Source organism: Pontixanthobacter sp. CEM42 (assembly GCF_017812015.1).
In the GTDB taxonomy this organism is placed as follows: Bacteria; Pseudomonadota; Alphaproteobacteria; order Sphingomonadales; family Sphingomonadaceae; genus Pontixanthobacter.
The window spans coordinates 165,602-396,287 of record NZ_JADQTN010000002.1 but is presented as its reverse complement, the minus strand read 5'-3'; the positions used below and the strand labels follow the sequence as shown (position 1 = coordinate 396,287).

Sequence of the window (230,686 nt, the reverse complement as noted above, 5' to 3'; positions counted from 1 at the left end):
AAGCCCGGATATTTATTATCGAATATCCGATCTACATTTCGCCTCATGTCGATCAATATACGACTTGCCTCAGGTCGCAGGAAGTCCGGATTGGCTCGGGCCGTACGTTCGAGGCCGAGTATCGCAACGCGGTGCCGCTATGCGCCAAAATCGAAAAGAAGACCAAGAAAGCAGCCTTCGACCGGCTGGCTGAAAAGCCCAAATATGCAATGTCGATGGATGAGCTCAACACGTTGTTCGACAATATCAAGACAGTCCATATTGACCGAGGCCGTGTGCTGGATGGCTATATGGACCGCGGTTTGGAAAGCGACCCCTATGCGCAGCAAGTCGGCAAAGCCGAAGAGACACAGGTTAATTTGGACAAGCCTGCGGTAGAGACCGTGACGCAATGACTGAGCGAAAGACCCTTTCTCTCGGCTCTGGTGATACGGCCAATGCGGACAAGACCGCTGGCTGGAATATTTCCGAAGCCCGCAAGGACAAGTTGCATGATCGTGCTCGCTTTAACCGGCGGCACCCGACCGAGGCGCATAAGCGGCTGTGGGGCCTGCTAAAGGATAAGGGCGTCGGGAATTTCTCATTCAACCGCGAAGTTGTGATGGGCTCTTCCGTCGTCGATTTCGCCTGCAAAACGCGCTGGCTAGTGGTCGAGATTAGCGGCGATACGGAGGCCGATGCCAAGATCGAGGAACTGTCTGATCGCAAGTTGGCAGACGTGGGCGTTCGCGTGATGCGTTTCACCAAAGAAGAAGTGATGGGGGATTTAGAACCTATTCAAGAAGCGATCCACGAAGAGTTGATGAAGCCATTCGACAAGCCCAGCCGCGCAAAGCCGGCGCGCCCTGATTACGAAGACCGCGAGTTCAATCGTCGCGGATCAATCCGATAATTTACGAGACCAACCAAGCAATGCTGAAAATCACCAATCTCCATGCCAATGTCGGCGATACACAGATCCTCAAAGGGCTCTCGCTCGAAGTGAATGCGGGCGAAATCCATGCGATCATGGGCCCCAATGGCGCGGGTAAATCGACCCTGTCATACGTGCTCGGCGGCCGTCCCGGTTATGAAGTGACCGAAGGATCGGTCGAGTTCATGGGGCAGGACCTGCTTGATCTGGAGCCACATGAGCGCGCTGCGACGGGTCTGTTTCTCGGTTTCCAATACCCGGTTGAAATTCCCGGTGTCTCGAATGTGCAATTCCTGCGCGAAGCATTGAACGCGCAGCGCGCGTCACGCGGTGAAGAAGCTTTGTCTGGCGGTGAATTTCTGAAGCTCGCGCGTGAGAAAGCCGCGCTGCTCAAGCTCGATATGGAAATGCTCAAGCGCCAAGTAAATGTCGGCTTTTCGGGCGGTGAGAAGAAGCGCTCCGAGATGGTTCAGATGGGCATTCTCGATCCGAAATTCGCTGTTCTGGATGAGACTGATAGCGGTCTGGATATCGATGCGCTGCGCGTGGTCGGTGACGGGATCAATGCAATCATGCGCGCCCCCGCTAAAGGCGTTTTGCTGATCACTCACTATCAACGCCTGCTCGACTATGTGAAGCCGGACAAGGTGCACGTTCTGGCCAAAGGTCGGATCGTCACCAGCGGCGGGCCAGAACTGGCTATGCAGCTCGAGAGCGAAGGCTATGAGGCGGTAGTAGCCTGATGGCAGAAGCTGCAACTCTTCCTACGACGCGTGACGAGGATTGGCGCTATTCCGATGGCGAGTACCTCGCTGCGTCTAATCCTGACGTGATCAATCATTGGCGTACGATTGAAGTGCCGGCTGGCGAAACCCGAAGCGAGCACTCGATGCACGGTTCAGGTGAGGCCTCTGACGGCATGGTTGACCGCTTGCGTGTTCATGTCGGTAAAGGTGGCCGGTTCGAAGCTTTTAAGACAATTGCAGCCGGACGCTATGCTCGTGTCGAGATCGAAGTAACGCTTGAAGAAGGTGCGCATTTCGAATTTGGCGGCGTAACGCTTGGCGGTGGTGACAAGGTGCAGGAATTTGTGACCTGCACGAAGCACTCGCACCCCAATGCCACATCGAACCAAGTCGTTCGCGCGGTCCAATGGGGCCAATCAACGGGCAATTTCCTTGGCCGGATCGAAGTCGCGCGCGATGCGCAAAAGACCGATGCCGCGCAGAATTTTCGCGCGATCCTGTTGGAGAAGGGCGCGACTGCCAACACCAAGCCTGAGCTGGAAATCTTCGCCGACGATGTGCTGTGTGCGCATGGTGCGGCGATTGGTCAGCTCGATGAGCAGGCCAGTTATTATATGGCGGCTCGCGGGATTCCCCCGGAGATAGCGCGCAAGCTGCTAATCCAAGCCTTTGTCGGCGATGCATTTGAAGCGATCGAAGATGAAGCAACCCGCGAACGGATGCTAGAGCGGACTTTGTCCGAGCTGGATCAGGCAACTGTATGAAAATGCTATTCGCCCTTTCCATGTTGATGATGGTGCCGGCTGGTGCGCACGCTGCCGGTCCGGTTGCCGCGCCTCAGCCTGAGGCGAAACCGCCTCAAATTCTCATTCCTGAGACCGTTTATCCTGACCCGCTATCTGCCGCTGCGGCATTCGCAGGGAACTTCCCCGAATCGCTTGAGGGCAAGCAGAAGCTGACAATAACTATCGAGAACAATCCCGATAATTCAGAACAGCTTTTGGCAACAGTAACGCAAAACAATGTGCTGGATGATTCGGTTCAGGCGCAGCAGTGGCTCATAAAGCTGGTGCCCGTCACGAATGGATGGAGCTTGGCTGGAATGACGATGCGCTCGCAATGCGCACGTGGGCCCGATGCTGGAAAGTGGAGAGTTGGCTCATGTCCTTAGACACGCAAACACAAGAGCGGTCGACCGATCGCCGGAGCGACTTTCCCGGCCTTGTAACGGCTGAGGGCAAGCCTTGGCATTATCTCGATACCGCTGCGACCGCGCAAAAGCCGCAGGCGGTGATCGATGCGATGTCTAATGCGCTCGGGCGTGATTATGCGACGGTGCACCGCGGGGTCTATTCACGCTCCGCGGAGATGACGCTTGCCTATGAGGCTGCCCGCCGCCGTACCGCAGAATTTATCGGTGCGAAAAGCGAGACTGAAATCGTGTTTGTGCGCGGCGCGACCGAGGGTATCAATCTTGTAGCGCAAAGCTGGGGTGGAATGAACCTCAAGGCTGGCGACCGGATCATGCTCAGCCAGTTAGAGCATCACTCCAACATCGTGCCTTGGCAAATGATCGCGCAGCAGACTGGCGCAGAGATTGATGTCTGCCCGCTCACCGAAGATCATTTGATCGATCTGGATGCGCTGGAACAGATGCTTACGCCCCAGCATAAAATCGTCGCACTGGCGCATGTCTCGAACGTACTAGGCTCAATCTTGGGTGTGAAGCGTGCTGCCAAGCTAGCACACAATGTCGGCGCGAAGCTGCTGCTTGATGGCTGTCAGGCAGCCCCGCGGATGCGGCTCAACATGCAGGAGCTGGATTGCGATTTCTATGTTCTCTCTGCACATAAACTCTACGGGCCGACTGGCATAGGTGTGCTGTGGGCGCGTGAGGAACTGCTGGATGCAATGCCCCCCTATCAAGGTGGCGGCGCGATGATCGACAGCGTGACGTTTGAGAAGACGACCTATGCCCCGCCGCCACAGCGGTTTGAAGCGGGTACGCCGATGATCACCGAAGCGGTCACGCTGCATGCGGCGATTGATTATGTCGATGCGCTTGATCTGGAGAGCCTGTTTGCGCACGAAAGCGGGCTGGCTGGGAAGCTCCGCAACGAGCTGCGAACAATCAATTCGATACGGTTGTTCGGCCCTGAAAAGTCGGCCGGGATTGTCTCTTTCGAGATGGAGGGGGTTCACCCGCATGATCTCGGTACCATATTGGATGAAGAGAATGTTGCGATCCGCGCCGGTCATCACTGCGCTCAGCCACTGATGACGTATCTCGGCGTTCCTGCGACAGCGCGGGCGAGCTTTGGGCTGTATAGCGATGAAAGCGATATCGACGCTCTGATGCGCGGTATTGAACGGACTAAGAGGATCTTTGGCCAATGACCGGAAACGTGAATGAAGAGCGAAAGATTGAGACTGAAGAAGTGACCGCAGTTGCGGCACCCGCTCGCGCACGTGTCGAGGATGCGGTGGAAGACAGCGCCTCTGAAACGATGGGCGAAAAGCTGGAGCGTAAGCGCGATTACCTTGAAGGCTTTCTTCAGAAAAAGCCCGAACCGGTCGCGCCGGGTGATCCGGGCGGCGAGTTACATGATGCGGTCATCGCTGCCTTGCAGGAAATCTATGACCCTGAAATCCCGGTCAATATCTACGATCTTGGCCTGATCTACGGCGTCGAAGTTGATTCCGATTCAGATGTCACCGTCAGCATGACGCTAACGACGCCAAACTGCCCGGTGGCTGAATCTATGCCGGCCGAAGTTGAGTTGCGCGCCGCATCGGTGCCGGGTGTGCGCGACGCCGAAGTGGTTCTGGTTTGGGATCCGCCATGGGATCCTGGCAAAATGAGCGATGAAGCGCGCCTAGAATTGGGAATGCTCTGATGTCTGAGACGATAACGCCTACGAAAACCCGAAAAGTGCCAGCAGCTGTGACGTTGACTCAAGGTGCAGAGGCGCGGATCGCGCATTTGATGGCGCAAGCACCTGAAGATGCGATTGGCGTAAAACTATCCACGCCGCGTCGGGGCTGCTCAGGTCTCGCATATTCGGTGGATTACGTGACCGAGGAAGTTGGTTTCGACGAGAAGATCGAAACACCTGGTGGCACATTCTATATTGACGGCGCCAGCGTGCTGTATCTGATCGGCTCAATCATGGATTGGGTCGAGGACGACTTTACCGCCGGCTTCACCTTCGAAAACCCCAATGCCAAGGGCGCCTGTGGCTGCGGCGAGTCCTTCATGGTCTAAATTGGGTTGTGGCAGGCTGCGAACGCCGCCTTGCCTCGCCTAATCTTAGTGCAGGTCGTTGGCGAGACGCTCTAGCAAGGCTTGTTCGAGCGCGTCGACATCACCGTCGGCTTCGATCATGCCATCGAGCCAGTTCTTTTCGTTTTCGGTCACGACATTGCCAGCGGCCTCACGTGCCACGAAGCCAGAGTTGGCGGGCTTCTTGCCAAACGCTTTGCCAAAGTGGTTGTGCACTTGGGGTGCTGCTTTCGCCATGCGTCCAAAGAACCGGCCAACATTGACCGAATCGTCGGCAATAAAAGCTTCCAATTCCTTCATCCGGCCATGTTCGAGCTGCGCGTTGGCGGCGGTAAAGCCTTGCAGGTAATTGGCGACCCCATCGACAAACAGCTTTGGCCATTCATCTGCACTATCATGATCAAGCGTTGCGTCTTTCAGGCGGAACAACATTTCCGCTTCAAACCGGCTAACAGCCGCAGGGCCGTAGCCGCCGCTTGAGAAGATAATCCGGCGCACCAGCTTGCACTCGGCTGAGCTAATGTGGCTGTCCGACAGTTCACCGCCGCAACGGGTGGGACCGGACCCAGTCAAAACAGCCTCTTCGATTTGCTTGAGTGTATAGTGTTTGAGCGTTTCAGGCACATTCTGCGCGCGTTCAAGTACGTCGGTGAGCAGCGCCAGTTCGGCCATGGTTTCCAGTTTGCCGTCCTGATCCAGTGCGGCGACCAGCCATGCTGCCTCGGCATCATCAACGTAGTTGCGCGGTTCGGTGCCATTGCGCACCATATCGCTGATCGCTTCGACAAAGAAATCCACCCATTCGGTGCTTGGTTCGTGAATTTGGTGATTGATCGCGAAGATCGCCTCGGCCTCTTCACGAAAGATTTTACCGTCGCCCCAGCCGAGCTGGCGCAAGCTCAGAATCTCGTCGCGCGAAACAATGCCGTCTGCCGCGACTTTCGCTGCCAAATTGCCGAATTGTACACTCATGATGGCTTCCCTTAAATATCAAGGAAACCCTTAGCCGAAGATGCTTAAATTCCTGTTAGCGCTGCCTATCGCTTCAGAGCAGCCACGCAAGATGCGCGATCGACATCGAGACCATCGCTTGAGCGCCGCGCATCAACATAAGTGGCGGTAGGAGTTGCACCGGGCGAAAGCGGATAGAGATAAATGTCGAGCACGCAGGCTTCGCCGCTAAATTGCAGTTTCTGCGCATCGCCCTCGCGCACATCAAGGCGCGCTTGGCCAAACTGTCGCTGCAAACCTGCGCTATCGGCGCCGATCACACTCTCAAGGCCAGGAATATCCATGATACGCGGCGCTTGGAAACCGGGCGTGGTCGACGGCTGGGGCGCTTGGCGCGGCGGTGTTGTAGGGCGCGGCACGCGGGTTGTCCGGCCAACTGGCGCCGTCGGGCTGGTGCCGGGCGATGGGGGCGGTACGGCTGTGGCGGCACAAGCACCTAGAAAAGGCACCATGCCAAGCAAGAGTGTCTGCAAGAGTCTACGTGACATTGATCGGTCCAAGTGTGTCGGAGGAATGTTGTTCTTCCATGCGCCCATGCACGAGATGCGCCGCGCTGGCAGCCCCAATCACCGGGGCAAGGAAATTGAGAAAGGGTATCGCCATCATCGCTGCGATGACGCCGCCAAGTGCAAACCGCTCTGGCCCGCCCAGCGGTGGCGCTTCGCCCGCTGAACGGCGATGGCGTAACCAAATCACATCCTGCAATTCTCGGCCCAGTAGCCAGCCATTAGCAGCCCAAAAAACGATTGCCGGACCAATCGCGGTGACCAGCATGGGAATGGCAATAACGAGGGCTAACAGATTGACGCCTATGGCACGTCCAATCGAACGCGCGCTGTGCCGTAGTTCTTCCCGCCATGATAGGCTGCGAGCATAACCAAGGCTCGCCGGGTAGTGCCTCGTTTCTACGGCAACGACCACTTCGTCCGCGAAAAATTGCAGAACTGCGAGCGCGACAATCCGGAATAGGAGCCATGCCCCGAGGATAGTCAAGACGATAGCGACCAACACGCCCAGTTCGGCACCGAATGCGACCTCTTGATCGGCCAAGAGGTGGCTGAGCCCGGCCCACAGACCGGCGCCGAGCAGGCCGAAAATCACCAGTGTGATCAGCACTGTCTTCACGAGAACGCGAATGATTGCCGGATCGCCTAGTTGCGCGATTGCACGGGAAATGGCGGCAGGGACGCGTGTCATACAAGGTTGCTTTGCCCATAGGCGGCACTGCACGTCAATCGCGCATTGTGCGGAAAGCCTTGGCCTGCCCTCGGCAAGCGGCTAGGCGCGCCAGCGCAACAGATAAATCCAGGAACTGATATGACTGACCCCCGCTATGATGTGATCGCAATCGGCAACGCCATCGTCGATGTGATGGCCCCTTGTGAAGATGCGCTGATCGAAGAATTGCAGCTCGCCAAAGGCGGGATGTCGCTGATCGACGCCGACGGTGCGCGCGATTTGTATTCGGCTATGGGTCCGGCGAAGGAAATTTCGGGCGGATCGGCGGCCAATACGCTGGCTGGCCTGGCAGCGCTTGGTGCGCAATGCTCCTTCATCGGGCAAGTTGCCAGCGATCAGCTGGGCGATGTGTTCAGCCATGACATTCGTGCAGCGGGTATCGATTTCGACACGCCCGCGCGCGAAGGCGAACCGCCAACCGCCCGCTGCCTTATTTTCGTAACGCCTGATGGCGAGCGGACGATGAACACCTTCCTTGGTGCAAGTCAGTTCCTGCCGCCAGCGGCATTGAGCGAAGATGCCATTCGCGACGCAGCAGTGCTCTATCTTGAAGGCTATCTTTGGGATCCTGAAGAGCCGCGCAGTGCCATGCGCCGTGCGATCGAAGTGGCCCGTGGTGCAGGGCGCAAAGTCGCTTTCACCGCTTCGGAAAGCTTCGTGATCGACCGTCATGGCGATGATTTCCGCGCCCTGATCGATGAAGGCTTGATCGACATTCTGTTCGTCAATGAGACCGAACTTGCGACGCTAACCGGTGAAGATGATTTCGAAGCAGGCCTGGCCGCAATCGCACCAAAGTTGCCCGTTATTGTCGCGACCAGAGGTGCAAATGGCGCCGTAGCAATCGCCGGAAGTGAGCGCGGTGAAGTGGCAGCAGAACCCGTCGACGCAGTAGTCGATACGACTGGCGCAGGCGATTTGTTCGCGGCTGGCTTCTTGTCAGGCCATGTGAAGGGCGAAAGCTTAGAAAACTGCCTCACTCGCGGCGCCATCTGCGCTGCGGAGATTATCTCGCATTACGGCGCGCGGCCAGAAGCCGATCTGAAAGCGCTTGTCGCAGAGCGCTTAAGCTAAGGCGCGCCTCCACTGCTGATCCTGTTCAACAAACCGCACGGGGTTCTGTCGCAATTCACCGACGGGCATACGCCGCGCGCTACCCTGTCGGACTTTATCGATGTACCGCATGTCTACCCGGCGGGCCGGCTTGATCGCGACAGCGAGGGGCTGCTGCTATTGACCGATGACGGGCGGCAGCAAGCGCGTATTTCCGATCCGAAATTCAAGACGCCGAAGACTTATCTCGCGCAGATTGAGGGTGAGCCTGATGAAGCCACCCTTGAGAAACTTAGGCGCGGGGTGCGGCTGAAGGATGGCCTGACTTTGCCTGCCGAGGTGGAGCAGATCGAAGAACCGGACCTATGGCCGCGTGACCCACCAGTGCGCTATCGCAAGAGCGTTCCTGACTGCTGGATCAAGTTGACCATTCGCGAAGGCAAGAACCGCCAAGTGCGCCGCATGACGGCGGCGGTCGGGTATCCGACATTGCGGCTGGTTCGGTGGTCGATCGGCGACTGGAGTCTGGACGGAATTCCGCCTGGTGCATGGCGCGAAGGCTAGGCCTGAATTGCCAAGCTGCCGGTGTTGAGCAGCTGCAGAACAAGCTCGGCAACTGGCTCACTTGCGACCATCTCGGGTGTTGGATCAATCGCTGAAGTGCCGCAAAGCAAGCGTGCAAACTCAGCCACTCCCCCATCGCAGAGATAGTCTTCGCCTTGCACGAAAAGCTGCACCGCGCCTGCCTCTTGCTCAATGTAGGCAAAGCGGCTCGCAGGGTTACGCAACAATGTGACACCAGCCGTGAATTCCGCCGCAAACTCTGCCGCCATCATGGGCACATCAGGCTGCCAATCCACTTCGGGATATTTGGCGGTGCTGCTATATCTTCCAAACCAGTTTGCGAATTCAGCTTTGTCGTTCAGCCGTTCGGTGACCATCGCGTGAAGCCGCTCGATTGCTTCGGGTGCGATCTCTCCGGGATTATTCTGCTCGTGCAAATCCGGATCAGAATAACGATCATCTTCGACCATTTCGCCAATCAGATCTTCCATCCATCCGCCGATCAAATCGCTACGGGACGGCGCGCGGAAGCCGATGGAATAGGTCATGCAATCCTCGCCAACGGCAATGCCATTATGCGCGATGCCAGGAGGGATGTAGAGCATATCGCCTGCCTCCAGCACCCATTCCTCGGTAGGAGTGAAGTCGGCGAGCAAACGCAAATCGCCATGCGGACTTAGCTTGGTGTTCTCATTGCACATTCCGCCAACTTGCCAGCGTCGTTTGCCAGCGCCTTGGACAAGAAAAACGTCATATTGGTCGAAATGCGCGCCGACACCGCCACCATTGGCAGCGAAGCTCACCATGACATCGTCGATCCGCCAATCGGGCACAAAACGGAATGGTTCCAGCAGCGCAGCGACTGCGGGAACATGATGGTCGACTGCTTGCACCAGCAATGTCCAATCGCGTGTTCCGAGAGTGTCATACCGTTCGGTCACTATGGGGCCGTGTTCGACGCTTGGAGCATCATCGCCACCAACAATCAGGCGCGATTCAACAGTCTCTTCGCAAGCCAGACCTGCCAGTTCCTCGGGTGTGAGCGGGTTGCGCCAGTCAGACCACGAATTGGGGATCAGCAGTGGCTTTTTCTGCCAATAGTCGCGCAGAAATGCGGCTTGGTTGAAGCCCTTCAATTCCATGAGGTAGTACGAACTAGTTTAGTCACCCTTGGCCTCGCGTTCGACCTCACGCCACCCAATATCGCGTCGGCAAAATCCGCTCGGAAAGCGTATCGCATCTACGGCCGCGTATGCTCCAGATTGCGCAGCGGTCACATTGGATCCGGAATGGGTCACGTTGAGCACGCGCCCGCCATTCGCAACTAGCTGGCCACTGTCCGATATCTTGGTCCCGGCATGAAAGACCTTCGTGTTCCCGGTTGTGGCATCACCGAGGTCTATTTCTCCACCTTTTTCCGGCGTCGAGGGATAGCCATTTGCCGCCATCACAACAGTCAGCGCTGTGGCATTGGCGAATTCGGCCGGGCTCTGTTTCTCAAGCGTTCCCATCGCGCAAGCCAGCATCATCTCACCGAGATCGCTTTGCAGACGGCTCATCAGCACCTGACATTCGGGATCACCAAACCGGCAATTATATTCGATCAGTTTGGGCCCGCCATCCGTCAGCATCAAGCCTGCGAACAGCACGCCGGAATAAGGCATGCCCTCGGAACGAAGCGTATCGACCGTCGGCCTGATAATCCGTTCCATCACCAGTGCTTCCAATTCGGCCGTTAGCACTGGTGCGGGGCTGTAAGCGCCCATCCCACCGGTATTGGGACCGGTATCACCCTCGCCGACACGCTTGTGATCCTGCGCGCTGCCGAAAGGTATGATTGTGGTGCCATCGGTTAGAGCGAAGAAGCTGGCTTCCTCCCCCTGCATGAATTCCTCAAGCACAACCTCGGCACCTGCATCGCCAAATTTGCCGCTGAACATATCGGTCAGCGCTTCGGCGGCGAGGGCGCGCGTCTCGGCGATTACCACGCCTTTGCCTGCCGCCAGTCCGTCCGCCTTGAGCACGTAGGGTGCCTCAAACTTGTCGAGTGCAGCAGTCGCATCGCCGAGCGACATGGTCCGTTCATAGCCTGCGGTGGGAATACCTGCCCGCTCGCATAGGTCCTTGGTGAACCCCTTGCTGCCCTCTAACTGCGCGGCAGCCTTGGAAGGACCGAACACCGGAATGCCCACTGCCCGCAGGCTATCGCCCAGACCATCGACGAGGGGTGCCTCGGGTCCGACCACAACGAGTCCGATATTGTGATCGGCGCAGAACGCGATGACCGCTTGGTGATCGCTGACATCCAGCGAAACGCACCGTGCATGATCGGCAATGCCGGGGTTGCCCGGCGCGGCGTAGAGAGTATCGTCCTCCCCAGAGAGAAGGCGCGACTGGGCCAGTTTCCACGCCAATGCATGTTCGCGCCCGCCAGAGCCCAACAAAAGGATATTCATGCCCGGTCCTTCATCTCAGAGTGATGCGGAAAACGGTTTGGTAGCGCGCAGCGGCGAGGGCGACAACGCTGCACCGCTGTCGATCACCGAGATATCGACGATGCTGAAGCGCACGGTCGAGGACCGGTTCGGCTTTGTCCGACTGCGTGGGGAACTGTCGGGTGTGAAGCGCGCAGCATCGGGCCATCTCTATTGCAGCCTCAAAGACGAAAAAGCAGTTATCGACGGGGTGATGTGGCGCGGCAATGCCGGGCGGTTGGGCTTCTTGCCCGAGGACGGGATTGAAGTCGTCGCGACGGGGAAGCTCACTACCTATGCTGGGCGATCAAAGTACCAGATTGTGATGGATAGCATGGAGATCGCGGGCGAGGGTGCGTTACTGGCTCTGCTCGAGAAAACTCGCTTGCGGCTTGAGAAAGAAGGGCTTTTTGCGCCCGAGCGGAAGAAGGCGCTTCCGTTCCTGCCCAAGGCAATTGCCGTTGTAACGTCGCCAACTGGAGCGGTAATTCGCGATATTCTTCACCGACTGGCCGATCGCTTTCCCAGTCAAGTGCTGGTGTGGCCTGTGCTGGTTCAGGGACAAGGCTCTGCCGATCAAGTGGCCTCTGCTATTCGCGGTTTCTCTGATCTTCCCGAAGGAGTGCCCAAGCCCGATCTGTTGATCGTGGCTCGCGGCGGCGGTTCGATTGAGGATTTATGGGGCTTCAATGAAGAAGTGGTCGTGCGCGCGATTGCCGATTGCCCGATTCCAGTGATCTCCGCCGTTGGCCACGAAACCGACACAACGTTAGCAGACTTCGCCGCTGATCAGCGCGCGCCCACGCCGACGGCTGCAGCCGAGATGGCCGTTCCTGTGCGTGCGGAGTTGGCGGCAACACTCGAAGATCTCGCCTATCGCAAGAAGCGGGCAATCGTTCGCCCTGTCACCTTAGGCCGCGAACGCCTGGATGTGCGAATCAAGCGCCTCCCTCGGCCTGAAGCGCTGCTGCAACCACAAGTGCAACGATTGGACGATTTGGCCGATCGGTTGCGACGTGGACTGAAAGATCGAACCGCCAAAGGTCGCGAAAAACTGGGCAGTCTGCGGATTTCCTCCGCAACATTGACTCGCAATTTGCGTGATGCGCAGCAGAAGCTGTCGGCGAATAGGCTGACCCCCGCGCTCGTCGAAAATCGGGCGGCGCGCGACACCGAACGCTTTGCTGCGCTGGAAAGACTGTTCCAATCCCTGAACCCTGAAGCCCCTCTTCAACGCGGGTTCGTGCTGGTGAAAGATGCGGACGGCAATCTGGTGCGGACCAAAGCGGCGGCTGAGAAACATTCGCAGCTTGGCGTAAAGTTTGCGGACGGTGTGCTGGATGTGGTCACCGGATCCGCGCCTTCAGCTCCGGCTAAGGCAAAGAAGCGCAAACCTCGCACCGATGCGGCGCAGGACCGACAAGATGATTTGTTCGGTTAGGCCGCGCTTGCTAAGGGCGATCCCATGTTGATGTCTTCAGGAAATAACGCCGCCAAACTGGCTTACGGTCCCAACGCCTTTCGGGTGATCAAATCAGGGCAATATGTTCTGTGTGCTGTCTCGGGCGAACAGATTCCGATCGACGAATTGCGTTATTGGAGCGTGGATTTGCAGGAACCTTATGCTAGCGCTGAAATCGCAACGCGGCAGATGATGGACAATTCGTGAGCGGACTATTTCGCACTATTCTTGGTATCACGCTGTTCGCTCTGGCAGGGTGCAATGGCGCGGCGATCGACAGTCCGCCGCCAGCAGAGGTTGGTCAGGCTGAAGTGGTACAGCCAATTGCTACCGAAGCCGCAAGGCCAGCACCCACCCCGACACAGGTACTCACACCACCCCCACCGCCGGAGCCAATAGGTCCGACGACGTTTCTCTATGACGGGCAACTGACTCAAGGCGGCTGGATCCGGGGCCAGGCACCCGGCGGCACAGTATCAGCGACATTGGGCGGTCAGGCGTTGGTTTTGAATGAGGAAGGCTATTTCTTCGCTGCGTTTGATCGCGACGCAGGGCCATCGGCAACCCTCGTGGCGCGCCTTCAGGATGGTCGGACAGTCGAAAGCCCGATGACCGTCAGTCCGCGCAAGTGGAACATCGAACGGATTAATCTTGCTCGGCCGCGCGGTAAAGCGAGCGAAGCTTTTATGGTACGCCGACGCCCGGAACTGGCACAGATCAATGCGGCCCGCAAAGCGGATGCGCCGAGCGAAGGCTGGCGGCAGGATTTCATCTGGCCGGTTAAAGGCCGCATTTCGGGCCGGTTCGGCAATCAACGCATCTATGCGGGCGTACCGGGCAGCTATCACTCGGGCATTGATATCGCGACCGGACGCAGCGGGACGCCCTATGTTGCACCTGCTGACGGGGTGGTGACACTGGCAACGAAGAAGCCGTTTTCGCTTGAAGGCTATTTGCTGATCATCGATCATGGAAACGGGCTCAACAGCGCGTTCCTGCACAATTCAAAGATCGTTGTCAGCGAAGGCGATATGGTGAAGCAAGGCCAATATATTGGCAATATTGGCTCGACCGGCAGCGCCACAGGGCCTCATCTGCATTGGGGTCTGAAATGGCGTAATTCGCGACTTGATCCATTGCTGTTTACCGGCCCCATGAACTGACCAATCTGATATGAAAGACAGGCGGCGAAGCACTTTGCGACTGATCGCGATTTTGCTGCTCGCCGCCTTGATTGCGCCGGGAACTTGGCTGCGTTCCCCGCCCGCCACTTCGAATGATTCGCAAAGCATGAGTGTGACACCGCTCGCGACTGAAGGATTCGATTTGGGCGAGGTGGAGCTGGTCGGCGCTTGGCATCTGGAGAGCCCTAACAGCCAGTTCGGAAGTTATTCGGCGCTGCTCGCCCTGCCGGAATGTCAGTTCTTGTCGGCTAGCGACACCGGAAGATTGCTTCGTTTCCCTGTGCCCGGCTGCGATGGTGAAATTGTGATCGAGCGATTTGCCGGGCGCACTGCACTCAAGAAGAAGCTGATCGATATCGAATCGCTTACCCGCGATCCTGGATCCGGCCGCATCTGGGTAGGATATGAAGGCACCAACACGATCGAGCGGTTGGAAAGTGATCTCACGGGCGCTGAAAGTGTTCGGCCAGACGAGCTACGCGCGTGGCCTTCCAACTCTGGGCCCGAGTCGATGGCGCGTTTGTCCGACGGACGGTTCATTGTCATTGCTGAAGGCAGCGCAGACTATTGGGATGGCGACTTTCCCGCGTTGTTGTTCAAAGGCGATCCAATCGAAAACCCGGATCCTATGGTGTTTCGATTCGCGGCGCCTGAGGGATATCGTCCGGTTGATGCGGTCGAGTTGCCCGATGGCCGTGTGTTGGTGCTGGTCCGTGATTTTGTGTTTGGTGTACTGCCGACGTTCAATGTGAAGCTGGTCGTCGCTGATCCCGCAGAGATTGAAGCAGACGGTGTGTGGCGTGGTGAGGAGATTGCCGTCATCAGCGCGCCCGAACTGGAAGACAATTACGAAGGAATCGCGATATTGCCACGCACGGATAACGGCGCCCTCGATATATGGTTGATCTCCGACGATAATGGCACATCGTTCCAGCGCACGATGCTGCTCAAATTGACGTGGGATCCGGCGTCCAGCGCGCAATAGAAAAGGCGTGCGGAAATCTCCGCACGCCTTTTCGAATCAAGTCCTGATCGACCGCCCTTGGTAGAGCGAGACGCAATCAAGCAGCTTTGTCAGCTTCCTTGGTTGCTTTCTTCAGTTCGCGCTTCACTTTCTGCGCGCTCTTGGAAAGCTTCTCGTCTTTGGTCTTCAGCAGCCAATTGTCGAGACCGCCATTATGTTCAACCGAACGCAGGCCGTGTGCAGAGACGCGGAATTTGAAACCACGGTCCAGCTTTTCGCTCAGCAGGGTGACGTGCTGCAGGTTAGGCAGGAAGACACGCTTGGTCTTGTTGTTGGCGTGGCTTACATTGTTGCCGGTCAGGCGGCCCTTGCCGGTCAGTTCGCAAATGCGCGACATGCTGTCTCTCGTTCGAATTCGGGGCCGCCAGCATATGCCGAAGGCCAGTTAAATCTGTGGGATTATCCCGGAAAGGCGCGCGGATAGCTTCCCGTTGCCGAATCGTCAAGCAAATCGTCGCCGCTGCACCTCAATATCGTGGGGGCGTGTATTGCAGGGTGCGTGCGCCTTGGCTAGCGCCTTTGGTATGACCCGCTGGCCCCTTCCCGACCCTATGCGCAAAGCGCTGGCGCTGGCGCATCAGGCGGCTGACGCGGGAGAAGTGCCGATCGGTGCCGTCATTGTCCGGAATGGCGAAGTGATTGCAACCGGCCACAACGCTCCGCGAACCGATCACGATCCAACTGCTCATGCCGAGATTAAAGCGATTCGCGGTGCTGCAAAGGCGTTGGGGCAGGAGCGACTGGAAGGGTGTGAGCTTTGGGTGACCCTGGAACCCTGCGCGATGTGTGCCGGTGCGATTGCGCATGCGCGCATCGGCAAGCTTTATTACGCCACCTCAGATCCCAAAGGCGGTGCTGTAGAGCATGGCTCCAAAGTGTTCGAGCAAGAGCAATGTTTGCACAAGCCCGAGGTTTATTCGGGAATGGGTGAGGCTGAAGCGGCCGGGATGTTGCGCGAATTCTTTCGCGCCAAGCGTTAAAGTCCGCGCCAAATCTTCATTTTAACCGAATCGCGTGGACCGAAGCGCCGCCGGTCACACGCTTTTGGCATGAAGTCCTTATCATAGCAGAGGCGCAGTTCTTCCAGCCATCCGCGCCGGTTGAGATCAATGCCGATTGCAGAGCGAGGCCAGGCTGGATTCGTTCTTACAAACGCATCGCGTAGCTTGCCGGCGGTCAATTCGTCATCGTGAGAAAGCCGGTCCATTCCCGGAAAGCTCAGCGTATTCCACAAAATCCGGGTCACGTTGAAATAGGTTTCGGGCTTTCGGGTCATGCAGCTGCCATGTTTGGCCCATTGGCTCGCGATAAGGCGTGCTGAAGGCATCATGCACATATTGCGGCGCGCTTCAGCGGGCGGGACAGTGCGCGTGGCCGAACACCATTGCGGCCACGAGCCGCGGCTTTCCGGCCACAATCCATGCGCAACAAAGCCAAACCGGCCATTGCGCCGTGAACATTGTGTGCGGTGCCGCGCCTGCATCTCACGGCCTTTGCAGAACTCGGGCGACCAACTGAGGGCAAATGTGTAGCCGCTGACCGGCAGGCGGCGCGGTTTGGATTGCGGTGCGATTTTGGGGACAGAGATCGCTGTAGGCATCCGGCACTGATAAGCTTGGGCAATAGCGGTGCCGCTAGCGCCAAGCATTCCAATCAGCGCAATAAGGCCCCCGAGAAACCTCACAAGGGAGTAAAGTCTAGCCCAATATCGGCGGCGGGTGCGCTTTGAGTCAGGCGCCCAACGGAGACATAGTCTACGCCTGTCGCGGCCTTGGCCTTAATGGTTTGTAGGTTGATCCCCCCACTGGCTTCCGTCGGCACGCGTCCGGCGACCATCGCCACCGCTTCGCGCAGCGTATCGGGTTCCATATTGTCAAGCAGCAGACGGGTCGCGCCTGCTTCCAAGGCCGGTTCGATCTGGTCCAGCCGGTCGATTTCGCAAATGATTGTTTCGACACCGGCTTCACGCGCGCGGCGGACGGCTTCACCGACATGTCCTGCGACCAACACGTGATTGTCCTTGATCATCGCGGCATCCCACAAGCCCATCCGATGATTGCTCGCGCCGCCCATGCGGACAGCGTATTTCTCCAGATGCCGCAGGCCGGGAATGGTCTTGCGCGTATCAAGCAGTGTGCAATCGGGATTATCCATAGTGTCGACATATTCGCGCACCATCGTGGCAATGCCTGATAGATGCTGGACTGTGTTCAGCGCCGAGCGCTCGGCGGTCAGCATCGCGCGCGCATTGCCGGAAAGGCGCATAAGGTCTGAGCCCGCCGGAACTCGTTGCCCTTCCTCGACCAGAATCTCGATCTCCATGTCCGGTTCGAGCGCGCGAAAGAATGCTTCCGCGATGGGAAGGCCCGCGACGGTAATTGGGTCGCGGCTGTCCATTACGCCAGCGAAGCGGGCGTTGACGGGGATTACACTCTCGGACGTCACATCATGGCCGCCACCGGACAGTCCCTCGCCAAGATCCTCGGCAAAGGTCTCGCGGATAAACTTTTCGAGGTCGAAGCCAGCCAGGCTGAAAGGCTTAGTGGACAAAGCGGGCCACCACGTCGCGATAACTGCGCGATACTTTAACTTCTGCGCCCGAATCGAGCACCAGGAAGCATTCGCCATTGGTGTGCGGCTTCACCTGCCGGACCTGATCGAGATTGACGATGGTTGACCGGTGCACGCGCTGGAACTTGCGCGGGTCGAGCCTCCGTTCCAGATCTTTCATCGTCTCACGCAGGATCAGTGAATTATCGCCCGTATAGATGCACATATAATCGCCGGCCGCTTCGATATGCTCGATCGAGCCGACTTCTACGCGGAAGATCTGACCGCGATCTTTCACGTTGATAAGCTTCTCAAACCGCTCGGTGCTTTCGCCATCTTCGTCAGCGAACTCTTCCGCAGCGTCGGGCGCTACTTCGGCGAGGACATTGAGCAGTTTCTCCGCATCCTCGGTCGATTTCTTCTCGGCCAAGCGCACGCGCACGCGCTCGATTGTGTCGGCCAGCTTGTCTTCATCGACTGGCTTCATCAGATAATTGACTGCATTTGCCTCGAAAGCGCGGATCGCATGTTCCTGATAGGCGGTAACGAACACGATTAGTGGCGGCTCGATCTCCATCACGCCTTTGACGACGCTGAAGCCATCGAAGCCTGGCATCTGAATGTCGAGAAACACCAGATCGGGCTTTTTGGTTTTGATTTTGCGGATCGCTTCGCGGCCATTCGCGCAAGTGTCGATTATTTCGACATCGTCAAAAGCTTCGAGCCGAACCTGCAGGCCTTGAATAGCGAGTTTTTCGTCATCGACGATGATTGCACGGATGGTCATGTTTGGGTTCCAATCTGGCGCTGCGTGGACGCGGACACAGCTGCGGGCGCTGCAGCAGGGGAGGGGGTTTCCTGATCGGGTGCAGCAAGTTTCGGGGGCGAATTGGAGAGAACGACAGGAGTGGGTTCCTCACCGTCCTCATCCGCTTCCTCATGTGGTAATTCAATGACAACAGTGAAACCGCCGGTAGGCGGAGTACGGATTTCAAATGCGTGTTCTTCGCCATAGGCCTGCGCCAAGCGGTCACGAATATTCGGCAATCCTACTCCGGTCGACACGGCCTGTCTGTCTCCTGTCAGGGCGTCAGGCAATCTGCGCCTGCCTTCACTGCCCTGCAAGCCCGGACCGGTATCGGAAACGGTGACGCGCAGCCGCTGTCCGACGAGCTGCGCAGCAATGCTGATTTTGGCACCCTCTTCTTGAGGGGAGACCGCATATTTGATCGCGTTCTCGACCAGCGGCTGCAGCAGCATGGCGGGCAGGCACGCTTTAGCCGCGTCAGGCTCGATCTGGAATTCAGTGCGCAGCCGCTCTTCGAATCGCATTCGCTCGATACCGAGATAGAGCTTCAACGTTTCAACTTCCTGCGCCAAGGTCACTTTGCCGCTCGCCTCAATCATCAGTGTGTGGCGGAGGAAGGAAGATAGCCGTGTCAGCATCGCATTGGCGGGTTCGGTCTGTTTGAGCAGAACCAGCGTGCTGATTGAATTGAGCGTGTTGAACAGGAAATGTGGGTTCAGTTGATAGCGCAGCATCGCGAGCTGCGCGCTGGTAGCCTGTGCTTCGAGCCGCTCAAGCTGATCCGCCTGTTGCTCGACCTGAAGGAAGAAGTTGATCGCGTAATAGAGTGCTGACCATGCGCCGAGCAGTGTCATCGGCAGGTAGAACAAGCCGATCACCAGCTGCGTGAAAGAGGTTTCGGTGCCGCCGCGGATCAATTGCAGCACCCACGCGTCGATGAAGGTATAGAGGCCAACCGACAGCATCAGCACTATGGCAGTCACGCCCCACGTCACCAGCGGCTTGCGGTTGATGAGCTCGCGGTAAATGACTGACAGTACCAATGTTACCGAAAAGCCGGTGATCGCGCTGATCAGCAGTTGCAGCAGCAAGGAGGGTGGCTGTTGATTGGCGATGGCGGCCATGGCTCTGAGCAGGAACGCGCCGCCCCAACCTGCAAGTTGCAGCACCCAGAAAGCCCGGTTCTTGTTCGCAAAGAACGGCGTTGGTTGAAAAGGCAAAACGGCCATGAGTGTTCTTTAGCCCAAAATCACGGCCAGCGTCACATATGTTTTACTCATCATGCGGCTTGCGGTATTACTGATGCGACAAGGTGCATCGGCGGTCAGGTCGATGTCGCAGGGAGATAAGGTGATGGATATCAAAACCGGTCAGATGGAAGGTGCACGCGAAAGCGCCAAATTCCACGAGATGAAAGAAGGCACTGCCGAAGACTGGGCTATTATCAGCAAACATTACATGGAGTTTGCTTCCGATCTCCCTGACCGCGTACTGACTCATCTCAAACTGCTCGAAGGCGATTTTGGCGGCTTTCCGGTCTGCCGCTTGGAACACTCATTGCAAACCGCGACTCGCGCGCATCGTGACGGGCGTGGCGAACGTTATGTAGTAATGGCTCTGCTCCACGATATTGGTGACACGCTGGGCACTTATAACCATCCTGATGTTGCCGCCGCGATTATCAAACCGTTTGTGACCGAGGAAGAGCACTGGATTTGCCAGCATCACGGCGCGTTCCAAGGCTATTATTTCTTCCATCACCTAGGCATGGATCGCAATGTCCGTGACAGTTTCCGCAACGAGCCGCATTTCGATGCGTGCGCCGAGTTTTGCGAGAAGTATGACCAAGCGGCGTTTGATCCGAATTATGATAGCGAACCGCTGGAATTCTTCGAGCCGATGGTGCGCCGCGTATTGGCAAAGCCGCTGAGCTCGATGTATGTGAATGAAGACTAGGTTTTCGGCTGGCGGACGAAGTTCTGCGACCAGTCCGCAGCGCCTTTCTCCGCAATGATTTGGCGGAGCACTGCGATTTCTGCCTCAATCAGTTCGACGCGCTCGTCCCAACCATCATGCGTGCGCCGGATCGCCAGAAAGGTGCTGTCTTCCTCTTTGCCCCAGCGCGTCATGAAGCGCATGGCCGCCTCCGGCGCATACCCGGCGTTGAAGAGCAGCCATGGCATCAGCCGGTCTGCTTCGCGCTCTGTATGGCGGACATCACGGAGCTTGCGCCCATTCTCCGCCAGCCATTGTGGATGGCTCAGCAATACATGCGCCAATTCGTGCGCTGCCGCAGCCGCCAATTCATCATCGGCATATGCCAGGCCCGCAAACTTCCCGCCGATATACACGGCCTTTGCGTCCGCAGCCGCCTTGTCATCGCTGGGGCGCACTACAAAGCTGGCCGCACAAATGGCTTCACCCGCAATCGTAACTGGCTCTGTTTCGCCGGCCAATATCACGTCGATTTTGCCGTTCGTATCGAGACCGCGCTGTACCGCAGCCTCTGCCCATTTGAGTCGCAGATATGGGGCTTTCGCGTTGCGGACCATCTTGGATAAATCACGGCCGTCGATCGCCGTGATCGGTTGATTGGGGGTTAAACCTGCACGCTGCGCCGGACTGTCTTGGGCCACGGCCTGCACCGCAAAATCGGTTTGCACTGCTAGTGCATTGCGCGCAGCGGTTGGGCGATTGTAGCCCATAATATCCTGCAGCAGCAGCCCGATTGCAGGACGTGTGGCGGAGCAATATTGGGCATTGCCTTGAGCCAGGTGCCATCCAACTGTTTGGACCCGGGCATCGAGCTGCTGAAGGCTGCGAAGCGATTCAGCATATTTTTCGTCCTGCGCCACAACAGGAACTACAGAAGTAGCGAGCCAGACTGCGGCGATAAACGGGAGCGAGCGCGCAATTCGGCGCATGCCTACGATGCTTGTGCAGCGTCGATAGCTTCTTGCAGCTTGGCCTCGCCGACCGCTCCTTCAAAAACCTGGTCGCCAATGACCCAGCTGGGAGTGCCGCCAAAGCCAAGCTTTCTGGCTAGTTCGGCATTCTTGGCAAGCTCATAATCAGCTGCGCGCGAAGCGATGAACTCCTGTGCCTTGGCGAGATCAAGGCCAGCCGCTGCGGCTGCCTTCATGATCGCATTCTCGCTGGGAGGGCCTGCGAGGAACATTTCCTCGTGAAACTGAGTGAACTTGCCCTGCTGCGCGGCAGCGAGCGCCATCTGTGCGGCTTGATCGGTACCCAAGATGGGCCATTCACGCACGACGACGCGCAAATCAGGATTCTTCGCAACCAATTCCGCCACATGCTCGGTGCTCATACGGCAATAGCCGCAGGAATAATCGGTAAACTCAACCAACGTTACGCTGCCTTCCGGATTGCCCAGCACGGCACCCGGGAACGGAGCGATGACTTCATCGGCAATATCGGCAAGGCGTTCGCGTGCTTGCTGTTTTTGGAAATTCTCCGCCATTTCGGGAAGAATGTCAGGGTTCTCGAGCAGATAACTGCGTGTCTGTGCATGGCCCAGCCCGGTCGCAGACCATAGCGCTGCTCCCCCAAACCCGAAGGCCAGGGCGATCAGAGCGGTTGTTAGCAGTGAACGAAATGAAGTGTTGTGCATCTGGTTTGCCATATTGGGGCGCTAGCGGCGGTCCTGCAGCCGTTCAAGCTCGGCGCGTGCCTGCAGCCCGATATCTTGGGCGCGGATCCAATCGGGTGACCCGACCGGCAATCCGGCCTCGGCAAATTGCGCACTGCGAATGGCCAGCCCGTATTGGCGGCTCATCACTTGCTGTTCTGCGCTGGCGAGCCGCGCGCGCGGCATATCGCCATTGGCTGCGTAGACCACGCCTAACTGATACCATGCAAACGGATTGAAGCGGTCACGCGAGACTGCTGCCCGCAGTACCTGTTCGGCTTCGGCAAAATTGTTTTCGTCTTCGGTAGCGATTAGCGCATGGCCGAACATCGAGGCGATCAGCGGCTCGTTGCGCGTCAATTGCGTTGCTTTTCGAAGCGGTTCGATAGCTTCCTCCGGTCGTCCAGATTCGAGCAGAACCTGACCTTTTAGCTCGAGAAAATAGGGATCAGCCGGGTTCACTGCGATCAGCGCATCGGCTTCGCCGAGTGCGAGATCAATCAACGCACTCTTGTGATAGGCATAGGCACGAGCATAGCGCGCGGGCACATCTTGGCGTGTTTCGGGGAACTTCCGCAATGTCCGGTTCGGGTCGGCTTGGTAGCCGTAAAGCTTGGCCTTCACCCGCTCGAAACGCGCCTGCAATTCGGGATCATCGGGACTTTCCCATGCAGGATCGGCAATATAGGTTTCGCGTAAGAGCGCGATCCGATCCCCCGATAGCGGGTGCGTGCGGCCGAAGGTGGCTTCATCAGCCTGACTGCGGCCATAGCGAAATTCGAGATTCTGCAATTTCTTGAAGAACTCGATGGAGCCGCGCCCGGAAATGCCCGCTCTGGAGAGATATTCCGCGCCAGCAGCGTCGGCGCTTGCCTCCTGCACGCGCGTGAAGGCCAGAAACTTCCCCAGTGCCGCTTGCTGGCCTGCGGCGACTATTCCGACGCCAGCTTCGCCAGCGCCGGCCAATGCTGCGGCAACGCCAATCAGCATCGACAGAATTGAAATGTTAGTGGCTGTTCCAATCCCATCGCGCATACGGTTGATATGCCCGCCGGTTATATGGCCCAATTCATGCGCGATAACGCCTTGAACTTCGTTCGCCGTGTCGGCGGCTTCGATCAGGCCCGAATGGATGTAAATTGCTTGCCCGCCCGCGACGAACGCATTGATCGACCGATCATTGATCAGCACCATATCGACATTGTTCGGCTCCAGGTCGGCCGCTTCGATCAGCGGAGCGGCCATATCATTGAGCAAAGCCTCGGTCTCTGCATCGCGAAGGATCGACTGCGCGGCTACCGGCTGCGCGGCCATCGTGATGGCTGCGACAAGCGCGAGCAAGCGGCCAAGATATTTCGAGAGCGGAGAGGGAAAGCGCATCACGCCATGCTAGCCGGTTTCGGCCTGAACAGGAACTGAAGTGTTGTCGGTGACTTCGGGCTCACTCGCCGTTTCGCGAGATTGCAGCACTTTGGCGGTGAATGCAGCGATCGTTTCGATGAACGTACGGTCTCGCCGCCAAGGACTGGCTGTCGCCAATATTGGCGCATTGTGATCCATATCGGCGAACATCACCGTTTCGGCTTTACCACCCGCTTTTTCGACGACATTTTTCAGCGACGGCGCGTGGCGGGGTGACACAACTGTGTCTTTCTCACCTTGGATTAGAAGTAAAGGTGGCGCATCTGCGCGCGCAAAATTCACCGGCTGTGTGGAGGGACCATCCTCCGCGCCGCCAAATGCCAATTTGGTCGATTCGCTATCGAATGGGTAAAAATCATATGGGCCAGAGATACCGATCACACCGGCAATATCGCTGGTGTCGAGGCCTTCGCGGCCCACCCATTGGCGGTCTAGCCCAAGCATCGCGACATTATATGCGCCTGCGGAATGGCCTGCGATAAAGATTGCATTGGGGTCACCGCCATATTGGGCGATGTTGTTTTTGGTCCAAGCAACACCTTTGGCGGTGTCTTCCAACATGCGCGGGAATGTACCATCCGGACCCAAGCGATAGCCAACCAGCACAATTACGTAGCCTTCGGGCGCTAATCCGCGCGCAAAGAAGCCGTAATCATCAATATCGCCGCTGCGCCAACCACCGCCATGGACGAATAGGAGAACTGGCTTCTGTCCGGTCGAAGCCTCACTGCCATTCTCGACGCGATAGACGGATAGCTTCTGCTTGGAATGCTCACCCAAACTCTCGGTATGCACCAGCGCAACATCGCGCGATCCACCAACCAGCCCGTCGACCGTATCGAGGACCTTGGGGCCGTTGCGCCCAATCGAATATTGCAAGGCCAGCGCAGCTGTCCCGACCACCAATACCACTATGAGCAGAGCCCATCCCATGCGCCGCAATCCTTTTCTCGCCATATTATGAAACCGCTTCCTGATCGTTCGGGTGTGCCTTGTCGATTGTTGTGACGATTTGCGTGGCTTCCTTGTCGGATGCAAGCCCTGTCGCTTTCAGGAAGGCTTCGCCCGTTTTGTAATCGCCCCCGAGCCACAGAGGGACTGCATTTGCCTCGATTACTGCCTTGGCGGCAATTTCTTCCGGAGAGAAGGCTGCTCCGACCGTTCGGATAAACACAGCTGCTATCCGGCCGGGATGATCGGCTACAATATCACCATAAGCGGTTAGATCTCCCTGACTATCGTCTCCGATTAAGGCGAAGCGCATATCAGGGTAGGTTCTTAAGATCGTATCGATCGCATCGCGCTTATGCGCACCATGGCTGCTTGAGCCGAGCGTTTCGCGGTTAAAGCCCCAATCGCGCAGCATGATCGGCCCAAGCGGTAGGTCGCGCGTCTTCTTGAACGCGACAAGATAGGAAAACAGGTTCCACGGGCTTGAGGATACATAGAAGAACGGACGCTTGCTGAGTGTCGGCACGGCTTTGCCCATCCGGTCGCTGTTTTGCAGTACGGAGCCACCACCCAGTGAGCTATAGAACGCGTCTACGCCGGGAACATTAAGGCGTTCCTCAGGCATTTCGGCGAGCACGCGCCGCCAATTACGAATGATCGCACGGAAGCTGCCGGTGATGCCAGTCTCAATAATGGTGTCGTCGATATCGGAGATGACACCGAGCTTGGCCCGCCCGCTGGGCGCCAGGACATGCCCCTCAACACATTGATCGCCCTCGCTGTTGCTCCAGCGCAAGGCGACCACGTCCCACATCGGATCATTGGGCAGGGCGGTCTCACTCAACGGCACGTCGAAATGGACGAAGCCTTCACGGTCGGTCTCTGCGGGATGATGTGTTTTCTGTCCTGCCGAGTCCTGAAACTCAAGTGTAACTGACAGTCCCTCAACTTCGCGTGATGCAAATTGGGATAGCATCGTACGCATCGCTTGCCAGCGCCCGCCACGGCTGAAATTGGCCTTACCCGAACGTAGCGCGCGTGCGGAGATGACCAGCCGTTGCTGATTGCGATATCCGAAATAGGGTTGAACGCGAACTGGCGCGTCATTGAACACTGGCATGAGGCAACGCTAGCTACCTCGACTTCCGATGCCTAGCGGCAAACGAGCATTATTTCAGCAGCTTGCGCGCGACTTTTTCGACCAGCGGGATATCTTCCGACACTTCGCCAAGTACAACGATCTCTCCCGTTGTCAGGCGACGGATCATCACCACGCCAAACTCTGCACCTTGCGGATCGAGCGTATCGAGCGGCTGGCCTTCAATCTTGCGGAGTTTCTTGGCAATCGAAGGTTTAGGAGCGTCAAGCGGAGCGACATCCTTGCCGCTTTCCTCTTTGCGAATCCGGCGCTCAGCCTGAACCACACCTTTAAGCCCGCCATCGGCCGACGTCAGAAACTCCGACAGACCGCCGCGCTCGATACCAACGCGCTGCGCGTGTGACAGTACCGATGCATATTCAGTCAGGCGAGTTTTGTCATAATCCGCGCCGAACACCAGTTTCACAATCGGTGTCATTGGGGCGCGTTCTTGAATGGCCAAGCCGTTTTCGGCGACGAGCTCTTCAAATTCTTCTGGTGCGTCTTGTGCAGCAAGGCTGACGTCATAGGCGCGGCCTACCGCAGCATAGAGTGCGGAACGGGTCCGATCTTCGCTGGTGCGTGCGGTCTGCGCAAGTTCACGGGCGTCGGCGAGGCAGTCATACAGACCGCCTTCATCGTTCTCGCTTATTGCAACAGGTGCCGGTTCAGCGATGGGCTCGCCTGTTTCTTCAAATTCTTCGTCAGCGTGGCGCTCAGCCGCCGCTGCCAGATCTACAGTGCTCTTGCGAAGCAGCGCAGATGGTTTCTGCGCAAGAGGCGAAACTGGGTTCTCGATAATACCGGAACCTTCCTCGTCCCAATCATCGCTATGATCGTTCGCGCTAAGGTCGCTGGAGATGCCGGTACGCGGTTGGATAAGCGATGACAGGCGCGCGACCACCGCGTCATCTTCATATTCCTCTTCGTCATCGCCTTCTTCAGAATCGGCATCGCTGCCAAAGGCTGGTGTCGGGAATTGGCCGTCATTGTCCACGCTTTCGGCGTGGACAGGAGCATCGGCAGCCTCATCATCTGCACCAAGCTCAAGCGCGTCAGTGCCTGCTTCAGTGCCGGGGCCGTCGGCCCAGTCCGTAACCGGATCGGGTTCACGTGCGACCCCCGCCGCTTCGTCCAACTCAAGCGCCTGATCGATTTCGAGCAAAAGCTCGTCAGTCGTGGCCTGATCGGCCATTTCTTTCCAATTGATCACACCATAGATGAAATCGATTGTCTCGCCATCGCTGGAATATGGCAGCAGGATGCCGCGATACATGATCGTCGCATTGCGTTGATTTACGAATTCAGCTTCGAAGCCAATCGGTGCCTGGTTGGCGAGAATTTGCATGTAGTGATCTGTAATCCGGCTTAGCAACGAACGGCTGGGCACGTCGGAAAGCTGAGAGATTTCAGCTTCGGTGCCGCATTCGCCAGCAAGCTCTTTGCCAAGATACTGGATTGAGGGGTCTTCGATTCCGGCAGTGAAATCCAGGAGGACGCTGTACGGACCGAAGTCCGTGAGCTCTTCCGGCTCCAGATCTTCAATGGATGGGAAGTTGCGATCGTCGAGCTGACCCGCCCAATGATTATAAGCGCGCACCTGCATGCGGCGCTCGTCCGTACCAATGGCGGTTGGCGGCAGTTCGCCACCGGTTTCGTCGTCCGAATTGTCGTAATCGTCCTGATCGGACTGATAATCCGTTGATCCGAAGTTTCCGCGCAACGTGTCCATGGCTTCAAAAGCCCCCTTGGTATTAGTTCAAGGGTTCTTATGAAGGCGCGTGGTAAACAATGCGTTAAGATCGTTTATCCTGCGCGCGGTGGAGTGACGTCACTTTATAGCATGTAGCGCATCTTGATTGATTGCGACTGGTCCTCTGATGTGACGTCAAATGCGGCAGACTTGAATTTGGGCGGCCCCATCCGGACTTTGGCATCGCGGGAGAAGCCGTATCCTTCTTTGGGCATCATCATAAGCGCGCGGTCTGCTTTGCCGTTATTGTTCTCGTCGTGCAGCAGGGCAATGGCGTAACGGCCGGGCTTCACATCCTTGAAGCTGAGCGTGACAGTTGTCGCGGCTGGAACGGTCACCGAATAGGCCTTGGCCTCACCGCGGCATTTCGGGAACAGCTTGGGATTGGTGGTCATGCACGCACGCACTACACCTTTGGTGTTGCGCAGATTGGTCACCGTGACCTGTACCGTGCTGGTCTCTGCGCCGTCTTGTGCAGGCGTATTACCGCCTAGCATCAGGGCGGCTGCGGGCAGCAACGCTAGCGCACAAACGCGTCCGACAGCCCCTTGTCGGTGCCGCAAAGTTTGTCCCAAAACCGGAAATACAGTCCGTAATTGCATGTATATGCCTCGTGATGACGCTGATGATGGCTGGCTGTTATCAGCCCTTTCCCCAACTTGGAATGAACAAGAAAGCGAGGGAACATCTCCCAACCCATATGATTGGTTACGCCCATGATGGTCATGACCGCCAGAACCAAGCCGAGCATGGCAACATGAATCGGGATCAAGAGTACGAGCGCGGGGATCACAACCGCGCCGGTAATCGCCTCCAGCGGATGGAAACTCATCGCCGCCCAGGCGGTTGGCGGGCGGCTGGCGTGATGCACAGCATGCGCCAGCTTGAACAGCTTCGGCTGATGCATCCAGCGATGCGTCCAGTAAAACCACGTATCGTGGAGGAACAGATAGATCAGTAGCGAAAGCGGGAGATACCACAGCGGATAGTCGGCAAAATCGGTATAGATCTGCGTCCAGCCGCGGTTCTGCCAACCCCATGCGACGACGCCCGCCGGAATACCGTAGATCGCTGCAGATAGCAGGGACCAGCCGATCTCCTTGCGGATCTGGCTATCTAATGTGTCATAAAGTCCCGGGCGAACGCGCCGCGTGGCCCAAGCGAAAGCTCCGCTGGTGATCAGGTAACGAACCGCGACAATCGCAGTCATCGCCAGTGCCGATATGATAATCGCAGTGAGCATTGCGCCTCTATGCCGAAGACCAGTCTTTAGCGACAGACCTATTCGGGAATATCAGCTTTTGCCTGGCTGGGGGCATTCGGGGTCGGCGCAGAATGCATGTCTGCGCATGGCCGTACGGGCGAGCCGTTCGACTTCGACTTTGCGCCGCGCGGCGGCCAATGGCTGTGACGGAGCGGGGCGAAGTATTTCAGCATCATAGCTGTCGGCGACAATGATGCCGCAATTCTCGGGTTGATAGGCCTCACTCTCAAGCGGTGCACGATCCAGTTCTGGCGGTAGACCCCAATAAAAGCGGTCACAAAAATCCAGATAATCGGGCCACTTATTGTCGCCGAGAAGATCGGCCCGGCTGACTTTAATTTCGACAATCACCACGCGCCCTTTGGGATCGATACCCATCAAGTCGGCGCGGCGATTGTTGCGCAGCGGCATTTCCGGAATGCACCAAATATCGTTGCGCGCGAACAGCCGCAGGATCCCGCGGGCAACATCTTGCGCGTCGAACTGTGATTGTGCCGACAATATTTGTGTAGCGGAGTGATTCACCATGCTCCATCTCTGGAACATAGCAAGAACTTGGTCAAGCGCTCATGCTGATCGGGGCGGACCCATTTTTCCGGTTTCGGGGAGCAACGCCAGCACCGCTTCCCGAGCCGCATGATATTCACGCCACAGGGTCAAAGCCGCCGCCGTAGCATCTTGCCCGCGCGCATTGACCGCAAGCAAAGCGGCGACGCCGGGCTGCATCATCGCGGACATGTCGGCGATATGACTCTTGGCCAATTCCAACCTCCAGCCTTCGACATCCTTAATCAGTGCCGGAAAATTACGAATCTTGCTGCTCGGTTTTTCAGGAGCCAGTCCGGCCATCATCGCCACGGCTTGAGCGGCATCTTGAACGGCGGTCCATTGACGACTCAGCTTGCTGCTAGTGTCGCGCGGTTCCTGTCCGGCTGGCTTGGTGAATTTGGGCGTAGGCTTGTCCATTGTGCGAAGGCGATACCACCAAGCGCTTGCCAAAACGCTAATGAACGACCGGTTTGGCCACACACGGTTTTGGGCTGGCAAGCCCGCCACCCCTTTGCTAAGCGCCGCTTCGTCTTGGAAATCGAGGCACAGGCAACCGCCTGTATCCGCACCCGTAGCTCAGCTGGATAGAGCGCTGCCCTCCGAAGGCAGAGGCCAGAGGTTCGAATCCTCTCGGGTGCGCCAAGGGCGCGATCTCCGTGGGGATCGCGCCCTTGGCGTATCTAGCGATGAAACGAAGTTCGAGGTCGAGCGCTGCTAAGATCGGAAAATGTCGAGCCTGAGACCATCCTCTCAGGTTGCTTGTAGCTAAAACTGCTAGAAATTGTCGCCAGCGATCCAGTTGCCATCAGCGCATATCTTTATCTTCACCGTGAATAGTGTCGATTTGCAGTAAACCTCAATCACTGATCGTCGATTACCTTGCTGCACCGAGCCGCTGAGCAGGGGGCGTGATCCACCAACCCAATTCGCACTGCTTGCGTCGCGGAGATCTCCGTCGATGTACAATTTCGCGCTTGAACTTAATCCGAACGACTTAAAGTCAGCCAATGAGAGGTTCATCTCATTGGTTACTCGTATTTGTTGGCCGTGGTGCTTGGTCACGACATTCTGAGAGAACATATCCTAGCGCCCTAATTCACCGCCCGCTCTTTGCCGTCCCAATAGGGCGCACGAAGTTCACGGCGAAGGATTTTGCCGGATGGGTTTCGCGGGAGCATTTCGATGAAATCGACCGATTTCGGGCATTTGAACCCTGCGATCTGATCCTTGGCGTAAGCGATCACATCGCTCTCGCTCAGGTCCGAACCTGGCTTGGCGACGATGACAGCTTTGACGGCCTCACCCCATTTCTCATCGGGTATGCCGATCACCGCGATGTCGGCAATGTCGGGGTGGCCATAAAGCGCACTTTCGACTTGCGCGGGATAGACATTCTCGCCGCCAGTGATGATCATGTCTTTGATCCGGTCCTGGATGTAGAGATAGCCCTCCGCATCGACCATTCCGGCGTCGCCAGTGCGGAACCAACCATCCCCGATCAGTGCTTTCTCGTTTTCTTCCGGGCGGTTCCAATAGCCAAGCATCACACAATCGCTGCGAATTGCGACTTCGCCGGTTTCTCCGGCGGGTAGCGGGTTCAGATCCTCGTCCATGATCCGCACTTCAACACCGGGGACCGGTTGACCGGCGGATTTCATCACATGCTCGCGACCGACGATGTTTTCGGGTTTATGGTCGTCCGGTGACAGGCTGATTACGGTGCCAAATGTCTCGGTCAGGCCGTAAAGTTGCGCGAAGTCGCATTTAAGGCGCGCGACGCCTTCCTTAAGCATATCGAGCGGGATCGGGCTGGCACCGTAGGTAAGCCCTTTGACTGAAGAGAAGTCGGCATTCTCGGCGTCCGGATGCGCCAGCATGATGCCAAGTGCAGCAGGCACGATGAACAGCCATTTGACTTTGTATTTCTGGACGTCGGCAATCGTCAGCGCGGGATCAAATTCGCGGTGAACGATCACTTCCAAACCGCCAAGCACCCCGCTGATTGCGGTGCCGACACCAGCAATATGGCCATAAGGCATCGCAAAGATCAGCGAGTCACCCGGATCGGGGCAGTACCAGTAAATATTGTGCTCTTTCATCAGCGGACGCAGATGCGTCCCATTGTGGTGACTGAGCACTACGCCTTTGGGCAGACCGGTGGTGCCTGATGTGTAGAGCTGCAGTAGCGCGTCTTGCGCACCGACTTCTACTTCTACCGCAGCATCTGATTGCGCATCGCGCCAGGCATCGAAGCTATCATCGGTTAGGACCTTTGTGCCATCGAATGGCAATTGATCTGCAAATTCGGGCTCGACGAACAATACGCCTGCACCGGAGTCATTCAGGATGAACTCGACCTCCTTCGGGGCGAGACGCCAGATGATTGGGATGAACACCATGCCTGCGCGCGCTGCACCGAGAGCCAGTTCGACCGAGCGATCGCTATTCTTGCCAAAATAGGCAACGCGGTCCCCTTTGGAGAGGCCCATTTCCATAAGCCCGTTGGCAATTTGCGTCGCGTGGCGATCGTAGCTCTTATAGTCGGTAACGCGGTCGCCGAAGCGAAGCGCGATTTGGTCTGGCGTATGCTCGGCATAATGGGCCAAAGCCTCGCCGTAAGTCGGGAAATAGGGATAGTCTTCGGGCATGTAGTCTCTCTCCAGCATCCTCATGGCCGAATCGCTCGGCTCGTATGCTGGTAACCATGTCGTGTTCGGCGGTTCCCGTAAATGCTGCTTAGGCGAAACCGCGCTCGAGGAAGCGCAAAGCGCATCCGGCGAGGACCGCAGTCCCGTATGGCAATGCGCTTTCATCGACATGCATCCGCGGCGAATGGATGCCGCAGCAAGATGACCAGTCATCCCCCTCAGGCGCTACGCCGAGGAAGAACATCGCGCCCGGCACTTTCTCCAGCACGTAGGAGAAATCTTCTGCGCCCATGATCGGCGCAGGAAGGTCACGCCAAGCGTCGCTGCCAAGCGTTTCACGGGTGACGAACTGGCCGAGTTCAACCGCCTTCGGATCGCACAGAGTGACCGGGAAACCTTCGGTAATTGTCACTTCGGCTTCAACGCCATGCGCTTTAGCAATTCCGGCGGTAACTTCGCGCATAAGAGCGTGCACCTTTGCGCGGTGCTCATGCGACAAAGTCCGCATAGTGCCGCTGAGTGTCGCGAAATCGGGAATCACATTATGTGCAGTCCCCGCATCAAGCTGAGTTACAGTCACCACCACAGCATCGGCAGCGTTGAAGCGGCGCGTAACCATGCTTTGCAACGAAGTGACGATCTCCGCCGCGACCGGGACCGGATCACGCGTGTCGTGCGGCATGGAAGCGTGCCCACCTTGGCCCGTCACGCGGATGTCGAATTGGTCCGCGGCAGCCATCAATGGTCCGGGCTTGCCCGCAATCACGCCATGCGCAGCGTTCGGCATAATATGTAGGGCGAAGGCGGCATCAGGTAGCGGATCGATTAATCCGTCATCGAGCATAAAACGTGCGCCGTGATAGCCCTCTTCGCCCGGCTGGAACATAAACTGGACCTCGCCTGCGAATTCATCCCGTTTGCTGGACAAAAGCTCGGCTGCAGCCGCAAGCATTGCTGTGTGCGTGTCATGCCCGCACGCATGCATCCGACCTTCTATGGTTGAGGCGAATTCTAAGCCGGTATCCTCCGCCATTGGCAGAGCATCCATATCCCCGCGCAGCAAAACCCGTCGTGTTGGGCCAGCCGCTTCTTGTGTTCCTTTGAGTGTGGCGACCATTCCTGTCGTTGCCCCACCCTCGCGCCAAGTAAGCGGCAGATCGGCCAATGCGGCACGCACCTTTGCGCTTGTTTTCGGAGTTTGCAGGCCCAGTTCTGGCTCAGCGTGGATCGCGCGTCTGAGCGAGATAATATGGCTGGACAGATTGCGCGCGGAGTCGAGTAAATCGGCTGTGTACATAACAGCAGAATATCGCAATTTTGCCACATCGTCTCCCCAGAATTGCAGTTTCGACGGCAGTCAAAACGAAATTGCCGAAATATTTGCCAAACCCTAGTGAAAAACGAGGCGGCAGAGTCTAAGGCGGCACAGCAATGACCGGATCGACCGCCAATATGACGCCTTCACCCGGGGGTGATAGTGCGCCGGAGCCGGTCGTGGGCGTCATCTATAATGCACGCAGCCATCGCAATCGGGGGCGGTATCTGGATGCGGCTTCGATGCCGAATGTCTATCTGGAAGAGCCGGCAACCCATCCGGAAATCTCGGCTGCCTTGGCGCAGTTTGTCGAGCGGAAAATTGATCTGCTGGTTATCAACGGCGGCGACGGAACCGTCCGCGATGTACTAACCTGCGGCCGCGGCGTGTTTGGCGATAATTGGCCTGCTTTGGCGGTACTGCCAAAGGGCAAAACCAACGCTCTGAACGTCGATCTTGGTGCGCCCAGTCGCTGGACATTGCCGGGCGTGATTGCCGCATACAAGTCGAGGAAGCGGAAAATCCGGCGGCCTCTAGTTGTCTCTCCGATAGATGGCGATGGCATGGTGCATCAGGGCTTTATTCTCGGTGCAGGAGGCTTCACTCTGGGTGTCCGCGCTGGCCAGGATGCGCACAAAATGGGCGCGTTTAACAGTCTGGCTGTTGGCGTCACGTCCGCTTGGGGCATTCTTCAGGGACTGTTGGGCAGCGATGAGAATGTTTGGCGGCGCGGTGTAGCCCTGCGGTTGCTGCTTGGAGACGCCAAGCAAGAGGTTCCGCACAGCGCTTTTGGCGATCCGGAGCGACGCGTATTTATGCTGTCTTCGACGTTGGAAAAATTCCCTGTCGGCTTGAAGCTGTTTGGCAAATTTCACGAAGGCCTGAAGCTGGTTGTCTTGGATCACCCACGCCGCCGCACCTTGGCGCTGATGCCTGCCATCTTGTCCGGCTGGCTACCCAAATGGTTGCCTGAAAAAGGTGTGCATCACGCGCAAGCCGATCATTACGAGATGGATGTGGGCGACGAGTTCATTCTGGATGGCGAAGTATTTCCGGCAGGACATTACACGGTTTCAACCGGGCCAGCACTCAGCTTTGTTGTTCCGTGACCGGTACGCTTGAGCAGCGTATTCGGCGAAGCCTTTCCGCTGACATACATCCCGCCATTTCGGCTTTCGCAGGGCACCTTGCCAAAGCGGCAGGAGCGCGAGCTGCTTTGTTTTACGGTTCAAATTTGCGCACTGGCGAGCTGGACGGTGTGCTCGACTTTTATCTGCTGATGCCCGGCCCGCAGATCGAGAAGATATGGCCGCGTGTGAGCTATCACGAATGGGAATTCGAAGGCACGCAGCTACGCGCCAAAGTTGCGACAATGCCAGTGGAAACATTCCAGTTGGCGGCAGGGGGCACACTGCGTGATACGACAATCTGGGCGCGTTTCGTGCAGCCGAGCGCGTTGGTGTGGAGCAAGGATGCATTGGCAGAAAAGGAAGTTGCGGATGGTATAGCAGCAGCTGCTATAACTGCCGCTCGGTTTGCAGTCGCGCTTGGTCCGGACACTGGCACCGAAGACGATTACTGGCGGGCCTTGTTTCAGGAGACGTACAAGGCAGAGTTTCGCGTTGAGAAAGCCGGGCGAGAGAATTCGATCTTATCGCTCAATCGCGCGCATTTCGATGGATTGCTCCCCGCCGCGCTGACTGCTGCGAAAATTCGCTTTGTCAGCGCAAATGATCAGATCACACTGGATATGCCCAGTGATTGGGAAGATTGGAAAGCAGATGTCCGTAAGGAGTGGCGCGCTCGCCGCCGTTGGGGCAAGCCTCTCAACGTAATTCGCTTGCTCAAAGCCAGCACCACGTTCGACGGCGCAGCGCGCTATGCAGCATGGAAAGTCCAACGGCATACCGGTGTTGAGGTGGAGGTCACGCCTTGGCGCGAAAAACATCCGATCCTTGCGGCACCTGCCGTTCTTTTCAAAGTTTGGCGATCACGCCGCGCCAAGTAAACTCAGCGTGTCATGCGCGCTTACATGTAGCGCATATTGATGCTGATCGATTTTACGCCTTGGCCTACGGTAAAGCGGGTTTTTTTGTAGCTCGGCTTCCCCAGATTGAAGATGTTAATGCTGGGGTTGTTCGACATTGCCCCGCCGTCCTTCCAGATATCGGTTTTGCCATTGCCGTTTTTGTCGTGACGGACTGCGATCGCATAAGTGCCCGGGCCCGAAACCGGTAGGCAGAAAGTCATTGTGCCTTTTCGCGCGCCCGTCTCGATACGGCTGAGCCACTTACCGCTCTTAAGCCATTCGGCCTTTGTGCCCTTGTAGCTTTGCACACGGATTTTTCCGGTAGACGTCTGAATGCCCGAGACGGTCACTTTGACCGCGGAATTGGATCCTGAGGAGCATTTCGACAGGTCATTGGAGATCGTGTTGCGATATTGCGCTGTTGCAGGCGTCGCCGCCAGCAATCCGCCTGCCGCAAGCGCAGTCGCGCTCAATTTGAGAGTATGTGTAATCATCGATTCAACCCGTTGCAGATGCGCCCGCAGGCGCAAATATGTTTCTGTGCAAGTGAGCAGCGCAAGGCCGACCCACTACAATATGCCCTAGATATGCTGCAATGGCCCTGAATTCTTGCTGAACTGCGGAAATCCGGCTGTTTTTGATTGCTTTGCGCTGTCACCGTGTGTGGAAAAGCGCGGATGCTCCGCTTGTGGCGGCGACTCGCGACATCTAGGCCGGTGAGTATCCGGACTTTCGCGTTCAAACAGGCTTCGCTTTCATGGCCCAACCACTGATTTCTCCCTCAATTCTCTCCGCCGACTTCGCTCGGCTGGGCGAAGAGGTCCGCGCGATTGACGAAGCAGGTTGCGATTGGGTCCATGTCGATGTGATGGATGGGCATTATGTTCCGAACATTACGATTGGCCCCGATGTAGTGGAGGCTTTGCGCCCGCATACGGACAAAGTCTTTGACGTCCATTTGATGATCAGCCCGGTTGATCAATATCTGGAAGATTTCGCCAATGCCGGGGCTGATATCATTACGGTCCACCCTGAGGCAGGCGCGCATACGCATCGCACGGTTCAGGCGATCAAGAATTTGGGCAAGAAGGCTGGTGTTTCGCTTAATCCCGCGACACCAGAAAGCGCGCTTGACTATCTGATCGACGATATTGATCTGGTGTTGGTGATGAGTGTGAACCCCGGTTTCGGCGGCCAGAGCTTTATCTCCAGCCAATTGCGCAAGATCGAAGCGATCCGCAAAATGATCGATGCGACTGGTCGCGAGATACACCTTGAGGTCGATGGTGGGGTTAATCCTGAGACTGCCAAACAATGCGTTGCCGCAGGCGCGGATGTGCTGGTCGCGGGGTCTGCCACTTTCAAAGGCGGGCCGGGACAATATGCCGCCAATATCGCTGCGCTGAAGGGCGATGGCTAGTGGTTGACGCGGCGACCCATACAAGAGCCGCCAGCGACAATGCGGCTGAACAGCTGGAGTTGGAGCCGGGCGAAGAGGGCATGGCTATCCCTCTGGGTGTTGGCGATTCTGGTGACGCGCTCATTGCCGAAGAGAGCGCTGCTCATTCGGCAAAGCGTGAAACCTTGGAGCCGGGACGCGCACTGGTTGTTACCGATTTCGCGCCCCCCTCAATCGGGGCTGGCGAGCGCTTGATCCGAATGGCCTACCGCCTTGGCGTGTCGGCCTCGACATTGACATCACCATTTTCCAAACCTGCAAAACCACGCCTTCTGGCGACGGTTACTACACCGCTATCGGGCGAGCGTGCGGCAGGCGTTGCCCTGCGCGCCGGTCACTTCCTAGTGCATGGCGTCAAGGCGCCGATTGCACAGATGGACTTTGCCCCGACCGCGCGCCTGACGCCGCCGTTCGAGCGCGTTGTGCACGGGTTCTCGTGGATGCGCGATCTCGCTGTGTCTGCGCCGCGCGAGCAATGCACTGCTACGGCAGAACGCGTGATGGATGCATGGCTTGATGCCAATGAGAAGCCTGGCAAGAATGCGCCTTGGCACGTGGAGAATGTCGGCCATCGCCTGATGAACTGGTTGGTGCACGCACCGTTGATTTTGTCAGGCAGTGACTCCGACAAGCGGCTGCGGATCATCGAAGCTATGGCGGGCACCGCTCGCTGGCTCGACCGTAATGTCGCTAAGGCGCCTGACCGTATGGGCGAAGTTGCCGGATGGTGCGCGATTGTTGCGGCGGGCTTGCTGATGCCCGAAGGCCGCCCGCGCCGTTTGTTTGGTGAAGCTGGTCTTATCCGCACATTGGGCGAATTGGTCGCTGATGATGGTGGCACATTGTCACGCAGTCCGCTGGCCCAGATGGATGCAATCGCGCTGCTGATTGATCTGTCTGCCTGCTATCGTGCAACAGATCGCGATCCGCCAGAAGCGCTTGATACAATGTTGAATCTGCTGGTTCCGCCGCTGCTTACTTTGATCCATTCGGACGGCAGTCTGTCGAGTTGGCAAGGTGCGGGGGCTATCCGGGCAGACCGGATTGCCGCGTTGATTGATGCGAGCACTGTTCGTGCGCGTCCGCTCAAGAATGTCCGGCAATGGGGCTATCAACGGATTGCGAAGAACAAGACAACGCTGATTTTCGATGCGGCCCCACCGCCCTTGGCGCGCAATGCCCGTTCGGGCTGTGCCTCGACTTTGGCGTTTGAACTGTGCTCGCGGGGGCAACGCATTGTAGTCAATTGCGGCGGGGCGGCCTTTGCAGGGGGGCAAGTTCCCGCGCGAATCGAGCAAGGACTGCGCGCGACCGCGGCGCATTCGACGCTGACACTTGATGATGCAAACTCCACTGCCGTCCATATCAATGGTAAGCTGGGCGCGGGCGTCAGCGAGGTTGAAGTCGACCGCAAGACCATGAAGGTTGAGCAGGGTCTGGCCACGCGGATTGAAGCCAGCCACGATGGCTATGCCGCCCGCTTTGGGCTGAACCATCGCAGGATGTTGATCATGCGCGAAGATGGCAGTGAGCTTCGCGGTGAAGATCTGCTGGTACCGGTCGGTAAAAAGGGCAAGCGCGGCAAGATCGGCTTTGCCATTCGCTTCCATATCGGTGCCGGGATTGAGTTGGGGCTTTCGGACGACAAGAAAGGTGCTGGCTTGGCGCTTCCTGACGGCACCTATTGGCAGTTCCGCCTCGCGTCAGGCGACGATGACGGTGACCTCTCGATAGAAGAAAGCATGTGGGTCGATGGCGGCGGACGGCCGCAGCCGATCCAGCAATTGGTAATTCAAGGTATGACATCGCGCGGCGGAGGACGATTCTCCTGGCTGCTCAAGAAAATGGGATAATTTCGCACAATGACTGACGTCATCATCAAACGGGCCCTGCTGTCAGTGTCCGACAAAAGCGGTTTGATAGAACTGGGCCAAAGCTTGGCTGCGCGTGGTGTGGAGCTCGTGTCGACCGGTGGCACAGCGAAGGCACTGCGCGACGCCGGGCTGGACGTTAAGGATGTGTCTGACCTGACTGGCTTTCCTGAGATGATGGATGGCCGCGTCAAGACCCTCCACCCGATGGTTCATGGCGGCCTGTTGGCCGTGCGCGACAATCCCGAGCATTTCGCTGCGATGGAACAGCATGCAATTGGTGCGATCGATCTGGTGGTGGTGAACCTCTATCCCTTCGAAGCAACCGTTATGCGCGGCGCCGAGCGGCCTGAAATTATCGAGAATATCGATATTGGCGGACCAAGCATGGTACGCTCAGCGGCGAAGAACCATGCGTTTGTGACGATTGTCACTGATCCCGCTGATTACGGCACTTTGACTGAAGAGCTGGAGGCCAGCGGCGGCGCGACGTCGATGGACTTCCGCAAGAAAATGGCGGCGAAGGCATTTGGCGCAACAGCGGCCTATGACTCGATGATCAGCCAGTGGTTCGCCTTTGCCGACCAAGGTCAGATGTTCCCCGATATGCTCGCTGTGAACGGCAAGGCGCCAGTCGAGCTCCGCTATGGTGAAAACCCGCACCAAAAGGCTGCACTTTACACTCCTGTCGGACCAGCAGCGAAGGGCATTGCGCAGGCCGAACAATTGCAGGGCAAGGAACTCAGCTACAACAATTATAATGACGCTGATGCTGCTCTGGAGCTCTGCGCGGAATTCGCGGGCGGCGATCCGGCAGTGGTTGTTGTCAAGCACGCTAACCCGTGCGGCGTTGCGCAGCGCGGCAGCCTGCTCGAAGCATGGGAAGAGGCTTTGGCGTGTGACAGCGTGTCCGCCTTTGGCGGCATCGTTGCGGTCAATGTCCCGCTGGACGGCCCCACTGCGGAAGCGATTTGCAAGATATTCACCGAAGTCGTGATTGCACCGGAAGTGAGCGACGAAGCCCGCGCAGCCTTTGCCAAGAAGAAGAATTTGCGCTTGCTCGTTACCGGCGATTTGCCCGATCCGCGGCGCGGCGGCCTCTCGGTTAAGCCGATCACTGGCGGCCTCCTCGTCCAGTCTCGCGACAATGGCGCGATTAGTGAAGCCGATCTGAAAGTGGTGACAGAACGCCAACCGACCGAGCAAGAGCTGCAAGACTGTTTGTTTGCTTGGACCGTGGCCCGCCATGTGAAGTCTAACGCAATTGTTTACGCCAAGGATGGAGCGACGGCGGGCATCGGCGCGGGCCAGATGAACCGCCGCGACAGTTCGCGTATTGCCGCTATGAAAGCCGCAGAAGCTGCCGAGAAATACGAATGGGACGAAAGCCGTGCCGTCGGCAGCGCCGTGGCATCGGACGCGTTTTTCCCCTTCGCTGACGGGCTGCTTGCGGCTGCAGAGGCAGGCGCTACCGCGATCATTCAACCGGGCGGTTCAATGCGCGATGATGAAGTGATCGCTGCAGCGAATGAAGCGGGTCTGGCAATGGTATTCACCGGAATGCGCCACTTCAGGCATTGAGTTTTTGTTGGCCTCTAGCGTCGGCGTTCGCATCCGCTCGCTTTGCTATCCTCGCTTTTGCTCCCTTACGGTCGCTTCGCTGCGGGCGGGCCGCTTGGCCCTATGGCTGCCGCGACCAAGAACGGGCGCGAGATAACTGGCTTGCGCCGATCCGGTCGGCGACTAGCCGACCGCAAGCGCGACCGCGCGCCCGAGCTTATGCGAGGTAGCCAAGGGATGCGGAGGCATCCCGCCCGGCGACTGAGGGACTAAACAAAAAGCGGACGCGAACGCCGACGCTAGAGGCCAAACAAAAATTCTGAAACCTTTCGGCCGTTCCCAACGTATCTCCCTATAACAACAGAGCGTTCACCGGATTGAAAGAGCTGGTGACTACAAGGCGCTCTCGAGATTCGAGAAAGATATTCGCCATGAGCATTTTTAAAACAGATATGCCGCGCAATTTCGCCATCGGCTTCTTGGTCGGTGCGTTCATTGTTGCATTTCAGATCAGCCCAGAGTTGGGCAATCAGCTGCTTCCCGAAGCGGTAGCTGCAACATTCTCGTGAAGCGCGCTCTTTTTCCAATTGCGGCTGCGGCCTTGGCGCTGTCAGGCTGCGCCAGTGAGGCTCTTGCTGCGGAAAATGTTGTCGCAGCGCCTGCTGCAAAGCGTTTCGCCAATGAAGGCCTAGGCCTGAAGACTGCTGTCTTCGCAGGCGGTTGTTTCTGGGGCGTCGAAGGTGTGTTCAGCCACGTCAAAGGCGTGAAGAGCGCGGTGTCCGGCTATCACGGTGGCAACGCGGCGACCGCGACATATGATCAAACCAATACCGGCGTTACCGGTCATGCAGAGGCGGTTCGCATCGTGTATGATCCCAAAGTGGTCCGCTATGATGAATTGCTGAGGATTTTCTTCTCGGTTGTCGCGGACCCGACGCTCTACAACCGTCAAGGCCCTGATCGCGGCAGCCAATATCGCGCAGCTCTCGTTCCTGTGAATGCAGAGCAGCGTAAAGTCGCTTCAGCCTATCTCAAACAAATGGAAGCGTCAGGCAAATGGTCGAGCCCGATTGTGACCAAGGTCGAGCGCTACAAGAAGTTCTACGAGGCCGAAGAATATCATCAGGATTTCATGATCCGGAACCCTACGCATGGTTACATCCGCCGGTGGGACAAGCCCAAAGTGGCTGCCCTGAAGCGGCTTTACCCGTCGCATTACCGGGCAAAATTCGTCCGCAACTAAGCCGGTAAGCTCACAGAGTGGAAACTCTGGCCATAGATCGCTATATTGGCGGTATGGCACAGCACGCACATAACCATCACGAGCATTCGGGCGACAACCTGATTGATGCCGCCCGCGAATCGCTAGTCGCTTCGGGTGAGCAATGGACCAGTATGCGGTCTGATGTTTTTGAAGAGCTTGCGCGGCATGATCGCCCAGCTTCGGCCTATGACATTGCTGACAACCTTTCTGCCAAGCGTGGCAAGCGGGTTGCACCCAATAGTGTGTATCGGATCCTCGACCTGTTCGTCGGTAATAATCTGGCGCTGCGAGTAGAAAGCTCCAACGCATACCTTGCTAATAGTCATCCAGGCTGCACGCATGATTGCATTTTTCTGGTTTGCGACGAATGCGGCGAAGCAACGCATATCGATAATGATGATATTTCCAGCAAAGTACGCGGCGTTGCGGATGGTGCAAAGTTCAACACCCGCCGCCCGATCATCGAGATTCGCGGGATTTGCTCCAGCTGCAACTAGCGTTTCGGCCTGCTCGGTACGCGGCAGGCTAATTATACTTACTGTGAAGTTAAGCCTGCCACTTATCACTCGGTCAACGCATAGTGACCGAGTGGACTGCTATGATCGGTTGGCTTCTTTGTTTCATCTTCATGCTGTTGGCGTTCGGTTATTTGTTGGGCGCGCGAACCTCTCGTGAGCGTGCCTATGCGCAGGGCGCTCTCGGCAGATATCTGTCGGCGAGTGTAGCGCAGGAGATTATCGATGACCCGCACAAGCTCTCACTAGATAGCGAGGAGCGTGGACTGTTCATGCTGTTCACGGACCTTGAGGGGTTTACGCAAGCGAGCCATCATCAATCCCCGCGCACGACCGCGCGCATCCTCAACCGGTATCTCGATGAGATGTGCGACGTGATTCTCCAATATGGCGGAACCATCGACAAATTTGTCGGCGATTCAATCGTTGCATTCTGGGGCGCGCCACTCGCTCAGGACAGTGATGCCAATCAAAGCGTTGCCTGCGCCTTGGCCCTGCAGGACTGCGCCGAGAAGCTGAGGCGCGCGTTCGCCCTAGAAGGCGAGCAGCTCGGTCGAACGCGCATCGGACTGCATTATGGGTCGGTCATTGTCGGGAATTTTGGCGGGAAGAAACGGATCCAATATACTGCGCTAGGCGACGGTATGAACACCGCAGCGCGGTTGGAGGGGGCCAACAAGCATCTTGGCACTGCGATTCTGGTGAGCGAAGATGTCCGCCGGCAAGCTCCTGCGATCACCTACCGGCCGATGGGCAGGGTTGTGCTGGCAGGCGTGGGAACCGCGCTTGATCTTTATGAACCGCTTGCAGATGAACACGCTGGATATGCTACGCAAATTGACCGGGCAATGACTCAAGTCGAGCAAGGACAGGGCGAGGGTGCCGAATCGCTCCAAGCGATGTTGCAGGAACACCCAGCGGATCTAGCATTGGAGCGGCTGGTCGGCCGTCTACACATTATCGAACAGGGCCGCCCGTTCGTGCTTGCATCGAAATAGGGTCAGCGGTGAATTGTGCATTTTTATCGATAAAGCGTTCATCGACAGTTTTGTTTTCGCGGTGTAGAGCGTTGTTATGACTTCACGACCTGACACGCCGCTGCTCGATACTGTCGATACCCCAACAGATCTCAGAAAACTGAAACCCGAAGAGCTTCGGCAACTTTCTGACGAATTGCGAGATGAAATGATCTCCGCAGTTGGTTCGACGGGAGGACATTTGGGATCGGGTCTGGGTGTGGTCGAATTGACGGTCGCAATCCACTATGTGTTCAATACGCCTGAAGACCGGTTGATCTGGGATGTTGGCCATCAGGCCTATCCGCACAAAATTTTGACGGGACGTCGTGACCGGATTCGCACTTTGCGTCAGGGTGGCGGCCTTTCTGGCTTCACCAAGCGCAGCGAAAGTGAATATGATCCGTTTGGTGCTGCGCATAGCTCGACTTCGATCTCGGCTGGGCTTGGTTTTGCGGTTGCCAACAAGCTGAACGACAAGCCGGGGCGGGGCATTGCTGTAATCGGTGACGGAGCGATGAGTGCTGGCATGGCCTACGAAGCGATGAATAACGCTGAGCAGGCGGGCAACCGGTTGGTGGTCATCCTTAACGATAACGACATGTCGATCGCGCCGCCGGTTGGCGGGTTGAGTGCCTATCTCGCGCGGATGGTTTCCTCGAGCGAATATCTCGGTCTTCGCAGTCTTGCCTCGAAGATGGCCTCCAAACTGTCGCGGCGGGTCCACAAATCACTGGGTACGGTTGAGAGCCATACGCGCGGTATGGTCACCGGTGGCACGTTGTTTGAAGAGCTCGGCTTCTACTATGTCGGTCCGATTGACGGTCACAATCTCGACCATCTTCTGCCGGTTCTCGAGAATGTTCGCGACAGCGAGCAGGGTCCGATTTTGGTCCATGTCGTAACGACCAAAGGCAAGGGCTACGAACCTGCCGAGAACAGTGCCGACAAATATCATGGCGTGGCAAAGTTCGATGTGGTCAGCGGCAAGCAGGATAAAGGCCCGGGCGGCGGTCCGCCAAACTATCAAAATGTATTTGGCGAAACCTTGGCGAAGCTGGCGGAAACCGATCCCAAAATCTGCGCAATTACCGCTGCGATGCCTTCGGGCACCGGCGTTGATAAGTTCGCGCAGGCGCATCCCGATAAGGCGTTCGATGTCGGTATAGCCGAACAGCACGGCGTGACCTTTGCCGCTGGCTTGGCCGCGCAGGGCATGCGGCCGTTTGCGGCAATATATTCGACATTCCTGCAGCGCGCATATGACCAGATTGTCCATGACGTGGCGATCCAGAATCTGCCGGTGCGCTTTGCAATTGACCGTGCCGGTCTGGTTGGCGCGGATGGCGCAACCCACGCTGGCTCGTTCGATGTGACCTACCTTTCTACGCTTCCCAACTTCGTGGTTATGGCGGCGGCTGACGAGGCCGAACTCGCGCATATGACCTACACAGCTGCGGAGTATGATGATGGCCCGATCGCGTTCCGCTATCCGCGCGGCGCGGGCACCGGCGTTCCCATTCCGGAAAAGCTCGAGAAGCTCGAAATCGGCAAGGGACGAGTTGTTCGTGAGGGCAATAAGGTTGCACTCCTGTCCTTGGGCACGCGTCTGGCCGAAAGTCTGAAGGCAGCAGACGAGTTGGAGGCCAAAGGTCTCTCCACGACGGTCGCAGACCTTCGCTTTGCCAAGCCGCTCGATACCGATCTGATCGAACGGCTGATGCGAACGCATGAGGCGGTGATTACAATCGAAGAAGCTGCAATTGGCGGGCTTGGCGCGCATGTGCTGACTTTCGCGAGCGACAATGGCCTGACCGATACAGGCTTGAAAATCCGGACCATGCGCCTGCCCGATATGTTCCAGGATCAGGACGCACCGGGCAAGCAATATGACCAAGCTGGCCTCAATGCTCCGGATATCGTCGACACCGTTTTGAAAGCGCTACGTCACAACAGCGCCGGGATCGAAGAAGCGCGGGCGTAAGTTAAATGCGCTGGCTGATCGGTGCGGTATCGGTTGCGGTCATTGTCTATCTGGCAGTGGCGGCGCTTCTCTACTTCCAACAGGGCCGGATGATCTATCCTGCGCCTCAGGATGTGGTTCCTTTGCCAGAGGGGTTTGAGGAAATCGCATTGCAGACCAGCGATGGTCTGACGCTTCGCTCTTTCTATCGATCTGCTGAAGAGGGGCAGCCAACGGCGGTTTACTTTCATGGCAATGGCGGCACTTTGCTGGGTAGTGCTGCGGCGACATCGCGCATGGGCCAGAAGGGGTATGGGCTGCTGCTGGTCGAATATCGCGGCTATGGCGGCAATGAAGGCGAGCCTTCCGAGGGCGGGTTTTATAAGGATGGTCGCGCTGCATTGGCATTCTTGGAGGCACAGGGCATCCGGCAGGATCAGACCATTCTGATCGGGAACTCGATTGGCAGCGGTACTGCAACGCAAATGGCAACCGAAATTCGCCCGAAGGCGCTCATCCTCGCTTCGCCCTTTACCAGCGTTCCGGACGTTGCGAGCGCGGCTGTGCCATGGATGCCAGTGCGAATTCTCGTGCGCGATCGGTTCGATAACGCGGCTAAGCTGCGGGACATCACAGTGCCAGTTCTGGTCCAGCATGGCTCAGCCGATACAATGATCCCGCCAAGCCATGGCGAGACATTGGCGGATCTAGCACCCACTGGGACATTCCAGATATTCGATGGCGCTGGTCATGATCTGATCTTCGATCCCGAACCGCAATCGGCACAATATGTGTGGCTGACCGAGTTGGATGCGGGGATCGCTGCATCACAAGTAGCGGCCGAATAGGAAACCGATATGTCTCTTCTGACGATTTCCAACGCTAATCACGTGACGACTCTGACGCTCAATCGGCCCGATGCGATGAACGCTCTCGGCGCGGACGGCGATGGCAACGAATTCGTTGCGGCGTGCGATGCCATCAATGCCGATCCGGATGTGCGGTGCGCTATTCTGACCGGCGCGGGCAAGGCGTTCTCGGCAGGCGGTGATGTAAAGGCCATGCGCGAGCGCTCCGGCAATTTTGGCGGAAATCCGGTCGAGATTGCAAATGGCTATCGCACCAATATCCATCTTATCCTGCGAGCGCTGTATGGCTTGAAAGTGCCTTTGATTGCGGCGGTCAATGGCGCGGCTATAGGGTTGGGATGCGATCTGGCGTGTCTGGCGGATATGCGAATTGCTTCGGATCGAGCTAAATTTGGAGTCACCTTCCTCAAGCTCGGGATCATTCCCGGTGATGGCGGCACTTGGATATTACCGCGTGTGATCGGTGAGGCGCGTGCGGCAGAGCTATTCTACACCGGTGATGTGATCGACGCGGCGAAGGCGTGCGAATGGGGCCTCGTCAGCCGCGTGGTAGATAGCGGCAGCTTGATGGATGAAACTGAAGCGCTTGCGGCCAAGATTGCAGCAATGCCGCCGCATGCTCTGCGTCAGACCAAAAACCTGCTGCGCCAAGGGCGGTCGATTACTTATGATACGGCGCTGGAACTGGCTGCCAATACGCAGGCGTTAATGCATCACACCGAAGACCACATGGAGGGAATCGACGCTTTGCTGGAGAAGCGCCTGCCTGATTTCAAAGGGTCCTAGCGCTTCTGCTCAACCTGACCCGTCGGTACGATTGTACCCTGCGCGCTTGCGACAAGTTTTGATGCGCCGTCATCCTCCTCGGCCCACACATCTGCGCGCACGACGACCTGCCGTTTGCCCGCTTTGATGACCGTCCCCTTCGAGCGGAGCTTTGTCCCGATAGCGGGCGCAAGAAAATTGATCGTGTAGGATCCGGTGACCACATCGCCGACAGCGCTTGCCGCGGCCCAAGCGCAGGCATTGTCGGCCATTAGCCCTACGATTGCGCCATGGGCGAAGCCGTGATGTTGAGTCATCTCGTCGCGGAGAACGAGCTCTAATTCTGCCTCGCCGCCCCAAACCGTAATGGGTTCGACGCCGAGCCAGTTGGAAAAGCCCGAGCGTTTGACGGCAACCTCCCTCATGTATGCAATGGAGGCTTCAGGGGAATCGAAACGCGATGCGGTCATGGTGACACTCCAAAGTCTATAAAGCAGACTTAATGGCACTTGCATGACCTAGGATCAAGTCTGTAATGCAGACTGATGAAGCGTTATGAAGCCTCCCGCTCACCATGCCCGATTGGCCGGGCTTCTCGCATCTTGGGTGACAGATGGGTCTTGTTGATTCTGCGCGAGGCATTTCTGGGCGTGTCGCAGTTCGAAGAGTTCAAGAACCGCTTGCCTATCAGCCGCGCCACCTTGTCATCGCGGTTGGCGCTGATGATTGAAGCGGGTCTGCTATTGCGCGATCCGCCTGACGCGAAGCGCGCGTGCTATCAGCTAACCGAAGCGGGTCATGCGCTGCAGCCTGCATATTCTGCGATCAGCGATTGGAGCGCGGAGCACCTGTTCGGTGGCGATGAAAAGCCGCGCGATTGGAATGTTTCAGAGTAAGAATGTGGTGCTGCTAGCGCCCCTTGATGCCCAGCAACTCGATGGTGAACAATAGGGTCGCACCTCCGGGGATTGGGCCGCCGCCGCGTGTGCCATAGGCAATCGAAGCGGGCGCGGCGATTTCGATAGTATCCCCAACAGTCATTTGCGGCACAGCCAGCTGCCAAGCCTCTATCAGTCTGCCGAGCGGGAATGTCGCGGGCTGACCACGGTCGTAGGAACTGTCGAACGTCGTTCCATCGATGAAGGTTCCTGCATAATGCAGTGTGACCGTATCTTGGACCGTGGCGCGCGCGCCGGTCCGGTTGCCTTTGACGTGGCGCCACAGCAGGCCGCCCTCAATCCAGCGCCAGCCATCCTTGTAAGTCCGCTCCGCCAATGCAGCCTGCTGCGCATTGTGCCAGGCAGCGCCGCGTTCGGGCTCAACGGCCTCGTCCTCGGTTTCTGCGTCTTGTGCCTGTGCCGGTATTGCGCTGAACATCACAGCGCTTAGCGCCGTGGTGAAAATCTTGTGCATTATGTGGACCCTTATTGTCTTGGCTTACCAGTCATAGGCTTTTGGCAGATTGCTCTCATCCAGATCGCGATACCGATCACGCAAGCGTGTCTGATGATTGCTGAGTGGCTGCTCAACGCCATCAATGAACACTCGCGTCGGATTCGACGATAGCTCAAGCGGATCACCGTCCCAAATCACAACGTCGCCCATCGCACCGGCGCGTAATATGCCTGCCTTACCGCCCAATCCGCTGATCTCTGCCGGTATGGAAGTGATCGAAGCGAAGGCCTGACCCCAGGTCAAACCGCTGGCGCGCGGCACTTTGCGTAACGCGACGAGATTTCCGGCATATTGGGTCAAATTGCGTGGCTGTTCGAACGCGCCAACGCCGCCGATAGCCACTTTCACACCTGCTTCGGTCATCCGTCCGATGTTGCTTTGTGTCGCTGCGAGCTGCTCAAAGCTGGAGGGCAGATCATCGAGCGGATCGGCGAGCACTGGAATGCCCGATGCAGCAAGTGCATTTGCCACCAGCCAACCTTCGCTCGCGCCCAGCAGAACCAAGTCCAGCTTGGCGAACTCTTGCTTTAACGCAATGACTTTGCGGATATCCGATGCCCGTTCGGCATGGACGTAGAGCTTCTGCTTGCCTGAAATGACCGGCACCAGCGACTGGACATCAGGCCGGGTCAGCAAGGCATCCTCACCTTCCCAATCACCCGCGACATAGGCTTTTGCCTCTGCCATCGCGTTGCGCAGCTCAAGGTTCGAAGCGGTGCGTCCACCACCGGCGATACGCGCCCCGCGTTCGCCCAACACCACCATTTGGAATGACCGCGCCTGCGTGATCGGATCGGGATCGACGCCAAGATCAATCGTTGCGCCTTGCCCGGCAAAGATCGAGTCTCCAGGAGCATGGGCCACGGTCGCGCGGGTTACACCGCCTGCACGGCTGACTGAAATATGCTCTGAGGCGGGATTAATCGCCTGGCTAATATCAAGCGCCGCACTGAAGCGCGAATTGCTCGCACCCGCATCATTGCTGTTGCTGACCCCGCTAACGTCGAACACACCGATATCGGTGACGGCTGCGAAGATACCTGGGGTGACCCATTTGCCAGCACCATCGATGGTCTCCATGCCTGCCGGAACAGTCACGCCTGTTCCGGCTGCGACGACCTTGCCGCCACGGACCAGAACTGTGGCGTTTTCAATCGGGGCGCTTCCATCACCGGTAGCAACAGTAGCGCCGGTGATAGCGATATCCTGCGCTGCGGCGGGGACTGTAAATGCGAATGCCGAACATGCGGCTGCTAGTTTGAAAAGACGCTTCATTTCACATCTCCTTCACCGGGTTGGCCAAGCTCGAAATCGCTCACCGGCCTGCGCTTAGGATCATTCGCATCGTATAGCATCGCACCATCGACCCAGACTTTCTCCGGCCGCGAATAAACGCTCAGTGGATCGCCGTTCCACAGCACGACATCAGCCATCTTACCGCTGCTTAAGCTGCCGGTCATATCGTCGATCCCCATCGCTTTTGCTGCGTTGAGTGTAAGCCAAGAAATTACCGTCGCATCGGAAATATCGATGCCCATTCGCTTGCCAGCGGCCTGCGCTTTGGAGGCTTCCTGATTGAGCCGCTGAATGCCGTTCTCGTCATCCGAATGGATCACCACGCACGCATCCGCATTTTGCAGCAAAGCGGCGTTCTCAGGAATTCCGTCATAGCTTTCCATCTTGAAGCCGTACCAATCGGCCCAGATGGCTGAGCAGGTGCCCGCATCTTTCAGTAGATCACCGATTTTATAGGCCTCAACCGCATGATGAAACGCGCTTACTTTGTAGCCGAACTCTTTGCTCATATCGAGCACCAGAGCCATTTCATCGGCGCGGTAGCAGTGATTGTGGATCAGAATATCACCGTCGAGAACGCCGGCCAACGTTTCCTTGGCGAGATTGCGGTTCTCTCGGTCACCATCGGCATATTCTTTGGCATCAAGCCAAGTCTGCCGGTTGACCGCGAAATTGCCCATCCGCGTCGACGGCATGCGGCCGCGATTGCCATAAACGCGTTTCGGGTTTTCACCGCAGGCCATTTTCATGCCGTAAGGAGCGCCCGGGAATTTCATCCCCTGGACGGTGCGGCTCGGGACGTTTTTGAGCGTTACCGTGCGGCCGCCCATAAGGTTCGCAGAGCCGGGTAGGATTTGCAGCGCAGTGATGCCGCCATTGGCCAACGCGCGGCTGAAGCCGGGGTCTTGCGGCCAGACCGAATGTTCGGCCCATACTTCGGGTGTGGTCGGGCTGGTCACTTCATTACCGTCCGAATGCGCTTGGACAGAAGGGCTGGGATAGTCGCCCAAATGGCTATGGATATCGATGATACCGGGCGTCACGAATTTCCCGCTCCCATCGATCCGGGTGTAGCCCGCTGGAATCGCAAGATCGGCCCCGCCAATTTCGACAATTTTGCCGTCTGCGAACAAGACTGTGCCGCCATCGATCTGGCCGCCAGCGCCATCGTAGATTGTGGCACCAACCAATGCGGTCGGTGCGCCCGGATAAGGGGTGTAGGTTGAAGCGTAAGGTGTCTCCACGCTTCCTGCCGAGGCCGGCGTATCTGACACACTGGCCGGTTTTGATTGGCCGTTAGCGGAACATGCAGCGAGCGCCACCGCGCCCCCCAGAACGGTTAAGGCACGGTAGCGCATCGCTTCAGTCTCCAATTGTCAAATCAGCCTTTGGTCGCAGGGTGAACGCCACCCTCTTGGGCTTCAAGTCCGGCTTCTGCCGCTCCTTCAAGCGCATCATCCTTCAGCGTATCGAGGTGCATAAGCTTCTTGATCAGAGGGCTAACGACCATTGCCGCGATACCCACGCCGACAGCATAGAGGCCGACAGTCTCGTAGACATCGAGAACAACTTGTTTGCCCGCCTCTTCGCCAACGCCTTCACCGCCGGTCGCGGCAGCAATCAGGCCAGCTGCAAAGTTACCGGTCGCTGATGCGAAGAACCACGTACCCATAATCAGCGAAGCCATGTGTCCGGGCGAAAGCCGGTTCATAGCGCTTAGGCCGACCGGGCTGAGGCACAGTTCGCCGGTGGTGTGGAGGAGGTAGATCAGGAAGATGAAGATGACCGGTGTCGGTACGCCAACACCTGCTCCTTCCGAGCCCCAAACCAGTACCAGGAAGCCGAGGCCAACTTGCACAATCGCTAGGCCGAACTTCATCGGTGTCGAAGGCTCCTTGCCCTTGCGCGCAAGACTTTGCCACATCATCGCGAACACCGGTGCAAGCAGCACAATGTAGATCGCGTTGATTGATTGGAACATCGACGCGTTCACCCCTGCCGTATCGACATGGCGATCGGTGAACAGGTTGAGAGACGAGCCTGCTTGTTCAAACAATGCCCAGAACACGATGGATGTCAGAATCAGGAACATAGCCGCGAAGATCCGGTCGCGCTCCTCCGGAGCGAGTTTGGTGACCGCAGTGAACAAGACATAGAGGACCAGGCCGCCACCGAAAGCACCCAAGACATATCCGACCAGTTCTTGATACTGGATCGCAGCCCAGCACAGTGCAACCATCGCAAGGCCGGCACCGTAGATGCCCCATTCCTTGCCACCTTTGAGCTTTGCAGGGTCTTTTGGTTCGCCTTTGCCGAGAAGCAATGGTTTGCCCAGGACAAAGAAGACCAGACCGATCAGCATGCCGAAGCCGGCGAGACCGAAGCCATACTCCCAACCATAGGTTTGGCCCAGGAAGCCGCAGATGATCGATGCTGTCGCAGCACCAACGTTAATGCCCATGTAGAAAATGGTATAAGCGGGATCGCGGCGGATATCGGTGCGCGAGTAGAGCTGTCCGACAATGACCGAGATATTGGCTTTCAGGAAGCCCGAACCCACAATGATCAAAGCAAGTGCAGCCCAGAATACATTGATCGTCGGATCGTCCTGACCGCCGGTGCCCTCAAAGGCCATGAAGAAGTGACCAAAGGTGAGCAATACGGCGCCGAACAGGACCGCCTTGCGCTGGCCTAAATAGCGGTCGGCAAGATAACCACCGACAACGGGAGTGATGTAGACGAGCGCTGTGTAGGCGCCGTAAATAATCGAGGCATCACCGTCAGAGAACGCCCAATGCTGCACGAGATAGAAAATCAGCAGTGCGCGCATACCGTAATAGGAGAAACGCTCCCACATTTCGGCAAGGAACAGCAGGAACAGCCCTTTTGGATGGCCCGCAAATTCAGGCTGCGGGCGGGTCACGATATACGTTCCGCCGAGAAGGAACGCTGCAAGTGCGACTACGGCGATCCAAAAGGTCCATAGCTCAAACAGCGAATCGAATGTGAAAATGAACTCGTGCATGCGTGCATGCTCCCCAAATTGTCTTTATAGCGCCCCACTCCCGCAGGCGCTGAAAGGCGGCACACTAGCGCCCAATTCGCCCATGTGAAGCGCTAGTTTCACAGGAAACTGTCTTTTCTCAGGCTTTCTCGGCCTTTTCGGGAACTTGACGCGGCGCAGTGTATTATGGCACTGAAGCACCTGACATGAGGAAACCTCCTAGGAACTTGGCATGACCCAGCAATCCCGCCCCGTCTATCTGAAGCTGCGCGATCAAATCGCTGCGGCAATCATCGAGGGTGATTATGCGGAAGGCGCGATGCTCCCGTCAGTGCGAGCTTTCGCCGCTGAGCAGGGTGCAAATCCTTTAACGGTGGCCAAGGCGTATCAGCAATTCCAGACTGATGGGCTCGTCGAGGTACAGCGCGGCGTCGGCATGTATGTGGTCAACGGTGCGGCAGAGAAACTGCGTAAGTCCGAGCGGGATCAGTTTGTTTCCGAAGAATGGCCTGAAATTCGCGCGCGCATGGAGCGGTTAGGCATCAAGCCAGCTGAATTGTTGGAATCAGCCTAGAGGCAGCAGCTTAAGCCAGCCGGTGGCTTCAATGATGTCGCTCTTCACGTAGTTCGTCGAGAATCTTGATCCGTTGGGCAATCTGCGGATTGCGCGATTGATATATTTCTGCCACATGAACGGCAGGGTTGCGCTGCTCCATATGGGGCCAAACAGAGCTTGCTAGGAGATTCGTCCACAGAGGCGACGGGGGAGCAAGGGAGACACGATGATACGGTCAGAACTTTTACAGGCCTTGGCTAAGGATAATCCCGATCTTCGCGCGGAGGAGGTCGAGCAGGTTGTCGATATATTCTTCGACGAGATCACCAAGCGCCTCGCCGAAGGTGGCCGGGTGGAATTGCGCGGCTTTGGCGCGTTTTCAACTCGCGAACGCGAAGCGCGCACGGGCCGCAACCCGCGAACGGGTGAAACCGTCCAAGTTCCTGCGAAACGAGTGCCCTATTTCAAGCCGGGCAAAGAAATGCGCGAGCGCCTGAACCCGAGCTAGGACTTCTCTGCCGCAGCGCAGGGAACCTTTCACATCATACATTTGCCTTTTCCGCGATTGCGGTTAGGGCGCTCCTCGTCCTATGCGGATCCTGTGTGGGCCGATGATGCGGGTGTGGCGGAATGGTAGACGCCGGGGACTTAAAATCCCCTGATCTTTGATCGTGCTGGTTCGAGTCCAGTCACCCGTACCATCCCCGTCCAGGGATCGGTTGCCAATTTCGGATGTTACGCGTTCTTCCCTATTTCGCGGCTAGGCGGTTGGCAGCCAATCAGTCTTAACCCTTTTCAAACTGGCTGTTGCTATCGGGCAGAGGTTGAATTGGGGGAAAGCATGCAGAGTAATCCGGAAATGCCGCAAGGCCCGGAAATATCAGTAGACGTGGAGCCGCGTGCGGCGCCGCGCTTTACGCTGCTTATTCGCACGGCAAAACTGATCATCGATGACCAACAATTCCTGTGCGTGGTGCGCGATATCTCTGCGACCGGGTTCAGCATCCGCAGCTTTCACCCTATCGAAAAAAGCACTCGCATCGCGCTCGAACTCCAATCCGGCGACTGTTATCCAGCAGACATGGTTTGGCAACGCGATGGCGAAGCCGGCTTCGAATTTCATACGCCGATCGAGGTCGACGCGATTGTGATGGGTTTGAGCGAACACCCCAAAAGGGACCTTCGCTTCGATCTGGAACTTCCCGTTACGCTCCACGCGCATGGGATGAGATTGAAAGCCAAACTGGCCAATCTATCGCGCCAAGGCGGCAATGTTCAGTGCGATAGCAAGCTGTCGATAGACCAGCTAATCCGCATTGAGGCCCCCGGAATGCCCGATATCGAGGCTCGTGTTCGGTGGCGCAAAGAAGGCGTCTACGGGCTTGTGTTCGATACCACCTTCTCGCTCGCCAATCTCGCTCTGCTTATCCGTGACCTGCATTTGCGGAGCAAATCGGGCAGCAAGATCGCCAGAGCCGGTGGACTCTCTGGAGCAGGACACATTGGCCAATAGGGGCGGCTTGCGCCAAGTTTCAGCGAGCGCGTTAACCATCTCCTAACCATTTTCCTTCACCTCCGGATCATACATTCATCCGGGGGTATTTATGACTGACACTGCGTCTACGGAATTGCCTAAATTTTCGGCCAAAGAGTTGAACGTCGATGTGGCGATCATCGGGGCAGGTCCGGCAGGTCTGACCGCAGGCTATCTGCTAACCAAGCAAGGCAAGACGGTTGCGATTATCGAAAAAGACGAAACTTATGTCGGCGGCATCAGCCGTACGGTGGAGCATGAAGGCTACCGCTTCGACATTGGTGGACACCGGTTCTTCTCCAAGAGCCAGCAAGTTGTCGATCTGTGGAATGAGATTCTGCCAGATGACTTCATCCAACGTCCGCGCATGAGCCGGATTTATTATGAAGGTAAATTCTACTCTTACCCGCTGCGCGCATTTGAAGCGCTCGGCAATCTGGGAATTTTGCGTTCGACGGCCTGTATGGTCAGCTATCTGCGCTATAAACTGTTTCCGATTGCCGAAGTGAAGAGCTTCGAAGACTGGACCACCAACCAGTTTGGCAAGAAACTCTATTCGATCTTCTTCAAGACCTACACCGAGAAGGTGTGGGGCATGCCATGCGATGAAATGAGCGCCGACTGGGCCGCTCAGCGGATCAAAGGCCTCTCGCTTTGGAGCGCGGTCATTGATGGCCTCAAACGCTCTATGGGTCTGAACAAGAAACCCAATGACGGCCAGGCCGCCAAGACACTGCTCGAAACCTTCCGTTACCCGCGTTTGGGTCCTGGTATGATGTGGGATGCTGCGCGCGACAAAATCATCGCGGCTAGTGGCACAATTGTGATGGGCCACGGCCTTGAGCAGCTCGCCAGTGATGGCAGTGGCGGCTGGCGCATGAGCGCGACCGACAAAGATGGCAGCAAGATCGTCGTTAAGGCGAAGGACGCGATCAGCTCAGCGCCAATGCGTGAGCTGGCGGCGCGTCTGCACCCGCTGCCGGATACGACACTCAATGCATCGAACCTCAAATATCGTGATTTCCTAACGGTTGCGCTGAAGATCAAATCGGAAGATCTGTTCCCCGACAATTGGATCTACATCCATGATGACAAGGTTCAGGTTGGCCGCGTGCAAAACTTCCGTAGCTGGTCGCCCGAAATGGTGCCGGACGAGGATGTGGCCTGCGTTGGTCTCGAATATTTCTGCTTTGAAGGCGACGGCCTGTGGGCATCGGATGATAATGATCTGATCGAACTCGCGAAGAAGGAAATGGAAATCCTCGGCCTGTGCGACCCGAAAGACGTGATTGACGGCGCAGTTGTGCGTCAGGAAAAAGCCTATCCGGTCTATGACGAGGATTACGCAGCCAATGTCGAAGCCATGCGGGCGGAGCTTGAAGAGAAATTCCCGACGCTGCATTTGGTCGGCCGCAACGGTATGCACCGCTACAATAACCAGGATCACGCGATGATGACCGCGATGCTGACCACCGAGAACATCGTCGCTGGCAAGCGCCTTTACGACACGTGGTGCGTCAACGAAGATGCGGAATATCACGAAGCGGGTGACGAGGGTGCTGAGAAAGCGATCCCGGCGCGCGAAGCATCCGATGAAACCGATGAATATGAAATCACCGAAGATCAGGCCGCTGCGCTTAATTCGCTGCGCGGCGTGCCGGAACGGATCAAGCCTGATGGGGAAGCTCAAGATCAAGGGCGCAAGGTCGCCTGACCGAGTTGGGGGAGAACCATCTTGTGCCGGTTCAGGGGGGATCGGCGCAGGATGGTATTCTCCCCAATTTTAATGCGACGGGAGCGAAATGACAGTGACTGCCTTGCTGCTAAAAATGCGTGATATCCGCTTGCTGCGCTATCTGCTGGCAAGCGTTGGCGCATTGGCGGTCGATGTCGGCTGTTTTCTGATCTTGCTATCGATGGGCGCACTGGCCGCGCTTGCCTCTGCCATCGGGTACAGCGCTGGCATTCTGGCGCATTGGATCCTGTCCAGCCGCACGGTCTTTACCGACACTGTCGCCGAAAGAGGACATAAGCGTACTAAGCAGAAAGCTTTGTTTGTGATCTCGGCGTTGTTGGGGCTGGCGCTGACTACCGCTATCGTAGGTGCCGCAGACTTCTATGCGATTGATCCGCGGCTTGCCAAACTGGTAGCGATTGCCGCCAGCTTCACCATGACATGGTTGCTGCGTAGCCGCGTAGTGTTTCGCGCCGCATCGTGAGATAGAACGACTATGCAAGCGGATCGCAGACAGCGTGCCCATGAGCACCCCAACCGCCGGATCGCGTTGGTCTGGCTGGTTCTGTCAGCGATTTTTGTGGCAATTGGTTTCCAAGGGTTAAGCCAGAACCAGTTTCCCGGTCCCGACGATGCCTTGCGGCTGGTGCAGGTTCGCGATTTGCTTGGCGGCCAAAGTTGGTTCGATCTCCATCAGTACCGGATTGATCCGCCGGATGGCACGTTGATGCACTGGTCACGGCTGGTCGATATTCCGATCGCGTTAGTTATCCTGATCCTCACTCCGCTGATTGGTCCTTCTGCGGCAGAAACTGCTGCGATGGTGATTGTGCCGTTGCTGACGCTCGGCGCGATCCTCTGTGTCATTGGCCGCTTGGCGTGGCGCACATTCGACGTGCAAGTTGCAGGGCTTGCCTGCCTGTGCATCGGACTGCTTTCGCCAGTTGTGTTTCAGCTTCAACCGATGCGGCTTGACCATCATGGATGGCAGATTTTTTGCGTAGCGCTGGCACTGGGGGCGGTTTCCATCCGCGCGCCATGGAAAGGAGGCGCAATTGCGGGCCTGGCCATGGCATGGGGGCTGTCTATCTCGATAGAGCTACTGCCGATGGCCGCCGCGTTTGGCGGAGTGCTTGCGATTCGCTGGTTCCGCGACCGGGCCGAACGCTGGTGGCTCACCGCCTATATGCAGGCGCTGGCTGCAGGTTGGGCAATATTGTTTCTGGCGACACGCGGCATTGGCGATTTGGCGCAGCATTGCGATGCGGTATCGCCCGCGCATCTGGGCTTCTTTGTTATCACGGCATTGGGAACCGGCGCTATTGCCGCCGCACCCAGAGTGCCTGCCTTTGCATTGGCCGGATTGTTCGGCTTGGCAGGCGCGGCTGGATTGACGTTTTTCGGTCTCTCATCGCCGACATGTCTGGCAACGCCTTTCGCTGAGCTCGATCCTGTTGTGCGCGACTTCTGGCATGTCAATATTTTGGAAGGCCGGCCCTTCTGGGAGCAGGAATTGCTGTCCGCCATCCCGCTACTCGCCCAGCTAATCATCGCGCTTGTTGCGAGCGGCTTGTTGGCGCTCCGCAGTCGCAACTGGCTGCGTATCTGGTGGACTGAATATACGTTGCTGCTGCTCGCAGGTATCGTGCTGGCACTGTTTGTATGGCGCTCAACCGCATTGGCGGGGGTTATTGCGGCTATCCCGCTGGCATGGCTCGCAACGCGCTTGCTGCGACGTCTGCGCTTGGCAGAGGGACCTGGCGCCAAGGCGCTATCAGCCGCAGCGATTGTTTTGGTTCTGCTGCCAGCGACACCTGTAACCCTGTACAAATTGGTTGAGCCCGCATTTGGTTCTTCAGTGGCGCAGAACGCCCTGACTGAGCAGGTAGCCGAGTCGCGCTGCATGCTCAGCGAGCAGACCCCCAAATTGGGTGCATTGCCGACCGGTGTTATCTTCGCTCCGCTCGATATCGGGCCATCAATTTTGCTCAAATCGGATCACGCAGTCGTTGCGACCGGTCACCACCGTGCAAACATCGCAATGCGCGATGTCATTTTGGCATTTAGCGGTGATCTGATGGATGCCCCGGTACGAGTCGCCGAGCACGGCGCCGATTATGTCGTGCTCTGTACCGATACAGCTGAGCCGACATTCTATGCAGAAGCCAATCCAGAGGGTCTGGCCGCACAGCTTATTGCTGGCAATCCACCAGCATGGCTTTCGGCGGTTCCAATGGATGGTCCCGCAGAATTTCAGGTCTGGCGGGTCGAGAAATAAGGGTCAGGCCGGGACGAAATCCATCGCCACGCCGTTCATACAATAGCGCTTGCCCGTTGGCTTTGGTCCGTCGCTGAACACATGCCCCAAATGTCCGCCACAATCGGCGCACAGCACTTCGGTGCGTGGATAGCCGATTTTGTAGTCGGTCTGTGTAACAATCGCACCGGATAGCGGCTTCCAGAAACTGGGCCAGCCTGTGCGGCTGTCATATTTGGTCGACGATGCATAGAGGCGGTTCTTGCACCCCGCGCAGACGAAAGTGCCTTTGCGCTTTTCCTTATCGAGTGGGGACGAGTAGGGCCGCTCTGTACCCGCTTCGCGCAGCACGTAATATTCGGCCTTGGTCAGCTTGCCGCGCCACTGCGCATTGGTCAGCTTAACCGGGAAATTCTTCGCTTCTGCAGGTGCACTTCCGCAGGCGGTCAGTGCTGGAACCGCAGCGCCCGCTGATAGCCATCCGATAAAGGACCGGCGTGTGGGCGTAGTAAGGTCAGACATCAGAACCCTCCTTCGGCAGATTGTCCTATCTTTATATACGATGAGACAGCCTGAAAGGTTTCATCTCTCGAAAGTTAGGACTTGCCTAGAATTCGGTGATTTCGACTTCGAGTTTGCGGAAACCATGGACGAAGTTGGCTTTGACACGCTCAACATCGCCCGCGACATGCACCCGCATCCGTCGCTTGTGCATTTCTTCCAGCAGGATGCGGAGCTGTAGTTCGGCAAGGCGAGCACCGACGCAGCGGTGGATGCCATAGCCGAACGCCAATTGGCGGCGGGCATTTTCGCGGGTGATATCCAGCTTGTCAGCATCGTCGAACAACGCTTCGTCACGATTGGCCGAAAGGTACCACAGGATCAGCTTGTCACCCTTCTTGATCTGCTCTCCGAACAATTCGGTATCCTCGGATGCAGTGCGGCGCATATGCGCGAGCGGCGTTTGATAACGGATGCATTCCTGCACGGCGTTGGGGATCAGGTCGGGTTGTTCTTCGAACAATTTCCGCTGATCGGGAAACTTGTCGAAAGCATGGACGATGCCTGACATCGTGTTGCGGGTTGTGTCGTTGCCACCGACAATCAGCAGTATCAGATTGCCCATAAATTCGCGCGGATCCATCTGGTTCATCGCTGGCGAATTGATCATCATGGAGATCAGATCAGGGCCCGGTTCTTCCTGCGCACGCTGCATCCACAGCTGCTGGAAATAGGCGCCCATCTCGTGGAGAACCTTTTCGCGTTCGGGGGTCAAATCTTTGACCGTTGCGATCTCGGTGTCGCCCGCCCAGTCGGACCAATAGGTCAGCAATCGCCGGTCTTCCCACGGGAAGCCGAACAGGATTGCGAGCATGCCGGTCGTGAGCTCGATAGAGACCTTATCGACCCAGTCGAACACTTCCCCGCGCGGGAGGCTATCGAGCAACTCGCCTGTGCGCTGCCGAATCTCTTCGTCCATCCGCTTCATTTCTTTGGGCGTGAAAGCGGGGGCAACGGTGCGGCGCTGGCCGGTATGTTTGGGCCGGTCCATCGCGATGAACATCGGAAGCTCTAGACCTTCTTCCTCTTCACGCTCGAGAATGGTGATGCCGCCATGTTCCCAGCTTGAGGAGAACAGTTCAGGTAACGCCTCAACATGCTGGATGGCTTTATTGGAAACGACATTCCAATAGGCGCCATACGGACTCTCAGGCACGTAATGCAGCGGCCCCTTGGCGCGCATTTCGGCAAAAATCGGCTGCCAACGATCTTCGAAATAGATATCGCTGCGGCTTACGTCATAGGGATGCGTATGCTGCGGCGTGTCTTCCGGATGTTGCTTAAGGTGCTCGACCAGCACTTCATAAGCGGTCGGGGATGTGCGGTATTCGGGCTTTTCCGGCGCAATAGTGGCCATGTGCATTCTCTCCTTCGCCGCGCCCTGTCATCGGGCGTCAGCGCAATGACTGCATCCTGCGCTTACTTACCCCAATGTCAATAGTGCGTTTCGATTCGGGACTGATTCATGCGCCCCTAAGCAATCAACTTGCGCAATCAGTGTGCGCCGGCGTTTTGCAGCCGCAAGTGCTCTAGTTTGCGGCAGCCTTGCGCTGCCAGAACCGCCGCTTCTTTGTGTTCGCGCCGCGCGGCCCCGACTTCATCACCCGGCGGCGGAACAGAGTCGCGCCCAGCTTGACGAAGATCGCAACGGCAACTGCTTGCCATGCAATCGCCAGCGCATGCGGCCACAGCTCTTCAAGCTGGGCAGCCCGCGCCAGCATTGCGAAGGGGGAGCTGAACGGGAAGATCGCGGCGGTTATTTCCATCGTCGATCCCGGCTTAGCCATTGCGTAAGTCGCGAAGAAGAACACCATCAGCTGTAACATGGTGACGGGCATGGACAGCGTTTGCACTTCGCGCACGGTGGCCGCCATCGATCCGATAGCAAGGAACAGCGAGCCAAGGATCAGATAGCCCATCGCAAAATAGATCACGCCGAGGCCGAGGAAGATCGGCCAACCCACCGCCGGTGCGGCGAAGCTGCCCATGGAGAATCCGCCACCAAGGAAGATCAATCCGCCGACGCCGCCCCACACCATAATGCCGACGAATGACACGCCGAGCATCGCAAACAGCTTGCCGAAGAACACCGCGTCCATCGGGATCGCCGCGGCCAGCACTTCGATGATCTTGTTGCCCTTCTCCTCGACGAGATTGGACAGGACCATTCCGCCAAGCAGCATCGTCAGCAGGAATAGCAACATTTGACCCGCTTGTGCCGTGAGTACGCGGTTGCGTTTCTCGGTTGCGCCGCTGCTGGCAACGACTTCGCTGGCGATATCGGGAAATTGGTTGGGTGCACTGCCGATGCTGCCCGCCGCAACCAGGCCGACTTGTCCGCGCCACCGGTCGATCTGTCCCTCGGGCGCAGTCAGTTTCGGCGCTTCTGGCGTTCCGCTGACGATCGCTGCGAAATTGCCAACGCGTTCGCGCAGGATTTGCTTTGGCTCCATGGCACGTTGCTCATCGCTCAGCGCAACCATAGGCGGAATATAGCCCCCCATGCCCTCACGCATCGCATCGGCAGAGGCGATCATGGACGCCGTATCGGCCTCGTTCATCCCGATACCGATTTCCACCGACGTCGCCTCACGCTGAACTTCGCTACCAATTCCGCCTGCTAGACCGCCGACGATGATCGGAAAAAGCGGGCCGAGTAGGAAGAACAGAAAAGCGCGGCTAAACAGAATCGCAAGGAAGTCACGCCGCGCGACCACGAAAGCGGCCTGCAGAGTCGATAGACGCGACGCGGGGTGTGTTTGCTGACTCATCGTGAAACCTCCGCTGCATTGTCGGCTTCGAGCGCGCGTGCCGCTGCCTCGCCGGCGATATGGACAAATGCATCGTGCAATCCGGCGCGTTCGATAGAGAGCGACAGAATACCTGCTTCGCCTTCAATCAAGGCGCGGAGCAATGTCTCGATCCCGCTTTCAGGAAGCGAGAAGTTCCAGAAATCACCTTCGCGGCGAACATCATCGGGTAAGGCCTTGAGCCAGCGGCCTTTGCGCTCGCGAGTTTCGAGGCGAACCTGTGCCGGGATACGATCACGAGCGGCTTCGACAGACCCCGCATAGGGGACCTTGCCGCCTGCAATAATCGCGACACCTTCACAGAGCCGTTCGGCATGGTGGATCACATGCGTCGAAAAGATGACCGTGGTGCCGGCTGCTGCCAGATCGCGGATCATCCGCTCCAGCTTGCCTTGGTTGATCGCATCAAGGCCTGAAAACGGCTCGTCCAGCACGACCAGCTTGGGTCGGTGCACTAACGTGCCCAGCAATTGCACCGTTTGCGCCATGCCTTTGGAGAGCTGGCGAATCTGGCGATCCACCGCATGACCCAAATCGTGCTTCTCCAGCAATTCGCGCCCGCGTGCTTTACCCTCTTCGAGCGGCAAGCCGCGTAGCGCGCCCATAAAGCCGATCGCTTCATAGGCTTTCATCGCCGGGTACAGCCCGCGTTCTTCGGGCAGATAGCCAATCAGCTTGGCGATCTGGTGCGGATCGTCATGGCCGAATACGCGGCGCACACCCGCATCGGGATCGATAATGCCCAGCAACATCCGTAATGTCGTAGTCTTGCCCGCGCCATTGGGGCCAAGAATGCCGTAAATCGCGCCTTCTGGAACCGAGATATCGACTCCATCAACCGCCAGCGTCCCCTCGAAGTTCTTAACCAAGCCGCGCGCTTCAATCGCTAGTGGTCTGGTATCGCGTGGTGGGCTGGTGTCATTCATGGAGGCGTTTGTCTCTTCATATCCGGCCCCGTTGTGTTCAAGGGGCGTATCGCTTAGCGGCATGTGCATGCGCGCCGGTTACGCGCCGCATGTGAACGGGAGTAACCCCAATCGTGGTTAACGCGCCAGTAATTGTTGGCCTTAAGGATCGTCTGATCGAGGAAGCGCGGCGTCTGGGTTTTGCCAGCGTGGGCTTCACTTCGGCTGAAGATGATCCGGTGCGTGCAGCGCGGCTGCGCGAATGGCTGGATGTTGGCAATCACGGCTCGATGGAATGGATGGCCGACCGCGCCGATGTGCGGCAGGGCCCGCAAAGCATGTGGCCAGCGGCGCAAAGCGTGATCGCGCTGGGTATGAGCTATGCGCCCGATGTCGATCCGCTGGCGCTGGAAGAGCATCCCGACAAAGCGCGAATATCGGTCTATGCGCAGGGCCGCGATTATCACGATACAGTCAAGAAGGCGCTCAAGGCATTGGCGCGTTGGCTGGTGGCGGAAGCGAAAAAGCTCGGGCTTGAAGAGCCGCAGCTAAAAGTGTTCGTTGATACCGCGCCGGTGATGGAAAAACCGCTGGGTGAGGCGTCCGGCATCGGTTGGCAGGGCAAGCACAGCAATTTGGTCAGCAGCGAGCACGGAAGCTGGCTGTTTCTCGGCGCGATTTACACGACGGTGCCATTTGCGCCGGACGAACCGCATGGCGATCAATGCGGATCGTGCACTGCCTGCCATGATGCCTGCCCGACCGATGCCTTTCCGCAGCCATATGTCGTCGATGCAAGGCGGTGCATTTCCTACCTCACCATCGAGCATAAGGGCCCCATCCCTGAAGAGTTCCGCAAACCGATGGGCAACCGCATCTATGGCTGCGACGATTGCCTCGCCGTTTGCCCTTGGAACAAATTTGCCGACACAGCGGCGCGGCATAAGGCGTTCGCTCCGCGTGACGAGCTAATCGCGCCCAAGCTGGCAGATTTTCTTGGGCTGGATGATACCGCATTCCGCGCGCTTTTTTCAGGCTCGCCGATCAAACGGATCGGGCGTGACCGGTTTGTGCGAAACTGTCTGATTGCGGCGGGCAATAGCAATGATCAGGCGCTCGTCCCGCAGGTGCAAAAGCTTGCAGATGATCCCGATCCTGCGGTTGCTGAAGCAGCCGATTGGGCGTTGGCTAAGCTAAGCTAGTCCTCGTTATGTTCGCCAAGGTTGGGAGCATTGCCTAGATCGCCAGCATTCCATCCGGAGAAGCGTGACGGCTCGCGCGTTTGCCGGATTGGGCCTTCGGTGGGGTGTTCAGTCGTCGCGAAAAAGCCGGTCGCATCCAGATGCGGATCATCCAGCATATCGTTCAGATCGCGAACCGCCATGGCTGGAATTTGTGCTTCGCGGAACACTTCCAGCCATTCGGCGGTGGTGCGCGATGGGGCCAGTTCGGCAATTTTCCCATAGAGTTCTGGCAGCGCCGCAGCGAGGCCTTTGGGTCTGGCAAAGCGCTCCTGTGCGGCGAATTCTTCGTCACCCATCAAACCAATCACAAGCTGGAAATGGCCGGGTCGGTAGGGGACGATGGAGATATAACCATCCTTGGTCGGGAATGGCTGGCGGTCCGGATCGATCTGCCGGTCATATCCCGCATTGGCGTTGGGCGGATCAAAGGTTAGCCCTGCCAAATGCTCTTTCATCAGGAAGCTGGTGAATGCCTCGAACATTGGCACTTCAACCACTTGCCCTTTGCCTGTCCGCATCCGGTGGATCACCGCTGCCATCGCTGCATAGGCCGCATGCAAGCCAGCCACCTTGTCCGCCACCAGCGAGGGAAGATAACGCGGCGCAGGATTGCCATCGACACGCGGTAACAGGCTGGCCGCGCCGCTCGCCGCTTGGATCACATCGTCATAGGCTTGTAGCCCGTCATAGGGGCCGTCCGATCCGAAGCCGACGCACTGGACATAGATCAGCGCCGGATTAAGCGCCTGCATCGCGTCAGCACCAAAGCCTAGGCGATCGATGGCTTCGCTGCGGACATTGTGAATGAAGATATCCGCTTCAGCGATCATGGAGCGCAACCGCTCGGCGTCGGCCTGCTCTTTCAAGTCGAGCAGAACCGATTTCTTTCCGCGATTGAGCGCAACAAAACCTGGTCCCATACCTGTGGTCTGCGCAGGCTTGCCAGCGTACCGAAAGAAGTCTCCGCCAGGCGCCTCGATTTTCGTCACTTCAGCGCCAAAATCGGCCAGTATCTGCGTGCAATAAGGACCAAAGACGATGCTGGTCATATCGACCACTTTCAGCCCATTCAGCATGGGCATACCGTCATTTGGTGCGAACATGGTTTAGAGCAAGCTCTTCAGCGGGATTTCGATATCGGCAAGCACATCAAGCTCGGGTGTTAGCCGTGCTTCCACCAGCTTGCGCCCCTGTGCATAGTCTTTGACGTTGTTCACGCAGTCCAGCGCAATCAACCGGCCCTCTTTCAGATACAGAACAGAGAACTTCCGGTCTACCGGATCGCCGCGCACTACTGTCTGATCATATCCCAACGACAAACCTGCAGTTTGCAAGCGCAGATCATATTGGTTCGACCAGAACCACGGGAACGCATGATAGGGCTGCTTGTCGCCCATGATCGACTTTGCTGTGGTGGTGGCCATGTCATTGGCGTTCTGGACAGATTCAACCCGAATGACCGCCCCGTCAGCATAGGCATTGGCATGCGCTGCACAGTCACCAATCGCGTGAATGTCATCGAGAGTTGTCCGGCAATATTCGTCGACATCGACGCCGTTTGATCCTGCCGCACCCGCAGCGATCAGCGGACCTACAGACGGTACAATGCCGATCCCGACTACCACCATATCAGCGGCAATTTCTTCACCGGTCGCAAGCTTTACGGCGGTGACTTTGCCATCTTCGCCAATGATGGATTCTACCATCGCTTCAAGCCGAATATCGACACCCTGCGCCCGGTGTTCGTTCTGGTAGAATTGGGAAAGCTCTTCGCTGGCAACGCGCGCCAATACGCGCGGTAATGCTTCGAGAAGCACAACGTTGCGGCCCATTTTGCGCAAGACCGCTGCAGCCTCTAGTCCGATATAGCCGCCGCCGACTACGACCGCGTGCTTCACCCCGCCTTCCAGCTCACCCATCATCCGTTCGACATCGGTATGATTGCGAACCGTATGGATGCCTTCCAAATCCGAACCGCTGCACGATAGCCGCCGTGCATCACCGCCGGTTGCCCAGATCATCTTGCGATAGGACATTTTGCTGTCGTCGCTCATCAACACGGTTTTACCAACCGGATCGACTTCGATCACCGCTTTGCCAAGCCGCACATCGATATTCTTGTCGGCCCAAAATTGTGGCGGGCGGATATAAATCCGCTCGAACGGCTTGTCGCCTGCCAGATATTCTTTGGACAATGGCGGGCGCTCATAAGGATGAGTGCGCTCGCGCCCGATCATTGTGATCGAACCTTCGTGACCGTTTTGGCGTAGAGCAATCGCAGCTTGCGCCCCGCCATGCCCGGTGCCGACAATCAATACATCTGCATGATCCATGCTAGCGGCCTAGCAGGTTCCTAGCTTGGCTTGCAATCTGCGCTAGCATCGCCGGGGCGACCGCCGTTTGGACCTGCGCACGGCGGATCATATTGCGGAATTGCCGAATGGCAGCTTCATGCTCGCCAGCCCAGTTGGCGACTGCGCCGAGCGGGTCCTTCTTAGCTCCCTTCCGCCGTGAAAGGCGGCGCAGGAAGTCGAGTCTCATTTGCTGGAAATCACGGGCTAAACCGGCCACTAGCAATCGCTCCCATACATCGGAAGGGTTGCTCATCGCAGCAGTACCCTGCGCCCAGTCGAGACCCAAGCGTTCGCCAAGATCGGTAAACGCGGCCGTGAGCGGACGCGTCTTGATCTCGGCTTTCCTCGCTAGCGAAGCCAGTCCTACCGAACCGTCGAGATCATAAAGATGCGCGACTTCCGATGCGATGGAATCAGGCGCGCCCGCAGCAATAAACTCGTCGCGGAGCTTGTCGGTCTGGTGCCGCGTTTCTGCCGAGAGCAAGCCTTCGGTTCCGCTTGAGAGTTCGACAACGCCTTTGTTCAAGGTCGCTATCATTTCTGACGGCATTTTAATGCTCGCGCCCGCGCGCATCAGATCAGCCATCTGACTGCGCATCACGCCTGCAATATGGCGGAATAGCAAGATGCGTGCAGTTTCCGGCATTTTGGTGTTCTCGAGCTTGGTCCAGAGCGCCTCGACATTGAATAAGTGGGTTGCGGAAATGAACGATGCGCAAACATCGCCAAGGCCAACGCCCTCTTCCTCGGCCAGTTCGAAAGGATGGATAATTCCCATCCGGTTGATGACTTTATTGGCCAGTGCCGTCGCGATGATTTCGCGCCGCAGGCGGTGCCCTTCGATCTCCGCGCGATATTTTTTGCGCATCGGTGTCGGGAAATAATCGACAAGTGGATCGAGCAAGCTCGCATCATCGGGCAAGGATGTTTTCTCTATGGCGTCCTGCAGAACCAGTTTGGTCGATGAAAGCAACACCGCCAACTCGGGGCGAGTTAGACCAACGCCATCGCTTGCACGGCGCGATAGAGCTTCGCCATCGGCAATGCCTTCGGTTCGCCGGTCCAGCGCGCCGCGATCTTCGAGGGCCTCGATCAAGCGCAACTGCGATGCCATTGCGCCTGCTCCGCCTGCTTCGGCAATCGACAGAGCAAGCGCTTGCAGGCGGTTGTTTTCTAATACGAGGTTCGAAACCTCATCGGTCATCGAGGCAAGCAGCGTGTTACGCTTCTTCTCGGACAATTTGCCCGAGCGCCGTGCTGCCGCGAGCGCGATCTTGATGTTGACCTCATTATCCGAACAATCGACGCCCGCCGAATTGTCGATGAAATCGGCGTTGAGTCGACCGCCATTCATCGAGAATTCGATCCGCGCGGCTTGAGTCACACCTAGATTTGCGCCTTCACCAATGACCTTGGCGCGCACTTCGCTGGCATCAACCCGGAGCGAGTCATTCGCCGGATCACCAACCTGGACGTTATTTTCGGAAGAGCCCTTGATGTAGGTTCCGATGCCGCCGAACCAGATCAGGTCAACAGGCGCTTTCATAACCGCAGAAATCAAAGCCTCAGGCTCAATCTCGCGCGTTTCTAGACCGAGCGCCTTTGCGCCCGCCGCTGATAGTTTGATAATTTTGGAAGCGCGCGGATAGACGCCGCCACCTTTGGAAATCAGCTTGCTATTGTAATCTTCCCAGCTTGAGCGCGGCAGATCGAACAGGCGTTTGCGCTCTTTCCAGCTCGTTGCCGCATCCGGATCGGGGTCGATAAAGATGTGTCGGTGGTCGAAAGCGGCGATAATCTTGATGCTCTTCGACAGCAGCATACCGTTGCCGAACACATCGCCCGACATATCGCCGCAGCCGACCACGCGGACCGGATCGCTTTGGACATCAACACCCATTTCAAGGAAATGCCGTTGAACAGACACCCACGCGCCTTTTGCGGTAATGCCCATGGCTTTGTGATCGTATCCGTTGGAACCGCCGCTGGCAAAGGCGTCGTCGAGCCAAAAGTCGCGCGATTCAGCGATACCGTTGGCCACGTCAGAAAATGTAGCAGTGCCCTTGTCAGCAGCGACCACGAAATAGGGATCTTCGCCGTCGAGCGGCACAACCGCGTCGGGGTGCACCACTTTGTCACCGACGATATTGTCTGTGATGGTCAGCAATGTGCGGATAAACACTTCATAGCTTGCGCGGCCTTCAGCGGCCCAACCATCGCGGTCGATGGCGGGTGAAGGTAGCTGCTTGGGATAGAAGCCACCTTTTGCGCCGGTTGGTACAATCACCGCGTTCTTGACGCGCTGTGCTTTCATCAGTCCAAGGACTTCGGTGCGGAAGTCATCGCGACGGTCGGACCAGCGTAGCCCGCCCCGCGCAACTGGTCCGGCGCGCAAGTGAATGCCTTCGACGCGGGTCGAATAGACGAATATCTCGCGCCACGGCACAGGCTTAGGCAGATTGGGCACGAGGTCGGACTGGATTTTAAAGGCCAGTGCTTCAGCGCCTGCGGGTGCAAAGCAATTGGTCCGCAAGATCGCTTTGATCAGTGCATGATACAGGCGCAGCAACCGGTCATCATTGATCGCTGCGACTTTGGATAGGCCCTGCTTGATTGCCGCTTCGGCGCTGGCAATGGCGTCATCGCGCTTGCCCGAGAATTCAGGGTCATGTGCGGCGGTGAAACGTTCGATCAGCGCGCGGGTAACTGCTGGTGCCCCGCGTAATGCATCGACCACAGTGTAAATGGTGAAGCCCATTCCGGCTTGGCGAAGATAGCGATAGAATGCGCGCAGCCAATTGGCCTCCCGCTCCGCCAGGCCGGTGCCAATCACCAAACGGTTGAACGGGTCATCCTCGGCCACTTCGTTGAGAACCGACGCGATGGCTGCTTCGATTGCATCGGCGCGTTCCAGAATTGGCGCGACATCGACGCCAGCTGGTAGAGCCAGCGTGAAGTCATGTATCGTACCGAGCTTGCCGCCATCCAATGCCGTTGGAATTTCCGAACGGACTTCAAAGCCGAAATTCTCCAGCGCGGGAACCGCGTCTGACAGAGGCAAGGCACCTTCATGCTCGTAGATTTTGAGGCGCAGGCAATCGCTTGGATCGCCGTCCAAATGGTAAAGCCGCGCATCGCGCTGGGGAGCCTGACTTGCTGATGTCGCGCTGTCGATTGTCAGCAAGTGCCGCATACGGCGAATGTCACGGGCTGCTTCTACCGCGCCATATGTTGTGCGGTAGGAAGCCGGGAATATGTCGGCATAGCGCGTGGCAATCGCGGCTGCGCGGCCAGCATCTTCCAGCTGAGACAATTCATGCTCGACCGCTTCGGACCAACCACGCAGCATGTTTTGCATACGTTGTTCTATCGCTGCTTCATCAAAGCACGCATCGCCATCGCGGATGTCGAGCACGAAGCGGAGCATCGCCAGATTACCGCCTTCGACCTGCAGGCTCCAGTCGAGCAATTGGGCGCCCGCACCGTCTTTGAGCAATGTCTGGATTTGCTCGCGGACCTGCGTGGACAGCATATCGCGCGGCAGCCAAACAAAGGCGAAGAGGTGGCGTGACAGCGGTGCTTCGACAATAGCAAGTCGCGGTCGCGGCCGATCGACAAGACCCATCATGGCCGTCGCGACGCGTGCAATATCGATATCGGAAAAGCCGATGATCAGATCATGCGGCAATGCGGTGAGCGCGTGAACCAGAGCCTTGCCGGCGTGGCCGCTGGCATCGAAGCCGAACTTGTCCATCAGTCGGCTCATATGCGAGCGCAGGCTCGGGACCTCATCCGGCTTCGCAGCCAAAGCGGCGCTGGTCCAAACCCCGGCGTGTACTGACAACGCCGTCACCTTGCCCTTCGCGACCACAGGCACGAGAAACAGGTCGAGCGGAACACGCCGGTGCACGTTGGCCAGCTGGTTCGCCTTGATAATCAGGGGAACGCGCTTGGTGCGGTTTGCCGGATCGTCGAACCATGCAAAGGCACGATCGTAGGACTGGTTGGACAGGAGTTCTTTGGCGCTCTTGCGGCAGATACCGATCCGGCCGGTTTCGCTGCCATCGCGTTTGCGCGTAACGTGTCCGAGCTGCGTCAGCATGCCGTTATCGAGCCATTCAAGTAGCGCAGCGCCTTCTTTGTCGGCGCCCAAGCCAAGCACATGCGCTGCATCGGCGATCATGACTTCGCGCAGTTTGGGCCAATCGCTGACTGCCGCGCGTACATCACCCAAGGTAACGCGAAGAACCTTTTCCAGATCGCGCCGTTTCTTGGCGTCGATTCGCGTGGTTTCGATGTAAATCATCGATTCATGCGCTTCGTCTTTGGACGATGTCTTGGTGATAGTCTGGAGCTCGCCATTCTCGTTGCGCGTTACCGCGACAACCGGGTGAACCAGTCGGTCAATCGCGAGGCCCTGCGCTGCGATTGTGGCTGCTAGCGAGTCGACAAGAAACGGCATGTCGTCATTGACGATGGCAATCCGCATAAAGCGGTGACCATCGCTGGCCGAAGCAAGGGAGATCGATGAAATCTTGGTCTCGCGCCGTGCGGCTGTGTCCAGCAGAAATGCAGCAGCTTCGCGCAGCTTGTTCGCTTCAAACGGGGTGTCGCCTGGCAGCAGCGACTCGCGCATTTGCTTGGTAAGCGCGTCCGTCAGCTTTGTGTGTTCAGCCTTACGGCGAACAGGCTTCGGGGCAAAATTGCGAGGTTTATCTTTGGGACTTTGACCTTTGGGACTCTGGCCGGTGGTATTTGAACCCATCCGTAAAGCTCCGTGGGCGCATCGCCCGGTTGGTATTGCCTAGCGCCGCGTGTTTGCGGGCTGTGATGCGCGGCGGATAGGCCTATCGGGCGAGACCTGCAAGCGGCTCTTGCATACGATTGCAGAAAAGCTGTGACCCGCCAAGCCGTAGGGTCGGTGATGTACGCTTAACCGCCCAACACATCCATCGTGAGTTCGAGCGAGCGGATGCGGTCTTCGGGGTCAAAAGTTGAGCCGGCAACGATAATCTCGTCCGCCCCGGTGCGTTTGATAAACGCTTCGACATTCGCTTTGACTGTGGCTGGCGAGCCAATCGCGCTGGCCTGACCAATATGCGCCAACATTGCCTGTGCTTGTGCCGGAAGTGAGGTGCGATAATACTCGATTGGCGGCGGTAGCTTGCCGGGACTACCGGTTCGCAGGCGCACGAATGCCTGCAATTGCGACGTCGCGATCAGTTCCGCCTGCTCGTCAGTATCAGCCGCAATAATCGTCATCGCTGCCATTGCATGTGGCTTTTCGAGAGCCTCCGATGGTTGAAAGTCTCGTCGGTACATTTCCAACGCGGCATCCAGATGGTCGGGCGCGAAATGCGAAGCGAATGCATAAGGCATGCCCAGTTTCGCAGCGAGCTGCGCACCGAACAGGCTCGATCCTAGCATCCACATTTCGACATCGGCACCGCGACCCGGCGTGGCGGTCACAGGCAAATCGATATCACCAGTGAACAGCGCTCGTAGTTCGGTCACATCTTGCGGAAAGTACTCAGCGGCTTGGTTCAAATTCTTGCGCAAGGCACGTTGCAATTCGGGTCCGGCACCCGGTGCTCTTCCCAAGCCGAGGTCGATCCGTCCGGGGAACAATGCTGCAAGCGTGCCGAACTGCTCGGCGATCACAAACGGGTTGTGATTGGGCAGCATGATCCCGCCTGAGCCGATGCGAATAGTTGATGTTGCGTTGCCGATATGAGCGAGCACGACCGATGCCGCAGCACCTGCAATGCCTTCCATCGCGTGATGTTCGGCAACCCAATAGCGCTTATATTCGCAGCGCTCGGCGGCTTGGGCCAGACTTGCCGCTGCTGAATACGCTTCGGAAAGTGTCCCGCTTTCGCGGACGGGCACCAGATCGAGAACGGATAGGGGGATCATGGTTGCTCTTCGGTGTTCTCTAGCTGAGCGAGATAGGATTTTGCGGTAGTTGCTTGGGGACTATCTGGCGCAAGCGTCACAATCGATTGCCAGCTCAGCCGTGCTGCCCCGTCATTGCCCGAAAGTACGGCGATCACACCGGCCTCCAAGCCAATCTCCGGATTGGCAGGATCAAGCATCGCTGCCTGCTCGATCTGAGTTTGTGCCGCTGCCAGATCATCAGTCCGGCGCGACAGTGTCGCTGACAGAAGCCAAGCGCGGACACTCATCGGGGCGAGTGTCCGCGCTTCCGAGAGGGCTTCCGATGCGGCGGCCAGCTTGTTCTGGCTTACTAAGGCGCGAGCGCGGTCGATCTCTATCTCTGCACTCAATTGGGTGAACTCTGCTTCGGTTGAGTCATCCTTGGCACGATCCAGCACGGGCAATGCGCTTTCGGTATTTCCCGCAGTCAGCAATGCGTTGGCAGCCATCGCGCCTAGCCGTGCGCGATATTTGGCATCGACTGCATCGCTATCATCGCGCGCGGCAATGAAGCTGCGCGCAGCATCGGCCCATTGGCCCAAATTGGCCTCTGCATAGCCGCGGCATTGCAGAGCTTGCGCGCGGGTTAGCCCGATTGCGCTATTGAACCATGCCTCGGCTTCAATCCGCGCCGCGGTGCTATCTTGCTCTGCGCGGACGAGACATGACTGCAGGCGGTCGGCGACGGGAGCGAGACCGTCATTGTCATTGCCATTGGCATTTTGTTCGGTGCGCTGTCTTCGGCGCAGCTCATCAAGTTCGGGCGGCACGGCGGTAACCGGCGCGGCGCCCGGATTGGGGCCGACTTGCAGCAGCAGGGCAAGAGTAGCGGAAAGCACCAGAAAATCTCCGTAGGACTAGTCGAGCAGGTTTTGCACCTGACTCAGCATCAGCGTGATATCGCTATCGCGAGACAGGCGGTGATCACCGTCTTTGATCAAGGTTACCTGTACATCGTCCGAACGGAGCCGTTTCGCGATCTCTAAACTGATGCGGTGCGGGACATCCGTGTCCCGTTCGCCGTGCAGCAGGCGGACCGGGCAGTCGATTGCAATCTCGGAAGTCAGAAGCCGGTTGGCCTGACCGTCTTTCCAGAATTCGGCATACATCGGCGTGGGTTCAGGGCCGTATGGATTGTCATCAAATATGGTTTCGCCCGCGTCGAGTTTCTCCTTGTCAGCATCGGAACGCCCCCAATCAGTGAAGTCAGGCGCGGAAGCTATGCCAACTATTCCCGACAGGCGTGGCCCCAAAGCCAGCGCAATCATCAGCATCAACCAACCGCCCATCGAAGACCCGATCAGAACCACATTATCGATTCCGCGTGCCTGGATCAGCGCCAGCACTTCATCGCGCCATTTGGACAATGTGCCATCGGCAAAGTCACCGCAGCTCTGGCCGCAGCCTGAATAGTCAAGCAATAGGCAGCCGATTGATTGCTGCGCTGCCCATTCGAGCAGTGCGGTCGCTTTGCCGCCGTCCATATCGGACATATAGCCGGGCAAGAATACGAGAGTGGGTTTGTGGCTCGCGTGGTCCAGATGGCGAAACGCTATGTGCTCACCAGGCTGCTCACCAATGGGCACTTGAAAAAATTGAACGCTGGTCATGCAGCGCTCATTCCCGATCACACAGCATCACGCAAGCAGTGATCAATACAATGTTGGAAGTTCCATTGGTTCGTCGCATTGTCCGGCAGGCCCGTCGTGACAGCCGCCCAAAAAGGCTACAAACAAGAGAACAGCATATCGCATTTGTGATCCCTCCGATCAGCCTCGCTCGAATATCTCTTCAATAGACATAGCAAAAGTTTCGGCGATGGTGAAGGCCAGCGGCAATGACGGATCATATTTACCGGTCTCGATCGCGTTGACGCTCTGCCGCGATACGCCGAGCCGATCGGCCAAATCTTGCTGGCTCCAATCGCGTTCTGCACGAAGTACCTTGAGCCGGTTCTTCATGCCGCGCCCCATGTGCCATATTGGATGCGGTTGGCAATTGCGCCGACCCCAAGGCCGAAGAACCACCACACAGCCCACCAATATGCGTCAACATGAATGACAATATCGGCTTGCTCGAGAAAGCCCCAGACCGACGCAGCACTCAATGCAAAACCTGTGGCCCAGAGCGATTGGCGGATAGTGAGCATGCGGATGAATTCATCGGTTTGTTCGATGATTAGTCGCCCGATTGCCCAGAACATCCCAGCGATGGCTAAACCAGGCAAGATGGCCAGAAACGTGCGCAGCTCCAGCGACGGATCATAGCTCTTCGAAACAAATGTCATCAGCGCGAGCGTGGCGAGATAGAATGATGTGAACATCGCGATCCGCCTGAGATAGCGCCTGTTTGCTATGCCCTTCCCGCCGCAAGAGGCATTGGCCTTGCGATTGGCTGCCTTGATCGCTGGAATGATCAGCCATAGCGGGGCAATCATCAGGACAAGCGCTGTCGGTCCGTTGATCGCACCGGTTGCGGCGAGCGCGATCACCGTTCCAATCGCGGCGAACATTATCCCGACATATACCATCGGACCTCTGCCTGATTGCGGAGCTTTCAGTGTGTCGGTCATTGGGCCACCTCACATTTTCTGTGGCTTCCCATCCACGCGGTCGGGAAGATTGCGAGAAGAGCGAGCGGTGCCCATTGGGCGAACTCTTCCGGAACAATGTCGAACACTGCCAGCACGGCAATTCCTATCATTACGGAAGCAAGCAGCAGAGCTTTGTAAACTTGAGTCATAGTCAACGATCCCTTTCGTTATGTAAAGCTTCATTTACATTGGATTCACGATAAGTCAAGCATCATTGACATAATGATTGGGTTGCTTGTCCCAATTGCCTGCAAGTCTTGGCTGTGTCACACGGTAGGCCTATGCGTTCGGAATGAAGACTGACTCACTCCCAATGCCTTCGGCGGCAGCCCGCATACCCCAGCTTGACCGCCGCACTCTGTTTCGTACTGGATTGCTTGGCGCGGGACTGACTGCGCTTTCTGGAACGGTCACGGCGAAAGCATTGCCGGGTTTCGGATATGGCGTCGCGAGCGGCGAACCGAGCGCGGACAGTGTCTTGCTCTGGTCCCGGTTTCAGGCGGCGCAGGACACCACTTTGGAATGGGAAGTGTCGCGCGATGCGGCCTTTGCGGAGGTGGTCGCAGGTGGAAGCGTGACTGCGCGCGCCGAGCATGATTGGTGCGTGAAGCCGGTCGCGAATGGCTTGCAGGCTGACAGCTGGTATTACTTCCGATTTTTCGCGCCCGATGGGCAAATGTCTCAGATCGGCCGCACGCGGACTTTGCCGCAGGGGCCCACCTCTCGCTTCCGGCTGGCGGTCGTCGGCTGCTCCAATATCGGCTTCGGCTGGTTCAATGCCTATGCGCACATAGCTGAAGCGGATGACACTGATCTGGTGCTGCACACTGGTGATTACATCTATGAATATGGTCGGGGTGTCTATCCGACCGAGGAGCAGAAACTGCCGGGCAGAATGCGCGGTATCGATCACGAGATCATCGAGCTGGCCGATTACCGCGCACGTTATGCACAATATCGCAGCGATCCTGATCTGCAGCGGCTACACCAACTATTCCCGATGCTGCATGTGCCTGACGATCATGAGAGCGCAAATGACAGCTACGCAACGGGCGCGCAGAACCACCAGCTTGAGACCGAAGGACCGTGGGACGCGCGCAAGCGAGCGGCGGTGCGTGCCAAACGCGAATGGATGCCGGTCTCAGATGCGCCTTGGGCTGCCTATGAGATTGGCGATCTGGCGACGCTGTTCCGCCTAGAAACCCGACTTGAGGCCCGGACCAAGCCGTTCGATCTGCGCGAGATTATCGGGCGCGGCGACAAAGACCCCGGCAAAATTCTCGCTGCATTGCAGGCATTCGAGAATGATGAATGGCGCGATTCATCGCGGACCCTGATGGGCGAAGTGCAAGAAGGCTGGCTGGCCGATGGCATGATGGCCTCACGCAAAGCCGGGAAGGCGTGGCAAGTTCTGCTCCAGCAGACCGTGATGACCAGCCTCAAATCCTCTCCGAATATCGCCGAGGGCATGACCGATGCTCTGCCCGAATATATCCGCAACCGGATCATGGGCGGCGTGCTCACCAGCATGGCTGGCCTACCGTTCAATATGGATGCGTGGGACGGCTATCCCGCGGCGCGCGAACGCTTGCTCAAATCTGCGCAAGAGGCTGACGCCAACCTGATCGTTCTGGCGGGCGACAGCCACAATGGCTGGGCGTCAGAGCTCGGCAATATGGGCGTTCCTGCTGGAATCGAATTCGCCGGTCACTCGGTATCCTCTCCCGGCATGGAAGGTTTCCTGACCTGGATCAAGCCGGAGGACATGGCCGCGCAATCGGTGCAGGCGAACGAGCAGCTCAAATGGGCCAACACCAAGAACCGCGGCTATATGTCAGTCGAGCTAACGCCCACAAAGGCTACATCGGAGTACCGTTTCCTTGAAACTGTCCGGGCGAAGTCTACCGCGTTGGCCGGGACGCAGCGCATTTCCAGCGAGGCAGGTAGCCATAAACTCGACATTGGCGACATTGGTTGAATGTTAAATCCTTCGCGGCTACATAATCGCTATGCACAAAGTCAGTATCTTGACCACAACCACTACCACCGGCTTTGTCCGGGGGCAGATGGTCGCGCGTTGAGCCTGCCACTGCCGCCCGGTTTCGGGCGGTACGGTGCCACCTCCTGAAATCGTAAGTTTAAGGACACCGACTCTTCCGGTGCGCGCATGATTCTGCCATGGCGCACCAAAATAAGAACGGACGAATTCGATGAGCGAACTTTTCAAAATCAGCCTGCCCGATGGATCGGTACGCGAAATGCCCGAAGGCTCGACGCCTGCGGACGTGGCGGCGGCTATCGGTCCGGGCCTAGCGAAAGCGGCTTTGGCAGCAAAAGTTGACGGCGAAGTGCGCGATCTTGGCCGCCCGTTCGAAGGCGATGCCGAGCTAGCGCTCATTACATCTCGCGACGAAGAAGACGCGCTTGAACTCGCGCGTCACGATTATGCGCACGTTTTGGCAGAGGCAGTCCAATCGATCTGGCCCGGCACGCAGATTACCTTCGGCCCCTCGACAGATGACGGCTTCTATTACGATGTGATGGCGCCTGAAGGCCGCGATCCGTTTGGCATGGATGATCTTCCCAAGATCGAAGAGAAGATGCGCGAAATCATCAAGGCTGACAAACCTCTGCGCCGTGAAGCGTGGAGCCGTCAGGCATTGATCGACAAGTGGCAAGCCGATGGCGAGAGCTTTAAGGCCGAATGGGCGGCAGAATTGCCTGAAGGCGAAGAGCTGACGGTCTATTGGTCCGGCGATGACTGGATGGATATGTGCCGCGGGCCTCACCTTCCGAGCACGGGCAAACTCGATCCTGCAGCATTCAAGCTGATGCGCGTCGCTGGTGCTTACTGGCGCGGCGATCAGGCGAATGCACAGCTAACGCGGATTTACGGCACGGGCTGGCTCAATAAGAAGCAGCTCAACGCCCATCTTCACCGCTTGGAAGAAGCGGGCAAACGTGATCACCGTAAGCTTGGCCGCGAGATGGATCTATTCCACTTGCAGGAAGAGGCGCATGGTAGCGTCTTCTGGCACCCGAACGGCTACAAAATCTGGCGCGAGCTGGAGGCCTATATGCGCCGGATGATGGATGGCGGCGGCTATCAGGAAATCAAAACGCCGCAAGTGATGGACGCGCGCCAATGGGAGAAATCGGGCCACTGGGGCAAGTATCGCGAGAACATGTTCGTGATCCCGGATGAGGTTCCCAATGTTGAAGACGAAGGCCCCGTCATCAGCGGCGACGCTGATTGGATGGCGCTCAAGCCAATGAACTGCCCAGCGCATGTTCAGGTCTTCAAACAAGGAATCACGTCTTATCGCGATCTGCCGATCCGGCTTGGCGAAATGGGTTGTTGCCACCGCAATGAACCGCATGGCGCACTGCACGGATTGATGCGTGTGCGTCAGTTCACGCAGGATGACGCACATATCTTCTGCACGGAAGATCAGGTGGTCGAAGAAACGCGCAAGTTCTGCCAGCTCGCAGCGAGGGTCTACAAAGACCTTGGTTTTGAGAAGTTCGCGATCAAACTTGCCACGCGCCCGGAGCAGCGCTTTGGCTCTGACAAAGATTGGGACAAGGCCGAGCAGGAACTGCGCGATGCGGTGGCCGATGCTGGCATGGCGACTGAGGAATATGGTTGGGAAGAACTGCCTGGCGAAGGTGCATTCTATGCGCCTAAGCTCGAATGGCATCTGACCGATGCGATTGGCCGGACATGGCAGGTCGGTACGATCCAGTCTGACCGCGTGCTGCCCGAACGTCTTGATGCAACATTTATCGGCGAAGATGGCGGCAAGCATCGCCCTGTGATGCTGCACCGCGCAATCTTTGGTTCGTATGAGCGCTTTATCGGCATTCTGATCGAGAACTATGCAGGCAAGCTCCCGCTATGGCTCGCGCCTATGCAGGCCGTAGTTGCTCCGATTGTTTCGGATATTGACGGATATGCAGGCGAAGTTCTGGCGAAGCTGGAAGCCGCCGGCATTCGCGCCGAGGCTGACCTTCGGAACGAGAAGATCAATTATAAGGTTCGCGAACATTCGCTGAAGAAGGTTCCGCATCTGCTGGTTGTCGGCAAGCGAGAGCAGGAGGAAGGCACGGTTGCCATCCGCACTCTCGGTGAAAAGGACCAGCAAGTCCTTTCGCTTGATGAAGCAATCGCGATGCTGAAGGCAAACGCTACCGCGCCCGATTTGCGCCCTGAGGTAACAACAGCGTGATGCGTTGAGCTGAGATGGAAATGCTAGCGAGCTATACGGCTCTGCAGATTGCAGTGGCGCTTGCTGCAGCATTTGGTGCGGCTTTCATTCGCGGGCTGGCGGGGTTTGGCTTGGCCATTTTGCTGGTACCTGTGCTTGCGCTGGCGATGTCCCCGGTTGAGGCAGTGCTGGCAACGAACGTCGTGGCGGTGCTGATCGGTCTGAGTGAGATCAAACGCATCATGCGGGAAGCCGAAAAGTCGGCGTGGACCATCAGCCTGTTGGTTGTCATTGCAACGTTCCCGGGTCTCTATCTCCTCAGCATAACAGCTCCGGCGCTGGCGCGGGTATTGATCGCTTTGATCGCGCTATCGGCGTTCTTTGCGATGTTCTTGCCCAAGCGGCCTGCACATCAGCCTGGCGCTGTCCAGACCGGTATCGTCGGCATCATCAGCGGATTGCTAACCGGCTTTGCAGGTATGCCTGGCCCGCCGGTCGTCCCCTATTATCTGGGCCGCGATATTCCTAAAGAGATCGCCAAACCTTCGATGCTGCTTATCTTCACGATTGCTGCCGGAGCTGGTCTTGGGTCGGGTGCGGCGATTGGCTTGCTGGATTGGGGTTTGATTGTCCTCGGCGTTCTGCTTTTTCCTGCGGTTCTGCTCGGCAATCACGTGGGCGCGCTAGCCTTTGGTAAGGTCAGCGATACGGCGTGGCGCATCTTCGTCATGGTCGTGTTGGCTGCGACTGCGCTGGCGTCGCTTGCAAGGTTACTGGGCAGTTAGGCCTAGAGCATTTGCCCTGCCACAATCGGTCCAGCGTTGGGCTCACGCAGGATTACGGCGTAGCGGTCGGCATAACGGTTCTGCATTTGCTTTGGGGCAATTGTGAGTGTTCGTTTGGCAGTGCCGAGGCGGGTCTCGTCGACGAGAACATTGGTGTAGTTGATCGTCCGCCCACCATTCTCACCGCGACCGATCTTCACAGTTTCGTGGGAGGACAGGGCCACCAGGCTAAGTTCAGCGTCTGGAGCAAACTTGCCCATGATGGAGATGGTGACGGCACCGCTTGCCGATTTGTCGATCACAAGTTGCGGCTTGTTTTTCATACCGGCTTCGCGCGCTAGGGCGGTTACATTGCGCTCATTCGAGCCGACTGCTCCATGACGGCCATCGACTACGATCTGCGGCGTGTAGACTCCTGCGCCCTCATTCCCTTTACGGGCATAGGCGCGCTGAAGATCGGTGTTCTCTTGCTTGCCCAGCGTGTCTTTCCAGCCTAGCCGGTCCCAATAGGTCACCGGGCGGGAGATCACGAGCAGCGAAGGGTCTTTCGCAAGGCGCGTGGCGAGTTTGTCGGCGGGAGGACAGGATGAGCAGCCCTGACTGGTGAAGAGCTCGAGTACGACGGGTGCATTTGCCGATGCAATCGGACCAGATAATTTGGTTCCCTGCCGCGCATCGACTTGCCCAGATGACAAAGTGGCCGCCCCGATTGCGACAAGAGCGGTGATTCCGCTGGCGACGATAAGACCCGATTTCTGCATGCGAAAGCTCTCGTGAAACTGTGGTGTTTCACTGCCATTCGATCATGGGCGGCGTTCGGTTACGCCGAAATGTCAGAAAGGATGGAATGTCCCTGCGAAAATCAAGGCCAGTCCGCAGCCGCTGACGATCATCGCACGCACAGGCGCGATTACATCGTCGGAAGAGATATTGAGGGCTTTGATTGCATTGGCCATGCGCCTGCTATCGTCGGCAAATCCTAACGGCTGGTTAACTTTCCGGCGGGCAATTGCTGGCTGGCACAATGGAACCCGCCGCCTCCAGCCAGAACGGCATCGGCAGGAAGTCCAATCGTTGCCCGATCAGCGAACAGTGCGGCTATCGCGGCGACACCTGCATCATCATGCCCGGAGCCGAAGGTGGGCACCACAACCAGATGTGTTGTGATGGCGAAGTTGACGTAGCTCGCCGGTTCGATTTGTCCGTCGCGTTCAATCAGTCCGGGTGACGGGACGTCGATGATGCTCACTTCGGCGGCTTCGGCGCGAGTGCGAGCAGCACCATAGATCCCGATATTCGGATCATCCGGTCCCGATGGTGTGGGAATGAGCAAAGTATTCGCGGCGACAAACCGCGCGAGGTTGTCGACATGGCCGTCGGTGTGATCGTTGACCAAGCCGTCGCCGAGCCATAGTACACGCTCGAACCCCAAGTCGTCCTTCAATCTTTGCTCGATATCAGCGCGCGATAGATCAGGATTGCGGTTTGGGTTGAGCAAACATTGTTCGGTAGTTACGACCAATCCGGTGCCGTCACCATCAATCGCGCCGCCTTCGAGAATCCAGTCGGATATTTCGACCAGCAAGCCAGCATCGGCGGCAATCTCCGAACCGATTGTTTGGTCACCTTCCATCAGATATTTACCGCCCCAGCCATTGAAGCCAAAGCGTTTGGCGACGCGCTGTGCCCCGCGCGAAACGATCAAAGGCCCCGTATCGCGCAGCCAGATATCGCCGTAGCTTCGGGGTTCCAGCGTTACGGCATCGCTGACCAATTCGCGTGCCCGCGCCTCATTGGCTTCATTGCGCACAAGCAAGCGAACCTCTTGCCCGCTTTCAGCAACCGCATTGGCAAAAGCGGCGATTTGCTCTTGAGCACGCTCAAGATAGCCCGGCCATTCGTCTGCATCATGTGGAAAGCCGATCCACAACCAATCCTGCGGTGCCCATTCGGGCGGCATATGGATGGTCATGGACCGGCTTTCGGAGGTTCGGTTGGTATAGAGTTCAGCAGCCGCTTTCGGCAGCCGCGCAGCTTTCGTTGCGGATTCCTTCGAACTCATCACCCTCGACCCAATTGGGCCAGCTAGTGCTGTTGCCGAGCATTTGGCCAAGGCGGTAGAAGAGTTGCAAATCGGCCATCACCCCGCTCCAATCCCAGCTCTCATCGAACTCATCTTTAGGTCCATGATAGCGGTTGGCGCGGTAGTCTTTCGCCGCTGCCTCACCAGCCTCGCGGCCACCATCGACAAGATCTTCGCCGCCTTTGACATAGAGCATCGGCACGCCGCGCTTGGCAAAGGCGAAATGATCCGAGCGATAGTAATATCCTGCTTCTGGGTTCGGATTGGGTGTCGCAGTGCGGCCATCGAGTTCGAGCGCCTTGTTCAGGAAGTCGTCAAGCTTGGATTTGCCGGGTCCCACGACTGTCACGTCTTTCGAAACACCCACCACTGGCAGGGCGTCCATATTGATGCCGCCAACGGTTTGCGCGAGCGGGAAGATCGGATTGGCTGCGTAATAGTCTGCGCCGAGCAAGCCTTGTTCTTCAGCCGTCACTGCCAAGAAAACCAAGCTGCGTGCGGGCGCGCCTGCCTGCGCATGCGCTTGTGCGAGAGCGACCAACGCTGCGGTACCCGTCGCATTGTCGATAGCACCATTGCAGATGTCGTCTCCATCAGGTGCTGCTGTGCAGCGACCGAGATGATCCCAATGCGCGGTGTGCATTACATACTCATCGGGACGCTCGGTCCCGGGCAGGATCCCGATCACGTTCTGCGTTTCATACTTCTTGATATCGTTGGAGAAGCTGGCACTGGCGGTTAGGCCGAGCGGTACCGCTTTGAAGCCCTTTTCCTTCGCTGCTTCGGATAGCTTGGCCAGATCCTGACCGGCGGTCTCCATAATCTTGGCGGCTGCATCTTTTTGCACCCAACCATTTACCAGTGTTAGCTCAGGTGCATTCGCGCCGCGTTGGGCATAGGCTTGTGGGCCGGACCAGCTGCTTTCGACCACGTTCCAGCCATAGGATGCCGGCTCGGTATCATGGACAATGATCGCGCCTGCTGCGCCAGCCTTGGCTGCGGCTTCATACTTATAGGTCCAGCGCCCGTAATAGGTCATCGCATCGCCATTGAAGGGGCCCTCTAGCGTGCCGGTACCATAGTCGGGGTCGTTGACCAGAATGACGGCAGTTTTGCCCGCCATGTCGAGACCTTCATAGTCGTTCCAGCCGCGCTCCGGTGCGGTGATTCCGTAACCGACGAATACCAACTCGCTATCTTCCAGCGAAGTGGTCGCGTCTTCGCGGTAGGTCACGCCGACCCAATCTTTTCGCGCTTCCAGATTGATCTCTGTGCCCTCTCCTTTGATCGTCAGGGGTGAGAAATCCTTGCCAGTAATTTCAACCAGCGGAACTTTCTGAACCCAGCTATCGCCATTGCCCGGCTTCAGTCCTGCGGCTTTATATTTCTCGATCAGTAGCGTGACGGTTTTCTCCTCGCCCGCCGTGCCAGGCATCCGGCCATCGAACTCGTCAGAAGACAGTTGACGGGTGATATCGACCATCGTCTCTTGCGAAATCTCGCCCGGCTCCACATCGGGAATATCCAGTTCGGGTGCGGTATTGCATGCGGCGAGCATAAGCGCAGCCGATAAAGCAAGGCATTTGCGGATCATGTGAATTCCTCTTCGGTCCTCGCGCAGCCGCAATGGGCCAGCGATGGATTTGTGATGCGCCTCCATTGCAAAGCTGGCGAATTGGGGCAAGGGCAATGCGGATGAACGGCACGCGATCTTCCCCTGATTGGCAATCGGCGATGGAGCGGGCGCGTGCGTATTCGCCTTTCCTGTGCAACGCTTTGGAGCGCCAACCCGAATTGGCCGAGCTACTTGCTAATGGGCATGGCGAGGAAGCGTTGGAGTGGGCCAAGCAGGCTGGCGATGGTGTCTCCGATATCGGCGTGAGCCTAAGGCGCGAGCGGTTGGCATATTCCACAGCGCTGGCGATTGGCGATATGGCGGGCGAATTCCCTGTCGGGCGTGTGATGACCGAACTTTCAGCGTTGGCTGATCGCGCGCTAGATACGGCGATTTCGGCTGCGATTAGGCGCCGTGTGCCCGATGCCGAGCCTGTGGGGATGATTGGCATTGCGTTGGGTAAGCATGGTGCGTGCGAGCTCAATTACAGTTCGGATATCGATCCGATCTTGCTGTTTGATCCGGAAACTTTGCCGCGCAGAGAGCGCGACGAACCGGGCGAGGCGGCGCAGCGCTACGCGCGGGAAATTGTCCAACTGCTATCAAACAATACGGCGGAAGGGTTTGTCTTTCGCGTGGATCTGCGATTGCGGCCTGCTTCTGAAGTCAGCCCTTTGGCGATCCCCTTGAATGCTGCGCTGACACATTATGAATCGTCGGCTTTGGCGTGGGAGCGGGCTGCTTTTATCCGGTCTCGGGCGGCATCGGGCGACATCGAAGCTGGCGAGGAGTTTCTTGAATCGATCCGGCCTTTTGTCTGGCGGCGCAGCCTTGATTTCGGAGCTATCGAAGAGATCGGCCGTCTAACCGCACAAATCCGCACCACCCATGCAGGGCCAAGCGAACCGCAGCCCGGGTTTAACATAAAACAGGGGCGCGGCGGCATTCGCGAGGTCGAATTCTACACTCAAACGCACCAGTTAATCCATGGTGGGCGCAATCCATCCCTGCGGCTTCGCGGAACGCGTGCAGCGCTCGATGCTCTGGCGGCAGCAGAGATCATTAGTCCCGCTGATGCCGAGGAATTGGGCGTGTCTTATGATCGGTTGCGCACAATCGAGCATCGACTGCAAATGGTGAACAACCATCAGACGCATTCGTTGCCTGAAGGTGAAGCGCTGGAGAATGTTGCCAGGCTGGGCGGATATGATGATGCGAAAGCGCTGCTCGATGATTTGCGCGACATAACCGGTCAAGTGGCAGCGCATTTCGACGCATTGATCGATGTCGATGGCTCGCGGAGTGTCGCGGTGCCGGGCGGCGATACATTGAAGGACAATCTCGACCAGCTTGGCTTTCCGGATCCCGCTGAATTGGCCGCACGGATCCGTGCATGGAGCGACGGGAAGATCAGAGCGTTGCGCAGTCCAGCCGCGATTGCAGCGTTTGAGGCGATATTGCCTGCATTGCTCGAGGCGCTGTCAGAGGCGACTAACCCCAAGCGCGCACTCCTTCGGTGGGAGAGTTTCCTGAGTAAAACACCAAGCGCGATCAATCTCTTCCGCTTGCTTGAGGCTCGCCCGGGACTGTTCGACCAGTTGGTGCGCATCCTGACGCTAGCTGATCCGTTGGCCGATGAGCTGAGCAGACGGCCAGAACTGCTCGACAGCTTGATTGATCGCAGCGCGCTTGATCTTCCGGGCGATGTTGACGCGCTCAAGAGCAGTATGACTCAAGCCGAGGCTGGAGACGACTACGAACGCATTCTTGATCGCATCCGTATCGTTACGGGCGAAAAGCGCTTCGCGATGGGCGTGCAATTGATCGAGGCGGCACAGGACCCGCTGGACCTCGCCGCAGGTCTTTCTCACGTTGCGGAAGCCTCGCTTTCGGTTGCTGCGCAAGCTGCGCGCGCTGACTTTGCGCAGACGCATGGGTTGATCGAAGACAGCGAACTTGCAATCATTGGTCTCGGTCGGCTAGGCGGCGGAGCGCTGACCCATGCCTCCGATCTTGATATTATCTATCTGTTCAGCGGGTCGCATGCGCCGGAATCCAATGGCCCGCGACCGCTTGGCGCGACGCTCTACTACAACCGGCTGGCGCAGCGCGTGAGTGCCGCGCTCAGCGTACCTACAGCGCAGGGCGCGCTCTATGAAGTCGATACACGCTTGAGGCCGCAGGGCGCGCAGGGACCGCTTGCTGTCAGCATTGAGAGCTTTGCCAAATATCAGCGCGAGGATGCGTGGACTTGGGAGCATATGGCGCTGACGCGCGCGCGCGTTCTTGTCGGCCCGCCCGAGGCGAAGGCCAACCTCGAGACCATCATTGCTTCGGTGCTTGACCAGCCACGCGACCCCAATGTGCTGCGCAAAGATGTGCTGAAGATGCGTGATGAAATGGCGGCGCACAAACCCGCGAAAGGCCCGCTGGACGCCAAGCTCTCACGCGGAGGTTTGGTCGATCTTGAATTCCTTGTGCATTACCTGCAGCTCAGGGACCGCGTGGCATTCACGCCCGATCTACGAGGAGCAATTGCGGCGCTGACGGAACAAAAGCTGGTACCCGATGCTTTGAGTGATGCGCATGATCTAATGACCCGCCTGCTGGTGTCTGCTCGATTGCTTGCTCCAGATGGAGTGAAGCCTGCTTCGAGTGCTGCCGTAGCACTCGCTAAGGCTTGCAAGTGTGCGGACTACTCCGATCTATTGCGCAGGTTCAGCGAAGCGCGGCAGATTGTCGCGGCAAGCTGGAAAGAGATTTTTGATGTTAAACTGGAGACGCCCGAATGACTGAAGCTGGTTCGACGATGCCCGATATTCCAATGGAAACGCCCGATGGCGGAACTGTGAAAGCGTCCGATTTCAAAGGGCAAAAATTGGTCTTGTTCTTCTATCCCAAGGACAACACCCCCGGCTGCACCAATGAAGCGAAGGATTTCTCCGCTCTCAAAGCCGATTTTGAGAAGGCTGGTGCGACCATTCTCGGTATCAGCAAATGTTCGCCGAAGAAGCACCAGAACTTCATCGCCAAACATGATCTGACAGTTGCTTTGGCGACTGACGCTGAAGAAGGCGGCCTGTCTGACGAGCTCGGCATCTGGACTGAGAAGAAGATGTACGGAAAAACCTATATGGGCATGGTTCGCACAACTTATTTGGTCGATGAAAGCGGCAAAATCGCGCAGGTCTGGCCCAAAGTGAACGTCAAAGGCCATGCCGCCGAAGTGCTTGAGGCTGCCCAAGCTCTTTGACCGATACCAGACCATCTCTGAGTGCCGCGATCAGTGCTGCATTGCTAACCGCTGATCCGCGCGCCAAAGTGATGGCCGCCCGCGATGCCGCGCGCAATTGGCGTTTGGGCAGGCTGAGTTTTGGGTTTGAAACAGCGATGCCCGACCGGCCTTCTTGGCCAAACGAGCCCGAGCTACTGGACCCGCGCAATATGCCGCGCCGGGGTAAGGGTGGTTCTGAAAAAGGACGACTGGCCCTGTGGCATGCGCTGGCACATATCGAATTCGTCGCGATTGATCTTGCGCTCGATATGGCAGGGCGGTTTGGCGGCAAGTTGGGGGAAGAGTTCGTTTCTGACTTTATGTCGGTGGCGGCGGACGAGGCGATGCATTTTGCGATCCTCGACCGGAAACTGCGCCGCCTTGGCAGCCATTATGGGGCGCTTCCAGCGCATGCTGGCCTTTGGGAAACTGCCGAGCGCACATCGCATGATGTGGCAGCGAGATTGGCCATTGTGCCGATGGTTCTTGAAGCGCGCGGTCTTGATGTCACTCCCGCAACGCTGGAGCGTGTGCGTTCGCAAGGAGACGAGGATGGTGCCAAGATACTGAGTCGTATCCTTGACGATGAAATCCGACATGTCGCAATTGGCACCAAGCATTTCGTCGCAATCTGTGCGGAAAACGCAGAATCACCCGAAAAACGTTGGAAATCCTTGGTTCGGGAGCATTTTAGAGGGGGGCTAAAGGCTCCATTTAACGACTCAGCGCGTCTTGCAGCCGGTTTGTCGCGGGACTTCTATGCGGAGCTTGCCACGTAAAATTTTGTATCCATAACCCACAATCAACGAAACAAAGGATGGTTCCCATTCGCGTTTCTAACAGTTTCGGGCAGTCCTCCCTTGGGGGGTCGGGTTGCTTCAACAGGGATCCTCATTGGTGCGAAAGTACCAGATAAAAAGGACGGTTTGTGGTCGTATCAATGTTTAAGCGTGGTTTCGCAAAAGCGGCACTTTGTGTGGCAGGCTTTGCGGTAATGGGTGCAAGCCCGGCCATAGCCAACACCTCTGCGGCAACGGCTGAATTGCCAGCGCCAGTGCGCAACGCAGAAAAATCCTCGATCACCGGTAGTGACGAGAATTTCAAACAGCTTTTCGCGCAGTGGGAATCGCTTGATGGCGATGACAAAGCAGCGCCAGCGCCAGTAACCAAAGTATCTATCCCTTCGCGGATGCCTTTGGATAACGCACGATTGAGCAGTGGTTTTGGCATGCGCACACACCCCGTCATTGGTGGCCGCCGCGCGCACAAAGGTATCGATCTGGCCGCGCCAACCGGCACGCCAATTTATGCCACTGCTGACGGTATCGTGAGCAAGGCAGAGCGTTTCAGCAGCTACGGCCTGTATGTTTCGATGGAACACGGGGCAGGCGTTCAAACCCGCTTCGCGCACATGTCGCGGATCGCCGTTGCCAATGGGCAGAATGTTAAAAAGGGCGACATTATCGGTTATGTCGGTTCAACCGGTCGCTCGACTGGGCCGCATCTCCACTATGAAGTTCGTGTCGAGGGCAAAGCGGTCAACCCGATTCCTTATATGGTAGAAACTAAGGCGCAGCAGGCAGCGGCTAAGCCTGCCGAAGAAGCCGGTCGCGGCGGACAGTAAGCACAGCGATTTTCTAGTTAGGCATCGGGAGAGGGTGTCTAAGGGGGCTGCGGAGCGATCTGCGGCCCCTTTTCTTTGGCGATTCCTCTTGCCCGCGCTGCACGCGTGAATAGGATGCATTTCAGAGAGGAACTGAAAAACCATGCATCCCATTCAATTCGCGCAAAGCAGGCCCGACCATCCCGCCATTATTATGGCTGGCAGCGGCGAAACCGTAACGTATCGCGAAATGGACGAAGCCGCGAACCGCATCGCGCACTGGCTGCGTTCGCAAGGTTTGAAAGAGGGTGAGGCGTTTGGCGTTCTTATGGAGAACAACGCCCGCTATCATGAGATGTATTGGGCCTCGCAGCGTGCAGGTACGGTGCTGGTTCCGATCTCAACTCATCTGACCGCTTCTGAGATCCTCTACATCCTAGACGATAGCGACGCGAAGCTGTTGATCTCGACGCGCAAATTTGATGCTGTGACTGACATCGTTCGCTCCGAACGTAGCGAGCTGGGCCTGTTGATCTTCGGTGTGGATGCTGAAGAGACATTGGCTGCACAACCGTCTGATCCGATTGCCGATCAAAGCGTTGGCCGGGTGATGCTGTATAGTTCCGGAACCACCGGCAGGCCCAAGGGTATTCTTCCTGCGCCGCCCGAAGATCCGGCGGTTGAAGCGCCTACACCATTGATGGGGCTTGCGACGATGGGCTTCCAGATCAAGGGTGACGGTAGCTGCGTCTATCTATCGCCTGCGCCGCTCTATCATGCGGCACCGCTCGGTTGGTCGAGCACGATCCACCGGCTTGGTGGCACTGTGGTGGTGATGGAGAAATTCGACCCTGAAGGCGCTCTCGCGACGATCGAGAAGTACGGCATTACCGACAGCCAATGGGTGCCAACGCATTTCGTCCGGATGCTCAAATTGCCCGAGGATATTCGCAGCAAATACGACCTCTCAACCCACAAAGGCGCATTGCACGCCGCCGCGCCATGCCCGGTCGATATCAAGAAAGAGATGATCGAATGGTGGGGTCCGATCATCTTTGAATATTACGCGGGTAGCGAAGGCAATGGCATGACCATGGTCGGCAGCGCGGATTGGATGACTCATCAGGGCACCGTTGGCCGGGCTATTCTCGGCACGATCCATATTTGCGATGATAATGGCGATGAAGTGCCTGCCGGCGAAGAAGGCGTTGTCTTCTTCGAGAGCCCCTATCCATTCCAATACCACAAGGACGCGGACAAAACGAAAGAAGCGACCCACCCCAAAGGATGGACCACCCTCGGCGATATTGGAAAGCTGGATGAGGAAGGCTTTCTTTATCTGACCGACCGCCGTTCCAACATGATCATATCGGGCGGGGTGAACATCTATCCGCAAGAGGTCGAGAACCTGCTTATCACGCATGACAAGGTGATGGATGCTGCCGTGATCGGTGCGCCATGTCCCGAAATGGGTGAGAAGGTGGTTGCTGTGGTGCAGCCGGTTTCGATGGATGGTGCTGATGAAGCCTTGGAAGCGGAACTAACCGACTTCCTGTCTGGCGAATTGGCGCGCCTCAAGATGCCGCGCATCTTTGACTTTCGTCCCGAGCTTCCGCGTGAAGCCAATGGCAAGCTCTATAAGCGCAAGCTGAAAGACGAGTACCAGCAGGCTGCGGAGGCGAACTAACGTGGCGGGCGAAGCTGTGATCCAAGGCGATCTGGCGCGTGCGGTGATTGATCCGGCATCGTATGCCGAATGGGATACGCTGTTGGATACGTTCGATCATCTTCGCTCGGAGCATGGCGTGGTCAAAGTGCTGCCCGATGCAGAGGGCGTATTTGACCCGTTCTGGTTGATCACATCCTATGATGATGTGATGCGTATTTCGAAGGATAACCAGACTTTCCTCAATCATCCGCGCACAGTCGTATTCTCGCTCAATGAAGGTATTGAATTTGCCAAGGCGATGACTGGCGGCAGCCCGCATATGGTTGCCAGCCTGGTTACTTTCGATGCGCCGATTCATATGAAGTACCGCAAGCTGACGCAGGAATGGTTCATGCCTAAGAACCTGCGTTCGGTTGAGGATGAGATTCGCGCGCTTGCAGACAAGACCGTCCAGAAACTGGTCAGTGCCGGTCCTGAAGTTGATTTCGTTCCGCTCGTCTCGGCACCCTATCCGCTACATGTGGTGATGCAGATCATGGGCGTACCCGAGGAGGACGAACCGCGCATGCTGATGCTCACGCAGCAAATGTTTGGCGGGCAGGATGATGATCTCAACCAGTCGGGTATGAAGAACATGACGCCCGAGCAGATCACTCAACTGGTTGCGGGGGCGGTAGCTGACTTCGAGAAGTATTTCGCTGGGATTACCGCGGAGAAACGCGCCAGCCCAACGGGCGATGTTGCGAGTACAATCGCCAATGCGACCGTGGATGGTGAGCCGCTTAACGACCGCGATATGATGGGCTATTACATCATTCTGGCAGCCGCAGGGCATGACACCACTTCTGCCTCGACAGCAGGCGCGATGCTTGCCTTGGCGCAAGACCCGGAGCAGTTCGTACGAGTCAAAGCCGACCGTTCATTGCTACCGGGCATTGTTGAAGAGGCGATCCGTTGGACCAGCCCGGTGCAGCATTTCATGCGCACCGCGGCTGAAGACACAGAGATCGGCGGCCAGCAGATCAAGAAAGATGATTGGCTGATGATCAATTATGTCGCTGCCAATCACGACCCTGCGCAATTCGACGATCCGCGCCGCTTCGATGCCGCGCGCAGTCCCAACCGGCATCTGGCTTTCGGGGCGGGCGCGCATCAATGCCTCGGCCTCCATCTGGCGCGGCTGGAAATGCGCATCTTGTTTGAAGCACTGCTCGACCGGCTCGACAGCATCGAACTGGCGGGTGAACCGCTTCGTTCCAAATCCACATTCGTCGGCGGGCTCAAAACCCTGCCGCTTCGCATTGCTCCCTCTCGCAAGAAAACACATGACTGACCCTCTCGATTTCTCCGGCAAAACTGCTCTCGTTGTTGGAGGATCAAGCGGGATCGGCAATGGAATGGCGCAGGCTTTCCGCGCGGCGGGTGCTGAAGTGCATGTCTGGGGCACGCGTGCAAGCGCGGCGGATTATGCGGAAGAAGAAGGCTCCGACCTTACCGGCCTGCATTACACCCATGTCGATGTGTCCGACCCCGAAGCCATAGATGCGGCGCCGGCGATCGACCGGCTCGATACGCTGATCCTGTGCCAAGGCGCTGTGCAATATGGTCGCGGTGAATTTACGCGGGAGGGTTGGCATAAGGTCGTCGATGTGAACCTCACATCAGTCATGGATTGCGGGCGCAAATTCCATCCCGCGCTGAAAGAGGCGGATGGGTCGCTGCAAATTATCAGTTCTACCGCAGCTTTCCATGCGACAATCGGCAATCCGGCCTATGGCGCGAGCAAGGCCGCCGCCGTTGCGCTTGTCCGCAACTTAGCTGCTGCTTGGGCACGCGATGGCATTCGGGTCAACGGCATCGCACCCGGCTTCGTCAAAACGAAGATGACTAAAGTCACCTTCGATGATGAGGAGCGCACCGAACAGGCCATCAGCAAAATTCCGCTCCGCCGGACCGGGGACCCCGCTGAGTTGGCGAGCGCAGCGCTTTTTCTCGCCTCTCCGATGGCATCCTATATTCTCGGCCAAACGCTGGTCGTCGATGGCGGGCTGACGCTGACTTAGGATTGTCAGAAAATATCCCTAAGCGTTTGACATAGAGTCATAAATCGACAGCCACGAATCCGATTTTCCTACCAATTTGGTCCGGATTGTGTTATATAATGTCGCATGATGAAAATGATTGAACAGGGGAGACCCGAACTCGGAAGCGAGTTCTTGGGTATGATTTCGTGAGCCTATTTGCCGACCATAACCTGCCATTTGCGGTAGCACTTGGCATCATGATCTTGTTGGCGGCTGCTCAGGTATTGGGCGTGAGTGATCTGCTGGACGGTACCGATGCGGACGTTGACATTGATGTTGATATGGACGTCGATCTCGATGCCGATGTTTCGAGCGTAGGCGCGGTCGACGGATTGATGAGCATGATCGGTCTTGGCCGCGTGCCCTTCACCATCTGGCTCGCGAGCTTTCTATTCATCTTTGCGGGTATTGGTGTGAGCACTCAACTTTTCGCTGAGAACCTTACCGGTTCGCCGCTCTATGTTTGGCTCGCCGCATTGATTTCTGGCGGCGCAGCGCTGCCTGTCAACGGCATCGTCGCTCGACCGCTTGGGGCTATTCTGCCGCAGGATGAAACGACAGCGGTATCGGTTAAGACTTTGGTCGGCCGCCGCGCGGAAGTCCTAGATGGGACCGCGCGCGTTGGTTCGCCTGCTCGTGCTCGCGTGCGCGACTATCATGGCCAAGCGCATAATGTGATGGTCGAACCGCACAACGAGAAAGAAGAAATTCAGGCGGGTGAAACCGTCCTGCTGGTCCGCCGCGAGGGCGCGACTTTTTACGCCAGCCGGCTCGAGGAGCCACGGCTTGCACCCACTCAGTAGAAGAAAAGAGAATATATGGAGAGTTTGACAACAATTGGAATTTGGGCGGGATCGGGCTTTGCTTTCCTGCTGGTGATCGGTTTTACAATCACGCGCCTGTATCGCCGCGCGACCAAGGAAATTGGTTTCGTCCGTACAGGCTTTGGCGGTGAGAAAGTGGTCATGAATGGCGGCGCATTGGTGCTGCCGGTCCTGCATGAAACCATGCCGGTCAATATGAACACGGTGCGGCTCGCGGTTGAACGCAAAAACGCGGACGCGCTGATTACACTCGATCGCTTACGGATCGATGTGAAGGCGGAATTCTATGTCCGCGTGCGCCCCGATAGCGAGGCGATTGCAATGGCAGCGCAGACGCTGGGTCTTCGGACAATGCACCCAGAGGCTCTGAAAGACCTCGTTGAGGGTAAGTTTGTTGATGCGCTGCGTTCGGTCGCGGCGGGTATGAGCATGAATGAGCTTCATGAGCAACGCGCTGACTTCGTGCAGAAAGTGCAGCAAGTGTCGTCTAACGACCTTGCGATGAACGGTCTGGAGCTGGAATCGGTTTCACTGACCGGTCTCGACCAAACCTCTATCGAGCATTTCAACGCCAATAACGCGTTTGACGCCGAAGGTTTGACCAAGCTGACCGAGCAGATCGAACTGCGCAAGAAGGCGCGAAACGACATCGAGCAGGACACGCGCGTCCAGATGGAAACGAAGAACCTTGAAGCCGATCAAGCGAGCTTTGAAATTGGGCGTGACAATGAGTTTGCCCGGCTGGAGCAAGAGCGTGAAGTTGAAATGCGCCGCGCTAAGCAATCTTCCGAAGTCGCCCGTGAGCAAGCAGAGCGTAACCGCGAAGCTGAAGCCGCGCGGATTACCGCGAAGAAGGAAGTCGACGCCCAGCAGATTGAAGCTGACCGGACGGTTGAAGAGGCCCGGATCGATCAGGTTCGTGCTCTGGAGATCGCGCGTCAGGAACAGCAGATTGCTGTCCAGAACAAGTCACGTGAGGAAAGCCAAGCGAAAGCCGAAGCCGATGCTGCACGTGCGACTGCGGTTGCAGCCGAGGAAGGCGTCTTGACCGCTCGGGAAACCGAGATTGCCGATCGTGATAAGCGGATCGAACTGATCGAGGCCGCCAAGATTGCCGAACGTGATGCGATCCAGGTTAAGGTTGAGGCAGAGGCTGAGAAGGATGCTGCGGCAAACCGCGCTGAAGCCATCCGTTTGGAAGCCAGCGGTGAAGCCGAAGCTGAAAAGCTCCGCGCCGAAGCTGCCCGGATCCGCTTCGAAGTCGAAGCTGCCGGTCAGCAAGCGATCAACGAAGCGGCCAACATTCTGTCGATGGATCAGATCAGCTTGCAGACCAAGCTGGCTCTGCTCAAGGTGCTGCCCGAAGTCATCAAGGAAAGCGCCAAGCCGATGGAGGCAATCGACTCGATCAAGATCGTTCAGGTCGACGGGCTCACCCAAAATGGCGGCGGCGGTTCAGCCGGGGCAGCTGGAGCCGGAGGCGGATCGGGCAACCTTGCCACCGACGCTCTTTCAGCGGCTCTGTCGTACCGCGCACAGGCACCGGTCCTCGACGGGCTGATGCAAGAGCTTGGGCTTGATGGCTCCTCGCTCAACGGTCTTGTCAAAGGTCCGGCGGTTGAAGAAGGCGCGGCTTCGCTTTCCGATGTTATTGCGGATGTGCAAGAACAGGTTGTCGAAGCCGGGGCCAAACGTGCCTCCAAGCCCGCAAGCAAGGGCAAAGGTTCAGCCGGATCTGATAGTTCGGCTAACTAAGGCACCGCACTATTCAGGCGATTTTTACCCCTCCTGCTTATTCTATCGGAAGAGCAGGAGGGGTTTCTTATGGGCGCTTGGGGTGCCAGATCGTTCGAGAATGACACTGCGCTGGATTTCGTCGATGAAATCGACAGCGTTCAAGTCATTGCGGCCGCGTTTGACGGTTCTGGCTGGGGAGCGTTGATCGACGCCGATTGTGCCTGCCGGATAGTGGTCGCAGCCGAATGTGTTGCCGCAATGCGCGGGCATCGGTCCAAGTCCATGCCCGATGGCTTGTCCAAGATCGTGGATGATCTCGGCAAACCGTCAGCCGAACTTCTTGATCTTGCTCGCGATTCGGTTTCGGCGGTGGTCAGTTACAGTGAGTTGACAGAGCTTTGGGCTGATGCCGAAGAATCCGGGGACTTCAATCGGGCTATAACGGAGCTGATTGATCGTCTCAGCAAACCCGAACAGCCGGCCTCAAAGTCGAGCACGCCTAAACCCCAATCCAATTCGTCGCCCTGTTTGTTCTGCGATGAGCCAATGGGGACCGAGTTCAGTGCGATCGATATCACGCTGAACGCCGATCAGAATCTCGGAATGTCGCATGGCGGATCAGCGCATCTGGCGTGCCTTAACGCTGCGCTGCATCCAAAACACATCATCCAAAATTGGAATTTCGATGATGCTGAGATCGATGCGATGGCTGACAAATTGCTTCGTGGTGAAGCGCTGGGGCCTGAGGATTGATCCACCAGCCGCCTATTTCAGAAGTTTGTGCGCCATTGCGCGGACATCATTGCCCATATCGTCGCGCTCCAACGCAAGCGCCAGCGTTGCTTCGACAAAGCCGAGCTTGCTTCCGCAATCGAACCGGCGGCCTTCGAAAGTCACCGCATTGAACGGCTGATCGCCGATCATCTTGGCCATGGCGTCGGTCAGCTGGATCTCTCCGCCTGCGCCCTTTTCTTGGTTCTCAAGCGTGCGCATGACTTCTGGCTGCAGGATATAACGGCCCGAGACGATCTTGTTTGACGGTGCTTGATCGACGGGGGGTTTTTCGACCAGCCCTTTGACTTCGGTCAGCGAACCGCTCTCTGTACCCGGGTCGATCACGCCGTAGCTGCTGACTTCCTCATGCGGCACTTCCAGCACACTGATCAGATTGCCGCCGACTTCATTGTAGGCCTCGACCATTTGCTTCATACAGCCCGTTCCGCCGCCTTGCTGCGCTACCATCAATTCGTCGGGAAGCAGGATCGCGAAGGGTTCATCGCCCACAATTGCGCGCGCGCACCAGATCGCGTGGCCAAGACCAAGAGGGACCTGCTGGCGGACTGTAATGATATCGCCCGGAGTCGCGCGGGTCGCTTCAAGCACGGACATGTCTTTGCCGCGTTCGCCCATGGTGGACTCGAGCTCGTAGGCGATGTCGAAATGTTCGACGATCGCGGTTTTGCCGCGCCCCGTAACAAAAATGATCTGCTCGATCCCGGCCTCACGCGCTTCATCGACCGCATATTGGATCAAAGGCCGGTCGACGATTGGGAGCAATTCCTTGGGGATGGCCTTGGTGGCGGGAAGGAAGCGGGTACCGAGACCTGCAACGGGAAACACGGCTTTTTTGATTGGTTTGTGTTCAGTCATTCCGAAGCGATACGTCCGGCGAGTCTACGCCGTCAACATTGCTGATCAGGAAAGCTACACCATCCCTTGCCCCCGCTGTCATTCTGGCTAAACCGCGTGGATGGACAAGATACTCATTCAGGGCGGAAAACGCCTTTCCGGCACTATTCCGATTTCCGGCGCGAAAAATGCAGCGCTGACATTGATACCCTGTGCGCTGCTGACTGAAGAACCGCTAACGCTGCGCAACTTGCCGCGTCTGGCTGATATTGATGGCTTCCAGCATTTGATGACGCAGTTTGGTGTGTCGACGAGCATTCGCGGCAACCGGCCTGAAGATTTCGGCCGGATGGTGACTTATGAAGCGGCGCGACTGACTTCGACTGTCGCGCCATATGATCTGGTTCGTAAAATGCGGGCTTCGATTCTCGTTCTGGGCCCAATGCTCGCGCGTGCTGGAGAAGCGACCGTCTCAATGCCCGGCGGTTGCGCTATTGGTAACCGGCCCATCGATTTGCACCTGAAAGCTATCGAAGCGATTGGCGGCGAGATTGAACTGGCCGCAGGTTATGTTCGTGCGCACGCGCCCGATGGCGGGTTACCTGGCGGCGATTTTGATTTTCCGGTTGTGTCAGTTGGCGCGACGGAAAATGCTCTGATGACTGCGGTGCTTGCAAGCGGCACAAGCCGCTTCAGCAATGCCGCGCGTGAACCGGAGATTGGCGATCTGTGCAATCTGCTGGTTGCAATGGGCGCGGAGATTGAAGGGATCGGTACATCTGATCTGACAATCCACGGAGTTAAGAAGCTCAACGGCGCGACGTACAAGGTGATGGCTGACCGGATCGAAGCGGGCTCTTATGCATGTGCGGCGGCAATTACTGGCGGCGAAGTCATGCTTGAGGGGGCAAAAGCTGACGAGATGATGGCGACGCTGAAAGCGCTAGAAGCCATCGGCGTTGAGTATGAAGCGGTGAAGGATGGCGTGAAGATTGCTGCCAACGGTCCACTCAAAGCAACCAATTTGACCACTGCACCTTATCCCGGCCTCGCCACGGATATGCAGGCGCAGTTGATGGCGCTGCTCTGCAAAGCTGAGGGTACCAGTGTGCTGACGGAAACGATTTTCGAAAATCGCTTCATGCATGTGCCTGAACTTAACCGGATGAGCGCCGATATCGAAACCGATGGTCGTAAAGCAGTGGTAACCGGCGTCGATACGCTAACCGGTGCCGAAGTGATGGCCACCGATCTGCGCGCCTCGATGAGCCTCGTGATTGCGGGGCTTGCAGCCGAAGGCGAAACGCAGGTTCGCCGCCTGTATCACTTGGATCGTGGCTATGAGCGCTTGGAAGAGAAGCTCGCTTTAGTCGGTGCTGATATTGAACGCGTCGGGGACGAATAAGGAGGGCGGAAGCGCGTAGGCCTCCGCCCGCTATATCTCATTCTCCAGTGTTATCCCCGTCTTCAACCGGAATCGTATTCTTCGCTTCAAACTCAGAGCCAACGCCCAGTGCATGACTGATAGCCACCCTGCGCATCGGCTCGGTTGATCCTTGTTCGAAGCTGTACGACGTCGGATTGTGGCAAGTGAAGCAGTTGAGCTGATCGCCTGTCCCGGGTGCCTGCATGAAGGTTTCCGCAGTCATGTTTGCCAGCGCCTCGCTGCCCTGAGCAATGCCTTTCCAGTTGAAGTTCTTGTTCTGGATGTTGGCATTGTCAGCGGTGTAGACGTCCGGCTTGAACCACACCGTACCAACCAGGAAATAGTCTTGGAAAGGCGAGTTCTCGTTCTTGAACTCTGTCATAGATGCGGAGTTTACGGCTGCAATATTGGCCGGACCGTTCTCCTGATTTTCGCCGCCAGTGCGGTTCATCTGGACCACTTGTGTAACTGGTGAGAAAGTTTGCGATGCCTCGTCAAATTTCAGAACGGCAGCACTGTCATTCTTGACCAGGATCTTGTCAGCAGCGAACGGTGTGCCTGCGTCGTAGAAAGTATAATCTTCATCTACGCTTTGGTCGCCATAGGCAAAGGTACCATCCGGTACAGACGGTGAATTGCGAACATGCTCGAATGTAGCCCAAACCATCTCGGGGTGGTTCTCGATATAGGCAACTACGTGCAGCCCGACGAGCGCAACGGTGACAGTGGTGAACGTGCCGCTCGATTTGGCGATACAGGTTGTTCCGGTGCAATCATTCTCCAGCACTGGGACTTGGGCCTGCGTTGTGTAAGCACCTGCAGGCGCCGTTTCGCCATCGGCAAGGCGATACCATGTCGCTTTGAACACTGCCGAGCCGCAATTGAAATAATATGCGTTGCCAGCGCCGCCGCATTCTTCGCCGGAGCCGGTGTCCTTACCGGCATTCGCGGCATAGGCGCCGCCTTCGACCATATTGGCCTTGGCGGTTTGTAAATAGGAATCGTTCATATGGACTGAGGCGTAAACGGGGTAGCCGTTGCCGCCGACCAGCATATTGCCATCGGCCTCGGTAATTGCGCCAGCATTCTCGCCCGTTGGCATAGCGTGCGGCTTGTTTGAGTGGGCGCCCAAGCGCAGCATACCGTCCGAGGAACTGGTGTCAGAAGTCAGCGCATCGAGTGTTGCCATCGTCATAAAGCGCGGGGTTCCGTCGATCTCGGCGGTTGCCCAAGCGAAGGCTTCCCATGACCATTCATGAAAATCGCAATCGACAGCCGTATCGCTAAAGCTCGTCGGCAATTTCGCGTCAGCTTCGAAATAAGTCGGGAGATTTTCCGACCAGCCGAGCCGATTGGGGCAATCCAAAGCGCTTGCCGCGAGTGTTTCGGTATCATCGCTGGCACTGGGTGTGCAGGCCGATACGGCCACGAAACTGGTCAATGCCAGGGCTAATGCCCAGCCCTTCACATTCTCGACAAAATTGGAAAACCGCATGATCAACACTCCCCTAATTGTGTTCTGAAAAATACAAAAAGTACTTGTCGCTTTCAGGGTAATACTGATCTCACTATATCTAATCGGATAGTATAAAACGGACAGTTATTTTAATATAACTAAACCTCTGTATTGTCATCATTCGCGGTCGGGCGAGCGCTAAACCGCTTCGTTACGAGCCATACTCGAACGGCACTGGCAAGGCCCGGGGGAGTATCGGATTTGATTCGTTCTGCATCGATCTGCGCCACTATAGCGTTGACCGGTACATCTGCAGCCGATGCGGCATCTTTCAGCATTTCCCAGAACAAGGGCTCCAGACTGATCGACGTCTTGTGACCGGCGATCTGCACTGAGCGTTTGACGGGTGGGTGGTACGGAGGAGATTGCATTGCACGCAAGTTGATAAAGTACATTCGGTGCGGCGTCTTTAGCTAACTCTATGGAAGCCCCTAAAACGGCAACACTCCGCGGCTCGTGCGGGGTTTTAGGCAATTTGGTTTCACGATTTGAAAAAGCGTCATCCAAGCTAACGCGACGCGCGCGCAGGAAGGTCCTCGCATTTTTTGGGCGCAGCAGCGACCATATGCTGCGCAGCACCGCCTTAGGGCAGGCCCCATTCTCGCAGTAGTCCTGCGCATGATGCGAGTTGACAAGCTCAACCATAAGTCTAGTTGATAATGCAACTGACTCGCAATAGCATCGAGTCGGAGGAGGAATTAGCTTTGAAAAATCCACGCGCCCGACGGTTCACTACTCTTGCCGTCAGCACCCTAGCATTGATGATCTCGCAGGCGGCCTTTGCCGCCGACGAAACCGAAGGCTCCGAAGACCAACCCAATGATAAAGACACGATTACGGTAACCGCCACCCGCGCGCCGGTAACGATCGCTGATGCGCCAGCGACGGTCACAGTCATCGATTCCGAACAGATCGCTGATGAGCTTGCCACCGACATTCGCGATCTGGTCCGTTTCGAGCCGGGCGTCACGGTGCGCCGTGCTCCGGCTCGTTTTGGCGCCGCGCTTGGCACAACTGGCCGTGCGGGCAACGAGGATTTCAACATTCGCGGGATCGGCGGCAATCGCGTGCTGATCCAAGTGGATGGCATTCGCTCTCCGCAGGGTTTCAGTTTTGGCGCGCAAAGCGTCAGCCGCGGCAACGCAACCGACATCGGCTTAATCAAATCAGTCGAGATTCTGCGCGGCCCGGCCTCAGCTTTCTATGGCAGCGACGGCCTATCCGGCGCGATCAGCTTCACGACTTCGGACCCCGAAGATTTGATCGAACCAGGTGCGAATTTCGGCGGTTTCGCCCGTGCACAATATAGTTCCGCTGACAGTGAATTTGCCGAAACTGTCGCGGTCGCCGGGATGACCGGCAACATTTCGGGAATGCTTGCCTATTCGCGGCGCGATTTCCAAGAACTCGACAATCAAGGCACAATTGATGTTGAGGGACCGACGCGGACGACACCAAATCCCCAAGATGGGTTCTCCAACGCATTTCTTGGCAAGCTGGTCTGGAACGACGGCAACCATCGGATCCGCCTGACTGGCGAGTATCTGGCGCGAGAAGTCTTCTCCGACGTGCTGTCAGGCCGCGGCCCGGTATTTCTGTTTGGCCCGACCCCAAGCTGGATCGTCGATAGCCTAACCGCAACCGACACGACCGAGCGCAAGCGCGCTTCGGTGGATTGGACATGGCAAGAGGACATCGCCGGCAGCGGTTTCCTCGATTACGCGCATATCGCGGCCTATTGGCAGGACGGCAATGACGTTCAATTTGCCGATGAGGATCGCTCGCCAACCGGCACGACGCCGCGCCCCGATCGGGAGCGCCTGAATACGTTCGACAACGAAGTGTATGGCGGTACGGCGGATTTCCGCGCCGGCTTCGACACGGGCGCTACTTCGCACACGCTGTCGCTTGGCGGTGATGTCAGTTGGACTACGCAGGAAGGTCTTCGTGATGGCGTTGAGCCGCCTTTCGGGGAAGTCTTCCCGGCGCGGGCTTTCCCGGTTACCGACTTTACGCTGGGCGGTGTGTTCATTGGCGATGCTATCGAGATCGGCGATGGCGCATTCACGCTCTATCCGGCGATCCGTTACGACTTCTATGATCTCAACCCGACCGATGATCCGCTGCTCCCGAATTTCAATGAAACAGGCCAGAGCGGATCGCGTTGGTCTCCCAAAGTCGGGGCCGTTGTCAAGCTGGACGACAATGTTCGTGTGTTCGGTAATTATGCTCAAGGCTTCCGTGCGCCGACGCCAAGCCAGGTCAACAATTTCTTCGAAAATCTGGCGTTCGGCTACACTTCCGCACCCAACCCTGACCTTGAGCCCGAAACGAGCGAGACTTTCGAACTGGGTGTTCGCTACACAACCGATACGATCAATATTACGCTGACGGGGTTCGCCGCCGACTACGACAATTTTATCAGTCAGGAAGCGGTCAGCGGAACGGGTACACCCTTCGATCCGACCGTATTCCAATTCATCAATCTGGACAGCGTGAAAGTCGAGGGTGTCGAAGCGAAGGCATCGTATCAGGCGGATAACGGCTTCCGCGCACGTTTTGCCTTGGCCTTGGCTGATGGCGAAGTCCGTTCCCCCGGGGCACCGGCTTCGGCTTTGTCCACCATCGATCCGTTGAATGTCGTTTTCGGTATTGGCTACCGCGATCCGGACAACAAATTCGGCGGCGAGCTAATTACGACCTACAACGCTCGCAAACCAGCTGCTGACGCGGTGGGTGTCTGCAACGGTACCTGCTTCCGCCCGGACGAGTTTGCCATTTTCGATGCTACCGCCTTCTACAGGATCGGCGACCAGCTGACGGTTCGCGCGGGTATCTTCAACATCACTGACAAGAAATACGCTTACTGGAGCGATGTTCGCGGGCTGACCACGGCATCGACCATCACCAACGCTTTCACCCAGCCGGGCCGCAACGCCAGCGTTTCGCTCAGCTTCCAATTCTGACCGCGCCATTTCTGTTCAAGAGGGACATCATATGAAATATCTGACAGCAACACTCGCCGCCGTTCTTTGTGCAACCACCGCTTCGGTAGGCGCACCACTACAGGCTCAAGGACAGGCTCAGGTCGATGAGGCAATGCAAAGCGCCGAGCAGCAGAAATTTGAACAGGATCGCGCAGCTATTCTCGCGATGACGGGCGATTATAAAGTCCAGTTCAAGTTTACTGAAACGGTTGCGTTCACTGAAGGCTATGAACCCAAAGACCCGTATCTTTCTGGCGGCTATGAGATCGTCCGCGTGATCGAGGATCGCGGCGATTTTATCAGTCTGCAGCACATCCTTGTCGTTGGCGGTGAACAGAAGATGCCGATCAAGCACTGGCGGCAGGATTGGCAGTACCAGCCCAAGAAAGTGCTGAACTTTATCGGCGGCAACGCATGGGAAATGCGCGATGTCAGCGAGGATGACAGCGCAGGCAACTGGTCGCAGGCTGTTTATCAGGTTGACGATTCCCCGCGCTATGGGGCGGTCGGACATTGGAGCCACGAGAACGGCGTTTCCGAATGGGTCCCGCCCGCAGAATGGCGTCCGTTACCCCGCCGCGACATGACGAAGCGCGATGATTATCATGCGGTTGTGGCGATGAACCGCCATGCGATTACGCCCGATGGCTGGGTGCATGAGCAGGATAATTCCAAGCTTGCACTCGACGGCGAAGCCCGCGTGTTGGTGCGCGAAGTCGGAGTGAACACTTACGTCAAGAGCGACGCCTTCCCGACCGAAGTCGGCGATGAATATTGGACGAAGACCGCAGCCTATTGGGCCGGCGTCCGCGATATCTGGAACCGCATAGAAGCGGCGGGCAAACCATTTGCGCTCACGCAAAAGGGTGAACCTGATCAGCTGTATATGCCGCTAATGGGCCTCGCCAGCGAAGTTGCTGCAGGAGATAAATCGGCTAATGCAGCGATCATCGAAGCCAAGGCTGTGATCGCAGACAAGACGACAACCGATCTGCCACCATTGGCTGCGCGACTGCGTGAACCGGCTGAGAAAACCGACTATTGAGACGGATGTATGAGAAGCTGGGGGCGCAAAAGAAAGCGCCCTCAGCATCATTAATACATATGCTGTCCGCCATTGACGCTCATGGTTGAGCCGGTGACGAAGCCGGCTTCTTCCGAGCAGAAGAAGCCAACCGCGCGCGCGATCTCACTGGCTTGGCCGAGGCGTCCGACGGGAATCTTGGCGACGATCTTTTCGAGGACCGGTTCGGGCACAGCGGCGACCATATCTGTGTCGATATAACCAGGTGCGATGGCGTTTACAGTCACGCCGAATTTCGCGCCTTCTTGCGCCAGCGCTTTGGTGAAGCCGTGGATACCCGATTTGGCAGCGGCATAGTTTACCTGACCATACTGCCCCGCCTGACCGTTGATCGAGCCGATATTGACGACCCTGCCCCATTTGCGCTCGCGCATGCCGGGGAAGCAGGCTTTGGCCATGTTGAAACACCCGCCCAGATTGACGCGCATCACTTCGTGCCAGTCATCATAGCTCATCTTATGCAGCGTACCATCGCGCGTGATACCAGCATTGTTGACCACCGCATCTATCGGCCCGAGATCGTCTGCGACTTGCGCGCATCCCGCGAGTGAGGCCTCGTGGTCGCCGACATCCCATTTGTACGCCTTGATGCCGGTTTCCGCGGTAAATTGCTGTGCCTTCTGGTCATTGCCGCCATAATTGGCTACCACGGTGAAGCCGCTATCGCGCAAATTCTCGCAGATTGCTCTGCCGATGCCGCGGGTGCCGCCGGTTACGATTGCCACACGTGTCATTTCACTCACCTCTTTATCGCTGCATTGCTACTGGCGACATCCGCCTGTGCCGTAGCGTCATGCAATAGGTGAGCCTGCGGCCAACACAACAAAAAACCCTGCCAAAGCAGGGTCGAGCAGCCTTGTGAAATCGAATTCTTGAAGCGCTTAGAAGCGGAACTGGGTTCCGACATAGACAGCTTGGTTGTCCTGAACATTGTCAGTCAGCGGAGCAATCCGGTCGCGGTCTTGCGACAGACGGACACCTGCGGTCACATCCAGATTCTTAGTCACGCGATATGCACCGCCAAGATCAACCATTTGTTCGCCTTGGCCTTCAAGAGTACGCGGTGCGCGGCCAAGATTGCCGTTATTCTCAAGCGCGATACGCGGCTTGAAGCGGCTTGGCTTGTCTGGTGCAGTGCTTTCGATCGGCTTGTAATCAGCCAGATCGGGCATTTCGATCGATCGAACACCGGCTGGCATTTCCGCAGCAAGCTTCGGCGCCTTGGCGAATGTCTGATAACCGCGCGCAATGCCAAGATTGTAGCGTGTCGGGGCAATCGCAACGCTGCGCGGTCCAGCTTTGGACTGCGCGATTTTCGCGGCGGAGCGTACTGAGATAACCCGTGCGGTCTGATCATCAACGCGTACGGCGACTGTTACGGTCTTGTCGCGGATTGCAGCAGTCCCTGCAGGAGTGAAACGCAGATCAAGGCCTTTGGCGCGGATGCTTTCAGCAACGCGGCGAGCCAGTTTTGGATCAACAGTAGACGGGGTGAAGAGTGCGAATTCGGCTTTACCCGAGTTGGCACTTGCCACTTCGGTGTCACCAAGGGCCAGACCAGCGCTGGGCACAGCGAGAGCGACAGCAGCAGCAGCGCCAAGCGCCATGCCGATCTTGCCAATCCCTGCCATGTTAGCTGGCTTTGCCATTAATCTCGCCCGTTTTCCTCTCTGCATCAGACCCCAATTGGCCTGAACATTTGCTGACTCTCGCGCATCAAACTCACAATACATACGAATCAGATCAGCACTAAGTTACATTTGCCCTGCGAAATGACCAGCTTTTCCACAGTGCCGCCGCGATGTTGTGGAGCAGTGTTGCAGGAGTCCCACAAAATTATCGCGGATTAAGCCGCTATTCACGCCCGAGTCGGCTTTGTGCCGCCGCCAGCGGGGTCACTTCCGATCCTTTTGCGCGTTGAGGCTCATGCGGTGAAATTGCCTGCTATGCCTTGCCGCGCCGTGTTGGCGGGTTATAGAGGCCCTAACGCCGTTAATAGGACAATGTGAAATCACCATGAGCGCACACACAATCTTCGCTTCCCGTTTTTCACGCATGCTGCTCGTGACAGCTGCGCTTGGTAGCCTTGCCGCATGCGGAGGGGGGCGTGAGCGCCCATCTGCCGATTTGGCCGCGTCACAACTGACCACGATTGGCGTCAATTCCTACCTATGGCGCGCGGCGCTCGATACTGTTGCTTTCGCTCCACTACTACAAGCCGATAGTGCGGGTGGCGTGATCGTGACCGACTGGTACGCGAACCCGACGAACCCCGGCGAGCGTGTGAAAGTTACTGTGACCATTCTGGATCAAGATCTGCGCGCTGACGCTTTGCGCGTCGCGGCGAGCCGTCAAGTTGCGCAAGGCGGCGGCTGGGTCGATGCTCCGGTTCAAGCTGCCACTGTGCAGAAGCTGGAAGATATCATCCTGACCAAGGCCCGCGATCTTCGCCGGAAGTCTTTCAAAAGCTAAACATGCGGCTCTGATGAGCCGGACGGGAATTCTATGACCGAGAACCGTTTCGATCCGTCAATAGCGGACGGGCGCTGGCAACGCGCATGGGACGAAGCGCGCTGTTTCGAAGCTGACAGCAATAGCGACAAACCGAAAAGCTATGTGTTGGAGATGTTCCCCTATCCCAGCGGGCGCATCCATATCGGCCACGTCCGCAATTACACGATGGGCGACGTGCTGGCGCGCTATAAGAAGATGCGCGGGCACGAGGTGCTCCATCCGATGGGCTGGGACGCCTTCGGAATGCCAGCGGAAAACGCGGCGATGGAGAAAGGCGTTCATCCGGGCGGCTGGACGCGCGACAATATCGCTAACATGAAAGCGCAGTTGAAGCGCATCGGCTTTGCGCTCGACTGGAACCGTGAATTCGCCACCTGCGATCCCGAATATTACGGGCATGAGCAAGCACTGTTTATCGACATGTTCAACGCGGGCCTCGTCTACCGCAAAGAAAGCGAGGTCAATTGGGACCCGGTCGACAATACTGTGCTCGCTAACGAGCAGGTGATCGACGGCAAGGGCTGGCGCAGCGGCGCAGAGGTCGAGAAGCGCAAGCTCAACCAGTGGTTCCTCAAGATCACCGATTTTGCGGATGATTTGCTGGACGGTTTGGGCGAGCTGAAAGATTGGCCCGACAAAGTCCGGTTGATGCAGGAAAACTGGATTGGCAAATCGCAAGGTTTGCAGTTCGCGTTTGAGCTGTCAGACGGCCAAAAGGTCGAAGTCTATTCGACCCGTCCTGACACGATTTTCGGAGCAAGCTTTGTCGCCGTCGCTGCGGATCATCCGATCGCGCAGGGCGTAGCGGTGGATAATTCGGACGCGCAGGCATTTATCGAGAAATGCAAGGCAGGCGGGACCACGGCTGCGGAACTGGAAACGGCCGAGAAGCTTGGTTTCGATACTGGTATTGCCGCCCAGCACCCGCTCGACCCCAATGTTCAATTGCCGGTCTATGTCGCGAATTTCGTGCTGATGGACTACGGCACTGGCGCGGTGATGGGCGTTCCCGGCCACGATCAGCGCGACTTTGATTTCGCCAAGAAATATCAACTGCCGATTGCGCGCGTTATCGCCAGCGATCCGGCTGATGCGGATTCGCCGTTGACCGAGGCTGAATCCGGAGACGGCGTACTCGTCAACTCGCAAAGCTATGATGGCATGACGGTTGATGAGGCCAAGGCAGCGATCATCAGCAAGCTGGAGTCTCAAGGCTGCGGTGAAGGCAAAACCGTCTGGCGGCTGCGCGATTGGGGGGTTTCGCGCCAGCGTTATTGGGGCACGCCAATCCCGATCATTTACAGTCCGGATCATGGGCCAGTGCCCGTACCCAAAGATCAACTGCCGCTAGAGCTGCCCGAGGATATCGATTTCGAAGAACCCGGCAATCCACTCGATCGGCATCCGACATGGAAACACACGACTTGCCCGATCAGTGGTAAGCCTGCGTTGCGTGAGACCGATACGCTCGACACTTTCACTAATAGCTCATGGTATTTCCTGCGCTTTGCGAGCCAGCCTGGAGACAAGCCGTTTGATGCGGAGGAAGTCGCCAAATGGCTTCCGGTCGAGCAATATATTGGCGGGATCGAGCATGCGATTCTGCACTTGCTCTATGCCCGCTTCTGGACACGCGCGCTCAAACATATGGGTCAGATCGACTTTGGCGAGCCGTTCGCGAGCCTGTTCACGCAGGGGATGGTCACGCATGAGACCTATTCGCGCCAAGACAGTGGTCGCGAGGTTTACTTTACTCCGAGCGAAGTAGAGCGCGGCGGCGAGAGTGCGGTTCTGAAATTGGATGGCAAGCCGGTCGACATCGGCCGGGTCATCAAAATGTCGAAGTCGAAGAAGAATGTCGTCGATCCTGATGACATTATCGAGACGTATGGCGCTGATGCGGTGCGCTGGTTTATGTTGTCCGACAGTCCGCCAGAGCGCGACCTTCCGTGGTCCGAAGCGGGCATCGAAGGCTGCTCGCGCTTCGTGCACCGGCTGTGGCGTTTGTTCGGTCAGTTTGATGCAGGCGCATCGGGTGATGACAAAGCGCTTGCTCGCAAAACCCATCAAACCATCGCGGCGGTCGCTGACGATATCGAAGCCTTGTCTTTCAACAAAGCCGTGGCGCGTCTCTACGAACTCACCGGCGCGACCGAGAAAGCCAAGCCATCCACAACGCGCAACGAAGCAATTCGCACAATCCTGTTGCTCGCATCGCCGATGATGCCACACCTCGCTGAAGAGGCTTGGGAACAGCTGGGTGGCGAAGGTCTAATCGCTGAAGCTACGTGGCCCGAAGTCGACGAGGCACTGCTAGTCGATGATGAAGTGACCATCGCCATCCAGCACAAAGGCAAGCTGCGCGATACGCTAACAGTCGCCAAAGGGTTGCCCAAAGATGAGATGGAAGCGCTTGCACTGGCGAGCGAGAAGGTCCAGCGTTTGCTTGATGGAGCGGAGGTTCGCAAAGTGATCGTAGTGCCTGACAGATTGGTCAATATCGTCACATGATGCGGGCCGCCCTAGCCTTGGCTTTGGTGCTTCCACTATCCGCCTGCGGCGGATTGCAGCCGATGTATGCTGGCGGCAGTCAGGGCGCCGTTGCGCAAGGGCTTGGCTCAGTCGAGGTCGCACCCATTGCAGGCCAAGCGGGCTGGTTGGTGCGCAATGCGCTACGCGACCGGCTCGGTATCGTGCAAGATGGCGCCACGAAATACCGCCTCGAAATCCGGCTTGATGACCGGCTCGAGGGCCTTGGCGTATTGGGTGATGATACGATTGGCCGCGAGCGCCGTATCCTGCGCGCGCGTTATCAATTGGTCGATCTGGCTGACGGCAATATTTTGCTCGACGCCACTGCGGGTTCCGACGCCGGTATCGACGTGGTTTCCAGCGAATATGCAACTATCGCAGCCGAGCAAACTGCGCTGGAAAACCTCTCCCGTGAAGTTGCCGACCGGATCGTAACGCAGGTTGCTTTGACGTTGCGCGCGCAATCTTGAGCGTGCGCCAATGAAGCCAGCCCAATGAAGCGAGCACGATGAAGGCCACCCAAAAAGACTTCGGATCAGTAGCGCAACGCGCCGCGAAGGAGTGCTCGGTCTTCTATTTTTGTGGTCCCGATGAGGCTGGCGCCAGCGCCGCTGCGCTCAAAATTGTGTCCATGCTGGACGATCCCGGTGAGCGTCTGGAAATGGCGGGCGTTACGCTGCGCAAGGATCCGATCCTGCTCGGTGATGAGGCACGCTCAGAATCGCTCTTCGGCGACACCAAGCACATCATGGTGCGTGCCAGCGGCGATGAAGCGCTGGATGCGGTTGGTAATCTGCTACTTGGTACGGGCGATGCGTGTCCGGTGCTGATTGTTGCGACGTCGGCGACGGATAAATCGCGCACCGCCAAGCTGCTTGAAAAACGCGATGATGCTTTGGTCGCGATGTTTTGGCCGCCCGATGTGCGCTCGGTCAGCAGTTCGGTGCGGGCGATGGGTGATACGGCGGGCTTGCAGCTCAATGGCGATATTGCCGAACGGATCGCCCGCGGTGCCGGTCTGGATGTGCGGCTGGCGCAGTCCGAGATTGAGAAGATTGCGCTTTATCTCGATGCCTCACCCGAATCGCCGCGCAATGTCGATGTTGCGGTGCTGGACGCAATTGGCGCGAAGACCGAGGATGACGGTTTTATGCCGGTGGTTAATGCCGTGCTTTCGGGCGAAACCAAGAAGCTACAGGCTGAACTGGTGCGGGTGCGCGAATTGGCGATTAATCCGGTTGGCTTGTTGCTGGCGTTTGAGAGGCGTGCCGCACAATTGGCCAGCCTATCAGCAAAGATCGGGCCGCGCGGCGATATTAGTGGCGTGATACAGTCGGAAAAACGCGCACGCCGGATTTTCTGGAAGGATGAACGCGATCTGGCTGTCCAGCTTAGACGCTGGCGCGGGAAGAAACTGGACAGACTACTCAGCAAACTGCTCGAAATGCATCGATCGCTGTTGTCGAACAACCAGTCCGCGGAATTGCTGCTATCGCAAGGTCTGACCGAGATCGCCCGCGCGGCGGCACCGCGCCGTTAGCACCAGTTTTGGGGTCAGTTTTCCGGGACCGAGAAGGTGCCCGATACGCGGCCTGTATTGCTGTCAGTTGTCGTTTCGCCGGTTACTGAAGACGAACCGCTCGCGCGGCCATCGACACTCGAGACACCGCTCCGCAAATCAATCACGAGGCGTCCGCCGCTCAGCGTGTCACCGCCCCGGCGTATGCTGACATTGCCCGCCATGGTTATAATCCGGCGATTGAAATCATAGACCGCGACATCGCCGCTCGCCGCTTCGTTACCGCGCGTGACCTGCACGCCGCCAGTTGCCGTCAGGCGTTGGATTTGGAGTGTTCCAGCATCGCTATAATTGACCAGCATCCGGTTGGAACGAACGGTCAAGCCGGCCTGCCGTACGACCACGTTGCCCGATAAAGCAACGCGGTTTTGCTTGTCCTGCAACTCGATCCGTCCCGCATCGAAATCAACCGGCGCGTTGGAATTATGCGCGGCGATGGCCTGTGCATGCAATTGCATGCCGCCGAGCGCTGCGGCTGTTAGGGTGAAGCCGATCAGCGCGGATTTGGCAGAGTTGCGAAGTGTGGTTTTCATCAGGGTATCCTAAGCTTGCCAGGCACCATGTGGAGCTTGGCATTTCCGTCAAGAGCGACAACGCGCTCTGACAGGTCGACTTCGAGTCGGTCGGCGGAGAATGTGCCAGCCGGTACCGCGCCTGATACACCGCCTGAGCCGGCGAGTTTCTTCGTTTGAAGATCGAGTCCGACTCCGCTTGCGGTCAGGCGATAACCATCAGCAGCGATGACTTTGATCTCGTCAGGAACATCGACCTGGCGTTCGTCTATTGCATAGCTTCCGGCCGCTGCGCTGACGCGCGCTGGGCCTTCTGGCAGCAACAGCCGCGCGACCAAATCGTTCATCCGGACGATGCCCTCGCTGTCCGATTTCTGTACGGCTTCTCCCGCGGTAAGCGAGAATGGGCGGCCTTCATCATCTTTCCCGCGATAGAGTGCATTTTCGACCCGCAGACGCTCATCGATCATCGCGACCTTGTTGCGGTCGAGCAGGAAACTGACTTCGCCGCGCGGCGACAAAGGTGTGATAATCATCAAGGCGGCGAGGACGCCGACACCCATTGGCAGGACTTTGGCGAGAAACCCGACTAGCTTGTCATGCGAACCACCGGGCACAGCAAAATGTTGCCGCGCGCTGCGCAGCTCCTTCGCTTCTGCCGTTTCGATCCGCCTTTGGGTGCCCATCGTGTGGTAATAGCCTTACTATGCTGACGCGTGGCTGAAGATGTCGTGATCGGCCCAGCCAGCCATGTCGAGCCGTGCACGCGTCGGTAGGAAGTCAAAACACGCTTGCGCCATCTCGGTGCGGCCCTCGCGCGCCAAACGCTCAACCATCACTTCGTGCAGGCGGTGAAGGAAACGCACGTCAGACGCGGCATAATCGCGCTGCGCTTCGTTGATTTCGGGCGCGCCCCAGTCAGAACTTTGCTGCGCTTTGGAGATTTCGCCGCCAAGCAATTCGACCACCAGATTTTTGAGGCCGTGCCGGTCGGTATAAGTCCGGGTCATTTTGCTGGCGATCTTGGTGCAGAATACGGGGCTTGCTTCGACGCCGAGATAGTACTCGATTGCCGCGAGATCGAACCGTGCAAAGTGATAGAGTTTGAGCCGCTCCGGATCGGCCAGAACCGCTTTCAGATTGGGGGCGTCATAGTCGCTGCCGACTTTGAAACGCACCAGATGCTCGTCCCCCTGACCATCGCTGATCTGAACGACACACAGCCGGTCACGCGCGGTGATAAGGCCCATCGTTTCGGTATCAACGGCTACGGGGCCGGGTGCGAGCACGCCTTCGGGGAGGTCTTCTTCGTGGAAATATACTGCCATGGGCTTCCTTTAGGCCGATTGGGGATTAAGGGGAAGAGCTTGCTGGCGGGGATGCATCGCAAGCAGTAGACTGCCCAAATGGCGAGTGAGAGCATTCCCGAAAGCTGGCAGCCCGTTTTGGAGCCGGTGCTGGCCACGTCTGAAGCGCGTAAGCTGGGCGGGTTTCTCAAGGCAGAGGAAGCCGCGGGTAAGCCGATCTTCCCGCCGCGCGGGCAAAGGCTCCGCGCGCTCGAACTGACGCCGCTCGACCAAGTCAAAGTCGTAATCCTCGGGCAGGATCCTTACCATGGCCCGGGGCAGGCGCATGGCCTATCCTTCTCGGTCCCTGAAGGTGTGAAAGTGCCGCCGTCGCTGGACAATATTTACAAGGAACTTGCCGATGATCTCGGCGTCACGCCGCCTGGCCACGGCAATCTGGAGCATTGGGCACGGCAAGGCGTGCTCCTGCTCAACAATTCGCTGACGGTCGAGGCGCACAAAGCGGGCAGCCACGCAAAAATGGGTTGGAGCGCCATCACCGATGCGGTCGTGTCTGCCGTCGCCGAGCGCGACGAGCCGAGCGTATTCATTCTTTGGGGCAGCCATGCGCAGGGCAAAGCCGCGCGCATTCCTGCGCTTGCTGAGTCAGATCGCCATCTGGTGCTCAAAAGCGTCCATCCCAGCCCGCTCTCTGCCTATCGCGGGTTCTTTGGCTCGAAACCCTTCAGTCAGGCCAATGCCTTTCTGGAAACCAATGGCCGCGGAGCGATTGATTGGTGACTGAGGAAGAAGCTCTTGCTGCCCTCCAATCGCGCCTTGCTCAATTGGAGGAAGAGGACCGGATTAGCGCAGAATCGCGCGGGCCGGTTACGCTACAGCAAGACAGCGTCGGCCGGCTCAGCCGGATGGATGCGATGCAGCAGCAGGCGATGGCGCTCGCTTCCGCAAAACGGCGCGAAGCCGAAAAGGGTCGGATCAAAGCAGCACTCAAACGCGTCGATGAGGGCGAATGGGGCTATTGCCTGACTTGTGGTGAGGAGATTGCTGCCGCGCGTTTGGAGAACGATCCGTCCGTTAGCCAATGCATCGGCTGTGCTGGGAAAGCAGCGTAGACTTCAGAAGCGCGCCGTCACTCGCATCCCGGCTGTCACGCCAAAATCGCGGACCGTCACTGCCGAGTCGACCGCTTGGATATTGGCGGTGACGCGCAAATTCTTCGACAGACCGAATGTGTAGAATGCCTCGACACCTTCCTCGTCTTGTAAGGCTAGGCGATTGTTCAGCGCATCGACCAGTCCGTTCGCCAGCGAATAGCGGAAATAGGTGAGGCCGAAGCGGTCCTGCGGGCGCGCCTTCGGATTGCCGCCGATCCCGATAAAGCCGCTGGCATCGAGAAATGTCGGGTTACCGTTTGAGACATAGACTTGCCCGAAAATACCGATCCCGTTGCCTGGATTGGCTGCGTCCTCAGCCAGGAATTGCTGGAACGCAAATACGCCCGCCACTTCACCTTTGCGGTTGCCGAAATTGGAGCCCGGTGCAGGAATTAGCGCGGCAGGAAGTGCTTCGGTTGCCAATTCGCTACGTGATGAGGCTGCGAGCTTCAGCGCGTAATAACCACGCTTGCCGCCAATTTTGACCGGGAAAGTAACCGAAGCCAGCATTCCGATGCCTTTGGAGAAGGGATCTTCCAGACCGCTGCGCCGCGATTGCAGCTCGGGATCAAAAACGAGCAAGCGGTAGAGCACTTTTTCCGTCGGCACATTGAGCACTGCGCCGGTGATCGACCCTGGCACAATCGCGCTAGGCGGCAATGCTGTTGCGAGGTTCTGAAAGCCCTCATGCCCGCCGCCGCCCTGAATCGGGATACGCGCAGCCAGATCGAGAATATTGACTTTACCTACCGTCAACGTGGTCCCGCTTTTCCAACGCTTAGTGACATTAACCGAAAGGTCGAAGACATCGCCCTCGCCGGGATAGAACAGCTGCGTATTCTCCGGGATCAGCCCGATCGCGCCATTGCTGCTTTCGCCATATTTGAATTCAGGGTGAAAATGCAGCGAGATGCTGTCGTCCAATCCGAACAGGCTGCCTTTGACGTCGACATAGGCATCGACTTTGCCGCCATAGCGGAGCGTGCTCTGCGCATCGCCCGATACGGGAACGTCCGCGAATTGCGACCATATCAGTTTGGTAGTGATTGGTTTGGGTGGCTTCTTTGCAGGCGTTTCAGGGGCTGGGCCTTGCGGCAATTCCGCATCGCTATCGGCTGCTTCTAGGGGTTGATCCGTCACCCTGATTGTGCCGGTCGCGCTATCCCGCGCTTTGAGGATGACGGTGTCCGGTCTATCCTGCGCGTAGACAGGCAATCCGGCAAAACACAGGCTTACCGCGCCGAGCATTACCAAGCCGCGCATCGGAGCGCGCTTATTGGCTGCATAATATGAAACGGCGCTTCTGATCATACACTCAAAATCTATGCGGATATCGGCGGTAAAGTGCCGCTGAAACCCTCGTCCCATTGGTTCACGTAACGCACGCCCTGACGTTACGTATTCTGTACTTCAATATCGCTATACGCCGGATTTATACAAGAAAACCAGTTCTATGTAAGAAACGCGACATTGAGCCATGTTGTGTCACACTTATGACAACGGTCGCGGAGTCTCACAGCATCATGCAGCTCTACTGGTCCGGCGCATCGGCAAGAAGGATATGGCCAGCGCGAGCAGCATCATGGCAAAGGCTGCCCAGCCATTCGCGGCGCCTGACGGCATCGTATAAATCAGTAAAGCGCCGTTGCCGCCGGGAATAATCGCTGCGGATGCCCCCATCATACCTCCACCGACAAAGCATCGCGCCCATTGTCTTAGGCAGGGCGCTTGCACCGCAAATCGCCCGGATCTGAGCGCGGCGAAAAGGGCGCCACCAACGAGTGCAAACGCTCCGGCAATTGCTTTGATGCTGGACGAACTTTGGCCATTCTCAGCCAGTGCTGCGCTTTCTCTCCCGATGACTGCGAGATGGGTCCAACTGCCTGCCAGTGCAAACAGCAATCCGCCGAGTACTCCGATTACCAGCATCGCAGTAAAGGGGCGTAGCAACGCGTCGTTGCGCGTGAAAATGCTCTTGAGATTCTGCAAATGCCGGCGTCGCAGCGCGGGCTGCGCGAAGATTGCAAATAGACCAAGGGCGACCAGCCCCCAAGGCAACGGACTGGCCAATATCGAATTGGTTTGCCCATCCATGGAAGGCTGTAAGCCGGTAAAGTCCTTGATCGCCAACGCCGCACAAATCGCTCCAATGATGGTGCCGGAAAAATTAAGCTCCCCGCCGCTCAGCCGGTTGAGCGTGCCGAAGGCGCAACCGCCATTCACTCGCGCGCCGAGCCCGAACACAACACCGGCTGCGAGCAACGTCAGCGTGACGGGGGCATTAGGGGACAGAACTTCGATATCGGGCAACAGCCAGGCGAGCGGCAGAAGCACTACGCCCGATGCCGCAGCGGCCACGGCAAATGCGCGCACCCGTAGAGATTGTCTCGCAATTACCCATTGGTACGTCGCATCAACCAAGCAGATGCTGCCGCGGCGGATGCAGAACCCGATGGTAAAGGCCATCGCGATCGCAAGCAGTGATGAGATGATGTCTATCGGTTCGATGCGTGTTTCCAGCTCATTTGCATGCAGACGCTATGCATCTACGCCGCAAATGTCCAAAGGTTAGCCCCGCCGAGCAGCCCTGTTAGCGTGGAAGTTCGCTCGATCCCATCAACGCTTCATCGACGGCGCGCGCGCATTGACGGCCCTCGCGGATGGCCCACACGATGAGTGATTGCCCCCGCCGCATATCGCCGCATGCGAACACATTCTTCTCGCTTGTTGCATAGTCATTGGTGTCGGCGGCAACATTGCCGCGTCCGTCCAGATCCACGCCCGCGCGGTCGAGCAAGCCTCGGCGGCGGGGGCCGGTGAAGCCCATGGCGAGCAGGATCAAATCTGCAGGCAAAGTGAACTCGGTGCCTTCGACTTCCACCATTTCGCGGTCTTTCCACTCGATCCGCACGCATTCGAGGCCAGCGACCTCGCCATCTTCTTCAATGACGCGTTTAGCCAGCACCGACCAGTCGCGCGCTGCGCCCTCCTCATGGCTGGATGACGTGCGCATCTTCATTGGCCAATCGGGCCAAGTCAGGGCTTTGTCTTCCTTTTCGGGAGGCTGCGGCATGATCTCGAGCTGTGTCACGCTTTTCGCGCCTTGGCGGTTCGAGGTACCAACGCAGTCAGACCCAGTGTCACCTCCGCCTATTACGATCACATGCTTGTCGGTTGCGGTCAGCGTGCCGCGCGGAGCCGCACGCACTTCATCGTCACCAGCATTGCGTTTATTTTGCTGCGTTAGGAATTCCATAGCGGCGCGTACGCCGGGCAATTCTGCACCCGGAATATCGAGCATCCGCGGTTCTTCAGCGCCGCCTGACAGGACCACTGCATCAAAGTTCTCTTGCAGAGCCTTGAAGCTGATCTCCACGCCGACTTCGGCAGAGGTTTTGAAAGTCACACCTTCGGCTTCCATCTGCACGCCGCGGCGATTGATAAGGTGCTTTTCCATCTTGAAGTCGGGAATGCCGTACCGCAGCAATCCGCCGATCCGGTCGCTCTTTTCAAACACGGTTACGGCATGGCCGGCACGCGCCAATTGCTGTGCGCAGGCAAGGCCAGCGGCACCTGATCCGATAACCGCAACAGCTTTCCCGGTTTGTTTTTCGGCGATTTGCGGCTTGATCCAGCCTTCTTGCCATCCGCGATCTACAATGGCGCATTCTATGCTTTTGATCGTTACCGGCTGGTCGATAATATTCAGTGTGCAGCTTGCCTCGCACGGAGCGGGGCAGACGCGGCCGGTGAATTCCGGGAAGTTGTTGGTGGAGTGCAAAACCTCCAGCGCGTTCTTCCAGTCGCCCTCGTAAACCAGATGATTCCAATCGGGGATGATGTTGTTTACAGGGCAGCCATTGTGACAGTACGGGATGCCGCAATCCATGCAGCGCGAGGCCTGGCTTTTCAGCTCGGACTCTTCGGGTTGAACCACAAATTCCTTGTAGTTCTGCACCCGCTCTGACGGATCGATATAGTCACGGTCGCGCCGGTCGAGTTCGAGAAAACCTGTGTCTTTGCCCATGTTCTTTACTCTGCTGCCACCGTCGCGGCCTCTTCACGCTCGGCCTCTAACTGGCGGAGCGCGCGGGCATAATCGCGCGGCATAACTTTGACGAATTTCGAAAGTGTGTTGTCCCAATCATCGAGCATGCGTGCCGCCCGGGCAGAGCCGGTATGCAGCTTGTGCCGCTCGATCAGGATTTTCAGTCGCTCTGCATCATGGCGCAGCATGTCGCCCACGCCGAAATCATTGACGCTGGTGCCGCGCTGCTTCGGACGCCCTGTGCCTTCTTCAGCATCGGGTTCTGCGGAGATTGGCAGCAGGTCGACTTGCGCCAGATTGCAGCGCTGATCGAAAGTGCCTTTGGGATCGTACACATAGGCAACACCGCCGCTCATGCCGGCCGCAAAGTTGCGCCCTGTGCGGCCAAGCACCACGACTGCGCCGCCGGTCATATATTCGCAGCAGTGATCGCCGGCGCCCTCGACCACAGCGATTGCGCCCGAGTTGCGAACCGCAAAACGTTCGCCAGCGACGCCCTCGAAGAAAGCTTCGCCGGCAATTGCGCCGTAAAGCACGGTGTTGCCGACAATGATGTTCTGGCTGGGGTCGCGATCGACGCCTTCCGGCTGGCAGACAATGATGCGTCCGCCCGACAGGCCCTTGCCAACATAGTCATTGGCATCGCCGGTCAGCTTGAGCGTGACGCCGTGCGCGAGCCAGGCAGCAAAGCTCTGCCCTGCGACGCCGGTAAAATTGATGCGTATCATATCGGGTGCGAGGCCCGCATGGCCATGCGCCTTGGCAATCTCGCCCGATAACATAGTGCCCGCCGTCCGGTTGACGTTGCGGATATCCATATCGAACTGGACCGCTTCACCATTCTGGATCGCCGGTTGGCATTTGGCGATCAGCTCATTGTCGAGCGCATTGGCTAGGCCGTGATCCTGAGTTTCGGTGTGGAAGAACTCTTTGTCGTCGTCGATTTCGACTTGATGGAGCAATTTGCCGAGATTTACGCCGTCAGCCTTCCAGTGGCGATTGACGCGCTTGGTATCAATCCGGTCGACACGGCCGACCATTTCCTCGACCGTGCGGAAGCCCATATCGGCCATGATCTGGCGCAGCTCTTCGGCGACGAAGAAGAAGTAATTGATCACATGCTCGGGCGTGCCAGTGAAGCGCTTGCGCAGAACAGGATCCTGCGTTGCAACCCCGACCGGGCAAGTATTGAGGTGGCATTTGCGCATCATGATGCAACCTGCGGCGATCAGTGGCGCGGTGGCAAACCCAAACTCATCCGCGCCGAGCAATGCGCCAATCGCGACATCACGCCCGGTCCGTAGCCCGCCATCGACTTGCACCGCGATCCGGCTGCGTAGATCGTTGAGCAGCAGTGTTTGCTGCGTTTCAGCAAGGCCAATTTCCCACGGACTACCTGCGTGGGTTAGGGAGGTAAGCGGGCTCGCGCCCGTACCGCCTTCATAGCCCGAGATGGTCAGGTGATCGGCTTTCGACTTTGATACGCCTGCGGCGACGGTACCAACCCCGACTTCGGATACCAACTTGACCGAAATGCGCGCCTCTGGCTGCACGTTTTTGAGATCGTGGATCAGCTGTGCGAGGTCTTCAATGGAGTAGATATCGTGGTGCGGCGGCGGTGAAATCAGGCCAACGCCGGGTGTTGCATGGCGAACCGCGCCGATCACTTTGTTGACCTTGTGACCAGGCAATTGCCCGCCCTCGCCAGGCTTGGCACCCTGCGCCATCTTGATCTGGATGTCGTCCGAATTGACCAGATATTCGGTCGTCACGCCGAAGCGGCCCGATGCGACCTGTTTGATTCGGCTGCGCATCGAATCGCCATTTTCCATCGGTGTGAAGCGGTCAACTTCTTCGCCACCTTCACCGGTGTTGGAGCGCCCACCTATACGGTTCATGGCAAGGGCGAGGGTAGTATGCGCTTCACGGCTGATTGAGCCATAGCTCATCGCACCGGTAGAGAAGCGTTTCACGATGTAAGAAGCCGGTTCTACCTCGGAAATATCGATAGGTTGCTCAGCAGATTTGAGTTCCATCAATCCGCGAATGGTTAGCAAGCGCTCGGACTGCTCATTAACCGATTTGGCAAATTCTTCGTAATTTTTTGGATCGTTGCCGCGCACCGCATGCTGCAGATTGGCGACATTGCCGGGTGTCCAAGCATGATCTTCGCCGCGCAGGCGGTATTGGTAGATTCCGCCGACATCGAGCATGCCTTTGTAGAGCGGGTTATCGCCGTAAGCGACTGCGTGGCGGCGGACAGATTCCTCCGCCACTTCCTGAAGGCCAATGCCCTCAATAGTTGTCGCTGTGCCTTTGAAATAACCATCTATCAGATCGGAACTGAGGCCGACCGCGTCAAAAATCTGCGCGCCGCAATAAGATTGGTAGGTCGAGATGCCCATTTTGGACATGACCTTGAGAATGCCTTTGCCAACCGCATTGATGTAGTTGGCTTCGACTTCGGCGGGCTCCAGATCAGGCAAACGATCGGCGCGCAGACGCTCAAGTGTTTCGAAAGCAAGATATGGATTGATCGCTTCCGCGCCATAGCCTGCGAGAACACAGTAATGATGCACTTCGCGCGCTTCGCCGGTTTCGACCACAAGACCGGTCTGCATCCGCAAACCTTGGCGAACAAGGTGATGGTGGACAGCGGCGGTCGCCAGCAATGCAGGCATGGGCACGCGGTCTGGCCCTTGTGCGCGATCGGACAGGACCAAGATGTTATGATCTTGCAGCACTGCCTCGGTTGCAGCCCAGCACATCTCTTTAAGCGCGAGCGCGAGGCCTTCTGCACCTGTCGCTGCGTCCCAGGTGATGTCAATCGTCTCGGTACGAAACGCACCGTCCAGAGCAGATTCGACCGATCGGATTTTGGCCAGATCTTCGTTGGTCAGGATCGGCTGAGACACTTCTAGGCGCTTGTGCAAACCGGCATCCCGGCCCAGCAGGTTAGGGCGAGGGCCGACCATCGATAGCAGGCTCATCACCAGCTCTTCGCGGATCGGGTCAATCGGTGGATTGGTCACCTGCGCGAAGTTTTGCTTGAAGTAATCGTAGAGCAGGCGGCTCTTGTTGGAGAGGACTGCCAGCGGCGTATCGGTTCCCATTGAACCTATCGGATCGCCGCCATCGCGCGCCATTGGCTCGAGGAATTTGGTGATGTCTTCCTGCGTATAACCGAACGCCTGCTGCGCCTGGAGCAGCGTGGGCGTGTCCTGATTCTCGTCCTGCGGCAGCTCGGCAAATTCGGGATCGACTACGGTCAGATCCTCGAGCTTATATTGCGCCTGATCGAGCCATTTGGCGTAGGGCTCCGCTTCGGAGAGGCCGGCCTTAAGTTCCTCGTCCTCGATGATTCGGCCTTCTTCGAGATCGATCAATAGCATCCGGCCCGGTTGCAGGCGCCATTTGCGAGTGATGTCTTCTTCGGCAAAGGGCAGAACACCGCTTTCGGATGCAAGGCAGACAATATCATCTTTGGTAACGCAGAAGCGCGCGGGACGCAGGCCGTTGCGATCCAGCGTTGCGCCGATCTGGCGGCCATCGGTAAATGCGACTGCAGCGGGACCATCCCATGGCTCCATTAATGCTGCATGATATTCGTAAAATGCGCGCCGTGCCGGGTCCATCAACGCATTTTTGCCCCATGCCTCGGGCATCAACATCATCATTGCATGGGCGAGGCTATATCCGCCCGCCAATAGCAGTTCGAGCGCGTTGTCGAGGCACGCGGTATCCGATTGGCCATGCGGGATCAGCGGCCACATTTTGTCGAGATCCGAACCGAGAAGCTCGCTCTCCATCGTCCGGCGGCGGGCATTCATCCAGTTCACATTGCCGCGAACGGTGTTGATCTCACCATTATGCGCAATCAGACGGTAAGGGTGTGCAAGGCGCCAGCTTGGGAAAGTGTTGGTCGAGAAGCGTTGGTGCACCAAACCCAGCGCCGAGACGCAATCTTCGTCTCGCAGATCATCGTAAAACGAACCAACTTGGTTGGCAAGAAGTAGTCCTTTGTACACAATGGTACGGCTCGAGAAACTTGGGATGTACGTCTTTGTAAGGTCAGGCAGGCCATGCTTCTCGGCATGTTTTGCCAGCGGATTGAGCGTTTGCTTGCGGATCACGATTAGCTTCCGCTCGAATGCATCCTGATCGGCGCAGTTCTCGCCGCGTGCTATTATGCATTGCTGCATGACTGGCATAGTTTCGACAACCGCGTCGCCCAAACCGTCGAGCGTAGTCGGCACATCGCGCCATCCGATAACGGCCTGGCCTTCTTTAGTGACGAATTTCTCGAGCTGCTCGGTGACAAAGGCACGCGCCGCTTCGTCTTGCGGCATAAAGCACATTGCCACCGCATAATCGCCCGGCTGCGGCAGCATCTTGCTTGTACTGTCAGCCCATTTGCGGAAGATCGGATCGGGAATTTGTAGTAGAATGCCAGCGCCATCACCCAGTAACGGGTCCGCGCCAACCGCGCCGCGGTGGTCGATATTATTGAGAATTTCGAGCGATTGGGAAACGATCGAGTGGGATTTCTTGCCTTTGATATGCGCGACCATGCCGACGCCGCAGGCGTCATGTTCGTTACGCGGGTCGTACAGCCCCTCTGGCGCAGGGTATCCCATTCATCATCCTATCATGTCAGGTGCTGGATCCCGGGCTCCCACAGCCCGATCCGGCAATGTTCCGCTTCTCCGCATGCGTAAAGGCACGAGAAAGTGTCGCGGCAGACCGTAATGGCGACATGATATGATTTTTGCAACTGCGAACAGGCAAGATATCGTATGCACGGCAATAGTTTGCCGATGGGTTTATGGTAGCCAAAAGGAAGGCCTGCAGAATACCATCGGCAGGCCTGCTCTGTGACGTTACGGTATCGCCGATTGACCGGTGTTTGGGCCGTTGTTTACGCCGCGCCGCTCATCCTTTGTAGCTTTTCAAGCGCTTCGCGCAGGGCACGTTCGGTATCGCCCGGATTGGCGGCCACCGGCTGTTTGGTCGGACCGTTTGCCGGGGATTCGCCCGGTGCATCAAATGGCCGGGCCGCAGGCACTTTTGCAGTATCAGCGACTGTTTCCGTTGCAGGATCGCGTGTGGGGCCATCGACCGCTGGTGCAGCCCGCCGTTCCGCGCCCGGGAAAACCACCTCAGGTTCAGGCGGTCCGTCGAAATGCTCGTCATCTTCCACGCGGACAAATTCTTCGCCTGATGCAAACGGGCTCTTCATTGCGAGCAGTGAACTGTAGGCGCCGCTATCTGCGTCATCGCCCTGTGCTGCCGCATCATCACTTTCGTTCCGGACCACTTCACGTGGTGAAGGGCTTGGCGAAGGAGTGAATGACGGTGTTACTGATCGAATCGACAACGACAAGGAAGGCATGTCGTCGGCTTCGTCCTCATTCTCGGTCTCGTCCAGCCCAACGGGCTGCATCGATACGGGAATCACGGGTTTGGTAGTGATTTCTTGCGGTGCTGTCACAAGTTCGGCTTGTGCGACAGTTGCTGCGGCTGGCTGTTCGGCAGCTTCGCTTGCGAAAAACTGTGCAACTGCATTTCCTGCATCCTCCGGCTCGGATGGCACGAACGGTGCGGCAGAGGCCGCCATATTGCTGCGCTGAAATACCAGCGGCGCTGCTTCGTGGTGCCGTTCTTCGGCTGCGGCCTGCGCTTTCGCCTCTGTTTTCGCCTGCATCGCGAGCGCAAAGCGCTCGACCAGCTCGACCATTCCCAGATCTTTCAGCGGCTTGGTGCGAAGGTCGTCATTCGTTTCCGTAGCGACATCCGCAATTGCAGGTTGCGCGGCTTGCTCGGGAGCTGGCGGAGCAACTTCGTCCTGAGTGAGTGACCCGGCACTATCTTCGCGCATGAAGCTCGTAGCCGCATTAAACTCGTCAACCGTTTCCATCGGAGCGGCAAATTCACCGTTCGGGTGGGAAGGCGTACGGCGTCCAGCCAGCGGATTGTAAGCCTGCGGCATATCCTCGGCCGGCGCAGCCTCCTGCGCGTTAAATTGGGGCGCGTTGAATTTTGGCGGGTTCGATTGATCGGTCATAGTTCCGAGTTCCTCTCGCAGTTCGGCAAGCGGGTTTTGTGCCGCTTGCAGTGCGTCATATGGGGGTTCATTAGTTTCGGCTTCGTCGAGCGGTTGCGCGTCTAATGTTTCGAATTCATCAACGATGGATGCGCTAGCACCTATGTCGAGATGATCTTCAACGTGATCGGTGTTCGTTAGCTGCGCTAAATCAAGTGGCGGTTCGGCATTTTCCTCGGGTTTTGCCGACGTAATGTCCTCTGCAGCATCCTCGACGGTGTCATCATCAAACTGATCGACCATCGCCTTGCCACCGGGAAGTGGAGCAGCCTCTAAATATTCGCTGGGGCCGCTATCATCGGTTACCGCGAGTGCGCGACGTTTGCCCGAATAGCTGCCTTCTGATGGAGCGTGATCCGCGACCGGCTCGTCCAGACCGGCGTCACCCAATTCCTCGTGGGCTGAAATGGGTTTCTTAGCACCCATACTTGCGTGATCTGCATCAGAGCTGCGACCGAAAACATCGCGCTCCGGCGTATCGTTAGCCTGTGCAGCTGAAACTCTGCGGGCAATCAGCAGGCCGGCAATTGCACCACCCGCAGCTGCGAATACCGCAATCGCGATGCGCGCTGTTGCTCCAAGAGGGGGCTGCGCAGCGGAAATCAGCGAGGAAATGCCGGTCGCGGTGACGGCTGTTTCGAACAAGGCGACGGGCAGAACCAAGCTGCCGATCCCCAACAGAGCGGCGAACCACAGCGCTACTACAACCGGAAAATACGGGTGCGCGCTAATCGGTGCGCCGCTAGGCACCTTGCCGCTCATATTCGTCTTTTTGGTACCCAACATTCGTTAGTCCTGCTGCCTTGCGGGAGGTCGCTGTGCTCAGGCAGCAGCAGTGATTTCCCCATTGGGAACATGGGCTAGCAAATGATGGTAAACAGATTGATAACGATAAATATTCTGCGCCCAATCATGGTTGTTTCCAACGTGATCGCGAGCGCGCTCTTTCATCGCCTGCCAATCGGACCGGTTGTCGATGAGGTCGGATAGGGCGGTAGCAATCCCGGCCGGATCATCGGCTGGCATCAACACACCGCTGACACCGTCTTCGATAAGTTCATGATGCCCGCCAACATCGGACGCGGCTACGATCCTGCGCTGCGCCATGGCTTCGAGCGGTTTGAGTGGTGTGACCAGATCGGTGAGGCGGCTGCGTTTGCGGGGATAGGCCAGCACATCGATCAATGAGTAGTAGCGCTCGACTTCTGAATGCGGGACCCGCCCGGTGAAATGGATCGCATGCGCAGCTGGCGAAGCGGCGGCTTGTATGCGCAAGGCTTCATCGCGCGGACCACCGCCAACTAGCAACAGCTGTGTTCCGGGCTGCTTCTTTTGCAGGTCGGGCATGGCGGCGATCAGATCGTCGAGACCCTCGTAATCGTAGAAGCTGCCGATAAACCCGATTACTGGTGAGTCGCTGAGTCCCAGATCGCTTGCTAGCGTATCATCGCGCGGCGGTGGGTCGCCAAACAGCGCAAGGTCTACGCCATTGGGCGAAATACCGATCTTGCCGCCGTGGAAGCCGCGCTCGATCAGATCATCGCGCAGGCCTTCACAGATAGTGAAGACCGCATCGGCTCCGGCGACCACACGATTTTCCAGAGCGCGCGTCATCCGGTATTTAAGCGAGCCTTCGCTTCCCGTCCCATTGCCGACCGCAGCATCTTCCCAGAAAGCGCGGATTTCATAGACCAGCGGAATGCCCAGCGCTTTCGAGGCTTTGAGCGCGGCATGACCGCACAATGCAGGTGAGTGGGCGTGTAGAATATCAGGCCGCCATTCTTCGCAAACCTGTTCAATCGCTTTGGCAAGCGCACCAATTTCACGCCACTCGCGCACGCCGACTGGCCCGTCGGCTTCGCCAGGTGTGCGGTAGAATGTCAGGCCATCGGTTTCTTCGACGGCGGGGCCATCAGCCGCATGACGCTGTCCAGTGATCCCGCGTACGTCCAATCCGGAAGCTTGCTGGCTCTTCAGAATAGCGCGCGTGCGGAATGTGTATCCGCTATGCAGCGGCAGCGAATGGTCGAGAACATGCAATATCCGGGTCATCGCCCGTGGCCTTAGCGCGGTAAACTTAACGCGCCGTCAACCAACCCCCGTTAAAGCGCGCATCACCGTGATTGACTATTTCGCCCTCGCTTTGACGCATGGATTGATCCTGATTGCGCTGATCCGCATCGCGGGACGGCCAGAGCTGGACCGTGAACCAAGTGCCGATCCAAAGCGTGCGCGGCCAAGCAACGGCACAAGCGCGGAAAGCGCCTCTGACGATGATTGATCTTGCACTCTTTGCGTTTATCGCAGCGGTAATGCTGATCGGATTTCGCCGGCCGTTCGTGTGGGTGCTGGCCTATATCTATGTCGATATCCTCAGTCCGGGACGGATGGGCTACACGATTATGCCGGCGATCCAGATATCGCTGATCACGTTTTGCGCTGCCTTTGCCGGATGGGCGCTGACCGATTCCAAGCGCGAAGCGCGTTTCACGTTGCGGCAGGCGCTGATGGCGATCTTGTTGATGTATTGTTGGTGGACGACCTCCAATGCTGATTTCCCGATCTTCGCAGGAGAGAAATGGGAATGGGTTTGGAAAGCGCTGTTCTTCGCAATCTTCCTGCCGTTCACGCTGACGACCAAACTGCGCATCGAAAGCGCGCTGCTGGTCATGCTGCTCAGTGTGGCTGCGATTGTCATCAGCGCCAGCATCAAAGTTGTTCTCGGCGGCGGTGGATATGAGCGGAACCTGTTCTTCGTGAATGATAATAGCGGGATATACGAAAGCTCCACGCTCGCCACGGTGGCGATTTGCAGCATTCCTGTGATCTTGTGGTTTGTCCGTTATGGCACGATTTTCAAGCCCGATTGGCGCGTGAAGACTTTTGCCTACGCGCTGATATTTGCGTGCTTGCTAATGCCGATTGGCACCGAGGCGCGGACTGGTTTGGTGTGCATTGCCGTATTGATGGTACTTGCCCTGCGCGATGTGAAGCGCCGCCTGACATTCCTCGTCGCCGGCGCAGCTCTGGTGGTGGTCTCGCTACCGTTTATTCCGCAGAGCTATTATAATCGCATGTCCACGATCACCAGTCATGAAGGCGATCAATCGGCTTCGACCCGTGTCGCGGTGTGGATGTGGACGCTCGATTATGCGCAGGACAATCCGATGGGCGGCGGGTTCGATGCTTATCGAGGCAACAAATTTGTCTATGATATGCCCGTCACCGAAGAGAATATCGATGGCAACACCTTGTCGATCGAATACCGCGAAGTCATTGATGAAGGGCGCGCTTATCACTCGGCGATATTCGAGATGCTTGGTGAACAAGGCTGGCTAGGTCTCGCGATCTGGCTTTGGCTGCATGCTCTTGGCCTGTGGCAGATGGAGAGAATTCGCCGCCGCTGGCGCAAACGTACTGGCGAAGACGAGCAATGGCAGGCCCCGCTTGCGACGGCATTGCAATATGCGCAGATTATCTACCTGGTCGGCTCGCTGTTCCAAGGGATCGCGTACCAGCCTTTCATTCTCATGCTGATTGCGCTGCAATGCGGGCTGTGGAGCTACCTCAAGCGTGTCGATACGGTGCAGGCGAAGCCACAGACGATCGGATCAAAGCTGGCGGAAAGCAGGGCTGGCGGATCGCTGAACCTGCCAGATCCGGCGTAGCGCGCAGAGCCTGTTAATTAGCGCGTTACTGAGCCGCCGCCCAACGTTCGGAACCCCAGCGGGCGATAAGCGCATCCATGGCATCCCGTTCAGCGCCTCCAAGTGTGCTGTAATCCTTGCACCCCGCCGGTTTTTCGAAACAGGCCTCGCCACGGTCAAAGCGCAGTGAAATAACGCCAAGCGCCGGGCCCACCGTGCCGATCGCGGTCGGCTCATCCAACGGGCCGATATGCATAAAGGGCGCAAAGCTCGCTTGTTCTGGAACGGTAGAACCGAGAAGACGATGGAGTATCCGGCGATAATCGCTGATCGCTATGGGGCCTTCAACGCCCTCAATTGTCCGATTGCTGACGAGGAAAGTCCCGTATTGCAGGCGGTTGATCACGTGCCCATGACCAAGAAAACCGTTTTCAAACAGTGCTTCCCCATGATCACCAGTGACCAGTAAAATTGTATTGTCCCATGCCCCGACAGCTTTGAGCCGTTCGATAACAGAACCGAGCGCATCATCGGTATGCGCAACCGCATTCCAGTAGGTTTGCACGACGCGTTCGCGGTTCTCGGCAGATATCTCGCTACGCTCAACTGGCGGTTTGGCGAAGCGTTCTGGAACACCGTCATGGTGATAGGGGAAATGCGGTGATTGGAAATTGAGATAGACGAATTGCGGCTGCTCCCAATCGTCTGTGTTGCCCAATGCTTTGCCAAATTCACGAAGAATGATCTGCTCATCCACCAAGAGTGAACCTTGTGCGGCAAAGCTGAAAGCGCGCTCCTCTTTCAAATTTTCCGCATCGACGAAACTATCGGCGTTCTCGCGCATTCCCACCGCTTCGGAAATGCCGCCAAAGTCCTCCGGCTGCCCCGAGAAAACACCGATCCCGTAGCCGCTTTTCTTTAGCTCGCGGAACAGGCTGGGTGACCCCGGCGGAACAATCAGGCTGCCAGCAAAGATGGACTTAAGCGACTGCGTGGTGAAGCCGACATGGCTATAGGCAGGTGTGATGGCGGAACCCTGTGCCGCCACTGCTTCAAGGTTTGGCGCCACCGGTTTGCCGTCCAGAGTTTTGCCCAGCACATCAAAACGCGTGCTTTCATAGACGACCACAACCACATGCGGCTTATCGCCGTCGACCGTTGTTTCAGGTAGCATTTGCGGGATTGGAACCAGCGTCAAATCACCGCCATAGCCATCCTCATCTATGCCATTGCCCGGTATGTCGAGCGCGAGCGGATGGCGGCTACTATCGAAGGGATGGCTGTCGGTATGAAACCCTGCCAGTCCATAGCCATCGCCGTCAAAATCGGTCGCTTTTGCCAGCGTTGCCGAGACACTTTTCCATGCGAGAATCCGGCCCAGACCTTTCGCTCCGTCGCTGCTAATTTGCGGTATCACGACAATCGCCGCGAAGAGCGCAACCCATGCTACACCGATCCACTTCCAGCCCGGATAATTGCGCGGAGCTGGCTGCATGTCGCCCAAAAATCGGCGCGCCAGTTTGATCGTTACCCACCAGGCCAAACAATATGCGGCGAACGCTGCAAGGCCGAGAGCGATCTCATTCTTTGCAAACAGCAGCGCATCTGTGGTGCTCCCGCCGCCCAATTGTTTGAGCAGGGCAAAGCTTAGCGCATCGCTGAAATAAGAATGGAGTTGATATTGCAGTGTCAGCGCAATCAGACTGAGTCCGCCATAGAGGAATGCGAAATTCACAATTTGCACCGGGCCGCCTGATCGTTTCGAAAGCCATACAGCCAAGCGCCAACCGAGCGCTGCAACGGCAATCTGCGCGCAAACAAAGCCGATGCCGAAGGCGGCGATCTCACCCGATGTATCGACTGCTGATGACTGACCGAAGCCGCCGCTGAACACGCCGTATTTCCGGTCTGCTATAAGCAGCTCTGCCGCGCTCACAGCGAGCACGACCAACAGCGCGTGCAAGCGCGGCCGCGATAGTATGGATATGATTCTGGCCATTTTCGTCCTGACTGGTCGCAATTCGCAGTGGGAAGGCTTTAGCTCAATGTGGTTAAGGCCCCGTTTGCTCTAAATCGGCGCCGCGATGCCGTAACGTCAGGTTGACGTTAACGGAAACTTCGTTGCGCTAGGCTTCGATATGCTCCATGGTGCAGTGCAAGATAACGCATCACCATGGAGAGAAACATGACACCGCAGGATATCGCAGCCAAGGTTGGCGAGGTTATCGGCACCAGCGAATGGGCCGAGATGAGCCAGGAACGGATCAACCAGTTTGCAGAGGCAACGGGCGACCACCAATTCATTCACATCAATGAAGAAGCCGCCAAGATGACGCCGTTTGGCGGAACCATCGCGCATGGCTTCCTGACTCTTTCGATGATCCCTTACCTCGGTGCAGAATCGAACATGCCCCGGATGGAAGGCATCAAGATGGGTGTGAATTATGGCGGTAACAAAACCCGCTTCATCGCGCCCGTCCGCAGCGGCAAGCGCATCCGTGGCCACTGGAAGCTGACCGAAATGGTCGAGAAGCGCCCAGGCCAATGGCAGCAGACTTGCGAAATCACCATCGAGATCGAAGGCGAGGACAAGCCAGCCTTGATCACCGAATGGATCACCATGTTCTTCGTCTAATTTCCAACCCCTCCCCGGGAATAGACCGAATCACAATCAAGTAAGGAGTTCGCCATGCGCGACGCAGTAATCGTTTCCGCCGCCCGTACCGGTATGGGCAAAGCCTACAAAGGCGCTTTCAACTCGACACCGGGCGCCACGCTTGGTGCCTATGCACTCAAGCCCGCTATCGAGCGCGCCGGTATCGAAGCCGGTGAAATTGACGACGTGCTGTGGGGTGCTGCGCTTCAACAGGGTGCACAGGCCGGCAACCTTGGCCGCCAAGTTGCTCTGCGCGCGGGCTGCCCTATTGGCGTTTCGGGCATGACGATTGACCGTCAGTGTTCCTCGGGCCTGATGACAATCGCGACCGCTGCAAAGCAAGTCATCACCGACCGCATGGATATCGTTGCGGCTGGTGGTCAGGAATCGATCAGCCTGGTGCAAACGCCTGAAATGCGCGTGATGCCTGATCCCGAACTGATGGCGATGCACGGCGCGGTTTATATGCCGATGCTGCAAACTGCTGAAACTGTGGCCCAGCGTTACAATGTCAGCCGCGAAGCGCAGGACGAATATGGCCTGCAATCGCAGCAACGCACCGCCGCCGCGCAGGAAGCTGGTATCTTTGACAACGAGATCGTTTCGGTCAGCACCACGCATAAGGTGAAAGACAAAGAGACCGGCGAGATTTCCGATGCCGACGTCACCATCGCCAAGGATGAGGGCAACCGTCCTTCGACCACTCTCGAAGGTCTCCAGTCGCTTCAGCCGGTTCTCGGCCCTGACACCACGATCACTGCCGGTAACGCATCGCAGCTGTCAGACGGTTCTGCTGCTGTCATCGTGATGGAAGCCAAGGAAGCTGAAAAGCGCGGCCTCCAGCCACTTGGCCGCTATGTCGGTATGGCGGTTGCGGGCACAGAGCCTGACGAAATGGGCATCGGCCCGGTCTATGCGATTCCGAAGTTGCTCAAGCGTTTCGATCTGACTGTAGACGATATCGATCTGTGGGAATTGAACGAAGCATTTGCCGTTCAGGTCCTCTACTGCCGCGATACACTCGGCATCGATAATGACAAGCTCAACGTCAATGGCGGCTCGATCTCCATTGGTCACCCATATGGCATGACCGGCGCTCGCTGTGTCGGCCACATCCTGCGCGAAGGCCAACGCCGCAAAGCCAAATACGGCGTCGTCACCATGTGTGTCGGCGGCGGCATGGGCGCAGCGGGCCTGTTCGAGATCTTCTAAGCGCGTTCTAGTTTTGGGCAAACTTGCCAAAACTAACCAAGCGGCTCATTCTCCAAGACAGGAGGGTGGGCCGCTTTGGGTATTATGGAAATTCTGGGGATCGCAGGCAGTGTGAGCCTGCTGTCAGGCTGGCGGCTGTATCTGTCGGTCCTCGCCACAGGTATCGCAATGCAGGCGGGTGTAATCCCGCTTCCGGAGCATTTGCAGAGTCTTCAGGTGCTGGCGAACCCGTGGGTGATGGGCGCGGCTGGTCTTGCGGCGCTGATGGAATTCTTTGCCGATAAAGTCGCGTGGCTCGATAGTCTGTGGGACACGATCCATACATTTATCCGCCCGGTTGGCGGGGCGCTGCTGGCGCTTGCTATCGTTGATCCGTCCGACCCTGCGACGCAGGTTATTTCCTTCGTCCTTGGCGGCGGCGGCGCATTGCTGGCGCATGGCGGCAAGGCCGGCGCGCGGGCGGTCGTGAACACCAGCCCCGAACCGGTCACCAATGTCGCCGTATCGACTGTCGAAGATGTCGCTACTGCAGGCCTGCTCTACGCGGCCTATGAATATCCCTATTGGGCAGGCGGTATCGCGCTGGTTCTGCTGGTATTGACCGTGTGGCTGCTGATGATGGCACGGCGGATCATCAAACAGATTTTCAGCTTTGGGAAAACGCCCAAAGAACTGCCACCGGAGTAGGGGTCATCCATGCTCGGCGATAAATTCTTCGACAGTTGGAGCGACCTTGTCACGCCATTTGCTGCCGTTGAAGATGCCGTAATGCCCGGCGCCTTCGGCCATGTAATAGCGCTTCTTTTTATCGCTCAGCTTGTCCGCTAATTTCAGCGCTGCCTTGGTCTGCCCAAGGCCCGAAATATCATCGCGCTCACCTTCGATAGCGAGGATTGCTGTGTCAGTGATTTCGTGCAAATCGACCACTTTGCCGCGGTGGACGAATGTACCATTCGGGATCGAGTGGGTCTGGAAAACTTCCTCTACCGTTTGGAGATAGAATTCGGCTGTCATGTCGCAGACCGAGCGGTATTCGTCGTAGAAATCCTTGGTTGCCTGCGCGCTGTCGTCATCGCCTTTGTTGAGGTGTTTGAACATCTCGTAGTGGCTCAGCATATGGCTACCGAGATTCATGCTCATAAAGCCTGCGAGTTGCAGGAAGCCGGGATATACTTTGCGGCCGGAGCCTTTGTACGTCATCGGCACGGTCGCGATCACCGTCTCGCGGAACCATGCAATCGGGCGCTTCATTGCCAGATCATTGACCGTAGTCGGGGACTCGCGCGTATCAATCGGGCCGCCCATCATGGTCAGCGTCTTGGGTGCGCATGTGTGCTTTTCGCGATTCATGATCGCGGTCGCGGCAAAGGCTGGAACCGAAGGCTGACACACCGCCATCATGTGCGCGGCTGGACCAATATGCTCCATAAATTCGATCAGATAGTCGATGTAATCGTCCAGATCGAACTTACCAGCGCTCTGCGGGACCAGCTTCGCATCGGCCCAGTCGGTGATATATACTTCGCAGCTTTCCACCATCCGCTCGACAGTTCCGCGCAGGAGCGTGGCGTAGTGGCCGCTCATCGGCGCAACGATCAGCAGTTTCGGCGCATCTTTGGGCAGATCATCGCGAACGAAATGCAGCAAATCGCCGAACGGCTTGGTCATCACCTGTGTTTCAGTGACGGAGAATGCACTGCCGTCCACAATCACCGCTTCGATGCCGAAATTTGGCTTACCGTAAGGCGCGGAGGCATGGGCAAAGACTTCCAATGCCGAAGCCATGCGCGGACCCATGCCCAGATAGCCCATAGGCAGTGCTGGATTGGTCAGCATTTCAGCGCCGACAGAGGCCCATGCGCTCGCGCTGGATAGCCATGCGCGCTGCATTTCATAAGCGGTGTAAAGCAATTGGAATTCCCTGCGACGTTGGTCGAGGCCGCTCACGGCCCTTTATTGTGCAATGCAGCATGGCCCCAAATCACGCTGGACGCAAACAATGATTGCGAAATGCCACGGAAAAGCGTTGCAGGCAGTGGATTTTGCCCGCTTGGGTCCCTATTTTGAGACTATGGACGCCGATCAGACTTCCCTCGACATTGCCGAAGCCCCAGCGAAACGCTCTTTGTTCGGGCGCAAGAAGGCAAAGACAGCAAACGGGCCCAAGCCGGCTAAAACGCTCGGGCCATTGAAGATGATCTGGGCGCAAGCGGCGAAATATCCGCAAAAGGTTCTGCTCGCATTCACAGCTTTGGTAATTACCGCCGCCGCAACGCTGGCGATCCCGGCAGGCCTCAAGCTGATTATCGATAATGGTTTTGCGGCCAACGGCGACATAGAGCAGATTGCCCGCTGGTTCCGTTATCTGCTGATGATCGTCGTAGTTCTGGCGGTTGGTACGGCTCTAAGGTTCTACTTCGTCAGTTGGCTGGGTGAGCGCGTCGTCGCGGATATCCGCAGCAAAGTGCAGGATAATCTGCTTCGCCTCGCGCCAGGATTCTACGAAGAGAACAGTCCCAAGGAAATTTCCAGCCGGATGACAACCGACACCACGCTGATCCAGACGGTGGTCGGGACAACCGTATCGGTTGCCCTGCGCAACATTCTGATCGCGATTGGCGGGACGGCCTATCTGTTCTGGCTGGCGCCGAAGCTGACGATGGGGCTGCTCGTGGCGATCCCGCTGGTGATGGTTCCGATCATGTATTTCAGCCGCCGCGTGCGGAATATCTCGCGCTCCAGTCAGGACCGCGTCGCCGATGTCGGTTCTATCGTAGCCGAAACACTCGGCGCGATGAAAGTCGTGCAGGCGTTCAATCAGGAAAAGCGCGAGAGCGAGCGATTTGGAGAAGCAGTTGAGGAGACCTTCAACGTCGCCAAGAAGCGCATTCTTCTGCGCTCGGTCATGACCGCCATCATCATCCTGTTTATCTTCGGTTCGATCACGATTGTGATGTGGCGCGGCTCTGTCGGGGTCACCACCGGCTCGATCAGCGGGGGCACAATTGCGGCGTTTCTGATCACTGGCGGTTTTGTAGCGGGCGCGTTTGGTGCGCTAACCGAAGTCTATGGCGAGCTTTTGCGCGGTGCGGGTGCGGCAAGCCGCCTCAACGAACTTCTCAATGAGAAGCCAACTATCGCTCCACCCGAACGCCCGCAATCTTTGCCAGTGCCTCCGCGTGGCGGCTTGTCGTTCCGCAATGTCACATTCCGCTATCCAACACGGCTGGAAACAGCAGCGCTCAAGGACTTTAGTCTAGAAGTCGAGCCGGGCGAGACAGTCGCCATTGTCGGCCCATCGGGCGGCGGGAAGTCGACCATCTTCCAATTGGTTGAGCGTTTCTATGATCCGCAAGCGGGCTCAATCCGCATTGATGGTGTGCCGCTAACCAGCGCCGATCCAGCCGAAATCCGCAAACGCACTGCGCTGGTTCCGCAGGAGGGCACGCTCTTCTCCGCCAATGCGCGTGACAATCTGCGCTATGGTCACTGGTCAGCAAGCGACGAAGATATCTGGGAAGCCGCGCGCGCCGCCAATGCAGAATCGTTCTTGCGCGATCTACCGCAGGGTCTCGATACCTACCTTGGCGAAAGCGGTACGCGCCTTTCCGGCGGTCAAAAGCAGCGGATTGCAATCGCTCGCGCACTGCTCCGCGATTCACCCATTTTGCTGCTTGATGAAGCCACCAGTGCACTTGATGCCGAAAGCGAACAGTTGGTCCAGCAAGCGCTAGACCGGCTAATGCAGAGCCGCACCACGCTGGTTATCGCACATCGTCTCGCAACCGTGCGTTCTGCCGACCGGATCATTGTTCTGGAAGAGGGGCAAATCGTCGAGCAAGGCACCCATGCCGAGTTGGTCGACGCGGGCGGTCTCTATAACCGCCTCGCTGCGCTACAATTCGGTGCGCATGAGGCAGCGTAGCCACGTACATTTCCTTGCCGAATGCCCGCCTTTTCGACAAAGTTACATATGAAACCGATGAGCGGCTGCACTGCGCGGTGCCGCTCTCTATGACATTGGTGTCGCAAACCCCGCACGGGGGCCCGCGCAAAGGGAGCAGATTACTATGATCCGTACACTTCTTACCGCTGGCGCCAGCGCATTGGCGCTCGCCGCCGCCTCGCCAGCCCTGGCTGACACGCCGACTCACGGAGAGGTTGAGTTCCTCGTTGAAGATGAGGCGGCTGCTGAAGCTGATGTCGCCACGCCAACCATGGATTTCGGCACTTGGGGCGTTGGGACTGATTTGATCGACCAAAGCGTCACGCCGGGTGACGACTTCAACGCTTACGTCAATGGCAAGTGGATCGCGGCCAACGAAATTCCAGCGGACCGTCAACGTTTTGGCGCGTTCGATATGCTGCGCGAAGGAGCAACGCAGGATGTGCGCTCGCTCGTCGAGACGCTTGTTGCTTCCAATCCAGAGCCCGGGACGCAGGCGCGGCGCATCGTCGATGCCTATAACGCGTTTCTGGATGTTGATGCGATTGATGCCAGCGGCCTTGCGCCGGCAGTGCCTTACTTGAACGAGATATTCGGCGCGGCTGATCTCGAAGCTCTTGTGCGTTTGTTTGGCACGCCCGGTTATCCCTCACTCGTTAGCGCAGGTGTCACCATTGATGCGCGCAACCCCACCGATTATGCTGTGGGCATCGGGTTTGACGGCATGGGTTTGCCCGACCGTGACTACTATCTCGTCGATTCCGAAAGCAATCTGGAAATTCGCGAGAAATACATCGAATATCTGACCACTGTGCTCGGCGCGGCAGGATATGCTGATCCAGCGAGTGCAGCCGCAGCGGTCTATGCGTTTGAACGCGAAGTCGCCGTGCTTGAATGGGCGCGTCCCGTTCTGCGTATGCCGCAGCTCACCTACAATGAACTGACGCCTGAAGAATTGACCGCAATGGCGGGAGATTTTCCGATCGCGGCGCTGTTGACTGCCTCGCAGCTTGACGGGCAATCCCGCTTCCTCGCGAGGCAATTGCCGCCGACAGAAGAAGAGATTGCCGAGATGGAATTGTCGGCAGAGCAGCTCGAGATGATTGGCGGCGGATTGCCCGCGATGATGGAATTGCTGACCAAGACGCCGCTGGCGACGACCAAAGCCTACATGGCGGTCCGTTTCCTGTCGGGCAATGCGGCAGTGCTTTCCAGCGATCTCGATGCGGCCAACTTCGATTTCTACGGCAAAACGATCAGCGGCCGTGAAGAACAGCAGGAGCGCTGGAAACGCGCCATCAGTGCAGTCGAAGGGTCGATCGGTGAGCAATTGGGCGAGCTGTATGTTGCCGAATATTTCCCCGAAACTAGCAAAGCGCGGATGGATGAACTGGTCGCGAACCTCACGCGTTCGATGAACATGGCGCTCGATGACAATACATGGATGACGCCCGAAACCATCGCAGAGGCGCGTGCGAAGCTGAACGGATTTGTCCCGATGATCGGTTATCCCGGAGAGTTCAAAACCTATGATGGTTTGGAAATTTCCGCTGACAATCCGCTCGCCAACCGGATGGCCACTGCGCGATGGGAAGATGAAGATTCGCGCAGCCGTTTGGGCACAAAAGTTGACGCGAGCGAATGGGGCATGTTCCCGCAAACCGTCAACGCGTATTACTCACCGCTCACCAATCGGATCGTTTTCCCGGCAGCCATTCTGCAGCCACCGTTCTTCAACGCGGAGGCCGATCCGGCGGTCAACTACGGCGGGATTGGCGCGGTAATCGGTCATGAAATCGGTCACGGCTATGATGATCAGGGATCGCAGTTCGATGCGACCGGCACTTTGCGCAATTGGTGGCAGGATGAAGACCGCGCTGGCTTCGTTCAGTTTACCGAGCAAATGGCGGGCTTCATCGAGAGCTACTGCCCCGTCGATAGTCCTGAGGGTCCTGTGTGCCTGCGTGGCGGCCAGTCCATGGGCGAAACCTTGGGCGATGTGGTCGGCCTGCAGATGGCGTATCGTGCGTATCGCCTGTCTCTGAACGGTGAAGAAGCGCCGGTGATTGACGGTTTGACCGGCGATCAGCGGTTCTTCCTCGGCTTTGCGCAAATCTGGCGCGGGATGGAGCGCGAGGCGAGCTTGCGCAACCGCGTCATGACCGCGAACCATCCTCCCGGTGAATTCCGTTTGAACAACGCTGTCCGCCATTTGGACGCATGGTACGATGCGTTCAACGTCACCGAGGACGACGATCTGTATCTTCCGCCCGAAGAGCGCGTGTCGATCTGGTAAGACTTGCCTGAGATAGCCTGAGAGGCCATGGGATGAGCCGGGTTGCAACCACGCAATCCGGCTCTTTCATTTTCATTGCGCATTCGGGATTTGGCCAAACCATGACTTTGCTTCAGCAGCTTTTGATTGCCATCGTTCAGGGCATCACCGAGTTTCTGCCGATATCCTCATCGGGCCATTTGATCCTAATCCCCTATCTGACCGATCTGCCGGATCAGGGACCATTGATCGATGTCGCCGTGCATATCGGCTCGTTGCTGGCGATCATTATCTATTTTCGCAAGGACGTGATGGGGCTGGCGCGCGGGGGCTTTGCAACCGTCGGGATTGGTAATGATCCGGAGCAGCGCAAACTGTTCCTATGGGTGCTGGCGGGCACAATTCCCGCTGTGGCAGCCGGCCTGTTTCTGAAAATGGGCGGCTATATGGAGGGTTTCCGCACGACCGATCTGGTGGCGGTGAACCTGATTGTCTTCGGATTGCTGCTCGGCGCGGCAGACTATTGGGGCAAGCAGACCAAGAGCTATGAAGATCTGACTTTGCGCGATGCCATTCTGGTCGGAATTGCGCAGGCGATGGCGCTAATCCCTGGCACCAGCCGTTCGGGCGCAACCATGACGGCCGCGCGGGCGCTTGGATATTCACGGTTCGAGGCGGCGCGGTTCTCGTTCCTGCTCGCTATTCCGGCAGTCGCTGGAGCGGGCTTGCTCGCGGCTTTCGACCTTGCTGAGTTGTCTACGCAAATGCAGATGGATGCGCTTCTAACGGGTGCCTTCACCTTCGTTGCAGCGCTGCTCACTATGGTCTTTCTGATGAACTTCCTGCGTAAGGCATCGATGCTGATTTTCGTGGTGTACCGCGTCGCGCTCGGCTGTGCATTGCTTGCGATCTTCTAAGATTCTCAATCCCTAAATCACGGAACCAAAACCCGAATTGCTGCGTTTCATCCTCGTAACGCAATTCGAGAGCTAAGATAATGGGTTTGGTAATTCTATTCGCTGTGGGGGGGATATTGGGCTGGTTGTCCACGATCATTCTGGCCGTGAAGGAACGTCGTGCGACCGCGCTCTACATTGGAGCGAGTGTGCTGGGCGCGATGCTGTTCGGCTTGTGGATCGCACCGAGCCCGCTGATCGAAGCGATTAGCTTGAACACTATTCTGGTAGGTGCTGTCGGAGCGATCACCTTTTTCGGCGTCACGCATCTCGCGCGTGGTGCCGCACAGGCGACCTCCAATAATAGCTAGACGGCTTCGGCGCCGCTCCCGCGTCCGCCGCGCAGCAAATATTCCTGCGTTCCGCGGTGCACCACATTGTCGACGTCGATCACGGCCGAATTTGCATAGGTGAAAGCCGGTGAGAGATTGCGGTAGAGCCGGTCAAAATCGCGTTCGACTGTCTGACGATACAGATCCTCAAAGCTCTCGATCACGAAATAGGTCGGCTGCAGATCGCTGATCACATAATCCGTGCGCATCACCCGATCGACATTGAGCATAATCCGGTTGGGGCTGTCTGCCTTGACAGAGAACACCGCTTCGGTCGGGCCAGATAAGATTCCTGCGCCGTATGCGCGGATATCATCACCTTCCAGCATCAGTCCGAATTCGACCGTATACCAATAGAGCGCGCCTAACGCTTTGAGCCGGTTGTAGCGCATCGCTTTCCATCCGGCCTTGCCATATTCCTGCATATAATCGGCATAGGTCGGGTCGGTCAGCATTGGCACATGGCCGAATACATCGTGGAATACATCCGGTTCTTGAATGTAGTCAAAAGTCTCGCGCGTACGGATGAAATTCCCGGCAGGGAACCGGCGGTTGGCAAGGTGCCAGAAAAATACGTGGTCGGGTATCAGCATGGGCACAGGCACCACGCTCCAACCTGTCAGGGCGTCCAATTCCTCACTAATCCGGCCAAAATCGGGGACTCCGCCTTTGCCAAGATCAAGCTTCTCGGTGCCCTGCATGAAGGCGCTTGCTGCGAGGCCTGGCAGTACATCCATCTGCCGGTTGAATAGATCGTCCCAGATCGTGTCTTGATCGCTGTCATATGTCGCCTGCTTCGGCTCAAGCCAGTCGTCATCCAAATGATCGGGTTTTTTGAGCGGTGCGGTAAAGACATCTGCCGGCATTTCGGGCAGCGTGGTAAAATCGCTTTCGGGTTCTAAAACTGTAGCCATAGTTTCTGTTGATACCATTTTGTTGGCCGCAGAGTAAGGGCCGAAAGTTAAGTCAGGATTGGAGAAAGGCTGGGATGGGCAAGTTGAAGCGCAAAGAATATGACAGGCTGCTGGAACCGCTGGAAGAAGAGCTGGTCGGCATGGCCCGCTGGGCGCGGCACACCGGTGCGCGGATTTGCGTGATTTTTGAAGGTCGCGATACTGCGGGCAAAGGTGGCGCAATCCGCGCGGTAGGCGGCCGGCTTAACCCGCGTCAATGCCGCACCGTTGCTCTGTCGAAACCGAACGAAACCGAAATGACGCAGTGGTATTTCCAACGGTATGTGCAGCATCTTCCTGCGGCGGGTGAAATCGTGCTGTTCGACCGCAGCTGGTACAACCGCGCGGGTGTTGAAACGGTGATGGGCTTTACCGATGACGCGAAGGTTGCGCAGTTTCTGGAGGAAGCGCCTAAGTTCGAAAAGATGCTGACCGACGATGGCATCCTGCTGTTTAAATATTGGCTGACGACTGATCAGGTAAATCAGGAAGAACGGTTGGCCGAACGGCTCGAAGACCCACTCAAGCGTTGGAAATTGTCTCCCATCGATCTGGCTGCGCGTGAGCAATATGAAGCCTATACCGCCGCGCGCGAGGCGATGCTCAAAGCAACGCACAGCGATCATGCGCCGTGGACTTTGGTGGATTTCAACGATCAGAAACGCGGGCGTCTAACGCTGGTTCGCGATTTGCTCGATCGGCTGCCGGACACCCGTGTTGAGCCACCGGAATTGATTTTCCCGCCTCTGGGGCATGAACCAATTTCGGAAAGCTATACGGTACTGGACCCTATAGAGAATTATCCGATCGACTGATTAGCGCAACTGAGCTGTGGCGGTTAGCGTTTGGCGGCCATCGCTGGCAAAGGCTCCAAGCTCCAGCGCGTTGTCATTTTGGCGTATCGCCAGATGTAGCGGTTCCCCCGCAATTGCCGGGCTGATCGCGCGAAAAGCGAAGCTGCCGGTCTGATTGGGTCCATGTCGTTCGGCAACGATGCCGAGCAATAATGTGGCGATAAGCGGGCCATGCACCACCAGCCCGCGATAGCGCTCCACATCGCGGGCATAGGGCAGATCATAGTGGATGCGGTGCGTGTTGAATGTCAGCGCGGAGTAGCGAAACAGCAGCGTTTCGCTCGGCGTGACTACGTGAACATGATCCCATGTGCTTTCATCGAATGCAGTCGGCTCGGCCTGTGGCGGTGTGAGCGGAGCATCGGGCGCAATAGCTTCGCGATAAACCAGCGTCTGTTTCTCGCGAATGGCTTGGGCACCATCGGACACAGTGGTGTGTTCAACCTCCACAAAGCCCAACTTGCCAGTGCGTCCGTCCTTCTCGGAAACCGATGCAATGCGACTGATGCGATCGACCTTTGCCCCGATGGACAGAGGTGCAAGAAAGCCGATTGTGCTTGCGGCCCACATGCGGCGCGGTAACGGAATTGGCGGGAAGAAGCTGTCTGCGCTGTTATCGCGTCCGGGATGCCCGTCCTCGCCAAGTTGTACAGTGCTGGTCTCGGGTGTGCAGAGGCAGAAATGTATGCCCTCCGGCACTATGCCATCGGCGTAGGGATCGCGATCCAATGCGGCCAGCCAACGGCTCGCCAGCGCCTGATTCAGCACATCGCTTTGGCGGACCTCGCGGCCAATCCAGTCATCCCAGTCAGTCATTGGGCCATTGGCTCATCAGACCGCACGTTCGAACAACGCAGCGATGCCTTGTCCGCCGCCGATGCACATCGTCTCTAGGCCAAACCGCGCCTCGCGCCGGTGCATTTCATGCGCCATATCGGCCAAGATGCGTCCGCCCGTTGCACCGATTGGATGGCCGAGCGAAATGCCCGAACCATTGACGTTGAGCATATCCGTTCGGCTGTCGTCCTCGCTCCAGCCCCAGCCCTTCAGGACCGCCAGTACTTGCGGCGCGAACGCTTCATTGAGCTCGACAAGATCGACATCATTCCAGCCCTTGCCGGTACGATTGAACAGTCGCTCGACCGCTGGCACAGGACCAATACCCATCCGCGAAGGATCGCAGCCTGCAGCCGCCCAGCCTTCGAACCACAGCAACGGTTCGAAGCCCATTTCCTCTAGCTTGTCTTCGGCGACAACCAGACAGGCCGCCGCTGCATCGTTCTGCTGGCTCGCATTGCCCGCTGTCACCACAGCATCGGGATTGGTCTTGCCTTCGATGGCGCGCAATGCGCCAAGACTGTCCATGTTTGCATCAGCGCGGAAGCCTTCGTCTTTGGCGAAAGTCATTGGATCGCCGCGTCTCTGGGGGATTTCCACCGGCACTAGCTGTGCATCGAACTTCCCCGCGTCCCATGCCGCTGCTGCGTACTGGTGGCTGCGAACGGCATAAGCGTCAGATGCCTCGCGGCTGATACCGTAATCCTTGGCGAGGTTTTCTGCGGTTTCGATCATCCCGGTGATGACACCAAAGCGCTCGACGGGCTGGCTCATCAAGCGACCGCGTGTCAGGCGGTCATGCATGGTCAAGTCGCCAAAGCGTTTTCCGCCGCGAATATCGGTCGTATAGTGCTCGACATTGGACATGCTCTCAACGCCGCCCGCAACCACCACATCGGCCGCGCCAGTTTGCACCATCATCGCGGCGTTAATTACAGCCTGCAGGCCCGAACCGCAGCGCCGGTCAAGCTGGTAACCCGGCACTTCCAGCGGGAGTCCTGCGGCGAGCCAGCTCCAATGGCCAATTGCCGGCGCTTCTGCGCTGCCATAGCCCTGGCTGAACACCACATCATCAACCCGCTCGGGATCAATTCCGCTGCGTTCGATCAGCGCTTTCAGGATCACCGCGCCCAGCGGGCCAGCCTCAAGCGGGGCAAGCGAACCAAGGAATTTGCCCACCGGTGTGCGAAGCGGGCTTACAATGGCGGCGCGTCTGAGTGTCATAGTGAGTCCTTGTCGCTTCCGGCAATTACGCCGCTATCCATCAATTTGGCGATTGCACCAGAGCCGAGGCCCAAACGCTCAGCCAATATTTCCTCGCTATTGGCACCCAAATAGGGTGCAGGCTCGGGCGTGCCGCGCGATTGTTCCGGCATATTGGCGAAGGGTCCGGGGGCCGGATATTCAAAGCCGCTAGGGTTCGCCGGTGAAGCACCGAAGAACGGATTGTTGGTCACCAGTTCGGGATCATTCGCCGCTTCGTGCATCGTGCGGTAACGCTCATAAGTGCATCCTGCAGCAGACAGGCGCTCTGCCAAATCGACATAGTCGAGCGTGCTTGCCACTGCTTGCAGCAAGTCGAACAATTCGGTGCGGTGCGTGAAGCGGTTGTGGTCGCTATCGGCAAAGCGGATGCCGTGTTGCAGCTCTAGAGCCTCGATCTGATTGGCGATTCCGAATGCTTCGACGACGCCGTGCCATTGTTTGGTCGTGAGCACAGCGACCATAAAGCGCTTGTGATCGCGGCTGATGAAGTCGCGGCCAAGCGCGCCCCAAATATCGTTACCCAACCGCTCGCGGTCCGATCCGCGATACAGCATTTCCGCCATTGCGCCGCTATTGGCGACAGTGCCGATAGCCACGTCTCCCAGCGGAATACGAACCTCTCCGCCTTCTCCTGTCGCGTCACGGTGGCGCAATGCCGCCATTAGCGCAAAGGCGGTATAGGCACCGGTGATGAAGTCCCATGCGGGCAGCAATTGGTTGACCGGTGGTGCGGTTTCGGCGTCCCAGTCTGCAGGGCCGGTCATCAACGGGTAGCCGCTGGCGGCGTTAACAGTGAAGTCCATCGCCTGCCGTCCGTCGCCCCATCCCATGATCCGGACGGTGATCATATCCTCGCGGCCTTCTTTCAATGTGGCGTGCGAGAGGAAGCTCTTCTCGGGGACATTGGTAATCAACTGGCCGGTTGTGCGCGCCAGCTCCTGCACCAATTCGCGACCCTCGGCGCTGCGCATATTGACGGCGACGCTTTTCTTCGCGCGGTTAAGGTTTTCCCAGCTGAGCGAGCGTCCTTCTTTTGTCAGTTGATAGCGATCATAATCGAGACCGCCGCCAATCTGGTCGACCCGGATCACTTCCGCGCCCATTTGCGCGCAATAGAGCCCAGCCGTTGGCGACGCGACAAAGCTGGATACTTCGATCAACGACAGACCGCTCAGCAAATTATACATCAGGCAGGCACTCCGGCGGCGAATTCGCGGAGCATATTCTTCGCGATCACCAATTGCAGAATTTGTGTGGTGCCTTCGTAAATCGTGTAAATCCGGCTGTCGCGGTAGAAGCGCTCGGCTTCATATTCGGCCAGATAGCCTGCACCGCCATGTACTTGCACGCAGCGATCAGCAACGCGGTTGCACATTTCTGACGCAAACATCTTGGCGCTAGCGGCTTCGATAATCGCTTTGCCCCGATTGGCTTTTTGGGAGGCATCACGCAACATGCATTCGGCAGCGTAAAGCTCTGCCTGACTATCAGCGAGCATCGCCTGAATCAGTTGGAACTGGCTGATTGGTTCGCCAAATGCCTTGCGTTCGGTCGAGTATTTGATCGCCGTGTCCAGTATCCGCCGTGCATAGCCGCAACTCGCCGCAGCGACCGATAGGCGACCATTATCTAGGCTTTGCATAGCAGTGGCAAAACCGCGTCCCTCTTCGCCACCCAGCAGCGCGTCGCCCGGTATCTTCACGTCATCCAGATAGATGTCGGAGATCTGACTACCAGCTTGACCCATCTTTTTGTCAGCTTTGCCAATGCTCACGCCGGGCGCATCCATCGGTACCAGGAATGCGCTGACATGCGCGTTGCGCGGCAATGCCTCATCGTTGGTCCGCGCCATAATCAGCGCCATCTTCGCTTGCGGCGCGTTGGAAATATAGCGTTTCGAACCGTTGAGAATGTAGCCATTCCCATTTTGCTTAGCGGTAGTCGCCATCGCGGCGCTATCCGATCCGGAGCCAGGTTCGGTGAGGCCGAAACACGCAATCTCTCCAGCGGCAAGGCGTGGAAGCCATTCGGCTTTCTGCTCTTCCGTGCCCGATTTCTTGAGCGCCGAGCACACCATGCCCAAATTGATAGACGCGATCGAGCGATAGGCTGGCAAGGCATAGGCCAGCACCCGGATAGTCTCGATATATTGCGGGACATTCATCCCGGAGCCGCCATATTCTTCCGGTGTGGTTAGGCCGAACAGCCCCATTTCGCGCATTTCGTCGACGAGCTCTTCGGGGATGGCATCATTCTCGATGACTTCGTCTTCGGCCGGGATCAGGCGTTCACGAACATAGCGTTCGAGCTGCTCGATGAATTGCGTGAAAACCTCCGGGTCCATTCCGGCTTGGGCGGCGTCATCGGCCATAAATGTTCCTCTCAGACCCGCCTCTATTGTGTCTCTAGCGCGGGCGTTGTTGTTATTCTTCGCTTACCGGCTCTTCGGCTGGTGCTGATTCGTGCTCGGGTTGGGGGTCTGAATCAGATTGCGGATCCTGTTCGGGAATTCTCTTTGCCTCAATCATTTCCGCTGCCTCGTCGAGCGCGCGGGCTTCGCCCACGCTTACTCCGCCGGGCCCCGGTTCATTATCGGCATTCCCGCAAGCAGCCAGCAACAGAAGAGAACTAAAAGACAGAATCGGTTTCATTCGCGTACCATACTCGCTTGGCCCCAAAGGAAAAGCGGGCGAATCGCCTAACGATCCGCCCGCTCCAAATTTCCAAGCAAAGTTGCCGGTATTAGTTGGCCACTTCTTCCTTCACAGCGTCAACGGCCTTGTCGACCATCTTGCCGCCTTCTTCTTTGGCAGCTGCTTCGACTTCAGCCATCACGTCATTGGCAGCAGCAGCACCGGCGTCAGCAGCGGTGTCAGCTTCAGCTGCAACAGCAGCGCTTGTGTCGCCAGCAGCGTCTTCCATGGCGCCTTCTTCACCAGCAGCGCCGTCGGCAGCAGGCTCATCAGCTACGTCAGCAACAGCTTCTTCAGCGGGTGCTTCTACGGTTTCCGCTTCAGCGTCAGCCGATGCGTCTTCAGCAGTGCCGCAAGCAGCGAGTGCGAGTGCGGTTGAGCCGGCGAGAGCGGCGGATACAAACTTGTTCATGGTGTTTCCCTTCAATTTAATCCTATGAGAATCGCTCACCAAGAAAGTCAGCGACCCTTGGCGGTGGAGGGGTGATAAACAGCAATATCGCGCTGCGCAAAGGGTAAAGCTGTGGATACGGCGTTTGCGCGGACCAAAGCCTCTGCCATGAGGGCGCTTATGGCAACTCTTTCCGACACCAATTTGCAGCTCGAATCTGCACGCGAGCAATTGCGGACGGTATTCGGTTTCGGCGAGTTTCGCGGGCGGCAACCCGATGTCCTCGCGCGGATATTGGAAGGCCACTCGACCTTGGCGGTAATGCCAACCGGTGCTGGCAAGTCGCTGACCTATCAGCTGCCTGCGACAATGCTGCATGGCACCTGTGTGGTGATCTCTCCGCTCATCGCGTTGATGCATGACCAATTGAGAGCCGCCCGGGCCAATGGTATTCGCGCTGCGACACTGACCAGCGCAGATGCCGATTGGCGCGAGACGATGGATGCGTATCGCTCGGGCGATCTGGATTTGCTCTATGTCGCGCCGGAACGCGCCAGCCAGCCGCAATTTTGTGATTTTCTGATATCCTCGCAGATCGCTTTGTTCGCGATTGATGAAGCGCATTGCGTGTCCGAATGGGGGCACGATTTCCGTCCGGACTACCGTCAATTGCTGCCGCTGATGGAGCGTTTTCCGGAAGTGCCTCGGCTGGCGCTGACGGCGACCGCCGACAAGCGAACGCGTTCGGACATTCTGAGCCAGCTTGGTATCCCGCAAGAGGGATTGGTGCTGGCGGGGTTTGACCGGCCCAATATCACCTATGCGATCCGCCACCGCGACAATCCGGTCCGGCAAATCACAACTTTGATGACCGAGCAGCCGGGGCCGGGCATCGTATACGCCCCAACCCGGCGCAAGGTGGAGGATCTGGCGCTCAAGCTGGCAGCAGCGACGGGCCGCACGGTTCTTCCCTATCACGCAGGTTTGCCCGCGGAGGAGCGGGCAGCCAATCAGGCGGCGTTTGTGGCCTCGGAAGACATGGTCATCGTCGCTACGATTGCCTTCGGCATGGGGATAGACAAGCCCGACGTGCGGTTTGTCGCCCATGCGGGCATCCCCAAATCGATCGAGGCCTATTATCAGGAAACCGGCCGTGCAGGCCGCGATAGCGATCCGGCGCAGGCAACACTGTTCTGGGGCGCAGGGGATTTCGCGCAGGCGCGGCAACGGCTTGCCGAGCTACCAGAGGAACGGCGGAGCGATGAGCGGACGCGGCTGGATATGCTGGCCAGCCTTGTGGAAACGCCCACTTGCCGCCGCGCGGTGCTGCTTCGCCATTTCGGGGAGCAACCTGCCGAGACTTGCGGCAATTGCGACAATTGCCTGTCTCCACCCAAGGTCACCGATGTGACCGAGACCGCGCGAAAATTGCTGTCGGCAGCGTATCGCACCGGCCAGAGCTTTGGTTTTGGGCACTTACAGAAAGTGTTGACCGGCAGCCGCGACGACCGGATTGAACAGCGCGGCCATGACCAGCTCAGCGTGTTCGGCATTGTCGAAGGCGACGAGGCCGCCATGCTACAACCGCTCTCGCGGGCATTGCAGGCGCGCGGCGCGCTGGTTTCGACCGAGCATGGCGGGCTGGCGCTTGGCGGGGATGCCCCGGCCATTCTCAAGGGCGAGCAAGCGGTAGAGATCGTTATCCCGCCGAAGCGATCACGCGGCAGCAAGCGCGGTGACCGGACTCCCAATCCCGTTGGCGATCCGCTGTTTGATGCCCTGCGAGAGCTACGCCGTGAATTGGCCGCTGAAGCGCAAGTGCCACCTTACGTAATCTTCCACGATGCGACATTGCGCGAGATGGCTTCGGCGCGTCCTGCAAATCTCGATGAAATGGGCCGCATCGGCGGTGTTGGCGCGAAGAAACTCGCTGCGCATGGAGAGGCATTCCTCTCGGCGATCCGCCAGTACTAACCCCGTGCTGAGTGGCCAACGCCGATAGGAACGCGTTGACAAATCTCTAAATTGATATAAATATGATATCATAATTAATTTGGAGATGATGCGATGTCTAACTCAGCAAAAATTGGTTCGGGCGGTATGAATGTGAGCCGCGAAACCCCGGCCAGCACGTTCAGCGGTTATATGCTTTTGCTGATCATGCTGGCTCTCGTTGCGCTGGACGCTTGGATGGTTTCCAGCATGGTCCCGATTGATGGAGCAAGCAAAGCAGCCAAGATCATGTTTGTCGGTAGTATGGTCGGCTCACTACTCGGCCTGGTGTTCATCGCATGTGGGTTCTTCATGGTGCAACCCAACCAAGCGGCGGTGATCACCCTGTTCGGCGAATATCGCGGGTCGGAACGCACCGAGGGGCTTCGCTGGATCTGGCCATGGATGATGCGCCGCAAGATCAGCGCGCGGGCACACAATATCCATTCGGAACGGGTGAAGATCAACGATCTCCGGGGTAACCCGATCGAGATCGCCTGCAATGTCGTGTGGCGTGTCGCCGATACGGCGCAGGCGAGTTTCGATGTCGACGATTATAAGGAATTCGTGAACATCCAGATCGAAGCAGGGCTTCGCACCGTTGGCTCGCGGCACCCTTATGATGATTTTGAGGGCGAGGAGGTCACGCTGCGGTCTGGTGGCGATGTTATCAATCGTGAACTACTCGAAGAACTCAACGACCGACTGAAGACCGCCGGTATTGTGGTCGATGAAGCGGGTCTGACCCACCTTGCCTATGCGTCCGAAATTGCGAGTGCGATGTTGAAGCGGCAGCAGGCCGATGCGATCATCGCCGCACGCGCCAAGATTGTTCTGGGCGCCGTGGGTATGGTTGAGGATGCGCTGACTAAATTGAGCGACGATGACATTGTCGAGCTTGATGATGAGCGGCGCGCATCGATGGTGTCGAACCTGCTGGTTGTCCTGTGCGGTGAACGCGAGGCGCACCCCGTTGTGAACGCTGGCACGCTGTATCAATAGAGCGGTCTGGCAATAGAGCGATTTGGAGATTCGAGCGATGGCCAAACCATCCTCAAAATCCGGCAAGAAAGCCTTTGCTTTGCGGCTCGACCCTGCGGTGCATTCCGCAATCGAGCGGCTCGCGGCGGGCGAACTGCGCTCGGCCAATGCGCAAATCGAAATGCTTCTGCGAGAGGCTTTGGAGAAGCGCGGAATTGATGTGCAATTGTCGCCCAAGCCCAAGCGCGGACGCCCACCCCAGAAACGTGAGTCAAAAACGTGAGGACACTTAGAGATGCTGCATAAGTTCTTTGAAGAGGGATATTGGTTTGCGCCGAAGAAATTGGGCTATGGCTCGGGCCTGCCGATCGCGTGGCAGGGCTGGGTACTTCTCATCGGCTACCTCGCGCTCACCATTGGTCTTGCGCTTTTCGCCGAGCGGTTCGGTGAAATGGGCGTGATTGTAGTGGTTGCCGGGATCAGCCTGTTCACCATCCCGTTTCTCATCATCGTCAAGCGCCGTACCAAAGGCGGTTGGAAATGGCGTTCCTAGCTGACGTAGCCATCGCAAAAAGCTTAGCGGGCCGTTAACCCTTTTCCCCTAACGCGGGCGCATGGAACATTACGCACAAGCCCGCCTCGAAGCACTCCCTGCTCGTCCATCACTGAAAATCGCTGCGCTTGTGGCGGCTGTGGCAATCGCCGCAATCCCCGCCGCGAGCGTATTTGCCCAATCAAATGCGGCATTCACTGTGGTCGAATCCGGCCGTGGATATGAGCGCTTGCAAGACGCGGTAAACGCCATCGGCAATGGTTCCGGCACCATCGCGGTCGCTGCTGGCACACACCGCCAATGTGCTGTGCAAGAAGGCGGATCGATTGCCTATATGGCGGCCGTTCCAGGCAAAGCCATTTTCGACGGCGTGACCTGCGAAGGCAAAGCAGCGCTGGTTCTGCGCGGGCGTGAAGCAAGCGTTTCCGGCCTCGTATTCCGCCGTATGGCTGTTCCCGATTTCAACGGTGCAGGCATTCGACTGGAGCAAGGCGACCTCACCGTTGCCCAGAGTTGGTTCCTCGATAGTCAGCAAGGCATTCTTTCGGCCAATGACTCCAACAGCCAGATCGTGATCGACAAATCGACATTCTCTGGCCTTGGCACCTGCGAAGGTAGCGGGGGCTGCGCTCACTCTGTATATATTGGCGATTACGGCCATCTGCGTATCACCCGCAGCCGTTTCGAAAAGGGTACTGGCGGACATTATGTGAAAGCGCGCGCCAAGCGCGTCGATGTCGCCTCATCCAGCTTTGACGATTCAGCGGGCCGCGGCACCAATTATATGATCGACTTGCCTGCAGGCGCAGTCGGGCAGATCACCAACAACTGGTTCGTCCAAGGCCAGAACAAAGAGAATTACTCGGCTTTCATCGCCGTGGGTGCCGAGGATAAGCTGCACACTTCCGATGGTTTGCAGATCGCGGGCAACGATGCGCGACTAGCGCCCTCGGTTCGCCGCAACACTATTTTCGTAGCGGACTGGTCTGGCGACAATCTGGATATTGGCCCGAACAATCTTGGCCAAGGCCTAGAGCGCTTCGAAAGCCGCTAGGCGCGCTGACGCTGGCATCCAGGCTGGCGTACTGTTACGGCGATTGTTGATTTTCAACAGCCGCCGGAGAGTGCGCCATTTCCATCAATCCGTTTATAATGTTGCAGCACGTGCTGCCGCAACATGCTCTCTCGCGACTGGCCGGCAGGTTCGCACGTAGCGAGACGCCCTGGTTGCGCGACCGGCTGATCCGACGTTTCGCCAAGGCCTATAATGTCGACATGGATCAGGCCGAGCGACCGCTGGGCGAATATCGCAGTTTCAATGACTTTTTCACGCGCGCGCTTAAGCCGGGAATGCGCCCGTTGGCCGATGCGAGGTCGCAGGTGCTGTGCCCTGCCGATGGTGCGGTCAGCCAGCTAGGCCGGATCGAAAATGGCCGGATTTTTCAGGCCAAGGGCCAAAGCTACACCGCTGCGGAACTGTTGGGCGGCGATACCGATTTGGCGGAGAAGTTTGAAGGCGGCAGTTTCATCACGATCTATCTGTCGCCCAGCGATTATCACCGTGTGCATATGCCGGTTGATGGAACGCTGCGGCAGACCGCCTATATTCCCGGCGATCTGTTCTCTGTGAACACGGTGACGGCGGAGAATGTCGACCGGTTGTTCTCCCGCAATGAGCGGCTTTCCAGCGTTTTCGATACGCCGGTTGGTGCCATGGCCAGTGTGATGGTCGGCGCGATGATTGTCGCGAATATCGAGACGGTATGGGGCGGTCTGGTCACACCGCATCAAAAGCAGATTGTACGCAGCGATTTCGTTTCCGAGGGCCAGGCTGGAGTGCAACTCAATGCCGGTGACGAGATGGGCCGGTTCTTGCTTGGCTCAACCGTGGTTCTGCTGTTTGAGCCTGACCGAGTTGAATGGTCGGATGAACTCAAACCGCTTAGCGTGGTCCGGATGGGGCAGTCGCTCGGACGTTTGAAGCCTGCTTAGCCAAAGGCTGGGGCATATTTCACCACGCCCTTCGGCGCATCGCCATCGAGCACGAGCCGCTGAAAAAACTCGGCGGGCGGGCCTGGATAGGTGAGCTCCGGATCGTGCTCGAAGCCGAAGCGGGGATAGTATTCGTTGCTGCCCAGCAGGATGATGCCCTTTGCACCGAGTGCCCGCATATCGGCGATGCCGCGAAGGATCAGTTTGCTACCAATTCCGCTGCGTTGGAGTTCGGGCGTGACCGAGACGGGGCCAAGTCCGTACCAGTTCGCTGTGCCGTCCGAGATTGTCACCGGAGAGAATGCGATATGGCCGACGATCTGCTCTGCATCTTCGGCCACTAGCGACAATGTGAGATCGCCCGCCTCGCGCAGTTTTCCGACCAACGGCGCCTCGTCGCCATCGCTGAATGGCATATCGCGAAATGCAGCTTCGGTCAGCGCATGGATCACCGCTTCGTCGCCGGACTGTTCGGGGCGGAGAGTGACAGCGGTCATATCAGCAAATGCCCTGAGCGATCACGTTTGGTCTCCAGATAGCGGCGATTGTGTGGGTTGTCGGGCAATTGATGCTGGACGCGCTCGGTGATGGTGATGCCAGCGGCTTCAAGCGCGGCGACTTTTTTCGGATTGTTGGTCATCAAACGGATTGCTTTGGTCCCGAGAAGGTCGAGCATCCGCGCTGCCAAGGGGAAATCGCGCGCCTCATCGGGTAGTCCCAGACGCTGGTTCGCATCGACTGTGTCAAAACCCTGATCCTGCAATCGGTAAGCGCGCAGTTTGTTGACCAAGCCAATCCCGCGCCCCTCCTGCCGCATATAAAGGAGAATACCCCATCCCCCTTGGTCGGCCTGATCCGCCATTGCCGCCAGGCCGGCATCGAGCTGCGGACCGCAATCGCATTTCAGACTGCCGAGAATGTCGCCGGTCAGGCATTCGGAATGGAGACGCACCAACGGTTCGCGCTCGCTGCTTTGCTCGCCGATAATCAGCGCAACATGCTCGCGTGTGTCATCGGCGCTGCGGAAGGCGACGATCTGTGCGTCCTTACTGGCTGAAACGGGCAGTTTGGCGCGCGTGACGACGGAGAGATTGATCGCGTCTGACCAATGATCGAGATCGCTGGCGCCGACGTGCTCGGCTTCTCCCGCATCGACAGGATCAACCAAGAATGCAGGCAGGATTCCGGCAATGCGGGCCAGTTCCATCGCTGCGACAGCGCTCCCATGCCATTCGATAGCATCGGCCTTGAATGGCCCTTTGAGCGGGCTAGCCAGATCAAGCGCCGGATCAGCAATTGGCAGGGCTGACAGTAGATCGAACCCGTCCGCGCCGCGTATCAGCACTGGCGCATGCGGCGCTGCGGCATCGCGTTGGTTGGTGAGCTTGAGCGTTGCAGCGCGCGCGGACGAGATCAGCATGCGACCCGACTCCGCCTTGGCCGCAATCGCAGTTTCGACAGGCAGCAACACCGGCCCGCCATCCATCGCAATCGGCCAACCATGGCGCAGCGCATCGATAGCGCGAGCCACACGCCGCGAAGGGGAAGGTGAAGGCGTTTTGACGCTCAGAGAGCAAACTCCGTAACCAGCGGGATATGATCCGATGGCTTTTCCCAGCCCCGGCAATCTTCATAGATGCTGTGCCCGGTGGCCTTTGCAGCCAGCTCGGGCGAAGCCCACATATGGTCCAGACGCCGTCCGCGATCGCCGACCCGGTAATCCTTCGAACGATAGCTCCACCAGCTGAAATAGCGTTCAGGATCCTTGATAAATTCTCGACCCACATCGACAAAGCCATGCGCGTCTTTGAAGCGTTGTAATGTCTCGACTTCAAGCGGTGTGTGACTAACCACTTTGAGCAATTGCTTGTGGCTCCAGACATCGCTCTCAAGTGGCGCAATGTTGAAATCGCCTACGATCAGTGTCGGGCGCGCAATTTGCTCCGCCCAGTCAGTCATACGCTGTAGAAAATCGAGTTTCTGGCCAAATTTGGGATTCACTTCGCGATCCGGAACATCACCGCCCGCAGGAACATAGACGTTCTCGATCACCATATCCTGACCCGGACCAGTTAACTCGACACCGACATGGCGCGCTTCGCCATTCGCCTGCCAATCATGGCGGCTGAACTCTTTCATCGGGATGCGACTGACCGTTGCTACGCCGTGATAGCCCTTCTGCCCGTGGATCGCGTGATGCGTATAGCCAAGCGCGTTGAACGCCTCGAACGGGAAGGTTTCCTCGACCGTCTTGATTTCTTGTAGGCACAGCACATCGGGTGCCTGCTCAGTGAGGAATTGCGCTACAATCGGCATGCGCAGGCGGACGGAATTGATATTCCAAGATGCTACTGAAACCATGGGAGGGGAGATAGTGAGACTGCGGCGCGAAGTCTATCCGAAGAGTCTTTGTTTTGGCCGCGTTTTTGTTTGGCCTCAAGCGCCGGCGTGCCCCTCCCGGCACTTGGCTATCCTCGCTTTCACTCCCTCGCGGTCGTTTCGCTGCGGGCGGGCCGCTTGGCCCTATGACTGCCGTGACCAAGAACCGGCGCGAGATAGCTAGCTAGCGCTAATCCGGTCGGCGACTAGCCGACCGCAAGCGCGACCGCGCGCCCGAGCTTATGCGAGGTAGCCAAGGAATGCGGATGCATTCCGCCCGGCGACTGAGGGACCAACCCAAAAAACACAAAAAACCCTCGCGCCGGGGGCATTGGCACGAGGGTTTCCTATTAGCGTTCGTCACGCTTTTAGCGCAGAGCGATCTTAGTGAAGACTGAGGCAACAGGGGGGAAACCCGTCTTCAACCATTCTGCATGACAAAGAATATGCCTGTTTGCATTGCTAGCCAATGAACAATCGTTCGCAGCTCGCCGTATTCGCAGGGCGGAATGTCGCCGATGTGTTTACCGGGGGCGGCGAGACGAGCGGCGCGGGTCTTTGTAATTGAACGCCTTGTCAGACACCGACATCCCATATCGCTGATTCGTCAGGCGGACAGTGGTTCGGTGGTTCTGCGAGTCGAGGGCGACCCAATTGGTGAGCTGGTATCCACCCGGTGCCGCGCCGTTGCGAATGAAGATCAGGGTAATGACGCCGAATTCGGGTCGGCGCGGGTCGCGCACTTCTACGCTGATCACATCCTTGTTGCCGGTCGGGACCAGCTTGCCAAACTTTGCTATATCGCGATCGGGGTCAAGTAGTGCACCGAGTGGTGAATTCTTGATCGGCCAGCGCTCAACTTGGTTCACATCGTAGTCAATCAAGGTCAGAGATTTGCCGTTCGATACGACCAGCAGCGGCACACCGTCCTGATATTGGAATCGGATTTTACCAGGACGCTTCAATGTCATCACGCCGGAGACAGTCTGCCCCTGACGGTCGGTCTGGGTGAAATTGGCCTTCATCGTGGAGATGTCGCGCAGGGCTGCGACAGCCTTCTGCAGGTCGCCTTCTGCAGCCTCTACCGGTGCGGAAGGGGCCAGAATGGCAGCGGGCAAGGCAACGGCCAGCGCGCCCGCAATGGCGGTGCGCAGCGGCTTACGAGTGAGAGATGTCACAATGTTCATGCTCTGCCCTATAGCGCCAGAGCGTTGAACCGTCACTGAACTATTCCAAGTCCAGCGGTTCAGATTACTTAATCTTCGCTTCTTTGAACTCGACATGCTTGCGCACGACGGGGTCATATTTGCGGAAAGTCATCTTCTCGGTGATGTTCCGGGGATTCTTCTTCGTGGTGTAATAGAATCCGGTGTCTGCGGTCGAGACGAGCTTGATCTTGACGGTTGCTGGCTTCGCCATGACGTATTCCTAAATTCGAATGGGGCCGAATCGAACGCGCCGAATCAGGCCAGAAAAACAACAGGCGACGCTGAACGCCGCCCTTCAAGCCGCGGCCAATGGGTGAATTGCGGGGGAAAGTCAAGCATTCTCACCAGTCGCGGCGGCTGACCTTTCCGCGATTGGCCTTGATTGCGCCGCGGTTCTTTTTGGCTTTGATCCGCTTTTCCTTGCCGACGCGGTTTACGCGGCTCTTTTTGCGCTTTTTGGGCTGACGCTGGGCTTCCTCCAGCATTTCGATCAGGCGTTTGCGTGCATCCTCGCGGTTTTGCTCCTGCGTCCGGTAACTGCGTGCAGTCAGCACGATCTCGCCCTTGGCGGTCATTTTGCTGCCTGCGAGTGTTTTCAAGCGATTGAAAACTGGCGGGCTGAGCCGCAATGCGAAGACATTCAGGCGCAGTTGGACGGCTGTGGCGACTTTATTGACATTCTGCCCGCCGGGGCCGGAGCTCGCGATGAAGCTCTCTTGCGCGCTGGCTAACGCCCGATCCACTATAGACGGGCTGTCATCATCCATCGCTAAAGCCGAGCGCCACGAAGTCATCCGGCATCGGTGCAATACCAGAGATTTCCGGCTTATTCTCCCGCTGAACCGTTATGGCTGATGCGTGGAGCATTGTACGTTTGGCGCCGATGCTCTTGCCATGTTCAGGCCCGTAAACCGGATCACCGATTAGCGGCATACCAAGGCCGGCCTCCGCATGGACGCGGATCTGGTGGGTGCGGCCCGTCTCCGGGCGAAACTCGACGAGCGTATTCTCGCCGATCGTCTTGAGAACTTTCCAATGCGTCACTGAAGGTTTGCCCTTGGGATCGTGCACCATCCGCCAGCCCTTTTCAGCGCTGCTGATTTTACCCAGCGGCAGGTCGATTGTCCCATCGCTCTCAGCGGGAACGCCGCCGATAATCCCGAGATAAATTTTACCGACGAGACGGTCCTGAAAGGCTTGGGCGAAGCGCTTCACCGCCTTCGGGTTGCGCGCCAGCAGCAGACATCCCGAGGTATCGGTATCGAGCCGGTGGACAGCAATCGGCCGGCGCATGAAGCCCAGTTTCAACCCTTCAAAATAGTCCTCGAGACAAGTGCCACCATTGCGCGGTGGATCGACTGGAAGCCCGGCAGGTTTGTCGATCACGAGCGCCTCTCCATCTTCATAGACGATCGGGATTCGGGCAGTAATCGGGGCGGTGTTCATGTTTTCAGCTTTCCGGAAATCAGGCCGCGCACCGCGTTTCCGAGCAGGAAGCCATTGGTAAGATCGTCGAGTGTCAGTTCGGTTTCTTGCGCTTTGCCGCTGTCGATCAGCGAACGGCGCATCACACCGGGCAGGAGGCCAAGCGAGGCTGCAGGCGTGAGTAGTTTGCCGTCGCGCTCAACAAATATGCTGGTCCAACTGCCTTCGGTCAGCAAGCCATCGTCGCGCACGAGCAGAGCTTCTGCTGCGCCCTCCGTCTCAGCGAGATTGCGCGCGGCTTCATGAAAGCCGCGATCGGTGGTCTTGTGCCGTAGCCGCCAGTCGCTCGGATCGACGGGTATGGGCAAGGTGATGCACTCAACAGGGTCATCGCGCTGAGGCGGCAGATCAGCCGTGACCAGTGATATTGCGCCACTACGGGCTGCCAATAGGCGCACCTTGGCTGGGCGTTCCAGCTCGAAGCACAGCGCATGAATTTGATTGCGAGTAGCGTGACGGTCGAAGGAGAAACCAAGTTCTGCCGCGCTCGCCTTGATGCGCTCAAGATGGAGTTCCAGCAGATCGATGCCGGTGTCCGGATCGAACCGCATGGTTTCAATCAGATCGAACTGGGCAGCGCTGTGATCGGGCGACGATTGGCGCGCGAAACCACCTTTGACGATGCTCTCGCGCCATTCCTGCATCGCGTCGCTATCGGCAACAATCGCGGAGCCAACACCAAGAACAGCATTACCCTGATTGTTTTCGATCGGGGTCAGGCGAAGCGTACGGATAGCAACGTTGAACGCTGCATTGCCATTCGCATCAATTCGGCCAATCGCGCCGCAATAAGGACCGCGAGCATCGCGCTCGACTTCGGATATGAGCTCCATCGCGCGAATCTTCGGCGCGCCTGTGATTGATCCGCAGGGGAAGATTGCGCGGACCAAGTCAGCAGCACCTTTGCCAGCCTGCAAATTGGCGCGGACGGTGGATACCATCTGGTGCACAGTCGGGTAACTCTCGACCGCGAAGGGCGCATCGACTTGTACGCTGCCTGCCTTGGCGACACGCGACAAATCATTGCGCATCAGATCGACGATCATCAGATTTTCGGCTTTGTCTTTGACCGAAGTTGCAAGCTCCTCTGCCAAGGTCGCGTCTTCAGCGTCCGTTTGTCCGCGAGGGCGGGTGCCCTTCATCGGCTTCACCTTTGCCGCATCGTCTTTCAAGCTGAAGAACAATTCAGGCGACAGGCTCAGCAGCCAATGCGCCCCATCGAACAGCATGCCGCCATAGCCAGCCTTCGCCGCCGGTCGCAGCGCTGAATATAGCGCCACCGGATCGCCGCGATAGGACCCAGCGAGCGGGAATGTGAGATTCGCTTGATAGATATCGCCCGCACGGATCGTGTCCTGCAATCGCTCAAATATCTCGACATAGCCGCCGGTGGAGACTTGCGGCTCTAGCGGCCCTAGCGAGGCGTCGCCTGCGCCATTCTCCGCCAGCCAGTTTTCGACGTCGGCAGCTGCCAAGACGCGCTCTTTGCTAAACAGGCCGAGCCAAACCAATGGGCCATTTGCCCCGCTGCGCTCTTCTGCGAGTGGCAGCAGTTTGGGTTCTAGAGCAAGCCCAGCTTCATACGCGATATAGCCTGCCAGCGTCCCGCCATTGCCACGCCGTGCCTGATCGGCTTGCGCCAACACATCGGCGACCTCTTCTGCGCGCCGTGCAACGAAAATCTGCTCCGGCTCTTCAAACAAATGCGCATCCGCCGCACCGCTTTCGCGGGCATCATCAAGCAGGACAAAGGCGGACCGTTCGGACATTCTCCGCAGCCTTAGCTTCTCCAGCGCGCAAGTCGAGATACTTGACCATTCCCTTGACCGTCCACTTGACCATTGGGGCGGGCCTGCGCCACAGCGCGGAGCAAATGAAATTCGCGTTGGAGTGAGACGAAATGGGTGAGATTTTTCTGGGATTGGGCGGCAACGGCGAGAACCAGTCGCTCGATCTGGGCCGCGCCAACCGCCACGGACTGATTGCGGGTGCGACCGGTACCGGTAAGACTGTCACTCTTCAAGGCATGGCAGAGAGCTTCTCTGCCAATGGCGTTCCGGTTTTTGTCGCTGATGTGAAAGGCGATCTGTCGGGCATATCGATGGCTGGTTCGTCAAAGTTCAAACATGCCGACAAGCTTGAGGGCCGCGCCAAAGAGCTGGGCATGGAGACTTACGAATATTCGGACAATCCGGCGATATTCTGGGACTTATATGGCGAGCAAGGCCACCCGATCCGTACGACCATTTCCGAAATGGGCCCGCTGCTCCTCGCCCGTTTGCTGGATTTGAACGACACACAGGAAGGCGTGTTACAGATCATCTTCCGCTATGCTGATGATAACGGTCTGCTGCTGCTGAACTTCGAAGATTTGCAGTCGATGCTGCTCTATGCCTCGCGAAATTCTAAAGAGCTGTCTTCGGTTTACGGCAATGTCTCCAAGCAAAGCGTAGGCGCAATCCAGCGGCAATTGCTGAGCTTTGAAAGCCAGGGTGCGGACCAATTTTTCGGGGAGCCTGCGCTTGAAATTGATGACTTCCTGAAAACTGACGAGGAAGGGCGTGGTTACATCAACGTCCTCGCTGCAGACAAGTTGATGCGCAGCCCAAAGCTCTACGCGACATTCCTACTGTGGCTGCTGGCTGAACTGTTTGAAACGCTGCCCGAAGTCGGCGATCCGGAGAAACCGAAACTCGTGTTTTTCTTTGATGAGGCACACTTGCTGTTCGATGATGCTCCCAAAGCGCTGGAAGACAAAATCGAGCAAGTCGTGCGTCTGATCCGTTCCAAGGGCGTCGGTGTATTCTTCGTCACGCAAAATCCGATCGATATTCCTGCCGAAGTTGCCGGACAATTGGGTAACCGTGTGCAGCACGCTCTCCGTGCATTCACTCCCAAAGATAAGAAAGCGATCAAAGCTGCGGCTGACACTTTCCGGATCAATCCTGACCTCGATGTCGAGGAAGCGATTACCGAACTGAAAGTTGGTGAAGCGCTGGTGTCGACTTTGCTCGATGATGGCGCGCCGTCGGTGGTTCAGCGGACGCTGATCAAACCACCACGCTCGCGCCTTGGTCCGGTGACCAAGAAAGAACGCGCGAACATCCAGTCGATCAGTCCTGTCGAAGGCAAATATGACGAGGAAGTCGACCGCGAAAGCGCCGAGGAAGTTCTTGCGCAGAAAGCCTCCGACGCTGCCGAAACCGCCAAGGAAGTCGAAGCCAAGGGCGAAGAAGAAGTCCGCAAGCAACCACGCAAGAGCAAGAGCATCTGGGAGAAGGCGTGGAGCCGCGGCGCTAAGGTTGCTGCAGGTTCCGCTGCCGGTGCAGCCGCAGCGGCTGTGCTGGGCAAGAAATCGCGGGCCAATCCGATGAAGTCAGGAGTGACATCGGCGGCTGGTTCAATCGCGACAGATCTGGCCGGGCCGTTGGCTGGCCGCTTTGTGCGTAACCTGATCGGCGGGTTGATGCGCTAACTCGCTTTCAGCAGGTGGTCCTCAAAACTGAGGCGCGGCGCGCCGAATAGATTTGGGAGGGCTTGCCCGGAGATCGATTCAAGCAGTGCATCGCACGCCGACCGATCTGTCGTGTTCAATTCTCGCAGATAGTCGGTTGCTCGCTGCACCATCCATAGACTGAACGGCACTGCAATTCGTTGGCCGATCACTCCTTCGACCGTGAAATCGGCCATGCCGACAGCGCGGGGTAACTCAGTATCGGGATTGGCGGCCAGCCATTCGGCTAGCATGTCTGATACGCGCTCAAGATAGGGTACTTGCTCGTCCATCATCCGCATGAGGATCGGCAGGAGTGTGTCGGGAATCGCGTCATCGGGCAGGAATTCGCCCGATTGCGGCTCTGCCACATCGACCATCCGCCGAACCCATTCGGCCACTCGCGGAGCAAGCCGTTCCATGATCTCGCCCGATGCGGGATCGCGGTAGAGGTGCGCATAAAGCGGGCCGATCAGGCCGAAGTCGCCAATCGATGGGCGTGTGCCGAATAGGAATGGGTGCATTGCAAAATGTGCTTCCAGATCGGCTAGAAGTGCTTCGTAGCTTTGCTCGATTGCCGGAATCGTCGTTTCGTTGATCCCGAGCATAGGCACAAAACCGCGAAACCGCTCGGCAGCTTTCTTGCCAAATGTATACTGCGTTTCCGCATCGGCTTCAGGCACGGCGGTTTTACCGAATTCGCCGTAGACCCACTCCTCATTGTAATTCCAACGATAATGCATCGCCGGGATCACCAACCACTCATCTCCGTAGGTTTCGAGCAGCAAAGCGGCGAGACGTTGCCTGGGCGTATTGGGGTAGACTGACGGTCCTGACGCGTGTTCTTCAAAGTGATCGATGATCTTGGTGGTGTCCTGCAGGATGGTATCATCCTCCGTCTTCACGACCGGAATTACCGAACGTCCGACTTCGGGAATGATAATCTCTTTGTGGATGTCGGGTGTGGCTAGAACCTCGACATAATCGATGCCCTTCCAATCGAGATAGGCGCGGGCTTTCCCTGAGAAGAGTGAGAGCGGGGCGCCGTAGAGAATATGGGGCATTGTAGCGAGATCCTTTGCCGTGTGCGCAAAGGCTAACAGGCTGCTTAGTCAGTCACCAGCGGCAATCGGATTTCCGCGCGCAATCCGCCGCTTGTCCGGTTTTCCAGTGTCAGCGTTCCACCATGTTGTTCCGCGATGGCGCGGGCGAGTGTCAGACCCAGACCGGCGCCGCCCGTGTCGCGATTGCGCGATGCATCGCCGCGCGTGAATGGCTCTAGCATGTCGGCGATCCTGCCCTGGGGAATTCCCGGACCCTGGTCATCCACACGGAGAGTTATGTGGCTGCCTTCTTTGAGGAGTGAGACGTCGGCAGTCGCGCCGTACCGCACGGCATTGCTGATCAGATTGCGCAGGCAGCGCTTCAGCCATGTGACATGCACCGGATGCGCGATCCGCGTTGTCGCGCCAAGCGAAACCGGTTTGCCCATATCTTCGAATTCTTCGACTACTGAGCCGACCAATGCGGAGAGCTCGGCTTTTTCTGGCGCGGTATTGCCGCGACCAACCCGTGCCAGCGAAAGAATGTCGTCGAGCGAGCGGGTAATGTCCTCGATGCTGGCGGCCATCTTGCTACGTTCGGTTTCGTCATCGACGCTTTCGATTCGCACACGCAGGGCCGCTAGAGGTGTCTTGAGGTCATGCCCGATGGCGCCGAGCATCACGTCCTTCTCGTCGAGCAGTGCCGCGATCCGGCTCTCCATCGCATTGTGCGCATTTATCAAGCGGCGGATATCATCCGGACCCTCGGGCTCCATTGGCTCTGGCTGGTCTGCGCCATTTCCGAATGCCTCGGTCTGCTGGGTCAGCGCTTTAAGCGGCTTGGTGATCCGGCGCAGCAGCAAGAAATGCAGACCGACCAGCAGCAGATAGATCAACAGCGTCTGCAGAATAATTGTGCGTAGAGCGCCGCGCTGCGGTGACGGTTTCACGACACGGGCGATCTTCCAATTCTCCTCGCCGCTGATGCGCACACCTGCAACAAGCAGTTTAGTGTTTTCGTTGCCCGGTTGCGATACGCGGCTGAGCAAGCGCGGGCGGGAGCGGACAAACTCATCTGTCTTGGCCAGTCGTTCGAGCACTACGATCTCTTCAACGGCCACGCCTTCGCGTTCCAGAACGCCTGCCAGATCGGCTTCCAATTCCGGCTTGCGGCTCTCACTGGCAAGTAGCGGGGATGTTTCGGATTGTTCGATGCGAACCGCGCGGAGGCGCCTTCCAGGGCGGCCATCATCGAGCATCCGGCGGCGGCGGTCTCCTAGGCTTTCGCCACCACGACCGCCGCGTTGTGCGCGATTTTCGGCTGTGCGTTCGCGGTCGCGGCGCTCAAGCCGGTCGCGCTCTGTAACGATCCGGAATGCTGCCGAATTTAGCGCGACTTCTTCGCGCCTGTTTTCGCCCGCGCGCCATAGGAGTACGGCAGAAATTGTCTGCGCGACCAGAAGTGCAGCGGCCACAGCCAGTAGCATCTGGCCAAGCAGGCTTTTGGGCCACAGCCGCACCGCTCAATCCCGCGTCGCGGCGATGCGGCGGACATCGGCGGCAAGCCGATAGCCCCCGCCGCGAACGGTCTGGATCAGTTCGGGATTACGGCTATCTTGTTCGATCTTGCGGCGCAGGCGGCTGACCTGATTGTCGACCGCACGGTCAAACAGATGCGCCTCGCGGCCTTGCACCATATCGAGCAGCCGATCACGGTCGAGCACTTGGCGTGGATGATCGAGAAAAGCACGCAACAAGCGGAACTCGGCGGTTGAAATGGAGATCAGCGCATCGTCAGGATCAATCAGTCTGCGCTTTAGGGGGTCGAGGCGCCAGCCTTCGAATTCATACAACGCATCCACTTCCGGTTCTGCACTTTGCCGACCAGCCCGTCGCAGGACCGAGCGAATACGCGCGACCAATTCGCGCGGCTCGAAGGGTTTGACGACATAGTCATCCGCACCGATTTCCAGGCCGATTATCCTATCGGTCGGCTCGCCCTTGGCGGTAAGCAGGATCACCGGCAATTCGCGTGCTTCGATCAGGTGCCGGCACAGCGACAGCCCGTCCTCGCCCGGCATCATAATGTCGAGCAGAACCAGATCGGGTGTGAAATCTAGTAGCGCGCTCCGGGCAGCGGCGGCGCTCTCCGCCTCGCGCACTTCGAACCCTTGGCGTGTGAGGTATTCGGCCACAGGTTCGCGCAGGCTGGCTTCGTCGTCCACGACCAGCAGTTGAGTGGGTGCAGAAGTTGGCGCGGTATCAGTCATAATGCTGATACCGCGCCTAGCCGTGTATGGGATGGGCGTTCAAGCACCATCGTGTCAGACCTTAGTTGGTCTGTTGACGCTGACCACGCCGCTCGCCACGCTTACCGCGACGTTCGCCTCGTTTCTCACGCATTTCCCCACGGGCTGCCTGACGTTCTTCTTGAGAAATTACACCATCGCTATTCGTATCTGCCTTTGCAAAGCGCGCAGCCATTGCTGTATCGAATTCGGCGCGGCTGATGGATTTGTCGCCATTGGCGTCAGCCTTTTTTAGCATCGCCATCGCGCGGCCTCCACGACCACCGCGTTTCATCTTGCCGCCGCCACGCTTGCCGCGGCGTTCCATCCGTTCACCGCCGCGTTGACCGCGCTTCGCTTGACGCGCTTCACGGGCTGCATCCATTTCGGCTTGCGAGACTCCGCCGCTATTGTCGGTGTCGAGTTTGGCAAAGCGCTCTGCGCCGCGATTGGCACGCTTTTCAGCGCGTTCGGCTTGGCGTGCTTCGCGGGCAGCGGTCATTTCGGCTTGTGTCAGCTCGCCGTCACCATTGGTGTCCGCTTTGGCAAAACGCTCTGCACGCTTGGCATCGCGGTCGGCGGAATTGAGTACACCATCGCTGTTAACGTCCATCCGCTCGAACATTTTTGCCGCATGGGCATCATGTTCGGCTTGGGTCACGATCTTGTCGCCATCGGTATCCGGCCCGTGCTTGCCCATCTGTTGGGCTGCGAGGGCTGTCCCGCCAGCAAGTGCCAGGGCAGCTGCCGAAACGGTCAGGGTCATTTTTTTGCTCAGTTTACGCATCTCATACTCTCCAATCAAAATTGATTGAGCTGCGGCGACACCCAGTTGGGAGGGGGAGGACTGAAAAGCATCACCGCAACTCGTGATATCCCTTCTAAGGGCCGATTGTCGCAGCAATATCCCGATACAGGCTCGAATTGTCGCAGATTGTCGCAGGTTTGAACAAATGTTCATCTGCGCGAAATCGCCCCAATTCGAGCCCAATCCGAGTCAAGTCCGAGCCAAGTCCGAGCGCAACCCAAGTCGGGGCCTTACCTTTGGCGGTGTTCGGTACCTTGACCGGCAGTGATAAACACCGCCTCGGCAGCTTCGGTGATATTGGCCGTATGCCATACACCGGCCGGATTAATCGCGTATTCACCCGCCGTCAGTGTGAGCTTCGCCTCACCATCGGGCGTTTCCTGAATGAGGTCCATCGAGCCGGAAGTGCAGATCACCACTTCCGATCCGACTGGATGCATTTCCCATACATCCCAGTCGCCTGTGAAGCGGTGCATGCTGACCAGCCGCCCCTCAGCCCCGTCGCCAGCGACCTTCGCGCCGTAATCGGCGTACCACGACATATCGGTGAAAGGGGGCTGCGCCTCGGCAGATGCGCCAAGACCCAGATGGACCCAATTCTCGTTCAGCTTGTGAACTTTGCTCATGCCAGCTCCCTCTCAGACTTTAGGATGTCATCGTAAACACATTCAGCTTGTTGCCGTCCGGATCGCGGAAGTAACCGGCATAGAACCCGTCGTCGCCGCGCGGGCCGGGTGCGCCTTCATCACTGCCACCATTGGCCAACGCAATATCATAGACTGCCTGAACTTTATCGGTGCTGTCGACCATCAGCGCGGCCATCGTACCATTGCCGACGGTAGCAGTCTCTCCATCGAAAGGTTTGGTGGCAGCAATGCCAGGAGCACCGCCCGCATTGCCCCATGCGATAAAGGTGTCGAACTCCATCATCCGGCCGACGCCCATTTCCTTGGCGACAGCATCATAGAATGCCGCTGCGCGCGGCAGATCATTGGTTCCAAGTGTGACATAGCCGAGCATAATATTCCTCCATTGGCGAGCTGCCTTTGCGACTCGTGATGGTGGAACATTAGTAGAACATGCGTCTAGTCACAAGGCCCTTTAAATCGGCTGACAGGCATCCTCCAGCCATGCCAGCACATCGCCATCCAATTGCGGAGCAAGGATTTCACGGGTGGTGGCGTGATAGTCATTCCACCACTGCTTTTCTTCCGCCGTCAGGAGCGACATATCGAGCATGTTGCGCGCCATCGGCACCCAAGTGAGGTTTTCGAAGCCGAGATAGACACCTTCCATGGCGTCGATATCCTGCTCTTCAACCAGCACGAGATTTTCGATCCGGATGCCGAACTCGCCCGCTTTGTAGTAGCCCGGCTCGTTCGACAGGATCATCCCGGCGAACAATTCCTGATTGGTGCCAGCTTGCCCACCGGACAATTTGCCGATCCGCTGCGGACCCTCGTGGACCGCAAGGAAGCTGCCGACGCCGTGACCGGTGCCGTGTGCATAATCAACACCCGCTTCCCACAAATACTGCCGAGCAAATGCATCGAGCTGTCCACCGCTGGTGCCTTGCGGGAAGATCGCACGGGCGATCTGGATATGGCCTTTGAGAACGCGGGTATAGCGGTCGCGGACCTCGTCATTCGGTTCGGCTTTGTCGCCTTCACCGGCAATCCACACGGTGCGGGTGATGTCGGTTGTGCCGTCGAGATATTGCCCGCCCGAATCGCACAGGAACACACTGCCCGGTTCGATATCGCGGTTGCTCTCCTCATCGACACGGTAATGGCACAAAGCACCATTGGGTCCGGAGGCGGAGATTGTGTCGAAGCTTTGATCTTTCAGAACGCCAGTCTCGTCACGGAATTCGCGCAGCTTGGCGACGGCACTCAGTTCGGTCTGGCCGCCTTTGGAGGGTTCGTGCGACAGCCAGTGGAGGAACTTCGCCAGTGCCGCGCCATCGCGCGCCTGCGCATCGCGGTGCCCCTGCTGCTCGACGGGGTTCTTGATCGCTTTGGGCATGATCGCCGGATCGCGCATGGCGACCGTGGTCGCGCCGCCTTCGTCCAGCGCTTGGTAGATCGCCGCGACACCAAAGTCCGGATCAACGGCAACGGTTTTGCCGGCCATGCCTTTAAGTCCGCCGGTGAATTCTGCGCGATCGCGAATGGTCACCGCATTGCCCAGATGCTGTTCTAGCTCTGGTGTGACTTTCTCGGGTGCGATAAATAGCTCAGCGGTCCCGTCCGCATGCGCAATCAAATAGGATAGGGCCACAGGTGTGCGGTCCACATCAGCCCCGCGGATATTGAGCAGCCACGCGACCGAATCCAGCGCAGAAATAACCGCTGAATCCAGCTCCTCCGCTTTCAGCCAATCTGCAATCTCCGCGCGTTTTTCGGCAGAGGATTTGCCTGCGAATTCTTCAGTATGAACGACTGCCGGTGCGGGTGAAGGCGCAGGCTGATCGTCCCATACTGCGTCAATCGGATTGCCATCAGTCGCAACTAGCTCGACACCTTTCTTAGCAAGCGCAGCTGCCAGATCTTGCGCCCAGCCGCGTGAATGGAGCCATGCGTCGTAGCCGATCCGCATGCCTTTCTCGCAACTGGCGATCAGCCATTTGGCGTGGTCAGTCTCAAGCGTGGATTGATATTCGTAGAGATTGCCATCGACCTGATCGCGCACTTGGATCGTGTAACGACCATCGACGAACATCGCGGCAGTGTGTTGCAGTACAATCGCGCTACCGGCTGAGCCACCAAACCCTGTTAGCCAACCAATGCGCTGCGCGTAAGAGCCGACATATTCTGACATATGCTCGTCAGAGATCGGCACAATGAAGCCATCGAGTTCGCGGCGTTTCAATTCCTCGCGCAAGGCGGAGAGACGGGCTTCATGGGTTTGCATCAACATATAAACGGTCCTGAATTGCAATCATTGCTTGTCGCGCTACGTCAGCCGACATAGTTTCATGTGAACCCATTACCAGATGCATCACCATTTCAACAGGGACATCCGCCATGAAGTTTGCGCAAAAATTGATATCGAGCACTGCCATTTCGCTCGCCGCAGTAGTGTTGGCGGCCCCAGTTTTGGCGCAGGATGCCACCCCGAAAGAGGAAACCAGTTTGACCGAATCCAAACTCACTGCCCCGCCCGTCGCTGAGAAGCGCGAGCATTCTTACACACATCACGGCATCACGATTTCCGATCCGTATCATTGGTTGAAGGATCAATCCTATCCGACAATCGATGATGAAGACGTGCTCGACTATGTGAAGGCAGAGAATGCGTGGTTCGAGCAGGAAATGGCTGATCGCAAGCCGCTGGTCGATACGTTGTTTGAAGAGCTCAAAGGCCGCGTGAAAGAGGATGATTCCTCCGTCCCGCAAAAGGATGGCGACTGGGTCTATTGGACCGAAGTTGCAGAAGGTAAAGAATACCGCCTGTGGTATCGTGAGCCAGTGGCTGGCGGCGAGAAGGAACTTCTGCTCGACGAAAACGAGATGGCCGAAGGTAAGGAATATCACCGCCTCGGTGCATTTTCGGTCAGCAAAAACGGCCGTTATCTTGCGTATTCCTATGATGATGACGGGGCAGAACGTTACACCGCCAAGATCAAAGATCTGCAGACCGGTGAATTGCTGGGCGATGAAATTCCGGAAACGCGCACGGGCCTAGTCTGGGCGGCGAATGATACGGTGCTGGTATACGGCAAGGCCAATGAGAACTGGCGCGTGGATAATGTCCGCGTTCACAAGCTGGGCACTTCTGTCGAGGAAGATGTCGAGATTTATAGCGAGCCGGATATCGGCTTCAGCGTTGGCGCGGGTCTGTCAGCCGAAGAAGACTGGCTGATCCTTGGGGCAGGCGACAACGAGACCAGCGAGGTCCGCTTGGTGCGCGCCGACGATCCGTTCGGCGAACAGATCTTGGTCAAAGCGCGCGAGAAGGGAGTTGAATATTCGGTCGATATTCGCGGGCAAACAATGTTCATCCATACCAATGATGATCATGTGAACTTCCGCCTGGCAACAGCATCTTTGGATGCACCGGGCGAATGGACAACCAGCATTGCAGGCTCGGACGAATTCTATCTAACCGATTTCGACCTGTTCAAGGATTTCTACGTCACTGAAGGACGTTTGAATGGCCTCGATCAGGTGCAGGTGCGGTCCTACGATGACGCGTCGAAGATCACGCCCGTCGCGTTTCCGGAGGCAAGCTATTCGGCAGGCCTGTCGAACAATCCCGAATATGATGTGAGCAAGCTGCGACTGACATATGAAAGCATGGTCACGCCGGATTCGGTTTATGATTACCATCTTGCTGACGCCAAGCTGGAACTGCTCAAGCAGCAGGAAATCCCGAGTGGCTATGATGCCTCGTTGTACACCACGGTGCGCGAGACTGTGACCGCGCGCGACGGCACGCAAGTTCCTGTTAGTATTGTGATGCGCAAGGATCGCGCGATGGCCGAAGACGGCAAGCCGGCCCCGCTGCATCTCTATGCCTATGGTGCCTATGGCTACGCAGTGCCTCCGGGCTTCTCGTCCTCCCGCCTGAGCTTGCTTGATCGCGGTGTCGCTTATGCCATCGCGCATATTCGCGGTGGCGATGATCTGGGCCGCAACTGGTATTTGCAAGGCAAGATGAACGAGCGGTGGAACACCTACACTGACTTCGTCGATGTGGCGAAGGGCCTTGCTGCCAAAGGCTACACACGCGAAGGCGAAATCAGCGCCTCTGGCGGTTCTGCTGGCGGCGAGTTGATGGGTGTGGTGGTCAATACCGATCCGAAGCTTTGGAAAGCTGTGGTGGCGGATGTGCCGTTTGTCGATGTGCTGAATACGATGCTCGATACCAGCCTGCCGCTGACCCCGGGCGAATGGCCCGAATGGGGTAACCCGATCGAGAGCAAACAGTCCTTCGTCTATATCCTCAGTTACAGTCCGTATGATCAGGTTGTAGCGCAGGAATACCCGCCGATGCTGGTCACCGCAGGCCTCAACGATCCGCGTGTTACCTATTGGGAGCCGGCCAAATGGGTCGCCAAACTGCGCGACACCAAGACCGACGACAACGAGCTGCTGCTCAAGACCAATATGGGGGCAGGCCATGGAGGCAAGTCGGGGCGTTTCACATCACTGTATGAAGCGGCGGAGGAATATGCCTTTATCCTGAGCCATCACGGGATTGATGAGTGATATATAAAACCCGTTCGGTTCGAGCGAAGTCGAGAACCCGCAAAATGGGTGTCTCGACGACGCTCGACACGAACGGACCGCTGAAATGAAGTTCTCCAAAACCTTCACCGCCGAACCCGAGCACATCGATGTGATGGGGCACGTCAATAATGCGGTGTGGGTCCAGTGGGTGCAGGATATGGCGACCGCGCATTGGGAGGCGGTTGCCGATCCGGTTCATGCAGCGGAGTTTGTATGGCTCGTTGTCCGGCACGAGATTGATTACCGCGGCAATATTACTGAAGGTGAAAGCGTGACCGGCGAAACCTGGATTCCGGGCCCTGCCAAAGGCGCGCAATCGGGGCGCCGCGTTAATTTCCGCAATGCCGAAGGCAAGATCATCGTATCCGCGCTGACCAATTGGGCGATGCTCCACCGCGAAACGCAGCGCCTTGCCCGTATCCGGCCCGAAGTGATCGCGCCATTTCTTCTCGAACAAGAGTAAATCTGATGAGCACATCCGCAATCTTCCAGCCATTGACGCTGCCCAATGGCAGCACGGTTTCCAACCGTCTGTGCAAAGCAGCGATGGAGGAAAATCTGGCAGAACAACCCGGCCAATATCCGGGCGCGCGGCTGTTCTCGCTCTATGACGCATGGGCGAAAGGCGGGGTCGGGATGATCCTGACCGGCAATGTGATGGTTGCGCCATCCTCGCTTACCGGTCCCGGCGGCGTTGTATTGGAAAAGAGCACCGACATCGCGCCGTTCAAACGTTGGGCCGATATTGGCAAGTCGGGCGGAGCGCAGATGTGGATGCAGATCAATCACACTGGCCGCCAGATGTATAAAAATCTGGGTGAGGAAGCGGTATCCCCATCGGATAAGGCGCTCGATCTGGGGAAGCTGTCCTCTCTGTTTGCTGAACCGCGTGCGCTTCAGGAGCATGAAATCGAGGCGATTATCCAGCGCTTCGTCGATACTGCATTGCAGGCTGAAGCGGCTGGTTTCGATGGTGTGCAAATACATTCGGCGCATGGCTATCTTTCGAGCCAATTCCTGTCACCGCTAACCAATCAGCGCACCGATCAATGGGGCGGCAGCTTGGAAAACCGTGCGCGATTCCTGCTGTCCATTGTCGAGCGAGTACGCAAAGCGGTGAAGCTGTCTTTCGGCGTGGCGGTCAAACTCAACTCAGCCGATTTCCAGAAGGGTGGCTTCGAATTCGAAGATGCACGGCAAGTCGTCGAATGGTTGAACGGTTACGGCGTCGATTATGTCGAGCTTTCAGGCGGCTCTTACGAAAGTCCTGCTATGACTGGTACTGAGTCCGATAATTCCACGGGCAAACGCGAAGCATATTTCATCCAATTCGCGCGGGATATCGCCAAAGTTGCTGATATGCCGATCATGGTCACTGGCGGGATTACCAAGCGCTCAACCGCCGAAGATGCGATGGAGCATGATGCGGCAGGATTCGGCGTGGAGATGCTCGGCATTGCCCGCGCGATGGCGTTCAATCCTGACTTGCCGAATGACTGGAAACAGGATCGCTCGCTAGAATTCGAAATGCCTGCGCCAAACTGGTCGAATACCTCGCTGAAGGGTCTCGCAACCATGGCGATCACTAAGGCCCAAATGGGCCGGATGGCGGCGGGCAAGCCGGTGAAGCCGACCATCTCGCCAATTCGTGCGATGCTGTCCGATCAATGGCAGACCGCGCGGCGTGCCAAGAACTATCGGAAATGGCGCGCGGGTAAAGCCTAGGCGGCTGCCTCTTCCTCGTCCGGGTTGGTTGAGAACATCGTCAAGCGCTCATGCATGGTGCGATTTCGCCCGTTTTGCTTGGCTTCGTACAGTAACGTGTCGGCGCGGTGATAAAGGTCGTCCAAGGTTGCTTGTTCCAAGCCAGATGGCCGAATTTCAATCATGCCCATGCTCGCGGTAACGGTCCGGTCCAAGCCTGGCACGTCATGCGCGATACGTGCAGGGATCGCTTGGCGAACGCGCTCAAGCCGCTGCTGGGCATCTTTGCCGCGCGCGATCAGCATGAATTCTTCGCCGCCCATCCGCACAGCGATCATATCGCGTCCGGGCTCGCTGCGTAGCGCGTCGGCAGTGGCTTTGAGCGCGGCGTCTCCGGTCGCATGACCGAACTGGTCGTTTATCTCTTTGAAGCGGTCCAGATCGATCAGAGCGATGGTATTGAAGCCGTCCTGCTTCAGCTTGGCAAAGCGGCGGTCGATCATCCGGCGATTGAACAGGTTTGTGAGTGGATCACGCTCTGCGGTTTTCTTGAGCACGTCGGTTTGGATGACCGCTCTGTCACGTTCGACCCGCATCGCTAAGAACCGGTCGGCGACACCGATGGCGATAATCACCACTTCTGCGCCAAGTGCCAGATAGAGCAATTGATCGAGCGTCGATGGTCCGGTGTAGACATCCATACCGCGCAGCAGCCGGTCAGTGGCGGCGAAGATGATCGGGAGCCACGCCCCGGCAAGGAATTTCGCACTGCGGCTTCCGCGGATCAGGGCGATCAATAGGCAAGCTGTGTAAACCGCGATTACTGGAATGAACGCCACGAAATAGGCCGTGTCATCGAACGCTTGCGTGGCTTCAAGCTGGAGCGAGAAGAAACCAGGCACCAGCAGCACCCACCAGCCGCACCATCGTATAAGATTGCGCATTGACGGCGGGATCGCATCCTCTTCGAGAAATTCGACCATGAAGAATGCGCCTAGCGCGACACCCACTGCCCACAGTAATGGACCGAGAATGGCCATCGTCGTGACCGACACTTCGGTGAAGATTGTGATCACACCGCCAGCGAACAGGACGTAGCCGATCATCGTTGCAACCATGCCCGCATGGATCATCACGAACCGTTCGCGCAGAACGACAAAGAAACTCAGATCAAAGATCAGTGGTGAGATCAGTATGCCGACAATTAGCACCAGCAACATGACATTGATCTGCGTCCATTCGGCACCATCAGGTGTCGTGGAGAGGCGCGCTTCGGACAGCATTGTTACGCTATGCGGACCCTCGATCCGCGCGACGACTTCGGTGGTTTCCGAACCTATCTCTGGCAGCTCCAGCGTGAACACCGGGCCGGCCGCAATCGGGCGCGCGTCCTGCGGTGTGTAAGTGATGCTGTCGACCCAGCCATCGGCGTCATGGGCAATTAAGGTGATCGATTGGAAACGGCTGATCCGGGTGAAGAAGCTTACCGGAGCAACGCCGTCCTGCCATTCGCTTGCGTCGAAGCGCAGATATGTGACTTGCTGTCCACTGGCATAATCTGCGTCGGAACAATCCCAACGCTGCGGATCGGCAATGACTTCTACCGCATCGATTGTGACAGAGGCCACTGCAGAGCAGCTTGGCGCATAACTAATATTGTCGTGTCGTTCACCAGCATATGCCGGGCTGACGTAAGTCAGCGCCGTGCACAGGGCCATCATCAGGCAACGGGCGAATATATTTCCCACCGCGCATGGATAGCGCGACGGCGTTTATATCTCGTAAACCCTATACTATGCTGTTTTTAAGCAATAATTTCTGACGTCGGAGTGAAGTCATAGCCCAATTCTTCGGCCACGGCTTGATATGTCACCTTGCCCTCGTGGACATTGAGACCTTCGGCGAGGTGCGGATCGCGGCGCATTGCCTCTTTCCAGCCATCGCGTGCCATTCGCAGCGCATGCGGCAAAGTCACATTGTTCAGCGCGTAAGTGCTGGTCCGCGCAACCGCGCCCGGCATGTTGGCGACGCAGTAGTGGACAATGTCGTCAACCACATAGGTTGGATCGGCATGGGTGGTGGCTTTCGATGTTTCGAAGCACCCGCCCTGGTCGATTGCGACATCGACCAGAACCGCACCTGGCTTCATCTCTTTCAGCAATTCGCGGCTGATGAGCTTCGGCGCGGCGGCACCTGGTATCAGGACCGCGCCGATGACCAGATCGGCCTGGCGCACGGCATCTTCCAGATTGGTCTTGTTCGAGAACCGCGTGCTCGCGCGCGCTTCGAAGAAGGTACCGACTTTCTCCAGCACTTCGGGGTCGCGGTCGAGGATTTCGACATCACCGCCGAGACCGACCGCCATCTGCGCTGCATTAAAGCCGACTACGCCGCCGCCGATGACGACAACTTTGCCGGGTAGAACGCCGGGTACGCCGCCGACGAGTACACCGCGTCCACCGTGGGCTTTTTCCAGTGCCGTCGCGCCAGCTTGAATACTCATCCGGCCAGCGACTTGGCTCATGGGTTTAAGTAGGGGCAGTATACCGCCTTTGCCCGTCACCGTTTCATAGGCGATCGCAGTCACGCCCGATTTCACCAAATCGGCGGTTTGCTCCGGATCGGGCGCGAGATGGAGGTAGGTGTAAAGGATCTGGCCTTCGCGCAGTTTGGCGCGTTCGATAGCTTGGGGTTCTTTGACCTTTACCACCATTTCGCATTCGGCGAAGATCGGATCGGGGCCGTCGACAATCTTGCAGCCCGCATCACGATATTCATCGTCTGTCGCACCGATACCCATGCCCGCGCCGCTCTGGATCCAGACGTCATGTCCGTTGACGCCCAATTCGCGGGCGCTTTCAGGCGTCAGGCCGACGCGATATTCGTGATTTTTGATCTCTGAGGGGCAACCGATACGCATTGGGGGAGGTCTCCTGAATATGCTTGATAGTTACAACTGAAACGAGATTCGAACAAGAGATGTTCTACCCAGCTCTCCGCGAGGTTACTTTTCCACAGTCGCCAAACTGTCACATTAGCGACATATCGGCGTCGGGAAAGTTTCACAGATATGTAAAGGTACTGACGATGACACTACGAGCCAGTGCAACGGGATCTGCACTCGCATTCGCTTTCGCATGTGGTTGGGCGCAGCCCGCAATGGCGCAGAACGCGCCGACTGTTCAGGAAGAACTTGCAGAAATGCGCGCCGAAATGGCGGCGATGGCTCAGCGGATCGAAACGCTGGAAGGCGAGCTTGAAGAAGCGGAAAGCACTATCGAAGCGGTTGCTGTTAAGGCAGCGACACCGCCGCCACCTGCTCCCATGCCGCCAGTGCCACCCGCGCCCGAACCGGATACAGAAGTCACTTGGAAAGGTGCTCCGGAGATTTCTGGCAAAGGCGGCTGGAGCTTCAAGCCGCGTGGTCGTTTGCAATATGATGCCGGCATCGTCAGTGCGCCCTCATCAACGGGACGTGACGATGGTTTCGGCAACGATATTCGCCGAGCGCGCCTCGGTGTCGCTGGCGATATGCCAGGTGGCTTCGGTTACAAGTTTGAAGTCGACGTTGCGAATAGCGACCTCGCGGTGACCGACGCGATCATCTCCTATGAGGCAGGTGATCTCGATATCATGGTCGGCCAGTTCAACAATTTTCAGTCGTTGGAAGAGCTGACCAGTTCGCTTCATACCACCTTTATTGAGCGCGCCGCTTACACCGATGCGTTCAACTTTATTCGCCGTGTTGGCGTTGGTGTCCAATACGGCTCCGGTGATGTGCTGCTGCAAGGCGGCGTCTTCACTGACAATATGGATCGGCTTTCCAACGATGCGTGGAGCGCCAATGGCCGCGTAGTGTACATGCCGAAGATCGGTAACAGTCAGCTGCACCTGGGCGGAACGATCAATTACCGTGAAGTCGATCCCGGCTCGACGGTGCGCTATCGCCAGCGCCCGCTGGTCGCTTTCACCAGCGAGCGCTTTATCAACACCGGCAATTTCGCTGCTGATAGCGAGCTGTCTTACGGCGTTGAAGGTGCGTTTGTCTCCGGCCCGTTCCACGCTGCGGCTGAGGGCTACTGGCGCCGGGTCAACCGTCCGATGATGCTTGCCGATCCGACATTCTTCGGCGGTTATGCCGAAGTCGGTTACTTCCTGACCGAGGGCGATACGCGCGGGTACAAAGGCGGCAAGTTTGACCGTACCAAGCCTGCCAATCCGGTTGGCGAAGGCGGTATGGGTTCGGTCCAGATCAATGCCCGTTATGACCGGCTTGATTTGTCGGACAGCGGAATTGTCGGCGGAACGCAGGACGGCTTCTTTCTATCACTGATCTGGAAGCCGACCGACTGGGTTCTGTTCCTCGCGAATTACGGTCGGCTTGAGTATGATCAGGCCGTATTCCCGACTGCAGGCGGTGACACATCATATGGTGTCGATGTCGTCGGGGTTCGCGCTCAAATCGACTTCTAGTTTGTCATATTCGCGTCACACAGTGCCGATAGGCGCTGGTGCAACATATTCTGACAGGGATTATTATTATGCGTTTGATTTCCAAATTTTCGCTCGTCGCGGTGTCCGCTCTGGCTGTTGCTGCGTGTTCTGACACTGCAGTAGAACCGGTCCACGTAGTCGGCTCTTCGACCGTCTTCCCGTTTGCCAAAGTTGTTGCTGAAAATGCAGCGCTGAACAATGCAGGCATGACTGGCCCGCTGATCGAATCCAATGGCAGCGGCGGCGGAATCAAGCAGTTTTGCGCGGGCGTTGGTAACGACACTCCGGATATCGCCAACGCATCGCGCCGGATGAAAGCATCTGAATTTGCGACATGCCAAGAAAACGGCGTGACCGACGTCATTGAAATCCAGGTCGGCCTCGACGGAATTGCTTTTGCGTCGGCGCAAGGCGGCATTACCATGAACCTGACGCCAGAGATCGTCTACAAGGCACTGGCCAAAGCACCATTTGGCGGCGAGCAGACCGCTGAAACATGGGCTGATGTTGATCCGTCACTCCCTGCCGAGCCCATCCTCGTATATGGCCCGCCATCGACATCGGGCACGCGTGATGCGCTGAAAGAGCTGGTTCTGGAAGCTGGCTGCAAGACCAACCCAGAGATGCAAGCTCTGAAAGAAAGCGACGAAGACCGCTACGACCAAGTTTGCACCGAAGTGCGCGGTGACGGCAAATTCGTTGATCAGGGTGAGAATGACAATCTGATCGTCCAGAAGATCGGCGGCAATGACAAAGCGGTCGGTGTATTCGGTTACTCTTACCTCGAAGAGAATGCTGACAAGGTCCAGGGCCTACCAATGAATGGCAGCGACCCGACTTATGAGAATATCTCCAGCTTCGCTTACCCCGGTGCGCGTCCGCTCTACATGTATGTGAAGAAGCAGCATATCGGCCAAATCCCGGGTCTTGATGTGTTTCTCGCCGAATGGGCGAAGAGCTGGGACAAAGATGGCCCACTCGCAAAAATCGGCTTGGTTGCATCGCCTGATGATGTCCGCGCCGAAAATGTCAAAAAGACCACCGAGTTCATGACTCTGACGGCTGACGATTTGAAGTAAGCTGGTCATATCCGGCGGGCCTCGCCTCCGGACAACTGACATTCACAGAAGGGCCTCGCCATTTGGCGGGGCCTTTACTGTTTGAAAGTTCTTCCCTTTTTCCGACGAGAACATATAGTGAACTAATGGGTTCGCTATCAACAATCGAAAAGCTCGGCATTCTGGCCGACGCGGCCAAATATGATGCCTCCTGCGCGTCATCGGGAACGGCGAAGAAGAACTCGCTTGGTGGAGAGGGTATCGGCTCGACTGAGGGGATGGGGATTTGCCATGCCTATGCGCCAGACGGTCGATGTATCTCGCTGCTCAAAATTCTGCTGACCAATCACTGCATCTTTGATTGCCATTATTGTATCAACCGCAAGAGCAGCAATGTCCGCCGCGCGCGCTTCACACCTCAGGAAGTTGCCGATCTGACGATCAGTTTTTACAAGCGGAATTATATTGAGGGGCTGTTCCTGTCCTCAGGCATTATCAAGAGTTCCAACTTCACCATGGAGCAAATGGTGGAGGCTGCACGAATCTTGCGCGAGGAATATGATTTTCGCGGTTACATTCATCTCAAGACCATTCCCGAAGCTGATCCGGAGTTGGTGCATCAGGCGGGGCTCTATGCCGATCGCGTGTCGATCAATGTCGAGCTGCCGACGCGCAAAGGGCTGACGCGGCTCGCGCCCGATAAGGATGCCAGCCAAATCGAGGGCGCGATGGGTAAGGTCAAATCGGACATCGTCGAAGCCAAGGACGCCAAGAAACGTTTCAAACATGCGCCACGTTTTGCGCCCGCTGGTCAATCGACGCAAATGATCGTTGGCGCAGATACGGCGAGCGATTCCGACATCGTTGGACGTGCAAGTAAGCTTTACGGAGGCTTTCGTTTGCGGCGGGTCTATTATTCGGCCTTCAGCCCTATTCCTGATGCCAGCGCAGTCCTGCCGCTCAAACGCCCACCCTTGATCCGCGAGCACCGGCTGTATCAGTCGGACTGGTTGATGCGGTTCTACGGCTATCAAGCGCGCGAGGTTCAGCAAGCCACCGGAGAGGATGGCAATTTGCCGCTCGATATCGATCCCAAGCTGGCATGGGCGCTGAAGTTTCGGTCCATGTTCCCGCTCGATGTAAACCGCGCACCGCGAGAGCAATTGCTGCGTGTCCCCGGCTTGGGTGTGACTGCAGTAAACCGGATCATCGCCGCACGGCGACACCGGACTTTGCGGCTGGACGAAGTGGGTAAACTCACAGTCTCGATTGCCAAAGTACGGCCTTTTATCTGCGCAGCCGATTGGCGACCGACGGCGCTGACTGATCGCGCTGATCTGCGCAAAATGCTCGCACCAAAGCAGGAGCAGTTGGAGCTATTTGCGGCATGAACATGCTGCAATCTGCTGCTGATCGAAAACACTATTCGGTCATTATGTCCCGCGCCGATGATTTTGATTGCTGGCGCGATCAAGCACGACGCTTGGTGCGCTGTGGGATCGCGCCCGAGCGCGTGATGTGGACCGAACCTGGCGGGTTGGGCGATCTCTTCTCGGCCGGTTCTCGCGATGGTGAGGCACTGCCTGAGCCGCCCGCCAATGCCCCGCATGCGCGGGCAAGCAAACGCTTTGTGTCCGTGGCTCGTAACGCGATCCTGCACAGCGATCCCGAGCGATTTGCGCTGCTTTACCGGTTGCTGTGGCGGCTACAGTCCAATCCGCGGATTATGGAGGACAAGACCGACAGTGACGTGCGCAGGATCGAAGATCTGGCCAAGAGCGTCCGCCGCGATAGCCACAAGATGCACGCCTTCGTGCGCTTTCGCGAAGTGCAGGATGAAGACGGCACGGAGCACTACGTCGCTTGGTTCGAGCCGGACCATCATATCGTCCGTGCCAATGCTGGGTTCTTTAAGCGCCGCTTCGCTAATATGCATTGGTCGATACTGACGCCGAAAGGGTGCATCCATTGGGACGGCAAGACTGTCCGTGAAAGCCCGCCTGCTCAGCGGAGCGATGCGCCGGATAATGATCCGACCGAAGACTTCTGGCGCAAATACTATGCTTCGATCTTCAATCCCGCGCGATTGAAAGTCGGCGCGATGATGAGCGAGATGCCCAAGAAATATTGGAAGAACATGCCCGAGGCGGAGCTGATCCCTGAATTGATCGCGGGTGCACAATCTCGCGAAGCACAGATGGTCGATGCCGGGGCGATAGAACACGAAGCCCGGCCGGAGACCTTGGAAGCGATCGAGCGCGCGATCAGTGCTTGTCGGAATTGCGAAATTGGCGAGCTGGCAAATCAGGCGGTGATGGGCGCGGGACCACAGGATGCTGCGCTGATGATAGTGGGCGAACAGCCTGGTGATCAGGAAGATCAGTCAGGACGCCCGTTTGTGGGGCCTGCCGGTCAATTGCTCGATGTGCATCTGAGCGAGGCCGGAATCGCGCGCGACCGGGCCTATGTCACCAATGCAGTGAAGCACTTCAAATATGTCCAGCGCGGCAAGTGGCGCATTCACCAGACGCCCACTGCCAAAGAAGTCGATACCTGCCGCTGGTGGGTTGAGGCCGAGCGCGACGCGGTGAAGCCGAAGCTGATCCTAGCGTTGGGCGCGAGTGCAGCGCGCGCAATGCTGGGTAAGACCGTCAGCATTAATTCGGTGCGCGGTCAGCCTATCGCATTGGATGACGGGAGCGAGCTATGGATTAGCGCGCACCCATCCTATCTGCTTCGCCTTGATGGAGACGCGCGTAAGCAGCAAGAACAGCTATTCCAGAATGATCTATCGGAAGTGCGGGAGCGGCTAAGCCAAATCGCTGCTTAAAGCGGATTACCATCCTGATCGCGGAAGATTTCGCGGCGACCAACATGGTTTGCGGGTCCGACCAGCCCTTCGCTTTCCATGCGTTCAATCCATTTCGCAGCAGTGTTATACCCGACACCCATTTGACGTTGGAGCCAGCTTCCAGAGGCTTTCTGGTTTTCGATCACAATCTGGCAGGCTTGGCGATATTTGCGTTCCGCCGGATCGTCGCTGGCGGTTAGCTCGTCTTCGAAAGAGAGACCGCCGCCATCTTCGGGTTCTTCGGTGACGGCATCCACATATTCGGGCTTGCCCTGCGTGCGCCAGTGGTCAGCGACGGCCTCGACTTCCTCATCCGAAACAAACGGGCAGTGCACACGCACCATCGCGCCGCTGTTGGGCTTGTAGAGCATGTCGCCCTTGCCCAGTAGCTGCTCACTACCTTGCTCGCCCAGAATGGTGCGGCTGTCGATCCGGCTGGTGACTTTGAAACTGATCCGCGTGGGTAAGTTGGCCTTGATCACGCCGGTAATGACATCGACCGACGGGCGCTGTGTCGCCATGATGAGGTGAATACCTGCGGCGCGCGATTTCTGGCTTAGGCGCTGGATTAGAACTTCGATTTCCTTGCCGACGGTAACCATCAAATCGGCCAGTTCGTCCACGATCAGCACGATCTGCGGCAATGGCTCGTAATCGAGCTGTTCTTCTTCGTAGATCTCTTCGCCCGTCTCTGGATCGAAGCCCGTCTGAACGCGGCGGCCAAGTGGTTTGCCTTTGGCAATGGCCGTGCGGACCTTGTCGTTGAAACCGGCGATATTGCGCGAATTGACGCTGCTCATCATCCGGTAGCGGCGCTCCATTTCCTCAACCGCCCATTTGAGCGCGCGGACTGATTTGTGCGGCTCGGTAACCACCGGACTCAGCAGATGCGGGACATCCTCATAGACGCTGAGTTCGAGCACTTTAGGATCGATCAGGATCAAACGGCACTCGGCAGGTGTAAAGCGGTACAGCAGGCTCAGCAGAATACAGTTGAGACCAACCGACTTACCCGAGCCGGTAGTACCCGCAACCAGCAAGTGCGGCATAGCGGCAAGGTCGGCAACGATTGGCTCGCCTGCGATATCTTTACCCAGAATGATCGGCAGTGCGCCCTTGGCGTCGGCGAAGTCCTCGCAAGCGGCGAGCTCTTTCAGAACCACCATTTGCCGGTCGGCATTGGGCAGTTCGATACCCATTACTGTCTTGCCCGGTATCGGCGAAACGCGTGCGCTGATCGCAGACATGTTCCGCGCGATATCTTCAGCGAGACCAATGACTCGCGCCGCCTTAATGCCCGGCGCAGGCTCCAACTCGTACATCGTCACGACCGGGCCGGTGCGAACGGCGGTAATCTCGCCCTTTACGTTGAAATCATCGAGCACCGTTTCGAGTAGCCGGGCATTGCGTTCGAGAGCCAGCTTGTCGAGCTTGGGTGCATTGTCCTCTGGCGGCTCGGCCAGCAAATCGAGGCTTGGTAGGGCGTAATCCGCGAACATATCGCCCTGCTTGGCTTTGGCGAGCTGCGCCTTCTTGGGCGGCTTGGTTGGGTCGGTAATCTTAGGCGCGCGACGCGGCGAAGCATCGATAACGGGCTCGGGCTCGTCCTCTTCTTTCGCGGCCTTCGCCTTCTTGCGCTTGGGGATTACCGGGATGTCGATATCGCCAAGCGATGGTGCACGTTTGAGGAAGTTCGGTAGCGTCAACAGTCGCGCCCAATCGATCGCGAAGACACGGGTTACCAGCGCGGTACCGCCCGCGAGGCTGAGTAACGCCAGCGCCAATATGATCCAACCATGCGCACCTTCGGGAAAACGTCCAGCGATTGCCTCGGTCGCACTGGCACCAAGCAAGCCTGTCGTGCCGCCAAGCGTCGCGGGCAAAGTGCCGCCCGGACCATCGAAGGCCAGCGAAAGAACGGTGCCGAGCAGTGCCATCGCCAACAGCAGCATACCGACCGGCGCCCACCAGCGGGTGTCATTGTCGACATCTTCCTCTTCGACATCGCGCCATAATTTGCGAGCGAATACATAAAGCAAGGGGAGCAACAGCACGCCTGGCAGGCCGAGGACGAGGAACACCATGTCCGCGCTCCATGCGCCTGCGCTACCCATCCAGTTCGCGACTTCATTGGTGGCCGCCGCGGTGGAGGAACTCGGGTCAGTCTGCGTGTAGCTGGCCAGCGATAGGCCGAGGAATAGCATCCCGCCGAACAGAACCACCGCTCCGCCCATTTGCGCGGCACGGCGGAAGGACCGCCGCCACGCGGCGCGCCAGTCTGCTTTTTGCGATTTTCCGATGGCGCGGCTGGCCATAATGTACCCCTAATGATCCGTCTGCAGGCACCATGGACTCTCGGGGAGTCGCGCGTCAAGAAACCTATCGACGAACCGAATCCGAAATCTGCTCGAATGGGTGTGAGTCAGGTGTCAGACCAGATGTCAGGCCAGATGTCAGGAAAGCCCATCGATCGCGGCCCATCGCGGCCAATTCAGCCGCTGGGCATTCTGCCGAGTCATTCCGCCGAGCGCGATAATGGGGGCCTTGGCCTTGTTCGCAAGCATACGAAAACGGAGAGAGCCGAGCGGTTTTGCTTCGGCATGAGAGCGGGTCGCAAAAACGGGCGAGAGCAGGATTGCGTCGGCACCAGCACGATCTGCCGCAACGATTTCCTTCCAATCATGCGCCGCGATGAGTTTCAGAAGGCGGTCGTCCGTGGGCATTCGCTGTGATGCTCCGTAGACCCCATCGGCCTTCCATTGCTTCGCCTTCACTGGCGAGTCCGAGAGAATGACCAAATGGCTATGTTTGCGCGCCACCTCTGCGAGCGCCGCATAACGTTTGCGACGTTCGGGTCCTCCAAGGTGATAGTGCCGGTAGATAAAGCCCGATCCGCGCGGCAGCTTGGCCAGTGCATCTTCCAGCACCGCATCATTTCGCGCGTCGCTGAGTAGCCATAGATCGGGCAACGCCTTGCGGTCGGGGTCAGGACAGGTCTGGTCTTGCTGCACGTGGGCGTTATAGCGGCGCGATATGGATAGTGCAGCAACTCCTTTGGACAACGTCAATCAAACGATCGCGAAAGCGTGCAGGATCGCTCGCCGTGAAGCGGATGAAATCACGCTGGTCGCCGTCAGCAAGACGCATCCGGCAGAACGGATTGAACCTCTGCTGGAGCAAGGCCAGCGCGTCTTCGGCGAGAACCGTGTGCAGGAAGCGCAGGGAAAATGGCCCGCTTTGCGAGACGCCTATCCCGATGCCGAATTGCATCTGATTGGCCAGTTACAATCCAACAAGGCGGATGATGCGGTTGCGCTGTTCGATGTGATCCATTCGCTAGATCGGCCAAGTCTGCTCAAGTCATTGGCAAAGGCGATGGATAAGGCAGGCAAGCGTGTGCCGTGTTTTGTGCAGGTCAATATCGGCGATGAGGATCAGAAGGGTGGGTGCCCGATTGGCGAATTGCCTGTGTTTCTGGAGGCCGTCCGCGCGAAGGATGTTCCGATTGCCGGCCTGATGTGCATTCCGCCTGCCGATATTGAAGCCGCCCCGTTCTTCGCGTTTCTGGACAAGCTGGCCCGTGATAACGGTCTGGATGGCCCCGAAGCTGGATTGAGCATGGGTATGAGCAGCGATTACGAGACTGCGATTATGCAAGGCGCAACGCATATTCGGGTCGGCACCGCGCTGTTTGGTGCCCGAGAGTCAGTCGACGAGTGAGCGCCGAACTAGAGCAACTAAACCGGTTTATCGCGGCTTGGCGCGAACCGCTGGAAAGCCAGGCCGATGTGCTGTTCGAAGCGCGGATGTTGGAAGCTCCGCTGGGCACGCATACCGAACTCGCTGACGGCTTTGTGGCATCGCTCGGCCTTTCGCCTATCGGCGTAAACTGGGAAATGCTTGATGACGCTGCTGACAGCGATGAGCCGCGATCTGCGCTCGCTGCATTTTGCGACGCGCTCAGTAACAACATGGTGTTCTCATCCACTGAGTGGCTGGGCGAACGTCAGGCGGCGCAATGCTACGGCGACTTTATTGGCAGCTTTAAGCAGTCCCGCCGCACAATTCTGACCAATCGGCTGGATATGGGTTGGAACCCGATCTCGACAGCAACCTTCGAATGGGCTTTCATCGGTTTCGATGATCGGAAGATTGCGCTGTTGTTGCTGATGGCAGAAGACTGACGACCAACAAAAAAGGAGCGCCCCGTCGGAGCGCCCCTTTCATAATTTTGTGATCGTTCGGATTAGAATTCGAACGTCATTTCCGCACCGATCTGGCGGCCTTTTGCAAGCGGCGAAAGCGTGCCTGCAGCTGGCGATGGATCGAACGGACGGTTTACGCCGTTAGAGAATGCACCTGTGCCAAATGGCAGCTGTGTATCACCGCCAGCTTGCACTCCGTCGAGCAGGTTCTTGCCATAGATCGACAAAGCGAGTCCTTCGACAGGTGTGTTCCAAGTGACGTTCGCTTCAAGGCTGGTGATGTCCTGAATGAAACCGAAGTTGTTGTCGGTATATGCGAACTCGTCACGATATTGCAGGTTGACGCGGCTGACGATTGAGCTTGCACCAAGGTCAAGCTCATGCAGTGCGCCGACGCCTGCAGTGATCTCTGGCACACGCGGAAGCGACAGAGCCAGATCTGCGCCGTCGATCACACCATCGCCCGAAATGTCGAAGCGTACTTCGTCATAATCGGCGTCGATAAGGCCAATGTTGGCTGTGAACAGCAAGCCGTCCGATACGCGCATCCGTGCTTCTGCCTCGACACCAAAGATCGTCGCATCGGCCGTGTTGAGAATGAACTGCGATACACCTGCGGTTGGCGAAGACTGGTTTACCTCGCGCTGCATATTGCTGATCTTGGTGATGTAAGCGGCTGCATTCAGAGTGAACGAGCGGTCATCAGTCTGGAATTTACCGCCGATCTCGTAATTGTCGACTTTCTCTTCATCGAACGAGAAGTTGCCGCCGGTTGCCGGGACCACAACGTTTTCGAATACGCCGGCATTGGTAATACGGAAGTTATAACCGCCGGAGCGATAACCGCGTGTCCAGTGGGCGTAGACCTGACTGTTGGCAAATTCATATTGCAGGCCAAGTTTTGGCGACCAGTTGGACCAGCTGTTGCTGTCGGTAAAGCCGTTATTCTCCGTCGGGATAAACGGGTTGGTGCCGGTGGTCGGGCAGGTGCCTTGAACAACCGAACACGCAGGACGCGGACGGACATAGGTGACGCCAGCGTCCTTTTCCTCACGCGACCAACGGATGCCGCCGATAACACTCAAACTATCCGTCAGATAGAATTGCGCATTGGCAAATGCCCCGATGACTTCGTGATCCTGCTGGCCGCCACCATAGAATGTCAGCGCGCTCAGCGGTGGAAGGTCGCGCTGTTCGGTATAGGCAATCGATTGGTCGAAATAGAAGCCGCCCACAGTCAGTTCGAGACCATCGAAGCTCATCGCATAGCGAAGCTCGTTCGAGATCTGCTCTTGCTCGGTTTCCGTAAACGAGTGGAACAGAAACGCTGGAAGCGAATCGATATCACCATCGGTCTGCGCTGAATATTCGCGGTAACCGAACACGTTGGTCAGCGTGCCAGGGCCGATATCGAGTTCGGCGGTTACGCTGCCGGTCCAGATTTCGTTGGCGTAAAAACCGTCATTGTCGATTGAGAAGTCGAAAGTGTTGCGGTCAAATGTGCCACGGTTCTGGCCCGATGGGCCATCGCCGTCGCTTTCAAAATAGTCGAGCTTGCCGGTAACGGTCAGATCGCCGAAGCGGCCTTCCAGCGCGCCGCGGAAAATCTTGGTTTCGGCTTTACCGTGATTGGTGTTGTTGAAGAGGTTGTTAAAGTAACCCTCATCCTTGTTGTAATACGCGCCGACTTTGAACAGCAGAGTGTCTTCAACAATCGGGCCTGAAACTACGCCGCTCACGGTGTAATTGGCACCGCCGCGTCCGCCATCGACGAACGGACCGTCAACCGCAGCGCGGAATTTACCTTCGAACTCTTCGGTCGGATTGCCGGTATTGATCAGCACTGCACCGCCGGTCACGTTGCGGCCGAACAGCACGCCCTGCGGACCGCGCAGGATTTCCACGCTGTCCAGGTCGAACAGGTCGAACACAACACCGCCGTTAAAGCCGAGATAGACGCCGTCGACGAACACGCCGACTGTCGGGTCAATTGACGGGATCGACGAGTTAATGCCGAGACCGCGGATAGAGAAATTCGCTGTACCGCGGCTGGTGCCGATCTGGTCGAGCGAAACGTTTGGTGCCGCGTAAGTCAGCGACTGCACATCGCGCACTTTGAGCGCCTCAAGGCTTTCCGTGTTAAAGGCAGTCACCGCGCCAGGAACATCTTGCACGTTCTCGGCATCTTTTGTTTTGGTGCCAGTCACGACGATAACGTCGAAGCTGTCGAGCGCGTTGCCGCCTTCTTCGGATTGTTGCTCTTCGTCAGCATCCTGAGCAAGAGCGGTTTGCGGCAAAAGTGCCAAAGCCGAGCCAGCGAGAGCCAGCGTACGTAGAGAAGTGCGGCGGGCGAAAGTAAGGGGGGTGTTCATGGTTTTCTCCCAGAGTTGAACCGTTGGCCGGACCCTCTAAGCGTTCGCTTGCGAGAAGCAACACCAATCCGACTAAGCGTTTTCCATTTCCGCTTGGCGTTGGTCGCTCGCTGCGTCGAGCAAGGCTTTCTCGATCACTTCCAAACGGTCGGGCGCGGTGATTTTCGCGCCCAGCAGATCGGTGACATAGAACGTATCCGCAGCGCGCTCACCATAGGCGGTGATGTGTGCCGAATGGACGATCAACTGGCTTTCGAACAAAGCCCGCGCGAGCCGGTTGAGCAGTGCCGGACGGTCGCGCGCATTCACTTCGATCACGGTAAATTTGTTCGACGCTTTGTTGTCGAAAATTACGCGGTGACGGACTTTGAATGCCTTGGACCGGCTGATCGGCAGCGGGCGCTTCGCCAATTGTGGAGCGAGTTCGATCCGGTTCGCCAGCGCATCACCGATGGCTTTCTCAATGCGGGCGAGCTGTTGCTCTTCGTGGAACGGATTGCCCATCGGGTCCTGCACCAGAAAATTGTCGACCGCCCAACCGTTGCGAGTGGTGTGAATGCGCGCATCGATAATGTTGGCCCCGGCCAGATGGATGCCGCCCGCGATCCGGTAGAACAGCCCGGGATGGTCAGCGGCGATGACGCTAACCAAAGTAGCGCCGCGCGCTTCGTAGAATTCGCAGTGGATCGAAAGCTGCTCTTCCCGTTCCCTCGCCACCGAATATTGGACGATATTGCGCGCGATCACGTCTTCCGGCTCAGCGATCCAATAGGAGTCGGTGAACATTTCGTCCTGCTCGCTAAGCAGCGATTTCTTGCCGCCGAGTTCCTCTAGCACCAGCTCTTTCTTCGCCGCGACGCGGTCTTGGCGGCCATGCTTGACGTGACCCAGACGCAGTCGTTCTTGCGCACTGTCATAGAGTTCACCGAGGAGTTGGCCTTTCCAGCTGTTCCATGTGCCCGGACCAACCGCGCGAATATCGACCGCAGTCAGGATCATAAGGTTGCGCAGGCGTTCCAGACTTTGCACTTGACCGACGAAATCCTCGATAGTTTTCGGATCGGTCAGATCGCGCTTGAAGGCGGTTGCGCTCATCAACAAATGGCCTTTGACCAGCCATGCAACCAACGCGGTTTCCTGTTCGCTCAGCCCGAAACGCGGGCATAGCTTCATTGCGACTTCTGCGCCGAGAATGGAGTGATCGCCGCCGCGACCTTTGGCGATATCGTGAAGCAATACTGCGACATAGATCGCACGGCGCGAATTGATCCGGTGGATCAGCTTAGCCGAGCGCGGGTGATCGTCGGTCAGTTCGCCCTTTTCGATCCGGCTGAGCAGACCAATCGCGCGGATAGTATGCTCGTCGACCGTATAATGATGATACATGTCAAACTGCATCTGCGAATTGACTTTGCCGAAATCGGGCACGAATTTTCCGAAGACGCCTGCCTCGTTCATCCAGCGCAGCACCATTTCCGGATCATTCTGACCGGCGAGCAAATCCAGGAACAGCGCATTAGCGCGCGGGTCTTTACGAATAGGCGCTTTGATTAGGCCAGAATCGCGATCGGCCTGCCGCATAGTGTCCGGGTGGATTTCCAGCCCTTCTTCTTCGGCAATCTGGAAGACTTCGATCAGGCGGACAGGGTCTTGCTGGAACCAATCCTTGGTCGGCGCAGCAATCTTGCCGGCTGCAACACGGTAGCCTTTGTGCGTTCTTGCCCGCGCTGTGAAGCCAGCGAAGAAGCCTGTGCGTGCCCGGCGCTGCGCGAATTGTTCGTCAATATGCGCGAGGAATACTCCGGTCAGGCTGCCGACGCGCTTGGCCTGAATGAAGTAGAACTGCATGAACCGCTCGACCGCGCTCTTGCCCGGTCGATCAGTGAAATTCATTCGCGAGGCGACTTCGCGCTGCAGATCGAAAGTCAGTCTGTCTTCGGCGCGGCCAGTGATCATGTGCAAATGGCACCGCACCGCCAGCATAAAGCCTTCTGCGCGGCGGAAGGATCGATATTCGGCTTTGGTCAATAGGCCGACCTCGATCAGGTCAGCGGCGCTGCGGACCTTGTTGATATATTTGCCGATCCAATAGAGCGTGTGCAGATCGCGCAAACCGCCTTTGCCATCTTTGACATTGGGCTCCACCACATAGCGACTGTCACCCATCCGCTTGTGCCGCGCGTTGCGTTCTTCCAGTTTTTCGGAGACATATTCGCGCTCGCTGCCGTGGACCACTTCCTTGTAGAAGCGGCGGCTGGCCTCGTCATATAGTTCGCGGTCGCCCCACACGTAACGCCCTTCCAGCAGGGCAGTACGGATGGTTAGGTCTTCCTTGGCCATCTTGACCATCTCATCGAGCGTGCGGCTCGATTGCCCGACCTTGAGCCCCAGATCCCACAGGAAATAGAGCATCGCTTCGATCACTTGCTCGCACCACGGCGTCCGCCGAGATGGTGTGAGGAAAGCGATATCGACATCCGAATGCGGCGCCATTTCCGCGCGGCCATATCCGCCGACTGCCATGATCGCGAGCCGCTCGCTGGTTGAACGACTGCCCGACGGATAGACATCGGTAATCACGTGATCGTGCAATAGTCGGACGATTTGGTCGATCAGGAACGCTTGCCCGCCCGAGCATTCATGCCCGGCGGCTGGCTTCGCAGTCAGCCGCTTGGCCAATTCCGCTCGCCCGTCATCCAGCGCACCGCGCAGCAATGCGATGATATCGAGCCGGGCATCCTTACCCTTCTCGCTGACGAGCGTGGAAATCTCCCCGCTCAGCGCCCTGCGGTCGATAATCTGGCGCTGTTTGGGGATCTTTACCTGGTTCAAATGATATCCTGCCGGTTAGTCGAGAAGCTCGCTTGCAAACATAGTGCGTACAGTGCGCTTGTCGATCTTCTGCGTGCCGAGACGTGGCAGTGGCTTGTCCGCCTGCCAGATATGTTCGGGCAGCGGTACTTTGAACGGCGCAAGCTTCTCCAGCATGAATTCGCGGACTTGCTCGGGCGTCATCGAGTGTCCTTCCTTCATGTGATAGACGGCTGCTGGAACTTCACCCATCCGCTCGTCCGGAACACCAAATACCGAGCATTCGGCGATGCCTTCATGCGCATAGATGCCGGCTTCGACTTCGATGCAGGTGATGTTCTCACCGCCGCGAATAATGATATCTTTCTTGCGGTCGACAATGAACAGATACTCGTCTTCATCGAGATAGCCGAGATCACCGGTGCGGAAGAAACCGTCATCGGTGAAAGCAGCTTTGGTCGCTTCTTCATTGCGCCAATAGCCTTTGAAGTTTGCGACTGTACGGAAGCAGACTTCGGCAATGCTGCCTTGTGGTACGGGATTACCGTCATCGTCCAGAATGGCGATTTCGACAATTGGCCGGCTGGCTTTGCCGGTGCTGCCTGGCTTGGCCATGTAGTTTTCATTGAAGTTGCCGCAGCCCACGCCATTGGTTTCGGTCAGGCCATAGCCAAGCAGCGGAAAGCCTTCGGGGAAGGCTTCTTTGATCTTGGTGACGTGATCGGTCGGGCGTGGTGCGCCGCCTGCAGCGAAGCTCTTACAAGCGGTCAGGTCGAACTTCTCACGTTCCGGGTGCGTGGCAATTTCGAAGCTCATCAGCGGAACGCCGACAAAATAGCTGACTTTCTCTGCTTCCATAAGCTGCAGTGCATGCAGTGCATCCCATTTCGGCATCATTACCAGCTTGCGAGCAATGCCGTAGCTTTGCAGGAACAGTGGCACTTCGCCGGTGACGTGGAACAATGGCACTGCGATCAAGGCGCAGGGCTGCTCGGTTGGCTCATTGCCTTGCTGCGTCAGCAGGATCTTCGCCATCGCGCTTTGCGAGATATAGCTCATCGTCCCCGCCATAACGGCGCGGTGATCGGAATAGGCTCCCTTAGATGCGCCTGTTGAACCCGAGGTGTAGAGAATAGTCGCCAGATCATCGGGGCCAAGCTCGCCCAACATCGCCATAGCAGTGTTGCCTTCTCCCCAGATTGAGGCGAGTCCGCTTGACGCAGGGCCTTCATGGCCGATCGGCACGACTTTGGCGCAGTGATCATTCCCCTCAAGCCGTTTCGCACGGCCATCATCGGCCAGCACGATAGTGCATTCGGCAAGATTGATCGCGTCAGCCAATTCGGAGCCGGTCGAGAAGCCATTGAGCAATGTCGCACAACCGCCCGACATGATGATGCCCATGTAAGAGATGATCCAGTTGGCCGAATTGCGTGCGGCGATACCGACCCGATCGCCTTTTTTCACACCATGGTTTTGCGCCAGACCGGCGGCGACTTGCGCAGCAGCAGCATAGGTTTCGCCAAAGGTCAGCCGGATGTCGCCATCGACCAGAAAGGTCAGGTCTTTATGTTCGTTGCAATAATGCGCGAAATAATGTGCCAGGCTGGGCGGCGCGTTCTTGAACGCAGGCATGGTTACGCCGAAATCCTCGTGATCCACCGTTTCAAACGGTTGGCCGGGTGCGATCAAAGCTTCTATGATCGTATTGAGGGCAGTATCGAGCTCTGTAGGCATGTGTGGTGTTATCCTCTCCGATATTCACGTCTTCTGATTGTCGGCAACCGACAACCGTTTATTTGTGCGAAGCGCAGGGTTCCCCTCAAACCCTGCCTATGCCAGAAGCCGCGCGAAACCTGCTCTCGCGGAATCTGATCTTCGAGGGTTACTTAGGGGGTAAGACACTTGCTGTCACTATTGTCTGAAGCTGCAGCGTCCAGCGCTGTTTTGTCGGCGGCTGCGCCCGCCATCCAGTGGGCTGATTTGGGCCTGAAGGAAGGCATCGATCTCGGCTTCTTTACGCTGCGCTATTATTCGCTCGCTTATCTACTCGGCATCCTGTTTTTCTATTGGCATCTGTCCAAGATGATCAAACAGCCCGGCGCTCCGATGGCGCAGCGGCATGCCGATGATTTGTTCTTCTACGGAACGCTGGGTGTGATCCTTGGCGGGCGGCTCGGCTATGCCATGTTCTATCAGCCGGAGCTGTTCACCAGCTTCGATGGCGACGGCTTTGTTAGCTGGAAACTGCTACGTCTGTGGGATGGCGGGATGAGTTTCCATGGCGGTCTGCTTGGCGTGTTGCTGGCGATCTTCTTCGTCAGCCGTCAGGGCAATCTCAAATTCTTGCGTGTTGCGGACTATGTGTCGGTGTCGGTGCCGATGGGCATGTTCCTCGGGCGGTTGGCGAATTTCGTGAATGGCGAATTGTGGGGCCGGACAACCGATGTCCCGTGGGCGATGAGCTTCCCCGAAGTCATCAATGGGGTGACCATTGCCGGCCCGCCGCGTCATCCGTCGCAGCTTTATGAAGCAATGCTCGAAGGCCTGCTGCTGCTGATCCTGCTGCTCTTCATGTTCTGGAAAACGCGGTCGCGTTACCGCCCCGGTCTGTTGGTCGGTGTGTTCACCATGGGCATTGCAGGTGGCCGCTTCATCGTTGAGTATTTCCGCCAACCCGATGCGCACCTCACAGAGTTTGCCATGAATACTGGCCTGTCGATGGGGCAGTGGCTGACCATTCCGCTCATTCTGCTTGGGCTCGCCATTACGATCTGGTCGCTACGCCAGCCCCCTCTTGCCAGCGGGGCGCCTAACCCTTCGGACGACTGATGGACGCAGAAGTGCCCCAGCCAACCGGCAGTCTCGCGGATAGTTTTCGCCGGCTGATCCGTAATACCGGCCCGATTTCGCTCACGCATTTTATGGGTGAGAGCAATACGCGCTATTACGCGGATAAGGATCCGTTGGGCCGTGGTCAGGATGGGGGCGGTGATTTTATCACAGCGCCTGAAATCAGCCAGATGTTCGGAGAGCTGATCGGACTTTGGATGGCCGATGTATGGATCCGCAGCGGACGCGAAGAATATGTCCATTATGTGGAGCTTGGGCCTGGTCGCGGGACCTTGGCGAAAGACGCGCTTAGGGCTGCGCGCAAATACGGTCTCGAACCGCGCATTCATTTCGTTGAAACTTCGCAGGCGCTGAAGGATATTCAACTTACCACAGTGCCCGGCGCGATCTGGCACAATGATCTCTCGACCGTCCCGCAGGACGGTCCGATATTGCTGATCGCGAACGAGTTCATGGATGCGCTGCCGATCCGCCAATTGGTTCGCAGCGGGGGCAGCTGGCGAGAGCGCAAAGTCGGTTTGCAAGATGACGAATTCGTCTTCGTTGCTGGTGCGCAGCCAATGGATTCAGCGGTCCCCGCAGATATGCGCGATGCGCCGGAGGGGGCCATTCTGGAGACCTGCCCTGGCGCGGCGGCGGTGATGTATGAAATTGCGGGCCGGTTGGTCGATCAAGGTGGCGTCGCGTTGATCGTAGATTATGGCCATGATGCGATGCGGCTCGGCTCGACTTTGCAGGCGGTCCGCTCGCACCAAAAGGTCGAGCCGTTTGCCACGCCGGGTAAGGCCGATCTAACTGCGCATGTCGATTTTGCCACGCTGGCCAAAGTCGCGATCTCGCGCGATGCGCGGCATTTGGGGACAGTAGCTCAAGGCGATTGGCTCAGAGCTTTGGGTATCGAAACCCGCGCGCAAAATCTCGCTGCACGCGCTCCCCAATATGCTGACGAGATCGCTGCAGCCTGCGACCGGTTGATCGCGGATGATCAGATGGGGCAGCTGTTCAAAGCGATGGGCTTCGCTAGCCCGAACTGGCCCGATGCGGTCGGGTTTACCGAGGACTAAAGGCCGAGTTTTTCAGCCAAATCGCGCGCCGCATCACGCGGGCTCTTCTTGCCCTCCAGCCGGTCGACCGCAAAGTTTGCCTCGCGCATCGCCTCGACATCGATTGCACCGATCAATGGCTCCAATGCCGCGATCAGTTTCGCATCCTTGGAACTTTCCGGAGAGATCATCACCAAGGCATCGTAAGATGGAAACGCGCCCTTGGTGTCGTTGATTATGACAAGCTTATCCGCCGCGACGCGTCCGTCGGACGTATAGGCGGAGATCACATCCGCCTCTCCGCCCGTGAGCGCGTCATACATAAAAGTCGTGGTGAAATTGCGGGTACGGGCGAAGTTGAGGCCATAGGCGTCGCGCACTGCGATCCATTCGGGCCGCTCGAAGAATTCAACATCGCCGCCAATCGTTAGCTGCGGAGAAAGCCGCGCCAGATCGTCCATCGTTTCGATGCCCAGTCCAGCCGCCCGGTCTTGCCGCATGGCCAGCGCATAGGCGTTTTCAAAACCCAACCTGCCAAGCACCAGCGTACCCGTTGTCTCACGCTCCCAATCGACAATGGTTTGATAGATTTCCTCGCGCCCGGGATTGTCATCGCGCTTCAGCTGATTGGTCCAGACGGTGCCGGTGTAGTCGAATGAGATATCGATTTCGCTGGTAGTCACGGCATTGTGGACCACCGCCGATCCCAATCCGTCACGATATTCGACGTTGTACCCGGCCGCTTTCAAACGTTGCCCGACCAATTGCGCGAGCACATATTGTTCGGAGAAGCTTTTGGCGCCGATGACGATGGCGTCCTCGTCCTGCGAGCGTAGCGAATAGGCCGACAGCGCCACGCCTAATGCAGCGATGGCAATGCCGCCCCAAACTAGCAAACGCTTGCGTTCGGCAAAGCCACGCTCGACCGCACCCAGCAATGTGTCAGCGACAATGGCAAGACCTGCCGATCCGATGCAGCCAGCCAAAACCAAAGCCCAGTTCTGCGTCTGCAATCCGGCGAAGATCGGGTCTCCTAGGCTTGGTTGCCCAATAGTCGTCGAGAGTGTCGCCGCGCCAATAGTCCAAACGGCTGCCGTGCGGATACCGGCCATAATGTAGGGCGCGGCCAAAGGCGCTTCGACCAAACGCAACTTCTGCCATCCGGTCATGCCCACGCCGTCCGCAGCTTCGAGCACGCCAGCAGCCATATGTTCGCGCGCGGTGACCGAATTGCGCAATATTGGCAGCAAGGCATAGAGCGCGAGAGCAAGCAGGGCAGGCAGGAATCCGAGTGTCGGCAAGCCTCCGCCAAACACCGCTCTCAGACTCAGCAGGATCGGGAAAAACAGTGCGAGCAGGGCTAGCGCGGGGATTGTTTGTACCAAGCTGGCAAAGCCCAAAACCACTTTGGCCACGCGCGGTGACCGGCTCGCCCAGACGGCCAGTGGCAGAGCGACGGTGATTCCCAATGCCAGAGCAGATGCAGCAAGCAAAACATGCGCCGCGAGCTTATCGCCCAGACCAAGAAGTGCTTCGAGAATTTCGCTCATGAGGTCAGCCCCGCAAGCGCTTTGGCCTGATCGCGAGGAACCGAGACCAGCCCCTGCGCGATCTCCCCGCCTTCACCAGCAAGCAGTTCTTTCGGCGTGTTGTCGGCTACAATACAGCCTGACTCCATCACCAATACCCGGTCCGCCAGCAGCAGTGCTTCGGCCATATCATGCGTGACCATCACGGTCGTCAGGCCCAATCGCTCGTGCAGTGCCCGCACACGATTGCCCAGTGCATCGCGCGTAATCGGATCGAGCGCCCCAAAGGGTTCGTCCATTAAAAGCACATGCGGATCGGCGGCCAGTGCGCGCGCCACTCCAATCCTCTGCCGCTGACCGCCGGACAATTCGTGCGGCATTCTGGTGGCGTAACTTCGATTGAGATCTACGCCTTCGAGCAGTTCCACGATCCGTTCTGATGGAAGTTTCCCGCCTGCGATTCTCGGACCGATCCCGATATTTTCTGCTACGCTCATATGCGGGAACAGACCGATGCCCTGAAACACATAGCCGATCTTCCGGCGTAGTTCGGGGGCGAAGGCGGTCCGCACATCTTCGCCATCGAGCAGCACCGAACCATCATCGGGTTCAACGAGCCGGTTAATAGTTTTGAGCAAGGTTGATTTGCCCGAACCGGACTGGCCGACCAAGGCCACAAAGCTGCCATCGGCGATATCAAGCGATATCGAATCCACTGCGACAACATCACCAAAAATCTTGCGTGTTTCGCGGAAGCTCAGTGCGGGTGGAGAGGCGGCGTTAGACACTGACAGACCCTATTGCGCGCAGACTGCTACGTCAAAGCGCATCGGCCGGTACAGTGAGGACTGCGACCAAGCCGGTCTCCTCGAACGCTCGGTTTAGTTCACCGCGCAATTGCCCGTTGACGGTCCGTTCGACCAGCCGTGAGCCGAAGCCGGTTCCAAGTTCCTGTTGCGGCGGAGGTCCGCCAACCTCCTGCCAGCGGATGGAAATCAAGCCATCGACCTGTTTGATTCCGATATCGACCGAGCCTTCTGCAACCGAGAACGCGCCATATTTGGCCGAGTTCGTGGCCAGCTCATGAAACACCAACGCCAGCGCGGTCGTGGATCGATTGCTCACCGGCAGGTCTTCACCGCTTAGTGACAAACGCCCACCTGCGGGATCACCATATGGAGCGAGCAGTTTTGCAATCAGGCCCTGCAGCGTATCGCCTTCATTTGCTCGTTCGTGCGTCACATAAGAATGCGCGCGGTTGAGCGTATCGAGGGTAGCGTTGATATCCTCGGAAAACGGCTCCGCATCGGGATAATCGCGCCCTTTCAACCGGATTAGCCCGCCAATTACCGCGAAGATGTTCTTGATCCGGTGCGATAGCTCATTGGCGAGCAATTCGCGTGCTTCCACCTGTCGTTTGGCTTCCTCAAAGTCGGTAATCGTACCGAACCAGCGCGGGCCTTCGTCATTGTCTCCGGCGACCGGAAGCACCCGGGTCAGGCTCCAGCGGTAAGAGCCGTCGCGCTGCTTCAACCGGAACTCGCCTTCGAACGGCTCGCCTTTGGCGAAGGTGTCGTACCATTCGGTGAACAGCGGCTCGTGATCATCGGGATGGATGACCGGGCGCCAATCTTCGGCCTGTTGCGGCGAATCCACACCGACAACTTCCTCGAATTGCGCATTTACGTAATCGAATGATCCATCAGCGCGGATGGAGAAGGCAATATCGGGAAGGCTGTCGATCAACGTGCGCAATCGGCGCTCGCTCTGCTGCAGTTCGGCGCGTTGCTCTAAATGTTCACGGCGATGCCGCAAGCGGCGCATAACCGATGCAGCGAGCACTTGCAGTCCGTTCTTCTGCAGATCACTTAGCCCCTCGGGGCGCGGCTTGGTGTCGATCACGCATAGCGAACCAAGCGGTGCGCCTTCATGCGATATCAGCGGGGCGCCTGCGTAGAAGCGGAGGTGCGGTTCGCCCGCGACCGGTGGATAATCCTGGAAACGCACGTCTTCGATCAAGTCTGGAACCACCAGTGGCTCGGCCTCAAGCATTGCATGCGCGCAGATCGATTGATTGCGCGGGGTTTCGGTCTCGGGAAGCCCGGTGCGCGTGAGGAAGCGTTGGCGAACATCTTCAACCAGGCTGACTCTGGCAATCGGCGTGCCGCAGAGTTCTGCCGCAAACCGTGTGATCTGGGCCAGCTCCGGATCATTCTCCAATCCGTCGAGATCGAAGGATTTTAGCACTGCCAGACGCGCGTCATCGCCGCGTAACGCGGGTTCTGGTGGCGTCCCGATTGGCCAAGGTTTCAGATAGTCTAACTTCATTGCGTCCCGCGCAACATTAGGCCGAAAGGTGAGGTATATCAACGGTTTTGCACCGCAGATGGCGCTGCTATCCGCTACGTTGATTCTACTCGATTTAATCCCGTTTGCGGGCTTGGCTGCGCTCAGCTATGCGCTTTTGCAACAAGGAGTTCTACATGCGCGCGACCCCCGATTTCGACTTTCAACTCGGTGAAACTGCAGAAATGATTCGCGATACCACTGCCCGCTTTGCCGATGAGCAGATCATGCCCTTGGCCGAGAAGGCGGACCGTGAAGACTGGTTCCCCAAAGAGCTATGGCCGCAAATGGGCGAGCTTGGCCTACATGGCCTGACGGTGGATGAGGAAGATGGCGGCCTTGGCCTCGGCTATCTGGAGCATGTGATTGCGGTGGAGGAAGTGAGCCGCGCGAGTGCGTCGATTGGTCTGTCCTACGGCGCGCACTCTAATTTGTGCGTCAACCAAATCCGCCGTTGGGGCAATCCGGAACAGAAGGCCAAATATCTTCCCAAGCTCATCAGCGGAGAGCATGTCGGTTCGCTGGCGATGAGCGAGGCGAGCGCCGGTTCGGACGTCGTTTCAATGAAGCTGAAGGCAGATGCCGTACAAGGGGGCTACGTGCTCAACGGCACCAAGTTCTGGATCACCAATGCGACCTGTGCCGATACGCTGGTGGTCTATGCCAAGACCGCGCCCGAACAGGGAAGCCGCGGCATCACTGCTTTCCTGATTGAGAAAGACATGCCTGGCTTCAGCATTGGTCAGAAAATCGACAAGATGGGCATGCGCGGCTCGCCTACGGCAGAGCTGGTGTTCGACGATTGCGAAGTACCCGAAGAAAACGTGATGGGTCCCGTACATGGCGGTGTCGGCGTGCTGATGAGCGGGCTTGATTATGAGCGCGTTGTGCTCGCAGGTCTTCAGCTCGGCATTATGCAGGCCTGTCTCGATACGGTTATTCCATACCTCCGCGAGCGGAAGCAATTCGGCAAGCCCATTGGTTCCTTCCAATTGATGCAGGCGAAAGTGGCAGACATGTATGTCGCGCTACAATCGGCGCGGGCTTATACCTATGCCGTGGCGAAAAGCTGCGATGCGGAGCAGACAACGCGATTCGATGCGGCAGGTTGTATTCTTCTGGCGTCGGAGAATGCCTTCAAAGTTGCTGCCGAGGCAGTGCAGGCTCTTGGCGGTGCAGGCTATACCAAAGACTGGCCGGTCGAGCGCTATCTGCGCGATGCAAAACTGCTCGACATTGGCGCGGGCACGAATGAAATTCGCCGGATGCTGATTGGGCGTGAATTGATTGGAGCGGCTGGGTGAGCGGTACCAATGCTTGGCTGTGGCTGTCAGGAGCGATCATGGTGATTGTGGCTGTGCTGCATTCGACAGGTGGCGCATCGTCAGTGCTTGGTCCGATTCTCGCACGCGGAAATCCGCATCCTGACATGGCAATTGCCCCCGAATTGCTGCGCTATTTGTGGCATTCACTTTCGGCGTTTATGCTTCTCAGCGCAGCCGTAGTCGTGTGGCCGGATACACCCCCGATGCTTGTGTTGGCGATCGGCGTGTTCTGGATATTGCTTGGCTTAGCGGACATTGTGACGTCGCGCTTTGCGCATCCCGGTTGGATACCCATGAGCATCGCTGGTGCCTTGGCTATTATTGGAGCTACTCGTTGACCGCACCCGTACTTACCTCGAAACTTGATGTCGAAAGCCCCGAAGCCAAAGCCAATGCCGCGCATAATCGCGCTTTGGTGGATGATTTGCGCGAGAAGGTGGCGACGACCGCGCTAGGCGGCTCGGAAGGCTCTCGTGAGCGGCATGTCGGGCGGGGCAAGCTGCTGCCGCGTGAGCGTGTCGAGCGTTTGCTTGATCCGGGTTCGCCGTTTCTTGAGGTTGGACAGCTCGCCGCCAACGGGATGTATGGCAAGGATGATATTGCCGCTGCCGGGATGATCGCGGGGATTGGCCGTGTTTCGGGCAGGCAGGCGATGATCGTGTGCAATGATGCTACCGTTAAGGGCGGCACTTACTATCCGATGACGGTGAAGAAGCACCTCAGGGCGCAGGAAATTGCGCAGGAGAACAATCTGCCCTGCGTCTATCTGGTCGATAGCGGCGGCGCGAATTTGCCGCATCAGGCAGAGGTGTTTCCTGACCGCGATCACTTTGGCCGTATCTTCTTCAACCAAGCCAATATGTCGGCCCGCGGCATTCCGCAGATCGCTTGTGTTATGGGCAGCTGCACCGCTGGCGGTGCCTATGTTCCGGCGATGTCCGACGAGACGGTGATTGTCCGGGAGCAAGGCACGATCTTCCTTGCCGGACCGCCGCTGGTGAAGGCCGCAACGGGTGAAGAAATCACTGCCGAGGATTTGGGCGGCGGTGACCTTCACGCGAAGAAATCGGGCGTTGTCGATCATCTAGCGGAGAATGACGAACATGCGCTGACCATTGTGCGCGATATCGTTTCGCATCTGGGCGCAAATGAAGGCGCGAAGGTTGAACTGAAAGACGCGCGTTCGCCCAAGTTTGATGCCGATGAACTCTACTCCATTATCCCTGACGATGTGCGCGCGCCTTACGATGTGAAGGAAGTGATTGCGCGGATTGTCGACGGGTCCGAGTTCCACGAGTTCAAAGCGCATTATGGCAGCACGCTGGTGTGCGGATTCGCGCATATTTGGGGCATGCCGGTTGCGATCCTCGCCAATAATGGCGTGCTGTTTTCCGAAAGCGCGCAGAAGGGCGCACACTTTATCGAACTGGCGGCGCAGCGCGGTATTCCGCTGCTGTTCCTGCAAAATATCTCCGGCTTTATGGTTGGCGGTAAGTACGAGGCGGAGGGCATCGCCAAACATGGCGCGAAGCTGGTGACGGCGGTCGCAACCGCGCAAGTGCCCAAGATCACCGTAGTGATCGGCGGCAGCTTCGGCGCGGGCAATTACGGTATGGCCGGACGGGCATATAGCCCACGCTTCCTGTTCACTTGGCCCAATGCGCGCATCAGCGTGATGGGCGGCGAACAAGCCGCATCGGTGCTCGCCACCGTCCACCGCGATGCAGAAAGCTGGACCGATGAACAGGCCGAGGAATTCAAAGCCCCGATCCGCCAGAAATATGAGGATGAGGGCAACCCATACTACGCCACTGCGCGACTATGGGATGATGGGGTAATCGACCCCGCACAGACGAGGGATGTGCTCGGACTGGCGTTTGCCGCAACGCTGGAGGCACCGTTTGAAGAGAGGCCGCGCTTTGGCGTGTTCAGGATGTGATAAAATACGCCATCATTTTCCTTGCTCTGTTGTTGCCGAGCGCCGTCACTGCCAAACAGTCCGACGAAGATGCAGCGAAACAGATAATCCGTGCATATTATGCAGCGTTTGAACGCAAGGATTTTCAGTTATTCGAAGCCGTCACTTGGGAGGATGGCACACCAGATGTTACGAGTTGCGCCAACGGAGGACATTTATGCCGGACGTTTGGTGAGTTGAATTCCAATTATCTGGGCGGTTTAGGCATCGTTTATCGCAGTAAGTTTGATAGTTGGAAGACAACTAAAACGCGGCAAGGATATGAGTTTACAATCTCTGGCATCACTCGCCGCTATTACAATTATGATGAATTCTCCGGAATGTGGAGCAAGTGGGAAGCAAAGTTTCTAGTTGCCCGTAGGCAGGGGCAGTGGCGTCTCTTTCAAATCGAATCATTAAGCAGCGAGCGTTTCGGTAATGATGAGGATTGGCAGCGGAGTAAACGCAGGTGAGACGACCCTAGCTTGACTGTATTGCTTGCATAGGACGCCTTCTTAAGATCAGGGAGGTCCACCATGCACCACATCAAAACCGCCGCTACACTCGTGATCTGCATCCTTATCATGCAGTACCTCCACGAGTTCGGTCATGCACTCATGTCCAAAAGCCTCGGCTATGATGTGTTGATGACGGTCAACAAGGTCCACTCGTCAGGAGGCAGCGGTGATGTGCCTCTGAGGCATTCTATACTCATCGCGCTGGCCGGGCCGGCTGTTACGATTGCTCTCTCGCTGCTCGCATATCTATCTCGCGCAAAGCTGGGCATGCTCGCGCCGATCATCATATTCAACGCGATGATCATGCGGACGATTGCCACCGCTGTCAGCCTTTCACATCCCAATGACGAGGCATGGGTCAGCGCAACGCTTGGCATCGGCATGTGGACGCTTCCGGCGCTGGTGTGCGGACTTCTAGCCGGCATATTTATTGCAGTATTGCGCGAGGAGAAGCCCGATTGGCCGTGGTATCTTGCGATGTGGGCGGGCGTCTCAATCGGCTATTCTGCTGTGGTTCTGGGCGAGCGCTATTTCCCGAGCTTCGCGTTTTAGCAATCCACAAGCTGCACCGCATCCCTCTCGCATTCCCTAACGTAACTGCTAGTCAGCCTATACAGGGAGAGATCATGACTGACGCCACGGCCAGTGCGAACCATCGCAAGCCATCACTGCTTTCGCGCATTGTGCGCCGGATCATCATCTGGATTTACAATCTTAAGGGTTGGAAGATCGATGGCGGCCTGCCCAAAAACATCAAGAAATATGTCATCGCCGGTGCGCCGCACACGTCCAATTGGGACTTTGTGTTCTTTGCGGGGGCCACCGAAGTAGAGGGTGTTCGGCCCAATTTCATGGGCAAGCATACTTTGTTCAAAGGCATCATGCGCAACTTCATGTTCGATATGGGCGGAATCCCGATTGACCGGACCAAGCGGATGAATGTGGTCGAGCAAGTGGCAGAGGAATATGCCAAGCGCGACGAGCTTGCGCTGGTGATCGCCGCAGAGGGATCGCGGACAACCGACGGCAGCTGGAAATCCGGTTTTTACAATATCGCCGCAGCGGCCAAAGTGCCGATTGTCGCAGCGTGGGTCGATAACGCGACCAACACGCTTGGTTTCAGCGAGCCCATTGTGCCGACCGGCAATTACGGCGAAGACCTCGCCAAAATTGCCGCTTTTCTGCGATCCAAACTGCCCAATTACGAACGCTATAAAGTGCTGGAAGCACAAGCAAAAAAGGTGATTGAAGACGCCAAGGCGTAAATTTTATCGCACCCCGTCGCGTAAGCGGTTTAAGATCATGCACCGATATCCTACATAGGTGGCAGCAGATGCCGCCATCAGCGGCATCACGTCGATCAGGGAAGGTGCGATGACGCAAGAGGATCTTCAAAGCGACCGCAAACGTCTGGTCCACTTGGCGATGGACTTGATCGAACGCCGTGGAGCAGAAGTCGGCAAGACGACCTTGGCGTCCGAAGCGCAAATGTCGCGCTCTCGCATCGATGCGGTGTTTCCTGAAGAATCCGATCTGTTCGACGCCATTCTCGAAGATTGGTACGCACCCGACATCGCGATCATGGAAGAGGTGGTCGAATCTGATCTACCGATCGAGCGCAAATTCTACGAATTCTTCGCTCGCCGCTTCGCCCGTGAACGCGAGCGGTTTCGCGAGGACCCCGCATTATTCGCGCTCTATGTAGAGCTGGGCACGGCGCGCATGGAACAAGTGCGCGGCTATATCGATCTTGCCGATCATTATATGAGCATTCTGGTGGCAGAGGCGCAGGCGGAAGGGTTCTTCGCGAATCTCAAAATCGACAAGGCAATGTCGCTGATCAACCAGATGGTGATCTGCTACACATCGCCGCAGGTCATGATGATGCTCGACGAGCGTCTGACCGAAGAAAAGCTCGGCGCGATCATCGATACATTGTTCGCCGGTCTTTCAGGCAAAGAGAGCAGCGCGCGCGGCGTGGCTGGGCTAAAACTGGCTTAAGCAACCTAGCCGGCGGCTGCGGCTCACTTGTTTTCGATTATCCGGCCAAGCGCAGGTAATTCCATCACATCAGCGGTCTGTAAATACGCTTCCATCGCATCCAGATCGACCGGACCGGTGACCACATCGGTACCTTCATTGAACACGGTAAAGCTATCTCCGCCGGCAGCGAGGAAGCTGTTCATAGTGACGCGATAGGTTGCAGCCGGATCAATCGCTTCGCCATTCAGCGCAACCGAAACGACCCGCGAGCCCACGGGGCGCCGCATATCGTAGGTCAAGGCAAAGCCCTTGGACGGCGAGAATGTCTGCACGAAGCCCTCATCATCGAATTGCTGTTCGAGCAAAGCCAGTAACTGCGTACCGGTAAAGCTTTTGGTGATCAGCGTGTTTCCGAACGGCTGGACTGCATAGGCGTCACCATAGGTGATCGTGCCGTCATCGTTAGGTACCAAACCGGTCCGAACGCCCGAATTGTTCATGAAGGCGATTTGCGCGCCGGCCTCCTGAGTGCCGAACAATTGCGCATCGGCGATCAGATTGCCGAGCGCAGTTTCTTCGGTCGACGGACCAGGGTCTTTTGCCTCGCCAGAGATTTTGCCGATTGGCCGCGCCGCCGCTTCGCGTGATGCTTCGGAATAGCGCGCGACATAGGCGGCGATTTCGGGGTTGGCAGTGAATTGCTGGTATTCGGGGCTCGGCGCGGCGACATTGCCTTCGCGATCAGTGCCAATGCTTTGTACCACGACGTTGTCTGCTGTTTTTGCCGTTACATCGCCTGTGTTTGGATCGACAGTGAGCGTAATATCGGTCAGCATCGATCCGCCATAGCCGGCGCTGGTCACCAGAAAGTTGCGGCTCGGATCAATCGCCGAATAATCGCAGACATAGGCGAAATGCGTGTGGCCAGAGATCACGACATCGATCTTGGGATCGAGCTGCGCGAGAATATCCAGCAACGGGCCCGAAACACCATCACAACTTTTGTTGTTATAGCCGACCTCTGTGTAGAGCCCTTGGTGGATCGAGACGATAATCACATCGGCACCGGCCTTCTCCAGATCGGGGATCAGCGCGTTGATCGCGTTGGCTTCATCGGTGAAGGTCAATCCCGCGACACCACTAGGTGTCACTAGTGTCGGCGTATCTTTCAGCGTCAGCCCGATGATGCCGACCGCAACATCCTGCCCGTCAATGTCAAAGCGCTTGATGCCGTAGCCGGGAAATAGAGTGTCACCGTCTGGCATGACGACATTGGCTGCGAGGAATCGGAAATCGGCGCCGGGATAGGGGTTCTCCACCGCGCATGGCTCGCGCAGCGTATTCTTTTCGCAGCCGCCCTCCTGAATGCGCTTCAGCTCTTCCCAGCCGCGATCAAATTCGTGATTGCCGACTGCGTTAAAGTCCAGCCCGATGCGGTTCATCGCGCCGATTGCGGGTTCGTCCAAGAAGATGGAGGACACCAGCGGGCTACCGCCGATCAAATCACCCGCTGCAATGACAACGTTATATTCGGACTGCGACCGATATTGCTCGACTGCGGTGGCGAGATAGGCGGCACCGGCAGCGTATACGCGCTGCGTTTGGCCGGCATTGTCCATCACCCCAATCGGGCGGCGGATCGGCTCGATGTTGCCGTGAAAATCGTTGAGCCCAATGACTTTGATTGTGATGGGTGCGGCCTGCGCGCTTCCTGCGGGCGCGTCAGGAATGGTGGCACAGGCAGAAACGGACAATGCCGCGAGCGAGCTCATGATCAAACGGTTCATCACTCTGCCTTAGCGTGCCTTTGTGACGGAGCAAAGATAGCGCCGCAGTCAGCTCCGCTTCAGATTGCTGGTTTCATTGGCGGATGAGCAATCGGGAGCGAGACGTGGTACGGGTATTGATAAGCAGTCTGTTGCTCGGTGTGCTTGCGCCAATCACCGCTACTGCGCAAACGATCAGCCTTCCCGAGCTGGAACAGCGCATTGCCGATAAGGACTTGGGCAAGATCGTTGCGGTGCAGGTCGAACAAGGCGGGGAGATCGCCTATTCGCAGCGCTTCGATCGAAAGGACGTCGATTACCTGACCGATATCCGGTCAGCAGGAAAATCGCTGACCGCGCTGGCTGTTGGGATGCTGGTGGATGAGGGGAAACTCTCGGTTGAAACCAAGGTTTGGCCGCTGCTGGGCAGCGCCCCCGATGATCCGCGCAATGATATTACCGTGCGGGATTTGCTGACGATGTCATCATCGCTCGATTGCAGCGATCGCACGCTCAAATCGCCAGGCAATGAGGAGCGGATGTACCGCACCGAGATATGGCGCGACTTTGCAATGAATATCCCCGTCGATGCGGATTATGCGCGCGATGAAAAGGGCTATGGCAGGTTCTCCTACTGCACCGCCGGTGTGTTCCTGCTTGGTCAGGTGGTTGAGGAAGTCTCCGGCCAACGGTTCGACGACTTTATGGCTGAACGCGTGTTCACACCGCTCGGGATCGAGGATGTGAAGTGGACACGCTCGCGCTCGGGCGAAGTGCAATCGGGCGGTCAGATCAAGATGCGCGTGGGTGATTTAATCACTATTGGCCGGATGGTGCTCGACGGCGGGACGTATAACGGCACACAGATTGTTAGCGCTGAGTGGATCAAGCAAATGCTCCAACCGCATCGCACGACGGGCGAATATGTTCATTACGGCTATCTGTGGTGGTTCAATCTGGTCAAGTCGCCGGGCGGCTATGAGCCCAGCTGGATGATGATGGGCAATGGCGGAAATATCGTGTCGATCTATCGCAACTATGACGCCGTGATTGCGGTTCAATCGCGCAATTACAACAAGGACTACGCTTACAAAAACAGCTTTGAGATTATGTGGGATGTGCTGGCGGCTTTGCCTATTCCGGCAAAAAAGGACGACTAAAGCGCGTGTCCAGCGGCCCAGGCACTCGCCCAAGCCCATTGGAAATTATACCCGCCGAGCCAGCCGGTCACATCGACTGCTTCGCCTATGCCGTAAAGGCTGGGGACTTTCTTTGCCTCCATCGTTTTGGAGGACAGTTCCTGCGTATCGATCCCGCCCGCTGTCACTTCCGCTTTGGCAAAGCCTTCGCTGCCATTGGGGGTAAACTCCCAGCGTGCGAGTTTGGCTTCGGCGGCGCGTAGAGATTTGTCGGGCGCATTGCCAAGTTCGGTTTGCAGGCTCAGCTTCTCTGACAGGATTGTCGCTAACCGGTCGGACAGATGCTCTTTCAGGATAGCTTTCAGGCTGCTGCGCGGATGGTCGCGCTTGGCGTCGAGCAGCCACTCTTGGGGGTGATCAGGCAGGAAGTTGATCGCCACTGTTTCGCCGTTTCGCCAATAGGATGAGATTTGCAGGATTGATGGGCCTGATAGTCCGCGATGAGTGAACAGAGCGGATTCGCGAAAGGCGGTCTTTCCAGACTTCGCCTCCACATCGGCGGACACACCCGAGATATCACGGAACAGCACATCCTCTCCGCCCAGTGTTAGCGGGACCAGTGCAGGGCGCGGTTCGATCACTTTCAGACCGAACTGCCTCGCCAGATCATAGGCGAAGCCGGTTGCTCCCATTTTCGGGATCGACGGTCCGCCCGTGGCGATCACAAGCGAATGCGCGCCATGCAGTGTGCCGTTGGACGTTACGAGATAGCTACCGCCAGTTTGTTCGACCTCGGTGATATCCTGATCGCAAAGCACTTCGACCGAACCGCCTGCCGTGCCTGCCTTGTCGCACTCCTCCAGCAGCATCGCGACGATCTGCCGCGCGCTTTGATCGCAAAATAATTGACCCAGCGTTTTCTCGTGCCACGCAATTTCGTAGCTTTCGACCAGATCAAGAAAGTCGCGCGCCGTGTAGCGACTGAGCGCTGACTTGGCGAAATGCGGATTTGCGGAGAGATAGTTCGCCGGACCCGCGCCGATATTGGTGAAATTGCACCGCCCACCGCCGGAAATCAGGATCTTCTTTCCCGGTGTCGGCGCACGCTCGAGCACGAGCACGCGCTTGCTGCGCTGCCCGGCCTGTGCGGCGCAGAACAGCCCGGCAGCCCCTGCGCCGAGGATGATTGCGTCATATGTCATGAGTGCTTAGGCCGCTTCCGCCTTGGGAGGCTCTTCGTCACCCTTGGAGATTGACCAAGCGGCGAGGAACAGTCCGGCAACCAGCGGCCCGACGACGATGCCGGATAGGCCCAGCAGGCCAATGCCGCCTAGCGTGCTGATCAGAATGATCCAGTCGGGAATACCGGTGTCGCGGCCAACCAGAATGGGCCGGAGCACGTTATCGGCCATACCGATTACCAGCACCCCGGCGGCGATCACGAAGATGCCTTGCCAGATCGCGCCGGTAGCGAGCAGATAGATCGCGATGGGCAGCCACACAATTGCAGGTCCCAGCGCAGGCAGCAGCGAGAATATCGCCATCAGCAGGCCCAGCAGCATCACCGAAGGCACACCCGCAATCCAGAAAGTGATCGCGCCCAGTGTCCCCTGAACCAAGCCAACGACGACAGAACCTTTGATCGTAGCGCGCACGATAGTCAGGAATTTCTCGGCCAGATCATCTGCAATTTCGCGCTCCATTGGTAAGGCGTTGATGACCGAACGGCCAATCTGCTTGCCGTCGCGTAGCAGGAAGTACGTGACATAGAGCCCGACACCGAATGACAGCACAAAGCTGAGCGCGCTTCCGCCGATGGCGACAGCTTGGCGGGCAATGATTCCGGTACTTTCTCTGGCAAAATCCTGTGCCCGGTCGATCAGCGCGTTGAGCGTGCCGAAGCCCGAGGTGTCGAGCGAGGACTGGATACTGGCTGGCAATGCGCTGAACACTTGCGTGAACCATGCACCAACATCGAATTGGCCATCACGGAAGGCGAGAAACACCTCGGCCGCCTGCTCGATAATCATGCTGCCGATCAACAGCGCCGGTATAACCACTGCGAAGGTGATGATCAGCAAAGCGGCAATCGCGGCTTTGTTGGCGCTATCGCGGCATCGCGGCAGCAGCCATTGATAGAGCGGTTGGAACATTATCGCAGCCAGCGCGGACCATAATAATGGCGACGCAAACGGCCAAACAATGACAATGAAGCCCGCCGTGATCAGCGCGAGGAAAAGCACGAAGCCGCCTCTTTCCATGCCCTGCGTTCTTTGCCCTGTTGCCACAATATGTCCTTTGCTCAGCGGCGGATGAAGCGATTGCTGTGCTCTTCCGCCAATGCATATTTCAAACTCGCCCCGATCATCAGGCCCGAAGCGGCGATGATGATGATCGCCCAAACCCAATAGGGCAACCACAAGGCATCCGACATCGCACCGGTGTCAGACAGCATGGGCCGCCCGGCGACTACGCCGGAATAAGAAAACAGATAGTTCCAGTCCTGAAACATGCTGAGCGCGGCGACTACGCCAAGAAACTGAGCGGTGAATAGGGCGATCCGGTCGCTTGCTTTCATGGCGACACCGACCAGTGCAAGTGCGACCAGTGGCAGTACAACAAACCCGGTCATAGTGCTGACCCAGATGACAGTCGAGATCCCGATAAGCGCTGCCAAAGCGATCAAGGTCGGGCGGACATATTGCAGCTTAGCGCTGGCCAGAATCAGCAGCGAGCCGAAGATCGAGGGGCCGAGCGGACCGCCTGCGCCAACCAATGCGTTGGCCACTGCGGACGGCGTGCTGTCGAATTGCGATTGCGCGACGCCCGATCCGTTGCTGTAAATCTCAAGACTCTGAAAATCGGCACCCAGCGCCATAGCGGTCAGGCCGTGGCCCATTTCGTGGAACCATGTCGTCAAAATTGTGAACGGATAGATCAGATAATTGCCCAGTGGTATCTGCGGCAGGAAAGTGATCAGCAGCCCCGCGATCAGCAAATGGCCGACCTTTTCCTCCTGAGAACCGCGGATAACAGGCTCCATTATCGCGTCACCCCGGTGATAAAGGTTGGCCTACACATCCAGATTGGCGACGTTGAGCGCATTGTCCTGAATAAATTCGCGGCGCGGTTCTACTACATCGCCCATCAGACGCGTGAAGATTTCGTCGGTAATGTCGGCATCTTCGACTTTGACCTGTAGCAATGCGCGGTTGTCAGGATCGAGAGTGGTTTCCCAGAGCTGCTCCGCATTCATTTCGCCCAGACCTTTGTAGCGGGCTATGGCCAGACCTTTGCGGCCAGCGGCCAGAACTGCGTCGAGCAATTGTGTCGGACGGGTGATTGAACCGTCATTGGCGATAGCTGGACCGTCGCTTCCGTCTTCGTCCGCATCGCCGTCTTGTGCGTCTTCGGTGCTGCCTTTCACGAGGCGTGATGGCTGCTCGTAAAGCTCTGCATGTTCGATTGAGATTGTGTGGAGGCGCCGCGCTTCGGCGCTGGTTAGGAAGGCTGCTTCGATCTCATGGACATCGGTCACACCGCGCCACAAGCGTTCGAAGATCACTGTTCCGTCATCGCGGATATGCGCGCTCCATTTGGCTTCGCTGTCGCCCAGCTGCAAACGCCGCGCAGCATTGGTCAACGCGGCTTCGCGGTCTGCGGTTGTGAGAGCAGGATCAAGAGCACCGCCCAGCGCCATGGCTTCGATCAATGCGCTGTCATATTTCGCCGGAACAAAGGCCATCAGATTGCGAATTCGCAATGCGTGCTCGACAAGCGATGCCAATTCAGCGCCGCCGCGCGCGCCGCCTTTGGTCTCCATCAAGCGGCCCTGCAGGCCGGCATCAATCAGATAGCGGTCAAGCGCGGGTTGGTCTTTCAGATAGACTTCACTGCGGCCCTTGCTCACTTTGAACAAAGGCGGCTGAGCGATGAACAGATGTCCGTTCTTGATGATTTCTGGCATCTGCCGGTGGAAGAATGTCAGCAGCAATGTGCGGATATGCGCGCCGTCGACATCAGCATCGGTCATGATCACAATCTTGTGATAGCGCAGCTTTTCGATGTTGAATTCGTCGCGGATGCCGGTGCCCATCGCTTGGATCAGCGTACCGACTTCCTTGGATGAAATGATCCGGTCAAACCGAGCACGCTCGACATTCAGGATCTTACCTTTGAGCGGCAGGATTGCCTGATAATGCCGGTCGCGCCCTTGTTTGGCCGAGCCGCCAGCGGAGTCACCCTCCACCAGGAACAGTTCGGACTTCTCCGGATCGCGTTCCTGACAATCGGCGAGCTTGCCGGGTAGCGATGCGATATCCATCGCGCCTTTGCGGCGAGTCAGTTCGCGCGCCTTTTTCGCCGCTTCGCGCGCTGCTGCCGCATCAATGATTTTCTGGATGATGATTTTCGCATTGGCCGGATTTTCCTCCAGCCATTCGGTCATCTTGTCGCCCATCAGGCTTTCCAAAGGCTGACGCACTTCAGAGCTGACCAGCTTGTCTTTGGTCTGCGAGGAGAACTTGGGGTCGGGCAATTTGACCGAGACAATCGCGGTCAGGCCTTCGCGCATGTCTTCGCCCGAAAGCGAAACCTTTTCCTTCTTCAGCATTCCCGAATTGGAAGCATAGTTGTTGAGCGTCCGCGTCAGCGCCGCACGGAATGCAGCAAGGTGCGTACCGCCATCGCGCTGCGGGATGTTGTTAGTGAAACACAACACGTTCTCGTAATAGGAATCGTTCCATTCCAGCGCGACGTCGATGCCGATGCCGTCTTTCTCTGCCGAAATCGCAATCGGATCAGGGATCAGCGCCTGCTTGTTCCGGTCCAGATAGTTCACAAAGGCCGCGATGCCGCCTTCATAAAACAGATCATGTTCCAGCACCTCTTCGCCGCGCTTGTCGCGCAGCAAGATGTGGACGCCGGAATTAAGGAAAGCGAGTTCTCGGTAGCGATGCTCCAGCTTCTCAAAATCATAGACGGTGACGTTTTTGAATGTGTCGTCGCTGGCGAGGAAGGTAACGCGGGTGCCCTTCTTCAGGCCGTTATCGTCACCATTGCTGTCGACCTTGGGCGCATCGCCTGTGACTTCGAGCGATTTGGCAGTTTCGCCATGCTCGAAACGCATCCAATGCTCTTTGCCTTCGCGCCAGATGGTCAGCTCCAGCCATTCGGACAGCGCGTTGACCACCGACACGCCAACGCCGTGCAAACCGCCGGAGACTTTATAGGCGTTGTCATCATTGGTGTTATCGAATTTACCGCCGGCGTGGAGCTGAGTCATGATGACCTCTGCTGCTGACACGCCTTCCTCTTTGTGCATCCCAACCGGAATGCCTCGGCCATTATCTTCGACCGAAACCGAGCCATCAGGATTGAGTTCGATCAAAACGAGATCGCAGTGGCCCGCCAGCGCTTCGTCAATCGCATTATCGGAAACTTCGAACACCATGTGATGCAGGCCGCTGCCATCATCGGTGTCGCCGATATACATGCCTGGGCGTTTGCGGACTGCGTCGAGGCCTTTGAGGACCTTGATCGAATCGGCCCCATATTCGCCCTGCTGGACAACTTTTTCAGGGGGGAGATTCTCTGGTGTATCGGGTGTTTCGCTCATCCTGCAGATATAGGGCGCGTGAGGGCGTATCCCAAGCAAATCAGGGCCAAATGGACAGATTTATCCACCATCAACCCGTGAGGTCCTGCGAGCGGCGTTTATGCGCTCAATATTGGCACATATGGACACGGTGAGAGGTCAATTTTGGTGCATTAGTTTCAACCGCAACCACTTGACGTAGCGGAAGGCAGGGAGCATCGGCGCAGCCATGCTTTCAGTGCTCGACATTTTCCGGATCGGGATTGGTCCCTCTAGCTCGCATACGGTTGGACCTATGCGGATTTCGAGCATGTTTGTCCGGGCGCTGAAGCGTAGCGGAAAGTTTGCACGGACAGCGAAAACCCACATAGAATTGCAGGGGTCGCTTGCCCTGACGGGCATTGGTCACGGCACGCCGCGTGCCTCGATTCTTGGCCTGATGGGGCACAAGCCGGAGACGTATGATCCGGCCAAAGGCGACCAACAGCTTGATCGGATAGAAGCCGAGGGCATGCTCACTTTGGGTGGTGAGCGCGATATTGCGTTTGACGCGAAAGCCGATGTCGACCTGGCGGGACACATCATTCCCGATCTGCACCCCAATGGCATGCGGCTGATCGCCTATGACGACGCAGGCGAAGTGCTGTCGGACCGGAGCTATTTCTCCACCGGTGGCGGGTTTGTCGCGACGCAGCGTCAGCTTGAACAGCCCGCCAAGGATGACCGCGTCAAGGCAGGCAATCCGGTGCCGCACCGGTTCACTTCGGCGGCCGAATTGCTTCAGGTTTGCGCATCCGAGCAGGTGCAAGTGCATGAGCTGGTCCTGCGCAATGAAGACGCAATGCGGCCACGTGCGAAGACCGAGGCAGGGCTCGACCAGATTGCGAGCGCGATGGATGGTTGCATTGATCGTGGTTTGACCCAGACCGGCACGCTACCCGGCGGCCTCAACGTTCGCCGCCGCGCGCCCGAGCTATGGGGCAAGCTGCAATCGAACCCGCAATCAAACGAGCGCGAGCAATTGTTCGACTGGCTCAATTGCTTTGCAATGGCGGTGAATGAAGAGAATGCAGCGGGCGGCAAAGTCGTCACTGCGCCCACAAATGGTGCCGCCGGCATCCTGCCGGCAGTGATGCGTTTCTATTGCCTCGATGCCGAGGACAATGCCTGCACTGAGAGCCGCCGAAAATTCTTGCTGACGGCTGGCGCGATTGGCCTGCTCTATAAGCAACGCGCGTCAATCTCAGGCGCGGAGATGGGCTGTCAGGGCGAAGTTGGCGTCGCCTGTTCGATGGCGGCTGGTGGACTCGCAGCGCTGTGGGGCGGAACGCCAACCCAGATCGCCAGCGCGGCGGAAATCGGGATGGAGCACAATCTTGGTCTGACCTGCGATCCGGTCGGCGGTCTCGTCCAAGTGCCGTGTATCGAACGCAATGCCATCGGCGCAGTGAAAGCGGTCAATGCCGCGCGGCTGGCGCTGCACCGCGATGAAGTGTCGATTGTCTCGCTCGATCAAGTGATTGAAACGATGCGCCAGACCGGCCTCGATATGTCGACCAAATATAAAGAGACCAGCCAAGGCGGGCTTGCAGTGAACGTCATCGAATGTTGAGTGGCTATGTTCCAAATGCAGGTCGGAAGTGCACCGCGCCCTGCCAGATCGACTGGTCAAACAAAGGCATCATGCCCCCGCGAACATCGGCATCGAATTGGGTTCTGTGACACTGCGCTGCTTTAGTTGCCGCGGCTAGATCTTCTGCAGTGTATGCCACGGAAACTGTGAGAAGCTCGGAGTCCGTCTCAGCCCATGTTTGTATCTCTGGTGGTCGCGAGCCCTTTCGGATACCCGAATAGAGCAGCTTTGGCCGATTGGTGTCCATGGCTTGGACCAATTCGGCGGTTAGCGCGCTGACGATTCGGTGATCGGAGTGACCGTATCCGCCATCTGGGCCCCATGTCACTGCTGTGTTAAACTCACCATCGCCGAGAATATGCTTGAGCGCAGCGGAGAACCTCAGAGCAGAACTGCCGCGATGGTGTGCGTTTACGCCCAAAGTCCCATCGCCCAGATCGAGAAAGTGCACCGTGGTGACCCCCAGAGCTTCCGCTGCACACAGTGCCTCTCCTTTGCGGCTAGTGGCCAGTTCCTCTCCGGGTGCCATGCCTGAAACACCCGGACCTTGATCTCCGTTGGTTGCGTAGACCAGCGTCACATCGTGCCCCTCGCGCGTAGCGCTGGCGAGCGCCGGGGCAACAAACAACTCGTCATCGGGATGGGCGAAGACAGCGATGGTATTGCGCGCAGCTTCTTCCTGCGACTCAGAGGGAGCGGCTGCCAAGAGGACAAGGCTCGCCATTGCAACTATTCGTAGTGACATTCGCATTCCCCTTGGCTTTGGCGTTTGCGCCTGCATAGATGCGCCGTGCTTCACAGGACAAGGAAGAATGACGTGACCATGCTCGATCGGCTTTCCGCACCATTTGGTTCATATCGAGAGATATTGGCTGGTTGGGCCGAGGAGCGCCCGGATCACCCGGCTCTACGCGACGAGCATGGCGAGCTGTCCTGGACGGAGATGATCGACCGCGTGGACCGGATCGCAGCGCAATTGCAAATGACGGGACTGGAGCGCGGCCAATCGGTTGCGATCCTCGGCACGTCTACGATCAATTATGCGCTGGTCTATCTGGCGGCAGTCTTGGCTGGCGGCGTCGCTGCGCCGCTTACTACCAGTGCGAGTCCGCAGCAGCTGCACGGTATGGCCAAGGACTCTGGCGCGCGGCACCTGTTCATTGATCGGGCAAAGCTGAGCGAGCTCGGAGATGCATTTATGACCGATCTCGAACAGATCGTGTTGGACGAAGAATTGGATGGCTGGATGGCGGAGGCGGGCACAAAACCTGTTCCTTTCGAACCAACTGGCGATGAGCCGTTCAACATTATTTACTCGAGCGGGACGACCGGAATTCCGAAGGGCATTGTCCATTCGCATACGATGCGCTGGCGGCAATTTGCGCCGACTGCGGCGTCCTATCTTGGGGGTGAGCGCGAAGTCCGCTCGCTTACATCAACGCCGCTTTATTCAAACACCACGATGGTCGCGTTTTTGTCGGCGCTATTGGCAGGCGGTACCGTCACGATCATGGGCAAGTTCAACACGGTGCGTTGGCTTGAAATCGCCCAGCGCGACCGGATTACAACAACGATGCTGGTGCCGGTGCAATATCAGCGCCTGATGGATGAGCCGACGTTCGATAATTTTGATCTGTCGAACATGCAGATGAAATATTGCACCTCGGCTCCCTTCTCTGCCGAATTGAAAGCGGAAGTGCTTAAGCGGATGCCGGGTGCGTTGATCGAGATTTACTCGATGACCGAAGGCGGCGTTGTCTGCTTGCTCTACGCGCATGAGCATCCGGACAAGCTGCACACTGTCGGCACGCCTGCTCCTGGAAGCGAAGTCAAAGTGATGGGCGAAGATGGCCGTTTGTTGCCGCCGGGCGAGGCTGGCGAGTTGGTTGGCCGCGGGCCTGCGATGATGAGCGAGTACAAAAACCAGCCCGAGAAAACCTCCGAAGCAAAATGGATCGATCCCGACACCGGCGAATGGTGGATGCGGATGGGCGATATTGGCCGGGTCGATGAAGACGGCTTTGTCGAGCTGGTCGGTCGCGCGAAAGACATGATCATCTCTGGTGGGTTCAATATCTATCCGGTCGATCTGGAGAATGAGCTGCTCAAAGAGGAAGGCGTGGTCGAGGCCGCCGTGATTGGTGTGCCCAGCAAAGCGTGGGGCGAAACGCCGGTTGGCTTTGTGACGCTTGATCCAAGCGGCAATACCAATGCCGATGCTGTGCTGGGCGCGGTCAATGCGCGGCTTGGAAAGACGCAGCGGCTATCGGCACTTCACTCGATCGCAGAAATGCCGCGCAGCCATATTGGCAAACTGCTCAAGACTGAGCTGCGCGCCATGGTCGATGCACCTGAGCAACGCTGAACCGGCCTGAAAACTGTCGGAATTTCTAACATCTCATAGAAATCCGAAATCACGTTAACCTTCGTAAGCCGCAGGATTGCTGGGTTGCGCATTTTTGGCATCGTCCCTGCTTTAACCTCAACATTACAATTCGCAGGGTAAGGCGGACGGGTTCTGCATTATCCGATGGGGAATATGGGGTAAGAATTATGGTTTCTTGGACACGCAACATCGCTTTGGCTGCAGCCGCACCGGTAGCGTTGATGGCCGTTGCTGCACCGGCTTCGGCATCGACCATAGATTATGATGTCAGCGACGCGACCGACAGTGGCTGCTCGCACGGTCTTTGGACCAATTCGGTCGGCAGCGGCTGCGATCGCCGCTACTCTTTCCAAGACGGTACGAAGTTCACGCAGGACACCGACGCCGGCACTGCAACCTTCACCGGCACCGCAGTTAACGGCTCGGGCAAAGTCGCTAAGCTCGACCTCAGCTTTTCGGGCTTTCAAGACGCGCTTAACAGCAACCAGGGCTACAAAGCTGGCGGCGGCGCTTATAATCCTTCGACAATGGACTTCTACTCCAGCGCTGCAGGTACTATCACCATTGGCGGCAAGAAATTCACCATCAATCCGCGCGATCCACTCGCTGGCAACACCACCGTGCAAATCGGCCCCGGCGCGAATGATAAAACCGGCGATTTCGGTGGTTCTGCCTGGCTTAACATTCTGAATCCCAACGGCTGGTCGCTTCCGCACTGGGATATCAATTTTGATCTAGCGCATACACCGGGCACGCCAGTTCCGGCGCCGGGCGGTGCCGCTCTGTTCGGTCTCGCTCTGATTGGCCTGTGGGCCGGTCGCCGCCGCCGGAGCATTGCCGCGGCGTAACGCGATATAGAGACAGTCTTCCAAGGGGCTGGTACGGCGGAAGCTGTATCAGCCCTTTCCTATTGAGGTGTGCGGCACTTCCAGATCGCCGGTTTGGCCAGCAGCGTGGTTAGCCGTTCTTTAGGAAGATTTGGCTATACCGCAGGCTATGAAAAATAGACTGTTCTTGTCGCTCGCCATTGTGCCGCTCGCCCTTGGAACCGCATCATGCGGATGGGTGTCCGGTGACCCGGTGGTTGAGGCGGAAACCGCGCTTGCGGAAGGCGATCTGGGCGCTGCCCGGGTTCACTTGCTTGCAATCCTCAAAGAGACACCAGACGACCACCAGACCCGCCTGCGTTATGCGGACATTATGCTCGAGCTGGGGGATGGGATCGCGGCGCAAGCTGCGGTTGAGCAAGTGCCGGTCGTGATGCGTGAAAGCGGTGTTGGCGCAGCGCTGATGTCCCGCGCGATGCTACTTCAGGACAAGCCCGATGAAGCGCTGGCTTGGGCCGAAAAAGCGGATTCGTCGACCGCACTAGGCCAATGGGTGCGCATCGGTGCGCTGTTGGCACTGGGTCAGACAGAACCGGCGTTTGCACTGGCGGATGACGCAGTCGCGGCACATCCCGATGACGTTCGCTTGCTGGCATTGCGCGGTGAAATGGCGCTGACCGAACGCAAAGTTGAATTGGCCAATTCGCTGTCTGCACGCGCTCTGGAAGCTGACGGCAAAGATTTAAATGCGCTGATGCTCGCGGGTCGATTGGACCTGCTGCGCGAAGATTTCGAAGCGGCTGAGCAGCACTATGCACAGGCGGTTTCTGCCAACTCGTCCATCCTCGGCCCGCGACTGTCGCTTGCGGCGGTACAGGCTGATCTGGGCAAGCTGTACGAGGCGGCGGAGACGCTGAAAGTGCTGCGCGAAACCGCGCCCAATCACCCGATGGGTATGTTCCTCGACGCGAAGCTGGCTTTCGTGCGCGGTGATTTGGACACAGCGCACCAGATTATGCAGGCTGGTGAAGGCGCTCTTCGCAAAGTTCCTGCCGCACAATTGCTGATGGGTGAAATTGCCCATCTACGCGGCAGCCACGAGCAATCGATCGCCTTCCTGCGTCCATTCCTGCGTGACAATCCGGGCCACGTCCAAGGCGCGACCGTAATGGCGCAGGCATTGCTGGCGGTGGGTGAGACCGACAAGGCTCTGTCCACGATAGAGATTCCGGCATCGCGCGCCGTTGCGGGGCCGCAAATGCTTGCGCTGGCATCACGTCTTTCGCAGCAACTCGGGCGCGATGATCCCTACGCGGCGCGGCTGGGCAAAGTTTCTCCGCCAGAAGATCTGAGTTCACGTTTGGCGGCGGCAGACCGCGCGATCGGGCGCAGCGAATGGGCGGAAGCACGCGATATCTATGCGGGCCTGCGTGACGAAGGTTTGGAAGCAAACGCGCTGGTGCTTAACAATGGCGCGATTGCCGAACTCAACACCGGCAACTCGTCTGAAGCGGTGCAACTGGCACGGCGCGCCATTGCGCTGACGCCCGGCGATCCGTTTGTGATGGACACGCTCGGCTGGGTGCTGCTGCAATCGGGTGGTGACAAGAAAGAAGCGCTCGCCTGGTTGGGCAAAGCGAAAGATGCTGCTCCGGGTAATCTTGAGTTTCGCTGGCACTATGCAGCGGCGCTGGCAGCGAATGGCCGCCGCGCCGAAGCGCGTGAAATAGCGTCGGGTGTCCGCGAATTCGCCGACGCCGCGCAGCGCAAACATATCGACGATTTGCTGTCGAAAATCTGATTTTGTGAAAATTGGGGCAGGAAAAATAGAGACGCGGCTGCCTTGAGTTAAGGGAGGGGGGACTGAAGGTCAGCCGCGTCTCTGGTCGCTTTCATCTCTAAAGCAGCGGGCCGGTTGGACTATGCCTTGGGCCGGGCGCTTTCTGCTGCACTCGCAGGCAGCTGAGATGTCAGCCGGGACACGTATGCGGGGGCGCTGTCGTGATCCCGTTATCGCCGGGGATAGTGTTCGGGAGAGGAGACCTATCCGCCGGTTCGGGAGTGGAAATAATGTTGCGTGCCACTTTATGCAAATGACAAAACTGCGACTAATGTTCAGTTTTTTGCAACATTGGTCGGGAAGTGTTTCGCGAGCGTTTTGTGTTTAGGCGATAGTCGGGCTGAGCATCAATCCGCTGAGTGAAATGGCGAACATGAATGCGACGGCGCGCTGTGTAAGAATCTGCATTGAATTTTGCATTTGGGGTAACTCCTAAATATTGTGTTTGGTGCAAAAGTGCATCTGGAACGCTTTTCGCATCCGCAGCAATATTGGTTACACGGCACGAAATTTTGTTTCGCAGACGTGGCGAATTGTGGCGCACACACACGGGGCCGTGCAGGACCGATGCAGGGCGCTTGCCAGCATCGGCGCGCAGTCTTATCGCCTCGCCCATGGACCAAACGCACTCTTCCGATTCCATTCGGCCCGATTCCATTCTCATCGTCGATTTCGGCAGCCAAGTAACCCAGCTGATCGCGCGCCGTGTGCGCGAGGCGGGCGTCTATTCCGAAATCGCACCATTTTCGATGGCCGAGGAAGCGTTTGAACGGATGAAGCCCAAGGGAATCATCCTGTCCGGCTCACCCGCCGGTGTTCCCGATGAAGGCAGCCCGCGGGCACCGCAAATGCTGTTCGATGCAGGCCTGCCGATCCTGGGCATTTGTTATGGCCAGCAAGTGATGACGCACCAGCTTGGCGGCGAAGTCCGGCGTGGTCACGAAACCGGAGAAGGCGGCGAATTTGGCCGCGCTTTCCTGACTGTGACCGAAGAATGCGCGCTTTTCGACGGGCTTTGGAACGTCGGCGATCGCCATCAGGTCTGGATGAGCCATGGTGACAAAGTCACACAGTTTGCTGACGGCTTTGAGATCGTCGCGACCAGCGATGGCGCTCCCTTTGCTGTTATCGCGGATGAGAAGCGCAAATTCTACGGTACGCAGTTCCACCCTGAAGTCGTCCATACGCCCGATGGCGGCAAGCTGATTGCCAATTTCGTGCGCCATGTTTGCGGCCTCAAAGGCGATTGGACCATGGCCACCTATCGCGATACCAAAGTCGCTGAGATCCGCGAGCAAGTCGGCGACAAGAAAGTCATTTGCGGCCTGTCCGGCGGTGTCGATAGTTCGGTTGCTGCGATCCTCATTCACGAAGCTATCGGCGACCAGCTAACCTGCGTATTTGTCGATCATGGTTTGCTTCGCTTGGATGAGCGCACGCAAGTCGAAACCATGTTCCGCGATCACTACAATATCCCGCTCGTCGTGGTCGATGCGGAGGAACGCTTTTTGGCGGGCCTCGATGGCGTTTCCGACCCGGAAAAGAAACGCAAATTCATCGGCGGCGAATTTATAAATGTGTTTGAGGAAGAGGCCGAAAAGATCGGTGGCGCAGATTTCCTCGCGCAGGGCACGCTCTATCCCGATGTGATCGAAAGCGTCTCCTTCACTGGCGGCCCAAGCGTAACGATCAAGAGCCACCACAATGTCGGCGGTTTGCCCGAACGCATGAATATGAAACTGGTCGAGCCGTTGCGCGAACTGTTCAAAGACGAAGTCCGCGATCTGGGCCGTGAGCTTGGCCTGCCCGATATGTTTGTCGGCCGTCACCCGTTCCCCGGACCCGGCCTCGCGATCCGCATTCCGGGCGAAGTGAACAAAGAACGCTGCGATATCCTGCGCAAAGCTGACGCGATTTATCTCGAAGAGATCCGCAACGCCGGTTTGTACGACGCAATCTGGCAGGCGTTCGCCGTGCTACTCCCCGTCAAAACCGTCGGCGTAATGGGCGATGCCCGCACCTATGACAGCGTTTGCGGCCTACGCGCGGTGACCAGCACCGATGGTATGACGGCGGACGTATACCCGTTCGACGCCAGCTTCCTGACGCAATGTGCGACGCGAATTGTGAACGAAGTGCAGGGTATCAACCGGGTGGTCTATGACTACACTAGCAAACCGCCGGGTACGATTGAGTGGGAGTGAGTCAGTCCCCTCGATCAAAGACAGCCACTCGGTTCGCGATATAGAATTGTGAAAGTGGTGCGAGAATGGCGCCTGCGAGTGCGAACAGCGCGGCTCCGCCGAACAGTGTGGGATGTAGGAAGATATCTGAACGCATGCTCACGGCGAATAGGGTGAAGCCGGTCAACGAACCTGCCAACGCCGAGTGACCCGCAGATGATCCAAGAAATCGAGCGATTAAACCGCCAATGATCCACCCCAGCGGCCATGCTGTGAATAGTGACAAGACCACTCCGACAAACCCGGCAAATATGGCAGCGGCGGCTGCGTTCAGCGGGTGTTCTGTCCAGTAGGTTTCGCTAAACATCCAAGCGACCAGCGCAAAACCGCAGAAAAATCCGCCACTGACGGCTGATAATGCAGATATTGCGCCCACGTCTCCCAATGTTGGTCTGTCCGCCATGCCATCTTAGTGCGCTCATGCAATTACGTCTGGCAAGGGTGTTATTCGCAATATATGTTCATCCACATGCAACTGACCGCTGGCTCAGACCATCTCATAGATCAACCAAATAAACCTGTCTTGGACGCATTAATCGCAGGATCGTGCTTTGGTGATTCAGCGGGTCATCACCACCAATGATCTACCTCCATCATCCGAAGGTTTTGTTCCTCAAGCCGCGTAAGGTGGCGGGGACATCTTTCGAGATGGCGCTGTCTCACTTTGCTGAGCCCAAGGATATCATCACACCGATCGGCAAGGGTGAGGAGCGGTTTCGTGTGGAGGCTGGCGCGCGCGGTGCGCAGAATTACGGGTTTACTCGGGACGACGAGATACCGCACGCGGCGGTTGAACGGGCAAAGCGCCGCCGCGAGGTGCCGAGCAAGTTTTACAATCATATGAGTGCTGCAGCCGCGCAGGCGCTTCTCGGCGCTGACCGCTGGGATAGTGCGCAGCGTGTCTCCATCATCCGCAACCCCTTTGATCTGGCTGTGTCGTTGTACCATTGGCGCGCGTCGGCTGGCCATATGCTGCCGGAGTTCGGCGAATGGTGCATAGCCAATGTGGATTTGCTGCTTCAGAACCGTGAAAGCTATGCGATTGGTGGAGAGCGGATCGTTCACCACTTGCTACGCTATGAGCAGATCGCAGCGGATATTGCTGCGCTGGAATTGGCGATCCCGGAACTCAACGGACTCGGCGATATATTCAGCAAGACGACTGCTAAATCCGGTGTCCGTCCCGCAGTCGCAACAGCGGCAGCGAGCTTCGCGCCGTATCCTTTGGCGGTTGAAGCAATTGAAACCGCGTTTGCTGAAGAGATCGTTGAATTTGGCTATCGCTTAGCGGGATAGTTCTGCCGGCTGATTGCAAGCAAGGTCGCGGCATCATACGAGATGCCTATGCAACTCCCCCTCGGCTCTGACCCTCGCACCGATCAGCTTAAGCGCATTCACGCCGCACTGATCGCTGCGTTTGGACGGATCGAGCGGCCTGACACTAAGCGCCGCGATCCGGTTTGGACTTTGGTACAGGGTGTGATCGGCGCGCGGACCAAGACGGCGGTTTCCAACGCGGCGACTGACGCGATGCTGGAGCGGTTCGGTTCGTGGGAGGCGGTGGCCGAGGCGCAGATAGATGAATTGACTGCGCTCCTGTCAAACCAGACCTTCCCAGAACAATCGGCGCGGCGGCTTAAAGACTGTCTCACGCAAATCATTGCAGAGCGCGGACAAGTGGACTTGAGGCATCTGTCGAATCTCGAAACCGCCGATCTTATGCACTGGCTTGAAACGCTGCCCGGTATCGCACGAAAGATCAGCGCGGGTATTGCCAACACCAGCATCTTTGAACGGCGTGCAGTGGTGCTCGATACGCATCACCGGCGGGTGATGCAGCGGATGGGTTTGGTTGCGCCCAAGGCCGATACTACGCGTGCCTATGATGCGCTGATGCCTGTCGTGCCCGAGGAGTGGAGCGCCAAAGATATCGACGAACATCATTTGCTGGTGAAACGGCTGGGTCAGACATCATGCCGCCCGACGAACCCTACTTGCGCAAGCTGCCCGGTGCGGAATGAGTGCGCCTATGCCAGCGCGTAACCACCTCCAACTCTTGACGCTGGCCGTGCTTGCGATCCTTGCATTCGCCGGAAATTCATTGCTCGCGCGCGCGGCTTTGGCGGATGGCGCGATTGAGGCAGGTGCGTTTTCGGCGATCCGCTTGGCCGCTGGCGCATTGGTTCTGATCCCGTTTCTCAAACCGCGGCCTATGCTCAGCGATGCCAAAGGCGCGGCGGCGCTATTTGTCTATATTGCGGGCTTTTCCTTCGCCTATCTCACCCTATCGGCGGCTACCGGCGCGTTTATCCTGTTTGGCTGCGTGCAGGCGAGCGTGATGGCGATTGGTATCCTTAAAGGAGACCGTCCAAGCTTAAGCGGTTGGCTCGGCCTTTTTATCGCTCTGGTCGGTCTTGGATGGCTGTTCCTGCCAGGCGGTGAAGCGGCGGATTATGTGCCCGCGATGATGATGGCAGCGGCAGGCATCGCATGGGGCTTTTACACCATCATCGGTCGAGGCGGAAGCAATCCAGCGCGCAATACAGCCGCGAATTTTATGATCGCCACACCTTTCGCAATTCCGCTTGTTCTACTCGACAGCGCGATGCCGTCAGTATGGGGCGTGACGTTGGCGATCATTTCAGGAGCGGTGACTTCGGGGCTTGGCTATGTGATTTGGTACCGCGTTGCGCCGCAACTGAAGCTGGCAACAGCGGCGTCGATGCAGCTTGCTACGCCAGTGATTGCCGCGCTTGGCGGTGCAGTACTGCTAGCCGAACCGCTAACGCTGAATGTGGCGATTGCTGGCGGGCTAATCCTTGGCGGGATTGTTCTGACTTTAAGGAAGTAGGCACTGACAGTTCATTGTGCCGGAAAGCTGACGCCTGTCAGTTCTTCGGACTTCACCCAAAGCCGCTTGGCCAAATCTTCGTCGCGAATATGCGGTGAGACGCCGGAGCCGCGCGGTGTACTTTCATCGGCAATCGCGCCCACATTGCAATCCTCACAATACACGCCGCCCATGCCATCAAGCAGCGGCGAGACAGCGCTCCACACGCTGGTCGATGCCCCTTCTTCAATGCTTTTGAAGGATTCATGCGTGTTGCCGTCTTCATCGAACCAGCCCATCGCCGTTTGCTCTTCCATCGTCAGATGGCGCTGCAGCGGGGTAACGATACCGCCCGGATGAACCGCAAATGCGCGTACTCCGTGAGGCTCGCCGAGCTTGTCCAGCTCAAGCGCAAAAAGGGCATTGGCCGACTTCGCCTGGCCGTAAGCGGGCCATTTTTCATATTCGCGGTTCTCGAAATTCGGATCGTCGACATCGAGCCCGTTTAGCCGATGGCCAACCGAAGACAGCGCCACAACGCGCGCGGCACTTGACGCGACCAGCAGCGGCCATAGGCGTGCGGTCAACTGGAAATGGCCCAGATGGTTGGTCGCGAACTGCATTTCATAACCGCGTGCATCGCGCATCAGCGGGCTGGCCATAATCGCGGCATTGTTGATCAATATGTCGAGCTGGTCGATTTTTTCAGTGACCAGTTTTGCGAATGCATCAATCGATGCAGGATCGGATAGATCAAGCGGAAGGATAGTGATTGCCCCATCCATTTCAGCCAGCACTTCTGCAGCGGTATCAGGCCGGCGCGCGCCCACGATCACATGCGCGCCTGCTCTTGCTAGCGCGCGCACCGTTTCAGTGCCGAGGCCTGAATAGCCGCCGGTTACGATGATATTCTTCCCCGACAGATCAATACCCGCGGCAACCTCCTTCGCGGTCGAACGCATGCCGAAGGGAGAATCAATGGGGGCTTGGGCTGTTGTCATTGGGGAATTCCTCTCTGGACAAGAATTGCCACATCCACCGCGCAACGGGAAGCGTGCATTTCCTGACGCTACGGCATTCGGGTGCTGCATGCGGACACTTGCAGGCCGCCCAAATCTGCCCCATTCCATGCGCCAAGAATCAATGACCGGAGAGACACTATGAAAACCGCAATCACCGAAATGTTTGGCATCCAGCACCCGATTATCCAGGGCGGCATGCATTATGTCGGCTTTGCGGAAATGGCGGCGGCGGTCTCCAACGCGGGCGGTCTCGGGATCATTACTGGTCTAACGCAAAAGACACCTGAGCTGCTGGCGAAGGAAATTGCGCGCTGTAAGGAAATGACTGACAAGCCGTTCGGCGTGAACCTGACTTTCCTGCCTACAGTCAATGCGCCCGATTATCCCGGCTATGTCCGTGCGATCATCGAAGGCGGCGTGAAAGCGGTCGAGACAGCTGGCAACAATCCCGCGCAAGTCCTGCCTTTCTTCAAGGAAGCGGGCGTCAAAGTGATCCACAAATGCACTAGCGTGCGTCACGCGATGAAAGCGCAGAGCATCGGCTGCGATGCCGTATCGGTCGACGGTTTCGAATGCGGCGGCCACCCCGGCGAAGACGATGTGCCGAACTTCATTCTGCTGCCGCGTGCGGCGGATGAGCTAGAGATTCCCTTCGTGTCATCGGGCGGTATGGCTGATGGCCGCAGCCTGATGGCCTCACTCGCAATGGGTGCTTCGGGCATGAATATGGGCACACGCTTTATCGCGACAAAAGAAGCACCGGTTCATGAGAATGTGAAAGCCGCCATCGTAGCGGCGAGTGAATTGGATACGCGCTTGGTGATGCGCCCGCTGCGTAATACCGAGCGTGTGATGACCAATGAAGCGGTCGAGCGCTTGCTAGTGAAAGAGCGCGAACTCGGTGCGGATCTGAAGTTCGAAGACATCATCGAAGAAGTCGCAGGCGTCTATCCACGCATCATGATGGAAGGCGATATGGATGCCGGCGCATGGAGCTGCGGCATGGTTGCGGGCCTGATCAATGACATCCCGACTTGTCAGGAATTAATCGACCGGATCATGGGTGAAGCGGAAGATATCCGTCAGCGGATGAATGCGATTTCGGCGTAAATTCACTTCTATCAGCCAGCTACGAGTGAATTCGACAAGAAAGTACGTAATACGTTAATAGACTTTCATTAGGTTTTCGTGACTTAGTAGAGAGGCGTATTCCTGTGAGTGAACAGAGCGACTTCAACGTTTTGCTTGAATTTGGCGCAATTATCAGTGCGATATTTGCGCTGGCCGCTCTCGGCTATGCGATATTTGTTACTTTGAGCAACCGGTACTTGAAGGCCGATTTGCTCCGCGCGGAAGACGGCTTGCGCCTCGCTGGCGAGGTTGGCGGCATTGGGACGTGGACGCTTGATCTCGAATTGGAAGAGCTGGATTGGTCAGATCAGGTTTTCGTCCTGCATGACAGGGATGAGGGCTTAGGCTCTCCGACGCTGGAGGAAGCGCTGGCATATTACCATCCTCAGGATCGTGATCGGGTTGCGGCGCTGGTTGATGACGCTATCCAATCTGGCAAAGGCTTTGACTTCCTCGCTAGGCTGACGGCCGAAGGTGGAGTGGAGAAAACGGTAATATCCCGCGGAGTGTGCCAACGCGACAAAGACGGCAACATTGGCTGGGTCTTCGGTGTGATTATCGAGGCTTCACGCGCCAACACCGTCGATCCAGCGATCTCTGATATCTATGATACTGGCGGCTCCGCCGATGCATTGCACCGCAATGCACATTGAACAGGTCCCGCTGACTTAGCTAGCTTCAGCTTTGCGGTACGGCACAAACTCACCAAGGTTGATGTTGCCGGTATAATTACCGTGGAATCGGTCAACCGTTGTGATGATATCGGTGTTGCAAAGGCGGCTGGCAAAGCTCGTCCGGCGCACCAATGTGTCATTGTCGTCGATGGAGCGAGCGTTGCTGGGCACGTTGACATAGAGCGTCCGCCCGGTCCGATAGACCAGTGCAGTTCCGTCAATCACCGTTAGATCGGTTTGCGGCAGATAGCGGATGCATTTCTGAGGCTCACCGGCAATGCGGCCTTCGAGCATCTTGGCGAGTTTTGTTTCACCCTTAGTCGGCTCGGCGCCTGCCGGCGTTTCAGCGCCAGCAGAAGGAATTGCGATCATGGCTGTCGCGGCGAGAGAGGCTACGATAAGTTTGATGTTGGTCATGATGTTCTCCTTCGGGGGTGCAGGACGTGTTAGCTTTCAGTTTCGACCTTGGTATAGGGTACGAAATCGCTCAAGATCACGATCGGACCTGCAAAATGTCCGTCGCGGCTGCGCATTTCAACCTGATCCTGGCGGCATAGACTGCTGCCAAACAGTCTGAACACAGGTACGTCAAAATCGTCCAAATGACGCGGTGACTTAGTCCGGTTCACATAGATCGTCCGGCCGTCACGGAAGACGAAAGCAGTATCATCGACAATTTGCAGCCTGTCGCGCTGGGACCGGCGTAGACACTTTACTGGCTCACCGGCTTCGTAGCCTTCCAGGATCTCGGCCAGTTCGGCCTCACCCTTGGCATTAGTGTCATTGTCCGCATCTTGTGCACCAACAGGCAGTGAACCAGCCAGAGCAAGTGAAACGAAGGCGAGCGATGTGATAGCGATCTGTCTCATGCGGTGCATAGTACACGAATCGCTTCTGAATGTCGCCTGACTAGCGATATTGCGTATGCTTACGCGGTTCCGCCAACCGTCAAACCGCCCACCAGCAATGTCGGTTGACCCACTCCGGCAGGCACGCTCTGCCCGCCTTTGCCGCATACGCCGACGCCATTATCCAGCGCCATATCATTGCCGATGCCGGTCACTTCTTTGAGTACGCTGGGACCGTCGCCGATTAGTGTGGCACCCTTGATGGGAGCGGCGATTTTGCCGTCCTCCACCATGTATGCCTCGGTGCAGGAGAAAGTGAAGCGGCCCGATACGATGTCGACCTGGCCGCCGCCAAAGCTCTCGCAAAAGATGCCTTTTTTCATACCGGCGAGCAATTCCGCTGGATCATCCTTGCCGCCGCGCATGAAGGTGTTGGTCATCCGCGGCATCGGCGCATATTGATAGGATTGACGGCGGGCATTGCCGGTCGGTTCGACGCCCATCAGCCGCGCATTGAGGCGATCCTGCATGTATCCTTTCAGGATACCATCCTCGATCAGCACAGTCTCTTCGGTCGGCGTACCCTCATCATCAATGCTCAGCGAACCGCGTCTGTTTTCGATACTGCCATCGTCAACCACGGTTACGCTGGGTGCGGCAACGCGTTCCCCAATACGGCCAGAGAATGCGCTGGTGCCTTTGCGGTTGAAGTCGCCTTCCAAACCATGGCCGACAGCTTCGTGCAGGATGATCCCAGGCCAACCGGGTGCGAGCAGCACTGGCATTTCGCCCGCTGGCGCATCGACGCTTTCCAGATTGACCATGGCTTGCCGGACAGCTTCGTCGACGGCGTGGTTCCATTCGCCGTCATCAAACAATTGATCGTACAGGTAGCGACCGCCAAAGCCGTATGAGCCGCGTTCGCGCCTACCATGTGCCTCGGCGAGTATCCCGATATTGAGCCGCACAAGCGGACGGATATCAGTTGCACGAAAGCCGTCAGCGCGGACGATTTCGATTACGCTCCAACTGGCAGACATTGATGCGGTTACTTGCGATACGCGCGGATCACGCGCGCGCGCCACAGCGTCAATGGTTTCAAGCAGCGCGACTTTTTTTGCGAAAGGAACGGCGTCCAAAGGACTCGCATCGGTATAGAGCCGTTGATTGCTCTTTCGCGGTTGCGGTGAGGTTGTTCCGGTCGCCGGATCAAGCAATTGCAATGTTTCGCCCGCGCGGCGGATCGCGCCCGCGCTGATATCGTTCGAATGGGCAAAGCCGGTCATCTCGCCCGATACGCCGCGCAATCCAAACCCGGCATCGCGCGAATAATCGGCCGTCTTCAGTCGGCCATCGTCAAATGTGAAAGCTTCGGTAACACCGTGCTGGAGATACAACTCCCCATCATCACAATTTCTGAGCGTTTCGGCGGTGAGAGCCTGCGCTTCGTCGGGGTCGAGTTTGCCGTCTGTGTAGAGAAGTGAGCGGGGATCGGTGATAGTCATTGGCAACAGATAGGGCCGAAAGCTTCCGGCGCCAAATCAAACGCCTACTCAAACACCTAATCAGATATTCGCCGGTCCGCCTTTGAGAACGAAGCGCCGGTCGCAATAGCCGCAATCGACATAGCCGGTTTCATCGATCTCGAGATAGACTTTCGGGTGGCCAAGCGCTGCTGGCTTGAACCGGTCGCTACCATCTCTTGGGCCACGAATCGCGGTGGCTCCATCGCAGCTGACGCGTCGGGTCTGGGTCTTTACGATTTCGGGCGCTGAAGTGATCATGTGCGCCCAATTAAATGCCAATGTGGCGCTAGGCAAGCGCGGCGGCAGTGAATTCAGATAAATTCGGGCGCGGTAACGCCAATCGCGGCCATAGAAACATGGTGCGGAATGGCCTCTTTGGGCGCGGCGTTGCGTTCCTTGCGGGCATTGCTGAAGCTCGCGGCGATATGGCGCATGATCTTGGTCATGGCCGCGCGTCTAAGCGTGAAGCGCTAAAGTATGGTTAATAGCGTGATAACCATAATGCTGGCGGTTCGCTCTTTACTGCTTGGCGGTATCCGCATTAGGGCGATCGGTATGAGCACGCCTCCCGCAATCCAGATCCGTGACGTCGTCAAACGCTATGCCAATGTGGGTGGGGGCGTGAAGGGGGAGGAAGGAAAGCTCGCGCTGAAAGGCGTCAGTTTCGATGTGCCTGAGGGCGGTATTTTCGGCCTGCTCGGCCCTAATGGTGCGGGTAAATCGACACTGATTAATGTGCTCGCCGGACTGGTGACCAAGACCAGCGGTTCGGCTGAAATCTGGGGCTTTGACATTGACGAGCAGCGCCGCAATGCGAAGCGCGCCATCGGCATTGTGCCGCAGGAAATCGTTTTCGATCCATTCTTTACGCCATACGAAGTGCTGGAGAACCAGGCGGGTTTTTACGGCATTGCCAAGAGCCTGCGCCGCTCGGAAAAATTGCTCGAAGCAGTCCATCTCGCAGATAAGCGCGATGCCTATGCGCGGACTCTATCGGGCGGAATGAAGCGGCGGCTATTGATTGCCAAGGCGATGGTTCACTCGCCGCCGATTTTGGTGCTTGATGAGCCAACTGCTGGCGTTGACGTTGAGCTGCGCCGCTTGCTGTGGGAACTGGTGCAGGAACTGAACGCCGATGGTGTCACGGTCGTACTAACCACGCACTATCTCGAAGAGGCGGAGCAGCTGTGTGATCGGATTGCGATTATCAATCACGGCGAGTTGATCGCCAACAAACCGACCCGTGAAATGGTTGATATGGCACGCGAGAAGATTGTTGCTGTGACAGTCGGAGCCGATCTGAGTGCGGCGCCCGTACATGATGCTTTCGTAAAATCCGAACTGGCTGGCGAGCGCGGCGTCGAAGTCACCTACGACAAGGATAAGCTCACCGCCGGGCAGGTGCTCGCGATTCTGCAGGAGCAGGGTCTGACCATCGAAGATGTGACAACGCGTGAAGCCGATCTGGAAGATGTGTTTGTCTCGCTGACAAGCGAAGCTGCGAAGGGGCCCGCCTGATGCTGCTCGTCATCGGCACAGTCCGCATGCCGCCCGAAAACCTCAACGAAGCGCGCTATGCGATGCAGGAAATGATCGAGGCGAGCTTGGAAGAAGAAGGCTGCCAGGCCTATTCCTATTCTGAAGATGTGCTCGAACCGGGTCTGATCCATGTCGCCGAAATTTGGCGCGACCGAGAGGCTTTGGAAGCACATTTCGAAACCGAGCACCTGCTCGAATGGCGCGCCAATTGGGACCGGTTTGGTATCCACGACCGCGATCTACACCTGATCGAAGCGGGTGCGGCGGAGCAGCTATAAGATGAGGGCAACGCGATGAAATATGACGTTCTAATCATCGGTTCCGGCGCGGCTGGGCTTACTGCTGCGCTTGCGTTGGCTGAACACAAGAAGGTTCTGGTGCTCGCCAAGGGCGGCCTCAACACTGGCTCGACTGCTTGGGCGCAGGGCGGCATTGCGGCGGTTCTTGATGCGGGCGATACGTTCGACAATCACATCCACGATACGATGCGCGCGGGTGCGGGCCTCAACCGTCAGGAAACTGTCGAGTTTGTGATCGAACGCGCACCGCGTTCTATCGAGCGGCTGGTTGAGCTGGGCGTGCCTTTCAATCAGGATGGGCTTGATGGGAAAGGGGGCGATCTGCATCTGACGCGCGAAGGCGGGCACTCGCATCGCCGGATTGTGCATGTGAACGACGCGACTGGCTGGGCGGTGCAGGAAGCCTTGCTGAAAGCGGCAGAGGCCAATCCCAACATCACCATGCTGGCGGGCCGCGCTTGTGTCGATCTGATTACTGGCCGCAATGCGGAGGATTACTCAGGCTCTGGCCGCGTCTGGGGTGCTTATGCGCTCAATCAGGAAACGGGCGAGGTTGAAACCTATACCGCGACAGCCACGATCCTTGCCGCTGGCGGCGCAGGCCGTGTCTATCAATTCTCGACCGCTCCACGCGGCGCAACAGGTGATGGCATTGCCATGGCGTGGCGTGCGGGTGCGCGGGTTTCCAATATGGAAATGATGCAGTTCCACCCGACTTGTCTCTACAATCTGGAGGTCAAAAATTTCCTGATTACCGAGGCTGTGCGCGGCGAGGGCGGTCATCTGCTTCACCCTGAAACTGGTCACCGCTTCATGGCGGATTATGATCCAGAGCGGATGGAGTTGGCCCCACGCGATGTTGTGGCGCGAGCGATCGATGACCAGATCAAACGCTATGGCCTCGATTATGTGCATCTGGATATTAGTCACGAAACGCCCGAATTTGTGACGGGCCACTTCCCGACCATTCACGAGAAACTGATGGGTCTCGGTATCGATATGACCAAAGGTCCGATCCCGGTGGTCCCGGCGCAGCATTATACCTGCGGCGGTGTGCTGGTCGGGCTCGATGCGCGGACCGATTTGCCTGGCCTATGGGCAGCGGGTGAAGTGACTGAAAGCGGGCTGCATGGCGCGAACCGGTTGGCCTCGAACAGTCTGCTAGAATGCTTTGTATTCGGCGAAGCCGCGGCGCGGGACATTCTGGGCCGGTGGGATGAATTGCTGACTCCGCCCGACATCAAGGAATGGGACGAAAGCCGTGTAACCGACTCTGATGAGGAGGTTGTGGTCAAGCAGAACTGGACAGAAATCCGCCGCTTTATGTGGAACTATGTCGGCATCGTGCGCACCACCAAACGGCTGGAGCGCGCCCGCAACCGTATCCGTATGCTCACTGAAGAGGTGGAGGACTATTACGGTCACTTCCGCGTCACGACCGATCTGATCGAGCTGCGCAATCTACTGCAAGCGGCAGAGCTGATCGTGAACTCAGCGCTCGAACGACACGAGAGCCGCGGGCTACATTATACGCTGGATTATCCAGAAACAGCAGATGTCGCGCGGGACACGGTGCTTGTTCCCTAAAGCAGTCGCGAAACCCGTATCGGCTTTTGCGCATTAGAAACGTTTCATCGCATCTCAACCCCGAGTTAACCTGATACTCGCATGCTGCGCAGGAACCTTTCCAGCGCCTGCGAGGTTTAGCGCAACAGTCACACGCTTATCCCGCGTGTGGCGGGGGTACCGACAGCCGGGGTTGCATTCAGGGGCCGGTGTAATGATAGACGCCGCGAGTAATTTGAACGGCTGACAAAATTTGAAGGAGTACCGCAATGAAATTCACATCCACGAACTCGAAACTTTTCCTGCTGTCCGCCGCGATGGCGATACCGATGTCTGTCGGCGCATCCGCGCAAGAGCAGGAAGCACTCGAAGGTGAGTACCGCGCGACCGTTTACGGGTCGATTCCGGGCGATTTGTCCGAACTGGAAGAGGGGCCGGAAATCGAAGGCTTTATCTCTGCGCGCGCAGATGAC

General features: G+C 57.5%; 214 protein-coding genes and 2 tRNA genes (2 of these 216 cut by a window edge). 110 read left to right on the top strand and 106 right to left on the bottom strand.

The window, feature by feature from the left end; all coding sequences use genetic code 11:
• The 8 genes in view from J9777_RS11885 to J9777_RS11850 are tightly spaced (at most 20 nt apart) and all read left to right on the top strand, a layout consistent with a single transcriptional unit that may run on beyond the window.
• Positions 1-395, top strand: the 3' portion of a protein-coding gene (locus tag J9777_RS11885; protein ID WP_209349033.1) for a hypothetical protein. Its footprint begins 88 nt before the window's first position; only the last 395 of its 483 coding nucleotides appear in the window; its start codon lies beyond the left edge, outside the window; its stop codon occupies positions 393-395.
• On the top strand, positions 392-892 hold the full coding sequence (locus tag J9777_RS11880; protein WP_209349032.1) for a DUF559 domain-containing protein: 501 nt from the start codon (positions 392-394) through the stop codon (positions 890-892). Before J9777_RS11885 ends, J9777_RS11880 begins: the two co-directional genes overlap by 4 nt.
• Positions 893-912: 20 nt before the next feature.
• Positions 913-1,656, top strand: a complete 744-nt coding sequence (gene sufC / locus J9777_RS11875) for a Fe-S cluster assembly ATPase SufC (RefSeq protein ID WP_209349031.1) — start codon at positions 913-915, stop codon at positions 1,654-1,656.
• The gene (locus J9777_RS11870; RefSeq protein ID WP_209349030.1) at positions 1,656-2,423 is read left to right on the top strand and encodes a SufD family Fe-S cluster assembly protein; all 768 of its coding nucleotides are present in this window, start codon (positions 1,656-1,658) and stop codon (positions 2,421-2,423) included. The genes sufC and J9777_RS11870 overlap by 1 nt, the downstream gene beginning before the upstream one ends.
• A complete protein-coding gene (locus J9777_RS11865) occupies positions 2,420-2,830 on the top strand; it encodes a hypothetical protein (protein WP_209349029.1) in 411 nt (136 codons plus the stop codon). Before J9777_RS11870 ends, J9777_RS11865 begins: the two co-directional genes overlap by 4 nt.
• A complete protein-coding gene (locus J9777_RS11860; RefSeq protein ID WP_209349028.1) occupies positions 2,821-4,056 on the top strand; it encodes a SufS family cysteine desulfurase in 1,236 nt (411 codons plus the stop codon). The genes J9777_RS11865 and J9777_RS11860 overlap by 10 nt, the downstream gene beginning before the upstream one ends.
• Entirely contained in the window at positions 4,053-4,556 is a 504-nt protein-coding gene (locus J9777_RS11855) for an SUF system Fe-S cluster assembly protein (RefSeq protein WP_209349027.1), read from the top strand. Before J9777_RS11860 ends, J9777_RS11855 begins: the two co-directional genes overlap by 4 nt.
• A complete protein-coding gene (locus J9777_RS11850) occupies positions 4,556-4,924 on the top strand; it encodes an iron-sulfur cluster assembly accessory protein (protein ID WP_209349026.1) in 369 nt (122 codons plus the stop codon). The genes J9777_RS11855 and J9777_RS11850 overlap by 1 nt, the downstream gene beginning before the upstream one ends.
• Positions 4,925-4,969: 45 nt before the next feature.
• Here the strand turns inward: J9777_RS11850 and J9777_RS11845 are convergent, their stop codons facing one another.
• The 3 genes from J9777_RS11845 to J9777_RS11835 all read right to left on the bottom strand — a co-directional run bounded on the left by J9777_RS11845 (position 4,970) and on the right by J9777_RS11835 (position 7,150).
• A complete protein-coding gene (locus J9777_RS11845; protein WP_209349025.1) occupies positions 4,970-5,914 on the bottom strand; it encodes a hypothetical protein in 945 nt (314 codons plus the stop codon).
• A gap of 65 nt (positions 5,915-5,979) precedes the next feature.
• On the bottom strand, positions 5,980-6,441 hold the full coding sequence (locus J9777_RS11840) for a hypothetical protein (RefSeq protein ID WP_209349024.1): 462 nt from the start codon (positions 6,439-6,441) through the stop codon (positions 5,980-5,982).
• A complete protein-coding gene (locus J9777_RS11835; protein WP_209349023.1) occupies positions 6,431-7,150 on the bottom strand; it encodes an EI24 domain-containing protein in 720 nt (239 codons plus the stop codon). The genes J9777_RS11840 and J9777_RS11835 overlap by 11 nt, the downstream gene beginning before the upstream one ends.
• A gap of 120 nt (positions 7,151-7,270) precedes the next feature.
• On the opposite strand from J9777_RS11835, the gene J9777_RS11830 reads away from it, so the two are divergent.
• The gene (locus tag J9777_RS11830; RefSeq protein WP_209349022.1) at positions 7,271-8,266 is read left to right on the top strand and encodes an adenosine kinase; all 996 of its coding nucleotides are present in this window, start codon (positions 7,271-7,273) and stop codon (positions 8,264-8,266) included.
• A gap of 12 nt (positions 8,267-8,278) precedes the next feature.
• Positions 8,279-8,809 carry a pseudouridine synthase gene (locus tag J9777_RS11825; protein ID WP_209349557.1) on the top strand — a complete coding sequence of 177 codons (531 nt, stop codon included), beginning with the start codon at positions 8,279-8,281 and terminating at the stop codon, positions 8,807-8,809.
• Here the strand turns inward: J9777_RS11825 and J9777_RS11820 are convergent.
• Positions 8,806-9,951, bottom strand: a complete 1,146-nt coding sequence (locus J9777_RS11820) for a cupin domain-containing protein (protein ID WP_209349021.1) — start codon at positions 9,949-9,951, stop codon at positions 8,806-8,808. The genes J9777_RS11825 and J9777_RS11820 overlap by 4 nt on opposite strands.
• Before the next feature lie 18 nt (positions 9,952-9,969).
• On the bottom strand, positions 9,970-11,265 hold the full coding sequence (gene purD, locus J9777_RS11815) for a phosphoribosylamine--glycine ligase (RefSeq protein ID WP_209349020.1): 1,296 nt from the start codon (positions 11,263-11,265) through the stop codon (positions 9,970-9,972).
• Between purD and xseA the strand changes: the two genes are divergently transcribed.
• From xseA to J9777_RS11795, 4 genes are all read left to right on the top strand, one after another.
• On the top strand, positions 11,264-12,724 hold the full coding sequence (xseA, locus tag J9777_RS11810) for an exodeoxyribonuclease VII large subunit (RefSeq protein WP_209349019.1): 1,461 nt from the start codon (positions 11,264-11,266) through the stop codon (positions 12,722-12,724). The two genes, purD and xseA, sit on opposite strands and share 2 nt — an antisense overlap.
• 24 nt (positions 12,725-12,748) lie before the next feature.
• Positions 12,749-12,952, top strand: a complete 204-nt coding sequence (locus J9777_RS11805) for a DUF2093 domain-containing protein (protein ID WP_209349018.1) — start codon at positions 12,749-12,751, stop codon at positions 12,950-12,952.
• Positions 12,949-13,908, top strand: coding sequence for a M23 family metallopeptidase (locus tag J9777_RS11800; RefSeq protein WP_348631997.1), 960 nt, complete (start codon positions 12,949-12,951; stop codon positions 13,906-13,908). Before J9777_RS11805 ends, J9777_RS11800 begins: the two co-directional genes overlap by 4 nt.
• A 127-nt stretch (positions 13,909-14,035) precedes the next feature.
• Positions 14,036-14,914, top strand: a complete 879-nt coding sequence (locus J9777_RS11795; protein WP_209349017.1) for an esterase-like activity of phytase family protein — start codon at positions 14,036-14,038, stop codon at positions 14,912-14,914.
• 76 nt (positions 14,915-14,990) lie between these two features.
• Here the strand turns inward: J9777_RS11795 and rpmB are convergent, their stop codons facing one another.
• Positions 14,991-15,290, bottom strand: coding sequence for a 50S ribosomal protein L28 (gene rpmB, locus J9777_RS11790; protein ID WP_209349016.1), 300 nt, complete (start codon positions 15,288-15,290; stop codon positions 14,991-14,993).
• Positions 15,291-15,477: 187 nt separating this feature from the next.
• Here rpmB and J9777_RS11785 point away from each other — a divergent pair, with 187 nt between their 5' ends.
• On the top strand, positions 15,478-15,933 hold the full coding sequence (locus J9777_RS11785) for a nucleoside deaminase (RefSeq protein ID WP_209349015.1): 456 nt from the start codon (positions 15,478-15,480) through the stop codon (positions 15,931-15,933).
• Here J9777_RS11785 and J9777_RS11780 read toward each other — a convergent pair.
• The 4 genes from J9777_RS11780 to J9777_RS11765 form a co-directional block, all read right to left on the bottom strand.
• Entirely contained in the window at positions 15,930-16,553 is a 624-nt protein-coding gene (locus J9777_RS11780) for a ribonuclease T (RefSeq protein WP_245228724.1), read from the bottom strand. The genes J9777_RS11785 and J9777_RS11780 overlap by 4 nt on opposite strands.
• Positions 16,554-16,633: 80 nt before the next feature.
• Positions 16,634-17,503 (bottom strand): carboxylating nicotinate-nucleotide diphosphorylase, encoded by an 870-nt coding sequence (gene nadC, locus J9777_RS11775; RefSeq protein WP_245228723.1) that lies wholly within the window; start codon positions 17,501-17,503, stop codon positions 16,634-16,636.
• A complete protein-coding gene (locus J9777_RS11770) occupies positions 17,493-18,290 on the bottom strand; it encodes a LytTR family DNA-binding domain-containing protein (protein ID WP_160612512.1) in 798 nt (265 codons plus the stop codon). Before J9777_RS11770 ends, nadC begins: the two co-directional genes overlap by 11 nt.
• Positions 18,287-19,540 (bottom strand): histidine kinase, encoded by a 1,254-nt coding sequence (locus J9777_RS11765; RefSeq protein WP_209349012.1) that lies wholly within the window; start codon positions 19,538-19,540, stop codon positions 18,287-18,289. Before J9777_RS11765 ends, J9777_RS11770 begins: the two co-directional genes overlap by 4 nt.
• Before the next feature lie 124 nt (positions 19,541-19,664).
• Here J9777_RS11765 and J9777_RS11760 point away from each other — a divergent pair, with 124 nt between their 5' ends.
• The gene (locus J9777_RS11760) at positions 19,665-20,267 is read left to right on the top strand and encodes an HD domain-containing protein (RefSeq protein WP_245228722.1); all 603 of its coding nucleotides are present in this window, start codon (positions 19,665-19,667) and stop codon (positions 20,265-20,267) included.
• Here the strand turns inward: J9777_RS11760 and J9777_RS11755 are convergent.
• The 10 genes from J9777_RS11755 to J9777_RS11710 all read right to left on the bottom strand — a co-directional run bounded on the left by J9777_RS11755 (position 20,264) and on the right by J9777_RS11710 (position 29,454).
• Positions 20,264-21,235, bottom strand: a complete 972-nt coding sequence (locus tag J9777_RS11755; protein ID WP_209349011.1) for a hypothetical protein — start codon at positions 21,233-21,235, stop codon at positions 20,264-20,266. The two genes, J9777_RS11760 and J9777_RS11755, sit on opposite strands and share 4 nt — an antisense overlap.
• A 2-nt stretch (positions 21,236-21,237) precedes the next feature.
• Positions 21,238-21,942 carry a DsbA family protein gene (locus J9777_RS11750; protein WP_245228721.1) on the bottom strand — a complete coding sequence of 235 codons (705 nt, stop codon included), beginning with the start codon at positions 21,940-21,942 and terminating at the stop codon, positions 21,238-21,240.
• Positions 21,943-21,963: 21 nt separating this feature from the next.
• Complete coding sequence (locus tag J9777_RS11745; protein WP_209349009.1) at positions 21,964-23,340, bottom strand: M48 family metalloprotease; 1,377 nt, start codon at positions 23,338-23,340, stop codon at positions 21,964-21,966.
• A 9-nt stretch (positions 23,341-23,349) separates the two neighbouring features.
• Positions 23,350-24,339: an alpha/beta hydrolase gene (locus tag J9777_RS11740; RefSeq protein WP_209349008.1), complete on the bottom strand. Its 990-nt coding sequence runs from the start codon at positions 24,337-24,339 to the stop codon at positions 23,350-23,352.
• 1 nt (position 24,340) lies between these two features.
• Complete coding sequence (locus J9777_RS11735) at positions 24,341-25,453, bottom strand: phosphatase domain-containing protein (protein ID WP_209349007.1); 1,113 nt, start codon at positions 25,451-25,453, stop codon at positions 24,341-24,343.
• Between the two features lie 49 nt (positions 25,454-25,502).
• The gene (locus tag J9777_RS11730) at positions 25,503-27,203 is read right to left on the bottom strand and encodes a hypothetical protein (protein WP_209349006.1); all 1,701 of its coding nucleotides are present in this window, start codon (positions 27,201-27,203) and stop codon (positions 25,503-25,505) included.
• Positions 27,204-27,307: 104 nt separating this feature from the next.
• Positions 27,308-27,721 carry a DUF2141 domain-containing protein gene (locus tag J9777_RS11725; RefSeq protein WP_209349005.1) on the bottom strand — a complete coding sequence of 138 codons (414 nt, stop codon included), beginning with the start codon at positions 27,719-27,721 and terminating at the stop codon, positions 27,308-27,310.
• Positions 27,722-27,744: 23 nt separating this feature from the next.
• Complete coding sequence (locus J9777_RS11720; protein ID WP_209349004.1) at positions 27,745-28,467, bottom strand: sterol desaturase family protein; 723 nt, start codon at positions 28,465-28,467, stop codon at positions 27,745-27,747.
• 51 nt (positions 28,468-28,518) lie between these two features.
• Positions 28,519-29,016: an MmcB family DNA repair protein gene (locus J9777_RS11715; protein ID WP_209349003.1), complete on the bottom strand. Its 498-nt coding sequence runs from the start codon at positions 29,014-29,016 to the stop codon at positions 28,519-28,521.
• Positions 29,017-29,055: 39 nt separating this feature from the next.
• Positions 29,056-29,454 carry a hypothetical protein gene (locus J9777_RS11710; protein WP_209349002.1) on the bottom strand — a complete coding sequence of 133 codons (399 nt, stop codon included), beginning with the start codon at positions 29,452-29,454 and terminating at the stop codon, positions 29,056-29,058.
• Positions 29,455-29,602: 148 nt separating this feature from the next.
• Here J9777_RS11710 and J9777_RS11705 point away from each other — a divergent pair.
• Positions 29,603-29,679: transfer RNA gene (locus J9777_RS11705), tRNA-Arg, on the top strand.
• Between the two features lie 449 nt (positions 29,680-30,128).
• On the opposite strand, the gene J9777_RS11700 is transcribed toward J9777_RS11705, so the two are convergent.
• Together J9777_RS11700 and J9777_RS11695 are read right to left on the bottom strand one after the other, a co-directional pair.
• On the bottom strand, positions 30,129-31,685 hold the full coding sequence (locus tag J9777_RS11700) for a long-chain-fatty-acid--CoA ligase (protein WP_209349001.1): 1,557 nt from the start codon (positions 31,683-31,685) through the stop codon (positions 30,129-30,131).
• An 88-nt stretch (positions 31,686-31,773) separates the two neighbouring features.
• Positions 31,774-32,982 (bottom strand): M20 family metallopeptidase, encoded by a 1,209-nt coding sequence (locus tag J9777_RS11695; protein ID WP_209349554.1) that lies wholly within the window; start codon positions 32,980-32,982, stop codon positions 31,774-31,776.
• A gap of 134 nt (positions 32,983-33,116) precedes the next feature.
• On the opposite strand from J9777_RS11695, the gene J9777_RS11690 reads away from it, so the two are divergent.
• Together J9777_RS11690 and J9777_RS11685 are read left to right on the top strand one after the other, a co-directional pair.
• On the top strand, positions 33,117-34,109 hold the full coding sequence (locus tag J9777_RS11690; RefSeq protein WP_209349000.1) for a diacylglycerol kinase family protein: 993 nt from the start codon (positions 33,117-33,119) through the stop codon (positions 34,107-34,109).
• A gap of 107 nt (positions 34,110-34,216) precedes the next feature.
• Positions 34,217-35,008: a hypothetical protein gene (locus tag J9777_RS11685; RefSeq protein WP_245228720.1), complete on the top strand. Its 792-nt coding sequence runs from the start codon at positions 34,217-34,219 to the stop codon at positions 35,006-35,008.
• A gap of 20 nt (positions 35,009-35,028) precedes the next feature.
• Here J9777_RS11685 and J9777_RS11680 read toward each other — a convergent pair whose 3' ends face one another.
• Entirely contained in the window at positions 35,029-35,523 is a 495-nt protein-coding gene (locus tag J9777_RS11680; RefSeq protein ID WP_209348998.1) for a DUF2141 domain-containing protein, read from the bottom strand.
• Positions 35,524-35,786: 263 nt separating this feature from the next.
• Here J9777_RS11680 and rpe point away from each other — a divergent pair, with 263 nt between their 5' ends.
• The 10 genes from rpe to J9777_RS11630 all read left to right on the top strand — a co-directional run bounded on the left by rpe (position 35,787) and on the right by J9777_RS11630 (position 46,332).
• Positions 35,787-36,449: a ribulose-phosphate 3-epimerase gene (gene rpe, locus J9777_RS11675; RefSeq protein WP_209348997.1), complete on the top strand. Its 663-nt coding sequence runs from the start codon at positions 35,787-35,789 to the stop codon at positions 36,447-36,449.
• An 80-nt stretch (positions 36,450-36,529) separates the two neighbouring features.
• Entirely contained in the window at positions 36,530-38,341 is a 1,812-nt protein-coding gene (locus J9777_RS11670; RefSeq protein WP_209349553.1) for a heparinase II/III family protein, read from the top strand.
• Between the two features lie 9 nt (positions 38,342-38,350).
• Positions 38,351-39,940: a bifunctional phosphoribosylaminoimidazolecarboxamide formyltransferase/IMP cyclohydrolase gene (purH, locus tag J9777_RS11665; protein ID WP_209348996.1), complete on the top strand. Its 1,590-nt coding sequence runs from the start codon at positions 38,351-38,353 to the stop codon at positions 39,938-39,940.
• A gap of 410 nt (positions 39,941-40,350) precedes the next feature.
• Complete coding sequence (locus J9777_RS11660; protein WP_209348995.1) at positions 40,351-40,488, top strand: hypothetical protein; 138 nt, start codon at positions 40,351-40,353, stop codon at positions 40,486-40,488.
• Entirely contained in the window at positions 40,485-41,162 is a 678-nt protein-coding gene (gene msrA, locus J9777_RS11655; RefSeq protein ID WP_209348994.1) for a peptide-methionine (S)-S-oxide reductase MsrA, read from the top strand. The genes J9777_RS11660 and msrA overlap by 4 nt, the downstream gene beginning before the upstream one ends.
• A gap of 53 nt (positions 41,163-41,215) precedes the next feature.
• On the top strand, positions 41,216-41,680 hold the full coding sequence (locus J9777_RS11650; protein WP_209349552.1) for a transcriptional repressor: 465 nt from the start codon (positions 41,216-41,218) through the stop codon (positions 41,678-41,680).
• Positions 41,681-41,781: 101 nt separating this feature from the next.
• A complete protein-coding gene (locus tag J9777_RS11645) occupies positions 41,782-42,696 on the top strand; it encodes an adenylate/guanylate cyclase domain-containing protein (RefSeq protein ID WP_209348993.1) in 915 nt (304 codons plus the stop codon).
• A 76-nt stretch (positions 42,697-42,772) separates the two neighbouring features.
• On the top strand, positions 42,773-44,698 hold the full coding sequence (gene dxs, locus J9777_RS11640; RefSeq protein WP_209348992.1) for a 1-deoxy-D-xylulose-5-phosphate synthase: 1,926 nt from the start codon (positions 42,773-42,775) through the stop codon (positions 44,696-44,698).
• Between the two features lie 5 nt (positions 44,699-44,703).
• Positions 44,704-45,525: an alpha/beta hydrolase gene (locus tag J9777_RS11635; RefSeq protein ID WP_209348991.1), complete on the top strand. Its 822-nt coding sequence runs from the start codon at positions 44,704-44,706 to the stop codon at positions 45,523-45,525.
• Positions 45,526-45,534: 9 nt separating this feature from the next.
• Entirely contained in the window at positions 45,535-46,332 is a 798-nt protein-coding gene (locus tag J9777_RS11630; protein ID WP_209348990.1) for a crotonase/enoyl-CoA hydratase family protein, read from the top strand.
• Here J9777_RS11630 and J9777_RS11625 read toward each other — a convergent pair.
• Positions 46,329-46,781, bottom strand: coding sequence for a PaaI family thioesterase (locus tag J9777_RS11625; protein WP_209348989.1), 453 nt, complete (start codon positions 46,779-46,781; stop codon positions 46,329-46,331). The genes J9777_RS11630 and J9777_RS11625 overlap by 4 nt on opposite strands.
• A gap of 75 nt (positions 46,782-46,856) precedes the next feature.
• On the opposite strand from J9777_RS11625, the gene J9777_RS11620 reads away from it, so the two are divergent.
• Positions 46,857-47,207: a helix-turn-helix domain-containing protein gene (locus tag J9777_RS11620; RefSeq protein ID WP_209348988.1), complete on the top strand. Its 351-nt coding sequence runs from the start codon at positions 46,857-46,859 to the stop codon at positions 47,205-47,207.
• A gap of 13 nt (positions 47,208-47,220) precedes the next feature.
• Here J9777_RS11620 and J9777_RS11615 read toward each other — a convergent pair whose 3' ends face one another.
• From J9777_RS11615 to J9777_RS11600, 4 genes are read right to left on the bottom strand one after another with little or no spacing between them, the layout of a single operon-like run.
• Positions 47,221-47,724, bottom strand: coding sequence for an FKBP-type peptidyl-prolyl cis-trans isomerase (locus tag J9777_RS11615; protein ID WP_245228719.1), 504 nt, complete (start codon positions 47,722-47,724; stop codon positions 47,221-47,223).
• Positions 47,725-47,748: 24 nt separating this feature from the next.
• The gene (locus J9777_RS11610; protein WP_209348987.1) at positions 47,749-49,041 is read right to left on the bottom strand and encodes an amidohydrolase family protein; all 1,293 of its coding nucleotides are present in this window, start codon (positions 49,039-49,041) and stop codon (positions 47,749-47,751) included.
• Positions 49,038-50,420 (bottom strand): amidohydrolase, encoded by a 1,383-nt coding sequence (locus J9777_RS11605; RefSeq protein ID WP_209348986.1) that lies wholly within the window; start codon positions 50,418-50,420, stop codon positions 49,038-49,040. The genes J9777_RS11610 and J9777_RS11605 overlap by 4 nt, the downstream gene beginning before the upstream one ends.
• Positions 50,421-50,443: 23 nt before the next feature.
• Positions 50,444-52,087 carry a peptide MFS transporter gene (locus J9777_RS11600; protein ID WP_209348985.1) on the bottom strand — a complete coding sequence of 548 codons (1,644 nt, stop codon included), beginning with the start codon at positions 52,085-52,087 and terminating at the stop codon, positions 50,444-50,446.
• Positions 52,088-52,298: 211 nt separating this feature from the next.
• Between J9777_RS11600 and J9777_RS11595 the strand changes: the two genes are divergently transcribed.
• From J9777_RS11595 to J9777_RS11565, 7 genes are all read left to right on the top strand, one after another.
• Complete coding sequence (locus J9777_RS11595; RefSeq protein ID WP_209348984.1) at positions 52,299-52,640, top strand: GntR family transcriptional regulator; 342 nt, start codon at positions 52,299-52,301, stop codon at positions 52,638-52,640.
• Between the two features lie 208 nt (positions 52,641-52,848).
• Complete coding sequence (locus J9777_RS11590) at positions 52,849-53,130, top strand: integration host factor subunit beta (RefSeq protein ID WP_209348983.1); 282 nt, start codon at positions 52,849-52,851, stop codon at positions 53,128-53,130.
• Positions 53,131-53,238: 108 nt separating this feature from the next.
• Positions 53,239-53,323: transfer RNA gene (locus J9777_RS11585), tRNA-Leu, on the top strand.
• 140 nt (positions 53,324-53,463) lie between these two features.
• Positions 53,464-54,135: a PilZ domain-containing protein gene (locus J9777_RS11580; RefSeq protein WP_209348982.1), complete on the top strand. Its 672-nt coding sequence runs from the start codon at positions 53,464-53,466 to the stop codon at positions 54,133-54,135.
• Positions 54,136-54,226: 91 nt separating this feature from the next.
• The gene (locus tag J9777_RS11575; RefSeq protein ID WP_209348981.1) at positions 54,227-55,870 is read left to right on the top strand and encodes an NAD(P)/FAD-dependent oxidoreductase; all 1,644 of its coding nucleotides are present in this window, start codon (positions 54,227-54,229) and stop codon (positions 55,868-55,870) included.
• A gap of 88 nt (positions 55,871-55,958) precedes the next feature.
• Entirely contained in the window at positions 55,959-56,375 is a 417-nt protein-coding gene (locus J9777_RS11570; protein ID WP_209348980.1) for a GtrA family protein, read from the top strand.
• A gap of 12 nt (positions 56,376-56,387) precedes the next feature.
• Entirely contained in the window at positions 56,388-58,169 is a 1,782-nt protein-coding gene (locus J9777_RS11565) for a hypothetical protein (protein WP_209348979.1), read from the top strand.
• Positions 58,170-58,172: 3 nt separating this feature from the next.
• On the opposite strand, the gene msrB is transcribed toward J9777_RS11565, so the two are convergent.
• The 4 genes from msrB to J9777_RS11545 all read right to left on the bottom strand — a co-directional run bounded on the left by msrB (position 58,173) and on the right by J9777_RS11545 (position 62,445).
• Positions 58,173-58,670: a peptide-methionine (R)-S-oxide reductase MsrB gene (msrB, locus tag J9777_RS11560; protein ID WP_209348978.1), complete on the bottom strand. Its 498-nt coding sequence runs from the start codon at positions 58,668-58,670 to the stop codon at positions 58,173-58,175.
• A gap of 85 nt (positions 58,671-58,755) precedes the next feature.
• The gene (locus tag J9777_RS11555) at positions 58,756-60,066 is read right to left on the bottom strand and encodes a cytochrome P450 (protein ID WP_209348977.1); all 1,311 of its coding nucleotides are present in this window, start codon (positions 60,064-60,066) and stop codon (positions 58,756-58,758) included.
• 172 nt (positions 60,067-60,238) lie between these two features.
• Positions 60,239-61,480: an ABC transporter permease gene (locus J9777_RS11550; protein ID WP_209348976.1), complete on the bottom strand. Its 1,242-nt coding sequence runs from the start codon at positions 61,478-61,480 to the stop codon at positions 60,239-60,241.
• Positions 61,477-62,445: an ATP-binding cassette domain-containing protein gene (locus J9777_RS11545; protein WP_209348975.1), complete on the bottom strand. Its 969-nt coding sequence runs from the start codon at positions 62,443-62,445 to the stop codon at positions 61,477-61,479. The genes J9777_RS11550 and J9777_RS11545 overlap by 4 nt, the downstream gene beginning before the upstream one ends.
• 113 nt (positions 62,446-62,558) lie before the next feature.
• On the opposite strand from J9777_RS11545, the gene queG reads away from it, so the two are divergent.
• Positions 62,559-63,626: a tRNA epoxyqueuosine(34) reductase QueG gene (gene queG / locus J9777_RS11540; RefSeq protein WP_348631996.1), complete on the top strand. Its 1,068-nt coding sequence runs from the start codon at positions 62,559-62,561 to the stop codon at positions 63,624-63,626.
• Here the strand turns inward: queG and J9777_RS11535 are convergent.
• The 9 genes from J9777_RS11535 to J9777_RS11495 form a co-directional block, all read right to left on the bottom strand.
• The gene (locus J9777_RS11535; RefSeq protein WP_209348974.1) at positions 63,623-64,771 is read right to left on the bottom strand and encodes a CoA transferase; all 1,149 of its coding nucleotides are present in this window, start codon (positions 64,769-64,771) and stop codon (positions 63,623-63,625) included. The two genes, queG and J9777_RS11535, sit on opposite strands and share 4 nt — an antisense overlap.
• A gap of 3 nt (positions 64,772-64,774) precedes the next feature.
• Entirely contained in the window at positions 64,775-66,001 is a 1,227-nt protein-coding gene (locus tag J9777_RS11530; protein WP_209348973.1) for an FAD-dependent oxidoreductase, read from the bottom strand.
• 1 nt (position 66,002) lies between these two features.
• Positions 66,003-70,658: an NAD-glutamate dehydrogenase domain-containing protein gene (locus J9777_RS11525; protein ID WP_245228791.1), complete on the bottom strand. Its 4,656-nt coding sequence runs from the start codon at positions 70,656-70,658 to the stop codon at positions 66,003-66,005.
• A 296-nt stretch (positions 70,659-70,954) separates the two neighbouring features.
• Positions 70,955-71,938, bottom strand: coding sequence for an LLM class flavin-dependent oxidoreductase (locus J9777_RS11520; protein ID WP_209348971.1), 984 nt, complete (start codon positions 71,936-71,938; stop codon positions 70,955-70,957).
• Complete coding sequence (locus tag J9777_RS11515) at positions 71,935-72,798, bottom strand: hypothetical protein (RefSeq protein ID WP_209348970.1); 864 nt, start codon at positions 72,796-72,798, stop codon at positions 71,935-71,937. Before J9777_RS11515 ends, J9777_RS11520 begins: the two co-directional genes overlap by 4 nt.
• Before the next feature lie 18 nt (positions 72,799-72,816).
• Entirely contained in the window at positions 72,817-73,569 is a 753-nt protein-coding gene (locus tag J9777_RS11510) for an alpha/beta hydrolase (RefSeq protein ID WP_209348969.1), read from the bottom strand.
• A gap of 159 nt (positions 73,570-73,728) precedes the next feature.
• Positions 73,729-73,920, bottom strand: a complete 192-nt coding sequence (locus J9777_RS11505; protein ID WP_209348968.1) for a helix-turn-helix transcriptional regulator — start codon at positions 73,918-73,920, stop codon at positions 73,729-73,731.
• Complete coding sequence (locus tag J9777_RS11500; RefSeq protein WP_209348967.1) at positions 73,917-74,531, bottom strand: hypothetical protein; 615 nt, start codon at positions 74,529-74,531, stop codon at positions 73,917-73,919. Before J9777_RS11500 ends, J9777_RS11505 begins: the two co-directional genes overlap by 4 nt.
• Entirely contained in the window at positions 74,528-74,701 is a 174-nt protein-coding gene (locus J9777_RS11495) for a hypothetical protein (protein WP_209348966.1), read from the bottom strand. The genes J9777_RS11500 and J9777_RS11495 overlap by 4 nt, the downstream gene beginning before the upstream one ends.
• Before the next feature lie 143 nt (positions 74,702-74,844).
• Here J9777_RS11495 and J9777_RS11490 point away from each other — a divergent pair, with 143 nt between their 5' ends.
• The 3 genes from J9777_RS11490 (at position 74,845) to J9777_RS11480 (ending at position 79,545) form a co-directional block, all read left to right on the top strand.
• Positions 74,845-76,530, top strand: a complete 1,686-nt coding sequence (locus tag J9777_RS11490) for an alkaline phosphatase D family protein (protein WP_209348965.1) — start codon at positions 74,845-74,847, stop codon at positions 76,528-76,530.
• A 232-nt stretch (positions 76,531-76,762) separates the two neighbouring features.
• Entirely contained in the window at positions 76,763-78,781 is a 2,019-nt protein-coding gene (thrS, locus tag J9777_RS11485) for a threonine--tRNA ligase (protein ID WP_209348964.1), read from the top strand.
• Positions 78,782-78,795: 14 nt separating this feature from the next.
• Positions 78,796-79,545: a sulfite exporter TauE/SafE family protein gene (locus J9777_RS11480; RefSeq protein ID WP_209348963.1), complete on the top strand. Its 750-nt coding sequence runs from the start codon at positions 78,796-78,798 to the stop codon at positions 79,543-79,545.
• Between the two features lie 2 nt (positions 79,546-79,547).
• Here J9777_RS11480 and J9777_RS11475 read toward each other — a convergent pair whose 3' ends face one another.
• The 4 genes from J9777_RS11475 to J9777_RS11465 all read right to left on the bottom strand — a co-directional run bounded on the left by J9777_RS11475 (position 79,548) and on the right by J9777_RS11465 (position 83,222).
• Complete coding sequence (locus J9777_RS11475; RefSeq protein WP_209348962.1) at positions 79,548-80,306, bottom strand: DUF1223 domain-containing protein; 759 nt, start codon at positions 80,304-80,306, stop codon at positions 79,548-79,550.
• A gap of 72 nt (positions 80,307-80,378) precedes the next feature.
• Positions 80,379-80,501, bottom strand: a complete 123-nt coding sequence (locus J9777_RS14750) for a hypothetical protein (protein WP_280842202.1) — start codon at positions 80,499-80,501, stop codon at positions 80,379-80,381.
• A 23-nt stretch (positions 80,502-80,524) separates the two neighbouring features.
• Complete coding sequence (locus tag J9777_RS11470) at positions 80,525-81,517, bottom strand: agmatine deiminase family protein (protein ID WP_209349549.1); 993 nt, start codon at positions 81,515-81,517, stop codon at positions 80,525-80,527.
• A gap of 34 nt (positions 81,518-81,551) precedes the next feature.
• The gene (locus J9777_RS11465) at positions 81,552-83,222 is read right to left on the bottom strand and encodes a M28 family metallopeptidase (RefSeq protein ID WP_209348961.1); all 1,671 of its coding nucleotides are present in this window, start codon (positions 83,220-83,222) and stop codon (positions 81,552-81,554) included.
• A gap of 101 nt (positions 83,223-83,323) precedes the next feature.
• On the opposite strand from J9777_RS11465, the gene J9777_RS11460 reads away from it, so the two are divergent.
• The 10 genes from J9777_RS11460 (at position 83,324) to J9777_RS11415 (ending at position 95,187) form a co-directional block, all read left to right on the top strand.
• Positions 83,324-86,035 carry a bifunctional [glutamine synthetase] adenylyltransferase/[glutamine synthetase]-adenylyl-L-tyrosine phosphorylase gene (locus tag J9777_RS11460; protein WP_209348960.1) on the top strand — a complete coding sequence of 904 codons (2,712 nt, stop codon included), beginning with the start codon at positions 83,324-83,326 and terminating at the stop codon, positions 86,033-86,035.
• Entirely contained in the window at positions 86,032-86,496 is a 465-nt protein-coding gene (locus J9777_RS11455) for a peroxiredoxin (protein WP_209348959.1), read from the top strand. The genes J9777_RS11460 and J9777_RS11455 overlap by 4 nt, the downstream gene beginning before the upstream one ends.
• Positions 86,493-87,296 carry a ferritin-like domain-containing protein gene (locus tag J9777_RS11450; protein WP_209348958.1) on the top strand — a complete coding sequence of 268 codons (804 nt, stop codon included), beginning with the start codon at positions 86,493-86,495 and terminating at the stop codon, positions 87,294-87,296. The genes J9777_RS11455 and J9777_RS11450 overlap by 4 nt, the downstream gene beginning before the upstream one ends.
• A 161-nt stretch (positions 87,297-87,457) precedes the next feature.
• The gene (locus tag J9777_RS11445; protein WP_209348957.1) at positions 87,458-88,141 is read left to right on the top strand and encodes a M23 family metallopeptidase; all 684 of its coding nucleotides are present in this window, start codon (positions 87,458-87,460) and stop codon (positions 88,139-88,141) included.
• A 142-nt stretch (positions 88,142-88,283) separates the two neighbouring features.
• Positions 88,284-89,807 carry an acyl-CoA synthetase gene (locus J9777_RS11440; protein ID WP_209348956.1) on the top strand — a complete coding sequence of 508 codons (1,524 nt, stop codon included), beginning with the start codon at positions 88,284-88,286 and terminating at the stop codon, positions 89,805-89,807.
• 1 nt (position 89,808) lies between these two features.
• A complete protein-coding gene (locus J9777_RS11435) occupies positions 89,809-91,122 on the top strand; it encodes a cytochrome P450 (protein ID WP_209348955.1) in 1,314 nt (437 codons plus the stop codon).
• Entirely contained in the window at positions 91,115-91,852 is a 738-nt protein-coding gene (locus J9777_RS11430) for an SDR family oxidoreductase (RefSeq protein ID WP_209348954.1), read from the top strand. Before J9777_RS11435 ends, J9777_RS11430 begins: the two co-directional genes overlap by 8 nt.
• A gap of 167 nt (positions 91,853-92,019) precedes the next feature.
• On the top strand, positions 92,020-92,676 hold the full coding sequence (locus tag J9777_RS11425; protein ID WP_209348953.1) for a YqiJ family protein: 657 nt from the start codon (positions 92,020-92,022) through the stop codon (positions 92,674-92,676).
• Positions 92,677-92,691: 15 nt separating this feature from the next.
• On the top strand, positions 92,692-94,452 hold the full coding sequence (locus J9777_RS11420; protein WP_209348952.1) for a flotillin domain-containing protein: 1,761 nt from the start codon (positions 92,692-92,694) through the stop codon (positions 94,450-94,452).
• 69 nt (positions 94,453-94,521) lie between these two features.
• Positions 94,522-95,187 (top strand): DUF4259 domain-containing protein, encoded by a 666-nt coding sequence (locus tag J9777_RS11415; RefSeq protein WP_209348951.1) that lies wholly within the window; start codon positions 94,522-94,524, stop codon positions 95,185-95,187.
• 12 nt (positions 95,188-95,199) lie between these two features.
• Here J9777_RS11415 and galU read toward each other — a convergent pair whose 3' ends face one another.
• Positions 95,200-96,084 carry a UTP--glucose-1-phosphate uridylyltransferase GalU gene (galU, locus tag J9777_RS11410; protein ID WP_209348950.1) on the bottom strand — a complete coding sequence of 295 codons (885 nt, stop codon included), beginning with the start codon at positions 96,082-96,084 and terminating at the stop codon, positions 95,200-95,202.
• Between the two features lie 100 nt (positions 96,085-96,184).
• Here galU and murA point away from each other — a divergent pair, with 100 nt between their 5' ends.
• Positions 96,185-97,468: a UDP-N-acetylglucosamine 1-carboxyvinyltransferase gene (gene murA / locus J9777_RS11405; protein ID WP_209348949.1), complete on the top strand. Its 1,284-nt coding sequence runs from the start codon at positions 96,185-96,187 to the stop codon at positions 97,466-97,468.
• Positions 97,469-97,505: 37 nt separating this feature from the next.
• Here the strand turns inward: murA and J9777_RS11400 are convergent, their stop codons facing one another.
• Entirely contained in the window at positions 97,506-98,984 is a 1,479-nt protein-coding gene (locus tag J9777_RS11400; protein WP_209348948.1) for a hypothetical protein, read from the bottom strand.
• Between the two features lie 119 nt (positions 98,985-99,103).
• Entirely contained in the window at positions 99,104-99,376 is a 273-nt protein-coding gene (locus J9777_RS11395) for a ribbon-helix-helix domain-containing protein (protein ID WP_209349548.1), read from the bottom strand.
• Positions 99,377-99,709: 333 nt separating this feature from the next.
• On the opposite strand from J9777_RS11395, the gene J9777_RS11390 reads away from it, so the two are divergent.
• Both J9777_RS11390 and J9777_RS11385 read left to right on the top strand, forming a co-directional pair.
• Positions 99,710-101,971 carry a TonB-dependent hemoglobin/transferrin/lactoferrin family receptor gene (locus tag J9777_RS11390; RefSeq protein ID WP_245228718.1) on the top strand — a complete coding sequence of 754 codons (2,262 nt, stop codon included), beginning with the start codon at positions 99,710-99,712 and terminating at the stop codon, positions 101,969-101,971.
• Between the two features lie 31 nt (positions 101,972-102,002).
• The gene (locus J9777_RS11385) at positions 102,003-103,037 is read left to right on the top strand and encodes a DUF6607 family protein (protein ID WP_209348947.1); all 1,035 of its coding nucleotides are present in this window, start codon (positions 102,003-102,005) and stop codon (positions 103,035-103,037) included.
• A 50-nt stretch (positions 103,038-103,087) separates the two neighbouring features.
• Here J9777_RS11385 and phbB read toward each other — a convergent pair whose 3' ends face one another.
• Together phbB and J9777_RS11375 are read right to left on the bottom strand one after the other, a co-directional pair.
• The gene (gene phbB / locus J9777_RS11380) at positions 103,088-103,810 is read right to left on the bottom strand and encodes an acetoacetyl-CoA reductase (RefSeq protein WP_209348946.1); all 723 of its coding nucleotides are present in this window, start codon (positions 103,808-103,810) and stop codon (positions 103,088-103,090) included.
• 147 nt (positions 103,811-103,957) lie between these two features.
• On the bottom strand, positions 103,958-104,725 hold the full coding sequence (locus J9777_RS11375; protein ID WP_245228717.1) for a hypothetical protein: 768 nt from the start codon (positions 104,723-104,725) through the stop codon (positions 103,958-103,960).
• A 406-nt stretch (positions 104,726-105,131) separates the two neighbouring features.
• Between J9777_RS11375 and J9777_RS11370 the strand changes: the two genes are divergently transcribed.
• Genes J9777_RS11370 through J9777_RS11355 form a run of 4 tightly spaced genes read left to right on the top strand, consistent with a single transcriptional unit; the run spans position 105,132 to position 109,662 of the window.
• Positions 105,132-105,548 carry a DUF3576 domain-containing protein gene (locus J9777_RS11370; protein ID WP_245228787.1) on the top strand — a complete coding sequence of 139 codons (417 nt, stop codon included), beginning with the start codon at positions 105,132-105,134 and terminating at the stop codon, positions 105,546-105,548.
• Between the two features lie 33 nt (positions 105,549-105,581).
• Positions 105,582-108,101 carry a leucine--tRNA ligase gene (gene leuS, locus J9777_RS11365; protein WP_209348944.1) on the top strand — a complete coding sequence of 840 codons (2,520 nt, stop codon included), beginning with the start codon at positions 105,582-105,584 and terminating at the stop codon, positions 108,099-108,101.
• Positions 108,101-108,592, top strand: a complete 492-nt coding sequence (gene lptE / locus J9777_RS11360) for an LPS assembly lipoprotein LptE (RefSeq protein ID WP_209349545.1) — start codon at positions 108,101-108,103, stop codon at positions 108,590-108,592. The genes leuS and lptE overlap by 1 nt, the downstream gene beginning before the upstream one ends.
• A gap of 38 nt (positions 108,593-108,630) precedes the next feature.
• The gene (locus J9777_RS11355) at positions 108,631-109,662 is read left to right on the top strand and encodes a DNA polymerase III subunit delta (RefSeq protein WP_209348943.1); all 1,032 of its coding nucleotides are present in this window, start codon (positions 108,631-108,633) and stop codon (positions 109,660-109,662) included.
• 14 nt (positions 109,663-109,676) lie between these two features.
• On the opposite strand, the gene J9777_RS11350 is transcribed toward J9777_RS11355, so the two are convergent.
• Genes J9777_RS11350 through J9777_RS11340 form a run of 3 tightly spaced genes read right to left on the bottom strand, consistent with a single transcriptional unit; the run spans position 109,677 to position 111,541 of the window.
• Positions 109,677-110,234, bottom strand: a complete 558-nt coding sequence (locus tag J9777_RS11350) for an LptA/OstA family protein (protein ID WP_209348942.1) — start codon at positions 110,232-110,234, stop codon at positions 109,677-109,679.
• Positions 110,234-110,899 (bottom strand): LPS export ABC transporter periplasmic protein LptC, encoded by a 666-nt coding sequence (locus tag J9777_RS11345; RefSeq protein ID WP_209348941.1) that lies wholly within the window; start codon positions 110,897-110,899, stop codon positions 110,234-110,236. The genes J9777_RS11350 and J9777_RS11345 overlap by 1 nt, the downstream gene beginning before the upstream one ends.
• An 18-nt stretch (positions 110,900-110,917) precedes the next feature.
• Positions 110,918-111,541 carry a ribonuclease D gene (locus tag J9777_RS11340; protein WP_209348940.1) on the bottom strand — a complete coding sequence of 208 codons (624 nt, stop codon included), beginning with the start codon at positions 111,539-111,541 and terminating at the stop codon, positions 110,918-110,920.
• 78 nt (positions 111,542-111,619) lie between these two features.
• On the opposite strand from J9777_RS11340, the gene J9777_RS11335 reads away from it, so the two are divergent.
• Together J9777_RS11335 and J9777_RS11330 are read left to right on the top strand one after the other, a co-directional pair.
• Positions 111,620-112,300, top strand: a complete 681-nt coding sequence (locus tag J9777_RS11335) for a uracil-DNA glycosylase (RefSeq protein WP_209348939.1) — start codon at positions 111,620-111,622, stop codon at positions 112,298-112,300.
• Entirely contained in the window at positions 112,297-112,632 is a 336-nt protein-coding gene (locus tag J9777_RS11330; protein WP_209348938.1) for a TraR/DksA C4-type zinc finger protein, read from the top strand. Before J9777_RS11335 ends, J9777_RS11330 begins: the two co-directional genes overlap by 4 nt.
• A 3-nt stretch (positions 112,633-112,635) precedes the next feature.
• Here J9777_RS11330 and J9777_RS11325 read toward each other — a convergent pair whose 3' ends face one another.
• From J9777_RS11325 to J9777_RS11300, 6 genes are all read right to left on the bottom strand, one after another.
• Positions 112,636-113,937 (bottom strand): carbohydrate porin, encoded by a 1,302-nt coding sequence (locus tag J9777_RS11325; protein WP_209348937.1) that lies wholly within the window; start codon positions 113,935-113,937, stop codon positions 112,636-112,638.
• Positions 113,938-114,195: 258 nt separating this feature from the next.
• Positions 114,196-115,140 (bottom strand): YeeE/YedE thiosulfate transporter family protein, encoded by a 945-nt coding sequence (locus J9777_RS11320; protein WP_209348936.1) that lies wholly within the window; start codon positions 115,138-115,140, stop codon positions 114,196-114,198.
• A gap of 124 nt (positions 115,141-115,264) precedes the next feature.
• Complete coding sequence (locus tag J9777_RS11315) at positions 115,265-116,701, bottom strand: glutamate synthase subunit beta (RefSeq protein ID WP_209348935.1); 1,437 nt, start codon at positions 116,699-116,701, stop codon at positions 115,265-115,267.
• Between the two features lie 5 nt (positions 116,702-116,706).
• Positions 116,707-121,359, bottom strand: a complete 4,653-nt coding sequence (gene gltB / locus J9777_RS11310; RefSeq protein ID WP_209348934.1) for a glutamate synthase large subunit — start codon at positions 121,357-121,359, stop codon at positions 116,707-116,709.
• Positions 121,360-121,640: 281 nt separating this feature from the next.
• The gene (locus J9777_RS11305; protein WP_209348933.1) at positions 121,641-123,611 is read right to left on the bottom strand and encodes a hypothetical protein; all 1,971 of its coding nucleotides are present in this window, start codon (positions 123,609-123,611) and stop codon (positions 121,641-121,643) included.
• Between the two features lie 36 nt (positions 123,612-123,647).
• Positions 123,648-124,877 carry a TIGR04063 family PEP-CTERM/XrtA system glycosyltransferase gene (locus J9777_RS11300; RefSeq protein ID WP_209348932.1) on the bottom strand — a complete coding sequence of 410 codons (1,230 nt, stop codon included), beginning with the start codon at positions 124,875-124,877 and terminating at the stop codon, positions 123,648-123,650.
• A 67-nt stretch (positions 124,878-124,944) separates the two neighbouring features.
• Between J9777_RS11300 and J9777_RS11295 the strand changes: the two genes are divergently transcribed.
• Both J9777_RS11295 and J9777_RS11290 read left to right on the top strand, forming a co-directional pair.
• A complete protein-coding gene (locus J9777_RS11295; RefSeq protein WP_209348931.1) occupies positions 124,945-125,106 on the top strand; it encodes a hypothetical protein in 162 nt (53 codons plus the stop codon).
• Positions 125,099-126,493 (top strand): DUF5935 domain-containing protein, encoded by a 1,395-nt coding sequence (locus tag J9777_RS11290; RefSeq protein WP_209348930.1) that lies wholly within the window; start codon positions 125,099-125,101, stop codon positions 126,491-126,493. Before J9777_RS11295 ends, J9777_RS11290 begins: the two co-directional genes overlap by 8 nt.
• A gap of 25 nt (positions 126,494-126,518) precedes the next feature.
• On the opposite strand, the gene J9777_RS11285 is transcribed toward J9777_RS11290, so the two are convergent.
• Positions 126,519-128,471, bottom strand: a complete 1,953-nt coding sequence (locus J9777_RS11285; protein ID WP_209348929.1) for a sulfatase-like hydrolase/transferase — start codon at positions 128,469-128,471, stop codon at positions 126,519-126,521.
• 186 nt (positions 128,472-128,657) lie between these two features.
• On the opposite strand from J9777_RS11285, the gene J9777_RS11280 reads away from it, so the two are divergent.
• From J9777_RS11280 to J9777_RS11270, 3 genes are all read left to right on the top strand, one after another.
• Entirely contained in the window at positions 128,658-129,107 is a 450-nt protein-coding gene (locus J9777_RS11280; protein ID WP_209348928.1) for a MaoC family dehydratase, read from the top strand.
• Positions 129,108-129,161: 54 nt separating this feature from the next.
• Positions 129,162-130,340: an acetyl-CoA C-acyltransferase gene (locus J9777_RS11275; protein ID WP_209348927.1), complete on the top strand. Its 1,179-nt coding sequence runs from the start codon at positions 129,162-129,164 to the stop codon at positions 130,338-130,340.
• A 75-nt stretch (positions 130,341-130,415) separates the two neighbouring features.
• Positions 130,416-131,027 carry a DUF4126 domain-containing protein gene (locus J9777_RS11270; protein ID WP_209348926.1) on the top strand — a complete coding sequence of 204 codons (612 nt, stop codon included), beginning with the start codon at positions 130,416-130,418 and terminating at the stop codon, positions 131,025-131,027.
• Positions 131,028-131,030: 3 nt separating this feature from the next.
• Here the strand turns inward: J9777_RS11270 and phaZ are convergent, their stop codons facing one another.
• Positions 131,031-132,251 carry a polyhydroxyalkanoate depolymerase gene (gene phaZ / locus J9777_RS11265; RefSeq protein ID WP_209348925.1) on the bottom strand — a complete coding sequence of 407 codons (1,221 nt, stop codon included), beginning with the start codon at positions 132,249-132,251 and terminating at the stop codon, positions 131,031-131,033.
• Between the two features lie 88 nt (positions 132,252-132,339).
• On the opposite strand from phaZ, the gene J9777_RS11260 reads away from it, so the two are divergent.
• From J9777_RS11260 to J9777_RS11245, 4 genes are all read left to right on the top strand, one after another.
• Positions 132,340-134,265: an ABC transporter transmembrane domain-containing protein gene (locus tag J9777_RS11260; RefSeq protein ID WP_280842201.1), complete on the top strand. Its 1,926-nt coding sequence runs from the start codon at positions 132,340-132,342 to the stop codon at positions 134,263-134,265.
• 145 nt (positions 134,266-134,410) lie between these two features.
• Positions 134,411-136,582: a M13 family metallopeptidase gene (locus J9777_RS11255; RefSeq protein WP_209348924.1), complete on the top strand. Its 2,172-nt coding sequence runs from the start codon at positions 134,411-134,413 to the stop codon at positions 136,580-136,582.
• Positions 136,583-136,614: 32 nt separating this feature from the next.
• On the top strand, positions 136,615-137,478 hold the full coding sequence (locus J9777_RS11250; protein WP_245228716.1) for an undecaprenyl-diphosphate phosphatase: 864 nt from the start codon (positions 136,615-136,617) through the stop codon (positions 137,476-137,478).
• An 80-nt stretch (positions 137,479-137,558) separates the two neighbouring features.
• Positions 137,559-137,828, top strand: a complete 270-nt coding sequence (locus J9777_RS11245; protein WP_209348923.1) for a hypothetical protein — start codon at positions 137,559-137,561, stop codon at positions 137,826-137,828.
• Here the strand turns inward: J9777_RS11245 and phhA are convergent.
• Positions 137,825-138,763 carry a phenylalanine 4-monooxygenase gene (gene phhA, locus J9777_RS11240; RefSeq protein ID WP_209348922.1) on the bottom strand — a complete coding sequence of 313 codons (939 nt, stop codon included), beginning with the start codon at positions 138,761-138,763 and terminating at the stop codon, positions 137,825-137,827. The genes J9777_RS11245 and phhA overlap by 4 nt on opposite strands.
• Positions 138,764-138,837: 74 nt before the next feature.
• Here phhA and ppk2 point away from each other — a divergent pair, with 74 nt between their 5' ends.
• Positions 138,838-139,617, top strand: coding sequence for a polyphosphate kinase 2 (gene ppk2, locus J9777_RS11235; RefSeq protein WP_209348921.1), 780 nt, complete (start codon positions 138,838-138,840; stop codon positions 139,615-139,617).
• On the opposite strand, the gene J9777_RS11230 is transcribed toward ppk2, so the two are convergent.
• The 6 genes from J9777_RS11230 to J9777_RS11205 form a co-directional block, all read right to left on the bottom strand.
• The gene (locus J9777_RS11230) at positions 139,618-140,472 is read right to left on the bottom strand and encodes a MaoC family dehydratase N-terminal domain-containing protein (protein ID WP_209348920.1); all 855 of its coding nucleotides are present in this window, start codon (positions 140,470-140,472) and stop codon (positions 139,618-139,620) included.
• Positions 140,473-140,487: 15 nt separating this feature from the next.
• Complete coding sequence (locus tag J9777_RS11225) at positions 140,488-141,717, bottom strand: acetyl-CoA C-acetyltransferase (protein WP_209348919.1); 1,230 nt, start codon at positions 141,715-141,717, stop codon at positions 140,488-140,490.
• Positions 141,714-142,946: a CoA transferase gene (locus J9777_RS11220; RefSeq protein ID WP_209348918.1), complete on the bottom strand. Its 1,233-nt coding sequence runs from the start codon at positions 142,944-142,946 to the stop codon at positions 141,714-141,716. Before J9777_RS11220 ends, J9777_RS11225 begins: the two co-directional genes overlap by 4 nt.
• A complete protein-coding gene (locus J9777_RS11215) occupies positions 142,946-144,130 on the bottom strand; it encodes an acyl-CoA dehydrogenase family protein (protein WP_245228715.1) in 1,185 nt (394 codons plus the stop codon). Before J9777_RS11215 ends, J9777_RS11220 begins: the two co-directional genes overlap by 1 nt.
• 52 nt (positions 144,131-144,182) lie before the next feature.
• The gene (locus J9777_RS11210; protein WP_209348917.1) at positions 144,183-144,410 is read right to left on the bottom strand and encodes a hypothetical protein; all 228 of its coding nucleotides are present in this window, start codon (positions 144,408-144,410) and stop codon (positions 144,183-144,185) included.
• Positions 144,411-144,501: 91 nt separating this feature from the next.
• Positions 144,502-144,864: a hypothetical protein gene (locus J9777_RS11205; RefSeq protein ID WP_209348916.1), complete on the bottom strand. Its 363-nt coding sequence runs from the start codon at positions 144,862-144,864 to the stop codon at positions 144,502-144,504.
• A 159-nt stretch (positions 144,865-145,023) separates the two neighbouring features.
• On the opposite strand from J9777_RS11205, the gene recQ reads away from it, so the two are divergent.
• The 6 genes from recQ to asd all read left to right on the top strand — a co-directional run bounded on the left by recQ (position 145,024) and on the right by asd (position 150,361).
• Complete coding sequence (gene recQ / locus J9777_RS11200; RefSeq protein WP_245228714.1) at positions 145,024-146,817, top strand: DNA helicase RecQ; 1,794 nt, start codon at positions 145,024-145,026, stop codon at positions 146,815-146,817.
• A 93-nt stretch (positions 146,818-146,910) separates the two neighbouring features.
• Positions 146,911-147,837 (top strand): SPFH domain-containing protein, encoded by a 927-nt coding sequence (locus J9777_RS11195; protein ID WP_245228713.1) that lies wholly within the window; start codon positions 146,911-146,913, stop codon positions 147,835-147,837.
• Between the two features lie 37 nt (positions 147,838-147,874).
• Positions 147,875-148,099 (top strand): toxin-antitoxin system HicB family antitoxin, encoded by a 225-nt coding sequence (locus J9777_RS11190; RefSeq protein WP_209348915.1) that lies wholly within the window; start codon positions 147,875-147,877, stop codon positions 148,097-148,099.
• Between the two features lie 12 nt (positions 148,100-148,111).
• Positions 148,112-148,369 (top strand): hypothetical protein, encoded by a 258-nt coding sequence (locus J9777_RS11185; RefSeq protein WP_209348914.1) that lies wholly within the window; start codon positions 148,112-148,114, stop codon positions 148,367-148,369.
• Positions 148,370-148,430: 61 nt separating this feature from the next.
• Complete coding sequence (locus tag J9777_RS11180; protein ID WP_209348913.1) at positions 148,431-149,423, top strand: right-handed parallel beta-helix repeat-containing protein; 993 nt, start codon at positions 148,431-148,433, stop codon at positions 149,421-149,423.
• Between the two features lie 98 nt (positions 149,424-149,521).
• Positions 149,522-150,361, top strand: a complete 840-nt coding sequence (gene asd / locus J9777_RS11175; RefSeq protein WP_209348912.1) for an archaetidylserine decarboxylase — start codon at positions 149,522-149,524, stop codon at positions 150,359-150,361.
• Here the strand turns inward: asd and J9777_RS11170 are convergent.
• The 8 genes from J9777_RS11170 to pabB all read right to left on the bottom strand — a co-directional run bounded on the left by J9777_RS11170 (position 150,358) and on the right by pabB (position 157,202).
• Positions 150,358-150,858: an N-acetyltransferase gene (locus J9777_RS11170; RefSeq protein ID WP_209348911.1), complete on the bottom strand. Its 501-nt coding sequence runs from the start codon at positions 150,856-150,858 to the stop codon at positions 150,358-150,360. The two genes, asd and J9777_RS11170, sit on opposite strands and share 4 nt — an antisense overlap.
• A complete protein-coding gene (gene ribA / locus J9777_RS11165; RefSeq protein ID WP_348631995.1) occupies positions 150,855-151,892 on the bottom strand; it encodes a GTP cyclohydrolase II in 1,038 nt (345 codons plus the stop codon). Before ribA ends, J9777_RS11170 begins: the two co-directional genes overlap by 4 nt.
• Before the next feature lie 35 nt (positions 151,893-151,927).
• Positions 151,928-152,722, bottom strand: coding sequence for an exodeoxyribonuclease III (xth, locus tag J9777_RS11160; protein ID WP_209348910.1), 795 nt, complete (start codon positions 152,720-152,722; stop codon positions 151,928-151,930).
• A 542-nt stretch (positions 152,723-153,264) separates the two neighbouring features.
• Positions 153,265-153,927, bottom strand: coding sequence for an outer membrane lipoprotein carrier protein LolA (locus tag J9777_RS11155; RefSeq protein WP_209348909.1), 663 nt, complete (start codon positions 153,925-153,927; stop codon positions 153,265-153,267).
• Positions 153,928-153,991: 64 nt separating this feature from the next.
• Entirely contained in the window at positions 153,992-154,159 is a 168-nt protein-coding gene (gene rpmG, locus J9777_RS11150) for a 50S ribosomal protein L33 (protein WP_160601956.1), read from the bottom strand.
• Between the two features lie 130 nt (positions 154,160-154,289).
• Positions 154,290-154,715 (bottom strand): alternative ribosome rescue aminoacyl-tRNA hydrolase ArfB, encoded by a 426-nt coding sequence (arfB, locus tag J9777_RS11145; RefSeq protein ID WP_209348908.1) that lies wholly within the window; start codon positions 154,713-154,715, stop codon positions 154,290-154,292.
• Complete coding sequence (locus tag J9777_RS11140) at positions 154,708-155,394, bottom strand: RNA pseudouridine synthase (RefSeq protein ID WP_209348907.1); 687 nt, start codon at positions 155,392-155,394, stop codon at positions 154,708-154,710. The genes arfB and J9777_RS11140 overlap by 8 nt, the downstream gene beginning before the upstream one ends.
• Entirely contained in the window at positions 155,391-157,202 is a 1,812-nt protein-coding gene (gene pabB, locus J9777_RS11135) for an aminodeoxychorismate synthase component I (protein ID WP_209348906.1), read from the bottom strand. The genes J9777_RS11140 and pabB overlap by 4 nt, the downstream gene beginning before the upstream one ends.
• Before the next feature lie 131 nt (positions 157,203-157,333).
• Between pabB and J9777_RS11130 the strand changes: the two genes are divergently transcribed.
• Positions 157,334-158,908, top strand: a complete 1,575-nt coding sequence (locus tag J9777_RS11130) for a helicase HerA-like domain-containing protein (protein ID WP_209348905.1) — start codon at positions 157,334-157,336, stop codon at positions 158,906-158,908.
• On the opposite strand, the gene J9777_RS11125 is transcribed toward J9777_RS11130, so the two are convergent.
• From J9777_RS11125 to J9777_RS11095, 7 genes are all read right to left on the bottom strand, one after another.
• On the bottom strand, positions 158,905-159,990 hold the full coding sequence (locus J9777_RS11125; RefSeq protein ID WP_209348904.1) for a glutathione S-transferase: 1,086 nt from the start codon (positions 159,988-159,990) through the stop codon (positions 158,905-158,907). The genes J9777_RS11130 and J9777_RS11125 overlap by 4 nt on opposite strands.
• 44 nt (positions 159,991-160,034) lie before the next feature.
• Positions 160,035-161,489, bottom strand: a complete 1,455-nt coding sequence (locus J9777_RS11120; RefSeq protein WP_348631994.1) for an ATP-binding protein — start codon at positions 161,487-161,489, stop codon at positions 160,035-160,037.
• Positions 161,490-161,492: 3 nt separating this feature from the next.
• Positions 161,493-162,239 (bottom strand): response regulator, encoded by a 747-nt coding sequence (locus J9777_RS11115; protein ID WP_209348903.1) that lies wholly within the window; start codon positions 162,237-162,239, stop codon positions 161,493-161,495.
• A 61-nt stretch (positions 162,240-162,300) separates the two neighbouring features.
• Entirely contained in the window at positions 162,301-163,044 is a 744-nt protein-coding gene (locus J9777_RS11110) for a hypothetical protein (protein ID WP_245228712.1), read from the bottom strand.
• Positions 163,045-163,295: 251 nt separating this feature from the next.
• A complete protein-coding gene (locus J9777_RS11105) occupies positions 163,296-163,691 on the bottom strand; it encodes a cupin domain-containing protein (protein ID WP_209348902.1) in 396 nt (131 codons plus the stop codon).
• A 19-nt stretch (positions 163,692-163,710) separates the two neighbouring features.
• Entirely contained in the window at positions 163,711-164,085 is a 375-nt protein-coding gene (locus J9777_RS11100; RefSeq protein ID WP_209348901.1) for a VOC family protein, read from the bottom strand.
• 81 nt (positions 164,086-164,166) lie between these two features.
• A complete protein-coding gene (locus J9777_RS11095) occupies positions 164,167-165,984 on the bottom strand; it encodes an aminopeptidase P family protein (protein ID WP_209348900.1) in 1,818 nt (605 codons plus the stop codon).
• Between the two features lie 107 nt (positions 165,985-166,091).
• Here J9777_RS11095 and J9777_RS11090 point away from each other — a divergent pair, with 107 nt between their 5' ends.
• The 3 genes from J9777_RS11090 to J9777_RS11080 all read left to right on the top strand — a co-directional run bounded on the left by J9777_RS11090 (position 166,092) and on the right by J9777_RS11080 (position 170,024).
• The gene (locus J9777_RS11090) at positions 166,092-168,278 is read left to right on the top strand and encodes a S9 family peptidase (protein ID WP_209348899.1); all 2,187 of its coding nucleotides are present in this window, start codon (positions 166,092-166,094) and stop codon (positions 168,276-168,278) included.
• Between the two features lie 85 nt (positions 168,279-168,363).
• A complete protein-coding gene (locus tag J9777_RS11085; protein ID WP_209348898.1) occupies positions 168,364-168,762 on the top strand; it encodes an acyl-CoA thioesterase in 399 nt (132 codons plus the stop codon).
• 5 nt (positions 168,763-168,767) lie between these two features.
• Positions 168,768-170,024, top strand: a complete 1,257-nt coding sequence (locus J9777_RS11080) for an NADH:flavin oxidoreductase/NADH oxidase family protein (protein WP_209348897.1) — start codon at positions 168,768-168,770, stop codon at positions 170,022-170,024.
• Here J9777_RS11080 and J9777_RS11075 read toward each other — a convergent pair.
• Positions 170,021-171,724, bottom strand: coding sequence for a diguanylate cyclase (locus J9777_RS11075; protein WP_209348896.1), 1,704 nt, complete (start codon positions 171,722-171,724; stop codon positions 170,021-170,023). The genes J9777_RS11080 and J9777_RS11075 overlap by 4 nt on opposite strands.
• Positions 171,725-171,807: 83 nt before the next feature.
• Positions 171,808-172,923: an alanine dehydrogenase gene (gene ald / locus J9777_RS11070; RefSeq protein ID WP_209348895.1), complete on the bottom strand. Its 1,116-nt coding sequence runs from the start codon at positions 172,921-172,923 to the stop codon at positions 171,808-171,810.
• 167 nt (positions 172,924-173,090) lie between these two features.
• Here ald and J9777_RS11065 point away from each other — a divergent pair, with 167 nt between their 5' ends.
• The 4 genes from J9777_RS11065 (at position 173,091) to J9777_RS11050 (ending at position 178,385) form a co-directional block, all read left to right on the top strand.
• Positions 173,091-174,476, top strand: coding sequence for a porin (locus tag J9777_RS11065; RefSeq protein ID WP_209348894.1), 1,386 nt, complete (start codon positions 173,091-173,093; stop codon positions 174,474-174,476).
• Positions 174,477-174,544: 68 nt separating this feature from the next.
• Positions 174,545-175,576 (top strand): substrate-binding domain-containing protein, encoded by a 1,032-nt coding sequence (locus J9777_RS11060; protein WP_209348893.1) that lies wholly within the window; start codon positions 174,545-174,547, stop codon positions 175,574-175,576.
• A 125-nt stretch (positions 175,577-175,701) separates the two neighbouring features.
• A complete protein-coding gene (locus J9777_RS11055; RefSeq protein ID WP_209348892.1) occupies positions 175,702-176,946 on the top strand; it encodes a putative DNA modification/repair radical SAM protein in 1,245 nt (414 codons plus the stop codon).
• Entirely contained in the window at positions 176,943-178,385 is a 1,443-nt protein-coding gene (locus J9777_RS11050) for a UdgX family uracil-DNA binding protein (protein WP_209348891.1), read from the top strand. Before J9777_RS11055 ends, J9777_RS11050 begins: the two co-directional genes overlap by 4 nt.
• Here J9777_RS11050 and J9777_RS11045 read toward each other — a convergent pair.
• Both J9777_RS11045 and J9777_RS11040 read right to left on the bottom strand, forming a co-directional pair.
• A complete protein-coding gene (locus J9777_RS11045; protein WP_209348890.1) occupies positions 178,382-180,721 on the bottom strand; it encodes a DNA translocase FtsK 4TM domain-containing protein in 2,340 nt (779 codons plus the stop codon). The two genes, J9777_RS11050 and J9777_RS11045, sit on opposite strands and share 4 nt — an antisense overlap.
• A 138-nt stretch (positions 180,722-180,859) precedes the next feature.
• Positions 180,860-181,417, bottom strand: coding sequence for a thiamine phosphate synthase (locus J9777_RS11040; RefSeq protein WP_209348889.1), 558 nt, complete (start codon positions 181,415-181,417; stop codon positions 180,860-180,862).
• 22 nt (positions 181,418-181,439) lie between these two features.
• Between J9777_RS11040 and J9777_RS11035 the strand changes: the two genes are divergently transcribed.
• Complete coding sequence (locus J9777_RS11035; RefSeq protein WP_209348888.1) at positions 181,440-182,126, top strand: YggS family pyridoxal phosphate-dependent enzyme; 687 nt, start codon at positions 181,440-181,442, stop codon at positions 182,124-182,126.
• The gene (locus tag J9777_RS11030) at positions 182,123-182,590 is read left to right on the top strand and encodes a hypothetical protein (RefSeq protein ID WP_209348887.1); all 468 of its coding nucleotides are present in this window, start codon (positions 182,123-182,125) and stop codon (positions 182,588-182,590) included. The genes J9777_RS11035 and J9777_RS11030 overlap by 4 nt, the downstream gene beginning before the upstream one ends.
• A gap of 62 nt (positions 182,591-182,652) precedes the next feature.
• Here the strand turns inward: J9777_RS11030 and J9777_RS11025 are convergent, their stop codons facing one another.
• The 3 genes from J9777_RS11025 to J9777_RS11015 form a co-directional block, all read right to left on the bottom strand.
• The gene (locus tag J9777_RS11025) at positions 182,653-184,983 is read right to left on the bottom strand and encodes a TonB-dependent receptor (RefSeq protein ID WP_209348886.1); all 2,331 of its coding nucleotides are present in this window, start codon (positions 184,981-184,983) and stop codon (positions 182,653-182,655) included.
• Between the two features lie 72 nt (positions 184,984-185,055).
• The gene (locus tag J9777_RS11020; protein ID WP_209348885.1) at positions 185,056-187,815 is read right to left on the bottom strand and encodes a [protein-PII] uridylyltransferase; all 2,760 of its coding nucleotides are present in this window, start codon (positions 187,813-187,815) and stop codon (positions 185,056-185,058) included.
• Between the two features lie 15 nt (positions 187,816-187,830).
• Positions 187,831-189,531 (bottom strand): class I adenylate-forming enzyme family protein, encoded by a 1,701-nt coding sequence (locus tag J9777_RS11015; RefSeq protein ID WP_209348884.1) that lies wholly within the window; start codon positions 189,529-189,531, stop codon positions 187,831-187,833.
• Between the two features lie 171 nt (positions 189,532-189,702).
• Here J9777_RS11015 and lgt point away from each other — a divergent pair, with 171 nt between their 5' ends.
• Together lgt and J9777_RS11005 are read left to right on the top strand one after the other, a co-directional pair.
• Positions 189,703-190,626, top strand: a complete 924-nt coding sequence (gene lgt / locus J9777_RS11010) for a prolipoprotein diacylglyceryl transferase (protein ID WP_209349536.1) — start codon at positions 189,703-189,705, stop codon at positions 190,624-190,626.
• Positions 190,626-191,711 carry an SAM-dependent methyltransferase gene (locus J9777_RS11005; protein ID WP_209348883.1) on the top strand — a complete coding sequence of 362 codons (1,086 nt, stop codon included), beginning with the start codon at positions 190,626-190,628 and terminating at the stop codon, positions 191,709-191,711. Before lgt ends, J9777_RS11005 begins: the two co-directional genes overlap by 1 nt.
• Here J9777_RS11005 and J9777_RS11000 read toward each other — a convergent pair.
• From J9777_RS11000 to J9777_RS10990, 3 genes are all read right to left on the bottom strand, one after another.
• Positions 191,708-193,240 (bottom strand): ABC transporter permease/substrate-binding protein, encoded by a 1,533-nt coding sequence (locus J9777_RS11000; protein WP_209348882.1) that lies wholly within the window; start codon positions 193,238-193,240, stop codon positions 191,708-191,710. The genes J9777_RS11005 and J9777_RS11000 overlap by 4 nt on opposite strands.
• Positions 193,237-193,956, bottom strand: a complete 720-nt coding sequence (locus J9777_RS10995; RefSeq protein WP_348632013.1) for an ABC transporter ATP-binding protein — start codon at positions 193,954-193,956, stop codon at positions 193,237-193,239. Before J9777_RS10995 ends, J9777_RS11000 begins: the two co-directional genes overlap by 4 nt.
• A gap of 82 nt (positions 193,957-194,038) precedes the next feature.
• The gene (locus J9777_RS10990; RefSeq protein WP_209348881.1) at positions 194,039-195,547 is read right to left on the bottom strand and encodes a PAS domain-containing protein; all 1,509 of its coding nucleotides are present in this window, start codon (positions 195,545-195,547) and stop codon (positions 194,039-194,041) included.
• A gap of 155 nt (positions 195,548-195,702) precedes the next feature.
• On the opposite strand from J9777_RS10990, the gene J9777_RS10985 reads away from it, so the two are divergent.
• From J9777_RS10985 to J9777_RS10955, 7 genes are all read left to right on the top strand, one after another.
• Positions 195,703-196,869, top strand: a complete 1,167-nt coding sequence (locus tag J9777_RS10985; protein WP_209348880.1) for an isovaleryl-CoA dehydrogenase — start codon at positions 195,703-195,705, stop codon at positions 196,867-196,869.
• Entirely contained in the window at positions 196,866-197,228 is a 363-nt protein-coding gene (locus J9777_RS10980) for a hypothetical protein (RefSeq protein ID WP_209348879.1), read from the top strand. Before J9777_RS10985 ends, J9777_RS10980 begins: the two co-directional genes overlap by 4 nt.
• Complete coding sequence (locus J9777_RS10975) at positions 197,225-198,829, top strand: carboxyl transferase domain-containing protein (protein WP_209348878.1); 1,605 nt, start codon at positions 197,225-197,227, stop codon at positions 198,827-198,829. Before J9777_RS10980 ends, J9777_RS10975 begins: the two co-directional genes overlap by 4 nt.
• The gene (locus tag J9777_RS10970) at positions 198,826-199,320 is read left to right on the top strand and encodes a hypothetical protein (protein WP_209348877.1); all 495 of its coding nucleotides are present in this window, start codon (positions 198,826-198,828) and stop codon (positions 199,318-199,320) included. Before J9777_RS10975 ends, J9777_RS10970 begins: the two co-directional genes overlap by 4 nt.
• A gap of 63 nt (positions 199,321-199,383) precedes the next feature.
• On the top strand, positions 199,384-199,917 hold the full coding sequence (locus J9777_RS10965) for a hypothetical protein (RefSeq protein WP_209348876.1): 534 nt from the start codon (positions 199,384-199,386) through the stop codon (positions 199,915-199,917).
• A 74-nt stretch (positions 199,918-199,991) separates the two neighbouring features.
• Positions 199,992-200,630, top strand: coding sequence for a 1-acyl-sn-glycerol-3-phosphate acyltransferase (locus tag J9777_RS10960; RefSeq protein ID WP_209348875.1), 639 nt, complete (start codon positions 199,992-199,994; stop codon positions 200,628-200,630).
• Between the two features lie 109 nt (positions 200,631-200,739).
• Complete coding sequence (locus J9777_RS10955) at positions 200,740-201,366, top strand: TetR/AcrR family transcriptional regulator (protein WP_209348874.1); 627 nt, start codon at positions 200,740-200,742, stop codon at positions 201,364-201,366.
• 23 nt (positions 201,367-201,389) lie between these two features.
• Here J9777_RS10955 and J9777_RS10950 read toward each other — a convergent pair whose 3' ends face one another.
• Positions 201,390-203,135: a bifunctional metallophosphatase/5'-nucleotidase gene (locus J9777_RS10950; protein WP_209348873.1), complete on the bottom strand. Its 1,746-nt coding sequence runs from the start codon at positions 203,133-203,135 to the stop codon at positions 201,390-201,392.
• A gap of 104 nt (positions 203,136-203,239) precedes the next feature.
• Between J9777_RS10950 and J9777_RS10945 the strand changes: the two genes are divergently transcribed.
• Positions 203,240-204,274, top strand: coding sequence for a serine hydrolase (locus J9777_RS10945; protein WP_209348872.1), 1,035 nt, complete (start codon positions 203,240-203,242; stop codon positions 204,272-204,274).
• Here the strand turns inward: J9777_RS10945 and J9777_RS10940 are convergent.
• The 4 genes from J9777_RS10940 to gyrB are packed head-to-tail and all read right to left on the bottom strand — an operon-like array spanning position 204,271 to position 209,870.
• On the bottom strand, positions 204,271-205,455 hold the full coding sequence (locus J9777_RS10940) for an NAD(P)/FAD-dependent oxidoreductase (protein ID WP_209348871.1): 1,185 nt from the start codon (positions 205,453-205,455) through the stop codon (positions 204,271-204,273). The genes J9777_RS10945 and J9777_RS10940 overlap by 4 nt on opposite strands.
• A 6-nt stretch (positions 205,456-205,461) precedes the next feature.
• Positions 205,462-206,514, bottom strand: coding sequence for an AI-2E family transporter (locus J9777_RS10935; protein ID WP_209348870.1), 1,053 nt, complete (start codon positions 206,512-206,514; stop codon positions 205,462-205,464).
• A gap of 41 nt (positions 206,515-206,555) precedes the next feature.
• Complete coding sequence (locus tag J9777_RS10930; RefSeq protein WP_209348869.1) at positions 206,556-207,296, bottom strand: M50 family metallopeptidase; 741 nt, start codon at positions 207,294-207,296, stop codon at positions 206,556-206,558.
• A gap of 30 nt (positions 207,297-207,326) precedes the next feature.
• Positions 207,327-209,870: a DNA topoisomerase (ATP-hydrolyzing) subunit B gene (gene gyrB / locus J9777_RS10925; RefSeq protein WP_209348868.1), complete on the bottom strand. Its 2,544-nt coding sequence runs from the start codon at positions 209,868-209,870 to the stop codon at positions 207,327-207,329.
• A gap of 208 nt (positions 209,871-210,078) precedes the next feature.
• Here gyrB and J9777_RS10920 point away from each other — a divergent pair, with 208 nt between their 5' ends.
• Complete coding sequence (locus J9777_RS10920; protein WP_209348867.1) at positions 210,079-211,461, top strand: L-serine ammonia-lyase; 1,383 nt, start codon at positions 210,079-210,081, stop codon at positions 211,459-211,461.
• A gap of 4 nt (positions 211,462-211,465) precedes the next feature.
• On the opposite strand, the gene J9777_RS10915 is transcribed toward J9777_RS10920, so the two are convergent.
• Positions 211,466-212,227 (bottom strand): PIG-L family deacetylase, encoded by a 762-nt coding sequence (locus J9777_RS10915; protein WP_209348866.1) that lies wholly within the window; start codon positions 212,225-212,227, stop codon positions 211,466-211,468.
• A gap of 78 nt (positions 212,228-212,305) precedes the next feature.
• Between J9777_RS10915 and J9777_RS10910 the strand changes: the two genes are divergently transcribed.
• From J9777_RS10910 to guaA, 4 genes are all read left to right on the top strand, one after another.
• The gene (locus J9777_RS10910; protein WP_209349534.1) at positions 212,306-213,847 is read left to right on the top strand and encodes a class I adenylate-forming enzyme family protein; all 1,542 of its coding nucleotides are present in this window, start codon (positions 212,306-212,308) and stop codon (positions 213,845-213,847) included.
• Between the two features lie 188 nt (positions 213,848-214,035).
• On the top strand, positions 214,036-214,716 hold the full coding sequence (locus tag J9777_RS10905; RefSeq protein WP_209348865.1) for a PEP-CTERM sorting domain-containing protein: 681 nt from the start codon (positions 214,036-214,038) through the stop codon (positions 214,714-214,716).
• Positions 214,717-214,864: 148 nt separating this feature from the next.
• Positions 214,865-216,496 (top strand): tetratricopeptide repeat protein, encoded by a 1,632-nt coding sequence (locus tag J9777_RS10900; protein WP_209348864.1) that lies wholly within the window; start codon positions 214,865-214,867, stop codon positions 216,494-216,496.
• Positions 216,497-217,149: 653 nt separating this feature from the next.
• Positions 217,150-218,739, top strand: a complete 1,590-nt coding sequence (gene guaA, locus J9777_RS10895; protein WP_209348863.1) for a glutamine-hydrolyzing GMP synthase — start codon at positions 217,150-217,152, stop codon at positions 218,737-218,739.
• A 1-nt stretch (position 218,740) separates the two neighbouring features.
• Here guaA and J9777_RS10890 read toward each other — a convergent pair whose 3' ends face one another.
• On the bottom strand, positions 218,741-219,181 hold the full coding sequence (locus J9777_RS10890; protein WP_209348862.1) for a hypothetical protein: 441 nt from the start codon (positions 219,179-219,181) through the stop codon (positions 218,741-218,743).
• Between the two features lie 224 nt (positions 219,182-219,405).
• Between J9777_RS10890 and J9777_RS10885 the strand changes: the two genes are divergently transcribed.
• The 3 genes from J9777_RS10885 to J9777_RS10875 are packed head-to-tail and all read left to right on the top strand — an operon-like array spanning position 219,406 to position 221,629.
• Positions 219,406-220,074 carry a hypothetical protein gene (locus J9777_RS10885; RefSeq protein WP_209348861.1) on the top strand — a complete coding sequence of 223 codons (669 nt, stop codon included), beginning with the start codon at positions 219,406-219,408 and terminating at the stop codon, positions 220,072-220,074.
• Positions 220,075-220,122: 48 nt separating this feature from the next.
• Positions 220,123-220,821 carry an endonuclease III gene (locus J9777_RS10880; RefSeq protein WP_209348860.1) on the top strand — a complete coding sequence of 233 codons (699 nt, stop codon included), beginning with the start codon at positions 220,123-220,125 and terminating at the stop codon, positions 220,819-220,821.
• On the top strand, positions 220,808-221,629 hold the full coding sequence (locus J9777_RS10875) for a DMT family transporter (protein WP_209348859.1): 822 nt from the start codon (positions 220,808-220,810) through the stop codon (positions 221,627-221,629). Before J9777_RS10880 ends, J9777_RS10875 begins: the two co-directional genes overlap by 14 nt.
• 11 nt (positions 221,630-221,640) lie before the next feature.
• Here J9777_RS10875 and J9777_RS10870 read toward each other — a convergent pair whose 3' ends face one another.
• Positions 221,641-222,609 carry an oxidoreductase gene (locus J9777_RS10870; RefSeq protein WP_209348858.1) on the bottom strand — a complete coding sequence of 323 codons (969 nt, stop codon included), beginning with the start codon at positions 222,607-222,609 and terminating at the stop codon, positions 221,641-221,643.
• 159 nt (positions 222,610-222,768) lie between these two features.
• Between J9777_RS10870 and J9777_RS10865 the strand changes: the two genes are divergently transcribed.
• Positions 222,769-223,740, top strand: coding sequence for a nitronate monooxygenase family protein (locus J9777_RS10865; RefSeq protein WP_209348857.1), 972 nt, complete (start codon positions 222,769-222,771; stop codon positions 223,738-223,740).
• Positions 223,741-223,844: 104 nt separating this feature from the next.
• A complete protein-coding gene (locus tag J9777_RS14825; protein ID WP_209348856.1) occupies positions 223,845-224,414 on the top strand; it encodes a PAS domain-containing protein in 570 nt (189 codons plus the stop codon).
• Positions 224,415-224,429: 15 nt separating this feature from the next.
• Here J9777_RS14825 and J9777_RS10855 read toward each other — a convergent pair whose 3' ends face one another.
• Genes J9777_RS10855 through J9777_RS14745 form a run of 5 tightly spaced genes read right to left on the bottom strand, consistent with a single transcriptional unit; the run spans position 224,430 to position 227,255 of the window.
• Positions 224,430-224,852: a hypothetical protein gene (locus J9777_RS10855; RefSeq protein WP_209348855.1), complete on the bottom strand. Its 423-nt coding sequence runs from the start codon at positions 224,850-224,852 to the stop codon at positions 224,430-224,432.
• Positions 224,853-224,881: 29 nt separating this feature from the next.
• A complete protein-coding gene (locus J9777_RS10850; RefSeq protein ID WP_209348854.1) occupies positions 224,882-225,304 on the bottom strand; it encodes a hypothetical protein in 423 nt (140 codons plus the stop codon).
• Positions 225,305-225,363: 59 nt separating this feature from the next.
• Complete coding sequence (gene tldD / locus J9777_RS10845; RefSeq protein ID WP_209348853.1) at positions 225,364-226,788, bottom strand: metalloprotease TldD; 1,425 nt, start codon at positions 226,786-226,788, stop codon at positions 225,364-225,366.
• A gap of 60 nt (positions 226,789-226,848) precedes the next feature.
• The gene (locus tag J9777_RS10840) at positions 226,849-227,067 is read right to left on the bottom strand and encodes a zinc-finger domain-containing protein (RefSeq protein ID WP_209348852.1); all 219 of its coding nucleotides are present in this window, start codon (positions 227,065-227,067) and stop codon (positions 226,849-226,851) included.
• 53 nt (positions 227,068-227,120) lie between these two features.
• Positions 227,121-227,255, bottom strand: coding sequence for a hypothetical protein (locus J9777_RS14745; RefSeq protein ID WP_280842200.1), 135 nt, complete (start codon positions 227,253-227,255; stop codon positions 227,121-227,123).
• Between the two features lie 109 nt (positions 227,256-227,364).
• Here J9777_RS14745 and J9777_RS10835 point away from each other — a divergent pair, with 109 nt between their 5' ends.
• The 4 genes from J9777_RS10835 to J9777_RS10820 all read left to right on the top strand — a co-directional run.
• Positions 227,365-228,327: an ABC transporter ATP-binding protein gene (locus J9777_RS10835; RefSeq protein WP_209348851.1), complete on the top strand. Its 963-nt coding sequence runs from the start codon at positions 227,365-227,367 to the stop codon at positions 228,325-228,327.
• Positions 228,327-228,626 carry a putative quinol monooxygenase gene (locus J9777_RS10830; RefSeq protein ID WP_209348850.1) on the top strand — a complete coding sequence of 100 codons (300 nt, stop codon included), beginning with the start codon at positions 228,327-228,329 and terminating at the stop codon, positions 228,624-228,626. The genes J9777_RS10835 and J9777_RS10830 overlap by 1 nt, the downstream gene beginning before the upstream one ends.
• A gap of 15 nt (positions 228,627-228,641) precedes the next feature.
• Positions 228,642-230,234: an L-aspartate oxidase gene (nadB, locus tag J9777_RS10825; protein ID WP_209348849.1), complete on the top strand. Its 1,593-nt coding sequence runs from the start codon at positions 228,642-228,644 to the stop codon at positions 230,232-230,234.
• A gap of 248 nt (positions 230,235-230,482) precedes the next feature.
• A protein-coding gene (locus tag J9777_RS10820) for an OmpA family protein (RefSeq protein ID WP_209348848.1) crosses the window boundary here: on the top strand, positions 230,483-230,686 show its start. It continues 678 nt past the right edge of the window; only the first 204 of its 882 coding nucleotides appear in the window; the start codon lies at positions 230,483-230,485; its stop codon lies off the right edge, out of view.

Excerpts from the sequence above, each read along its gene's own strand:
- J9777_RS11880 (WP_209349032.1), top strand. The coding sequence starts at position 392 with ATGACTGAGCGAAAGACCCTTTCTCTCGGCTCTGGTGATACGGCCAAT.
- sufC (WP_209349031.1), top strand. The coding sequence starts at position 913 with ATGCTGAAAATCACCAATCTCCATGCCAATGTCGGCGATACACAGATC.
- J9777_RS11870 (WP_209349030.1), top strand. The coding sequence starts at position 1,656 with ATGGCAGAAGCTGCAACTCTTCCTACGACGCGTGACGAGGATTGGCGC.
- J9777_RS11865 (WP_209349029.1), top strand. The coding sequence starts at position 2,420 with ATGAAAATGCTATTCGCCCTTTCCATGTTGATGATGGTGCCGGCTGGT.
- J9777_RS11860 (WP_209349028.1), top strand. The coding sequence starts at position 2,821 with ATGTCCTTAGACACGCAAACACAAGAGCGGTCGACCGATCGCCGGAGC.
- J9777_RS11855 (WP_209349027.1), top strand. The coding sequence starts at position 4,053 with ATGACCGGAAACGTGAATGAAGAGCGAAAGATTGAGACTGAAGAAGTG.
- J9777_RS11850 (WP_209349026.1), top strand. The coding sequence starts at position 4,556 with ATGTCTGAGACGATAACGCCTACGAAAACCCGAAAAGTGCCAGCAGCT.
- J9777_RS11845 (WP_209349025.1), bottom strand. The coding sequence starts at position 5,914 with ATGAGTGTACAATTCGGCAATTTGGCAGCGAAAGTCGCGGCAGACGGC.
- J9777_RS11840 (WP_209349024.1), bottom strand. The coding sequence starts at position 6,441 with ATGTCACGTAGACTCTTGCAGACACTCTTGCTTGGCATGGTGCCTTTT.
- J9777_RS11835 (WP_209349023.1), bottom strand. The coding sequence starts at position 7,150 with ATGACACGCGTCCCTGCCGCCATTTCCCGTGCAATCGCGCAACTAGGC.
- J9777_RS11830 (WP_209349022.1), top strand. The coding sequence starts at position 7,271 with ATGACTGACCCCCGCTATGATGTGATCGCAATCGGCAACGCCATCGTC.
- J9777_RS11820 (WP_209349021.1), bottom strand. The coding sequence starts at position 9,951 with ATGGAATTGAAGGGCTTCAACCAAGCCGCATTTCTGCGCGACTATTGG.
- xseA (WP_209349019.1), top strand. The coding sequence starts at position 11,264 with ATGCCCGGTCCTTCATCTCAGAGTGATGCGGAAAACGGTTTGGTAGCG.
- purD (WP_209349020.1), bottom strand. The coding sequence starts at position 11,265 with ATGAATATCCTTTTGTTGGGCTCTGGCGGGCGCGAACATGCATTGGCG.
- J9777_RS11805 (WP_209349018.1), top strand. The coding sequence starts at position 12,749 with ATGTTGATGTCTTCAGGAAATAACGCCGCCAAACTGGCTTACGGTCCC.
- J9777_RS11795 (WP_209349017.1), top strand. The coding sequence starts at position 14,036 with ATGAGTGTGACACCGCTCGCGACTGAAGGATTCGATTTGGGCGAGGTG.
- rpmB (WP_209349016.1), bottom strand. The coding sequence starts at position 15,290 with ATGTCGCGCATTTGCGAACTGACCGGCAAGGGCCGCCTGACCGGCAAC.
- J9777_RS11785 (WP_209349015.1), top strand. The coding sequence starts at position 15,478 with ATGACCCGCTGGCCCCTTCCCGACCCTATGCGCAAAGCGCTGGCGCTG.
- J9777_RS11780 (WP_245228724.1), bottom strand. The coding sequence starts at position 16,553 with ATGCCTACAGCGATCTCTGTCCCCAAAATCGCACCGCAATCCAAACCG.
- J9777_RS11770 (WP_160612512.1), bottom strand. The coding sequence starts at position 18,290 with ATGACCATCCGTGCAATCATCGTCGATGACGAAAAACTCGCTATTCAA.
- J9777_RS11765 (WP_209349012.1), bottom strand. The coding sequence starts at position 19,540 with ATGGCCGTTTTGCCTTTTCAACCAACGCCGTTCTTTGCGAACAAGAAC.
- J9777_RS11760 (WP_245228722.1), top strand. The coding sequence starts at position 19,665 with ATGGATATCAAAACCGGTCAGATGGAAGGTGCACGCGAAAGCGCCAAA.
- J9777_RS11755 (WP_209349011.1), bottom strand. The coding sequence starts at position 21,235 with ATGCGCCGAATTGCGCGCTCGCTCCCGTTTATCGCCGCAGTCTGGCTC.
- J9777_RS11750 (WP_245228721.1), bottom strand. The coding sequence starts at position 21,942 with ATGCACAACACTTCATTTCGTTCACTGCTAACAACCGCTCTGATCGCC.
- J9777_RS11745 (WP_209349009.1), bottom strand. The coding sequence starts at position 23,340 with ATGCGCTTTCCCTCTCCGCTCTCGAAATATCTTGGCCGCTTGCTCGCG.
- J9777_RS11740 (WP_209349008.1), bottom strand. The coding sequence starts at position 24,339 with ATGGCGAGAAAAGGATTGCGGCGCATGGGATGGGCTCTGCTCATAGTG.
- J9777_RS11735 (WP_209349007.1), bottom strand. The coding sequence starts at position 25,453 with ATGCCAGTGTTCAATGACGCGCCAGTTCGCGTTCAACCCTATTTCGGA.
- J9777_RS11730 (WP_209349006.1), bottom strand. The coding sequence starts at position 27,203 with ATGGACACGTTGCGCGGAAACTTCGGATCAACGGATTATCAGTCCGAT.
- J9777_RS11725 (WP_209349005.1), bottom strand. The coding sequence starts at position 27,721 with ATGCTAGGCGGTAATACGCCTGCACAAGACGGCGCAGAGACCAGCACG.
- J9777_RS11720 (WP_209349004.1), bottom strand. The coding sequence starts at position 28,467 with ATGCTCACTGCGATTATCATATCGGCACTGGCGATGACTGCGATTGTC.
- J9777_RS11715 (WP_209349003.1), bottom strand. The coding sequence starts at position 29,016 with ATGGTGAATCACTCCGCTACACAAATATTGTCGGCACAATCACAGTTC.
- J9777_RS11710 (WP_209349002.1), bottom strand. The coding sequence starts at position 29,454 with ATGGACAAGCCTACGCCCAAATTCACCAAGCCAGCCGGACAGGAACCG.
- J9777_RS11700 (WP_209349001.1), bottom strand. The coding sequence starts at position 31,685 with ATGCCCGAAGACTATCCCTATTTCCCGACTTACGGCGAGGCTTTGGCC.
- J9777_RS11695 (WP_209349554.1), bottom strand. The coding sequence starts at position 32,982 with ATGTACACAGCCGATTTACTCGACTCCGCGCGCAATCTGTCCAGCCAT.
- J9777_RS11690 (WP_209349000.1), top strand. The coding sequence starts at position 33,117 with ATGACCGGATCGACCGCCAATATGACGCCTTCACCCGGGGGTGATAGT.
- J9777_RS11680 (WP_209348998.1), bottom strand. The coding sequence starts at position 35,523 with ATGATTACACATACTCTCAAATTGAGCGCGACTGCGCTTGCGGCAGGC.
- rpe (WP_209348997.1), top strand. The coding sequence starts at position 35,787 with ATGGCCCAACCACTGATTTCTCCCTCAATTCTCTCCGCCGACTTCGCT.
- J9777_RS11670 (WP_209349553.1), top strand. The coding sequence starts at position 36,530 with ATGGCTATCCCTCTGGGTGTTGGCGATTCTGGTGACGCGCTCATTGCC.
- purH (WP_209348996.1), top strand. The coding sequence starts at position 38,351 with ATGACTGACGTCATCATCAAACGGGCCCTGCTGTCAGTGTCCGACAAA.
- J9777_RS11660 (WP_209348995.1), top strand. The coding sequence starts at position 40,351 with ATGAGCATTTTTAAAACAGATATGCCGCGCAATTTCGCCATCGGCTTC.
- J9777_RS11650 (WP_209349552.1), top strand. The coding sequence starts at position 41,216 with ATGGCACAGCACGCACATAACCATCACGAGCATTCGGGCGACAACCTG.
- J9777_RS11645 (WP_209348993.1), top strand. The coding sequence starts at position 41,782 with ATGATCGGTTGGCTTCTTTGTTTCATCTTCATGCTGTTGGCGTTCGGT.
- dxs (WP_209348992.1), top strand. The coding sequence starts at position 42,773 with ATGACTTCACGACCTGACACGCCGCTGCTCGATACTGTCGATACCCCA.
- J9777_RS11635 (WP_209348991.1), top strand. The coding sequence starts at position 44,704 with ATGCGCTGGCTGATCGGTGCGGTATCGGTTGCGGTCATTGTCTATCTG.
- J9777_RS11630 (WP_209348990.1), top strand. The coding sequence starts at position 45,535 with ATGTCTCTTCTGACGATTTCCAACGCTAATCACGTGACGACTCTGACG.
- J9777_RS11625 (WP_209348989.1), bottom strand. The coding sequence starts at position 46,781 with ATGACCGCATCGCGTTTCGATTCCCCTGAAGCCTCCATTGCATACATG.
- J9777_RS11620 (WP_209348988.1), top strand. The coding sequence starts at position 46,857 with ATGAAGCGTTATGAAGCCTCCCGCTCACCATGCCCGATTGGCCGGGCT.
- J9777_RS11615 (WP_245228719.1), bottom strand. The coding sequence starts at position 47,724 with ATGCACAAGATTTTCACCACGGCGCTAAGCGCTGTGATGTTCAGCGCA.
- J9777_RS11610 (WP_209348987.1), bottom strand. The coding sequence starts at position 49,041 with ATGAAGCGTCTTTTCAAACTAGCAGCCGCATGTTCGGCATTCGCATTT.
- J9777_RS11605 (WP_209348986.1), bottom strand. The coding sequence starts at position 50,420 with ATGCGCTACCGTGCCTTAACCGTTCTGGGGGGCGCGGTGGCGCTCGCT.
- J9777_RS11600 (WP_209348985.1), bottom strand. The coding sequence starts at position 52,087 with ATGCACGAGTTCATTTTCACATTCGATTCGCTGTTTGAGCTATGGACC.
- J9777_RS11595 (WP_209348984.1), top strand. The coding sequence starts at position 52,299 with ATGACCCAGCAATCCCGCCCCGTCTATCTGAAGCTGCGCGATCAAATC.
- J9777_RS11590 (WP_209348983.1), top strand. The coding sequence starts at position 52,849 with ATGATACGGTCAGAACTTTTACAGGCCTTGGCTAAGGATAATCCCGAT.
- J9777_RS11580 (WP_209348982.1), top strand. The coding sequence starts at position 53,464 with ATGCAGAGTAATCCGGAAATGCCGCAAGGCCCGGAAATATCAGTAGAC.
- J9777_RS11575 (WP_209348981.1), top strand. The coding sequence starts at position 54,227 with ATGACTGACACTGCGTCTACGGAATTGCCTAAATTTTCGGCCAAAGAG.
- J9777_RS11570 (WP_209348980.1), top strand. The coding sequence starts at position 55,959 with ATGACAGTGACTGCCTTGCTGCTAAAAATGCGTGATATCCGCTTGCTG.
- J9777_RS11565 (WP_209348979.1), top strand. The coding sequence starts at position 56,388 with ATGCAAGCGGATCGCAGACAGCGTGCCCATGAGCACCCCAACCGCCGG.
- msrB (WP_209348978.1), bottom strand. The coding sequence starts at position 58,670 with ATGTCTGACCTTACTACGCCCACACGCCGGTCCTTTATCGGATGGCTA.
- J9777_RS11555 (WP_209348977.1), bottom strand. The coding sequence starts at position 60,066 with ATGGCCACTATTGCGCCGGAAAAGCCCGAATACCGCACATCCCCGACC.
- J9777_RS11550 (WP_209348976.1), bottom strand. The coding sequence starts at position 61,480 with ATGAGTCAGCAAACACACCCCGCGTCGCGTCTATCGACTCTGCAGGCC.
- J9777_RS11545 (WP_209348975.1), bottom strand. The coding sequence starts at position 62,445 with ATGAATGACACCAGCCCACCACGCGATACCAGACCACTAGCGATTGAA.
- J9777_RS11535 (WP_209348974.1), bottom strand. The coding sequence starts at position 64,771 with ATGTTCGCACCAAATGACGGTATGCCCATGCTGAATGGGCTGAAAGTG.
- J9777_RS11530 (WP_209348973.1), bottom strand. The coding sequence starts at position 66,001 with ATGGATCATGCAGATGTATTGATTGTCGGCACCGGGCATGGCGGGGCG.
- J9777_RS11525 (WP_245228791.1), bottom strand. The coding sequence starts at position 70,658 with ATGCGCGAGTCGCTGCTGCCAGGCGACACCCCGTTTGAAGCGAACAAG.
- J9777_RS11520 (WP_209348971.1), bottom strand. The coding sequence starts at position 71,938 with ATGATCCCCCTATCCGTTCTCGATCTGGTGCCCGTCCGCGAAAGCGGG.
- J9777_RS11510 (WP_209348969.1), bottom strand. The coding sequence starts at position 73,569 with ATGACCAGCGTTCAATTTTTTCAAGTGCCCATTGGTGAGCAGCCTGGT.
- J9777_RS11505 (WP_209348968.1), bottom strand. The coding sequence starts at position 73,920 with ATGAAGAACCGGCTCAAGGTACTTCGTGCAGAACGCGATTGGAGCCAG.
- J9777_RS11500 (WP_209348967.1), bottom strand. The coding sequence starts at position 74,531 with ATGACCGACACACTGAAAGCTCCGCAATCAGGCAGAGGTCCGATGGTA.
- J9777_RS11495 (WP_209348966.1), bottom strand. The coding sequence starts at position 74,701 with ATGACTCAAGTTTACAAAGCTCTGCTGCTTGCTTCCGTAATGATAGGA.
- J9777_RS11490 (WP_209348965.1), top strand. The coding sequence starts at position 74,845 with ATGAAGACTGACTCACTCCCAATGCCTTCGGCGGCAGCCCGCATACCC.
- thrS (WP_209348964.1), top strand. The coding sequence starts at position 76,763 with ATGAGCGAACTTTTCAAAATCAGCCTGCCCGATGGATCGGTACGCGAA.
- J9777_RS11480 (WP_209348963.1), top strand. The coding sequence starts at position 78,796 with ATGGAAATGCTAGCGAGCTATACGGCTCTGCAGATTGCAGTGGCGCTT.
- J9777_RS11475 (WP_209348962.1), bottom strand. The coding sequence starts at position 80,306 with ATGCAGAAATCGGGTCTTATCGTCGCCAGCGGAATCACCGCTCTTGTC.
- J9777_RS14750 (WP_280842202.1), bottom strand. The coding sequence starts at position 80,501 with ATGGCCAATGCAATCAAAGCCCTCAATATCTCTTCCGACGATGTAATC.
- J9777_RS11470 (WP_209349549.1), bottom strand. The coding sequence starts at position 81,517 with ATGACCATCCATATGCCGCCCGAATGGGCACCGCAGGATTGGTTGTGG.
- J9777_RS11465 (WP_209348961.1), bottom strand. The coding sequence starts at position 83,222 with ATGATCCGCAAATGCCTTGCTTTATCGGCTGCGCTTATGCTCGCCGCA.
- J9777_RS11460 (WP_209348960.1), top strand. The coding sequence starts at position 83,324 with ATGAACGGCACGCGATCTTCCCCTGATTGGCAATCGGCGATGGAGCGG.
- J9777_RS11455 (WP_209348959.1), top strand. The coding sequence starts at position 86,032 with ATGACTGAAGCTGGTTCGACGATGCCCGATATTCCAATGGAAACGCCC.
- J9777_RS11445 (WP_209348957.1), top strand. The coding sequence starts at position 87,458 with ATGTTTAAGCGTGGTTTCGCAAAAGCGGCACTTTGTGTGGCAGGCTTT.
- J9777_RS11440 (WP_209348956.1), top strand. The coding sequence starts at position 88,284 with ATGCATCCCATTCAATTCGCGCAAAGCAGGCCCGACCATCCCGCCATT.
- J9777_RS11430 (WP_209348954.1), top strand. The coding sequence starts at position 91,115 with ATGACTGACCCTCTCGATTTCTCCGGCAAAACTGCTCTCGTTGTTGGA.
- J9777_RS11420 (WP_209348952.1), top strand. The coding sequence starts at position 92,692 with ATGGAGAGTTTGACAACAATTGGAATTTGGGCGGGATCGGGCTTTGCT.
- J9777_RS11415 (WP_209348951.1), top strand. The coding sequence starts at position 94,522 with ATGGGCGCTTGGGGTGCCAGATCGTTCGAGAATGACACTGCGCTGGAT.
- galU (WP_209348950.1), bottom strand. The coding sequence starts at position 96,084 with ATGACTGAACACAAACCAATCAAAAAAGCCGTGTTTCCCGTTGCAGGT.
- murA (WP_209348949.1), top strand. The coding sequence starts at position 96,185 with ATGGACAAGATACTCATTCAGGGCGGAAAACGCCTTTCCGGCACTATT.
- J9777_RS11400 (WP_209348948.1), bottom strand. The coding sequence starts at position 98,984 with ATGCGGTTTTCCAATTTTGTCGAGAATGTGAAGGGCTGGGCATTAGCC.
- J9777_RS11395 (WP_209349548.1), bottom strand. The coding sequence starts at position 99,376 with ATGCAATCTCCTCCGTACCACCCACCCGTCAAACGCTCAGTGCAGATC.
- J9777_RS11385 (WP_209348947.1), top strand. The coding sequence starts at position 102,003 with ATGAAATATCTGACAGCAACACTCGCCGCCGTTCTTTGTGCAACCACC.
- phbB (WP_209348946.1), bottom strand. The coding sequence starts at position 103,810 with ATGACACGTGTGGCAATCGTAACCGGCGGCACCCGCGGCATCGGCAGA.
- J9777_RS11375 (WP_245228717.1), bottom strand. The coding sequence starts at position 104,725 with ATGGCAAAGCCAGCTAACATGGCAGGGATTGGCAAGATCGGCATGGCG.
- J9777_RS11370 (WP_245228787.1), top strand. The coding sequence starts at position 105,132 with ATGCTGCTCGTGACAGCTGCGCTTGGTAGCCTTGCCGCATGCGGAGGG.
- leuS (WP_209348944.1), top strand. The coding sequence starts at position 105,582 with ATGACCGAGAACCGTTTCGATCCGTCAATAGCGGACGGGCGCTGGCAA.
- lptE (WP_209349545.1), top strand. The coding sequence starts at position 108,101 with ATGCGGGCCGCCCTAGCCTTGGCTTTGGTGCTTCCACTATCCGCCTGC.
- J9777_RS11355 (WP_209348943.1), top strand. The coding sequence starts at position 108,631 with ATGAAGGCCACCCAAAAAGACTTCGGATCAGTAGCGCAACGCGCCGCG.
- J9777_RS11350 (WP_209348942.1), bottom strand. The coding sequence starts at position 110,234 with ATGAAAACCACACTTCGCAACTCTGCCAAATCCGCGCTGATCGGCTTC.
- J9777_RS11345 (WP_209348941.1), bottom strand. The coding sequence starts at position 110,899 with ATGGGCACCCAAAGGCGGATCGAAACGGCAGAAGCGAAGGAGCTGCGC.
- J9777_RS11340 (WP_209348940.1), bottom strand. The coding sequence starts at position 111,541 with ATGGCAGTATATTTCCACGAAGAAGACCTCCCCGAAGGCGTGCTCGCA.
- J9777_RS11335 (WP_209348939.1), top strand. The coding sequence starts at position 111,620 with ATGGCGAGTGAGAGCATTCCCGAAAGCTGGCAGCCCGTTTTGGAGCCG.
- J9777_RS11325 (WP_209348937.1), bottom strand. The coding sequence starts at position 113,937 with ATGCGCGGCTTGGTAATGCTCGGCGCGGTAAGCCTGTGTTTTGCCGGA.
- J9777_RS11320 (WP_209348936.1), bottom strand. The coding sequence starts at position 115,140 with ATGGCCTTTACCATCGGGTTCTGCATCCGCCGCGGCAGCATCTGCTTG.
- J9777_RS11315 (WP_209348935.1), bottom strand. The coding sequence starts at position 116,701 with ATGGGCAAAGACACAGGTTTTCTCGAACTCGACCGGCGCGACCGTGAC.
- gltB (WP_209348934.1), bottom strand. The coding sequence starts at position 121,359 with ATGGGATACCCTGCGCCAGAGGGGCTGTACGACCCGCGTAACGAACAT.
- J9777_RS11305 (WP_209348933.1), bottom strand. The coding sequence starts at position 123,611 with ATGTTGGGTACCAAAAAGACGAATATGAGCGGCAAGGTGCCTAGCGGC.
- J9777_RS11300 (WP_209348932.1), bottom strand. The coding sequence starts at position 124,877 with ATGACCCGGATATTGCATGTTCTCGACCATTCGCTGCCGCTGCATAGC.
- J9777_RS11290 (WP_209348930.1), top strand. The coding sequence starts at position 125,099 with ATGATTGATCTTGCACTCTTTGCGTTTATCGCAGCGGTAATGCTGATC.
- J9777_RS11285 (WP_209348929.1), bottom strand. The coding sequence starts at position 128,471 with ATGGCCAGAATCATATCCATACTATCGCGGCCGCGCTTGCACGCGCTG.
- J9777_RS11280 (WP_209348928.1), top strand. The coding sequence starts at position 128,658 with ATGACACCGCAGGATATCGCAGCCAAGGTTGGCGAGGTTATCGGCACC.
- J9777_RS11275 (WP_209348927.1), top strand. The coding sequence starts at position 129,162 with ATGCGCGACGCAGTAATCGTTTCCGCCGCCCGTACCGGTATGGGCAAA.
- J9777_RS11260 (WP_280842201.1), top strand. The coding sequence starts at position 132,340 with ATGATTGCGAAATGCCACGGAAAAGCGTTGCAGGCAGTGGATTTTGCC.
- J9777_RS11255 (WP_209348924.1), top strand. The coding sequence starts at position 134,411 with ATGATCCGTACACTTCTTACCGCTGGCGCCAGCGCATTGGCGCTCGCC.
- J9777_RS11250 (WP_245228716.1), top strand. The coding sequence starts at position 136,615 with ATGAGCCGGGTTGCAACCACGCAATCCGGCTCTTTCATTTTCATTGCG.
- J9777_RS11245 (WP_209348923.1), top strand. The coding sequence starts at position 137,559 with ATGGGTTTGGTAATTCTATTCGCTGTGGGGGGGATATTGGGCTGGTTG.
- phhA (WP_209348922.1), bottom strand. The coding sequence starts at position 138,763 with ATGGCTACAGTTTTAGAACCCGAAAGCGATTTTACCACGCTGCCCGAA.
- ppk2 (WP_209348921.1), top strand. The coding sequence starts at position 138,838 with ATGGGCAAGTTGAAGCGCAAAGAATATGACAGGCTGCTGGAACCGCTG.
- J9777_RS11230 (WP_209348920.1), bottom strand. The coding sequence starts at position 140,472 with ATGACTGACTGGGATGACTGGATTGGCCGCGAGGTCCGCCAAAGCGAT.
- J9777_RS11225 (WP_209348919.1), bottom strand. The coding sequence starts at position 141,717 with ATGACACTCAGACGCGCCGCCATTGTAAGCCCGCTTCGCACACCGGTG.
- J9777_RS11220 (WP_209348918.1), bottom strand. The coding sequence starts at position 142,946 with ATGTATAATTTGCTGAGCGGTCTGTCGTTGATCGAAGTATCCAGCTTT.
- J9777_RS11215 (WP_245228715.1), bottom strand. The coding sequence starts at position 144,130 with ATGGCCGATGACGCCGCCCAAGCCGGAATGGACCCGGAGGTTTTCACG.
- J9777_RS11210 (WP_209348917.1), bottom strand. The coding sequence starts at position 144,410 with ATGAAACCGATTCTGTCTTTTAGTTCTCTTCTGTTGCTGGCTGCTTGC.
- J9777_RS11205 (WP_209348916.1), bottom strand. The coding sequence starts at position 144,864 with ATGAACAAGTTTGTATCCGCCGCTCTCGCCGGCTCAACCGCACTCGCA.
- recQ (WP_245228714.1), top strand. The coding sequence starts at position 145,024 with ATGGCAACTCTTTCCGACACCAATTTGCAGCTCGAATCTGCACGCGAG.
- J9777_RS11195 (WP_245228713.1), top strand. The coding sequence starts at position 146,911 with ATGTCTAACTCAGCAAAAATTGGTTCGGGCGGTATGAATGTGAGCCGC.
- J9777_RS11190 (WP_209348915.1), top strand. The coding sequence starts at position 147,875 with ATGGCCAAACCATCCTCAAAATCCGGCAAGAAAGCCTTTGCTTTGCGG.
- J9777_RS11185 (WP_209348914.1), top strand. The coding sequence starts at position 148,112 with ATGCTGCATAAGTTCTTTGAAGAGGGATATTGGTTTGCGCCGAAGAAA.
- J9777_RS11180 (WP_209348913.1), top strand. The coding sequence starts at position 148,431 with ATGGAACATTACGCACAAGCCCGCCTCGAAGCACTCCCTGCTCGTCCA.
- asd (WP_209348912.1), top strand. The coding sequence starts at position 149,522 with ATGTTGCAGCACGTGCTGCCGCAACATGCTCTCTCGCGACTGGCCGGC.
- J9777_RS11170 (WP_209348911.1), bottom strand. The coding sequence starts at position 150,858 with ATGACCGCTGTCACTCTCCGCCCCGAACAGTCCGGCGACGAAGCGGTG.
- xth (WP_209348910.1), bottom strand. The coding sequence starts at position 152,722 with ATGGTTTCAGTAGCATCTTGGAATATCAATTCCGTCCGCCTGCGCATG.
- J9777_RS11155 (WP_209348909.1), bottom strand. The coding sequence starts at position 153,927 with ATGAACATTGTGACATCTCTCACTCGTAAGCCGCTGCGCACCGCCATT.
- rpmG (WP_160601956.1), bottom strand. The coding sequence starts at position 154,159 with ATGGCGAAGCCAGCAACCGTCAAGATCAAGCTCGTCTCGACCGCAGAC.
- arfB (WP_209348908.1), bottom strand. The coding sequence starts at position 154,715 with ATGGATGATGACAGCCCGTCTATAGTGGATCGGGCGTTAGCCAGCGCG.
- J9777_RS11140 (WP_209348907.1), bottom strand. The coding sequence starts at position 155,394 with ATGAACACCGCCCCGATTACTGCCCGAATCCCGATCGTCTATGAAGAT.
- pabB (WP_209348906.1), bottom strand. The coding sequence starts at position 157,202 with ATGTCCGAACGGTCCGCCTTTGTCCTGCTTGATGATGCCCGCGAAAGC.
- J9777_RS11130 (WP_209348905.1), top strand. The coding sequence starts at position 157,334 with ATGGGTGAGATTTTTCTGGGATTGGGCGGCAACGGCGAGAACCAGTCG.
- J9777_RS11125 (WP_209348904.1), bottom strand. The coding sequence starts at position 159,990 with ATGCCCCATATTCTCTACGGCGCCCCGCTCTCACTCTTCTCAGGGAAA.
- J9777_RS11115 (WP_209348903.1), bottom strand. The coding sequence starts at position 162,239 with ATGACTGATACCGCGCCAACTTCTGCACCCACTCAACTGCTGGTCGTG.
- J9777_RS11110 (WP_245228712.1), bottom strand. The coding sequence starts at position 163,044 with ATGCGTAAACTGAGCAAAAAAATGACCCTGACCGTTTCGGCAGCTGCC.
- J9777_RS11105 (WP_209348902.1), bottom strand. The coding sequence starts at position 163,691 with ATGAGCAAAGTTCACAAGCTGAACGAGAATTGGGTCCATCTGGGTCTT.
- J9777_RS11100 (WP_209348901.1), bottom strand. The coding sequence starts at position 164,085 with ATGCTCGGCTATGTCACACTTGGAACCAATGATCTGCCGCGCGCAGCG.
- J9777_RS11095 (WP_209348900.1), bottom strand. The coding sequence starts at position 165,984 with ATGTTGATGCAAACCCATGAAGCCCGTCTCTCCGCCTTGCGCGAGGAA.
- J9777_RS11090 (WP_209348899.1), top strand. The coding sequence starts at position 166,092 with ATGAAGTTTGCGCAAAAATTGATATCGAGCACTGCCATTTCGCTCGCC.
- J9777_RS11085 (WP_209348898.1), top strand. The coding sequence starts at position 168,364 with ATGAAGTTCTCCAAAACCTTCACCGCCGAACCCGAGCACATCGATGTG.
- J9777_RS11080 (WP_209348897.1), top strand. The coding sequence starts at position 168,768 with ATGAGCACATCCGCAATCTTCCAGCCATTGACGCTGCCCAATGGCAGC.
- J9777_RS11075 (WP_209348896.1), bottom strand. The coding sequence starts at position 171,724 with ATGATGGCCCTGTGCACGGCGCTGACTTACGTCAGCCCGGCATATGCT.
- ald (WP_209348895.1), bottom strand. The coding sequence starts at position 172,923 with ATGCGTATCGGTTGCCCCTCAGAGATCAAAAATCACGAATATCGCGTC.
- J9777_RS11065 (WP_209348894.1), top strand. The coding sequence starts at position 173,091 with ATGACACTACGAGCCAGTGCAACGGGATCTGCACTCGCATTCGCTTTC.
- J9777_RS11060 (WP_209348893.1), top strand. The coding sequence starts at position 174,545 with ATGCGTTTGATTTCCAAATTTTCGCTCGTCGCGGTGTCCGCTCTGGCT.
- J9777_RS11055 (WP_209348892.1), top strand. The coding sequence starts at position 175,702 with ATGGGTTCGCTATCAACAATCGAAAAGCTCGGCATTCTGGCCGACGCG.
- J9777_RS11050 (WP_209348891.1), top strand. The coding sequence starts at position 176,943 with ATGAACATGCTGCAATCTGCTGCTGATCGAAAACACTATTCGGTCATT.
- J9777_RS11045 (WP_209348890.1), bottom strand. The coding sequence starts at position 180,721 with ATGGCCAGCCGCGCCATCGGAAAATCGCAAAAAGCAGACTGGCGCGCC.
- J9777_RS11035 (WP_209348888.1), top strand. The coding sequence starts at position 181,440 with ATGGATAGTGCAGCAACTCCTTTGGACAACGTCAATCAAACGATCGCG.
- J9777_RS11025 (WP_209348886.1), bottom strand. The coding sequence starts at position 184,983 with ATGAACACCCCCCTTACTTTCGCCCGCCGCACTTCTCTACGTACGCTG.
- J9777_RS11015 (WP_209348884.1), bottom strand. The coding sequence starts at position 189,531 with ATGCCTACAGAGCTCGATACTGCCCTCAATACGATCATAGAAGCTTTG.
- J9777_RS11005 (WP_209348883.1), top strand. The coding sequence starts at position 190,626 with ATGGACGCAGAAGTGCCCCAGCCAACCGGCAGTCTCGCGGATAGTTTT.
- J9777_RS11000 (WP_209348882.1), bottom strand. The coding sequence starts at position 193,240 with ATGAGCGAAATTCTCGAAGCACTTCTTGGTCTGGGCGATAAGCTCGCG.
- J9777_RS10990 (WP_209348881.1), bottom strand. The coding sequence starts at position 195,547 with ATGAAGTTAGACTATCTGAAACCTTGGCCAATCGGGACGCCACCAGAA.
- J9777_RS10985 (WP_209348880.1), top strand. The coding sequence starts at position 195,703 with ATGCGCGCGACCCCCGATTTCGACTTTCAACTCGGTGAAACTGCAGAA.
- J9777_RS10965 (WP_209348876.1), top strand. The coding sequence starts at position 199,384 with ATGCACCACATCAAAACCGCCGCTACACTCGTGATCTGCATCCTTATC.
- J9777_RS10960 (WP_209348875.1), top strand. The coding sequence starts at position 199,992 with ATGACTGACGCCACGGCCAGTGCGAACCATCGCAAGCCATCACTGCTT.
- J9777_RS10955 (WP_209348874.1), top strand. The coding sequence starts at position 200,740 with ATGACGCAAGAGGATCTTCAAAGCGACCGCAAACGTCTGGTCCACTTG.
- J9777_RS10950 (WP_209348873.1), bottom strand. The coding sequence starts at position 203,135 with ATGAACCGTTTGATCATGAGCTCGCTCGCGGCATTGTCCGTTTCTGCC.
- J9777_RS10940 (WP_209348871.1), bottom strand. The coding sequence starts at position 205,455 with ATGACATATGACGCAATCATCCTCGGCGCAGGGGCTGCCGGGCTGTTC.
- J9777_RS10935 (WP_209348870.1), bottom strand. The coding sequence starts at position 206,514 with ATGGAAAGAGGCGGCTTCGTGCTTTTCCTCGCGCTGATCACGGCGGGC.
- J9777_RS10930 (WP_209348869.1), bottom strand. The coding sequence starts at position 207,296 with ATGGAGCCTGTTATCCGCGGTTCTCAGGAGGAAAAGGTCGGCCATTTG.
- gyrB (WP_209348868.1), bottom strand. The coding sequence starts at position 209,870 with ATGAGCGAAACACCCGATACACCAGAGAATCTCCCCCCTGAAAAAGTT.
- J9777_RS10920 (WP_209348867.1), top strand. The coding sequence starts at position 210,079 with ATGCTTTCAGTGCTCGACATTTTCCGGATCGGGATTGGTCCCTCTAGC.
- J9777_RS10915 (WP_209348866.1), bottom strand. The coding sequence starts at position 212,227 with ATGTCACTACGAATAGTTGCAATGGCGAGCCTTGTCCTCTTGGCAGCC.
- J9777_RS10910 (WP_209349534.1), top strand. The coding sequence starts at position 212,306 with ATGCTCGATCGGCTTTCCGCACCATTTGGTTCATATCGAGAGATATTG.
- J9777_RS10905 (WP_209348865.1), top strand. The coding sequence starts at position 214,036 with ATGGTTTCTTGGACACGCAACATCGCTTTGGCTGCAGCCGCACCGGTA.
- J9777_RS10900 (WP_209348864.1), top strand. The coding sequence starts at position 214,865 with ATGAAAAATAGACTGTTCTTGTCGCTCGCCATTGTGCCGCTCGCCCTT.
- guaA (WP_209348863.1), top strand. The coding sequence starts at position 217,150 with ATGGACCAAACGCACTCTTCCGATTCCATTCGGCCCGATTCCATTCTC.
- J9777_RS10890 (WP_209348862.1), bottom strand. The coding sequence starts at position 219,181 with ATGGCGGACAGACCAACATTGGGAGACGTGGGCGCAATATCTGCATTA.
- J9777_RS10880 (WP_209348860.1), top strand. The coding sequence starts at position 220,123 with ATGCAACTCCCCCTCGGCTCTGACCCTCGCACCGATCAGCTTAAGCGC.
- J9777_RS10875 (WP_209348859.1), top strand. The coding sequence starts at position 220,808 with ATGCCAGCGCGTAACCACCTCCAACTCTTGACGCTGGCCGTGCTTGCG.
- J9777_RS10870 (WP_209348858.1), bottom strand. The coding sequence starts at position 222,609 with ATGACAACAGCCCAAGCCCCCATTGATTCTCCCTTCGGCATGCGTTCG.
- J9777_RS10865 (WP_209348857.1), top strand. The coding sequence starts at position 222,769 with ATGAAAACCGCAATCACCGAAATGTTTGGCATCCAGCACCCGATTATC.
- J9777_RS10855 (WP_209348855.1), bottom strand. The coding sequence starts at position 224,852 with ATGACCAACATCAAACTTATCGTAGCCTCTCTCGCCGCGACAGCCATG.
- J9777_RS10850 (WP_209348854.1), bottom strand. The coding sequence starts at position 225,304 with ATGAGACAGATCGCTATCACATCGCTCGCCTTCGTTTCACTTGCTCTG.
- tldD (WP_209348853.1), bottom strand. The coding sequence starts at position 226,788 with ATGACTATCACCGATCCCCGCTCACTTCTCTACACAGACGGCAAACTC.
- J9777_RS10840 (WP_209348852.1), bottom strand. The coding sequence starts at position 227,067 with ATGATCACTTCAGCGCCCGAAATCGTAAAGACCCAGACCCGACGCGTC.
- J9777_RS14745 (WP_280842200.1), bottom strand. The coding sequence starts at position 227,255 with ATGACCAAGATCATGCGCCATATCGCCGCGAGCTTCAGCAATGCCCGC.
- J9777_RS10835 (WP_209348851.1), top strand. The coding sequence starts at position 227,365 with ATGAGCACGCCTCCCGCAATCCAGATCCGTGACGTCGTCAAACGCTAT.
- J9777_RS10830 (WP_209348850.1), top strand. The coding sequence starts at position 228,327 with ATGCTGCTCGTCATCGGCACAGTCCGCATGCCGCCCGAAAACCTCAAC.
- nadB (WP_209348849.1), top strand. The coding sequence starts at position 228,642 with ATGAAATATGACGTTCTAATCATCGGTTCCGGCGCGGCTGGGCTTACT.